Here is a 223,563-nt window from a genome sequence, read left to right as displayed (position 1 = left end):
TGCAGAACAGCTACTGGCAACGCGCGTACCTGGACGCCAAGCGCGTGCTGGTCGCGCCGTCGCCGTTGGCGCGGGTGCCCTGAGGCGGGGAGGTCCGGGGCCATCATGACCACCCGCACCCTCAATCTCGACGACAACCTCTATCGCTACCTGCTGGACGTTTCGCTGCGGGAAACCCCGCTGATGACCCGCCTGCGCGAGGAAACCGCGAAGCTGCCCAACGCACGCTGGCAGATCGCCCCCGAGCAGGGCCAGTTCATCGCCTTGCTGCTGACCCTGATCGGCGCGCGGCGGGCGCTGGAGGTCGGCACCTTCACCGGCTACAGCGCCCTGTGCATGGCTACCGCCCTTGGCGAGCAGGGGCGTCTTACCTGTTGCGACCTGCCCGGCGACTACCACCTGACTGCGCGCCGCTACTGGCGCGAAGCCGCTGTCGAGGAGCGCATCGAGCTACGCCTCGGGCCCGCCCTGGAAACCCTGCGTGCGTTGCTCGACGAAGGCCTGGCCGGGCAATTCGACCTGGCCTTCATCGACGCCGACAAGGCCAACTACCCCGAATACCTGGAGGCCGCGCTGGCGCTGGTGCGCCAGGGTGGGCTGGTGCTTTTCGACAACGTGCTGTGGAGCGGCCGGGTGCTCGAAGCGCAGCCGAAGAGTGCGGATACCCGCGGCATCCAGCAGCTCAACCTGGCGCTGAAGAACGACGCGCGGGTGGACTACTCGCTGCTGCCGATCGGCGACGGGCTGAGCGTCTGTCGCAAGCGCTGAGCGAGGCTCAGCGCACGCCCCACGGCGGGCTGCCCAGGGCCTGCTGGAGAAACTGGACGAACAGCTTCACCTTCGGCGAGAGGGTTGCCGCTCGCGAATACATGGCGTAGATCAGGTCGTCCAGCGGCCGCTCCTGCGGCAGGGCCTCGACCAGCCGGCCGGCGGCCAGGTCCTCGGCGGCGATGAACAGCGGCAGCATCGCCAGGCCCAGGCCACGCACCGCGGCGTCGCGCATGGTCTGGCCGTTGTTGGTGTTGAAGCGTCCGCGCGGGGTGATCATCCGCGCCGGCTCGCCGGCCACCCGCGGCTCGAAGCTCCATAGCTGCGACGGGGTGTTGTGGCTGTAGCCGATGCAGGGATGGCAGAGGATGTCTTCGATGCGTTGCAGCGGGCCGTGCCGTTCCAGGTATTCCGGGCTGCAACACACTACCCGGCGGCTGGTGCCCAGTTGGCGGGCGATCAGCGAGCTGTCCTGCAGGCGGGTGATGCGGATCGCCAGGTCGTAGCCTTCCTTCTCGAAGTCGACGATCCGGTCGTCCAGTTGCAGGACCACTTCCAGGCGCGGGTTGCGCGCCATGAATTCCATCACCAGCGGCCCCAGCCAGAGCGTGCCGAAGCTCATCGGCGCCATCACCCGCAATTCCCCGCACAGGTCGTTCTCGCGCAGGGCCACGCTTTCCGCGGCGTTGTTCAGGTCCTGCAGCGAGGCCTTGGCCGACTTGTAGAAGAAGCCGCCGGCCTCGGTCGGCTCGACGTTGCGCGTCGAGCGGTAGAGCAGGCGCACGCCGAGATGGCGCTCCAGGTCGCTGACGCGTTTGCTGATCACGGACTTGGACAGGCTCATGCGTTCGGCGGCGGCGCTGATGCTGCCCAGCTCGACCACGTTGAGGAAGGCCTGTATGTCTTCAAGGCGCAGGCTCATGGCGAATCTCGAAACAATCGGGAGGCAGACTGTCGCATGCGGGAGAACTCCTGGTAAGGGGGTGCGCGCGTCGAACGTGCGGGAAAGACAATGGCAGGGCAAGCGTAGCGCGCCCGGGGAATGGCATTGTTCTCGTATCGAGAACACCGTTTTCGCATTTTACCGGGCGGTAAATCGCTGTCGCTGTCACTACTCTTGATGGGCGGCGTGCGCTCCCGAGACCGCCCATGCTTGCCTCCCAGGAGGCGCTTCGTTTCACACCGCGCGGCGACGGACGCCGCCCGAGACCGGAGAAACACCATGTCCTTCACCTACAAGCGACTCGACAAGAACGATGCGGCGGTGCTGTTCGTCGACCACCAGGCAGGCCTGCTCTCCCTGGTCCGCGATTTCAGCCCGGACGAGTTCAAGAACAACGTCCTGGCATTGGCCGACATCGCCAGGTTCTTCAACCTGCCGACCATCCTCACCACCAGCTTCGAGGATGGCCCCAACGGCCCGCTGGTGCCGGAACTCAAGGAAATGTTTCCGCAGGCCCCGTACATCGCCCGCCCCGGCAACATCAACGCCTGGGACAACGAGGACTTCGTCAAGGCGGTCAAGGCCACCGGCAAGAAGCAACTGATCATCGCCGGCGTGGTGACCGATGTCTGCGTAGCCTTCCCGACCCTCTCGGCCCTGGAGGAGGGGTTTGACGTATTCGTCGTCACCGACGCCTCCGGCACCTTCAACCCGGTGGTGCGCGACGCCGCCTGGGCGCGCATGACCGCCGCCGGCGCGCAACTGATGAACTGGTTCAGCGTCGGCTGCGAACTGCACCGCGACTGGCGCAACGACATCGAAGGCTTCGGTGCCATCCTCGGCGGCCACCTGCCGGCGTACGCCAACCTGATCCAGAGCTTCGGCACGAAGAAGTAAGCCGGCTTCGCCGCTGTCCCGGACACAAGGCACTCCGACCATCGGGTGCCTTGTGTCGTTTTCCGTCCAGGTGTTTTCATCGGAACGCCGCTTCGCCGGAACCCGAGGTTCCGGCACGCCCCCCCATGCACAGGAGAAACCCCATGGCTACCCAGGTCGTCAACGCTTCCCTCGGCACCACCCCTTATCGCGTGACCCTCGGCGACGACAGCCACCAGTGGCTGAGCGACGTGCCGGCCGCCCTCGGCGGCGGCGACAGTGGTCCCTCGCCGCACGAGATCCTGCTCTCGGCGCTGGGCGCCTGCACGGCGATCACTGTGGCGATGTACGCGCAGCGCAAGGAGTGGCCGCTGGAGGGTATCGACGTGCAACTGAACATCGTCGAGGAACGCACCAAGCCGGAGCCCTTCACCCATATCCGCCGCGACATCCGCCTGGCCGGCGATCTCGACGCCGAGCAGCGCCAGCGTCTGCTGGAGATCGCCAATGCCTGCCCGATCCATCGTGTACTCTCCGGAGAGGTCAGCGTCAGCAGCCAGCTACGCGACTGAACCCCGCACACACATCGAGGAGCACGGCATGAGCGACGACATCAAGGTATTGGGCATTTCCGGCAGCCTGCGCAGCGGCTCCTACAACAGCGCGGCGCTGCAGGAGGCGATTGGCCTGGTCCCGCCGGGCATGAGCATCGAGCTGGCGGACATCTCCGGCATCCCGCTGTACAACGAGGACGTCTACGCCCTCGGCTTCCCGCCCGCGGTGGAACGCTTCCGCGAGCAGATCCGCGCGGCGGACGCGCTGCTGTTCGCCACCCCGGAATACAACTATTCGATGGCCGGGGTGCTGAAGAATGCCATCGACTGGGCCTCGCGGCCGCCGGAGCAGCCGTTCTCCGGCAAGCCGGCGGCGATCCTCGGTGCCAGTGCCGGGCGTTTCGGCACCGCGCGGGCGCAGTATCACTTGCGCCAGACGCTGGTGTTCCTCGACGTTCATCCGCTGAACAAGCCGGAAGTGATGATCTCCAGCGCGCAGAACGCCTTCGACGCCCAGGGCCGGCTGCTCGACGACAAGGCGCGCGAGCTGATCCAGCAGCAGTTGCAGGCCCTGCAGCTATGGGTGCGCCGCCTGCGCGGTTGAATGCCTCGTCACCGGAGAGCCTGAACATGAGCAATACCGAAGAGCGTTGCGACCTGTCCTCCTCGCGGGACTGTCCGGAGCGCCGCGAACACCTGCTGCAACGGGTCACCGCGCGTGCCGCGGAAATCGGCGGCGGGATCACCGTCAGTCGGCTGATGCCGTCGCGCCAGCGTCGGATGATCGGTGCCTGGTGCTTCCTCGACCATGCCGGTCCCGCCGAATTCGAACCTGGCGGCGGACTGGCCGTGGGCCCGCACCCGCACATCGGCCTGCAGACCTTTACCTGGATGATCCAGGGCGAGGCGTTGCACCGCGACAGCCTGGGCAACGTCCAGGTGATCCGCCCCGGCCAGGTCAACCTGATGACCGCCGGTCATGGCATCGCCCACACCGAGGAGTCGCTGCCCGACGAGCGCCACGCCCACGCCGCGCAGTTGTGGATCGCGCTGCCCTACGAGCAGCGCGACATCGCCCCGGCCTTCGACCATCATCCCGACCTGCCGCGCTGGCAGGAGCAGGGGGTCACCTTCACCCTGCTGGCCGGTGCGCTGGCCGGGCGACAGGCGCCGTGCCGGCTCTACTCGCCGCTGCTCGGTGCCGACCTGGCCTGCCACGACGCCTCGACCCTGCAACTGACGCTCGACCCGCACTTCGAGTACGGCCTGCTGCCGCTGGAAGGCGGGTTGGAAGTGGGCGGCGAGCATTTCGCGGTGAACGAACTGGCCTACCTGGGCGACGGCCGCGACGGCCTGCAACTGCAACTCGACCCTGGCGCGCGGGTGCTGTTGCTGGGTGGCGCACCGTTCGGTGCGGAGATCTTCATGTGGTGGAACTTCGTCGGCCACAGCAAGGGTGAGATCGCCCGGGCGCAGAAGGCCTGGGAGGAGGGGGATGCCCGCTTCGGCCGGCTCGACGCCCTGGAAGGGCCGCGCTTGAGCGCTCCGCCGATTCCCTGGAAGATCGACGCCGAGTGAGGTCGATGTGCCGCCGGGTGCCCCGGCGGCGTCCTCGAATGCCTGTCGGCGATCGTTGTGGACCTGCGGCCTGGCGATTCGCCGGCAGCGGGAAAACTTTCTGCACCCATCGCCGGTCAGAACTCGCCTATCGCATGCACCGAACAGGAAGTGAGCCACATGCAATTCGAACACCTGGTCCAGGTCAACGACCGGACACTTGTCGACCTGCCGGTCCTCGACCGGCTGCAACTCTGGGAAGGCCTGGTCTGCCGTGCGCGCGAGCCACAGTATTTCGTCGTCGGCCTGGAGCGTTTCGAGATCCTCGTCGATGACGGCGACCGCCTGCACCGGCGCCTGTACCTGCCGGGTCTGGTGGTCGAGGACGAAGTCGTGCTGAAGGCGCCGGACAGTGCCCACTACAGTATCAAGCCGAGCGCCGAGGTGGCCGGCGGCAGCCTCGACATGACCATCGAGGAGCCGGAACCCGGCTCGCTGTTCGTGCGTTTCGCCTACTGCACCCGCTACCTGCAGCCGCTGGGCGACGAACTACCCTACGACGCCTTCGTCAAGCAGGCCTATATCGCCATGGATGTGGAGACCATCGCCACCATCCGCGACCGGTTCGGCGCCAGCGCCGCCAGCGGGAGTTGAGCGTGGAACACGGAAGCAGTTTTCTCCAGTCCGGCGTGGTCTTCCTGATCGCGGCGGTGTTCATGGTGCCGCTGGCCAAGCGCCTGCAACTGGGCGCGGTGCTCGGCTACCTGCTGGCCGGCGTGCTGATCGGTCCCAGCGTGCTGGGCCTGGTGGACAACCCGGAAAGCGTCGCGCAGATCTCCGAGATGGGCGTGGTATTGCTGCTGTTCATCATTGGCCTGGAGCTGTCGCCGCGGCGCCTGTGGGTGATGCGCAAGTCGGTGTTCGGCGTCGGCCTGCTGCAGGTGCTGCTGACCGGCCTGGTGATCGGCACTGTGGCCCTGGTCGGCTTCGACCAGCCGGTGAACAGCGCGGTGGTGCTCGGCCTGGGCCTGGCGCTGTCGTCCACCGCCTTCGGCCTGCAGATCCTCGCCGAGCGCAAGGAACTGACCCAGCCCCATGGCCGCCTGGCCTTCGCCATCCTGCTGTTCCAGGACATCGCGGCGATCCCGCTGATCGCCATGATCCCGCTGCTCAGCGGTGCGCACAGCGACGCCGGCGGCAGCGAACTGACCCAGACCCTCAAGGTGGTCGGCAGCATCGCCGCGGTGGTGGTCGGTGGCCGCTATCTACTGCGCCCGGTGTTCCGCATCGTCGCCCAGACCAAGCTGCAGGACATGTCCACCGCCACCGCGCTGCTGGTGGTGATGGGCACCGCGCTGCTGATGGAGCTGGCCGGCGTGTCCATGGCCCTCGGTGCCTTCCTCGCCGGCCTGCTGCTGGCCGACTCGGAGTACCGCCACGAACTGGAGGCGCAGATCGAGCCGTTCAAGGGCCTGTTGCTCGGCCTGTTCTTCATCAGCGTGGGGATGAGCGCGGACATCAGCCTGCTGCTCAAGTCGCCGTGGATGGTGCTCGGTCTGACCGTGCTGCTGATCGCCCTGAAGGCGCCGGTGCTGTACTTCGTCGGACGCATTTCCGGCGGCCTCGACAAGGCCTCGGCGCTGCGCCTGGGCGTGGTCCTGGCGGCCGGCGGCGAGTTCGCCTTCGTCGTGTTCAAGATGGCCCGAGACCAGGGCCTGTTCCAGAACGACCTGCACAACCTGCTGGTGCTTTCCATCACCCTGTCGATGGCCCTGACCCCGTTGCTGGTACTCGGCCTCGCGCGCCTGCTGGCGAAGGAGCCGGAGGCGACGAAGCCGCCGCCGGAAATGGAACGCATAGACAACGACGACACCCCGCGCGTGGTGATCGCCGGGGTCGGCCGCATGGGCCAGATCGTCGCTCGCGTGCTGCGCGCCCAGCGCGTGCCGTTCATCGCCCTGGACACCTCGGTGGAGACCATCGAGCTGACCCGTACCCTCGGCGCGATCCCGATCTTCTACGGCGACCCGATGCGCCCGGAGATCCTTCGCGCGGCCCAGGTAGAGAAGGCCGAGTTCTTCGTCATCGCCACCGATGACCCGGAGACCAACATCGAGACGGCCAAGCGCGTGCGCAAGCTGTATCCGCACCTGAAGATCATCGCTCGCGCGCGTAACCGCCAGCACGTCCACCTGTTGCTCGACGCCGGGGTCGAGCCGGTGCGCGAGACCTTCTTCTCCAGCCTGGAGATGAGCCGCATGGTGCTCTGCGGCCTGGGTCTGAGCGAGGAACAGGCGGACGCGCGGATCCGTCGTTTCCGCCGGCACGACGAAGAGGTCCTGGCCTCCCAGCACCTGTTCTACAACGACCGCGACGCGCTGATCAAAAGCGCTCGCGAGGCGCGGGTCGAGCTGGAGACGCTGTTCCAGACCGACCAGTTGGAAGACCGTGGCGCGGTAGCGGCGGAGACCCCGGAGAAACCTTCCCGCGCCTCCTAGCGCCCGACCCATGCCGGTACGCCGGCATGGGTGATTCCCACGCCTGGGTCCATACTTTGCGGATATCGCAGTACGAAGGTTGGGATACCCGCGCGGCATCCCCTCTGTAGGGTGGAGGGCATCAGCCCAGCAGACGGCTGGACGCTTCCGCCGATCGAGGAACCTTATGCCTGTCGAACACCTGGACGTACTCATCGTCGGCGCCGGATTGTCCGGCGTCGGCGCCGCCTACCACCTGATGAAGCATTGCCCCGGCAAGAGCTTCGCCCTGCTCGAAGGGCGCGCGGCGATGGGCGGTACCTGGGACCTGTTCCGCTACCCCGGCATCCGTTCCGACTCGGACATGTTCACCCTCGGCTACAACTTCAAGCCATGGAGCGATCCCAAGGCCATCGCCGACGGTCCGTCGATCCGCCGCTACATCGAGGAGACCGCACGGGAGAACGGCATCGACCGGAAGATCCGCTACCGCCACCGGGTGCTCAGGGCCGACTGGGATTCCGCCAATGCGCGCTGGAACCTCGACGTGCAGCGCGGCGACGAGCCCGAGCCGCTGCGCATGACCGCGCAGTTCCTGCTGATGTGCACCGGCTACTACCGCTACGAGGCCGGCTATACCCCGGAATTCGTCGGTCGCGAGGACTTCGCCGGGCAGGTCGTCCATCCGCAGCTGTGGCCCGAGGACCTCGACTACAGCGGCAAGAAGGTGGTGGTGATCGGTAGCGGCGCGACCGCCGTGACCCTGGTGCCGTCGCTGACCGACAAGGCCGCCCACGTCACCATGTTGCAGCGCTCGCCATCCTACGTGATCACCCTGCCGCAGAAGGACGCGATCTCCAATTTCCTCCGCCGCTTCCTTCCGGAAACCTGGATCTACCGCCAGGCGCGGGCGCGCAACGTGACCATGCAGATGGTCTTCTTCATGCTCGCCAGGACCTTCCCCGGCCTGGTCCGCAAGGCCCTGCTCAAGCTGGCCAGCCTGCAACTGGGCAAACGCTTCGACATGCGTCACTTCAGCCCGCGCTACAAGCCGTGGGACGAGCGGGTCTGCGCGGTGCCGGACGGCGACCTGTTCAAGGTGCTGCGCAAGGGCAAGGCGTCGGTGGTCACCGAGCACATCGACCGCTTCGTCGAGCGGGGCATTCGCCTGAAGACCGGCGAGGTGCTGGAGGCGGACATCATCGTCACCGCCACCGGCCTCGACCTGGTGATGTTCGGCGGCGCCGAGCTGGCGGTCGACGGCAAGCCGTTCCAGGTCAACCAGAGCATGGGCTATCGCGGCATCATGCTGCGCGACCTGCCAAACCTGGCGGCGGTGGTCGGCTATACCAACGCCAGTTGGACGCTCAAGGCGGACCTCTCCAGCGAATACTTCTGCCGCCTGATCAATCACATGGATGCCACCGGCATGCGCCAGGTGACCGCCCGCGACAGCACCGGCGACGTGCGCGAGGAGCCCTTCCTCAACCTCGACTCCGGCTACATCCAGCGCGCCGCCGAGCGCATGCCCAAGCAGGGCGACCGGATGCCCTGGAAGCTTTACCAGAACTACGTCCTCGACCTGGCGCTGCTGCGCTACGGCAAGGTCGAGGACGGCTACCTGGTGTTCTCCTCGCCGGCGCCGCAGCGGCAAGCCGGCGGCGCGGCGGTGCAGGCCCTGGGCTGAACCCGGTGGGCGTCGCTCAGGCGTTCGCCACGACCTGCCCGTAGGCCTTGCGCCAGGCGTCCAGGCCGCCGGCCAGCGCCCAGGTGCGGGTGAAGCCGGAGGCGTTGAGGCGCTGGGCGAGCATCGCGGCGGAAAGTTCGTGGGGACAGGCGCAATAGATGACGATGCTGGCGTCCCTGAGGTCGCCGGGGAGGTCCTTCAGCGACACGTTCAGCTCCACCGGGATGGCTCCCGGAATGCCGCTCGGCTCGTCTTCGTGATGGGCGCGGACATCGAGGATCACCGGCAATTGCCCCTGTTCGCGAAGGTTTTCCAGTTCCTCCACGCTGATTCGCGGAATCCGCCGGCTGCGCGACAGCAGGCGCTGGCGCTGCCAGAGCTTCCAGGCGATGAAGGCGGCGAAGGCGCCGGCGATCAGCAGCGCGCCGATGGCCGCGTAGTCGCTGAGCAGGGCCAGCAGGTGGTCTACCGCATCGCTGAAGATCACCCCCAGCAGCAGCGCGGAACCGGCCCAGAGTGCCGAGCCGGCGGCGTCGTAGGCGAGGAAGCGGCGCAGGTGGGTGCGGGTCATGCCGGCCAGGGTGGTGGACAACGCACTGGCGCCGGGCAGGAACTTCGACATCAGCAGCGCCCTCGGACCGACCCGCAGGTACATGTTCTGGCTCTGACGGATGCAACTGTCCTGGGACAGCGAGACCTTGCAGATGCTGCGCAGGAGGAAGCCGCCGTAGCGGCGTCCGGCCAGGTACCAGGCGACGTCCGCCAGCAGGCAGGCGAGCACCACCACCAGCAGGACCACGCCCAGCGGCGCGCCGACGCCCTGCATGGCCAGCGCGCCGGCGACGATCAGCGCCGGGTAGGCGGGAATCGGCAGCCCGGCCTGCTCGCAGAGCACGTTGAGGAACAGCAGGAGTAGCCCGTGGTTCTCCAGCAGGGGTTGCAGTTCACGCATGGCGGAGCCTCTCGAATTCTTCTGCGGGTAGTGTGAGCGCGAAGCGTGAAGCTGGGAAGAACCCAGTCGGCAGGGCCGGAGGCGTTGCGGCGGATAACGCCGCTGCGTCGAGAGAGGCTGGGGCGCAACGAAAGCAGCCCCTCGCCCGTGGGGGCGAGGGGCTGTCGGGTCAGGCCACTTCCACCAGCAGCACTTCGCTGTCTTCCAGGGCGGTGACCTTCAGGGTCGGTTCGTCGCGTACCGCCAGGCCATCGCGGGCCTCGGCGCGCACGCCGTTGACCTCGATGCTGCCGGTGGCCGGCACCAGGTAGGCGCGGCGACCGTTTTCCAGGGCGTACTCGGCGCTCTGGCCGGCCTTCAGGGTCACCGCGGCGACCTCGGCGTCGGCGCGGATGTGCAGCGCTTCGCTGTCCTGCTCGTCGCCGCTGGCGAGAGTGACGAAACGACCGTCGCGCTCGGCCTTCGGGAACGGTTTGGAGCCCCAGCGCGGCTGGTCGCCGCGGCGGTCCGGGATGATCCAGATCTGGAAGATCCGGGTGGTCTCGGCTTCCAGGTTGTACTCCGAATGGACGATGCCGGTACCGGCGCTCATCACCTGCACGTCGCCGGCCTCGGTGCGGCCCTTGTTGCCCAGGCTGTCCTGGTGGGTGATCGCGCCTTCGCGGACATAGGTAATGATCTCCATGTCGCGGTGCGGGTGCGGCGGGAAGCCGCTGCCGGCGGCGATCTCGTCATCGTTCCAGACCCGCAGGCGGCCCCAGTCCTCGCGCTCCGGGTCATAGTAGTCGGCGAAGGAAAAATGATGACGCGCGTTCAGCCAGCCGTGGTTGGCATGGCCCAGACGGTCGAAGGGACGACGTTCGATCATGATCGGATCTCCATTGGGCCCGTCGCCGCTCGTTTGCGCGAGGGGGGCGGGCGGTTGATGGGGTCATCATCCGTCAGATCATTGCGATAAAAAAGCGCGTATTTTTGGCTTTATCTATCTAATTATTAGATTCGATAAGGGCGCGAAGGAAGCGCGGGTCCGCCAGTGCGGCGAGGTGCCCGCCCGGGTATTCCCGCACTCGCGCGTCCAGGCGGTGGGCGAAGGTACGTTGCAGCGGCGGCGGGCTGAGCCGGTCGGCGGCCGCCACAACGTAGGTGACCGGGCAGGCTGGACGAACCTGCCGCGGCGGGTCGATCAGCAATTGCGCGGGTTCGCTGGCGCTGGTCGGCACCTCGGCGCCGAGCAGTTCGAGGAAGCCGGCGCGGTCTTCCAGGCGGACCCGCCCTCCGAGCGGGTCGAGGCGGCATAGCCCGAGGAGATTGTCCTGGCCGCTGTCCTGGTAGCTTTCCAGCGCGCCGCCGCCCTCGCTGACCAGCGCGCTGAACAGGTACAGGTGCGCGGCGCGCTCGCCCAGGCGGGCCGCCAGGCATTGCGCCAGGTAGCCGCCGAAGCTGTGGCCGCAGAGTATCACCCGCTCCTCGCCGGCCAGCGTGGCGGCGGCCTGGTCCAGCCAATGCGCCAGGTCGCATCCGGGCGCGTCGCGCAGATGGTCGCAGCTTCGCCAGCCGGCGCCTTCCACGGACCAGGCGGAGCGGCGCAGGAAAAATCCCGAGACCAGCAGCGCGCCGCTCATCCGCCGGCCCGCTCGGCCTGGCGCAGGCCGACCGCGCCGACCTGCAGCAGCATGATCACCCCGCACAGCGCGGCCAGGCCGAGGTACAGCGCCTGGCTGCCGGCATGGTCGAGCATGATCCCGCCGTACAGCGGTGCCAGCGCGGTGCCGAGGCTGTAGAGATTGGCCGCGCCGAAATAGCTGCCGCGCAAGTCGTCGGGGGTCAGTTGGTCGACCTCCACGCTGAAGGTCGGGAACACGATCAGTTCGCCGAGGCTGAGCACCACCGTGGCCAGCGCCAGGCCGGCGAACAGGGTCACCGGGGTCCAGGCGAAGCCTAGCTGGGCCAGGAGCATGAGCAGCATGCCGAGCATCAGGCGGCCGCCGGTGCCGGTGTTTTCCAGCAGGCGGAGGAGGGGAAACTGGGCGACCACTATGGTCAGCGCGTTGATGGTCACCAGCAGGGCGATGCTGTTGACCACGTCGGGCAGACCGCTGCGGGTGAGGTACTGCACGAGGGTCGAATCGAAGGTGGCGTAGATCAGCGCGGCCAGCATGTTGCACAGCAACAGCAGGGTGAAGGCGCGATGCCGGGCCATGCTCAGGCAGGCTTCGAGGAACCCCGTCGAGGATCGCGGGGCAAGGCTGCGCCGCTTAAGTTCGAGGTGGTGCAGCAGGCGCCAGAGCAGCAGGCCGTAGCAGAAGTAGACCAGCGCGGTGACCAGGAAGGTGCCGGCCTGGGCGGCGACGCCGAGGGTCAGGCCGATCAGCGGGCCGAGGGCGGCGCCGAGGTTGATCAGGAAGTACCGGCAGTAGAGCGCCAGTTCCCGCGAGCGGCGATCCTCGACGCGGTCGCCGATCAGCGCCTTGCAACTGGATTCGAGCAGGGCGCAGCCGATGCTCACCCCGGAGATCGCCAGTCCGTAGGACAGCGGCTGGCCGCTGAAGCCCAGCAACACGAAGGAAAGTCCGCTGAGACTGGTGCCGAAGAAGATCAGGCGCTTGCGCCCGAAACGGTCCGACAGCCAGCCGGTGTAGATGCCGCTGAGCGCGCCGCAGACGGTCGCCAGCGCCAGCAGCAGGCCGATGGCGCTGGCGGACAGCCGGAACTCGCGCCACAGCAGCAATGCCAGGAACGGCCAGACCATGAAGTAGGCGCCGCGGGTCAGCAGCGTACCGACGAGCATCACGTGGATTTCCGTCGGCAGGGCGCGGAAGCGTTGCATGCTGAAGGTGTTGTCGCTCACGGGCGGGGCTCCTGGGCGAGGGGACGGATGCCGCCGCGCAGGCTGCCGGCGGCTACCTGGTGGAACAGCGGCAGGAAGCTTTCCGGCAGTTCGCGGGTGAACTCGCTGCTCAGCCAGCAGCGCAGCAGGCAGCGGCGCTGCCGCTCGTCGTCGCTGAACTCGGTGCGCGCGTGCAGGGTGGTGTGGTTGTTCACCAGCACCAGCATGCCCTTGCTGAAGTCCAGTTCGGCATAGCCGTCGGCGCGTTCGATCGCCTCGTCCAGGCCGTCGAGCATGCTTCGCACCTGCGGGGCGAGGCTTAGCCCGTGGCGCGTCACCGATTCGTTGAACTTGCGGATATAGCGCAAGACGAAGGTCCGCGGGGTTTCCGTGAGCAGCGGCACCAGCGCGTAGTCGGCGTCGCCTTCGTCGCGCAGGTCGTGGGGGATCGGCTGGCCGAGCAGGGGCAGCCAGGCCGGATTGGCGGCTTCCAGGGTGGCGAGGACGTCGGCCGAGGAACGGATGCGGAAGGCGCCGCCCCGGCGTGCCGGCGACCAGCAGGCGAGCACCGTGAGGTCGGCGCGATCGGAGTGGAAGGCCAGTTCCTGGCTGGTCAGGTGGCCGCGCTGCGGCGCGTCGCGGGCGTCGCGCAGGCCGAGGTCGCGCACTTCCTTGAGGTACTCGCCGTTGCGGTTGATCGCCACGGTGCGTCCCAGCCATTGGCAGAATGCGCGGAACACCCGCTGGAATTCGTCCTCGGCGAGTCCGCGCAGCAGCGCGGAATCGTGCAGCAGCACGCCGCTTCCATGCTCCAGTTCGTGATGCAGGCGCTGGCGCAGGAGAGCCTCCGCGCTATCCGCGGGACGCCGCTCCAGCAGGCGCGCGAACAGCGTTTCCAGGCCGGCGGCGAAAGCGGCCGAAGCGCAGAACACCGCGTTGCCCCGCCAGGGCGCGGGGCGACGATGGATGGTTGTCATAGCGAGGCTCCGTATTCCTGCTGCCAGAGCGACAGGGTGGTGAGGGTGAACAACTGGTCGCCGGGCAGCGCCGCGACGCTCGGTGCATCCAGGCCTTCCAGGCCGAGGTCGTGGAGCGCCGGCAGGCGTTCGGCGAGGTGCCGGCGCATTTCCCCGAGGGCCTGCGGCCAACGTTCGAACGGCAGGCGGAAATGCCGTTTCGGCTGCGCCTGCCAGCGTTTCTCGCGCTGCTCCAGGAGCGCCACCAGCGGTGCCTTGGCGGTGTCGCCGACGATCCGCTGGAGGCGCCCGGCGCGCTGCGCCAGGGCGCCATGCAGGTAGGGGGTGCGCGCTTCGATGGTGCGCGACATCAGCAGATGGTCGGCGCGGCGCAGCAGCGGCTCCAGCGAGTAGTGCAGGTCGAACTGGCCGATCGCCGCCTCGAGGCCCTGGCCGAGGGCCTCGTGGGCGAGTTCCTCGATCCGCTCGGCGACCCGTCGGCCCGCCGGTTCCGCCAGCAGCGCGGCCTTGCGCCGGTACTCGCCGAACCAGGCGGCGGCGAAGCGCCGCGGTTCCGGTGCGTCGCGCCGGCGCCAGAGTTCGAGATGGCGCGGGTAGCCCCAGAACAGTTCGTCGGCGCCTTCGCCGAGAAGCACGCAGTGATAGCCCTGCTCGCCGATACCGTCGGCCAGGCGCTGGTACATCAGCAGGCTGGACATCCGTGTCGCCCCGCCGAAGTTGCCGACCGCGCGACGCAGCAGCGGCATGAAGGCTTCCTGGCGCAGCTCGAAGCGTTGCAGCCGAGGGTGTGGCAGCAGGCTTTCCTCGTCGCCTTCCAGGCACAGGTGAAAGCGTTGCAACTGCGGGTCCAGGTAGCTGCCGAGCAGGTTGGAATCGACCCCGCCGCTGACCAGCAGGGCGCAGGGGCGGAAGGTCTGGCGGCAGCGTTCGAGGGTTTCGCCGAGCTGCTCGTCGAGGCTGTCCACCTCGCTGGCCGGGGCGGTGGCCAGCCGCTGGCGCTGGCAGAGGCGCGGACGCTCCTGGGAGAGATCGAAGCGCAACACCTCGCCGGGCAGCAGCAGACGGACCTGCTGGAACAGGGTCTGGCCTTCCAGCGGCACGCCGGCGGCGACCACCTGGGCGATCGCCTCGGCGTCGGCGCGGGCGCCGCCGAGCAGGTGCAGCACCGCCCGCGGCTCGGAGGCGAAGGCCAGCAGGCCGCGCTCGGGCTGGTAGCTGTAGTACAGCGGCTTGATGCCGAACTCGTCGCGCAGCAGGGTCAATTGCCGGGTCTGCGGGTCCCAGCTGGCGAGGGCGTACATGCCGTCCGGCAGTACCCCGCGCTGCAAGCCGTCGAGCAGCAGGCGGATCTCGCCATGGATTTCGCAGCCGGCCTGGTAGACCTCGCCGTTGTAGGCGACCCGCCGCTGGCCCTCCTGCGGCGGCAGCGGTACCGCCGCGGCGCCGGACATCGGCAGGCGGGTCATGCCGATGGCGCCGTTCGGCAGGGCCGCGATGCCCTCGCCGAACGGGCCGCGATGGGCCAGCAGGCGTAGCGCTCCGGCGAAGCGCGAGACACTGAAACCGGTGCCGACGTAACCGAGGATGCCGCACATCACGAGGCTTCCCGTTGCAGCAGGGCGGCGAGCGCACGGCGGTCGTGCTTGCCGGCGCCGTTCAGCGGCAGGGCCTGGTGCGACAGCACCACGCGCTGTGGCGCGCGGAGGGTGCCGAGCTGCTGCTGGAGCCAGGGCAGGAAGGCGAACTCGACCTGCGGCGCGGTGTGGATCACGGCGACATAGTCTTCGCCATAGAGCGGGCAGTCGACCTTCAGGCAGCAGACGTCGATCACCTCGTCCAGGCCGTTGAGCGCCCTTTCGCATTCATTCAGGTGGAACAGGTTGCCGCCCTTGTTGATGGTGCCGTCGCAACGGCCGAGGACGTGCACGCAGCGGTCCTCGTCGAAGTAGGCGAGGTCCTGGGTGTTCAGCCAGCCGTCCTCGAGCACCTGGGCGGTCAGGTCGGGGCGGTTGACGTAGCCGGAGAACAGGCTCGGCGTGCGCACCCACAGGCGCCCGCGTTCGCCGCTGCCCTCCAGCGGGCGGCCGTCGGGGTCGGTCAGCTTGAGTTCCAGGCCGACGGCAGGTCCCACCGAGTTGTCGAACGCATCGCCGCGACGCTTGCCGAAGAGGAAGGCGAAGCCGCACTCGCTGAGGCCGTAGATGTTCGCCAGCGCCGCGTAGTCGCGCTGGAAGGCCGCCTGCAGGTCGGCGTCCAGGCGCGCCGAGCCGGCGACGCAGAGCAGGCGCTGCAACGGCAAGCGGCGCGGCGGCGGGGAGCCTTCCTTGACCATGTGGTTGACCACCGGCGGCACCAGGTAGAGGAAACTGATGCCGAAGCGTTCCACGCATTCCCAGAAGCCTTCGCTGTCGGCCCAGCAGTGCAGCGGCAGGAGCACCGCGCTGCCGCCGTACAGCAGCGGGAAGAGGAAATTGATGCCGAGGATGCCCAGGCCACTGATCCGGTAGAAGCAACCGGAGCGCGTGTGCTCGCCGATGCCCAGGCAGTCGCGGCCGATGCGGTAGGCATGGAGCATGGCCTGCTGGCTGAGTTCGATGCCTTTCGGCTGGCCGGTGGTGCCCGAGGTGAACAGGATCATGTGGCTGTGCGCGGCGCGGTCGAGCCGGCGCGTCGCGCTGCGCTCGAAGTCCAGCGCCAGGCGCAGCCCGGCCAGCGCGCCCTCGAGCGGATGTTCGCTGGCCAGCGCGTCCAGGCGCATCTCGTCGACGATGGCCTGCTTCGCGGCCTCCCCCCACTCGGGATCGATCAGCACCAGATGCTTGCCCGCGCGCATGACCGCATAGATCAGGCAGAGGTTGCGGTAGCTGTTGTCGAGCAGCACGCCGACACTGCGGCAGGCATGCGCGGCGATCTGCTCGGCGAGGGCATCGACCTGGCGGTCGGCGTCGCCCCAGGTGTATTCCAGCGGTCGCTCCGGCTCGCGGGCGTCGATCAGGAACGGCCGCCGCGGGTCGGCGCTGCCGAGATGGCGGAGGGTGCTGTCGAGCGATACGGGTACGGGGAGGCTGCTCATGCCGGCTCCTCAGCGATTCAGCGCGGTGAAGGCGTGGATGTCGAAGTTCACCGCCACCTGCGGCGCGCTCTCGATCTCGCGCACCGCGGCGATGAAGCGGTCGGCGTAGTCTTCGCCGCCTTCCTGCTCGATGTAGCGGGTCACGTAGCTGGTGGAGAGGAAGAACAGCGCGACCTCCTCCGGGCTGAGGAAGATGATGTTGGCGAACACTTCGCGGCGGCAGTCGCGCAGGTGCGGGCAACTGCCCATGATCTCCAGGGTGTCGTCATAGCGGGTCAGGCGCGGATCACGGTGTTTGGCCCACTTGTTCACCAGTTCGTGCTCGATGAAGTCGCGCAGCGGCCCGTAGGCGATCGGGAAGTCGTACTTGTAGGCGCAGAACAGCCCGCCGGGGGTCAGCCAGTCGGCCATGCGCGTCAGCACCTGCTTGCGGTCCATCCAGTAGAAGGAGGTGGCGCTGGTGACCAGGTCGAAGCGGCGTTGCGGCGCGAAGGTTTCCGCCGGCGACACGCTGAAGCGGATCTCCGGGTAGTTCTCGCGGGCCTTGGCGATCAGCGCCTCGCCCAGGTCGCTGCCTTCCACGTAGCGGAACCAGGGTTGCAGGCGGACGGTCGAGACGCCGTTGCCGCAGCCGATGTCCAGCGCCGCTTCGCGTGCCGGGGCGCGTTCGGCGAGGTTGCGGTAGAGCGAATCCGGATAGGCGATCTTGCCGCGGACCACGTTGTAGGCGTCTGCGTGCTTGTCGAACTGCTTCATTGGGTAATCTCCAGTAGGCTCTCGTGGTAATCGCCCTTGTGGACGAAATTGATGTAGGTGCCGCTGCCGCCGAGGTAGCGGTAGCTGTGCTCGACGCCGGCGGGGATGAACACGCTGGCCGGGCTCTGCAAACGGCGCAGTTGGCCGCCGAGCAGGACTTCCACCTCCAGGCCGCGGTAGTCCTCGTCGCTGCCGAGGAACAGGAACACCGAGTCGCAGTTGTGCACGTGGCTGTCGACGTGGCCCGGCCCGCCGTCGCCGACGTCGTGGAACTGGCGGGCGATGAAGTAGAACGGCGAGCCGTCGAGCAGGCGCCGGTCGAGCATGACGAAGCGCTTGCCGGGGCCGTGGCGGTGGTACTTCAGTTCGCTGGCGGATTTCTCGAAAGGCGTGAGGAACAGGGATTGGCGGTGCATCGGCGTGTAGCGTTGCAGCGAGACGCGGCCGTTGATCAGTTCCGGATCGAAGGCGCTGTAGGCGTCCTGGTTTTCCTGCATGGCCAACTGGTGCAGGCGGGCGACATGGACGAAGGCGTTCTCGCCGACCACCGGGTGCATCGGTGAACGCTTGATCCGGCTGTGCGCCTCGACCAGCTCGGAGACCGCGAGGACGTTCTTCAGGTTGAAGCGGTCGGCGGCGAACTTGGTATGCAGCAGGGTCAGCAACTGGAAGGTGTCGGTGATCCCGGCGCGTTCGCCGATCCCGTTGCAGCTCGCCGAGTGCCACTGGACCCCGGCCTGGATCGCCGCCAGGGTGTTGCCCAGGGCCAGGCCGCGGTCGTTGTGCACGTGGTACTCGAAGACCACGTCGGGGAACTCGTGGCGCAGCAGCGAGAGCACGTCGAAGGTCTCGTCCGGCAGCAGGATGCCGACGCTGTCGGCGAAGCAGATGCGATCGGCGCCGGCGTCGCGCGCGGTGGCGATCATGCTGACCAGGTCGCTGACCGAGGTGCGCGCGGCGTCTTCCACCGTGGCCCGGACCCGCAGGCCGCGTTCGCGGGCGTAGCGGATCGCGTCGTGGAACAGTTCGAGCACCTCCTCGCGGTTCATGCCCTTGAACTTGGTTTCCAGCGAGATCGCGTTGATCGAGGCGAACAGCCCGACCCACTGGGCACCGGTTTCCAGCACCGCGTCGATATCCTCCCGGCGCGCCCGGGCGTGGGCCAGCACCGGCGTGGAAACCGCCGCCACCACGGCGCGTACCCGCTCGCGTTCGTCCGCGGAAATCCGCGGGTGGCCGCACTCGATCATATCCACCCCCAGCGCCGCGATTTCCCTCGCCAGCTGGACCGACTGCGCGCTGTCGAAGCTGCACTGGCGGGCCTGGCACCCCTCGCGCAGGGTGCAGTCGATGACCCGGATCATCGTCTCGCTCCCGCGTCCGAGGCCGACAGCGTCGCCAGCCGCGGCTCCCTGATGAAGTCGTGGATCTTCGGCGCATGACCGAACTGGCGGGAGAAACGGGCGAGGAAGGTGACCATCTTCAGCGAGTAGTCGCACAGCTGCGGAAGATAGTGGTCGAGGTTGTCCTCGGTGATTGCCTCGTCCGGGAACACGCTTTTCAGGTTGGAAGCGATCCAGGTTTTCATGCTGTCCTCTCGATTCAGTTGGTGGAATTCGTCGTCCTCGACGAAGACGATCGGCATGCCGATGCGCAGCTGGCCGCTGCGGTTGTTGTGGCTGCCATGTGCGGTGCGGGCGGGCCAGACCAGGACATCGCCGGCGTCCAGCTCGGCATCCACCAGTTGCTCGCGGGAAATGCCGTTGGCCTGGAGGTCGATGCACTTGAACATCGGGTAGGCGAGGTCGAACTCGTGGGGGAAGATGGTGCGGTCGTCGGGGTAATAGAACATCCCACCGTTGTCGTTCCGCGACGGGGTCAGGGCGACCCAGAAGGTCTGCGCGCTTTCGTAGCGCTTCTCCCATAGCGCGATGTCCTGGTGCAGCGGGATGTAGGACTCGTCGGCGTGGCGCTTGATGAACGCCGCGTGGCGCAGCAGGCGCGGCTTGCGCAGATGGTCGCGGACCAGCGCGTCGAGCCCGGAGCGGGCGAACCAGTCGTCCCAGAAGAGCGGGTCGTGGCGGTGCAGGTTGCGCACCTTCTTCGCCTCGCGGCGCTCGTCGTCGGCGATGTCGAATTCCGGTTCCAGCGCCGGGTCCGGCCGCTGCGCCGCGGCGAGGATCCAGTCCAGCGCCTGTTGGCGCAATTGCGGGGATACCACCTGCCGATAGTGTTTCATTGGACGGACTCCTTGCTGACGGTGTGGACGATGAAATCGATCACCGCCGGGTCCTGCAGGGCCAGGTGGTGCGGACGCTCGCAGGGGAAGGTGTCGAGCCGCTCGATCAGGTCGCACCAGCGTTCGGCGGCCGGGTCGCGGCCGGCGTCGTCCCGGCAACGCACCCAGCTGGCGCGGGCGAGGCGATGGCGGGGCTGCCAGCGGCCGAACAGCTCGACATTGCGCAGCAGGACCTCTTCGCGCAGTTCGCCAAGCTCGCTCATCAGGGCGATCCATTCGCGCATCTCGGCGCTCAGCCAGCGCTGGTATTGCTCGCTCGGCGGCATTCGCCGCAGGGCCGGCCAGGGCAGGTGGCTGTCGATCATCAGCAGGCGGCTGGCCGGCAACTGGCGGGTCATCTCGTAGCCGACCAGGCCGCCGAAGGAATAGCCGATCAGCCAGTCCGGTTCTTCCGCCAGGCCGTCGAGTACCTGGCTGGCGAGGGCTTCGATGCTGGCGTAGGCATCCAGCCGGTGGTAGTCGACCAGCCGGCAGTCCGTTGCGCCGAGGCGTGCCAGCAGCCCGCGGAAGCAGCTCGGGTGGCCGATGAAGTCAGGCAGCAGGATCAGCATGGGCGTAGCGCCTCGGCCATGGCCGCCGCCAGCGCCAGGGTCCGTTCGCGGCCGAAGCGGCTGGCCAGGCTGGCGTCCCAGCCGCCGTCGTCGCGCCGGACCAGGGTCAGGGTCAGCGGCAGGCGGCTCTTCAGTGTCGGCCGGTGGATGAACCCGGCGCTGCGGAATGGCTGGTCGATGACATTGATCATCACCTGGGCGTCGGCATAGCGCAGCCCGGCCCGTTCGGCGATGGCCTCCGCCGGCAGCAGGCTGTGCTCGAAGGCCTCGAGCCTGTGTCGTTCGAAGGTGTCCTCGGCGGTCGCGGCGTCCAGCAACAGCGGCACCAGGTTCAGCCAGCAACCGGAAACCGCCGTGCCTCGGCGACTGCGCAGGCTGACCGGGGTCAGCGCCAGGACCTTGCCGGTGGCGCCCTGGCTGGCCAGGGCGAGAGCCAGGGCGCAGGCGAGCCGGGTCAGCAGGGCGGCTTCGCCGCCTCCTGGCGTGGCGGCCAAGCGGAAATCCTCGCAATGTCTGGCGCGCTCCGCCCAGGGCAGGCTCGCCAGTTCGCGGAACGCCTCGCCGCGCTCGCTCCAGTAGTCTTCCAGCCTGGTCCTGCGCTCGCGCAGCTGGCGCTCCAGGCGCCATTGCTGCTGGAGGAAGCCGAACTCGGGGGCCGCCGCTTCGGTCGTGGGGTCGGCGTTGAGCACGGCCAGGCGGGCCAGCAGCACGCTGGCGAAGTCGGCGTCGGCGACCAGGTGATGCAGCCAGACGCCCCAGCGCGCACGTCCTCCGCAGCGCCCGTGGAACAGTCGCAGCAGGCCGCGCTCGAACAGGGAATGCGGGCGTTGCAGCAGCGCTGCGATGAGCGCGTTTTCGTCGGCGAAGGGGCCGACTTCCAGCGCCGGGCTGTCCTCGGGCCGCCCGTGGACGACCAGTTCGAAACCTTCCGCGCCGCTGTCCACCTGGCTGTCGAGCAACGGGAACTCTTCGCGCAGGCGCCGTCCCAGGCGCGTCAGGTCGGATGCCGGCACCTCGGCCGGAGCCAGGTAGCAGAGGCCGAAGCGGGTCAGGTCGGCGCCGAGCAGCTCGCTGAAGACCATCCCGCAGGACCAGGGCGACAGGTCGACGCGCAAGGACTGTGCGGCCTCATCCGGCATCGGTTGGTGCCGCAGGCGGTCGCGCTCGGAGGGGGACAGGCGGTGCCAATCGCCGACCACCACCAGGTGCTCGCGGAACCAGTGGTAGCGCACCTCCGCGGAGAGACCGACGTTCATGCCGCGCTCCTCGACAGCACCAGCGGCTGCTCCGGCGTCGCCGCCCGTTCCAGCAGACGCTCCGGCGCCAGGCCGTGGCTGCGCAGGAGACGGCTGAACTGGTCGAGGTGCGAGTTTGCCTGCAAGTCGGCGAGTCCCAGGTTTGCTCCCGCACCCGCCGATTGACAGAGGGCGACCAGTTGCAGGGCGAGCAACGAGTTGCCGCCGCAGAGGAAGAAATCCTGGTCGGCGGCGCCGACCTCGCAACCCAGCAATTCGCTCCACAGCTGCGCGCAGCCGCGTTGGTCGGGATCGAGCGCGCTGGCGCAGCGCTCCAGCGGTTCTTCCAGGCGGCGCAGCAGGGCGGCGCGGTCCAGCTTGCCGTGCGCCGTCAAGGGCAAGGCCTCGACCCGGACGCAGGCATGCGGGCGCTGCCAGGTGGGCAGTTGGCGGAGCAGGGCCTGCGGGCTGGTGTCGGCTTTTCCCGTCCAGGCGCAGAGCAGTTGCTTGACGCCGTTGCGCTCGCGGACCAGCAGGGCGCAGTCGAGGATGCCCGGCTGGCGGCGGAAGCGCTGTTCCAGGGCGGGGAGGTCGAGGCGATAGCCGTTCAGCTTGACCTGGCCATCGCCGCGGCCGATGAAGCGCAGCCGGCCCTGCTCGTCGTAGCGAGCGCGGTCGCCGGTACGGTAGGCACGCAGGAGGCGGCCGCGATAGGGCAACTCGACGAAGCTGGCGCGGGTGCGCGCCGCATCGTTCCGATAACCCTGCGCCAGGCCGGCGCCGAAGGCGACGATCTCCCCGGCCCGGTCGGGCTCGGTGATCTCCTGTCCGTGCTCGTCGAGCAGGAGCACCGCGGTGCCGGCGATGGCCTTGCCGATGGGGATGTCGTCTTCCTCGAGGTCGTCGTCGGTGACGACATGGCAGCAGGTGAAGGTGGTGTTCTCCGTCGGTCCGTAGCCATTCACCAGGTGCAGTCGCGGATGCCGCAGCAGCGCCCGGCGCACGTGCGGCACCGAGAGGATGTCGCCGCCGGTGAGCAACTGGCGAAGGCCGCCGAGACAGTCCGGGTCGAGGTCCACCAGGGTGTTGAACAGCGAGGCGGTGAGCCAGGCGCTGTCGGCTCCGCGCTCTCCGATCAACTGGCGCAGCACGCCCGGGTCGAGGGGGCCGAGGTCGTTCAGCACGCAGCAGCCGCCGTTGAGCAGCGCACCCCAGATCTCCAGGGTCGCCGCATCGAAGGACAGCGGCGAGTTCACCAGGAAGCGCATCTGCGGAGCGAACGCGAGGAACGACTGGCCCAGGCACAGGCGGGTAATGCCGGCGTGGGTGCAGGCGATGGCTTTCGGGCGGCCGGTGGTGCCCGAGGAGAAGTTGATGTAGGCGATCTGGTCCGCCGCGAAGCATGGCCGGGCGACCGAGGCTGGAGCGGCAGGCAGGTGCCTGACCGGGACGCAGGGAAGACCGTTGGCGGGCGTCGGCGTGGTCGAGCAGTCGAGGATCAGGCGGCAGTCGACCTGCCGGCACAACTCTGCATTCCAGGCCGCCGGTTGTTTCAGGTCTATATATAAGTAGTGATGGCCGGATAACAGTATGGCGAGCAGGCAGGTAATGCTTTCCCGAGAATATTCGCCGTACACTCCAAGACAAACTCCCGGCTGCGGATAATGCTCGAGAAGATAGTCTGAAAGTTGTTCGGCGCTATCCAGGAGTTGCCGATAGTCGACACTTCCGAAACGGTCCCTGATGGCTTCGCGATGGGGATGAAGCGCTGCCATTTCGCTGAAGCGGGCCACCACCGTCGGGTGCGCGTACAGGTCGAGCAGGGAGTTCTGGGACATTCTGGCAATCGCCTTTTTTCGAAAAAATGAGTCCATCTGCCGGCTTCTTCGGCTAAATGAAGGATTTTTGGTTTTTCGCGAAGACGGCGACCGAGTCTTCCCGGGCTCTGCCAGTCGTCCGCCGCCCACCGGCTCGCTCACGCGAGCGGCAAGCGTCGAGGCGCCTTGCCCGGAAAAACCGTTATGGAAATACGGAGTGCCGTCGACTCAAGGGCAGTCAACTGCTGCCATGCAGTCTTATCGTCAGGAAAGAGAGAAAAGCGATGAGAATGGATTCACGGTCACGCATTGCACTTCCACCTTGCGTTGGTTTTCCGAAGTGTTTCGCTGTGTGTGTTTTTATATGTTTCGTGGGTATTTAAAATAAGATACAAATTTCCCCTCACAACTATGAGAATTGGTAGTTGGCGAAAGGGCGCCATGAGGGGCGTCGAAGCGTGCCGGCTGATGGCTTTTTGCCGAGGCAGGCGGCCGCGGCTACGCCTGCCGGGGGTAGCACGGACAAGTGGTGTCGGGGGGCCTGGCCGCTGCGGCGAGGCGCGGAGGTCCGGCTGGCGCGGCGATCATCACAGAGGATTCTGCGGCGTCATTCATCGTTTGAATGGTTGCTGCCGCAAGCGCGCCCGGCGCCGTCGATGCTGGTCTGCGGTGTCGGGCGCTCGCTGGCGTTGCGTTGGCCAGCCGTCCCGGCCGGGTGCGTCGGCACCGGCCGGAGGTTTTCAGGAGGCGGGCAGCGGCGCGCCCTTGGGCCATAGCAGCCAGAGCCGGCCCGGCTGCTTCATGTGTCCGGCGAGTTCGCCGGCGGCGTCGCCGGTGCCCCAGAACAGATCGGCGCGGACCTCGCCGACGATGGCCCCGCCGGTATCCTGGGCCGCCACCGGACGGACCACCGCGCTGCCGTCGTCAGGGCGGGTGGTGGACAGCCACATCAGGCTGCCCAGCGGAATCACCTTGCGGTCGATGGCCACGCTGTAGCCGTCGGTCAGCGGTACGTTCAGCGAGCCGCGCGGACCTTCGTCGCTGTCCGGGCGCAGGCTGAAGAACACGAAGCTGGGATTGCTCGCCAGCAGTTCGGAGACCCGCTGCGGATTGGCCTCGGCCCAGTCGCGGATGCGCTTCATGCTGACCTCTTCCTTCGGCACCAGGCCCTGCTCGACCAGCCAGCGGCCGACCGGCTTGTACGGGTGGCCATTCTGGTCGCCGTAGCCGATCCGCAGTTGCCGGCCGTCTTCCAGCTGGATGCGCCCGGAACCCTGGATCTGCAGGAACTGCAGGTCCATCGGGTCGCCCAGCCAGGCGAGCACCGGCGCGCTGGAGCCGTTGTCGCGGATCGTCGCGGCGTCGTCGTAGGGTTTCAGCACCCGGCCTTCCAGGCGTCCGCGCAGGCGCTTGCCCTTGAGTTCCGGGTAGACGCTTTCCAGCGCGACCACCACCAGGTCGTCCGGTACGCCGTAGACCGGCACCGGGGTTTTTTCGCCCTGGCTCAGGCTGCCGTGGTAGACCGGTTCGTAGTAGCCGGTGATCAGGCCCTGGTCGCCGTTGCTGGAGGAACGCAGGCTATAGACCTGCATCCGCTCCTGGAGGAACGCGCGCACCGCCGTCGGATCGGCGGCGACCGTCGTGGCGCTCGCACAGGGCTCGCCCCATACCGGGTCCTTGGCCAGCCGCGCGCAGGCCGAGCGCCAGGCATTGAAGCCGGCGAGCAGGTCGGCGTCGCTGGTGGCCGGCAGGGCGTCCCAGGGCACGCTGTTGTAGGTGGTGACTTCGGCGGGTTTGGGCGGGGGCTCTTTCTTGCCGTCGTCGCATGCGGTCAGCAGGGCGGCGAAAGGGAGCGCGCAGAGCAGCAGGCGGCGCCAGGGATGGAACGGAAACTTCACGCCAAGGACTTCCTGGTGGTGGATCGAAGCCCGCTAGCTTGGGCAAAGCGCGACGGTGCGTCAAACCGCGGCGACGACCGAAGCGTATCGCCGCGTTACACCGAGGCGGCGATGAGTTCGCGCAGCCAGCGATGGGCCGGATCGCGGTGCGAGCGCTCGTGCCAGAGCATGGCCAGGTCGTAGCCGGGCACCTCCAGGGGCGCCTCGACCACCCGCAACCTGTCGCGCTCGCGTACCAGTCGCGACGGCAGCAGCGCCACCAGGTCGGTGCTTTCCAGCACCGCGCGGAGGAACAGGAAGTGCGGCACCGACAACGCCACCCGGCGTTCCGCGCCGAGTTCGGCGAGCGCCTGGTCGGTGGGACCTAGGAAGCCGCCGCCGTCGGGCGAGACGATCGCCTGCTCGAGGCGGCAGAACTGCTTCAGCGTCGGTCGCCGACGCAGCCCCGGATGCCCGGCGCGCCCGGCCAGCACATAGCGCTCGCTGAACAGCCGGCGACAGCGCAGTCCCGGCGGCGCTTCTTCGAGGGTGTGGAAGGCCAGGTCGATCTCGCCGCGTTCCGCCTGCCTGACGATTCGCGTCGGCGCCAGCTCCAGCACCGCCAGGCGGCTGCCCGGCGCCTGGCGGCGAAGACTGGCGAGGATCGGCAGGAGGATCGCCGACTCGGCGTAGTCGGTGGCGGCGACGCGCCAGGTATGCCGTGACTGCGTCGGATCGAACGGCGCGGCCGGCGCCACCGCCTGCTCCAGGGCTTCCAGGGCCAGGCGTAACGGCTCGCGCAGCTCCTCCGCCCGCGCCGTCGGGCGCATCCCGCGCGGGCCGGGAAGCAGCAAGGGATCGTCGAAGATCGCCCGCAGCTTGGCCAGGTGCACGCTCACCGAGGGTTGGGAAAAATTCAGGCGTTCCGCCGCGCGCGTCACATTGTGTTCGGTGAGCAGCACGTCGAGGGTCACCAGCAGGTTCAGGTCCAGTCGCCGGAGATTAATCATCCATATACCTGGAATTTCGGATATTCATTTCAACTATATCCGGCGATGGCCGATCCTGCGCCCACCTTTTGCCGGAGACCCGCCATGAACGTACTCATCGTCTATGCCCATCCCGAGCCGCGCTCCCTCAACGGTGCGCTCAAGGACTTCGCGGTCGCCCGCCTCGAGGCGGCCGGCCATGCGGTGCAGGTTTCGGACCTCTACGCGATGGGCTGGAAGGCCGTGCTCGATGCCGGCGACAGCCTCGAGCGCGAGGCCAGCGAACGCTTCGATCCTTCCGCAACTTCCCTGCGCGCCTTCGAGAACGGTTGGCAGAGCGTCGACATCGCCGGTGAGCAGGACAAGCTGCGCTGGGCCGATACGCTGATCCTGCAATTCCCGCTCTGGTGGTTCAGCATGCCGGCGATCCTCAAGGGTTGGATCGATCGCGTCTATGCCTGCGGCTTCGCCTACGGGGTCGGCGAACATTCCGACAGCCACTGGGGCGACCGCTACGGCGAGGGCCGGATGCAGGGCAAGCGGGCGATGCTGGTAGTCACCGCCGGCGGCTGGGAGTCGCACTACGCCGCGCGCGGTATCAACGGACCGATGGACGACCTGCTGTTCCCCATCCATCACGGCATCCTGCATTACCCCGGCTTCGAGGTATTGCCGCCGTTCGTCGTCTATCGCAGCGGCCGGATCGACGCGGAGCGTTTCGCCGCGCTGAGCGAGCAGTTGGGCCGGCGCCTCGATGACCTGCAGCGCACTGCGCCGATCCCGTTCCGCCGGCAGAACGGCGGCGACTACCTGATCCCGGCGCTGACCCTGCGCGACGAACTTGCCCCGCAGCGGGCCGGTTTCGCCATGCACCTGGCCGAATGACCTGGGGTCAGGCCTCCAGCGGCTGCGCCTGGGCGGCCCCCTGCGCGCCGCGTGCGGCGAAGAGCTGGCTGCCGATGTGCAGGGCCTGGTCCAGATGCCGGATCGGATCGGCGGTCTCCGACTCCAGCAACAGTTCGGAACGGACCACCCGTGCGCCGCAGTAATCGAAGATGCCATGGTCGATCTGGGTGCGCATCGCCCCGGCGTAGCCGTGCCGCTCGAAGGTGCCGACATCGGCGCCGCCGACACCGACCAGCACCACGCGCAGGCGCTGCAGCTTTTTCCGCAGGTCGCCGCCGATGCTGTAGTCGAAGGCCCAGCCATTGGAGAACACGCGATCGATCCAGCCCTTGAGCAGGGCCGGCATCGACCACCAGTAGATCGGGTAGACCAGCACCAGGGTATCGGCGCGATCGATGCGCGCCTGCTCGGCGAGGACGTCGGCGGGAGGCGACGCCTGGCCGCGATGCACGGCGTGGTCGGCCAGGCCGAAGCGCGGCTCGAAGCCTTCCGCCGCCAGGTCGGCGGTTTCCGCGGAATGACCGGCGCGGACCACGCCTTCGGCGATGCGCGCGGCGAGGGCGTGGGTGAGAGAGCGGGGATGATGATGAGCGACGACGATCAGGGCATGCATGGGCGAATTCCTCCGGGAATTGCGGGAAGGGGGGCAAGTCGATAGTCTGGGTAAAACCTACCTTCTGTAGGTTACCTTTAGTAAGTTACTTTTAGTAGGTTATCTATGTCAATGCACTCCCCAGACGACCCGTCGCCACGCCGCCGCCTGTCCCGCGACGAGCGCCAGCGCCAGTTGCTCGAGGTGGCCTGGCGGCTGGTCCGCGAAGAAGGTACCGAGGCGCTGACCCTCGGACGCCTGGCCGAGCAGGCCGGGGTGACCAAGCCGGTGGTCTATGACCACTTCGGCACCCGCGCCGGCCTGCTGGCGGCGCTCTACCAGGATTACGACCTGCGCCAGACGGCGCTGATGGAGGCTGCCCTGGAAGCGAGCGAGGCGACCCTGGAGGGGCGCGCCGACGTCATCGCCCGCGCCTATGTCGACTGCGTGATGCAACAAGGCCGGGAGATTCCCGGGGTGGTCGCGGCCCTCGCCAGCTCGCCGGAGCTGGAGCGGATCAAGCGCGACTACGAGGTTCTCTTCATGGACAAGTGCCGCGCCGTGCTGGAGCCCTTCGCCGGCGGCGGACGGCTGACCGTCGCCGCTCTGCGCGCAATGATCGGCGCCGCCGAAGCGCTGTCGCACGCGGCCGCCACCGAAGAGATCGCCCCGGAAGAGGCGCGGCGGGAACTGTACGAGGCGATCGTGGCGATGGTCGCGCGGAGTCGTCGGTGAAGGAACCGCGTGCCCTGGAGGAATATCGCCGGGCGATAGTGGCGGCCTGTCCGGAGCTGGCGGACGCCACTTTCGCCATCCTGGCCTCGGGCTGGCATTCCACGGCGGTGGAGGTCGGAGGGCGCTGGGTGTTCAAGTTTCCGCGCGGCGCGGAGGCCGAGGCGGCGCTGCTGCGCGAGGCCGCCGTGCTACGCCTGGTGCGTCCGGCGGTGAGCCTGCCGGTGCCGGCGCCGCAGGTGTTTGCGGGACCGCCGCTGTTTTCCCGCCACGAGAAACTGCCTGGCGGTTACCTCCTGGGCGAGGACTACCGGCGCCTGGACGAACCCGCACGGCAGGCGGTCGGCGATGCGTTGGGGCGCTTCTACGCCGAGCTGCATCGACTGCCACCGGCGCGCATGCGGGCGGTTGGAGCCTTGCCGGTGCGTCCCTGGGAGTCGCCCGCGGCGATGCGCAGGCGCGCCTTGCCGCTGCTGCCTGCGGCCTGGCGCGAACGCGCGGAACGCTTGGTGCGGGAATATGCCAAGCTGCCTGCCGATCCGCTGGGTTCGATCTTCGGCTTCTTCGACGGCCATGGCTGGAACATGGCATTCGATAGCGAGGCCGGGCGGCTGAACGGTGTGTACGACTTCGCCGACGCGGGCATCGGTCCGCTGCACCAGGAATTCATCTATTCCGCGTTCATCGATGCCGACCTCACCGAGCGCATCGTCGCCGCCTACGAGCGCTTCAGCGGTCGGCGCCTGGAGCGTCGGCGGATCGCCTTGCTGACGGCGGCGCATCGGTTGTCGGAGCTGGCCGAGCTGGCCGACGAGCCGCGCCATCTGCCGGAGATGCTCGCCGGCGCCCTCGACGGCCTGGCCCTGGTGGAGGCGCAGGGCCTGGCCTGATGAGGGGACGCGCGGTCGTGCTGGGCAGGACGGATATGACCGCGTGCGGACATCCGCCGCGAAGTACCGCTACCGCTCAGAGATAGGCTTGCGCGCGGCGCCGCGAGCGCGGCATGCGGTTCTTCCCGGACAATTCGTTGAGACGCGCCTGCCAGGCCTTGCGGGCGGCATCGCGGTCCTGGCGCTGCGCGGCGGCGAGCCTGGCCTCGGCTTTCGGCCGCGGCGCGGCCTTGTCGATCACTGGCGCAGCGGCGGTGGGGGTGACAGGGGCACTGGCCGGAGCGGCGTTTTCCTGGGCCTGGGCGAAGGCGTTGGTGCGCCGGCAGGTCTTGCAACTGACCTGGCCGACGTCGCTCGAGCCGTTCACGTTGCTGTCGCCGCGCCCGCAGGCTGCCTGGCCGGATTCGCTCAAGAAGTGCGTAACCATCTGATCCTCCTGGAGAAAAAAGGGCGGCATTATTCCCAGAAGTGTCTTCGAGTGCCAGCCTCGGGGGAGAACAGCTGACGAACTGCAAGACCTTTCCGTCGACCTTCGTTCAGTCGGCTGGCCGCCGCATGCTGTCGCGCACGTAGCGGGCCGGGGGGCTGCCGAGCGCCTTGCGGAACATGCCGATGAACGAGCTGACCGACTCGTAGCCGAGGATCTCGGCGGTGCGTTGCACCGAAACGCCGGCGGACAGTTGCTGCAGGGCGATGATGATCTGCAATTGCTGGCGCCACTGGCCGAAGGTCATGCCGGTCTCCCGGCGCACCATCCGCGCCAGGGACCGCTCGCTCATCGCCACTCGCCTGGCCCATTCGGCCATGCTGGCGCGGTCGCCGGGGGCGCGGGTCAGTTCGTCGGCGATGCGGCGCAGGCCGCGGTTGTCCGGCAGCGGCAGGTAGAGCTGTTCGGTCGGCGCCTGTTCCAGGAGTTCCAGCAGCACCCCGGCGAGACGTGCGAGCGGGCCGTCGTGCGGATAGTCCTGCGGTTGCGCGCTCAGGTGCAGGATCAGTTCGAGGACCAGCGGCGACAGGGCCAGGGTGCAGCAGTCGCTCGGCAGGCGTGCCGCCCCCGGCTCGACGAAGAGGAAGCAGACCTTGCCGTTGGCGGTGACCCGGTTGCTATGGGCGATGCCGCCGGGAATCCACACACCGAACCCGGCCGGCACCATCCACAGGCCATCGGGCACCGTGCAGGTGATGCCGCCGCGGCAGGCCACCACCAGCTGGCCCTTGCGATGCCGGTGCACCGGCACTTCGGTGTCGTTGTGCCGGGCCTCCAGCTGCAGGGCCAGGGCCGGCTGGCCGAGCGCGTCGGGATCGAAGCGTTGGGCGAGGTAGGTCTGCGGTTCACGGCTCACGGCAGGTCCTGTGGTTGTCCGAATTCGATTATTTTCTGGCTGAGTAGTCGATATTTGCAAATCGCTACGACCCGTAGCCTGTGCTCGTCAACCCGACAGGAGCGGCCGACCGCTCCGCGCCCTCGATACCCTGGTGCCCTGCATGCTGAGCGAAGTCTCCGTTTCCGGCCTCTACGTGCCGCCATTGTTCCTCTACCTGTGCCTGGCGATGCCGCTCTACCTGCTGCTGGAGCGCCTCGCCTGGCGCTGGCTGGAATGCGCCTGGCATCCCGGCCTGCTGCGTTTCTTCCTGTCGTTCATCGTGCTGTCCGTGCTGGTGCTGAAGTTCTGAGCCGAGGTCCCCATGTCCATCGTTCGTCTTTCCAAGGTGGCTGCGACCTTCGCCTGCGGCCTGCTCGCCCTGTGCCTGGCGTTGCAGTTGTGGCAAGCCTACGTGCTGGCGCCCTGGACCCGCGACGGGCGGGTCAGCGCGCAGGTGATCCGCATCGCGCCGGAAGTCTCCGGCAGCGTCGAGGCGGTGTTCGTCGCAGATAACCAGCGGGTGGCCCGCGGCGATCCGCTGTACCGCATCGATCCGCGCAGCTATCGCCTGGCCGTGCGCCAGCGCGAGGCGGAGCTGGAGCAGGCGCGGGAAACCCTGCGCCAACGTGACGAGCAATGGCGCCGACGCATGCAGTTGGCCGGCGCGGTTTCGCGCGAGGAGGTCGCCAACGCCGGACGCGCCCTGCGTATCGCCCGCGCCCGCGCCGAGGCCGCCGGGGCGGCGCTCGACCAGGCGCGGCTGGACCTGCGGCGCAGCGAGTTGCGCTCGCCGGTGGACGGCTATGTGACGCAGTTGCGCGTGCAGCCCGGCGATTACGCGGCGGCGGGCCGGACCAACATCTTCATCGTCGATCGGCGAAGCTTCTGGGTCACCGGCTATTTCGAGGAAACCAAGCTGCGCAATGTACAGGTCGGCGCGCCGGCGACGATCAAGCTGATGGGGTTCGATCCGCTGCTCGACGGCCATGTCGCGAGCATCGGTCGCGGTGTCGCCGACCTCAACGAAAGCCGTGCCGACAGCGGCCTGCCGCAGGTCAGCCCGAACTTCAGCTGGATACGCCTGGCGCAGCGCGTGCCGGTGCGCATCGAACTCGACCGGGTACCGGCGGGCGTGGTGCTTGCCGCTGGCATGACCGGCAGTGTCGAGGTGCTGCAGGCGGGGACCGCGCGGCACTGGCGGCTGACCCGCTGGTTGCAGGAGTACCTTTGATGGCGGCGTCGGCGTCCGGCGGGCGCGATTGGTACGCGGCGTTGCCGTTGCCCTGGCGGACCGACAGCCTGGACTACGTGCTGCGCAGCATCGGCGCTGCCGCTCTGGCGCTCGGCCTGGGGCTCTACCTGCAACTGGATTCGCCGTTTTCCGCGGCGTCCACTGTGCTGTTGCTGATCAATCCGGTGCAGGGAGCGGTGGTCGGCAAGGGCTGGTGGCGCGCCGTGGGTACCCTGGTCGGCACGCTCGCTGCCTTCGTCCTGACCGCGCTGTTCGCCCAGAAGATGCTGCTGTTCGTCGTCGCCCTGGGTTTCTGGCTGGGTCTCTGCGTCGGCGTCATGAGCCTGGTCCGGCACTTCTACGCCACCGCCGCGGTGGTCGCCGGCTACACCGTGTGCCTGGCGCTGGGATCGGCCATGGTCGAGCCCGAGGCGGCCTTCGAGCACATCGTCACCCGCGCCTCGGCGGTAATCGTCGGGGTCTGCTGCCTGAGCCTGGTGACCGTGCTCTTCAGCCGCAGGACCGTGTCCGGGCGGGTGCGCCAGCGTCTCGTCTCGCTCTGCGCGGCGACGCTGGCGCTGGTCGCTGCGCGGCATGCTGGTGCGGCTGACGGGGAACTGGAGCGCCGTCGCCGGACGCTGGCCGGCGAGGTCTACGCGGTAGACGATCTGCTGGGTGTCGGTCGCGCCGAGTCGCGGGCGCTGAGCGCTGCGCTCCCGGCGATCCGCGGTGGCCTGGCGGCGCTGTTTTCCACGCTGATGGAGTTCCGCTTCGCCGGCGAGACGCATTGGGCCCGGCGCTTGGCGGAGCGTGGACTGGCGCTGCCGATGGCCGACGACCTGCGCCTGCTGGGCGGCCAACTGGATCGCGGCGAGCTCGACTTCGCCGGCGCCGCGCGACGGCTCGCGAGCTTGCGCGGTCGCCTGGCGGCGATTCGGCGCGGACTTCCGACAGACCAAGCGGATGCCTGTCGCGAAGGGCTGTTCATGGAGCGTCTCGACGAGCAACTGGATGACCTGCAGGCCGCCCTGCGGGGGTTCGCCCGGCTCGACGGCCGGGCCCACGCCGACGTCCGCCCAGCAGCCTTCCATCGACATTACCGCGAGGCCTTGCGCAACGGCGCGCGAGCCTGGCTGGCGATGCTGGTCGGCGGCGCCCTGTGGTTCCTCAGCGGGTGGGACCAGGGGCCGACCCTGCTGGCGGTGCTCGGCCCCTACTGCACGCTGCTGGCAGCCTCGCCCTTTCCCGCCGAGGGCACGCGCAATTTCATTCGCGGCACGCTCTACGCGATACCTGCCGCATTGCTCTGCAAATTCCTTCTGCTACCGCTGATCAACGGCTTTCCATTGCTGCTGCTGTGCCTCGCCTTCTTCTGGTCGTTCGGTATCCAGGCCACCACAGTGCCCAGGCGGGCGTTGCAGGGAATCGCCTACCTGATCGCCTTCAACACCCTGGTCGCCACCGGCAATCTCGCCCGCTTCGATTTCGGCGACTTCGCCAACCAGTCCTGCGCCTGGGTGCTGGCGCTCTGCATCAGCCTGCTGGTCTACCGCCTGCTGCCGAAGGACCTGGAACGGCATTCGGCGTCGCTGCTCGACCATCTGCGCCGCGAGACCCTCGCCTTGCTGCGTCGTCGCGCCGGTTTCGACGCGCATGCCTGGCAGGCCCGCCAGCAGCATCGCATCGCCCAGCTGGGCGCGCTGCATGGCATGGAACATCCGCGCAGCGCGCTGGCCCTGCGCCTCGGCTTCGTATCCCTGCAACTCGGCCGCGAGTCGCGGCGCCTGTGGCGCGCCCTGGCCGGGCTCGACCCGGCCGCCGCGGAGGCGCGGTGGATCGAGCGCGCACTGCGAGCCATCGCCGTCCGCCATCGCGATCCGCCGCTCGCCGCGCGGCACGCACGCCGTGCCGGCGCCCGCCTGGCGGCCGCCGGCGAGTGGCGCCTGGCCGCGATCCTCACCGACCTCGCCTGGTTGCTCCGGGCCTATTCGCAAAGCGTCTCGTCCGACGGGGCGCAGCATGGAGAAAAGACCTCATGAAAACCTCGTTCTTGCTGGCCTTGCTGCTGTCCTGCTGGTCCCAGGTCCAGGCGGCGGACGACGACGGGAAAGAGTTGCCGCCGATCGAGCGCTACGACTACGGCATGCCGCTGGACATCGAGCGGGTGCTTTCCGTCACGCCGGTGCCGGCCACCTGTGGCGTGGTGCCGCTGGTGATGCTCTACCGCGACAGCGCCGGACGCCTACATCGCTTGCAGTACCGAGGCCTTGGCGCGGGCTGTTCGCGGCACTGAGAAGCGGGCGAAGGCGCTGTCTCAGCGCGCCGCGCCTTCGATGATCGCCAGGACGTCGCCGATGGCGTGCTCCAGGTAGTCGCCCGCCTTGTACGCCGCAAGCGCCTGCGGACCGCCGTCGAGCACCGCCTGCGGCCGTTCGACGAAGCGTCCGAGCAGGTTGAACTCCTCGTCCAGCACCAGTACCAGCGGAATCGGGATTCGCTCCAGCGCCAGGCGCTGGCGCAGGTCGTCCTCGGCGCGGCCCTTGGAAATGATCGCCAGCTCGATGTTCGGTTGCAGGCGCTGCGCGAAGTCCAGCGCGGCCAGGTTGATCTGGCAGTCCGGGCACCACATTTCCCCGGCGACCAGCAGGCGATAGCGCCGTTCGATGCGTTGCAGGCGTTCCGTCAGCGCGCTCGGCAGCCCGTTGCTTTCCAGCTTCTGCCGGAACCGCGCGACCGCGCCCTGTTCCGTGGCCAGGCCATGGCCGACGAAGGCGGCGAAGTCTTCTCCGATATCGAACAGTTCCGCGTAAGAGGCCATGCTGGTTTCGCTCCTGTGCTTGGGGAGGGATGGCGCGGCGGATACGCCAGGCAGTCGCGCCACGCCGGGGCGGCCAGGGTAGCGCGCTCGCCGCGTCGCGGCGAGCGCCGGCGTGCTTCGCCGGGACTGGTCGTTAGCATGGCGCGGCTGGTAAAAAGACAGCGCCCCCACTGCCCGCCAAGGCCCGCCCGATGCTGATCGACCTGCCTTCCACCCGTCCGGTCTTCGCCTATGCCCAGGATTATCTCCACGGCGAGCGCGTCGAGCTGCACCGGCATTCGCGCGCGCAATTGATCCATGCGCTCAGCGGGGTGGTCACGGTCGGCACCGCCGAGGGCACCTGGGTGGTGCCGCCGGGACGCGGTGTCTGGTTGCCGGCCGGTATCGAGCATGCCCTGCGTTTCGCCGGCCAGGTGCGCATGCGCACCTTGTTCATCGCCCCGCAGGCGCGCCACGACCTACCGCGGGACTGCCGGGTGGTGGACGTGCCGCCGTTGCTGCGGCAATTGATCGTCGCGGCGATGCGGATCGCCCCGGACTACCCGCCGGGTGGCCGCGACGAGCGGGTGATGGAGCTGATCCTCGATGAACTGCGGGTGCTGCCGATCCTCGCCCTGCACGTGCCACAGCCGGTCGATCCGCGACTGGCGGCGCTGTGCCGCAGCCTGCGCGCCGAGCCGGCCGCCGACTGGAGCCTGGGCGATGCCGCGCGTCGCCTGGGCGTCAGCCCGCGGACCCTGACCCGCGCCTTCCAGCGCGAAACCGGTCTCAGCTTCGTCCAGTGGCTGCGGCGCATGCGCCTGCTCGCCAGCCTCGATGCGCTGGCGGCAGGGCACTCGATCCTCGAGGTCGCACTGGACCTCGGCTACGACAGCCAGAGCGCCTTCAGCGCCATGTTTCGCCGGACCCTGGGCGTTTCGCCGAGCCTCTATTTCGGCCGCGGCGCCGCCTACGGGGTGGCCGAGGGCGACTGAGTTCAGTCCTTCTGGCGCAGCATCAGCGAGGCCAGGGCGCAGGCCAGGAGCGCCACGCAGGAAAGGTAGAAGGCGTCGGAGTAGGCCATCAGGTAGGCCTGCTGGCGCACCCCGTGGTCGAGCAGGGCCAGCGCCTGCTGCTGCTCCGGCAGTTGTATCCGCACCTGGCCACCGCCCAGGCGCTGCTGCAGGGCGCCGTCGAAGATCGTCAGGGTCTCGCCGATCCGCTCGGAGTGGAAGCGCTCGCGCAGCGAGACCAGTTGCGTCAGCAGCGCGGTGCCGATCGCGCCGCCGAGGTTGCGCAGCATCGAGATCAGCGCCGAGGCCGAGCCGGCCTGGGCCTTGTCCAGGCCCTTCACCGCCAGTACCGAGAGCGCGACCATGATTAGCGGCTGGCCGATGCCGCGTACGACGATGGAGGGGATGATCACGTTGCGTCCCGCGTCGGCGTTCAGGTGCGCGCCCATCCAGCAGCCCAGGGCCATGATCGCGAAGCCGCCGGCCACCAGCAGCTTGGGGTTCAGCCAGCGCATCAGGCGCGGCAGCAGCGGCGCCAGGAGCAGTTGCACGAGGCCGTAGAGGATCAGGCTGTCGCCGATCTGCCGGGCGTTGAAACCCTGCAACTGGGACAGGTAGTTGGGCACCAGGAACACCAGGCCGAAGGTCGCCGCGCCGAACACCGCCATCGCCAGGCTGGACACGCCGAAGTTGTAGCTGCCCAGCAGGCGCAGGTTGATGAACGGCCGCGCGCCCCACAGTTGGCGCTGTACGAAGAGCAGCAGGGCGAGCACGGCGAGGACGGCGAAGGTGCGGATGAAGCCGGACTCGAACCAGTCGCGGCGGCCACCTTCCTCCAGCACTATCTGCAGCGCGCCGAGGCCGGCGACCATCGCGCCGATGCCGAGCCAGTCGGCCTGGCGCAGGCGTTCGCGGTCGCCGTCGCGGGGGCGGATCGACCAGGCCACCGCGGCCAGCAGGGCGATCCCCGGCAACAGTTGCAGGAGAAAGATCCAGCGCCAGGAATAGGCATCCGCCAGCCAGCCGCCGATCGACGGGCCGGCGGCCTGGGCCACGCTGTTGGAAAGGCTGAACAGCGCCATGCCGAGGGGTATCCGGCTGGACGGCAGCTCGGTGAGGATCAGTTGCATCGACAGCGGGATCAGCACCGCCCCCGAAGCCCCCTGGATCACCCGGATCAGGATCAGCGTCGACAGGTTCGGCGCCAGCGCGCAGCTCAGCGAACTGAGCAGGAACACCAGCGAGCCGAGGAGCATCACCCGGCGCAAGGAGAACACTTCCACCAGCCAGGCGGTAAGCGGGATCATGCTGATTTCCGCGACCAGATAGGCGGTGGAGATCCACGAGCCCTCCTCGAAGGTGGCTCCCAGCGCGCCTTCTATCTCCGGCAGCGCCGCGCTGGTGACGTGCACGTTCATGCCGGCCATGAAGCAGCCGAACAGGCCGCCGGTGACGGCGACCCAGGCACGCAGCGATACCTTGTCGTCAGCGCTCATCGGCGGAGGCTCCGTCCGGTTCGCGAGTGTCCACGGTGGCGATCACCGACATCCCCGGAAGCAGCCGGCCCCGCTCGGCGGCGTCGGCGTCCAGGCGGATACGCACCGGGAAGCGCTGGACGATCTTGGTGAAGTTGCCGGTGGCGTTGTCCGGCGGCAGCAGCGCGAATACCGCGCCGGAGGCCGGCGCCACGCTGTCGACGCGGCCGCGCCAGCGGCGGCCGAACGTGTCCACCTCCAGCTCTACCGGTTGCCCGGGACGGATGCGTTCGAGCTGGGTCTCCTTGTAGTTGGCCACCACGTAGGCCTGCTCCAGCGGCACCACCGCCAGCAGCGGCAGCCCCGGCGTGACGTACTGGCGCAGGCGCACCTTGCGCTGGCCGACGCGGCCGGCGAATGGGGCGCGGATTTCGGTATCGTCCAGGGCGTGGCGCGCCAGTTCGCGCGCCGCCGCGGCTTCCTGCAGCTCCGCCTGGCGCTGGGCGAGCGCCGCCTCCGCCTCGCGTCGCCGGCTCTTCAGTACGTCCTTGGCGGCGCGCTGGCGGCCTTCCTCGGCGCTTGCCCGCCGCGCCGCCGCCCGCGCTCGCTGGTGCGCCGCGTCGGCATTCTCCAGGCGCTGGCGACTGGTGGCATGCTCGTCGGCCAATTGCCGGTAGCGTCGCCAGTCGGTCTCGGCGCGGCGCCATTCGGCTCGCGCCGCTTCGCCATCGGCGCGGGCGCGGCTGATCGTCTGCGCCTGCTCCAGCAGTTGCCGATCGAGGGTCTCCAGCTTCGCGCGCTGGGCTTCCAGCGCCGCCTGCGCCGCCGCTTCGCGGGCCTCGGCGGCGCGCAGGCGCTGGCGGAAGTCGCGCGGGTCCAGGCGCAGCAGCAGGTCGCCGGCCTGGACGTCGGCGTCGTCGGCCACCAGCACCTCGGCGACGTAGCCGGAGACCTGCGCGCTGACCGCCACCCAGTCGGCGCGTACATAGGCATCGTCGGTGCCCTCCAGGAAGCGTCCGCTGCTCCACCACCAGGCCAGCAGGGCGGCGAGCGCGATGGCGCCGGCGAGGCCGCCCAGCAGCCAGGTTCGGCGCCGGCGCGTGGCTGCTGGCATGGTTTCGCCAGTGGTGTGTTCGATGGGTTCCCTGATTGCCTGGTTCATTGTCCGTTTTCCTGATGGGAGGGGCTGGGAGCGGCTTGCCAGCCGCCGCCGAGAGCCCGGAACAGTTCGACCTGGCGCTCGGCGACGCGCATCTCGGCGTCGACCAGGCGCGCCCGGTCGGCGACCAGGCTGCGTTGGCTGTCGAGCAGCTCGAGGGCATCGAGGGCGCCGGCGCGATAGTTGCTGCGCGCCAACCGGTAGGCGTGGCGCTGCTCGTCGAGGGCACGCTGGAGGTCGGCACGCCGCTGGCGCTCGCCGGCATACAGCGCCAGGGCACGCTCGACCTCGCGCAGGGCGCCGAGCACCGCTCCGTCGAAGCGCGCCAGGGCGGCGTCGCGCTCTGCCGCTGCGCTGTCCAGGCGGCCTCGCGCGCTTTCCCGGTTGGGGAAGCGCCAGCTCAGCAGCGGGCCGGCCGCGTAGGCCAGCGCGCCGCTGCCGCCGAGGCCGGCGAGGGTCACTGCGGAGGTCTCGGCGCCGACGGCGAAGCTGATGCGCGGGTACAGCTCGGCTTCGGCCAGCGCGCGCCGGGCGTCGGCGGCGGCGAGCCGGCGCTCGGCCGCGCGGACGTCCGGGCGGCGCGCCAGCAGGCTCCAGCCGTCGCCGGTGGGCAGGGCACGGCGCAGTTGCGGTATGCCGGCGCAGGTCGCGGCAGGAGCGTCCAACTGGCGCGGCGAGCGCCCGCTGAGCAGCGCCAGTTCGTAGAGTGCCGCGCGCCGCCGCGCCTCGAGCATCGGCAGCGCGGCGCGGGTCCGCTCGCGCAAGGCCAGCAGCCGGCGTCGCTGCAGCTCGCTGGAAAGGCCGGCGGCGAGCTGGCGTTCGCTCAGCGCCAGGCTCGCGTCGAGCAGGCCGACCGATCGGCGTTGCACCTCTGCCCGTCGCGCCAGGGCGCAGGCGCGGACGTAGGCGAGGGTGGTCTGGCTGGCCACGCTGACCCTGAGCAGGTCGCGCGCCGCTTGCGCCGCTTCGGCATCCGCCTTCGCCGCGGCGATGCGGGCGCGGACTTCGCCCCACAGGTCCAACTGGTAGGACAGGTCGAGGCGGACGGTGTGTTTCCACTGGCTGCGTACGTCCTCGTCGGTGGCTTCGGCGAGGGTCTGGTCGTCGCCGTCGCGCCCATACTGGTAGCCATAGCCGACCTCGGTCCGTGGCCAGCGTTCGCCCTGTGCGCCGCGCAGATGGCCGAGGAGCGCGCGGGCATGGGCATCGGCCGCCGCCAGGTCGCGGTTGTGGCGCAGCGCGGCGGCCACCAGGCGGTTCAGCCCAGGGTCCTGATAGAGCGTCCACCACTGGGCGGGCAGCGCGTCGCCGCGGGTTCCCGCCACCCTCGACAGGCCAGGGTCGAGGCTTTCCGCGCGTGGCGCGGGTTGGTTGCGGTTCGCGCAGCCCAGCGCGGTGGAGATCCCCAGCGCCAGCGCCACGCAACGCAGATGACTGGCAAGCGGCATTGCCCTGCTCCCGTGTCTGAAAGAGCGGGGAACGGTAAGGCAGGCGCGGGCGGCCTGCGCCGGCAAAAGCGCCAGTCATCGTCGCGAAATGGACAGTCGGCGGATTTTTCAGCGTTGTCGCATCAGGTACGGGCCGCAGCCCAGGGCCAGCAGCCCGGCCGGGATGGCCAGCAGGGAGATGCGGGCGATCTGCCGGGAGTAGCGGTTCACCCCGCCTTCGACGAGGCGCAGGCGCTGGAACAACTGGTGGGCTAGCCTGCGCCTTGGCGTGGCCGGGGGCCCGCCTTCAACCTGAACGAAGCGTTTCGCCAGGTGGTCGGAACAACAGGTCCCCGTTCCGGAAGCCGAGTCCATGCCGCTGCGCCGTGCCGTTTTCGCCATCCTTTTCGCGTCCCTGGGCAGTCCTTTGGTAGCCGCCGAAACACCCCTGCGCCTGGAGCGCCTGGAGCGCTGCGGCGATCTCCTGGCCAGCGAGCGGCAGGAGTGGTGCCTGCGCGTGCGCGGCCTGGGCTCCGGCCTGCCGCGCCTGTTGCTGGACGGCCGCGAACTGCCGGCCACCGCCCTGCGGCGCGAGGGCGACGGCCTGCGGCTCCGCCTGGACCGCCGTGGCCACGCCAGCGGTCCGCTTTGGCTGGAGCAGGGCGGGCGCAGCAGCAATCCGGTATGGCTGACCCTGAACGGCAGCCATGTGCTCGCCGCCGGTCCCGACGAGGTGGCGAAGAACATGGATGGCCTGACCACCTACGTCGACCTGGTCAGCCTGTTGATCGAGGAGAACCACGACGGTCGCCGGGAGGCCGAACGCCTGGCCGATAAATATGGCGCGCGGGTGGTCGGCGCGATCCCGCCGTTGAACCTCTACCAGTTGCGCCTGCCGGCGCGCGACCTCGTCCAGCGCGACGCGCTGGTCCTCCGCATCGGCAGCGAGACCAGCGTGGACGCCGTGGTGGTGGAGGAGTCCGCGCCGGAGAAGGGCGAGGAAACCGAGGCGGCGCGCCGGCCCGTGGACAAGCCGGACAGCGACTCCGACGAGTGGGCGGCCAATCGTTTCATGGACGCGGTGAACTATTACCAGCGTCGGGTCCGCGCCCGCCAGGCGCCGCTGGAGACCCGCCCGGTGCGCATCGGGGTGATCGAGCGCGACGTCGACTTCGACGCTCCCGACTTCGCCGACTACCTCGGCCCCTGCAAGGCGCCCGCACCGCGTACCTGCCTCTACGCGCGCGATGCCGAACGTCCCGACAACCACGGTTCGACGGTCGCCGGCATCCTCGCCGCGCGCTGGGACCAGGGCGGCAACAGTGGTTTCCTGCGTGGGTTGGACCGCGCCAGCCAGGGTTTCGAAGTGATCGTCGAGCGCAATTCGGATGCTGGCATCACGGCCAACGTCGCCGCCTCGGTGAACCTGGTGGAGGATGGCGTGCGGGTGCTCAACTGGAGCTGGGGCATCCACCGCGTCGGCGCTCGCGACGTCGATGGCGACGAGGTGGATTCGCTGGTGCGCTCGGGGATCGCCATGAGCGGCTACGAGGAGTTGCTCGAGGAGTTCTTCCTCTGGCTGCGCAAGGAGCATCCGGACGTGCTGGTGGTCAACTCCGCCGGCAACGGCTCGTCCTACTCCGGTACCGACGAATACCGCCTGCCGTCCTCCTTCGTTACCGAGCAGTTGCTGGTGGTGGGCGGCCACCAGCGCAGCGAGCGCCAAGGCCTGGCGGTGGACGACCCGGCCTACGCGGTCAAGCGCAGCACCTCGAACGTCGACATGCGGGTGGATGTCACCGCCGCCGCCTGTACCCATGCCTCGACCCTGGAGCGGGACGCGCGGGGCGAGGTGCACTGCGGCACCTCCTATGCCACGCCGATGGTCGCCGGCACGGTCGCCGCCATGCTTTCCCTCAACCCGCGGCTGCGACCCGAGGAGATCCGCATGCTGCTCCGGCGCAGCGCCATGACCATCGGCGGCGACTACGATTTCGAGCCGGCCGATGCCGAGGACCTCACCGCACCGATCCTGCCCTCGGAGCGCGGCTACCGCCTGGACCACCGCGACGTCGGCCGCTCGGCGCGGCTGGACATGCAGAAAGCCCTGGACCTGGCGGTGAAGAGCCGCGAGCGCGTGCGCTGAGGCGTTCCGCCGTCCCGGGGCCTCACGGCGAGGCTTCCAGCAGCCGGGCGAGGCGTTCGGCGAGTTCGTTGTGGCGGAACGGCTTGGTCAACACCTCGAAGCCGTTGAGTTGCTCGGGCCTGAGGTTGGCGTAGCCGGTGATGACCAGCACCGGCAATTGCGGGAAGCGCTGGCGCAGTTCCTCGGCAAGCTGCACGCCGGTCTTGTCGGCCATGAGATGGTCGGTGACCAGCAGGTCGGGCGCCAGGCCGCGCTCGACCTCGCCCAGGGCTTCCTCCGCCGACGCCGCCTCGCTGACCTGGTAGCCGAGATCGCCGAGCAGCAGCGCGGTGGTGTAGCGCACCATCCTGTCGTCGTCGACCAGCAGCACGTGGGTCGGCCGCGACGCCTCCGGTGCGTCCGGGCAGCTTTCTGCGGTGGATTGCGTCTGCTCCGCGGTGATCGGCAGCCAGATGCTCACCCGGGTCCCCTTGCCGATCTCCGAGTGGATTCCCAGGCCGCCGCCGGACTGGGCGACCAGGCCCTGGACCATCGACAGGCCGAGGCCGGTGCCCTTGCCCACGCCCTTGGTGGAAAAGAACGGTTCCATGCAGCGGGCCAGCACCTCGGCGGGCATGCCTCCGCCGTTGTCGGCGACTTCCAGGCACACGTAGCGGCCGGCGCCGAGACCGTCCACCGCGCCGTCGATCACCAGGTCGGTCCGCGCGCCTATTTCCAGGCGGCCGCCTTCGCCCATGGCGTCGCGGGCGTTCACCGCGAGGTTGAGGATGGCCAGTTCGAACTGGTGCGGATCCACCACCACCGCAGGCAGGCGTTCCGGGATCTCGATGCGGACCTCGATGGTCGGGCCGAGCGAGCGCTCGATCAGGTCGTGCATGCCTTCGACCAGCTCGCGCAGGGCCACCGCCTGCGGCTTGAGGGTTTGCCGGCGGGCGAAGGTGAGCAGGCGACCGACGAGGTTCCGCGCCCGTTCGGCGGACTGTAGCGCGCCGTCGATGAGGTCGGTGGAGCGGGCGTCGTCGAGCCGCCGGCGGATCAGTTCCAGCGAGGCCATGATCGGCGTCAGCAGGTTGTTGAAGTCATGGGCGATGCCGCCGGTCAACTGGCCGACCATCTCCATCTTGCGTGCCTCGTGAAGCTGCGCCAGGGCGCTTTCGCGCTGGGCGAGCATGGTCGCGACACGTTCTTCCAGGCTTTCGTTGAGTTCGCGCAGCTCGTTCTCGGCGCGTACCCGCGCGCTGATGTCCATGCACACGCAGAGCAGGCCGCTGGCGGCATGCTGCTCGTCCACCAGCGGCGTGACCTGGTTCTGCACCCACACCGTATCGCCGTCGGGGCGAACGTAGCGGCCGCTCATCTCGAACGCCGCGCCGGTCGCTCCGCCTGGCGCCGCAGGGAGGGCGAAGTCGGCGGGGTCGAGGATGTCCTGCATGCGCAGGCCGAGCAGGGTCTCGCGCGAACGGCCGGCGATCTCGCAGTAGCGATCGTTGACCCGGGTGAAGCGCCAGTTCCGGTCGCATACCGCGATGCCCGCGCTGGCCTGGTCGAACATCGCCGCCAGTTGCGCGGAACTGGTGCGCAGCGCCAGCTCCGCGCGGGCATGGGTGAGCGAGGTCCAGGCCAGCTTGGCGGCTTCCTCCGCCAGGCGGCGCGAATCTTCGCCGAGCGCCTGCGGATGGGCGAAGTGGATCGCCAGCAGCGCCTCCAGCCGGCCGTGGCGCAGCACCGGGACGTGCAGCGTGGCGCCCAGCCCCAGGCGCGCGCGGCTCGCCGCCTCGTCGAGACTCATGCCGCGCTCCCCGGCGAGGTCTTCCCGCGCCACGCTGCGTCCGGCATGCAGTTCGCCGGACAGGGTGGCGCCGAACGACAGGTAGCGATGCCGACCGACCGCCGAGCGGCCGTCGTGGAGATAGTCGCGATGGACCTGGAAGGTCATGCCGTCGCCATTGTCCTCGCCGAAGAATATCCGCGACGCGCCCAGCTCCTCGCCGAGCCGGCGCAGGGCGGTGGCTTCGATCTCCAGGGGATCGGCCAGGGACGGCAGGGTCTGGCCCAGTTCCAGGAGGAACGCCTGGCGGCGTTCGAAACGCACCCGCTCGGTGGTCTCGGTGACGATGCACAGCACGCCGCCGACGGAACCGTCGGTTTCCCGCACCGCCGAATAGGACACGTCGAAATAGACCGTCTCGCCGCGTCCATGGCGTTCGATGTAGAAGGGCCGATCCTTTGCCGCGAAGGTTTCACCGGTCTCGTACACCCCGCGCAGCAGCGGTTCGAGGTCATCCCACAGCTCCCGCCAGTTCTCTATCGCCGGCCGGCCGAGGGCGCGCGGATGCTTGTCGCCGATGCTCGGCGCGTAGGCATCGTTGTACAGGGCGACGAATTCCGCGCCCCAGAACAGCACGATCTGCGCCTTGGCCGGCAGCAGCGTGGCCATCGTCGTCTTCAGGCTCGCCGACCAGGCGTCCGGCGGGCCGAGGGGCGAACTGGCCGCGTCGAGGCTGAGCAACAGTTTCCCGACCGCTCCTCCGTTGGCCAGGAAGGCCGGTGGATGGTCGAGGGTGTTCGGGTCCGGTTCGATGGTGAAAGGCTGTGCCATGTCTGCGGAGTCTTGCTCGGTTCCGGTTGAGGTGGTGGGTCGTATGGAACATAGGAGGGCGGTGGGTGCGCTTGCGTTCAATCCGGCTGGGCGGGATGGCGCACGGGGGCGCTCGACCGTTACCGCGAGGCGGAGCCTGGCGACGATTTCGTACGCGGTGCCCGAGACCGCGATGGAGACCTGACGTCGGGGCGAACGACGCCACCGGCGTCATTCGCCATGGCCGGGTCAACCGGAACGTCGAGCGGCTACCAGGCGCTGCTGCAGGCGCGTCAGGAAGGCCACTTCGAAGGCGGTCTTCTGCATCGGTGTGGGCAGGCTGTCGCGGCCGAAGGCGAAGGCGGTCCAGAGCTGGCCTTCGATCTGGTCGGCAAGCCAGTTCTCGGCCTGGCGGACGCCCTTGTCGATGGCGGGCTGGGCGGGAACCGGCCAGAGCAGGGAGAGACCGGGTTGCCGGTCGGCGGGGGGAATCTCGACCATCAGGTCCTTGTAGCGTTCGATGATTGCGTCGACGTGGGTCTTTTCCTTTTCATCCTTCGTCATGCTGGGTACTCCGTTTCTGAGAGTCACATGACCTGCCGCCTTCGCTGTCAATCGATGGAGGCAGGATCGCGCAGGGTTGACAGACCGGGAAACGGAACCGGCAGACCACGAGGGTCTCCCCACGCGATCCGCCATGAAGGCCCGCAGTTGGAAAACTGCGGTCGAGCCGATGCCTGCAAAAGCATTCGCTGCTTTCGCATGCACCGCTCGGCGCATCGCGCCGTCTCTTCGGGCTGTCAAACCCGGTCACGGATTTGGCCGTGACGGGCGCAGGATAGGGGCAGGCAAGGCGGGGAGCAAGGGCGGGAACGGGTGACGGCAGAGGCTATCGGCAGGCAAGGCGTTGGCTGAAGCGATTCATTGAAATAACCCGGCCTTGGAGCGCGCCGTTAATCATCGTTTACCAGGAGAAAACAATCCGCCTGGACTGTTCGATTCAATATTTTGTGATGCGCTTCACGTAATAAGAGTATTCCTTATGAGCCACGCAAAAGTGTCATTCGCTTCTTCGAAGAGGGCGCTGCCGAAGTTGCACGCTAGTTGGGCACGCCGCGAGGGCGGCTCGGCACTTTGGTGCATAAGGATATAACCCTTTCTTCATTTCTGATTTTCGTCAGAGTTCGTACCGGGGCGACCGTCCGTCATTCGATATTAATTAAAAGCGTCAATAATCCGTTTAGGAATCAGGGGCTTGGAAATCCACCTGGCAGAACTGACAGGCCGGTATGCCCAACCAAAGTATTGAACTGATTTAAGTGGTGGTACAAATTTGCCTTACCCATGTTAGTCCTACTTAACAGGCGAAGCGGTGGAGAGCGCTCTGTTGCGGGCTGCTCGGGATTAAATGGGTTTCGCCCTCGGGGGGCTCCTGTCTTCCAATAAAAACAAGTTGTCGCCAGGCCTGATGAACTTTCAGGTACCCGCGTTCCGTTTTCTCGCGGAACTCACTGACTGCGCTTAACCGCGTGACCGGTTCGGTCGGTAAACAGCGACCTGCGCCGGAAACGCGATAACCGAGACAACTCAATCGAGGAACAGAAGATGGGATTATTCAATGCAGCCGCGAACCTGTTCGGCCAGGTCTACGAGCGCGCGACGCAGGTGGCCGCCACCGCCGTCACGGCGGTGGCGGACGTGGCCAGGACATTGGTGGGCTCCACCGTCGACGCCGTGGAGCAGCAGGTGCACGAAGCGCTGACATCGGTGCATGACGCCGTTGCCAGCGTGGAGCAGACGCTGGAGGGTACGGTCGGCGCGGTGGCCGGCACGCTCGGCGAGATCGCCGGCGACGCCCTCGACACCGTAGGCTCCGCGGTCGGCACGCTGGGCGGGCTGGCCGGCAACTCGCTGGCGATCGCCGACGACTTGTTGCACGGGCGCGTCGAGCCGGAGGATTACCTGAAGCTGGTCGGTGACCTGGGGCAGGGCGTCGGTGCCACCGTCGGCCATGCCTGGGAATTCGGCAGCGACAGCCTGAAGGCCGCCAACGATCTCTACCACGCCGCCTACCAGGGTGGCTCGCTAAGCCTCGGCAATAGCGACGGCCTGCTCGGGGTCAATGTGATCGGCTCGCTGCTCGGCGGCAATCACGACCAGGGCGTGATTCCCGATAGCCGCGGCATCCTCGGCCCGCTGCCGATCAACGTCTCCTTCACCGAGCAAGGCCTGACCTTCGGCGGCGAGACGCCGCTGACTCCGCTGGTCACCGCAGCCCTGGCGCTGAATCCGATCACCGCGCCGCTGGTGCCGGTGCTGGCGCCGCTCAACCTCGGCGGCCTGGGAGTGGTCGGCTCGGTCGACAAGGAAGGCTTCAGCGCCAAGTTCTACGGTATCGCCGGACCCAGCTACAACCTCGGCGTGGCCAATCTCGGCGGCACCCTGGAGCTGGGTAGCTACAACGAGGTCAAGCTGCTGAGCTGGAACGAGGTGACCCTCAAGGACCTGCCCATCGTCGGCGGCATCCTCGGCTACGTGCCGGTGGTCAAGGACATCGGTGTCTCGCTGCCGACGCTGGACCTGCACTTCGACAGCAAGCTGTATGCGCAAACGATTGCCGGTGTCGATGTCACCGGGGTCGGGCCGAAGGGCCAGATCGAGCTGGTGCATGACCTCGACAATGACCTGTCGATCGTCGCCGGTATCGCCGGGGATACCGCGCACAGCGCACTGGACGGGGCCGGCAAGGTGCTCGCGGCGCTGCTCGGCCACGGCGGCGAAGCGGCGCCGCCGACAATCCAGCTGATCGGCGCCGACCCGGCGCCGGAGCATCAGGCCCTGGCCGCCTGACGGCGAGGGAACGCCCGGCACAGGGAGGTGCCATCCGGGCTCATTCGGGATTCCAGCGGCAGTCGTGGCAGAAGTGAGCGCGCTCGATGGCAAGGCTCGGTTCCAGCGTTACCAACGAAATCAAACAGGCCCTGGCGGCCAGCCGCGGCGCATTGCGCAGCGTGGCGGCGTTCTCCGGGGTGATCAACCTGCTGATGCTGGTGCCCTCGCTGTACATGCTGCAGGTGTACGACCGCGTGCTGTCCTCGGCCAACGAAGTCACCCTGTTGATGCTGACCCTGATGGCGCTTGGCGTGTTCGTCTTCATGGGCGCGCTGGAGGCGCTGCGCAGCTTCGTCCTGGTGCGGGTCAGCGAACGCTTCGACGGCCAGTTGCACGGGCGGATCTACGCCGCCGCCTTCGAACGCAACCTGCGCGCCGGCGGCCAGGAGGCCAGCCAGGCGCTGCACGACCTGACCACCCTGCGCCAGTTCATCACCGGCCAGGCGCTGTTCGCCTTCTTCGACGCACCCTGGTTCCCGGTCTACCTGCTGGTGATCTTCCTCTTCGACCCCTGGCTCGGCCTGCTCTCGCTGGTCGGCGCGCTGGCCCTGATGGCCCTCGCCTGGTTCAACGAACGCGCCACCCGTGCGCCGCTGGCCAAGGCCGGCGAGTTGTCGATCAAGTCCGGCCAACTGGCCAGCAACAACCTGCGCAACGCCGAGGTGATCGAGGCGATGGGCATGCTCGGCAGCATGCGCGGGCGCTGGGAACGGCTGCACCAGGCGTTCCTCGACCAGCAGAGCCTGGCCAGCGAGCGCGCGGCGCGGATCAACGCGCTGAGCAAATACCTGCGCATCGCCCTGCAATCCCTGGTGCTCGGCCTCGGCGCCTGGCTGGCGGTGGAGGGACGCATCACCCCGGGGATGATGATCGCCGGCTCGATCCTGATGGGCCGTGCGCTGGGGCCCATCGACCAACTGATCGGCGTGTGGAAGCAGTGGGGCGCGGCGCGCGATGCCTATCGCCGGCTGAGCGGCCTGCTCGACGAATTCCCCGCCCGCGAGCGGCGCATGGAATTGCCCGAGCCGCGTGGCCACCTGCTGCTGGAATCGCTGGACGCGGCGCCGCCCGGCAGCGAGGCGCGCACCCTGCGTGGCCTGACCCTGGCGATCCCGGCCGGCTCGGTGGTCGGCGTGATCGGTCCGTCCGGCTCCGGCAAGTCGAGCCTGGCGCGGGTAGTGCTGGGCATCTGGCCGACCCTGCACGGCAGCGTGCGCCTGGACGGCGCCGAGATCCGCCAGTACGAGCGCGAGACCCTCGGCCCGCGCATCGGCTACCTGCCGCAGGACATCGAACTGTTCGCCGGCACGGTGGCGGAAAACATCGCCCGCTTCGGCGAGGTGCAGGCCGACAAGGTGGTGGAGGCGGCGCGCCTGGCCGGGGTCCATGAACTGGTCCTGCGCCTGCCGCAGGGCTACGACACCGTGCTCGGCGTCGGCGGCGCCGGGCTTTCCGGCGGCCAGCGCCAGCGCATCGCCCTGGCCCGGGCGCTGTACGGCGCGCCGACCCTGGTGGTGCTCGACGAACCCAACTCGAACCTCGACGACAGCGGCGAGCAGGCGCTGCTGGCGGCGATCCAGGCGCTCAAGGCGCGTAGCTGCACGGTGCTGCTGATCACTCACCGGGCCGGCGTGCTGGGTTGCGCCGACCGCCTGCTGGCGCTGAACGCCGGCCAGTTGCACCTGTACGGCGAGCGCGACCAGGTGCTCGCCGCCTTGAACAACCAGCGCGCCGCGTCGGCGTCGCAGCAGCGCGCGGACTACCGGGTGGCCGGCTACGGCGCGCCGCAGGTGGTGGCCGCGCCGCGCCAGGGAGGTGTGGAATGACCCGCACGGTGAAACGCGACGAGAACGCCTATGCGCGACTGGGCTGGCTGCTGGTCCTGTTCGGCTTCGGCGGCGCGCTGCTCTGGGCCGCCTTCGCGCCGCTCGACCAGGGCGTGGCGGTGCCGGCCACGGTGATCATCTCCGGCCAGCGCAAGTCGGTGCAGCATCCGCTGGGCGGGGTGGTCAAGCACATCCTGGTGCGCGACGGCCAGCATGTGGTGGCGGGCGAGCCGCTGATCCGCATGGAGCCGACCCAGGCCCGGGCCAACGTCGATTCGCTGCTCAACCGGTACGCCAACGCGCGGCTCAACCAGGCGCGCCTGCAGGCCGAATACGACGGCCGGCGGACCCTGGAGATGCCCGCGGGGCTGGCCGAGCAGGCCCCGCTGCCGACCCTCGGCGAGCGCCTGGAGTTGCAGCGGCAGTTGCTGCACAGCCGCCAGACCGCGCTGGCCAACGAACTCTCCGCATTGCGGGCGAACATCGAGGGGCTGCGCTCCCAGCTCGAAGGGTTGCGCCAGACCGAGGGCAACCAGCGCCTGCAACAACGCCTGTTGAACAGCCAGTTGAGCGGTGCGCGCGACCTCGCCGAGGAAGGCTACATGCCGCGCAACCAGTTGCTCGAACAGGAGCGCCAACTGGCCGAGGTGAACGCCCGGCTATCGGAGAGCAGCGGTCGCTTCGGGCAGATCCGCCAGAGCATCGCCGAGGCGCAGATGCGCATCGCCCAACGCGAGGAGGAGTACCGCAAGGAAGTCAACGGGCAACTGGCGGAAACCCAGGTCAATGCGCGGACGCTCTGGGAGGAGCTGTCCTCGGCGCGCTACGAACTGCGCCACGCCGAGATCCGCGCGCCGGTCAGCGGCTACGTGGCCGGCTTGAAGGTGTTCACCGATGGCGGGGTGATCGGCCCCGGCGAATTGCTGATGTACATCGTGCCCAACAGCGACAGCCTGGAAGTGGAGGGCCAGCTCGCGGTGAACCTGGTCGACCGGATCCACAGCGGGCTGCCGGTGGAGATGCTGTTCACCGCCTTCAACCAGAGCAAGACTCCGCGGGTCACCGGCGAGGTGACCATGGTCAGCGCCGACCGCCTGCTCGACGAGCAGAACAAGCAGCCCTACTACGCGCTGCGCGCCCAGGTCGACGCGGCCGCGATGGGTAAGCTGAAGGGCCTGCAGATCCGCCCGGGGATGGCGGTGCAGGTGTTCGTCCGCACCGGCGAGCGCTCGCTGCTCAATTACCTGTTCAAGCCCCTGTTCGACCGCGCCCACGTGGCGCTGGCGGAGAACTGACCGATGACCATGCGCCGCCTGATGACCTGGCTGTTCGGCGCCTTCCTGTTGCTGCTGCGCGAGGACGCCTTCGCCCTCGGCCTGCTGGACGGCTATCACCTGGCCCTGGAGAACGACCCGCAGTTCCAGGCCGCGATCCAGGAGCACGAGGCCGGCAGGCAATACCGTGCGCTCGGCCGCGCGGCGCTGCTGCCGCGCCTGGTGTACAGCTACAACCGTGGGCGCAGCTGGTCCGATGTGACCCAGACCACCACCCGCGGCGATTTCAAGGAAGACCGCGACTACGACAGCTACGTCTCCACCCTCAGCCTGCAACAGCCGTTGTTCGACTACGAGGCCTTCAGCCGCTACCGCAAGGGCGTGGCCCAGGCGCTGCTGTCCGACGAGCGCTTCCGCAGCCAGAGCCAGGAACTGCTGGTCCGGGTCCTGGAAGCCTATACCGGCGCGCTGCTGGCCCAGGACCAGATCGAACTGGCGCGGGCGCAGAAACGCTCCTACCGCGAGCAGTTCCAGCTCAACCAGCGCCAGTTCGAGCGCGGCAACGGCACCCGCACCGACACCCTGGAGACCCAGGCCCGCTTCAACCTGGCCCAGGCCCAGGAAATCGAGGCGCGGGACAGCCAGGATGCCGCCCTGCGCGAGCTGGAGCGGCTGGTCGGGGCGCCGCTGGAGATCGCCGACCTGGCGCCGCTCGGCGAACGCTTCCAGGTGCGCCCGCTGAGCCCCGCCAGCTACACCGCCTGGCGCGACCTGGCGCTGGCCGAGAATCCCGAGCTGGCCTCGCTGCGCCACGCGGTGGACGTGGCCCGCTACGAGGTCGAGCAGAACCGCGCCGACTTCCTGCCGCGCCTGGGCCTGTACGCCAGCACCGGCAAGTCCAAGTCCGGTTCGGAGAACACCTACAACCAGCGCTACGAGACCGACAGCGTCGGCATCCAGTTGAGCGTTCCGCTGTTCTCCGGCGGCGAGACCCTGGCGGCGACGCGCCAGGCCACGCATCGCATGGAGAAGAGCCATTACGACCTGGACGACAAGGTCCGCGAGACCCTCAACCAGGTGCGCAAGATGTACAACCAGAGCAGCAGCAGCGCGGCGAAGATCCGCGCCTACGAGATGACCGTGGATTCGGCGCGGACGCTGGTGATGGCCACGCGCAAGAGCATCGCCGCCGGGGTGCGGGTCAACCTCGACCTGCTGAACGCCGAGCAGGCGCTGTACAGCGCGATGAACGAGCTGTCCAAGGCCAAGTACGACTACCTCACGGCCTGGGCACGCCTGCGTTTCTACGCCGGGGTGCTGGACGAAGCCGACCTGGAACTGGTGGCGGCGAACTTCGTTTCCGGCGAGACGCCGGCGCGCCGCCGCGACTGCGCGACGACGGATTGCCCGGCGCCGCTGCACACCCTGTCGAAGACCGATACGGAGGAAAACCGGGGCGCGCTCAATTGAGACCGCGAAGGACGTGCAGGCAATTGTTCGCCTGGCGTGAAGTCGATGTCCCGGGCGGGTCGACAGAGGTCGAACAATACGCATGGAATTGTTTTTTCAATAAGGCGCTATTTATATGAAACGGTTTTTATAATATTCCAGTGTCTTCGGTAGTTTATCTTTCCTGCATGATTTCATATATGCGGAATTCGTTCGTGCATATGCTTTAAGTGCAGCTTAATTTTTTCGTGAAACCTGTGGACATTGGAAAATGAGCTGTGTCAGTTTGGACTTCGGCCTGATCTGGCCGATAACTGCAATTATCCATCCGATAATTGTATCCGAGTTATTTCCTTTACAACTTAAAGGGATATGACAATGTCCAGCAATTCTCTTGCATTGAAAGGTCGTAGCGATGCGTATACCCAGGTAGACAACTTCCTGCATGCCTATGCGCGGGGCGGGGACGAATTGGTCAATGGCCATCCGTCCTATACCGTCGACCAGGCGGCGGAGCAGATCCTCCGCGAACAGGCGTCTTGGCAGAAAGCGCCGGGCGACTCGGTGCTGACCCTGTCCTATTCGTTCCTGACCAAGCCGAACGACTTCTTCAATACGCCGTGGAAGTATGTCAGCGATATCTACTCGCTGGGCAAGTTCAGCGCCTTCTCCGCGCAGCAGCAGGCCCAGGCCAAGTTGTCGCTGCAATCCTGGGCGGACGTCACCAAGATCCACTTCGTCGACGCCGGCCAGGGCGATCAGGGCGACCTGACCTTCGGCAACTTCAGCAGTAGTGTCGGCGGTGCGGCGTTCGCCTTCCTGCCGGATGTACCGGATGCGCTCAAGGGGCAATCCTGGTACCTGATCAACAGCAGCTACAGCGCCAACGTCAATCCGGCCAACGGCAACTACGGACGCCAGACGCTGACCCACGAGATCGGCCATACCCTGGGCCTGAGCCACCCCGGCGACTACAACGCCGGCGAGGGCGATCCCACCTACGCCGACGCTACCTACGCCGAGGACACCCGCGCCTATTCGGTGATGAGCTACTGGGAAGAGCAGAACACCGGCCAGGACTTCAAGGGCGCCTATTCCTCGGCACCGCTGCTGGACGACATCGCGGCGATCCAGAAGCTCTACGGGGCCAACCTGACCACCCGCACCGGCGACACGGTGTACGGCTTCAACTCCAACACCGAGCGCGACTTCTACAGCGCCACCTCGTCCAGTTCCAAGCTGGTGTTCTCGGTGTGGGACGCCGGCGGCAACGACACCCTGGACTTCTCCGGCTTCAGCCAGAACCAGAAGATCAACCTCAACGAGAAGGCGCTGTCCGATGTCGGCGGGTTGAAGGGCAATGTGTCGATCGCTGCCGGGGTCACCGTGGAAAACGCCATCGGCGGCTCGGGTAGCGACCTGTTGATCGGCAACGACGTGGCCAACGTGCTCAAGGGCGGCGCCGGCAACGACATCCTCTACGGCGGCCTCGGCGCGGACCAGCTGTGGGGTGGCGCGGGAGCCGACACCTTCGTCTACGGCGATATCGCCGAGTCCTCCGCGGCGGCGCCGGATACCCTGCGCGACTTCGTCAGCGGCCAGGACAAGATCGACCTGTCCGGGCTGGACGCCTTCGTCAACGGCGGGCTGGTGCTGCAATACGTCGACGCCTTCGCCGGCAAGGCCGGCCAGGCGATCCTGTCCTACGACGCGGCGAGCAAGGCCGGCAGCCTGGCGATCGACTTCAGCGGGGACGCCCATGCCGATTTCGCGATCAATCTGATCGGCCAGGCGACCCAGGCCGACATCGTCGTCTGACGCGCTGACACGGGCGCGGTTCGGTGCGGCGGTACGAACCGCGGCCCTTTGGCCGGCCGGGCACTGTTCGAATTGATAGGTGTCTTCCACAGGAGCGAAGTTGTGAACTGTGGCGCGCCCGTGGGCCTGCGACCCGGCGGACGAACGGAGGTCCGCGGCGCCTGGCGCGCGCTGGCGTTCGAAGCGAGGATGGCGGGCGGCGTTCGCCGTGTTATCCGATGTTCCAGGCTTGAAGGAGATCTCTCGATGTCGGCAAGCGCGAAGCTCTCCAGGATGGTTTGCTTGCTCTGCGGTTTTTTCAGCACAGGTATCAGTATGGCCAGCAGTCTGATTCTTCTCAGCGCTTCCGATCTCGCCGGGCAATGGACCCTGCAGCAGGACGAGGCGCCCGCGATCTGCCACCTGGAGCTGCGCGACAGCGAAGTGGCGGAAGCCAGTGGCTACGACCTGGGCGGCGATACCGCCTGCCTCACGCGCTGGCTGCCCAGCGAGCCGCGCGCCTGGAGGCCTACCCCGGCCGGGATCGCGCTGCTCGAACGCGGCGGCCTGACCCTGATGCTCCTCGGTCGCCAGGGCGAGGGCGACTACCGGGTGCAGAAGGGCGACGGCGGGCAGTTGGTGCTGCGCCGCGCGACGCCCTAGCTCGCCTGCGGGTCAGACCACGAAGCGACCGATCATGCCCTTGAGGTCGTTGGCCAGGCGCGACAGCTCGTGGCTGGCGCCGCGGGTCTGCTCGGCGCCCTGGGTGGTCTGCACGGCAACGTCGCGGATGTTCACCAGGTTGCGATCGACCTCGCGGGCGACGTGGGCCTGCTCCTCGGCAGCGCTGGCGATCACCAGGGTGCGCTCGTTGATCCGCGTGGCGTGCTCGGCGATCTCGCCCAGGGCGTGGTCGGCGGCCTCGGCCTCGTCGAGCATCTGCCGGGCGCGCTGGTCGTTCTCGCGCATCGCGGACACCGCGGTGTCGGTGCCCTCGCGGACGCTGGCGATCATGCCTTCGATCTCATGGGTCGATTGCTGGGTGCGGTGGGCGAGGGCGCGCACTTCGTCGGCGACCACCGCGAATCCGCGGCCCTGCTCGCCGGCGCGGGCGGCCTCGATGGCGGCATTGAGGGCGAGGAGGTTGGTCTGCTCGGCGATGGCGCGGATCACGTCGAGCACCTTGCCGATGTCCTGCGCCTGGCTGGCCAGGCCCTCCACCAGGCGCGCAGTCTGGCCGATCTCGGTGTTCATCTGGCGGATCGAGCGGACGGTCTGTCCGACCCGTGCGCGGCCGTTGCCGGCGGCCCGTTCCGAGAGACTGGAGGCCTCGGCGGTGGAGCTGGCGTTGCGCGCGACCTCCTCGACCGCCGCGCTCATTTCGTTGACCGCGGTGGCGGCCATCTCGATCTCATCGTTCTGCCGGGCCAGCGACCGGTTGCCTTCCTCGGTCACCGCGTTCAGTTGCTCGGCAGCGGCGGCCAGCAGCGCGGCGGAATCGCCGATCTGCTCGATGGTGTCGTGCAGGCTGGCCTGCATGCTGCGCATGGCCTTCATCAGTTGCGCCGGCTCGTCGTCGCCGTCGCTGGCGATCTCGCCGGTCAGGTCGCGGGCCGCGATGCGGTCGGCGCAGGACACCGCCTGGCGGATCGGCACGACGATGCTGCGGGTCAGCAGCCAGGCGATCGTCACGCTGGCCGCCAGGGCCACCAGCAGCACCGCGAGGATCGCGGTGGAGGCCCGGGAGTAGACATCGGCGGCTTCGGCGGTGGAGGCGCGGGCGGCCTCGCGGTCGAGGGCGATGAGTTGCTTCAGGGTCCGCTGCACCTGCTCGTAGCGCTGCAACTGGGCCCCGCCCATCAGCACGCTGGCTTCGTCGGTACGGTTGTCACGGGACAGCGCGAGCAGGGCGGCGTGTCCTTCGAGGTACTCCTGCTGGCGCTGGACGAACTGGTCGAGCAACGCGCGCTCCTCGTCCAGGACCAGCAAGGGGCGGTATTCCCTTTCCACCCTGGCGAGGGTAGCGATGACCTCGTCCATCCGTTGTTCCTGCTGGCGCATGCGCGTGGCGTCGTGCAGCAGCACGTGGTTCATCTCGCCGAGGCGCAGTTCGCTCATCAGGCCGCTGAGCTGGGCCGAGGCTTCGACGCTGGGCAGCCAGACCTCGCCGATATCCTTGGCGGCGCGGTTCAGCGAACCCATGCGGTTGTGCGCGAAGAGGCCGAGCGCCACCAGCAGCGAGGCGAGGATGGCGAAGCCGATGACGGCGCGTGGGGTGATGGCGATACGACGAAGAAGCATGGGGTGGTCTCCGACCGGGCTGTGGGAAGGTGCTTGGTCCTGTAGCGGGGCGCGGAAGGGTTTCTTGAGGGGCTGCGGGGCTATTTGGAATTGCCTTACATGATTGCTAGGAATTTTCTGTAAGTTTTCGCCGGTTGTGCCGTTTTCGGCATGCTCCGGGTCGATTGAGGTCAAGAGAAGGCTGTCGCGGCAGGCCACCCTAGGGATTGGTCGAACAAGGAGAAGCCCGTGATCCGAATGACGCTGGACGAGGTCCGCGAGCTGGCCGTGCGCATCCTGCGCCGGCACGCTTTCAGCGAAGCCCATGTACAGGCGGTGGCCGATACCCTGGTGGCGGGGGAGCGTGACGAATGCGCGTCCCACGGTATCTGGCGGTTGCTCGGCTGCATCGCCACCCTGAAGGCCGGCAAGGTATCCGCCGACGCCGAGCCGGAACTGCACGACATCGCTCCCGGCCTGCTGCGGGTCGACGCCCATGGCGGGTTCTCCCAGTGCGCATTCCGGCTGGGGCTGCCGCATCTGCTGGAGAAGGCCCGCAGCCAGGGTATCGCGGCGATGGCGGTAAACCGCTGTGTGCATTTCTCCGCGCTATGGGTTGAGGTCGAGGCACTCACCGAGGCGGGCCTGGTGGCCCTGGCGACCACGCCGAGTCATGCCTGGGTGGCGCCGGCGGGCGGACGCAAGCCGATCTTCGGCACCAACCCGATCGCCTTTGGCTGGCCGCGTCCGGACGGCCCGCCGTTCGTCTTCGACTTCGCCACCAGCGCCGTGGCGCGTGGCGAGATCCAGTTGCACGAACGCGCCGGCAAGCCAATCCCGCTGGGCTGGGGGGTGGACGAGCAGGGCGAGCCGACCACCGATGCCAGCGCCGCGTTGCGAGGCGCCATGCTCACTTTCGGCGGGCACAAGGGCTCGGCCCTGGCGGCGATGGTCGAACTGCTCGCCGGTCCGCTGATCGGCGACCTGACCAGTGCCGAGTCGCTGGCCTACGACGAGGGCAGCCGTTCTTCTCCCTACGGTGGCGAACTGCTGATCGCCATCGATCCGCGGCGCATGCTCGGCGCCTCGGCGGAGGAGCACCTGGCGCGCGCCGAGACGCTGTTCGAAGGCATCGTCGAACAGGGCGCGCGCTTGCCCTCGCAGCGACGCTTCGAAGCGCGCGAACGCAGCGCCAGGGACGGTGTGACGATTCCCGAGGCGTTGCACCGGGAGCTGCTGGCGTTGCTGGAGTGAGCGCAAGGCGAGGGGCCGACCGGACAGCGTGGCGCAACGAGGACGACTGCGTAGGGCGGATAGCGCCAACGGCGCTATCCGCCATCCAGGCTCCCAGGCGTGCTCAATCCAGCGCCTCGCGCGTGCTCCGGCCATCGACCAGGCGCAGCAGGCCCAGCGGGTTGGCGTTCTTCAGGGCGTCCGGGAGCAGGCTGTCGGGGTAGTCCTGGTAGCACAGCGGGCGCAGGAAACGCTCGATGGCCAGGGTTCCCACCGAGGTGCCGCGAGCGTCGGAGGTGGCCGGGTAGGGGCCGCCGTGGACCATGGCGTCGCACACCTCGACGCCGGTCGGATAGCCGTTGAATAGCAGGCGCCCGGCCTTGCGTTCGAGCAGCGGGACCAGCCCGGCGAACGCCGCGAGGTCGTCCGCTTCGCCGATCACGGTAGCCGACAACTGGCCGTGCAGGTTGTCCAGCGCGCGGGCAAGCTGTTCCTCGTCGGCCGCCTCGACGACCACGGTGGCCGGGCCGAACACCTCTTCCTGGAGCAGTTCGTCGCCTTCCAGCAACAGGCCCACGTCGGCCTTGAACAACTGCGGATGGGCCTGCCGTCCTTCCTGTGGCGCGCCGGCCAGGCGCCGGATGCCGGGATGGCGCTCCAGGCGTTGCAGTCCTTCGACATAGCTGCGCAAGGTACCGGCGTTGAGCATGCTCTGTGCCGGCCTGGCGGCCAGTGCCTCGCCCAGGGCCGCGACGAAGGCGTCGAAGCCGGGGGAGCGCAGGCCAAGCACCAGGCCCGGCTTGGTGCAGAACTGGCCGCAGCCGAGCGTCACCGAGGCGGCCAGCTCCTCCGCCACCTGCCGGCCGCGCCGGCGCAGGGCTTCGGGGAGCACCACCAGCGGATTGATGCTGCTCATCTCGGCGAACACCGGGATCGGCTGCGGCCGCGCCGCTGCCAGGTCGCACAGTGCGCGCCCGCCCTTGAGCGAACCGGTGAAGCCGACCGCGCGGATGGCCGGATGGCGCACCAGCGCCTCGCCGACGCCGCTGCCGTAGACCATGTTGAATACCCCGTCCGGCATGCCGCTGTCGGCCGCCGCCTGGAGGATCGCGTCGGCCACGCATTCGGCTGTGGCCATGTGTCCGCCGTGGGCCTTGACCACCACCGGACAGCCGGCGGCCAGGGCGGCGGCGCTGTCGCCGCCGGCGGTGGAAAAGGCCAGCGGGAAGTTGCTGGCACCGAACACCGCCACCGGGCCGAGACCGATTCGCCACTGGCGCAGGTCGGGGCGCGGCGGGGTACGCCCGGGTTGTCCGCGATCGATGCGCGCGCCGTGGAAGTCGCCACGCCGCAGGACTTCGGCGAACAGCCGCAACTGGTTGGCGGTACGTGTCCGTTCGCCCTGGATGCGTACGGCGGGCAGCGCGGTCTCGCGACGGACCAGGGCGACGAAGTCGTCGCCCAGGGCGTCGAGGCGCGAGGCGATCGCCTCGAGGAATCCGGCGCGGCGCGCGGCGGACAGTTGCCGGTAGTGTGGATAGGCGCGTTCGGCGGCGCGGGCGGCGGCGTCGACCTCCGCCGCGGTGGCCTGGACGAAGGCGTAGGGCAGCGCTTCGCCGCTGTCGGCGTCGAGGCTGCGCAGGATGAGGTTGCCGGCGGCGCAGCGAGCGCCGCCGACGTAATTGTGACCGAGGATGCTGGGCATGGGGCCTCCCTGGGGACGGTGGACGGAATGCTCTGCCGCTGGCTCTCGCCGGCCGCTCCCTGGGGAGCGAGGCGGCGAGGGCGCGGCGCCGGCTACAAGCCGACGTCCGGCAGCGCCGGCCGGCTGGCCAGGGCCTTGGCCATGATCCGCTCGACGTGCTCGCGATCGGCGCCGCGCAGGGCCAGGCGCGGCGGACGGGTGAGGGCGCTGCCGCGACCGGCGAGTTCCTCGCAGAGCTTGATGCACTGCACCAGGTCGGGACGGGCGTCGAGATGGAGGATCGGCATCAGCCACTCGTAGATCGGCATCGCCTCGGCGAAGCGCCCGGCCCTGGCCAGGCGGAAGATGGTCTCGCCTTCCTTCGGGAACACGTTGGACATTCCCGAGATCCAGCCCTGGGCACCCACCGCCACGCTTTCCAGGACCACGTCGTCGAGGCCGGCGAAGAGGATGAAGCGCTCGCCCACCTGGTTGCGTACGTCGATGAAGCGGCGGGTGTCGCCGGAGCTGTCCTTGAAGCAGACGATGTTCTCGCAGTCGGCCAGGGAAACCAGGATGTCCGGGGTGACGTCGTTCCGGTAGATCGGCGGGTTGTTGTAGACCATCACCGGCAGGTCGGTGCCGCTGGCCACGCTGCGGAAATGCTCGGCGGTCTCGTGCGGCTTGGAGGAATAGACCAGCGCCGGCATCACCATGATGCCGTCGACGCCGACCCGCTCCACCGCCTTGGCCACCTTCGCCGCGCCGGCGCTGGTGAACTCGGCGATCCCGCAGATCACCGGCACGCGGCCGCCGGAGGCATCCTTGGCGACCTCGGTGACGGCCATCTTCTCCTCGATGGTCAGCGAGGTGTTCTCGCCGACGCTGCCGCATACCACCAGCCCGGACACGCCGTCGCGCACCAGGTTGGAGATGACCGTGTGGGTTTCCTCCAGGTTCACCGAGAAATCGGCGTTGAATTGGGTGGTGACCGCGGGGAATACGCCGCTCCAGTTGACGTGCTTGCTCATGGTTTCTCCTTTTTTCGTATTTCGTATACGAATTCAATCGGACCACTGCGGTCCGAGTCACAGGGCGACGGCAGCGTTCGCCGTCGTGGGCGATCCGGTACGCGCCGGATCGGTTTCCGCCCGGCCGCTGCCTGCGGTCGGGCGGGGTGGTCAGCAGTGGCCGCCGGGCCAGGTGTCGGACAGCCGATAGCCTTGCGGCCAGGGATCGTCCGGGTCGAGCAGGTACTGGTGGATGCCGGTGATCCAGGCCCGCCCGGACAGGCATGGGAGGATCGCCGAACGGCCGCCGAGTTCGGTCAGCGACTCGATGTGGCAGTGGAATTCCGAACCGATGATGGAGCGCCCGACGAAGCGTTCGCCGACCCGCAGCTGGCCTTTCGCCTGGAGCACCGCCATCCGCGCCGAGCAGCCGGTGCCGCAGGGCGAGCGGTCGATCTTGCCGGGGCGGATGACCACCGCGTTGTTCGCGCCGAGGACACCGTCGCGGCGCTCCGGCGGCGCGGCCAGCTGGCAGAAGGACAGATGGTCCCAGTCCGGGTTGGTCGGGTGGCGGAAGCCCAGTTGTTCGTTGGCCGCGTGGGTGATCTTCAAGCCGGTGGCGACCAGCTCGGCGGCCTCGTCGGCGCGCAGGGCGAAGCCCAGGCGCCGGGCGTCGGCGATGACGAAGCTGTCGCCGCCGTAGGCGGTGTCGACCTGTAGCGAGCCGAGGCCCTCGACTTCGATCCAGGCGTCGAGGCGGTCGGCGAACGACGGCACGTTGCGGATTTCCACCCGCTCGGCCTTGCCGTCGCGGCATTCCGCGCGGGCCTCGATCAGCCCGCCCGGCGCTTCCAGCAGCAGCCGGGTCAGCGGTTCGCGCATCGGCAGGATGCCGCTGTCGAGCAGTACGGTGGCCACGCACAGCGAATTGGAACCGGACATCGGCGGGGTGTCGGCCGGCTCCATTATGATCCAGCCCATCTGCGCGCGCGGGTCCTTGGCCGGCACCAGCAGATTGGCGTGGCGGAACACTCCGCCGCGCGGTTCGTTGAGGACGAAGTTGCGCAGGTCCTGGTCTCTGGCGATCCAGCGCGACTGTTCCCAGAGGGTGGCGCCGGGCGGCGCGGCGACGCCGCCGACGATCACGTCGCCGACCTCGCCTTCGGCATGGCAACTGACGATGTGGACGATCCGCTGCGAACGCATGGCTATCTCCTGTGCGGGGGCGGGCTCAGAGCACCGAGCGGAGGAATTCCACCGTCTCCGGCCGCTGCGGGTTGCCGATCACCTGGTCGGGGGTGCCGATCTCGTGGACCAGGCCATTGCGGAAGAACGCCACCCGGTCGGACACGTCGCGGGCGAAGCGGATCTCGTGGGTGACCAGGACCATGGTCATGCCTTCCTCGGCGAGCAGGCGCATGGTGTCCAGCACCTCGCCGACCAACTGCGGGTCGAGCGCCGAGGTGGCTTCGTCGAACAGCATGTAGTCCGGCGACATCGCCAGCGCCCGGGCGATCGCCATGCGCTGTTGCTGGCCGCCGGAAAGGCGCTGGGGGAAGACCTTGAGCTTGTCGCCGAGACCGACGTGGGTGAGTTGCTTCAGCGCCATCGCCTCGGCTTCGGCGCGGCTCTTGCCGAGCACCTTGCGCGGCGCGAGCATGACGTTTTCCAGCACGGTCAGGTGGGGGAAGGCGTTCCACTGCTGGAAGACGATGCCGATCTTCCGCCGCAGGCGGTTGAGGTCGGTACCGCGGGCATGCACGTCGATGCCGTCGACGCGGATGCTGCCGCGCTGGATCGGCTCCAGGCCGTTGATGCACATCAGCAGGGTCGACTTGCCGGAACCGGAGCCGCCGATGATCGACAGCACCTCGCCCTTGTCCACCCTCAGGTCGACACCCTTGACCACCTCGAACTGGCCGTAGGCCTTGTGCACGTCGCTGATCTCGATCATTGCTGCCATCTCCGTTCCAGCCGGGCGCCGAGTCGCGCGACCACCCAGCTCATGAGGTAATAGACGAGCCCCGCGATGCAGAGCACGAAGAGCGGTTCCTGGATGCGCGTGACGATGGTCTGCGAGGCGCGCAGCAGTTCGACGATGCCGATCCAGAGCACCAGCGAGGTGTCCTTCATCACCGACAGGGTCAGGTTGACCCAACCGGGGAAGGCCACCCGGGCGGCCATCGGCAGGACGATGTGGAACAGGTCCTGGCGATAGCTCAGGCCCAGGGAACGCGCCGCCCGGCGCACGCTCGGCGGTACCGAGAGGACGCCGCCGCGGACCACCTCGGTGCAGTAGGCGGCGGCGTACACGCCGAGCACCAGGCAGGCCACGGCGAAGGCGCTCCAGTCGAGGCCGAGGATGCTCTTGAAGGAATTGAGCAGGACGAACTGGATCAGCAGCGGCACGCTGCGGAATACGTCGAGCAGCGCCGCCAGCGGCAGGCTGGCGCGTGGCAGCAGGGCGCGGAGCAGGCCGAAGACGACACCCAGCAGGGTGCCGATCAGCATCGCCATGGCGGTGATGGCGAGGGTGGTCCAGGCGCCTTGCAGGAGGAACAGCAGGTCGTTGGCGGTGAGGCTGGTGGTGAACACGGCATTCCCCTCAGTAACGGAACAGGCGCCAGCCCAGCAGGCGGGCGGCCAGCACCAGCAGCTTGGCCATGGCGAAGTAGAGGACGGCGGCCAGGGCGAAGTATTCGAAGGTGCGGAAGGTCTTGACGTTGAGTGCCTGGGTGACGCCGGTGAGGTCGTCGGTCAGGCCCACCACCACGCCGAGGGAGGTCATCAGCATGGCCCAGACCAACTGGTTGGTCAGCGGGTAGAACACCACCCGCAGCAGCTGCGGGATCACCACCAGGCGATAGGCCTGCGGCGCGCTCATGCCCAGCGAGCGGGCCGCCCGCAACTGGGTCTCGGGCACCGCCTGGAGGCCGCCGCGGAAGGTCTCGGCGAGGTAGCCGGCGTTGTTGAAGGTGACCCCGGCGAGCAGGGCGAACCAGGAACTGACGTGCAGGCCGAAGGAGCCCAGGCCGAAGTAGAGGATGTAGATCTGGAACAGCGCCGGGGTATTCCGCGCGATGGAGATCCAGGCTCCGGCGGCGGCGCGCAGCGGGCGGTTGCCGCCGAGCCGGGCGAAGGCCAGGAGCAGGGCGATGAGGATGCCGAAGAGCATCGACAGCGCGGTGACCTGGAGCGTCACCAGGCTGCCGGCGAGCATCTCCGGCAGGGCGTTGAACGCCGAGCGCCAGTGGAAGGTGTAGTCGAACATCAGCAGTCCTCGCTCAACCAGGCGGGCAGCCCGGCGGGGGCCCGCCCGCCGACGGCGGCCTCGACGCAGCCGGCGAGGCCGGCGAAGCGCACCTGGCGGCCGACCAGTCCGGGGGCGTAGTGGGCATACTTGGCGGAGTTGGTCATCAGGGTGCGCGCGCCCGGCGGCACCAGCGGTTCGTCGAGCATGCACCAGCAGGTGTCGGTGACCAGCCGCGCGCCGAACGCCTGCAGCGTCGCCAGGTGCCCGGCCGCTTCGGCCTGGGCGACGACCTGCCGGCTGCTGGTGATCACCAGCGCTACCTCCGGGTGTCTGCGGCGGCCGTGGCAGAGCGCGGCGAGCTGGGCGAATTCGCTGGCGGAGAAGTGCGGGTTGCCCAGCGCCACCAGGTCGATCCGCGTCTCGCCGGCGCTGTCCAGCTCGCGCCAGGCGTCGCGCAGGCGCTCGCGTCCGACCCGCAGGGTCCGCCGCGGCGCGCGGCCGCCGAAGGCGCTGGCCAGGTCAGGGGCTTCCGGGGTGACGCCGATGACGTGGAACATCGGCACCGAGGAACTGGTGCCCAGCGCCGCGCCGAAGGCCTTGAGCGCGTCGCGGTCCGGCTGCCGCTGCCGCAGGCCGTCGATCGCCGGGATCTGTCCGTCGCAGAGCAGGCCGCAGAGGTAGCCGAGGGTAGGGTAGAAGGCATCGTCGACGCTGCCGAGGTCTTCCACTTCGATCAGTACCCGCGCCTGGCGCTGCTCGTCGAGGTGGCAGCCGGCCAGCGGCGCGCGACCGGTGAGGGCGCAGCAGATATCCATGAAGTCGGCGTACTTGTTGGTGCGTGCGCCGAGCACGCTGTTGGCGAAGAGCACCGCGTTGGACTCGGCCCAGACGATCTGTTCGCCGGCCCGCGCGCTGTCGTCGAGCAGGTAGGGCGCGCAGGTGAAGCTGGGCTGCGCGCCCATGTCGAGATAGGCCTGGGCCAGGGCCGCGGCTGGCTCGCCGAGGGCGGCGGGTACGCCCTGTTCGCGCCAACGGCGCTGGTCCACGGAGATGGCGTTGAGGGTGGTCGGTACCCGCACCCGGGCACCGAGGTCGCGCAGGGTCTCGGCGAAGCGCAGGCCGGCCGGGCCGGTGTAGATGCAAGCGTCGATGTGCGCGCGCTGGATCTCGACCAGCCGTTGCGCGCCCTGCAACGCCGCCATGCGCAGGACGATGCGCATCGCCAGGCGCGCGGCTTCGCCGTGTTCGCCGGCGAGCAGGGCCTGGTCGAAGGCGTCCAGTCGCGGGCCGGCATCGGTCGCCAGCGCTTCGGCGGGTCGGGCCTCCAGCGGCGGCGGGGCATCGCGGTGGAGTTCCAGGCGTCCGTCGGCCAGGCGCGCCCAGGGATAGGCGGCGAGTTCGTCGAAGCGCTCGCCGAGACAGGCGATGGGTAGCGAGCGGCCGAACAGTTCCTCGGCGACGATCGCGCCGAGGGCGAGGATTTCGTCCGGTTCGCGCAGGAGGATCGCCGCCGGCGCACGTCCGCCGAGGATCAGTTCCAGCAGTACGCTGCTGCCGGTACAGGAGCCGCGCCCACCGGGAATCGCCAGCAGCCTGCCGTGTAGATGGCGGCCGCTGAGCGGGTGGTGACGGTCGATCACTTCCGCGCTGCGCGGGTCGACGCCGCCCCAGAAGCTCAGGCCGGTCGGTGCGTACAGCAGTTCGCCGGACGCGCTGCCGGCGACCAGGGTACGGGGAACGATGAGGTGTGCGTGCTTCATCGGCGCATCCAGGACGGGGGGAAACGGCGCGGCCCGGCGGCGGACCGCGCCCTCGGCTTCAGCGGTAGACCGCGCTGGTGGTCAGCTCCGGCGCCGTGCCGCCGACCCATTTCTGCGCCAGCTCGGCGTAGCGGCCGGTGCGCACCTGCTGGTTGATGAACAGGTTCAGGTAGTTGAGCAGGCCGTATTCGTTGCGCTTGGCGCCGAGGGCCACGTAGTCGATGTCATAGGGCGCGTCGCCGGCGATCTTCAGGCCCTTGTACTTGCCCGACTTGATCCACGAGGCGGCGACGGTGGAAGAGACGACCGTGGCGTCGATATGCCCCTGGCTGATCGCCAGGGCGGTGTCGGCCTCGGACTGGTAGGCGCGGAAGCTGCCCTTGGCGTCGCCCCAGGCCCTGCTGTCCTTCTCCAGGGCCAGCGCCTCGAAGGTGCCAGCGGTGCCGCCGACCGGGCGGCCCTTGAGGTCCTCGTAGCTGGCGATGCCGGTGTCCTCGCGGGTCAGTACCACCTTGACGAAGGCGAAGTAGGGGATGCTCATGCCGATGGTCTTGGCCCGCTCCAGGGTGTCCGAGGTGGATGCGACGATCACGTCGGCGCGACCCGACACCAGCGCCGGGATGCGGTCGGGAAAGGGCGTCTCGACGATCTCCGCCTTGACGTCCAGGGCCTTCGCCAGGTCGTTGCAGTAATCGACGTCGAAGCCCACCGGGTTGTTCTGTGCATCGCGCGAGCCCATCGGCGGAAAGTCCAGGGTGACGGCGCAGCGCAGCTTGCCGGACTCGATGATGTCGTCGAGCTTGTCGGCCTGGGCGAGACCGGCGAGGGAACAGCCCAGGGCAGCGGTGAGGGCTAGGGCAAGGGTCTTCTTGGTATTCATGGGGGCCTCTGGCGATGCGGTTGAGTGGGAGGGCGGCAAATCCCGTATTTGTGATTTCGTATACGATATTTTAAGTGAGCAATGGCTGTGCCAGAACCTCGTCCGACGGCGATAAAAAACCTTTCGCTGGAGCGCGACCGCTTTGGCTGGCGCGTCGCTGTGCCAGGCCGCGCCGGACTGCGCCCCGCTCGGGCGCGGCCGGCGGTGTTACAAAAGGGAGCAGGATTGCTACCGCCGCCCCGTGGCGGGGCGAGGCGTTACGCTTTTCGGGGCTGGCGATGGGTCTCGCGGTACTGGCTCGGCGAGAGTCCGGTGAGCGCCTTGAACTGGCGGCTGAAGGCGCTGTGGTCGGTGTAGCCGCAGCGCAGGGCGATCTCGGTGATCGGCGCGTCGCCGGCGAGCAGTTGCGAGGCGGCGCCGAGCCGCGCCTTGTGGATCATCTGCCGTGGGGTGAGCTGGAAGATGCGCTTGCAGTGACGTTCCAGTTGCGCCACCGAGAGCCCGGCGATGGCAGTGAGATCGGCGAGGCTGAGCGGCTGGTCGTAGTGCTCGCGGATATGCGCATCCACCGCCGCCAGCCGGCCGTAGGCCGGGTGCGCCGACTGCGCCGCCGGCAGGTCGTGGGAGATGCCGGCCATGCCGATGATCGCCCCGTCGGCATCGCGCAGCGCCTGCTTGTGGGTCAGGCACCAGCCCGGCTGGCGACCGGGATAGAGGTGCAGCTCCAACTGGTTCTCCAGCGTCGCGCCGCCGCGCAGCACGCGCCGATCCTGCTCGGCATAGAGCGGACCGAGGCTGGAAGGGAAGACCTCGTCGGCGCTGCGGCCGAGCAGTTCGGCCTTGTCCTTCACGCCGCAGCGGCGTGCCAGGGTGCGGTTGACCAGGACGTAGCGGGCGCGCTCGTCCTTGACGAAGAACACCACGCCGGGCATGGCGTCGAGCAGCGCCTCGACCTGGCGCAGGCTGGCCAGCAGGCTGGCGAGGTCGGCGGGGGGCGGGGCGGCGAGCAGGTCGTGCATCGGGGCGAAGGCCTGGCTGGGGGACCGCGCCAGCATACGGGGCGCCGGCGGCCGGGAACAGGGCCCGGCCGCGCGCCTCAGTTGCCCGGCGAGTCGCAGCGCAATGGCACCGTGCGCACGCGGCGCAGGTAGAAGAGGCAGGTGGCGCCGAGCAGCAGCGTCATCAGGACGAACTCGACGGCCAGGGTCGTCTGCGTCGCTTCCAGGTAGTCGCCATGGCGCTCCAGCCTGTGCGCGAACACCGCGCCGAGCAGCGCCGAGCCGAGGCCGAGGGAGGCCTGCTGGACGGTGGCGAGCATGGCGCTGCCGGCGCCGGCCTGGGCGGCCGGCACCTCCGAGAGGCCGATGCGGAAGAAGCTGCTGACGATGAACGCCTGGCCGAAGCCGATCACCAGGGTCGCCGGCGCCAGGTTGAGGATGCCCGGCTGCGGCCAGACCCGTTGCAGGGTCAGCATCAGGCCGAGCAGGCCGCACATCTGGATGACGCAGCCGAGCAGCAGCAGGCGTACCGGGCCGATCCGCGCCGCCACCCGGGCGGTGAGCAGCGCCGAGACGAAGTAGGAGGCGCCGAGGGCGATGAAGGCATTGCCGGCCTGTACCGGCGAGAGACCGGCGCCGGCCTGCAGGGCCAGGGCGAGGGCGAACATGAAGCCGCTCCAGCAGGCGAAGAACAGGATCGCCAGCAACAGGCCGAAGCGGATGCTCGGCAGGCGCAGCAGCGACGGCGGCAGCAACGGCCAGGCCTGGCGGCGTTCCTGGCGCAGCTCGGTGCGCCACAGCCAGGCCAGCAGCGGCACCGCCGCCGCCAACAGCAGGGCGCAGGGCCAGGACCAGTGCAGCGATGGGCCGAGAGCCAGCGGCAGCAGCAGGCAGAGGATCAGCGCGGCGAGCAGCAGGGTGCCCGGCGCGTCGACGCGGGCGGCATGCTCGGCGCGGGTCTCCGGTACCCAGCGGCGGCTGCAAAGGAGAATGCCGAGGCAGATCGGCAGGTTGATCAGGAACACGCTGCGCCAGCCGAGGCCGCCGATGTCGGCGGAGACCAGGAAGCCGCCGAGCACCTGGCCGACGACGAAGGCCAGGCCGCCGATGGCGCCGTAGGCGGCCAGCGCGCGGGAATGCGCGTGGCCGCTGAGGCTGACATGCAGGGTGGCGAGAATCTGCGGCACGACCAGCGCCGCGCCGACGCCCTGTAGGGCGCGCGCCACCAACAGCAGCCAGACCGAACCGGCCAGCCCGCAAAGCAACGAGGCGACGGCGAACAGGGCGACGCCGAGATCGAACAGGCGGCGACGGCCGTAGTTGTCGCCAAGCCGGCCGCCCATCGCCAGGCACACGGCGAAGGCCACGCCGTAGACGGCGACGATCAGTTCCAGTTCGGTTTCGCTGGCGCCGAGGGAATGGGCGAGGGCGTCGAGGGCGACGTTGACGATGGAGAAATCGATCATCGGCAACAGTTGCCCCGCCAGCAGGATGCAGAGCCCGGCGAGGCCGAGCCGCGACGACGAGACGGTGCTGGGCATGGGCGGAGTCCTTGTGCGGAGGGGAGTGGGCTGGCAGCATGCACTTCTGGCTAACCCGGTACCAGTTCTTGCTTATCCTGGTATTGGCGCTACCCGTCTGCCCTTCGGAGGACTTCGCCATGCCACTCGACGCCCCTGCCAGCCACTCTGCGGAAAGCCCCGCGCAGCCGTCCCGCGCCGAACAGCTGGGGGCCTTCCTGCGCCGCCGGCGGGAAAGCATCGAGCCGCAGCGGGTCGGCATTTCCCGCCTCGGCCGCCGACGCACGCCGGGCCTGCGTCGCGAGGAGGTGGCGCAGCTCGCCGGGGTCGGCGTGACCTGGTACACCTGGCTGGAGCAGGGCCGCGCGGTACGCGCTTCGGAGCAGGTGATCGGAGCCATCGCCCGGGCCCTGCTGTGCAACGAGACGGAAACCCACCACCTGTTCAACCTCGCCGGGCTGGCCGCGCCGACCTCGGCGCGGCGGGCGGTCTGCGAGAAGCCCTCGGCCGCCACCCAGGCCATCCTCGATGCCCTCGACCCGTTGCCGGCCATGGTGCAGAACGCCCGTTTCGACATCCGCGGCTACAACCGCGCCTATTGCCGGCTGGTGGGCATCGACCTGGCGGAGATCCCCGAGGAAGACCGCAACTGCATCTACCTGGCGCTGACCCACGAGCGCTGGCGCTACTGCATGGCCAACCGCGAGGAGGCGTTGCCGCGGATGGTCGGCTTCTTCCGCGCGGCAATGGTCGAGCGCATGGGCGATCCGCTGTGGGAGCGGCAGTTGCAGCGCTGCCTGGAGGTTTCGGCGGAGTTCCGCGAGATCTGGCGGCGCAATGAGGTGATGGGTATCGAAAACCAGCTCAAGCGCTTCCGTCATGCGCGCTGCGGCGAATTCGAACTGCAGCAGACCAACTGGTGGTCGGCGCCGAAGAACGGCGATCGCCTGCTGGTCTTCGTCCCCCTCGACGACCACGCTCGCGACTGCCTGGAGCAACTGTGAGTCGGCGCCCTGTCCCGTAGCCAGCGCCTGCTCGACCTGCTGCAGATTTTGCGCCGGCATCGTTACCCGGTGGCCGGGCATGTGCTTGCCGGCGAACTGGGGATCAGCCTGCGCACGCTCTACCGCGATATCGCCACCCTGCGACAGCAGGGCGCGCACATCGAGGGCGGCGCCGGCGCCAGGCGTTGCTGCGCGAGTGGCGTGAACGGGAAAGCATCGCCGCGCAGTGAGCGACTGCTGCCGGAGACTGACAGACGGCCACCGCCTGCGGGTCTAGCGCCCGGCGCTGTAGCGGCTCAGAGCCGGAACTCCTCGGCGATCAGTTCGCCGAGGCGCTCCAGCGCCGGCGGCCGCTCTCCCGGGGCGAAGGCCAGGCGAATGCGGTGGGCGGGCAGTTCGGCGAAGCCCTCCGCCGGCCCCAGCACGCGCATCGTCGGGCCGACCCGCGCACGGTCGATCACGCCGATCGCCAGGCCGCCTTCGATGGCCGCTTCCAGCGCCGCCGCGCCGGGACTGCTGACCACCGTGCGCCAGCGCCGGCCCGTCGCGCCGAGGGCTTCCAGCAGCGCCTGCCGATAGGGACAACCCTGGCCGTGCAGGGCCAGCGGCAGCGGGCGTTGCGGATCGATCCGCAGGCCGTGGCCGGCGACCCACACCGGCTGGGTGCCGCCGATCTCGCGGGAGTGCCCGTCGTACGGGGTTTCGTCTTGCGCTTGCACCAGCAGGGCGAGGTCCAGCTGGCCGCGCCGCAGGCGTCCGGCCAGCCTGCCGCTGGCGTCGGTGAGCACCTCCAGCTCCAGCGCCGGCAGTTCCGCGCCGAGGCGTGGCAGGAGGCGGCCGAGCAGCTTGCCGGCGTATTCCTCGGAAATGCCGAAGCGCACCCGCAGCGGCTCTTCCCGTCTGCGCAACCCGGCGAGCACGCGGTCGTGGGTCTCCAGCAGCTCGGCGGTCTGGCGCTGGAACCGCTGCCCCAGCGGGGTCAGCCGCACCGACTGGTTGTCGCGCTCGAACAGCCGGCCGCCGGCCAGTTCCTCCAGGCGCCGGACGTGGGTGCTCACCGCCGAGGGGCTGCGGTTGAGGTGGCTGGCCGCGGCGAGAAAGCGGCCGAAGCGCAGGATGGCATGGAAGGTACGCAGCAGCTCGATATCCAGGTTGGTGCTCATGGTTCCGATTTCCTGCATGACTGGTGCAGATAGTTTCGTTTGATAGTAGCGGCGGAGGCCGCCTAGCCTCGACTCGAACCTGACCGACGGAGGCGAGCGATGCGCGCGACCACCTGCACCCCGCGAGCGATGCCCGGGGCGACCCGCCTGCTGGCCGTGCAACTGGGCATGGTACTGGCCTGGAGTTCCGGCTTCGTCGGCTACCGCTATGCCATGGAACAGGCGCCGGTGTTCCTCACCAGCTTCTGGCGCTTCGCCGTTTGCCTGGCGCTGCTGCTGCCCTTCGCCTGGGCCGGGCTGCGCCGGTTGTCGGCGCGCCAGTGGCGGCGCCAGGCGCTGATCGGGGCGTTGGCCTACGCGGGCTACATCGCGCCGATCGCCAAGGCCATCGAACTCGGCGTCTCGCCGGGCGTGGCGGCGCTGATGGCCGACCTGTTGCCGCTGCTGGTGGCCTTGCTGGCGCTGGTCCTGCCGGGGCAGCGAACGCGGCCGGGGCAGTGGCCGGGGATCGCCCTGGGCGTCGCCGGGGTGCTCTGGGCCGGGCATGCGGCGTTGGCGCTGGGGCGGGCGCCGGGCTGGGCCTACGGCCTGCCGCTGCTGGGCATGCTGGCGCTGGCCCTGGCCACCCTGTTGCAGAAGCGCTGGGACGATGCGCCGGGATCGCTGGCCGTGGTGCTGTTCGTGCAGATCGGCGCCGCGCTGCCGGCGTTCGCCGGCCTGGCGCTGGCGGAGGGTAGCCTGCGGCCGCCGCTGTCCGGCGGATTCCTGTTCGGGCTCGCCTGGCTGGTGCTGCTGCCCACCTTCGGCGGCTACGGCCTGTACTGGCTGGGCCTGCGCCATCTTTCCGCACAGGGCGGCAGCGCGGCGCTGTACCTGAGTCCGGCGCTGACCCTGCTATGGGCGCACTGGATGTTCGCCGAGCCGCTGACACCCATGCTGCTGGGTGGCCTGCTGCTGTCGCTGGCCGGCCTCGGCTGGCTGTATCGCGCCGAGCGTCGCTAGCCGGCGTCGCCCTGCCAGCAGGCCAGGGTCTCCAGGCGCGCCGGGCTGAACGGCGGACGCGGCGCCGGAGGCGTCCAGCCGAACAGGAATTGCGCGGCGCCGCCGCATATCCGCCCCTGGCAGGCGCCCATGCCGCAACGGCTGTGCAGCTTGGCCTCGGTCCAGCCGGCATGCCCGGCCAGCGCGGCCAAGGGGACGTCTTCGCAACGGCAGACCAGGGTATCCGCCTCCGCCAGTTCGCGCAGTTCGGCACGCAGGGCGAAGTGTCGCGCCAGGGTGTCGGCGAAGCCCTGCCAGCGTCGCCGTCGTGGCCACAGGCGGCGGGCCGCGTCGCGCTCGTCGACGGCGGCATGGCCGGCGATGGCGCCTTCCACCAGGGCCAGTTCGCTGCCGCCGAAGCCGGTGCATTCGCCGGCGGCGTAGTGGTCGGGCAGGCTGCCGGCCTGCCATTCGTCGACGGCGAGCGCCTGGCCGTCGAGGCGATAGCCGAGGGCCTGGCCGAGTTGCACGTTGGGCACCAGGCCGAAGCCGCAGGCCAGGCGTTCGCAGGCGATCTCGCGGACCCGACCGCCTTCGCGCAGGCGCACGGCTTCCAGGCGCTCCTCGCCGAGGGCGGCGAGCACGTAGCTGTCGGCGCGGTAGCTACGGGCGAACAGGCCGGCGGCCTGCCACAGTTTGCCGGGCCAGCGCGGGAGGCGTACGGCGAAGGCGGCCAGGGTTCTCGCCGGCGCCTGTTCGGCGACGCGCAGCAGGCGCGCCCCGCACTGGCTGGCGCTGGCGGCGCTGGCCAGCAGCAGCGGGCCGGAGCCAGCCACCACCAGGCGCTGGCCGGCCAGTGGCAGGCCGCCCTTGGCCAACGCCTGCAGGCCGCCGGCGCCGGTGACGCCGGGGAGGGTCCAGCCGGGAAAAGGCAGCAGCAGTTCGCGGGCGCCGGTGCAGAGGACCAGGCGTCGGTAGCCGACCTGCCAGCCACGTTGCGGGTCTTCCAGCAACAGGCGCCTGCCGGGACCGCAGGCGACCACCCGGGTCGCCGGGAAGTGCTCGACATTGGCCTGCCCGGCCAGGCGTTGACGCATCTGATGGGCACGCGGCGGCAGGTTGGCACGCGGGCCGTCGCGCCAGATCTGTCCGCCGGCGGCCGGGTTGTCGTCGACCAGGGCGATGCGCGCGCCGCTCGGCGCGGCGGCCAGCGCTGCGGCCAGGCCGGCGGGGCCGGCACCGACGATCAGCAGGTCGTAGTCGGCGCTCATGCCTGGGTCTCCACGCGCATGCCGGATTGGCAGACGGTCTGGCAGGCCAGGCGTCGCCGACCGTCGATCAATACCCGGCATTCCTGGCACGCGCCCATGCCGCAGAACGGCGCGCGCCGCCCGCCGCCGACCGCGCTGCGGGAGCAGCCGTCGCCGCCGAGGGCGAGGGCGGCCGCCACGCTGGTACCGACGGCGACCCGCAGCGGACGCCGGTCGATGAACAGTTCGATCATGGCCGGGCACTCCCGGAGCTGGAGAGGAAGCGTTGCGGCAGATAAGGCGTGGGATCCAGCGGCGGCGTTTCGCCGAACAACTGGGCGGCGAGCAGGCGCGCGCTGCCCGGCGCGGTGGTCACGCCCAGGCCCTCGTGGCCGACCGCCAGCCACAGGCCCGGCTGCGCCGGGTGCTCGCCAAGCAGCGGCAGGCCGTCCGGAGTGGCAGCGCGGAAGCCGGTCCAGGCACGGATCGCATTGAGGCCGGCGAGCCCCGGCAGGTAGTCCAGGGCACGCCGCAGCATGCGCGCCAGCACCGGGCCTTCCACCTGCGGGTCGAGCGTGTCGAACTGCCGCGAGGAGCCGAGGAAGACCTGCCCGGTGGGGCGCGGCTGGGCGTTGAAGGCTACCGAGGTACCGCTGCTGGCGTGGGCGCTGCTGACATAGCCGAGTTCCACCAGTTGATGGCGGAGGGTGCCGGGATAGCGGTCGGTGATCAGCAGGTGGCCTTTCTTCGGGCGGATCGGCAGCTCCGCGCACAGCTCGCCGGCATGGATGCCGTTGGCCAGCACCAGTGCCTCGGCGCTCAGCCAGCGGCCGTCGGCCAGGCGCAGGCGGCTGCCGTCCACTTCGCTGACTTCGGCGTGCAATCGACGCAGGCGCGGGCCGGCTCGTTCGAGCAGCCAGCGCGCCGCGTTGGGCGCGTAGAGGATGCCGTCGCCCGGCACCTTCAGGGCGCCGGCGAGGCCTGGCCGCAAGACCGGTTCCAGGTCACGCAGGCGCGCGGCGTCGAGCATCTCGCAGGCGACGCCGGCGGCCAGCAGGGCCTGGCGCTTGCGCTCGGCTTCGGCGAGTTCGGCGGCATCGGCGGCCAGCCAGAGGGTGCCACAGCCGCGATAGGCGCAATCCTCCGGCAACTCCGCCGCCCAGGCGCGCCAGGCCTGGATCGAGTAGTCGCTGAGGGCCAGTTCGGCCGGGTTGTCGTCCATCGCCACCAGATGGCCCATGCCCACCGCGGTGGCACCGCCGCGGCGGCTGTCCAGCACCAGTACGTCGAGGCCGCGACGCGCCAGTTCATGGGCGCAGGCGCTGCCGACGATGCCGGCGCCGACCACGATGACCTCGGCGTTCACCGGCGGATGCCCCAGGCGAACGGATCGTCGTCCGCCAGCAGCAGGGTGGCTTCCGCGCTGACGTGGGCGCGGCCGCGGATGGTCGGCACGATGCGCCCGCCGGGCTGGCCGTCGAGCCATTCGTAACGCCCCTCGAACTGGCTGCCGATCACGCTCGCCTGGCGCCAGGGCTGGCCGGGCAGCAGCTTGCCGTCGGCGGCCAGGCAGGCCAGCTTGGCGCTGGTGCCGGTGCCGCAGGGCGAGCGGTCGTAGGCCTTGCCGGGACAGAGCACGAAGTTGCGGCTGTCGGCGTGGGGATCGTCGGCGAACAGTTCGATGTGATCGATGGCGCCGCCGTCCTCGCCGCGGATGCCCTGGTCTTCCAGCGCCTGCTGGACGGCGACGGTGTAGGCGGTGAGGGCGTCGAGGTTGTCGCCGGCGATGCGCTGGCCGTGTCCGGCGACCAGGAAGAACCAGTTGCCGCCCCAGGCGATGTCGCCGCTGACCCGGCCGATGCCGGGCACTTCGACGCTGACCTGGCGACGGTAGCGGTAGGCCGGCACGTTGCGCACGCTGACCGAACCGTCCTCGTGGAGGGTCGCCTCGACCTCGCCGACCGGCGTCTCGATGCGGTGCACGCCGGGACCGATCCGCCCGAGGTGTGCCAGCGAGGCGACCAGGCCGATGGTGCCGTGGCCGCACATGCCGAGGTAGCCACTGTTGTTGAAGAAGATCACTCCGGCACAGGCTTCGGGATCGACCGGTGCGCAGAGCAGGGCGCCGACCAGTACGTCGCTGCCGCGCGGTTCGAGGATGCAGGCGGCGCGCCAGGCGTCGTGGCGCTCGCCGAGCAGGCGCCGGCGCTCGGCCATGTCGCCCTGGCCGAGATCGGGAAAGCCGCCGATGACCAGGCGGGTGGGCTCGCCGCCGGTATGCGAATCGATGATGCGGATGCGTTGCATGGTGGCCCTCGCCTGTGCCGGGGTATGCGCCACAGGGTGGCGTTTCGGCGGGGCGGGGCGCTTGAGGGTTTTCGCTCAGGCGAGTGACGAAAGCGGCATAGCCGGGATGGCCCGGCTCAGGTGCTGGCCGGGCGGTTCGGCAGGTGTTCGTAGAGGGTCCGGCAGACCCCGACGATATGTGCCTCGATCAGTGCCGCGGCCCGTTCGGCATCGCCGGCGCGACAGGCGGCGACGATCTCGCGGTGTTCCTGGTCGGCGCGCTGCTTGCCTTCGGACAGGCTCATCTGCATGCGCAGGTAACGTTCCAGCTTGTCGTGGATGGAGCGGATCAGGTTGACCAGGAACGGCCGCTGTGCCGGTTCGTAGAGGCAGGCGTGCAGTTGCCAGTTGAGTTCGGCCCAGCGTCCGACGTTGTCTTCGCCGACGAAGTCGGCGCAGATCGCCTCGGCGCGGGCGAAGGTGGTCTCGTCCATGTTCGGCACCGCCAGGCGGATCGCCTGCGCCTCGAGCAGCACCCGCACTTCGAACATCTGCGCCAGTTCCGGTTCGGAAATACGCGTCACCACCGCGCCCTTGTTGCGCTGGAACAGCACCAGGCCTTCCGCTTCCAGGCGCTTGAGGGCCTCGCGGACGGGAATCTTGCTGACATTGAAGAGTTGCGCGATGTCGTCCTGGCGGATCGGTTCGTCCTCGGCGAAATGCCCGGCGATGATCGCTTCGCGCAGGTGCTTGGCGATGATCTCGGAGGCCGAAGGGGCGATGCCCAGGTTAGGGGCGTTGAGCATGGAGAGAGGCAAGCGGGGCAACCTGCGTGGCGTTGGGAACGTGCGGGATATTGTATACGAACGTTCGGTGGCTGCCGCTGCCGGTTGGCGCCTTCTGCGCAGGCGTGTTGGTTGGCTCCAGTGGGCCTCCGTGCTGCTGCGGGACGCTCTTGGCGTGATGCCTCCCACGCAGGAGAGGTGCGGGCGGCGGCGCATGTTTCGCAGGGCGAAACGCTCTTCCGGAAAGTTCGCGGAGAGGCTGGACAATAGAAAATTAGCTTGCTAATAATTCGCTCGCTCATGTATTTCGGGGCGTCCGCGATGGCCAAGCCTTCCTTCTTTTCCTCCGACCTGGTGCAGGTGCTGCTGTGCCCGCGCCTGCACGAACTGCAGTTCGCGGTGAAGGCCCTGCTGGCCGGCGGGTTGGCCCTGTACCTGGCCTTCAGCCTGGAGCTGGAGCAGCCGCAATGGGCATTGATGACGGTGTTCGTGGTCAGCCAGCCCTATAGCGGCATGGTCCTGGCCAAGGGCATGTTCCGCCTGATCGGCACCTGCGCCGGTGCGCTGGTGTCCATCGGCATGGTCGCGCTCTATGGTCAGGCGTCGCTGCCCTTCCTCCTGCTGATGGCGCTCTGGCTGGCGTTCTGCACCGCCGGCGCGTCGCTGCTGCACAACCATGCGTCCTACGGTTTCGTCCTGGCCGGCTACACCGCGGCGATCGTCGCCCTGCCGGCCAGCGCCGATCCGGCGACGGTGTTCGACCAGGCGGTGGCCCGCTGCTCGGAGATCGGCCTGGGCATCCTCTGCGCGGCGCTGGTGAATGTACTGCTCTGGCCGCGGCGCCTGGAACGCCAGTTGGCGAACCAGGGCAAGGCGGCCTGGGAGGCCGGCTTGCAGGCGGCCGCGGCGGAGCTGCGCGGTGCCGACGAACGCGGCGAGCTGCTCGCGGCGCTGGGGCGGATCGCCGCGGCGGACGCCCAGCGCGACCACGCCTGGTTCGAGGGCGCACTCGGCCGCGCCCGTTCCCAGGCCTTGCGCGTGCTTGGCCTCGACCTGCTCGGCCTGCTGCGCGCGGCGCGCAAGGTGGCTCGCGAGCGGAGGCTGCTCGATCCGGCCAGCGCGCACGCCTTGCAGCCCTGGCTGGAAGAACTCGAGGCACTGTTGCGCGAGGGCCGCCAGGCCGAGTTCGAGGCCTGCCGGCAGCGCTTGCGCCTGGCGCTGGACGCGGCGCATGGACAGTTGCACCTGTGCCTGGTCTGCCTCGAACGCCTGCTCGGCGAGGCGAGGGCGGCCGGGCGCAGCGTCGAGGCGCTGGTCTATGGCGCGCCCACCCGCCAGGCGCCGGGCGCCATCGCCTGGCACCGGGATATCGAGCGCGGCGTGCTGTTCGGCCTGCGCAGCGCCCTGGCGTTCCTCTGCGTGGCCGCGTTCTGGCTGGCCAGCGCCTGGCCGAGCGGGTTGGGCGCGGTGTCGATCACCGGGGTGGTGCTGAGTCTCTTCGCCAGCCGCGACAACCCGGCCCAGGCCGGCCTGAACTTCCTTCGCGGGATCCTCCTGTCGATCCCGCTGGCCGGCTTCGTCGCACTGTTCTACCTGCCCGGCGTGGACGGCTTCCCGCTGCTCTGCCTGGGCCTGGGCGTACCGCTGTTCTTCGCCGCGCTGTGCGTGAACCGGGCGAGCCTGGCCGGGATCGCCTCGCCGTTCTGCATCTTCTTCGTGAAGAACGTCGCGCCGAGCAACAGCATGAGCTACGACCTCGCGCACTTCCTCAACAACGCCCTGTCGACGGTGCTCGGGGTGGCCTTCGCCGTGCTGGTGTTCAACCTGGTCAGCCTGCGGCCGGGCGAACGCCATTACCGGCGCATGCTGCAGGCCACCCTCGGCGACCTGGCGCGGCTCACCCTGCGCTCGCCGGCGCAGGCCGAGGCCTGGTTCGGCGGGCGCACCGCGGATCGCCTGATCCGCCTGGCGCAGCGCTACGACCGTTTGCCGGAGGGGCGCCGCCAGCCCTGGTCGGACGGCCTGATGGGACTCGACTTCGGCGACGAGCTGCTCTACCTGCGGCAGTGCCTGGAGGAGGTCCCGGCGTCCCTGGCGCAGGCCCGCGACCGCTACCTGCGGCGCCTGCGCCTGGCGCTGCTGGGCGATGGCCCGCGGGCTGAGCGTGAACACGCCCTCGACCCGCCGACCGCGCGCCTGCTCAAGGCCCTGGCCGCCAGCCCGCTGGCCGGCAGCGAACGCGGCGAGCTGGCCGGCGCCGCGCTGGTGCAGTTGCAGGCCACCTGGCGGCAGTGGTGCCGCAGCCATGCTCCGGCCGGGACGGCGCTGCGCGCGGACCCGCTCCCCGGAGCCGGGCGCTAGTTCTGCGGTGGCCGCCCACATTGACCGCGCAAGCCCCGAACCACTAAGCTGCGCGCCTTGCGACAGGTGCCCCGCAAGGGGTGAAACAGGGAAGCTGGTGCGTTCCGTCGGAACCAGGCCAGCGCTGCCCCCGCAACGGTAGGCGAATCAGACAGCCGCTCGATGACCACTGTGCTCCGGCATGGGAAGGCGCGGCTGGAAGCGTCCAGCGCTTCGCTCGCGAGCCCGGAGACCGGCCTGACGCACCCACGGCATCGCGGAGGGCGCTGTCGGACGTCTCCTGCCGTCGCTTCGTCCTCCGTCTGCCTCAACCCAGGTCGCGCGGGTGAGAGCGACGGAGCAGCGCAGAGCATGAACAGAGTTTTCCTGACCCCGGCAGCCGTGGCGCTGTGCGGCGCGTCTTCCCTGAGCCTGGCCGAACCGGTCAGCCTTGCCGACCAGGTGGTGACCGCCACCCGTACCGCCCAGACCGCTTCCCAGAGCCTGGCGGCGGTGAGCGTCATCGACCGCGAGGATATCGAGCGCAGCCAGGCGCGCAGCGTGCCGGAGCTGTTGCGCCAGGTACCCGGCGTGTCGCTGGCGAACAACGGCGGTTTCGGCAAGAACACCACGCTGTTCCTGCGCGGCACCGAGTCCGACCATGTGCTGGTGCTGATCGACGGCATCAAGGTCGGCTCGGCCAGCGCTGGCCTCACCGCGTTCCAGGACTTGCCGGTGGAGCTGATCGAGCGCATCGAGGTGGTCCGCGGGCCGCGTTCCAGCCTGTACGGCTCGGAGGCCATCGGCGGGGTGATCCAGATCTTCACCCGGCGCGGCGACGGCCAGGGCGCCAAGCCGTTCTTCTCCGCCGGTTACGGCACCCATCAGACCCTGGAGGGCAGCGCCGGGGTCAGCGGCGGCGCCGGCAACGGCTGGTACAGCCTCGGGGTGAGCAGCTTCGATACGGCGGGGATCAATACCAAGCGCGCCGGTACTGCGGGCTATGAGCCAGACCGAGACGGCTACCGCAACCTGTCCGGCAACCTGCGCGGCGGCTATCGCTTCGACAATGGCCTGGAACTCGACGGTACCCTGCTGAGGGCCAAGTCGCACAACGACTATGACCAGGTCTTCGGCAACTCCGGTTTCAATGCCAACGCCGACGGCGAGCAGAACCTGGTCGGCGGCCGTGCCCGCTTCACTCCGTTCGATCCCTGGCTGGTGACCCTCCAGGCCGGGCGCAGCGAGGACAAGGCCGATGCCTATCAGGATGGCCGTTTCTACTCGCGCTTCGATACCCGTCGCGACAGCCTGTCCTGGCAGAACGACCTGACTCTGGCCGAAGGCCATGTGCTGACCCTCGGCTACGACTGGCAGAAGGACGAGATCAGCAGCAGCGAAGCCTTCAGCGTCGACTCGCGGCTGAACAAAGGCTGGTTCGCCCAGTACCTCGGCCAGTACGGTCGCCAGGATTGGCAACTGAGCCTGCGCCGCGACGACAACCAGCAGTTCGGCGTGCACGACACCGGCAGCGCCGCCTGGGGCTACGCGCTGAGCGACGCGCTGCGCTTCACCGTCAGCTACGGCACGGCGTTCAAGGCGCCGACCTTCAACGAACTCTACTACCCCGACTACGGCAATCCCGACCTGGACGCCGAGACTTCGCGCAGCCTGGAAGTCGGGCTGAGCGGTACGCATGGCTGGGGGCACTGGGCGGTAAATGCCTTCCGTACCAACGTCGACGACCTGATCGGCAACGATCCGCGTCCGGCGCCGGGGCGCCCCTGGGGGCAGCCGAACAACATCGACGAAGCGCGCATCCGTGGCGTCGAACTGGTCCTCGGCAGCCAGTGGCTGGGCTGGGACTGGAACGCCAACGCGACCTTCCTCGACCCGCAAAACCGTTCCGGCGGCGTCAACGACGGCAACGAACTGCCGCGCCGGGCGCAGCGGATGTTCAACCTGGAACTGGACCGGCGCTTCGAGCGTCTTTCGCTGGGCGCCAGCGTGCACGCCGAAGGCCGACGCTATGATGACCCGGCCAACGAGGTGCGCCTGGGCGGCTACGCCACCCTCGACCTGCGCAGCGAGTACCGGCTGAACGACGAATGGCGCCTGCAGGGCCGGATCGCCAACCTGTTCGGTGCCGACTACGAAACCGCGTATGGCTACAACCAGCCTGGCCAGGCGGTCTACCTCAGCGTGCGCTACCAGGCCCTGTGAGGCCGGGTATTTCGAATGAACGAGGCGACGGCGCGGCCGCGTCGCCGCAAGGAGTGATCGACGATGAACGAATCCCCCGAGAAGGACCAGCGCCACCGCGAGCGGATGGAGCGCAAGAAGGCCGTGGTCGACGAGAAGATCGCCCAGGCCCGCGACGAACGCGGCGTGCTCCTGGTGCATAGCGGCAACGGCAAGGGCAAGAGCAGCTCGGCCTTCGGCATGGTCGCGCGGGCCCTGGGCCATGGCATGAAGGTCGGTGTCGTGCAGTTCATCAAGGGCACCGCCAGCACCGGCGAGGAAGCCTTCTTCCGGCGCTTCCCCGAGGAAGTCAGCTACCACGTGATGGGCGAGGGCTTCACCTGGGAGACCCAGGACCGCCAGCGCGACATCGCCAAGGCCGAGGCAGCCTGGAAGGTCGCCGCGCAATTGCTGGCCGACCCGGACGTGGGCCTGGTGGTGCTGGACGAATTGAACATCGCCCTCAAGCACGGCTACCTGGAACTGGACAGGGTCCTCGCCGACATCCAGGCGCGCCCGGCCATGCAGCATGTGGTGGTGACCGGCCGCGGCGCGCAGCCGGGGATGGTCGAGGCCGCCGACACGGTGACCGAGATGAGTCTGGTCAAGCACGCGTTCAAGGCCGGGATCAAGGCGCAGAAAGGAGTGGAATTCTGATGCCGGCGCCATGCGCGGAGACGCTTCGCCCATGACCCAGGCACGCTGTCCGGCCCTGCTGATCGCCGCCCCGGCCTCCGGCCAGGGCAAGACCACCGTCACCGCCGCCCTGGCCCGCCTGCATGCGCGCCAGGGGCGGCGGGTGCGGGTGTTCAAGTGCGGGCCGGACTTCCTCGACCCGATGATCCTCGCCCGCGCCTCCGGCGCGCCGGTCTACCAGCTCGACCTGTGGATGGTCGGCGAGGCCGAAGCGCGACGCCTGCTGGCGCGGGCCGCCGGCGAGGCCGACCTGATCCTCATCGAAGGGGTGATGGGCCTGTTCGATGGCAACCCCTCCGCGGCAGACCTGGCGCGGCGTTTCGGCGTGCCGGTGCTGGGGGTGATCAACGGCGCGGCGATGGCCCAGACCTTCGGCGCGCTAGCCTACGGCCTGGCGCATTTCCAGCCGGACCTGCCGTTTTCCGGAGTGCTCGGCAACCGCGTCGGCAGCCAGCGCCACAGCGACATCCTGCGCGATTGCCTGCCGCCCGGCATGCGCTGGTTCGGCGGCCTGCCGCGCTCGGCCGAGTTCGAACTGCCGAGCCGCCACCTGGGCCTGGTCCAGGCCGAGGAACTGGCCGATCTCGATGTGCGCCTGGACGCCGCCGCCGATGCCTTGCGGGCCAGCGCCGAGACCGACCTGCCGGAGCCGGTGACCTTCGAGGTGCCCGCTCCGGCGCCGCTGCAACGCAGCCTGGAAGGCGTGCGCATCGGCGTGGCTCGCGATGCCTCGTTCGCCTTCCTCTACCAGGCCAATCTCGACCTGCTGCGCGAACTCGGCGCCGAACTGGCGTTCTTCTCGCCGCTGCAGGACCAGGCGTTGCCCGCCGTGGACAGCCTGTACCTGCCGGGCGGCTACCCCGAACTGCACCTGGGGCGCCTGCAGGGCAATCGCGCCATGGCCGAGGCGATCCGAGCCCACCATGCCGCCGGCAAGCCGCTGCTGGCCGAGTGCGGCGGCATGCTCTACCTGCTCGACTGCCTGGAAGACGCCGACGGCGAGCGCGGCGAACTGCTCGGCCTGCTGCCGGGCCGGGCGCGCCTGCAGAAGCGCCTGACCGCCCTGGCCTTGCAGGAGGTCGAGCTGCCGGAAGGGCGGCTGCGCGGGCATACCTTCCATCACTCGACCCTCGACTGCGCCGTCGAGCCTCTGGCCCGTGGCGTCTGCCCGAACGGCCGGAACACGGCGGAGGCGGTGTTCCGTCTTGGCCGGCTGACGGCTTCCTATATCCATTTCTACCTGCCTTCCAACCCGCAGGCCGCCGCTGCGTTGCTGGCGCCCGCGCGAGACGCCGACTGACATGTCCGATTCTTCCCACGCCTTCAGCGCCACGGAGCGCGCCGCCGTCTACCGGGCCATCGCCGAGCGCCGCGATATGCGCCACTTCAGCGGCGGCAGCGTGGCGCCGGAGCTGCTCGCGCGGCTGCTGGAGGCCGCACACCAGGCGCCCAGCGTTGGCCTGATGCAACCCTGGCGCTTCATCCGTATCACCGAGCCGGCGTTGCGGCGGGCCATCCACGGGCTGGTCGAGGAGGAACGCGGACGCACCGCCGAAGCCCTCGGCGAGCGCTCCGACGAGTTCATGCGGCTCAAGGTCGAGGGCGTGCTGGATTGCGCCGAACTGCTGGTCGCCGCCCTGATGGACGACCGCGAACGCCATGTGTTCGGTCGCCGGACCCTGCCGCAGATGGACCTGGCGTCGCTCGCCTGCGCGATCCAGAACCTCTGGCTGGCCAGTCGCGCCGAGGGCCTGGGGATGGGCTGGGTATCGCTGTTCGATCCGGCCGCGCTGGGCGAGTTGCTCGGCCTGCCGCCCGGCAGCGAGGCGGTGGCGGTGCTCTGCCTGGGCCCGGTGGCGGAGTTCTACCCGGCGCCGATGCTGGCGCTGGAGGGTTGGAGCGAACCGCGTCCGCTGGCCGAGCTGGTCTACCAGAACCGTTGGGGCGAGCGAGCATGAGCGCACTGCTGGGTATCCTCGGCGTGGTGCTGGATGCGCGCTTCGGCGAGCCGCAGGGCTGGCACCCGCTGGTCGCCTTCGGCCGCCTGGCCGACCGCCTGGAGCGCCGTTTCAACCGCTCGCGCCTGGCCGGCGAGGGCGATCCCGGGGTCGGCTGGCGCAGCCATGGGGTGACCGCCTGGGTCCTCGCGGTACTGCCGCTGACCCTGCTGGCCTGGGCGCTCGCTGAACTTCCCTACCTCGGCTGGCTGGTCCAGGCCCTGGCGCTGTACGCCGCGCTCGGCCTGCGCAGCCTCGGCGAGCACGCCGAACCGGTGGCGCTGGCCTTGCGCGCCGGCGACCTGGACGAGGCGCGGCGACGTGTCGGCTACCTGGTCAGCCGCGATACCCGCGAACTGGACCAGGCCGGGGTCGCCCGCGCGGCCACCGAGTCGGTACTGGAGAACGGCAGCGACGCGGTCTACGCCGCCCTGTTCTGGTTCGCCGTGGCCGGCGCGCCGGGGGTGGTGCTGTATCGCCTGAGCAATACCCTGGACGCGATGTGGGGCTACCGCAACGCGCGCTTCGAGCGCTTCGGCTGGGCCGCGGCGAAGATCGACGACATCCTCAACTACCTGCCGGCGCGGCTGGTGGCGCTGACCTACGCGCTGCTCGGCGACACCCGCCAGGCCCTGCGCTGCTGGCGCGAGCAGGCGCCGCAATGGGACAGCCCCAACGCCGGCCCGGTGATGGCCGCCGGCGCCGGTGCGCTGGGGGTTTCCCTGGGCGGCGCGGCGATCTACCACGGCGAGCTGCACCAGCGGCCGCTCCTCGGCAGCGGCCCGCAGCCGCAGGGCCGCGACATCTATCGGGCCCTGGCGCTGGTGCGCCAGGGCGTGCTGCTCTGGCTGCTGGTGCTGGCCGGACTCTGGGCCATGGGGTGGCTGCATGCTTGAACACGGAGGGCGGTTGCGCGAGGCGGCGCGCCGCTACGACATTCCGCTGGCGGACTGGCTGGACCTGTCCACCGGCATCGCGCCCTGGCCGTTTCCGCTGCCGGCGATCCCCGAGCAGGCCTGGACCCGCCTGCCGGAGAGCGACGACGGCCTGGAAGCCGCCGCCTGCCTCTACTACGGCGCCGAACGGGTATTGCCGCTGGCCGGCAGCCAGGCGGCGATCCAGGCCCTGCCAAGGTTGCGGCGGGGCGGGCGGGTCGGCGTCCTGTCGCCGTGCTATGCCGAGCACGCCCACGCCTGGCGCCAGGCCGGGCACCTGGTGCGGGAGATCGGCGAGGCCGAGGTCGAGCCCTATCTCGACAGCCTCGACGTGCTGCTGGTGGTCAACCCGAACAACCCCACCGGGCGGGTCTTCGAGCCCGCCGAGCTGCTGGCCTGGCATGCCCGCCTGCAACGTCGCGGCGGCTGGCTGCTGGTCGACGAGGCGTTCATGGACTGCACCCCGCAGTCGAGCCTGGCGGCCTGTAGCAACCGACCCGGATTGATCGTGCTGCGCTCGTTCGGCAAGTTCTTCGGCCTGGCCGGTGCGCGGCTCGGCTTCGCCCTCGGCGAACGGCCGCTGTTGCAGGCGCTGGCCGAGCAGCTCGGTCCGTGGACGGTCAATGGCCCGGTGCGCCATGTGGCCCAGAGCGCCTTGCGCGACCGCCAGCAACAGCGCCAGCAGCGCGAGCGCCTGCTGGCCGCCAGCCAGCGCCTGGAGGAACTGCTGCGCCGCCACGGCTGGCCGCCGGCGGGCGGCAGCGCGCTGTTCCAGCGCCTGGTCGATCCACGCTGCGCGGCGTTGCACGACTACCTGGCGCGGCGCGGCATCCTCACCCGCCAATTCGAGCAGCCGGCCAGCCTGCGCCTCGGCCTGCCCGCCGACGAGGCCGCCTGGGCCCGGCTCGATGCCGCGCTGCTCGGCTTCAAGGAGCCTGCTCATGAGTGATCGCGGGCGGACCCTGATGGTCCAGGGCACCACCTCGGACGCCGGCAAGAGCACCCTGGTGACCGCGCTGTGCCGCTGGCTGGCCCGGCGCGGCGTCGCGGTGGTGCCGTTCAAGCCGCAGAACATGGCGCTGAACAGCGCGGTCACCGCCGACGGCGGCGAGATCGGCCGCGCCCAGGCGGTCCAGGCCCAGGCCTGCCGGCTGGCGCCGCACACCGACATGAACCCGGTGCTGCTCAAGCCGAACACCGACATCGGCGCCCAGGTGATCATCCATGGCCGCGCGGTGACCAGCATGGACGCCGCCGCCTACCACGACTACAAGCGCGTGGCGATGGAAGCGGTGCTGGCTTCCCATGGGCGGCTCGCCGCCGCCTACCGGGTGGTGATGGTGGAGGGCGCCGGCTCGCCGGCGGAGATCAACCTGCGCGCCAACGACATCGCCAACATGGGCTTCGCCGAAGCGGTGGATTGCCCGGTGATCCTGGTCGCCGATATCGACCGCGGCGGGGTCTTCGCCCACCTGGTCGGCACCCTGGAACTGCTCTCCGACTCGGAGCGGGAGCGGGTCAAGGGCTTCGTCATCAATCGCTTCCGCGGCGACATCGCCCTGCTGCAACCCGGCCTCGACTGGCTGGAGGCGCGCACCGGCAAGCCGGTGCTCGGCGTGCTGCCCTATGTCAGCGACCTGCACCTGGAGGCGGAGGACGCCATCGACACGCGCCAGGCGGCCAAGGTCGGGCCGCGCCTGAAGGTGGTGGTGCCGGTGCTGCCGAGGATCAGCAACCACACCGATTTCGATCCGCTGCGCCTGCACCCCCAGGTCGAGTTGAGCTTCGTCGGCCCCGGCCAGGCGCTGCCGTCGGCGGACCTGATCGTCCTGCCCGGCTCGAAGAGCGTGCGCGCCGACCTCGCGGCGCTGCGCGAGCGTGGCTGGGACGAGGCGATCCTCCGTCACCTGCGCTACGGCGGTCGCCTGCTGGGGATCTGCGGCGGCCTGCAGATGCTCGGCGAGCGCCTGCACGATCCGCTCGGCCTGGAAGGCGCGGCCGGCAGCAGCGCTGGCCTCGGCCTGCTGGCGTTGGAAACGACCCTTGAGGCGGACAAGCAATTGCGCAACGTACAGGGCCGCCTGAGCCTGGAGGATGCGCCGCTGTCGGGCTACGAGATCCATGCCGGGATCACCCGTGGCGAGGCCCTGGCGCGGCCGGCGGTGGTGCTCGACGATGGCCGCGCGGATGGTGCCCGCAGCGTCGACGGGAACGTCATGGGCACCTACCTGCACGGCCTGTTCGAATCCACCGCGGCCTGTTCGGCGCTGCTGCGCTGGGCCGGCCTGCGCGAGGTCCAGGCGGTGGACTACCAGGCCTTGCGCGAACGCGACATCGAGCGGCTCGCCGACCTGGTCGAGCGCCACCTGGATACCGGGCGATTGCTCGCCCTCTGCGGAGAACCCCATGCGTGACCTGATCCTTGGCGGCGCCCGTTCCGGCAAGAGCCGCCTGGCCGAGCGCCTGGCCGCCGAGAGCGGGCTGGCGGTGAGCTACATCGCCACCGCCCAGGCCGGCGACGGCGAAATGGGCCGGCGCATCGCCGAGCACCGCGCGCGCCGCCCGGCCCACTGGCGAACCCTGGAGGAGCCTCTGGCGCTGGCGGCGACGCTGCGCAGCGAGGCCGAGGCCGGACGCTGCCTGCTGGTCGACTGCCTGACCCTGTGGCTGACCAACCTGCTGCTCTGCGACGATCCCCAGCGTCTCGACGGCGAGCGCGAGGCGCTGCTGGAATGTCTCGGCGAGCTGCCGGGACGGATCATCTTGGTCAGCAACGAAACCGGGCTCGGCGTGGTGCCGCTGGGCGAACTCAGCCGGCGCTACGTCGACGAGGCCGGCTGGCTGCACCAGGCCATCGCCGAACGCTGCGAACGGGTGACCTTCACCGTCGCCGGCCTGCCCATGCCGTTGAAAGGAGAACCGCTATGAGTCTGCAATGGTGGCGCGACACCTGCCGCGAGGCGGACCCGCAGATGCGCCGGCGCGCGGCCGAACGCCAGGACCGGTTGACCAAGCCACGCGGCTCGCTGGGCCGCCTGGAGCAAGTGGCGATCGACCTGGCGGCGTTGCAGGGGCGCGAACGACCGAGCCTGGAGAGGATCTGGGTGACGGTCTTCGCCGGCGACCACGGGGTAGTCGCCGAGGGCATCTCGGCCTATCCGCAGGCGGTCACCGGCGAGATGCTGCGCAACTTCGTCCGCGGCGGCGCGGCGATCAGCGTGCTGGCGCGCGAACTCGGCGCCGGCCTGGAGGTGGTCGACCTGGGCACCGCGTTCCCCCTGGAAGCCTTGCCCGGCGTGCGTCACCTGCGCCTGGCGGCGGGCACCGCGAACTTCGTCGAGGCCCCGGCGATGGGCGCCGAACCGTGCCTGCTGGCGCTCGAGGCCGGGCGCGAAAGCGTGCGCCGCGCCGAGCAGGCCGGCAGCCAGCTGTTCATCGGCGGCGAGATGGGCATCGGCAATACCACCGCGGCGGCGGCCATGGCCTGCGCGCTGCTGGATGCGCCGGCGAGCGCGCTGGTCGGGCCGGGAACCGGGCTGGACGCCAGCGGCGTGGCGCACAAGGCCGCGGTGATCGAGCGTGCCCTGGCCCTGCACGGCGCCCATCGCGCCGACCCCTTCGAAACCCTCCGCCGTCTCGGTGGCCTGGAGATCGCCGCGCTGGCCGGCGCCTACCTGGCCTGCGCGCAGAAAGGCATGGTCGCCCTGGTCGACGGCTACATCTGCAGCGTCGCGGCGCTCTGCGCGGTGCGCCTGAACCCGGCCTGCCGCGACTGGCTGCTGTTCGCCCACAGCGGTGCCGAGCCGGGCCATCGCCATGTGCTCGAAGCCCTGGCGGCGCAACCGCTGCTCGACCTCGGCCTGCGCCTGGGCGAGGGCAGCGGCGCGGCGCTGGCGGTGCCGCTGCTGCGCCAGGCCTGCGCGCTGCACGCGGGGATGGCGACCTTCGCCGAAGCGGCGGTCTCGGACCGCCCGGCATGAGCCTGCGCCTGGACCTCCTGCGGCATGGCGAAACCGAGTCCGGCGGCGGTTTCCGCGGCAGCCTCGACGACGCCTTGACCGCGCGTGGCTGGGCGCAGATGCGCACGGCGGTGGAAGGCGGACGCTGGGACCTGCTGGTCAGCTCGCCATTGCAACGTTGCCGCGCCTTCGCCGAGGAACTGGCGCAGCGCCAGGGGATCGAGCTGGAACTGGAAAACGATCTGCGCGAACTGCATTTCGGCGCTTGGGAGGGGCGCTCGGCGGCCGCCCTGATGGACGGCCACAGCGAGGCGCTCGGCCGCTTCTGGGCCGATCCCTACGCCTTTACCCCGCCGGGCGGCGAGCCGCTGTCCGAGTTCGAGGCGCGGGTGCTGGCCGCCCAGCGACGCCTGCGCCAGCGTCATGCCGGCCGTCGTGTGCTGCTGGTGACCCATGGCGGCGTCATCCGTCTGTTGCTCGCTCGCGCCCGTGGCCTGCCGCGCGAGCACTTGCTGCAGGTGGACGTCGGTCATGGCGCACTGTTCGGCCTGCGCGCCGGAGAGGGCGACGATCGCTGGCACGAATGCCGGGAAGGGGAATAGTCATGCGCGAAGCCTTGCGCTCACTGCTGGTCGCCTTGCAGTTCCTCACCCGCCTGCCGGTGCGCCTGTCGGCGATGCCGACGCCGGAACAGTTCGGCCGCGCGGTGCTCTGCTATCCACTGGTCGGGGTGCTGATCGGCGTCGTGCTGTACGCCGCGGCGCGGTCGCTCGACGGTACGCCGCCGCTGTTGCAGGCAGCCTTGCTGCTGAGCCTGTGGGTGGCGCTGAGCGGCGCGCTGCACCTGGACGGCCTGGCCGACATGGCGGACGCCTGGGTCGGCGGGCTGGGCGACCGCGAGCGGACCCTGGCGATCATGAAGGACCCGCGCAGCGGCCCGGTGGCGGTGGTGGTCCTGGTACTGGTCCTGTTGTTGAAGTTCTCCGCCCTGGCGGCGCTGCTCGGCCAGGGCGAGGCCGGGTTGTTGCCGCTGGCCCCGTGGCTGGCGCGCAGCAGCCTGCCGCTGCTGTTCCTGACCACGCCATACGCGCGCCCCGGCGGCCTCGGCCAGGCCATCGCCGAGCACCTGCCGGCGCGCAGTCTGCCGTGGGTGCTGGGGGTGAGTTTCGGCCTGGCCCTGGCGTTCGGCCTGGCCGGCCTGCTGGCGTTGCTGGTGACGCTGATGCTCTTCGCCTGGCTGCGCAGCCGTTTCCTCGCGCGCCTCGGCGGCACCACCGGGGACACCGCCGGCGCGCTGGTCGAACTTACCGAGTGTGCGGTGCTGGTGGCGCTGGCTCTGTAGCCGGACGCGGCTGGCGCAGGACCGCCATGGCGCTGAGGAAGAGCAGCGCGGCGGCGGCCAGTAGCACGGCGACGAAGGCCTGGTCGAAAGCCTGCCGGGCAAGCTCGACGAGCCGCGACGCGACCTCCGGCGTCAGGCCCTCGGCGACCAACAGGGCGTCGTCGAGGCTGTCGCGGACCCGCGCCGGCAGCTCGGCCGAGGGCAGCCTCAGCGACATCCCGTAGACGAAACTCATCAGGCTGCCGAGCAGGGTCACGCCGATCACCCCGCCCAATTCGTAGGACACGTCTTCGATGGCGGCCGCCATTCCGGAACTCTGTTCGTCCACGTTGAGCATCACCGCGGTGGAGGCGGCGGTCATCGCGCCGCCGAAGCCGACGCCGAGCAGCACCAGGCTGGCCAGTTGCGCTCCGGTGGCGGACTGGTAGGACAGGGCCAGGCCGAGCAATCCGGCGCTGCCGAGCAGCAGGGAGGCGCACATCACCCGGTTCTCGCCCCAGCGCGGCACCAGCCAGCCGGCCAGCGGCCCGACCACCAGCGAGGCCAGCGGGATCGGCAGGACGAACAGGCCGGCCTTCAGCGGCGTCAGGCCCTGCACCAGTTGCAGGTGCTGGCTGAACACCAGTTCCATGCCGACCAGCGCCATGGTCGCCACCAGGGCCACCGCGACGCCGCGGGCGAAGCGCCGGTTGCGGAACAGCGCGAAGTCGATCATCGGTTCGCGGGCGCGGCGCTGGCGGCGGACGAACAGGTACAGGCAGAGCATGCCGCCGAGCGCGGCGAGGACGGCCAGCCCGAAGTCCGGGGCGCGTGTGCTGAGTTCCTTGATCGCATACACCACCCCGACCAGGCCGAACATCACCTGCAGCGAGCCGAGGGCGTCCCATGGGCGCCGCGATTGGCCGCCGCAGGCCGGGATGGCCGGCAGCGCCAGCAACAAAGCGACGACCACCACCGGGACGTTGATGAGGAACACCGAGCCCCACCAGAAGAACTCCAGCAGCACGCCGCCGACCACCGGCCCCAGCGCCGCGCCGGCAGAGGCGACGGAGGCCCAGATGCCGATGGCCAGGGCGCGTTCGCGTTCGTCCTGGAAGACATGGCGGACGATCGACAGGGTCGCCGGCATCATCAGTGCCGCGCCCACCGCCAACCCGGCGCGGGCGACGATCAGCGCCGCGGCGCTGGGGGCGAAGGCGGCGCACAGCGAGGCCAGGCCGAACAGCGGCAGGCCGGCGAGGAACAGCCGCTTGTGGCCAAGGCGGTCGCTGAGCAAGCCGGCGCCGGGCAGCAGGCCGGCGACCACCAGCGGATAGGCGTTGACGATCCAGAGTTTCTCCGCGGCCGTCGCGCCGAGGTCGTGGGTCAGGCGCGGCAGGGCCGTGTAGAGCACGGTCATGTCGATGATGATGAGGAACAGGGCGCTGGAGACGATGGCCAGGACCAGCCAGCGGTTCTGCCGGAACATAGGATAACCTCTGTGGCGAACGGTTCATCGCTCGCCGTGGATAACGGGAATTGCGCGCCACGGGCGGGCGCGTGAAAATATAAATACATACGTATGGATTTAAATTCAAGAGGTAGCCATGGGACGCCGACGAACGATCGACCGTGACCAGTTGCTCGATGCCGCCGAGGCGGTGATCGGCCGCGAAGGCGCGGCCGGCCTGACCATCGATGCGGTGGCGAAGGAAATGGGCATTACCAAGGGCGGCGTGCAGTACTGCTTCGGTACCAAGGATGCGCTGATCGACGCGATCTTCGAGCGCTGGGGCAAGGCCTACGACAGCCTGTTCGAAGCGGTGGCAGGGAAGCAGCCGACGCCACTGACGCGGGTTCGCGCACATGCCGAGGCGACCCAGCGTTCGGACGAGCTGTCCAGCAGCAAAGCGGCGGCGCTGATGGCGGCGCTGATCCAGACGCCCGAGCACCTGGAGGGCAGCAACCAGTGGTATCGCAGCCGGTTGGAAGGCCTGGACCTGTCCGCACCTGAGGGACGCCGTGCGCGCCTGGCGTTCCTGGCGGTGGAGGGCGCTTTCATGTTGCGCTACTTCCGCCTGATGGACATTGGCCAGGAGGAATGGGACTCGATGCTCGACGACGTTCGTGCGTTGTTGCTGACCCCGGCTGGCGCCAGCGGAGACTGAGGCTCCGCTGGCGCGCGCTGCGGGTGGTCGCCTCAGTCGAAGGCGAAGTGCTCGCTCTTCAGGTCCATGATCGAACCCGTCGGCTTCGCCATTGCCGCCGCGTGGCCCTTGGCGCGCGGAAGCAGGCGGGCGAAGTAGAACTCGCTGGTGGCGATCTTGGCCTTGTAGAAGTCCGCCGACTCGCTGCCGCCCTGGCGCAGTCGCCGGCGCGCAGCGGCTTCCTGGAGGGCCCAGGAATAGGCCAGCGTGGCGTAGCCGGAGAACATCAGGTAGTCGTGGCTGGCGGTGCTCACCAGATCGCGTTGCTTGCGCGCGGTGAGGGCAATGCGCAGGGTCAGCAGGTTCCATTGGGCGCAGAGCTTGAGCAGCACCAGGGCGCGGCCGCGCATGCGCGGCTCGTTCTTCAGCAGGTCGACGGCGAACCGGGCCACGCCCCTGGTGAAGTCGCGCACGGCCTTGCCCTGGGTCATCAGCAGGACCTTGCGGCCGAGCAGGTCGAGGGCCTGGATGCCGGTGGTGCCTTCGTAGAGGGTGGCGATCCGCGCGTCGCGGACGATCTGCTCCATGCCGTGTTCGCGGATATAGCCGTGGCCGCCGAACACCTGCATGCCGAGGTTGGCGCTTTCCAGGCCGAGTTCGGTCAGGCAGCCCTTGAGGATCGGCGTGAGGAAGCCGAGCTTGTCGTCCCAGCGTTCGTATTCGGCGTCGTCGTTGCTGAGGATGCCCTGGATCATCCGGTCGGCGTACTGGGTGGCCAGGTAGACCAGCGCCCGGCCGCCTTCGGCGATGGCTTTCTGGGTCAGCAGCATGCGCCGCACGTCACCGTGGTGCATCAGGCTGTCGGCGACCTGGTCGGGTTCCTTGGTCCCGGAGAGCGCGCGCATGGAGCGGCGTTCGCGGGCGTAGGCGAGGGCGCCCTGGTAGGCCAGCTCGGCGGTGGCCACCCCCTGGATGGCGGTGCCGATGCGGGCGCTGTTCATGAAGGTGAACATGCATTCCAGGCCCTTGTTCGGCGGTCCGATGAGGAAGCCGGTGGCGCCGTCGAAGTTCATCACGCAGGTGGCCGAGGCCTTGATCCCCATCTTCTTCTCCAGCGCGCCGCAACTCACGCCGTTGCGCGGGCCGAGCGCGCCGCCTTCGCCGGGAAGGAACTTGGGCACGATGAACAGGGAAATGCCGCGGGTGCCCTTCGGTGCGTCCGGCAGGCGGGCGAGGACGATGTGGACGATGTTCTCGGTCAGGTCGTGTTCGCCGGAAGAGATGAATATCTTCGTCCCGCTGATGGCGTAGCTACCGTCGGGGTTGGCCTCGGCGCGGGTCTTCACCTGGCCGAGATCGGTGCCGCACTGCGGCTCGGTGAGGCACATGGTGCCGCCCCAGCGGCCCTCGGTGAGCGGAACCAGGTAGGTCTGCTTCTGTTCCTCGGTGCCGTGCTGCATCAGGGTGTTCATCGCGCCGAGGGAGAGGCCGGGATACATGGAGAACGGCCAGTTGGCGGTGCCCATCATCTCCTGCTTGAGCGCGCCGAGGCTCATCGGCAGGCCCTGGCCACCGTACTCCACCGGGTGCGAGAGGCCCTGCCAGCCGCCGGCGACATAGGCCTCGTAGGCTTCCTTGTAGCCCTTCGGCGTCCGTACTTCGCCGTTCTCCAGGTGGCAGCCTTCCTCGTCGCCGCTGTGGTAGAGCGGGGCGATCACTTCCTCGCAGAGCTTCGCGCATTCGCCGAGGATCGCATCGACCATGTCCGGCGTGGCTTCGGCTCCGTTGACCAGGTTGCGGTAATGCTCGGGGAAATCGAAGACTTCGTTGAGCAGGAAGCGCGTGTCGCGCAGCGGGGCTTTGTAAACGGGCATGGCTACCTCGGCGATGGATGGAGGGCGCCGGGTGCTCCCGGTCGCCGCTGACAGCGCGAGTTATAGGCCAGCGCCCGGCGTCCGGCCTTGGCAGGGGCAACAGACGGCGTTGGCAGTTCGGACAATCCGCTTGACCGTCGAGAAGTACGGGTATATACACGCATCCATGCTACCGACCCAATGCCTCTGTACCAAACTGCGTCGCGCCGCCCGCAGCGTTTCCCGCTTCTACGACGAGGCGCTGGCCGATACCGGCCTCAAGGTGGCGCAGTTTTCCCTGCTGCGGCACCTGCGGCGCCTGGACCGGCCGAGCATTTCCGAACTCGCCGAAGCCATGGGACTCGACCGCAGCACCCTCGGTCGCAACCTGCGGGTGCTGGAAGGCGACGGCCTGCTGCGCCTGACCGGTGGCGAGGACCAGCGCAACCGCCTGGTCGAGCTGACGCCTGCCGGGCTGGATGCCCTGGAGCGCGGAACGCCGGCCTGGGAAGATGCGCAGCGGCGTCTCGCCGGGCGCCTTGGCGAGGAGCGCAGCGGCGCCTTGGCGGCGTTGCTGGCGGAACTGGAGCGACTGGACTGACAACCGACGAAGCCTCTCGCCGAGGCGCTTCGTTCACGATAAAGCGGGTATATACCCGTAGATGGAGCGACCCATGCCGCGTGCCGCCTTCTGGATCCTGCTGTCCGGAGCCCTGATCCTCGCCCTGTCCCTCGGCGTGCGACATGGCTTCGGCCTGTTCCTCGCGCCGATGAGCGCCGACTTCGGCTGGGGCCGCGAAGTCTTCGCCTTCGCCATCGCCTTGCAGAACCTGGTCTGGGGCCTGGCCCAGCCGTTCACCGGGGCGCTCGCCGACCGCTACGGCGCGGCGCGGGCGGTGCTGGTGGGGGGCCTGCTGTACGCCCTCGGTCTGGTCCTGATGGGACTCTCGCAGTCGGCCACCGGGCTGTCGCTGAGCGCCGGCCTGCTGATCGGCCTGGGCCTTTCCGGCACCTCGTTCTCGGTGATCCTCGGCGCCGTCGGCCGCGCAGTGCCGGCGGAGCAGCGCAGCATGGCGATGGGTATCTCCAGCGCGGCCGGCTCCTTCGGCCAGTTCGCCATGCTGCCCGGTACCCTCGGCCTGATCGGCTGGCTGGGCTGGTCCTCGGCCCTGCTCGCCCTGGGCCTGCTGGTGGCGCTGATCGTGCCGCTGGCCGGGCTGATGAAGGATCGCCCGTTGCCGCTGCAGGGCCACGAACAGAGCCTCGGCGAAGCGCTGCGCGAGGCCTGCGCGCATTCCGGGTTCTGGCTGCTGGCGCTGGGCTTCTTCGTCTGCGGCTTCCAGGTGGTGTTCATCGGCGTACACCTGCCGGCCTACCTGGTCGACCAGCACCTGCCGGCGCAGGTCGGCACCACGGTGCTGGCGCTGGTCGGGCTGTTCAACGTGTTCGGCACCTACATCGCCGGCTGGCTCGGCGGGCGCTGGTCGAAGCCGCGCCTGCTGACCGCGCTGTACCTGGTGCGCGGGGTAGTGATCGTGCTGTTCCTCTGGCTGCCGCTGAGCGTCTACAGCGCCTACGCCTTCGGCGTGGCCATGGGGCTGCTGTGGCTGTCCACGGTGCCCCTGACCAACGGCACCGTGGCGACCCTGTTCGGCGTGCGCAACCTGTCGATGCTCGGCGGCATCGTGTTCCTCTTCCACCAGTTGGGCGCCTTCCTCGGCGGCTGGCTGGGCGGGGTGGTCTACGACCGCACCGGCAGCTACGACCTGGTCTGGCAGTTGTCGATCCTGCTAAGCCTGCTCGCGGCGCTGCTCAACTGGCCGGTGCGCGAGCGTCCGGTGGCGCGCCTGCAGGTGGCCGGAGGCGCGGCGTGAAACTGGCCTGGCTGCTCGCCGCCGGGGCGCTGCTGGGACTCGCCTGGTGGGGCTGGCAGCGTGGCGGACTGGCGCTGCTGGAACTGGGCATGGGCGCATGCTGATAGGTGGCGATAGGCGCGGGGAAGGGTAAGCTGGGACATTCGTCGCCAAGGAGCCATTCCATGAAACCTCGCGTGCTGTTGTCCGTCCTGGCGCTCGCCGGGCTGCCGCTGAGCGGCTGGGCCGCCGATTGCCCGGAACTGTTGCAGGGCCAGTTGACCAAGCTGCGTTCCAAGGAAAGCATCGATCTTTGCCAGCGTTACGCCGGCAAGCCGCTGGTGGTGGTCAACACTGCCAGCCACTGTGGCTTCACCCCGCAGTTCAAGGGGCTCGAGGCGCTCTACCAGCGTTACAAGGGGCAGGGCCTGGAAGTGCTCGGGGTACCTTCCGACGACTTCAAGCAGGAAGCCGCGGATACCGCCGAGACCGCGAAGATCTGCTATGGCAACTACGGCGTGACCTTCGCCATGACCCAGCCGCAGCACGTGCGCGGCGACGAGGCGATCCCGCTGTTCCGCCAGTTGGCCGAGCAGAGCGGCCAGGCGCCGCGCTGGAATTTCTACAAGTACGTGGTGGATCGCCAGGGCAGGGTGGTCGCGCAGTTCTCCAGCAAGACCACCCCGGACGATCCGCAGCTCCAGGCCGCCATCGAGAAGGCCATCGCCAGCCAGCCCTGAGGGGCGGCCAGGCATGAAAAAGCCGGGCATTGCCCGGCTTCTTCGTTGGCGCGTGCGATCAGAAACGATAGGTGACCTGGGCGGTCAGGCCATGCGCGCTGTTGTCGTACTTGGCGCTGTAGGCCGGCTGCAGGGCGCTGCCTTCCTGGTTGACGCCGGCGGTGGTTTCCCACAGGTAGGCGTAGGCCACGTCGACGGTCAGGTCCTGGTTCGGCGACCAGCCGGCACCGACGGTGAAGACCTTGCGGTCGCCCACCGGGATGCGTACGTTGCGGTCCTCGTTGGAGGTCGGCGACGGCTCGTAGGCAAAGCCGGTGCGCAGCACCCACTCCGGGGTGGCCTGGTAGGAGGTACCTACCGAGAAGGACCAGGTGTCGCGCCAGTTCAGGTCTTCGCCGATGGTGTTGAAGCCCAGGGCCTGGCCGAGCGCCGGTACGCCGCTGTTGCGCACCTCGATCTTCTCCAGGCGGCTCCAGCGGGTCCAGACGGCGCCCAGGTAGCCCGTCCACTTGTCGTCGAACTTGTGGGTGATGGAGGTATCCACCGATTCCGGCAGGGTGATGTCCAGCTTGGCATCGTACTTGCCGTTCAGGCCCAGGGCACCCGGAGCGTTCTTCACTTCGGTGTTGCCGCCCAGGTGGTACTTGACCTTGGAGTGGTAGGTCAGGCCCCAGGTGGTGTCGTCGGTCAGGTCGACCATCACGCCGACGTTGTAGCCGATGGCGGTGTCGTCGCCCTTGATGTTGATCTTGGTATCGCCGTTGCTGCCGAGCAGGCCATTGGTGGCCAGGGTGTTCTTCAACTGGCCGTCGATGCGGTTGAAGGTCGGACCGAAGCCGACGGAAACCTTGTCGTTGATCTTCCAGGCGATGGTCGGCTGCACGGTGATCACCTGCACCTTGCTATAGGAGCCGTGGGAGCTGCCCATGAAGCCGTTTTCGTAATCGTTGATGATGCCGTAGGGCACGTAGATGCCCAGGCCGAAAGTGAAATCTTCGTTGATCGGCGTGGAGAAGTAGCCGAACGGTACGGCGGCCAGCGGTACCGAGTCGCCCTTGTTGCTGCCCTGGGCGGTGCTGTGGGCCTGGCTGATGTCGTCCTTGGCCTTGACGATGGCCAGACCGCCGCTGACTTCGGTGCGTTTCAGCTTGGACAGGCCGGCCGGGTTGCCGTAGATGGTGCTGGCATCGAGCGCGGACGAGGCGCGGCCGGCGTAGGCGGTGCCGGCGCCGCTGGCGCTCTGTTCGTTGATGGCGATGCCGTTGGCGAGGGTGTAGGTGGAGACAGCGCTAATGGTCAGTGCGAGAGAGGTTTTAAACCATATTGTTTTCATTGTTGGAGCAACTCCTGTGTATAACGGCGCGCAAACTACCAAGATTCCCAGACCGGCGCCAGTGTTCCGAAGTTCCGCAGGGTGCGGAACAGAGCGGTTGGCTCCGGTGCCAGTGAAGCGAAGGTAGCGCAACCGTTCGTGTCTGTATGTAAAAAATTTTCTGACCGGTTGGTCTGTTTCGGACGCGGGATTTTTCCATTCGCCGTCAGGCGACCTGGCTGAGACTGCCGATGCAGCGTTGCCAGGCGTCGATGAACTCGTGCAGGCGACCGTGCGGCTGGAATACCTGGCGCCACACGCGAGCCTGGGCGAGGTGGTCGTGCTGGTCGGGCAGCGGCAGTCGCGCGGCTTCCACCAGCGACCAGGCGATGGCCGTGCTGTAGCGCAGGTTCACCGTCAGTTCCAGGTGCGGCGCGGCAAGGAAGGCATGCTGGCTGGCCAGGCCGCGGACCCGGCTGGCGCGCTCCGGGTCCAGCGCCAGGTACTGGTCCCAGAGCTGCTGGTGGCGTTCGCTGGCGATCCGGTACAGGCCGTGGCCACGGCGGTCGTCGAGGGCGCTCCCCAGCGCCGACTGGCAGGCCGCCGCGCCCAGCAGCAGCGCTTCGGCGGCGGGGCTGTGGCAGGACAGGTAGTCCAGGGTCGGGCGTATCACGTGCTGGCAAAGATCGTTGGCGGAAATACCCATGACGGCCTCGCGCAAGGTGGATCGGCGGGGCCGGGCAGTTTGGCAGCTTCTATTCCGATGGCCCCGCCGATAGCGGACTTAGCCGCTTGATTTGAAGTGTAGTGAAACAAATCGGCTGTAAAGGACTGTTTTTAAATTGTTTCCAGCTTTAGAGAACGACTGATATGCCTGCTGGAAATTAAACCGGCGCGTCCTTGCTTCGCTTGTGCTGGGCGGCATTCTCAGCCCCTGCGCAGGCTGTAGAGGAAGTCGCGGATGATGGCTTTCACTTCATTGGCCGCTTGCCGCTTGTTGCGTGCATCGCGAAGACTCATCGCGGCCTGGGTAAGGAAGCCGTAGAGCTGGCCGACCAGGGTTTCCCGGCGGTAGTCCTTGAGTTCGCCACTGGCCGCCAGTTCGTCCACCAGGCGCCCGACGTAGCGCAGCGTGTGGCGCGAGTCGATGCGTTTCCATCGCTCCCAGCCGACGACCGTGATCACCTCCTGCAGCGACAGTTGCCGCTTGCCGCGCGCCATCACGCTGTCGATGAAGGCCTCGGCCAGTGCGGCGGCCTCCGCCCACTTGTCGACATGCGCCGGCACCCTGTCCAGGTCCTCGGCGATCGTCCGTACCTGGCGTTCGTAGCATTCGGCGAGCAGTTCCTGCTTGCTGCCGAAGTGGTGGTAGAACGCGCCCTTGGTCACGCGCGCCTCGCGGGCGATGGCGTCGATGGAGACGCCGCCGTAGCCATGTTCGATGAAGGCGGAGAGGGCGCTTTCCAGCAGTGCCTCGCGGGTCGCCTCGGCATTTTCCTGCTGCCTGCTCTTGACATTCATACTGCTGCCTTCTTACATACCGTCGGTATGTTCATGCTAGCACGCCTGGCGATCCGTCGAGCATTGCGTCCGTCCCGGCTGCTCGAACCCGCACGGCAAAGGAGGGAGCGAATGAGTACCGCAGTGGAGATCGCCTGCCGTGACGGTGTGCGCCTGGCCGGCGACCACTTCCCGGCCGTCGGCGATGCGCAGGGGAGCATCGTGGTGGCCTGCGCGCTCGGCGTCAGGCGCGCCTTCTACCAGCGCTTCGCCGTCCTGGCCGCGGCTTCCGGCTATGAGGTGCTGTTGTTCAGCTACCGCGGCAGCGAAGGCGACGACCCTGCCGTGGCTAGCTATCGCCTGGCCGACTGGGGACGCGAGGACATCGATGCGGCGCTGGCCTGGTGCCGAGCGCGCGCGCCGGAGCTACCGCGCTATTTCGTCGGCCATAGCATCGGCGCGCAGTTGCTCGGTCTGGCTGGTCAGGCCAGCGGATTGAGCGGCGCCGCGTTCGTCGCCGGTTCGTTTCCGTACTGGAGGCGCTGGCGAGGCAGGCAACGCTGGCAGATGTTCGGCCTGTTCTGCGTGGCGGTGCCGCTACTGACCGGACTGCTCCGACGCTTTCCCAGCCGTTTCTTCGGCCTCGGCAGCCTGGATATGCCGAGTCATTTCATGCGCGACTGGGCGCGCTGGGTGCGGCAGCCGGACTACCTCCTGGCACCGCGCTTCGGATTGCAGCGGCAGGGTTACGAGGCGCTGGACATCCCCGTCGCCAGCTTCCTGTTCGAGGACGACGACTACGTGCCGTGGGCTGCGGCGGAAAAGCTTCACCAGGTCTATGCCGCGGCGCACCTGGAGTTGCGTCGCAAGGGACGGGCCGAGGGGGCGGTCGGGCATTTCGGGCTGTTCCGCAACGAGGCGTTGCAGAAGGAGTTGCTCGACTACTTCAGGAAGCTGCCCGACGCGGCGTAAGCCGCGTCCGAGCGTATGGCGTCAGTCGCCGGTGGCGACCGGGCGGCGCGGGTCGGTGATCCACTCGCTCCACGAGCCGGCGTAGAGGCGCGGAAGCGGGAAGCCGGCGAGGCTCAGGGCGAACAGGTTGTGGCAGGCGGTGACGCCGGAGCCGCAGTAGGCGACCAGCTCGTCCACCGGGCGACCGCGCAACAGGGCGGAGAACCGCTGGTGCAATTGTTCCGGCGGAAGGAAGCGGCCGTCGCTGCCAAGGTTGTCGGTGAAGGCGGCGCACTGGGCACCGGGAATGTGTCCGGCGACCGGATCTATGGGCTCGACTTCGCCACGGAAGCGCGGCTGCGCGCGAGCATCGAGCAGCGCCAGTCCGGGTTGGCCCAGTTGGGCCTGGAGGGTGGCGGCGTCGATCAACAGCGAGGCATCGGGCTGGCCCTGGAAATCGCCGGGTCGAAGGCTGCTTTCGCCATTGGTCAGTGCCAGCCCCGCAGCCTTCCAGGCCGCCAGGCCGCCATCGAGGAGGTAGACCCCATCGCGCTTGCCCAGCCAATGCAACAGCCACCAGGCGCGGGCGGCGAATGCGCCGGGGCCGTCGTCGTAGAGCACCACCTGGCTATCCTGGCGCAGGCCCCAGGCTTGTAGCTTGAGCGCTAGCTCGGCGGGATCCGGCAGCGGATGGCGACCGGTCACGCCCTTGCGCACGGGAGCGGAAAGATCCCGTTCGAGGTCGGCGAAATGCGCGCCGGGAATGTGGTTCTCCTGATAGACGCGGGCACCGTAGGACGGGTCTTCGAGGGCGAAACGGCAGTCGAGGACCAGCAGGTCGGGTTCGCTGAGGCGGGCGGCCAGTTGTTGCGCGGTCAGCAGTTGGGCGGACGACATCGCGGACTCCTTGGGTCGGGAAGCAAAGCCGGTGGCGAATGGGTGGATCATGCCCCTTGGACCGCGTCGCGTCATCCCGGCGTCGCGCGGCGAGGTGGAGAAATGGCGAAAGGAAAGGGCTGGCTCCAGGCGAGGAAGATTCCTACTCGGTCATCAGCCTCGCCCGGCAGCGGGGGATTTGTCCAGACATGCAGAATCGGCTCGTTCCGAGATACCCGCTCCTGTGTTCTATCCCTCGGGACGCTTGTCCGATTGGCTTGGCCCGACGCTTGCGCCGGGCTTTTTTTCGCCTCGGCCTTTTCAGGGGATCGCCAGGCGGCCGATCCGGTCGTTTTCCAGGCTGCCGAAGTAGAGCTGGTCGCCCACCGGCTTCGCCGAGGTGATCATGCGCAGGTGGTGGCCGCTGGTGTCGTGCAGGCTGCGGACGATCCTGCCCTGTTCGTCGATGGCGATGACCAGCCCGTAGGCGGTCGGCTTGGGCAGGAACATGCGCGGCAGCTTGGCCAGCTGCGCCTTCAGCCAGGGATGCCGGTGGAGGAAGTCGGCGTCGGCCTTGCGCGGGGTCGGCAGGGCCACCCAGAAGGTACCCTTGCGGTCGCCCTGGAGGTTGTCCGGCAAGCCCGGCAGGTTGTCGATGAACACCTCGTGCTGGCCAGCCTTCTCGCCTTTCAGCCAGTAGCGGGTGATGCGATAGCGGTAGGTCTCGTTGACCAGTACGAAGTCCTCGTTTGCCGAGAGTGCCACGCCATTGGCGAAGTACAGGTCCTTGAGCAGCACCTCGGTCTTGCCGGTGGACGGGTCGTAGCGCAGCAGGCGGCCGTGCGGTCGGGCCTCGAGCAGGTCGAGGATGTAGTCGGGCTGGTGGAACTTGCTGGAAGCGTCGCTGAAGTAGATGCGGCCGTCGCTGGCGATGTCGAGGTCGTCGGTGAAGGCGAAGGGGACACCGTCGGCCTCGGTGGCGAGGGTTTCCACCTTGCCCTGCGGATCGATGCGCAGCAGGCCTTTCCAGGCGTCGGCGAGGATCAGGTTGCCGGCGGCATCGAAGTCCATGCCCAGCGGGCGGCCGCCGGTGTCGACGAAGGTCTCGACCTTGCCGCTGGCGTCCAGGCGTACCACGCGGCCGTCGGCGAGACCGGCATAGACGCGGCCCTGGCTGTCCACGGCGGTGTCCTCGGGGCCGTGCAACTGGCCCTGGCCAAGCAGCTCGGCCTTCATCAGGGTGTCGTTGGGTTCGAGGACCCCGGTCATCTGCGGAGCGGCCGGAGCATCCCAGGCGAGCGGGTCGATCGGGCTGGTCTTCAGGGCCAGGTAAAGAGCCGCGCCAGCCAGCAGGAGGACGATTATTCCGCTGAGCTTCTTCATGCAGTTCCCTTGTTCGGATTGTCGGACAAAGGGCGGAGTATGGACATTCGCTACGCTCATCGGCAAGCGCGGTGCCGAGCGGAATGCTCGCATGGCGCCAGGCTCTATATAATGCGCCGCACTTGACCAAGGAGATGTTCGTGACCGCGCCCGAAATCCAGTGGATCCGCGATGATGCCAGCCTGGCGCAGCAATGCCGGGAATGGCGCACACAGCCGTACCTCGCGCTCGATACCGAGTTCATGCGCGTCGATACCTTCTATCCCGCGGCCGGTCTGGTGCAGGTGGGCGATGGCCGGCAGGAGTGGCTGATCGATCCGCTGCTGATCCAGGACTGGAGCCCCTTCGCCGAGCTGCTCGAAGACGAGCGGGTGGTGAAGGTGCTGCATGCCTGCAGCGAAGACCTCGAGGTGTTCCTGCGCCTCACCGGCAGCCTGCCGGTGCCGCTGTTCGATACGCAGTTGGCCGCCGCCTATCTCGGCATGGCCCATTCGATGGGCTACTCGAAGCTGGTGAAGGAGGTGCTGGACATCGACCTGCCCAAGGACGAGACCCGTTCCGACTGGTTGCAACGGCCGCTCACCGAGATGCAGATGCGCTACGCCGCCGACGACGTCCAGCACCTCGCCCAGGTCTACCTGGCCCTGGATGCGCGGCTGAGCGAGGAGAAACGCGCCTGGCTGCTGGAGGACGGCGCCGAACTGGTCGCCAACCTCTGCCGCGAGAGTGATCCGCGCGAGGCCTACCGCGAGGTCAAGCTGGGTTGGCGGCTGCGTCCGCAGCAACTGGCGGTGCTCCGCGAACTCTGCGCCTGGCGCGAGGAGCAGGCACGCCTGCGCAACCGGCCGCGCAACCACGTGCTGCGCGAACGTACCCTGTGGCCGCTGGCGCGCCTGCTGCCGAAGAACAAGACCGACCTGGCGGCGATCGAAGACATGCATCCGCGCACCGTGCGCCAGGACGGCGACTTCCTCATCGAACTGATCGCCCAGGCTGCGCGCCTGCCGCAGAGCGAATGGCCCGAGGCGCTGCCCGAGCCGCTGCCGCCGGAGGTCACCCCGCTGCTCAAGAGCCTGCGCGCCATCGGCCAGCGCGAAGCGGAGACCCTGGGCATGGCGCCTGAGCTGATGCTGCGCAAGAAGATCCTCGAGGCACTGCTCAAGAGCGGCTATCCCGACGGTCCCTACGAACTGCCCGATTCCCTCCGCGGCTGGCGCCGCGAACGCATGGGCCAGGCCCTGCTGGACGCCCTGGAGAGCGCATGAAACGAATCTGTTCCGTCTACAAGAGCCCGCGCAAGAACGAGATGTACCTCTACGTCGACAAGCGCGAGGCGTTGAGCCGCGTACCCGAGGCCCTGCTGGTGCCGTTCGGCGCGCCGCAACATGTCTTCGACCTGCTGCTCACCCCCGAGCGCCAACTGGCCCGCGAGGATGTCGCCAAGGTCCTGGAGAACATCGAGAAGCAGGGCTTCCACTTGCAGATGCCGCCGGGCGAAGAAGAGTACATCGAGCATCTCCCGGAAGAGTTGCTGCGCATGAACGACCCGCTCTGACGCGAGCCGTACCCCGCTGGCGCCGGCTTCCCGGCGCCACTTTCACGACGTGAAACCCGCTCTGTGCAAGGCTGCGCCTTCGGTGCATGATGTCCGCAAGATGTCGCACGATAGCGGAACCCCTGGCAGCGACCGTGGTCTACCAGCGCCAAACCTGCTGCTCTCGAGGGCTTCCCTCCAGGAGCCGTGATGCATGAAAGAACAATATTCTCCGGCCTGATCGCCAGCCCTTGTCCGGCTTGGCAGTGTGACCCATGCGCTTGCTGATTCTCGAACGTGACCACGCTCTCTATGCCGCGCTGCTGATGGCGGCCGACCCCAGCCTGAAGGTGGTGGCGGGGGACGATCCCCTGCAACTCATCGACGCCGCCAGCGAGTGCTCGATCTGGCTCGGCCAGCCCGACCTGGTGGCGCAGATGCTGCGCCAGGGCGTGCATCCGGTCTGGGTGCAGTCGACCTGGGCGGGCATCACGCCGCTGCTGGCCGCCGACCTGCCGAAGGACTACAGCCTGACACGCGCGGTAGGCATCTTCGGCCAGGTGATGAGCGAATACCTGCTGACCTACATGCTCGCCCACGAGCGCCAGTTCCTCGGTCGCCTGGCCAGCCAGGTCGGTTCGCAATGGGATAGCCGCACGCCTGGCGGGTTGCGTGGCCGGCAGGTGGTGATCGTGGGCACCGGGGAGATCGGCCAGGCGGTGGCGCATACCCTGTCCGGCTTCGGCATGGACCTGACCGGGGTGGCGAAGAATCCGCGTTCGCTGGTGCCGTTCAACCGCATGGGGTCGCTCGACGACCTCGGTCGCCTGGTGGAGACGGCCGACTACCTGATCAACCTGCTGCCCGACACCCCCGATACCCACGACATCTACGACCGTGCGCTGTTCGCCCGGCTCAAGCCCACGGCGCTGTTCATCAATGCCGGGCGTGGCGTCGCGGTGGTGGACGCCGACCTGGTGGCGGCACTGGAGAACAACCAACTGGCCGGCGCGGTGATCGACGTCTGCCGCGAAGAGCCGCTGCCGGCCAACCACCTGTTCTGGCATACCCCGCGCCTCTTGCTGACCGGGCACACCGCCGCGCCGACCCTGCCGGGGGCGATGGTCGAACTGTTCCGCGACAACCTCGCGCGCTTCTGGGCGGGTACCGCCATGCGCGGCGAGGTGGACTTCGCTCGCGGCTACTGAGCCGCGTTCCCTCAGGCGGCGAGCGGGAGCAGCGGGTTCACCTCGACGGTGATGTGCACCAGTTCCTCATGCTCGGCCAGGCGGCGCTTGAAATAGTCGGCGCTGCCTTCCTCGGTGGTCAGCAGACTCAGCAGGCAGGCGTACTTGCCCTGGCCGACCTGCCACAGGTGCAGGTCGAGCAGTTCCGCCGGCAGCGGGCTGCTGGCGATCGCCGCGCGGATTTCCGCAGCCACCGGCGCGTCCATCTGCGCATCCAGCAATACCCGGCTGCTCTGCCGGATCAGGCCGCATGCCCAGACACTGACCAGTACCGCGCCGACGATACCCATCAGCGGGTCCAGCCAGGCCGCGTTCCACAGCAGGCCGCCGGCCAGCGCGACGATCGCCAGCAGCGAGGTGGCGGCATCCGCCAGCACGTGCAGGTAGGCGGCGCGCAGATTCAGATCGTGCCGGTGGGCATGATGGTCGTGGTGGTGGTGGTGGTGGTGGTGGTGGTGGTGCGAGTGGCCGTGCCCGTGGTGGGCATGGCCGTCGCGCAGCAGCCAGGCGCAGGCGAGATTGACCAGCAGGCCGAGCGCGGCGACCAGCATCGCCTGCTGGTAGTGGATCGGGCTGGGGTCGAGCAGGCGTTCGACCGATTGGTAGAGCATCAGCCCGGCCACCAGCAGAAGCAGCAGGGCGCTGGTGTAGCTGCCGAGCACCTCGATCTTCCACGTACCGAAGCTGAAGCGCGGGTCGTTGGCATAGCGCCGCGCGGCGCCGTAGGCGAGTACCGCAAGACCCAGGGCCAGGGCATGGGAGCTCATGTGCCAGCCGTCGGCGAGCAGGGCCATGGAGTTGAACAGCCAGCCGCCGGCGATTTCCGCGACCATCATGCAGGCGGTGAGCAATACCGCCCAGCGCGTGTTGCGCTCGGCCAGCGGGTTGCCCTGGTCGAACCGATGGGAATGGCGCAGGGGCTGGGTAGTCGGGGTGCCGGGCATTTGCTACTGTCCTGTCGAGACGTCGAAAATATACTATACCCCAGTATATTACCTTGAGGAGAGAGCGGTGGCCCATACCATCCATGGGAAGAAGAAGCTCCTGGCGCGGGTGCGCCGCATCGCCGGGCAGACCCGGGCGCTGGAGCAGGCGCTGGAAGAGGGCAGCGAATGCGCGGCGGTGCTGCAACAGATCGCGGCGATCCGCGGTGCGGTGAACGGCCTGATGAACGAAGTGCTGGAGGGGCACATCCGCGAACACCTCGGCGCCGAGCAGGCGAGCGCGGAGCAGCGTCGCGAAGACCTGGAACTGGTGGTGACCGCGCTGCGTTCCTACCTGAAGTAGCCATGTGCCGGCCGGTGCTTGGCCTGGAGGGGGCGGGGGACTAGACTATCGCGCCTTTTCACCAGCCCCCGATGCCATGGCCGCCAAAGTCGAACCCTTCTGGAAACGCAAGACCCTCGCCCAACTCGACCAGGACGAGTGGGAGTCGCTGTGCGACGGTTGCGGCCTGTGCTGCCTGCAGAAGCTCGAGGACGAGGACGACGGCAGCGTCTACTACACGCGTATCGCCTGCAAGCTGCTCGACCTGCAAAGCTGCCGCTGCACCAACTACGCCGAGCGCATCCGTTTCGTCCCCGACTGTATCCAGCTCACCCCGGCGCAGGCCGATGAGTTCCAGTGGTTGCCGCCGACCTGCGGCTATCGCCTGGTTGCCGAAGGCAAGGACCTGCCGCTCTGGCACCACCTGGTCTGCGGCGACCCGGAGCGGGTCCACAAGGAACGCATTTCCCAGTCCGGGCGCATGCTCAGCGAGACCCAGGTGGCCGAGGACGACTGGGAGGACTACCTGATCTTCCGCGCCGGCTGAGCTCGCGTCCGTCGCACTTCCTTACCTTGTGAAATGATATGTATTATCATTCGCATATTTGCAAGGGACTTCCGTATCCGACGGAAGCGGGGAGGCGAGGTGTTGCAGCGGGTCAACGGCGCGGGGGGCGCCGCCGGAGGATGCACGGATGGATGAGCGCTTCCGTGGTTCCGTCTCGCATGCCTATCAGGCGTTCCATGGCGAGTTGCTGCGCTTCCTGCGCAAGCACCTGGGCAGTTCGGCGGACGCCGCCGACCTCGCCCAGGATACTTTCGCCCAGTGGCTGAAATGGCCGGGCCGGCAATCGGTCGAGCAGCCGCGCGCATTTCTTTTCCAGATCGCCCGCAACCTGTTGCGCGACCATTGGCGCCGGCAGCAGAGCCGCGGCCAGGATCTCGACCGGCCGGCGGCGAACGACGAACCCGCCGCGCTGGAAGGCGAGGCGGCCGGGCCGGGCGAGCGTTTCGAACAGCAGCAGCGTCTCAGCCACCTGGCGGCCGCGCTGGCCGAGCTGCCGCCGCGGCGGCGCGAAGCGTTCGTCCTGCACAAGTTCGACGGCCTGTCCCAGGTCGAAGTGGCCGAGCGCATGGGAATCTCCCTGAGCATGGTGGAAAAGCACATCGCCAGCGCCTTGCTGCACTGCAAGCGGCGGCTTGGCCAGGGAGGCGAAGGATGAAGCCGCTGGAACGACTGGAACCGCTGTTCGCAGACGAAACCGAAGAGGACATCGATCACCGCGCCGCCTACTGGTTCAGCCGGCGTCGTTCCGGGCATTTCAGCGCTGCCTGCCGGGCCGAGCTGGAGGATTGGCTACGCGCCGATCCGCGCCATCGCGAAGCGCTCGAGGGCATGGAGCGGCTCTGGCGCGAATTCGACGGCCTGCCGCGCCCGGCGCTGGACGATATTCCCGAGCCGGTGCCGGCCTGGCGCCTGCCCCGGGCGCTGGCGGCGGCGTTCTTCGTGTTCTGCGCGCTGCTCGTCGCCACCCTGTTCTGGCGCGACCAGTCGCTCGGACCGAACCTCGCCTACGGCACGGCACCTGGCGAGCAGCGCGAGGTGGTCCTGGCGGACGGATCGAAGCTGTTCCTCGACGTCGATACCCAGGTGCAGGTGCGTTACGCCGAGCGCACCCGCGACGTGCTGTTGAAGAAAGGCGAGGTGTTCTTCGTGGTCAGCCACGATCCGGCCCGGCCTTTCCGGGTCGGCAGCGGCGACAGCCGGGTCACCGTACTCGGTACCCAGTTCAGCGTCCGGCGCAACGCGCAGGCCCTCGCCGTGGCGGTGAAACAGGGGCGCGTGGCGTTGCAGCCGTCCCTGGAGAAGGATGCCGAACATGTGCTGCTGGCTGGCGACAGCGCGCGCCTGGACCTCGCCGAGCAGCGCCTGGAACTCGGCCATGTGGCGCCGGAGCAGGTCGCCAGTTGGCGCGATGGGCAACTGGTGTTCCGCGACAAGCCGCTGGGCGAACTGGTGGAGGAACTGTCGCGCTATCGCGCCGCGCCGATCCGCCTGGGAGATCCCCGGCTTGCCGGCAAGCGGGTCTCCGGTACGGTGCGGATCGCCCGCCCCGACGATTTTCTCCTCGCCCTGCCGGCGTTATTGCCGGTGCGGGTGCAGCCGCAGGCTGGTGGCGAGGTGCTGATCCTGGCGCGCTGAGGCGCGTCGTCAGCATTAATGAAAATATTTTTCATTCGCATATGTGGGTTTTTCTCCCTGCTGCGTCTTCTCTGCTGTCCGTCGCCGCTGCCGGCGACATCCAGCAGTCACTTGGGGAGAGTTCCAGCATGACCTTGCCTTTCACCCGCGCCGCCTGGCGCCCGCTGTGTTCCGCCGCCGTGCTCGGCGCCGCGTTGTGGGCCGCCGGCGCCAGCGCTGCCGAACGACGCTTCGACCTGCCGGCGCAGCCGCTGGCCGCCTCGCTGTCGCGCCTGGCGCAGCAGGCGCAGGTCCAGGTGCTGTTCGACGAGTCGCTCCTGCGGGGCCTGCGCGCTCCGGCGCTGAGCGGCAGCTACGGGGTGCGCGAGGCGCTGGAGCGGTTGCTGGTCGGTTCCGAGCTGGAGCTGGTGGAGGCGGGCGGCGGCTACGTGGTGCGCCGGCGCCAGGTCGACGCCTACAGCGACAACGCTCTGCAACTGGACGCGCAGACCATCGTCGGCAACGGTCGCGAAGTGGACGCCAGCAACGTCGGCCGTTCGACCCTGACCCGGCGGGATATCGAACGCCAGCAGGCGGACAACATCCCCAGCCTGCTGCAGACCCTGCCCGGAGTGACCATGGGCGGCTCGCCCAAGCCGGGCGGACAGACCACCAACATCTGGGGCCTGGGCGACGCCGAGGACGTGCCCTATACCCTGGACGGCGCGCAGAAGAGCGGCTTCGAGCGCTACCAGCAGGGCACCGTGTTCATCGAACCGGAAATGATCAAGCGCATCGAGGTGGAGAAGGGACCGCACTCGGTGTTCACCGGCAATGGCGGCTTCGGCGGCACCGTGCACATGGAGACCAAGGACGCGCCGGACCTGCTGCGCGAAGGCCGCGACGTCGGCGCCATGCTCAAGTACGGCTATCACTCCAACGACCAGCAGAAGATCTACTCCGGCGCCGTGTTCGGTCGCAGCGAAGACCGCCGCGTCGATGCCCTGCTCTATCTCAACGGTCGCGACGGCCGCGACATGAAGCTGGCCGACAACCTGCCGCTGTCGCCCACCGACTACCCGATCAACCCCAAGCGCCTGCCCAACAGCGCCCAGGACGAGAAGACCGGCCTGTTCAAGCTCAACCTGCACCCCACCGAGGAGCACGACGTGGGTTTCACCTACCTGCGCTCGAAAAGCTCGCGCTGGACGCCGTTCTCCGCCAGCAGCTACCCGACCCCGCCGAGCCAGTGGACCATCGACCGCTACGGCTACGAGCTGGGCCTGACCCGCCTGCTGGCCCACCGCGATACCACCGACACCACCTGGACCGGCAAGTACAACTACCATCCGCTGGACAACCCCTGGATCGACCTGCAACTGAGCTATTCCGACGCCCGCACCGAGCAACTCGACCGTCGCGAGGACACCGCCTTCTACCAGCTCGCCACCGGTGGCAAGCGGATGCGTACCGAGTACCAGGACAAGGTCCTGGAGCTGCGCAACACCAGCCGTTTCGATACCGGAGCGCTACAGCACGAGCTGACCCTGGGCGCGGCGCTGCACAAGCACAAGCGCGACATCCTCATGCACATGCCGGGCAAGACCTACGAGACCCCGCGCTACAACTACGGCTGGCTGCAACCGGCATTCATGCCGGCCGGCAAGCAGGACACGCAGAGCTTCTACATCCAGGACGCGATCACCTACGGCAGCCTGACCGTCACCCCATCGATGCGCTTCGACAGCGTGCGCAACGACGGCCAGGCCAACCTGGCGCCGATCTACGACAATCCCAAGCTCGGCCATGACTATCGCGCCCAGACCTACTCCGGCTGGTCGCCGCGGCTGTCGGTGTTCTGGACCGCGACGCCGAACCTGGCGTTCTTCGCCGACTACACCGAGACCTGGCGAGCGCCGGTGATCGACGAGCAGTACGAAGTGCAGAACAGTTCGACCATCGGTGGCAGCAGCCGCGACCTGGACGCCGAGCGCATCCATGCGATCCGTGGCGGCAGCGTGATCAACCTGCCGGACCTGCTGGTCGCCGGCGACAGCCTGCAGATCCGCACCACGTTGTTCCAGAACCGCATCAAGGACGAGATATTCCGCACCCGCAGCGTCGGCTGCCGCCAGCAGTCGATCGACAACGGCAGTATCGGTGGTAGCTGCGGCGACATGCTGCCGCTGAGCAACTACCGCAACTTGCCGGGCCTGACCATCAAGGGCTTCGAGATCGAGAGCTTCTACGACAGCCAGCGGCTGTTCGGCAGCCTGTCCTACTCGTGGATGACCGGCAAGCACGATGGGGCCTACAGCAATCCCTGGGGACCGAACGTGTGGGCGCGCGACATCCCGCCGCCGAAGTGGGTGGCCATGCTCGGCCTGAAGGTTCCGGAATGGGATGCCAAGCTCGGCTGGCAGGGCGAGTTCGTGCGCAAGACCGACCGCCTGCCCAGCGATCGCTACAGCGGCGGGATGGGTACCGGTTCCGGCGATATCTACTGGGATCACGCGGCCAACGACAGCTACGACACTCATCGGCTGTTCGCCGAGTGGGTCCCGGCCAAGCTGGGCCTGAAGGACACCCGCATCGACTTCACCGTGGACAACCTGTTCAACCGCTCCTATCGCCAGCCGCTGGGCGGCGACCTGGTCTACAGCCAGGGACGCAACGCCAAGATCAGCGTCACCCAGTTCTTCTGAGGGGCGTCAGCGCACCGAACCGATGCGCCGGGTGTCCTCGGCATACCAGACGGCGAACACCCGGCCGACCAGGTCGGCGCGCGGTACGTAGCCCCAGTAGCGGCTGTCGTTGGAGTTGTCGCGGTTGTCGCCGAGCATGAAGTATTGGCCGGCGGGGACGGTCCGCTCGGCCATGCGCAGGGAGTCCGGCTGGCGCAGCGCCTGTTGCGCCAGGTAGGGCTCCGTCACCGGGCGCTCATTGACGTAGAGCCGGCCGCCATCGATCCGCACGCGATCGCCGGGTATCCCGGCGATGCGCTTCACATAGGCGATGCTGCGCTGCGGCGGGAAGCGGAACACCACCAGGTCGCCGACCTGCGGGTCGGCGAAGGCGTAGCGCGCGGCGTTGGCGAGGATGAAGTCGCCCTGTTGCAAGGTCGGTTCCATCGAGCGCGAAGGGATCTTGTACAGCGCCACGCCGAGGAGCCGTGCGCGCGGGTCGAGACTGGCGGTGCCGAACGGATTCGCCAGGTAGACGGCCAGCATGATCGCGGCGAGCAGGCCCATGGCGGGCCAGAAGCGTCGTTTCACGAAGGTTCCCTTTTTCGTGGCGGAAGGCCGGCGTCGCCGGCCCCCGCGGTGGTCATACCAGGCCGAGGACCTTGAGCAGGAAGGCGTATTCCAGCGCCACGTCCTTCAGCCCCTGGTAGCGGCCGCTCATGCCGCCGTGGCCGGCGCCGAGGTCGGTCTTGAGCAGCAGCAGGTTGGCGTCGGTCCTGGTCGCCCGCAGTTTCGCCACCCACTTGGCGGCTTCCCAGTACTGCACGCGGCTGTCGTTGTAGCCGGCGACCACCAGCAGGTGCGGGTAGTCCTGGGCCCTGACGTTCTCGTAGGGCGCGTAGGCGGCGATCCGCGCATGCACCTCGGGCTCCTGCGGGTTGCCCCACTCATCGTATTCGGTGACGGTCAGCGGCAGGTCCGGATTGAGCATGCTGTTCAGCACGTCGACGAAAGGCACCTCGGCGATGGCCGCGCCGAACAGTTGCGGGCGCTGGTTGAGCACCGCGCCGATCAACAGCCCGCCGGCGCTGCCGCCGCTGATGGCGAGACCCTCGGGACGGCAGTAGCCCTCGGCGAGCAGGTGCTCGGCGCAGGCGATGAAGTCGTCGAAGCTGTTCTGCTTGTGTTCCAGCTTGCCGGCCCGGTACCAGGCTTCGCCCAGTTCGCCGCCGCCACGGACATGGGCGATGGCGAAGACGAAGCCGCGTTCGAGCAGGCTCAGGCGGGCGTGGGAGAACCAGGGATCGAGGCTATGCCCGTAGGCGCCGTAGCCATAGAGATAGAGCGGCGCGGGGCGCCCGGCGGCGATGCCGTCGAGGACTTCCTTGCGCGCCACCAGGCTGACCGGCACCTGCGTGCCGTCGCCGCTGCTGGCCCAGATGCGCCGGCTGGCGTAGGCGTCGGCGTCGAAGGGGCCTTCCACCGGGGTCTGCTTGAGGACGGTCTGCGTGCCATCGGCGAGGTTCAGCTGGCGTACCTGCGCCGGACGGTTCAGGGCCTCGTAGCGCAGTCGCACGCAGGGGCTGTCGAATTCCAGGCTGTCCTGCACGTAGAGGCTGTAGGCGGCGTCCGGCAACTGCACGCGGTAGGCCGGCAGGCCCTGCGGTTGCACCTCGATAACCGGCAGGCCGCCATCGCGCAGGCCGAGGATCACCGCCTCGGCGTTCAGGCTGACATCTTCCAGGGTCCGCTGCGGGTCGTGGGCCACGCGCAGTTGCCAGTGCTCGCGAGTCGACCGCGGCTCCTCGGCCTGGTAGAGGGCGAAGTTGATCCCCGCCTGGTTGCTGCGGATCAGCCACAGGCCCCGGCCGTCGAGGCGACCGTGGTCGGGGTAGTACTCGTGGCCTTCCTCGCGCGGCGCCAGGCAACGGAACGTTCCCTGCGGCTGGTCGGCGTCGAGCACCCAGGCCTCGCTGGTGGTCTTGCTGTTGAGCAGGAGGATCAGCTGGCGTTCCGAGCTGGAGCGGTAGCAGTGCAGGAAGAAGCGCCCGTCGCCTTCCTCGAACACCAGCTCGGCGCCGGCCTCGCCCAGGCGGTGGCGATAGAGCTTGTGCGGGCGGTGGGTGTCATCCAGTTCACCGAAGAACAGCGTGCGGTTGTCGTTGGCCCAGGTCAGGCTGCCGTCGCAGTCCTCGAAGGGCAGGGCCTGCACCGCGCCGCTGGCGAGATCCTTGACGAACAGGCGGTAGATCTCGTCGCCGCTGGTGTCCAGGCTGTAGGCCAGCAGGCTCTGGTCGGGGCTGATGCTGAAGGCGCCGAGGGAGAGGAAGCCGCCGTCGGCCAACTGGTTGGGATCGAGCAACAGTTGCTCGGCGCCTTCGTCGACCGCCAGGCTGCCGTCCTCCGGACGTGGGCAGCGGTAGTGGCGCGGGTATTCGTCGCCGGCGGTGGTGCGCTGGTAGTACAGCCACGGACCCCACGGACTGGGCAACGACAGGTCGGTCTCGCGGATGCGTCCCCTGATCTCCTCGAACAGGGTCTCGCGCAACCCGGCCTGGTCGGCCAGTTCGCTATCCAGGTAGGCGTTCTCGGCCTTCAGGTAGTCGAGCACCTCCGGGGCGTCGCGCTCCTCCAGCCAGGCGTAGGGGTCGCTTCCGGCGTCGCGGCGGGCGATGGGGGGCTGCGGATGGGGCATCGGGAATCCTCGTCGATCCGGCCATGCGCGAGGCCGGGAAATCTGAATAAAACTGGCGGCGCGGCGCCCGCCATCGGTGGGTAGGCGCGTCGGCATGCAAAAGCGGCTATCATAAGCCCCCCATCACCGCTATCGCCACGCACGCCGCATGAATGAACAAGACTATCTGATCGCCTGGGGCGCCTACGCCATCGCCGGACTTGGTCTGATGCTGGTGTTCTGGCTGATGACCGGCTGGATGTGGCGCTGGCTGCGCGAACCCCTGCGGCTGATCGTCTTCATCCTGCTGTTCACGCCGACTCCGGTGGACCCGCAGAACGACCTCTACGCCCCGGCCATCGCCATCACCGCGCTGGATGTCGTGTTCAAGGTCGGCAACAACGCCTGGCGCGCGGTCTCTGACCTGGCCCTGGTGGCGCTGCTCGGTTTCGGCCTGTACCTGCTGATCGCCGCCATCCGCTGGCCGCTGGAGCGGGCCTGGAAGAATCGTCGGCATCCGTCGCAGGACGCCGAGGACGAGCCGACCCTGCGGCAGATGTTGCAGCCCGAGTTGATGCCGGACGTCGACACCCGCACCGACGAGCACGGCGACCGGCGCATGCGCATCGAGCCGCGCCTGTAGCCTTTCGCGACGAAATCCATTCTTGCGCTACGCCCGGCAGGCGTTCAGCATGAGGCGAGGCCTATGTCGGGATTTCCCATGGATTGCGTGTTCTGCGCCATAGCGGGTGGCCGCGAGCCGGCGCACAGACTCTTCGAGGACGAGCATTTCATCGTCCTGCTGGACATCTTTCCGCTGCGACCGGCGCACGTGCTGATCGTAGCCCGCGAGCACGCCCCGCACCTGAGCGATCTTTCCGCCGCCGCCCGCGACGCCCTCCTGGCGCTCGCCGAGCGTATCGGTCGCGCATTGCGCCGGGCCGGTTTCGGCGTGGAAGGCATCAACCTGTTGCTCAACGATGGCGTGGCGGCCAACCAGCACGTGGCGCACCTGCATCTGCACCTGATTCCCCGGCGTCGCGGCGACCTGCCGCGACTGCTCTGGCGCGCCCTGACCCGTTTCCTGCCGGTCGGTCGCGCGAGCCTGCAGGCGCGTCTGCAGCGGGAACGAGAACTACTACGTACAGCCTTGCTCAGGGAGGTTTGAGCCATGTGTGAACTATTGGGCATGAGCGCCAACGTCCCGACGGACATCGTCTTCAGCTTCACCGGACTGATGCAGCGCGGCGGCGGTACCGGCCCGCACCGCGACGGTTGGGGCATCGCCTTCTACGAAGGACGCGGCGTGCGGCTGTTCCAGGACCCGCTGGCGAGCGTCGATTCGGAGGTGGCGCGGCTGGTGCAGCGCTTCCCGATCAAGAGCGAGACGGTCATCGGGCACATCCGCCAGGCCAACGTCGGCAAGGTCGGGCTGAGCAACACCCACCCCTTCATCCGCGAACTCGGTGGGCGCTACTGGACCTTCGCGCACAATGGCCAACTGGCCGACTTCCAGCCCAAGCCCGGTTTCTACCGCCCGGTCGGCGAGACCGACAGCGAGGCGGCCTTCTGCGACCTGCTGAACCGCGTGCGCCGGGCTTTCCCCGAGCCGGTGCCGGTGGAGGTGCTGTTGCCGGTGCTGATCTCGGCCTGTGACGAATATCGCAAGAAAGGTGTGTTCAATGCCCTGATCAGCGACGGCGACTGGCTGTTCACCTTCTGCTCCAGCAAACTCGCCTACATTACCCGCCGTGCGCCATTCGGCCCGGCGCGGTTGAAGGATGCCGACCTGACCGTGGACTTCCATGCGGAAACCACGCCGGACGATGTGGTCACGGTGATCGCCACCGAGCCGCTCACCGACAACGAGAACTGGACCTTGCAGCAGAGCGGCGAGTGGGTCCTCTGGTGGGGCGGCGAGGTGTTGGCCAAGGGGCGGGTCTGAATCGCCGCCGTGAACGAGGAGAGCGCATGTTCCGCAGTTACCTGAGACTGCTGCTGTTCACCCTGGGCCTGCTGCTCGGGGTGCAGGTGCCCGGTTTCATCGACGACTACGCCAAGCGCGTCGACGCCCATCGCCTGGAGGCCGCGCAGAACATCCAGGGCTTCCAGCAGACCGCCGGGCAGTTCTTCAACGGTAGCCTGGAGGAACTGGTCAGGCATTACCGCAGCAACAGCGATCCGGTGTTCCAGCGCGACGGCGAGAACCTCGACCGCCTGATGCGTCGCGCGCGCATGCTCGACGCTGAGTGGCAGGCCATGCAGGGTCCCTGGTACGCCCGCGCCTGGCACATGCTGCGCGCACCGAACCATGAGTTGCTGATGGAAACCTATGCCAGCTACAGCTACCAGGTCCTGCTCAAGCCCGAGGTGATCGCCTGGGGCCTGGGCTGCGCCTTGCTGGTCGCCTGGATCGCCGAGCTGATCGTGTATTCGCTGGCCTCGCTGTTCGGCTTCGGCGAAGACCGCCGCACCCGCGAGCGTCACTGGAGCTGAGGCGCGACTCAGGCCGCCGCCAGTTCCAGGAATGCCCTGATCACCCGCAGGCCGCGGCGCTTCTCCAGGCAGCCGATCAGGTGGCGGTTGGTCAGCTCGGGACCGACCAGCGGCACCGCGCGAACCCGCGGATCGTTGCCGACCTCCAGGGAAGACACCACGCCGACGCCCAGTTCGGCGGCCACCGCTTCGGTCACCGCTTCCCGGCTGTCCAGCTCCAGCAGCACCCGTGGCTGCACGCCCTGCTCGGCACAGGCGCGGTCGAAGGTGCGGCGGGTGATCGAACCGGGTTCGCGCAGCACCATGATCTGCTGGTCGAGCTCTTCCAGCGGTACGCCTTCGTTGCGTTCGCACCAGGGATGCTGGCGAGGCAACAGGGCGCAGATGCGCGAATTCACCAACTCCTCCAGGAACAGCCCGGGACGCGCCTCGACCTCGGTCAGCACGGCGACGTCGACGTGTTCGCTGAGCAGCGCCGCGAGGGTCTCCTGGGCGTTGCCCAGACGCAGGTTGACGGTGATTCCCGGATAGCTCGCGCGCAGCCGGGCGAGCATCGGCATCACCAGGTGCGGGCCGTCGGCGGCGACTTCGAGGCGGCCGGAGACCAATTGTCGATTGGCGTCGAGCAGGGCCTCGGCTTCTTCCTCCAGGGCGAACAGGGTGCGCGTGATCGCCACTAGGCGCGAGCCCTCCTCGGTCAGTTCGATGCGCCGGGCGGTGCGCCGGAACAGGGTGACCTGGTAGTGCTCCTCGAGTGCCTTGACGTGTCCGGTCACCGCCGGCTGGCTGATGCACAGGCGCTCGGCGGCGCGGGTGAAACTGCCTTCGCGGGCGACGGCGTCGAAGGCGCGGAGCTGGAAGAGATTCATGGTATCGGCCTGGCTTATGGCTGGCATCGGAACAAACAATTTGAACGATAGTAGCGCGGCGCTCACCTTATGTCTCCAGGCTTCCCTGGAACGCCGGCGCGGAACGACCGCCCGGACCGCGAAGCCCGATCCGGTTTCTTTGGCCGATTCCCGCAGAGGAAATGAGCATGAGCACTGCCGAACGCGCACCCATCCTGCTGACCCCCGGTCCGCTGACCACCTCCTACCGTACCCGTCGGGCGATGATGGTCGACTGGGGCTCCTGGGACAGCGATTTCAACGAACTCACCGCCAGCGTCTGCCAGCGCCTGCTGAAGATCGTAGGCGGCGAAGGCAGCCACACCTGCGTACCGTTGCAGGGCAGCGGCACCTTCGCCGTGGAAGCGGCGATCGGCACCCTGGTGCCGCGCGACGGCAAGGTCCTGGTGTTGATCAACGGTGCCTACGGCAAGCGCCTGGCGAAGATCTGCGAGGTTCTGCAACGGCCCTTCAGCACCTTCGAGACCGAAGAGAACGTGCCGACCACCGCCGCTGACGTCGAGCGTCTGCTGGCCGCCGATCCGGCGATCAGCCATGTGGCGCTGATCCACTGCGAGACCAGCACCGGCATCCTCAATCCGCTCGAGGCCATCGCCAAGGTCGTCGAGCGTCACGGCAAGCGCCTGATCGTCGATGCCATGAGCTCCTTCGGGGCGATCGGGATCGATGCCCGGAAAGTTCCGTTCGATGCCTTGATCGCCGCCTCCGGCAAGTGCCTGGAGGGCGTCCCCGGGATGGGCTTCGTCTTCGCCCGCAGCGCCGCCCTGGAAGCCAGCGCCGGCAACTGCCACTCCCTGGCCATGGACCTGCAGGACCAGCACGCCTATATGCGCAAGACCGGGCAGTGGCGCTTCACCCCGCCGACCCATGTGGTCGCCGCCCTGCACGAAGCGCTCAGCCAGTACGAAGAGGAGGGCGGCCTGCCGGCGCGCCAGCGGCGCTACGCGAGCAATTGCGAAACGCTGCTCGGCGAGATGGCCCGGCTCGGTTTCCGCAGCTTCCTGCCGGCGGAAATCCAGGCGCCGATCATCGTTACCTTCCACGCGCCGCGCGATCCGCGCTACCGCTTCGCCGACTTCTACCAACGCGTGCGGGAGAAGGGCTTCATCCTCTATCCGGGCAAGTTGACCCAGGTGGAAACCTTCCGCGTCGGCTGCATCGGCCACGTCGACGCCGCGGAGATGCGGCAGGCGGTCGCCGCCATCGGCGAGGCGCTGCGCGAACTGGAAGTCCTCGAGATCTGAACTGAACGACAACGAGCAGAAAAGGGTTCACGACAATGAATTACAACCAGCCAGCCACCCTCCAGGCCGCCATCCTCGACTGGGCGGGAACCGTGGTCGATTTCGGCTCCTTCGCGCCGACCCAGATCTTCGTCGAGGCTTTCGCCGAATTCGGCGTCCAGGTCAGCCTGGAGGAAGCGCGCGGTCCGATGGGAATGGGCAAGTGGGACCACATCCGCACCCTCTGCGACATCCCGGCGATCGCCGAGCGCTACCGCGCCGTCTTCGGCCGCCTGCCCAGCGACGACGATGTCACCGCCATCTACGAGCGCTTCATGCCGCTGCAGATCGAAAAGATCGCCGAACATTCGGCGCTGATCCCCGGCGCCCTGCAGGCGATCGCCGAACTCCGCGGGATGGGCCTGAAGATCGGTTCCTGTTCCGGTTATCCGGCGGTGGTGATGGAGAAGGTGGTAGCCCTGGCCGAGACCAACGGTTACGTCGCCGACCACGTGGTGGCCACCGACGAAGTGCCCAACGGCCGGCCATGGCCGGCCCAGGCGCTGGCCAACGTGATCGCCCTGGGGATCGACGATGTGGCGGCCTGCGTGAAGGTCGACGACACCTGGCCGGGTATCCTCGAAGGGCGCCGCGCCGGGATGTGGACGGTGGCGCTGACCTGCTCGGGCAATGCCCTGGGCCTCACCTACGAGCAGTACAAGGCGCTGCCGGCGGCCGAACTGGAGCGCGAGCGGACGCGTATCGAACAGATGTTCGAAGGTTCGCGTCCGCACTACCTGATCGAGACCATCGCCGAGCTGCCGGCGGTGGTCCGCGACATCAATGCGCGCCTGGCGCGCGGCGAGATGCCGCAGGGTAACTGAGCCACGTCTGTGCCGAGGCCGCCGCGGGCAACCGCGGCGGCCTCGGTTTTCTAACCGGCGTCCGGGTGCCCCAGGCGAGTCTTGAGGAAGTCGATGAACGCGCGGACCTTCGACGGCAGGTGGCGGGTCGGCGGATAAACGGCATGCACGCCCTGGAGCGGAAACCCGTGGTCCGCCAGCAGGCGTTGCAGTGCGCCGCAGCGCAAGTCGGCCTGCACCAGCCAGTCCGGCAGCACGGCGATACCCAGGCCGTCGAGGGCAAAGGCGCGCAGGGCCGCGGCGTTGTCGGCCAGCAGCATGGGATGGCGCGGTCCGCGGTAGCTGCGCAGGGCGCCGTCGGGGGCGCGTACTTGCCAGGGCAGGGAGTCCGCCAGCCGGCTGTGACCGAGATTCTGCAGGCGCTCCAGACTCTCCAGGTCGGTCGGCGGCGGTTCGCCGAGCGCCGCCAGGCAGGCCGGGCTGACCACCGCCAGGACCTCGAAGCTGGCCAGTTGCACCGCATGGTGGGTGGAGTCCTCCAGGCGCCCCAGGCGGATGGCGACGTCGAAGCGTTCGCCAATCAGGTCGGCATGCAGCGATGAGGTCGACAATTGTACCTGCAACGCCGGGTGCAGCCGGGCGAATGCCTGCAGGGCCGGCACCAGTTGGCGCAGGCCGTATTCCTGGGTGGTGGTGACGCGCAGGCTGCCACGCAGTTCGCCATGCTCGGCGCGGGCGTCGTCGATGGCCAGGCGCGCCTCGTCGAGCACCTTCACGCAGCGCTGGTAGAAGCGTTCGCCAGCATCGGTCAGGGCCATCCGCCGGGTGCTGCGGCTGAGCAGAGAAACGCCCAGCTCGGCCTCCAGCCGCTTGAGGTTGAAGCTGACTACCGCACGCGTCTGGCCGAGGGTGTCGGCGGCGGCGCTGAGGGAACCGCAGTCGACCACGGCGCGAAAGGTTTCGAAGCGGTCGAGGCTGACCATGGAAGGCGTCCCTATTGTCAAATTCGATTTGACAGTCTATGCGCGATTAGCCTCTCCAGATAGCGCGAGCGCCTCGCTATGCTCCCCGGCAAACCTCCGGAGCGCCCATGAATCAACCGTCCCGCCTGGCCACTTTGTACCTGCTGGGGTTCGCCCTGGACCTGGTGAACATCTTCATCGCCAGCGTCGCCTACCCGGACATCGGGCGTTCCCTTGGCGCTTCGGTGGCGACCCTGGCGTGGATCGGCAACACCTACCTGCTCGGCTTGACCCTGGTGATTCCGTTGAGCGTCTGGCTCGCTTCGCGCCTGGGAGAACGGCGACTGATGCTGCTGGCACTGGCCGGTTTCGCCAGCGCTTCGCTGGGTTGCGGCCTGGCTGGATCGGCGGCGACGTTGATCGTCTGGCGCCTGTGCCAGGGGTTGGCCGGCGGGTTGCTGATCCCCCTCGGCCAGGCCATGGCCTATCGGAATGTCCCGGCGTCGGCACGGGCCGGCCTGACCGCACGGGTGATGCTGGTGGCGCTGATCGTTCCCGCCGTGGCGCCTGCCCTCGGCGGCTGGCTGGTGGACAGCCTGTCCTGGCGTGGGATCTTCTTCGCCAGCGTGGCGCCGGCGCTGCTGGTGCTGGCCCTGGCGATGCGCTGGCTGCCCAGGCACAAGCATGCGGCGCAGCGCCTGGACCTGCGCGGCCTGCTGCTCGGCTCGGCGGCGCTGGCCACGCTGCTGGTGGCGCTCGCCTGGCTGGGATCGCCCGGCGGCGGCGGGCGTGGCCTGCTCCTGGCGCTGCTGGCCTGCGTGCTGGGCTGCTGCTACTGGCGTGACGGGCGCGCTCGTACCGACGCGCTGCTCGACCTTGGCTTGCTGGAGGCGCCATTGCTGCGTACGGCGATGCTGGTCTATCTCTGCGTGCCGGGAGCCTTCATGGGCGCCAACCTGGTCGCCATGCTCTATCTGCAACGCCCCCTCGGCCTCAGCGCGAGCCGTGCCGGTGCGCTGATGCTGCCCTGGGCGCTGGCGGCCGGCCTGGCCATCGGCCTGACCCGGCGACGCTTCAATCGCTGGGGGCCGAAATCCTTGCTGCTGGCGGGCATGGCGATACAGGCCGGCGGCCTGCTGTGGCTGGCTCGAAGCGGGGAGGGGAGCGGCTTCTGGCAACTGGCGGGGGCCTACGCGACCATGGGATTCGGCGGCAGCCTGTGTAGCAGCGCGGCACAGGGCATGGCCTTGCTCGACGTCCCGGCGGCGCGCATGGGCCATGCCAGCGCCTTGTGGAACATCAATCGGCAACTGGCGTTCTGCCTGGGCATGGCCGTGCTCGGTGGGTTGCTCAACCTGTTGCAGGCGCGGGCCGACCCCGCGGCCTTCGTCCACTGCTTCCTGTTCGCCGCCGCTTTCACGCTATTGCCTCTGCCGTGGGTGAGGCGTATCGATTCCGCCGGGGTTCGCGCCCTGGTCCAGACCTGAAAGGAGCTACACCATGACTTGTGCCTACCGCCGGGAAATCCACCATGCCCACGTGGCGATCCGCGACTGGCTGGCCGGCGACTCACGGGCTGACGCGCTGGATGCGTTGATGGCGCGTTTCGCCGAGGACTTCTCGATGGTCACGCCGCATGGCGTGGTCCTGGACAAGACTGCTCTGGGCGAGCTGTTCCGCAGCAAGGGCGGCACCCGTCCTGGGCTGCGCATCGAGATCGACGGCGAGAGTCTGCTGGCTTCAGGCGTGGATGGCGCGACCCTGGCCTATCGGGAAATCCAGTCCGACGCGGCGGGTCGCAGCGAGCGCCTGTCCACCGTAGTCCTGCACCGTGACGACGAAGGGCGGCTGTACTGGCGCCACCTGCAGGAAACCTTCTGCGGCTGAGCCTGCTTCAGTCGCTGGCACCGAGCAGGCGCAGGAAGGCATCGGCGAGTTCGCCGGCCAGCGGCTGGGTATCCAGGCGGCCGCCGGCGATGGCGTCGTCGGCGGCGCCATGCAGCCCGGAGTAGAGCAGCAGGGCGTTCAGCCGTGGGTTGCGCAGCGGCCAGGCGCCGGCCGCCGCGCCGTTCTCCAGTAGCTCCGCCAATTGCTCCAGCACGCGGTCGCGCTCCTGGTTGCCGCGCTGGTGGTGATGGTGCTCGCTGTAGACCACATCGTGCAGCCGGTAGCCCTCCAGGTAGCCCGCCAGGCCGCTCTCGGTCCAGGCGCGCAGGCGGCCGGGATGGTCGTTCGCCGGACAGGCCTCGACGGCATTCGCGATGCGCTGCTGGAAAGCCTGGGTGAAGCGCTCGCGCAGGGCCAGGAGGATGTCGGTCTTGGCTTGGAAGTAGTGATAGAAGGTACCCTTGGCGACCCCCGCGGCAGCGACGATGTCGCTGATGGTGGTGGCGTCCACACCCTTGTCTAGGAACAGTTGCTGCGCCGCCGCCATCAGTTCCTCGAGACGAACCTCCGCAGGCTTGGTGCGCGGTTGGCGGGCAGGCTGTTCGGCGTGGCGATCGGGCATGGAGCGCGGGTCCGGTGGTTGGGTTGGCCGCAGTGTAAAAGAGCGTGGAGGGGAAGACGAGGCATGACAGGAAGATGAGAATGTTTCGCGATATTTATTGACTGACCGTCGGTCAATGGATTATTCATGGGCCAGCGCCCTCTCATCGGAGTACTCCATGAACCCTTCGCGTCGTGTCGCCCTGGTCGCCGCCATTTACCTGGGAACCTTCATCGCCTCGCTCGACATCAGCATCGTCAACCTCGCCCTGCCGACGCTGCAGTACGCCCTGGATACCGACCTGGCCGGCCTGCAGTGGGTGGTCGACGCCTATGCGCTGTGCCTGAGCGCCTTCATGCTGTCTTCCGGACCGCTGAGCGACCGCTACGGTCGCAAGCTCACCTGGCTGCTCGGGGTCGGCCTGTTCAGCTTCGGTTCGCTGCTCTGCGCGCTGGCCACCTCGCTGCCGCTGCTGCTGTTCGGACGCGCGGTCCAGGGCATCGCCGGGGCGCTGTTGATACCCGGCGCGCTGTCGATCCTTACCCAGGCTTTCCACGATCCCGGCCAGCGCGCCCAGGTGATCGGCGGCTGGACCTCCTTCAGCGCGCTGTCGCTGATCCTCGGCCCGCTGCTCGGCGGCCTGCTGGTGGAGCACGCCGGCTGGCAGAGCATCTTCCTGATCAACCTGCCGCTCGGCCTGCTGGCGCTCGCCCTGGGCCTGTGGGGCATCGAGGAAACCGCGCACCCCGAGCACGCCGCCTTCGATCCCCTGGGGCAGTTGCTCAGCGTGGTCTGGCTGGGAGCGTTGACCTACGCCCTGATCGCCGCGGGAGAGGGCGGCTGGTTGTCTCCCACGGCCTGGCCGGCGCTGCTCCTGGCCGGGGTCGGCCTGCTTGGCTTCCTCTTCGTCGAGCGGCGGACCGCCCGACCGCTGCTGCCCCTGGGGTTGTTCCGCCAGGCCGGGTTCGCCGTCTGCAACCTGGCCTCGTTCGTCCTCGGTTTTTCCGGCTACGCCAGCCTGTTCTTCCTCTCCCTGTTCTTCCAGCAGGTGCAGGGTGCCTCGGCGCAGCAGGCCGGCTTCTACCTGGCGCCGCAGTTCCTCGCCATGGGCGCACTGTCCATGCTGTTCGGCCGGTTGCAGCGGCACGTACCGCTGCGACGCCTGCTGGTGCTGGGCTACCTGGTGATCGGCCTGGCCATGCTGGCGCTGGCCGCTTGCGGTACGGGAACCGCGTATCCCTGGGTCGGCCTGTTGCTGGTGGCGCTCGGCCTGGGCATGGGCCTGGCCGTTCCCGGCACCGGTCTGGCGGTCATGGCGAGCGTGGCCCGCGAGCGTTCCGGGATGGCCTCGGCGACCATGAATACCCTGCGCCAGGCCGGCATGGCCGTCGGCATCGCGTTGCTGGGAGCGCTGCTGAGCGGGCGGGCGATCGTCGTCCTGGGCGATCGGCTGGAGGAGCTGGGGATTGCCGATGCGCAACGGCTCGCCACCCAGGCGATCACGGCCCATCGCTTGCCTGGTTCCCTGGCGGGGCTCGACGCCGAGCTGCCGGCCGCGCTGGCCGAGGGCTTCCGTCTGGCTATGCTGGTGGCCGGAGCCAGCGCCCTGCTGGCCGCCGCGCTGCTCTGGCGCCTGCGCGTTAGCGCCGGCCCGGCGGCGGATACAGTTGGCGCATCTGGACGAACGGCAGGGGTACAGTTGCAGGCCGATAGACGCTGACTCTCGGGTCACGATGCTGGCGCGGGGGCGATTTCCTTGCGTTATGCTGCTCGAAGCGAAGAATATTCGCGTATTCCAACTGTTGTGCTAGGGTATGGCCTGCGACAACCTGTCGCAGGCAGGTAAAAGCCCTACTTTATCTATGTTTGAGAAAGTCTATTGCAAGATGTGTCATAGGCTCCTCAGCTGAAATGAATTGTAATAACTGACGCTCAGTTTCGGTCCAACGAGCGTCGCGCGAGTCTCTGCTCCGCATCGCGATAAATGGGTTCCTGCCTTGCCTGTTGCACAACAAATAGCCGACCGATAACTGCGACCTGATCACCCGGCGGGAAGGGCAATCCTTCTCGCCCAGGCATGCACGTGCCTTGGCCGCCCTTGGCCTCTTCCGGCACAGCTTCGAAAACGCTGTTCATCAAGGAACGACTCAGCGCGTGGAACGAGTCCGCCACCGGAATCGGGAAAGGTATCCGCTTGCCTTCTCCCGTGGCCGGGCAATGGCCGTTCCGTACCCCGGCGGCGACTGCATGTCTGGAACTGGCTGAAGCCAGCGGTCTCCGCCACAAGCCTTGCAAGGAGACATCCATGAGCGACCACTCGCTCCTTCCATCGATTAAGGCCGGAAGATGACCAAAGCAAACCCGTTTGCCGCATTGAAATGGCTTTCCCTGGCGCCCGCGCTGCTGCTCGGCGGCTGCGACATGACCCTGTTCAACCCGAAAGGGCAGGTGGGCATGGACGAGCGCACCCTGATCATTACCGCGACCCTGCTGATGCTGATCGTGGTCATCCCGGTGATCGTGATGACCCTGGCATTCGCCTGGAAGTACCGCGCCTCGAATACCCAGGCCGAGTACAAGCCGGACTGGCACCACTCCAACCGCATCGAGGCGGTGGTCTGGCTGGTGCCCTGCGTGATCATCGCGATCCTCGGCTGGATCACCTGGGAAAGCACCCACAAGCTCGACCCGTACCGTCCGCTGGACTCCGAGGTCAAGCCGGTCACCATCCAGGCCGTTTCGCTGGACTGGAAGTGGTTGTTCATCTACCCGGAGCAGGGTATCGCCACGGTCAACGAGATCGCCTTCCCGAAAGACACCCCGGTGAATTTCCAGATCACCTCGGATTCGGTGATGAACTCGTTCTTCATCCCGCAGCTGGGCAGCCAGATCTACTCGATGGCCGGGATGATGACCAAGCTGCACCTGATCGCCAACGAAGAAGGCGTATTCGACGGTATCTCCGCGAACTACAGCGGCGGCGGTTTCTCCGGCATGCGCTTCAAGGCCATCGCCACCTCCGAGCAGGGCTTCCAGGACTGGGTCGCCAAGGTCAAGGCGGCACCGGCCAGCCTGTCGATCGGCACCTATCCGGAACTGGTCAAGCCGAGCGAGAACGTTCCGCCGACCTACTTCTCTTCGGTCAGCCCGGAACTGTTCGGCCACATCCTCACCAAGTACGAGCACCACGGCGACGCCAAGGGTGCCGCGCACGGCGAGCACGCCGGGGCTGAGCACGAAGCCGCCATGACCGGTCACGACATGCTGGACATGGACATGCAAGCCATGCAGGGCATGAAAGACATGAAGGACATGCACATGCAACCGAGTACCCAGGAGTAAGCGCAGATGTTCGGGAAACTGACACTCTCGGCCGTGCCTTACCACGAGCCCATCGTCATGGTCACACTGGCCGTCGTCGCCCTGCTGGGCCTCGGCGTGGTCGGTGCGATCACCTACTACCGCAAGTGGACCTACCTGTGGACCGAGTGGCTGACCTCGGTCGACCACAAGAAGATCGGCGTGATGTACATCGTCGTCGCCCTGGTCATGCTGGTCCGCGGCTTCGCCGACGCGATCATGATGCGCGGCCAGTTGGCCCTGGCCGAAGGCGCCAACCACGGCTACCTGCCGCCGGAGCACTACGACCAGATCTTCACCGCGCATGGCGTGATCATGATCATCTTCATGGCCATGCCGTTCATGACCGGCCTGATGAACCTGGCCGTGCCGCTGCAGATCGGCGCGCGCGACGTGGCGTTCCCCTTCCTCAACTCGCTGAGCTTCTGGCTGCTCGTGGTCAGCGCCATGCTGGTCAACGTGTCGCTGGGCCTGGGCGAATTCGCCCGTACCGGCTGGGTGGCCTATCCGCCGCTGTCGGAGCTGGCCTATAGCCCCGGGGTAGGGGTGGACTACTACATCTGGGCGCTACAGATATCCGGGATGGGCACGTTGCTCACGGGGATCAACTTCCTGGTCACCGTGTTCAAGATGCGTGCCCCGGGCATGAAGCTGATGCAGATGCCGATCTTCACCTGGACCTGCACCTTCGCCAACATCCTGATCGTCGCCTCGTTCCCGATCCTCACCGCTGCGCTGGGCCTGCTGTCGCTCGACCGCTACCTGGACATGCACTTCTTCACCAACGAGCTCGGCGGCAACGCCATGATGTACATCAACCTCTTCTGGGCCTGGGGCCATCCCGAGGTGTACATCCTGATCCTGCCGGCCTTCGGTATCTTCTCCGAGGTCACCGCGACCTTCGCCGGCAAGCGCATGTTCGGCTACAAGTCGATGGTCTGGGCCAGCGCCGCGATCACCTTCCTCGGCTTCACCGTGTGGCTGCACCACTTCTTCACCATGGGTTCGGGCGGTGACGTCAACGGCTTCTTCGGCGTGGCCACCATGCTGATCTCGATCCCCACCGGGGTGAAGCTGTTCAACTGGCTGTTCACCATCTACAAGGGCCGCCTGCGCTTCAGCACGCCGATCCTGTGGACCCTGGGCTTCATGGTGACCTTCACCATCGGCGGCATGACCGGCGTCCTGCTGGCCATCCCGGGCGCGGACTTCCTGCTGCACAACAGCCTGTTCCTGATCGCCCACTTCCACAACACCATCATCGGCGGCGCGGTATTCGGCTACCTGGCCGGCTTCGCCTTCTGGTTCCCGAAAGCGTTCGGCTTCACCCTCGACGAGAAGTGGGGCAAGCGTTCCTTCTGGTGCTGGCTGGTGGGCTTCTACATGGCCTTCATGCCGCTCTACATCCTCGGCTTCATGGGCATGACCCGTCGCCTGAACCACTACGACAACCCGCTGTGGAAGCCCTACCTGGTGGTCGCGTTCTTCGGCGCCGTGCTGATCTTCTGCGGCATCGCCTGCCAACTGATCCAGCTGTTCGTCTCGGTCCGCAACCGCAAGCAACTGGCCGACGTCAATGGCGACCCGTGGGAAGGCCGCACCCTGGAATGGGCCACTTCCTCGCCGCCGCCGTTCTACAACTTCGCCGAGCTGCCGAAGGTACAGGACGTGGATGCCTTCCACGACATGAAGAAGGCCGGTACCGCCTACCGCAAGCTGCCGGCCTACCAGCCGATCCACATGCCGAAGAACACCGCCGCGGGCTTCTCCATCGCCGTGTTCGCCTTCGTCTTCGGCTTCGCCGCCATCTGGCATATCTGGTGGCTCATGGCGGTCGGCTTCGTCGGCATGATCGGCTCCTTCATCGTGCGCAGCTACAACCAGGACGTCGACTACTACGTCCAGCCCGAAGAGATCGAGAAGATCGAAAGCGCCCGTTTCCAGCAACTCGCCAAGCAGGTCTGAACCATGTCGACGGCAGTATTGAACAAGCATCTGGCCGACGCCCACGAAGTGGGCCACGACCACGATCATGCACACGATAGCGGCGGCAACACCGTATTCGGTTTCTGGCTCTACCTGATGACCGACTGCGTGCTGTTCGCCAGCGTCTTCGCCACCTACGCGGTGCTGGTTCACCACACCGCCGGCGGCCCCAGCGGCAAGGACATCTTCGAGCTGCCCTACGTGCTGGTGGAAACCGCCATCCTGCTGGTTTCCAGCTGCACCTACGGCCTGGCCATGCTCTCTGCGCACAAGGGCGCCAAGGGCCAGGCGATCGCCTGGCTCGGGGTCACCTTCCTGCTCGGCGCCGCGTTCATCGGGATGGAGATCAACGAGTTCCACCACCTGATCGCCGAAGGTTTCGGCCCGAGCCGAAGCGCCTTCCTGTCGTCCTTCTTCACCCTGGTCGGCATGCACGGCCTGCACGTCAGCGCCGGTCTGCTGTGGATGCTGGTGCTGATGGCGCAGATCTGGACCCGCGGCCTCACCGCGCAGAACAACACCCGGATGATGTGCCTGAGCCTGTTCTGGCACTTCCTCGACATCGTCTGGATCTGCGTCTTCACCGTCGTCTACCTGATGGGGGCCCTGTAATGAGCAGCGCTGCACACGACAACCACGGCGCCGGCCACGGCAGCCTGGGTTCCTACGCGATCGGCTTCGTGCTCTCGGTGATCCTCACCGCGATCCCGTTCTACATGGTCATGGACGGCGGCTTCTCGCGCCACGCGACCATCCTCACCATGGTCGTCCTCGGCCTGGTGCAGGTGGTGGTGCACCTGATCTGCTTCCTGCACATGAACATGTCGTCGGAAGGGCGCTGGAACGTGATGGCGTTCATCTTCACGGTGATCGTCATCCTGCTGGTGGTCGGTCTCTCGCTGTGGATCATCTTCAGCGCCGACATGCTGATGATGCCGATGCCCTGAGGGCCATGACGTGAAGCTGAAACGCTATCTCCTGGTGGCCAAGCCGGGAATCATCTTCGGCAACCTGATCGCGGTGGCGGGGGGATACTTCCTCGCCGCCCGCGGCAGCGTCGAGCCGATGCTGTTGCTGGCCACGGTCATCGGCCTGTCGCTGGTGGTCGCCAGTGGGTGCGTACTGAACAACTGCATCGACCGCGACATCGACCGGCACATGGAGCGGACCCGCGGGCGAGTCACCGTGACCGGGCAGATCTCGCTGAAGGCTGCCCTGGCCCACGGCCTGGTCCTCGGGGTCGCCGGCTTCGGCCTGCTGTGGTGGCGGACCAACCCGCTGACCACCGCGCTGGCCGGCTTCGGCTACTTCGTCTACGTCGGCCTGTACAGCCTGTGGTTCAAGCGTCGTTCGCAGTACGGCACGCTGGTCGGCAGCCTCTCCGGGGCGATGCCGCCGGTGGTCGGCTACTGCGCGGTGAGCGGCCAGTTCGACGCCGGCGCCGCCTCGCTGCTGGCGATCTTCTGCCTGTGGCAGATGCCGCACTCCTATGCCATCGCCATCTTCCGCCTGAAGGACTACGAGGCGGCCGGCATCCCGGTGCTGCCGGTGGCGCGCGGCATCGCGGTGACCAAGATCCACATCGTGCTCTACATCCTCGCCTTCATGGCGGCGACCCTCGCCTTGTGCCTGGGCGGCTACGCCGGCTACGGCTACCTGCTGGTGGCGGTGGCGGTGAGCCTGTGGTGGCTGGCCATCGCCCTGACCGGCTACTGGACCGCCGACGACCGGGTCTGGGCGCGCAAGCTGTTCGCCTTCTCCATCGTCGCCATCACCGCGCTGAGCGTGATGATGTCCATCGACTTCCAGGTGGCGCCCGCCACCCATCTGGTCGCCTCGCTGTTCTGAGGCGACACGCTTTAGGGAAAGCCCCGCCGGTCGATTGGCGGGGCTTTTTTTTGTCTGCGCGATGGCAGGGATGCGGACGCCGCCTGGCAGAAGGGCCGCGCGGCGAGCCCTCTGTTCCGGGACTCTGCCGTTGGTTATCAGATTTTTCCGGGAGCTTTTTCGGAGCTGTCCGGCTTGTGAAAAAAACCCTCCATCAATCAAATGCCAATGATTCTCAATAACCAAGATGGAGTACTTCATGGATCGTCGCAACGAGCCGTCCCCCTTGCCCACCAAACGCCCGCTGGCGCCGCTGATGCTGTTGATGGCCGCCTGCTCCTCGCCGGCCCTGGCCGAGGACGCGGCGCGCAAGGACGATCCCCTGGAACTGGGAGCCGACACGGTCACCGGCGAGCAGGCCTCGTCCAGGGTCGAACGCTCGGCCTCGGCCAAGTACGCCGTGCCGCTGCTGGATACCCCGCAGACCGTCACGGTGGTGCCGCAAAAGGTGATCCAGGAGCAGAACGCCCTGAGCCTGCGCCAGGTGCTGTCCAACGTCTCCGGCATCACCTTCAACGCCGGCGAGGGCGGCGGCGGTTCCGGCGACAGCATCAACATCCGCGGCTTCAGCGCCAACGCCAACATGCAGGTGGACGGGCTGCGCGACAGCGCCCAGACCAGCCGCAGCGACCTGTTCAACCTGGAGGCGGTGGAAGTGATCAAGGGACCGAACTCGGTGTTCGGCGGTGCCGGCACCAGCGGCGGCAGCATCAACATGGTCAGCAAGCAGCCCAAGGCCGAAGCCTTCACCCACCTGGGCGCCGGGCTGGGCACGGACCGCTACCGGCGCCTGACCCTGGACACCAACCAGCCGCTGGAAGGGCTTGGCGAATCGACCGCCTTCCGCCTCAACCTCATGGCCCACCACAACGACGTCGCCGGGCGCGAACAGATCGACAAGCAGCGCTGGGGCATCGCGCCATCCCTGACCTTCGGCCTGGACACCCCGACCCGCCTGACCCTGAGCTACTTCCACCAGCGCGACGACAACCTTCCCGACTATGGCGTGCCGGCGCTGAACGGGCGCAAGCTGGACGGCGTCAGCCGCCACGATTATTTCGGCTGGCGCAACCTGGACGAGGAACGGATCGACAACGACGTCGCCACCCTCAAGCTCGAACACGATTTCAGCGACGACTTCCAGTTGCAGAACCTCATCCGCTATTCCCACCTGCATCGGGACACGGTGATCTCCGCCTCCCACGTCAACCAGAAGGGCCTGCCGCCGGGTCGCTACCTGCCGGCGGGACCGCAAGCCTACGGGCGCGATTCGAAGACGCGGATGTGGATCAACCAGACCAACCTCACCGGCCGCTTCGATACCTTCGGCCTGGCGCATACGCTGATCGGCGGCTTCGAGCTGTCCCGCGAGACCTACGACCGCACCACCTACTCCTACAACCTGGGCAAGTTCTACCCGGCCAACGGCTTCGACCTGCACAACCCGCCGGGCTACTGGAACGGCCCCACCGACAAGCGCGACAGCGCGCGCAACCGGACCGAACTGGAGGTCAAGGCGCTGTACGCCTTCGACACCATCGCCCTGGACGAGCGCTGGGACCTCAGCCTGGGCCTGCGCTACGACTGGATCGACGGCACCTCGCGGAGCACGCCCTCAGGCAAGCCGACGGTGCGCGCCGACAGTTCCGACGGCAAGCTGAGCACTCGGGCGGGGCTGGTATTCAAGCCGCTGGAGAACGGGCGGGTGTACTTCTCCTACGGCACCTCCTTCAACCCCTCGGCGGAACACCTGGTCACCACCGGCTCGGGCGTGACCGAGGCGACCGGAGGCCTGGCGCCGGAGAAGAACAGTACCTACGAGCTGGGCACCAAGTGGGAGTTCCTCGGACGGCGCCTGGAGCTGGACGCGGCGCTGTTCCAGGTGAAGAAGGAGGACGCTCGCGAACGCCTGGCCGACGGCAGCTACGTGCTTGCCGGCGAACAGCGCGTGCGTGGCCTGGAGCTGAGCGCCAGCGGCAAGTTGAACGAGCACTGGGACCTCTTCGCCACCTACACCTACCTCGACAGCGAAACCCTGAAATCCAGCAACCCGCAGCGTGAGGGACAGGCCCTGGGCAATACCCCGCCGCGCTCGTTGAGCCTCTGGAGCACCTACGAACTGCCCGAGGGCGTGACCCTGGGCTATGGCGCACGCTACGTCAGCCAGCGCAACGTCACCTCGGTGGACAACGGCAAGCTGGATGCCTACTGGGTGCACAACATGATGCTCGGCTACCAGGCGACGCGCGACCTGAAACTGCAACTCAACCTCGACAACCTGTTCGACAAGGCCTACGTCGAGCGGGTGCGCCAGGTGTACGGCAACCAGTCGCGCTCCTCGGCCATCGAGTATGGCGACGGTCGCACGGCGATTCTTTCGGCGATCTACGCGTTCTGACGGCAGGCAGGCCATGGAAGCCGGCGCCCACTGCCTGGGCGCCGGTTCTTCCCGGCGATTTCCTCTGAACTTTTTCACTGCGGCGCCTATCAACTCCTTTGCAAGTCATTTTTCAGGGAGCCTCTTCGATGGCACGCAAAAACGCAGTGAAAGACAACCTCGAGCAGATCCAGCACCAGAGCTACAGCGAGCTGCAGGAACTGCTCTCCGAAGCCAACAGCATGCTCGCCGACAGCGCCGCCTTCGCCGGCGACAAGGCCGACAGCGCCCGTGCGCGGATCGGCGCGCTGCTGGAGAAGGCCAACGATGCCCTCGGCAAGGGCGGTAGCGCCGTGGCCGAACGCAGCCGCCACGCGGTGGATGCGACGGAAAGCTATATCGGCGCCAATCCCTGGCAGACCGTGGCCATCACCACCGCGGTGGGCCTGCTCGCCGGCTTCCTGCTCGGGCGTCGCTCCTGAGCACGCGGTCGGTGCCGCACAACGGACTCGTTACCTTCGCTTGAAAAAAGGAATTGCCCATGCTTTCGATCAAGAAGAACCTCGGCCTCCTGGCCATGACCGTGGCCCTGGCGGCCTGCGCCTCCAATCCCAACGACCTGCCGGATTTCCCGGAGCATGAATACGCGGCGACCCAGCAGGTGGGAGAGGGCGTGATCAACGGCGACCTGTACCTGACCAGCGCGTCGGGTGCGATCCAGAAGGGGACCAACACCAAGGTCACCCTGGAGCCTGCGACCAGCTACATGAAGGCCTACTACGCGAAGTTCGGCAACCTCGATGCCGCCAAGCGCGACCCCGACGTGCAACCGCCGGTGCTCGACCCGCGACGCGCCACCTACGTGCGCGAGGCGACCACCGACCAGAACGGTCGCTTCGACTTCGACCACATCCCCAACGGCACCTACTACATTTCCAGCGAGCTGACCTGGAGCGCCCAGAGCGATGGCAAGACCATCACCGAGGGCGGCACCGTCACCAAGCTGGTCACCGTGAGCGGCTCGCAGCCGCAGAAGGTGCTGCTGACCCGCTGACCTCCGGCGGTGTTCGGCCAAAACGGCAAGCCCCTGCCATCGCGGCAGGGGCTTTTTCCTGCCGGCGCGGCCGGACCGCTTGACAGCCAACCGGGCGGCGCCGTAGTTTCGATACCCATGACCTTCGCGACCCTGCTTACCCGCCGCAGCATTATTACCGCCATTCCAGCTATGGCGGGTTAGCCAGCGTCCACTCCGAACCCGCCCTCGAGGCGGGTTCTTCGTTCTGTCTCCTGGGCCAAAACCACCGAACCGGGAGAACAGCATGCAGCACCAGACCCTCCAGAACCTCGTTGGCCGGGCCGACGCCCTGATCAATGCCGGGCAGTTCGATGCCCTGATGGATTTCTACTGCGACGACGCCACCCTGGTGGTCAAGCCGGGCCTCAACGCCTGCGGCAAGGCGCAGATCCGCCAGGCGTTCGACGCCATCGCCCGGCACTTCGAGCACAGCCTGCGAGTGCGCCAGCACGACCTGCGGGTGATCGAGGCGGGAGATACGGCGCTGGTCATGGCCGAGGCGCTGATCGAGTCGAAGGCCGGACGCCTGCAACGTCGGGCCACCTACGTGTTCCGCCAGGAGGCCGATGGCCAGTGGCGCTGCGCGGTGGACAACTCCTACGGCACCGACCTGCTGGCCTCGGTGGCGGCGAGCGCGGAGGCCAGCCGATGAGCGCCTCGACCCTCAGCGCAAGCAAACCCCTGCTGGCCGGCTACGTGGAAAGCATCCTGGCCGCGCCGGTGTACGACGTCGCCGTGGAAACCCCCTTGCAGGTCGCGCCGCAGTTGTCCCAGCGCCTGGGCAACCGGGTGCTGCTCAAGCGCGAGGACCTGCAGCCGGTGTTCTCCTTCAAGATCCGCGGCGCCTACACCCGTGTCGCGCGCCTGAGCGACGAGCAGAAGGCCCGCGGGGTGATCACCGCCTCCGCCGGCAACCATGCCCAGGGCCTGGCCCTGGCGGCGCAGCGCCTGGGCGTGCGGGCGGTGATCGTGATGCCGCGCACCACTCCCGAACTCAAGGTCAAGGGCGTGCTGGCGCGCGGCGGCGAGGCGTTGCTGCACGGCGACGCCTTCCCCGATGCGCTGGCCCATGCCCTGCAACTGGCCGAGCGCGAAGGCATGACCTTCGTCCCACCCTACGACGATCCGGACGTGATCGCCGGACAGGGCACGGTGGCGATGGAGATCCTCCGCCAGCATAGCGGCCGCCTCGACGCGATCTTCGTGCCGGTCGGCGGCGGCAGCCTGATCGCCGGGATCGCCGCCTACGTCAAGCACCTGCGTCCGGATATTCGCGTGATCGGCGTCGAGCCGGAGGATTCCAACTGCCTGCAGGCGGCGCTGGCCGCCGGCGAACGGGTGGTGCTGGGCCAGGTCGGGCTGTTCGCCGACGGGGTGGCGGTGGCGCAGATCGGCGCTTGCAACTTCGAGGTCTGCAAGGACCATGTCGACGAGGTGATCACCGTCGGCAGCGACGAAATCTGCGCGGCGATCAAGGACATCTACGACGACACCCGTTCGATCACCGAGCCGGCCGGCGCCCTGGCCGTAGCGGGGATCAAGAAGTACGTGGCCCGCGAACGCACCGAGGGGCAGACCCTGGTGGCCATCGACTCCGGTGCCAACATCAACTTCGACCGCCTGCGCCACGTTGCCGAGCGCGCCGAACTGGGCGAACAGCGCGAAGCGATCATCGCCGTCACCGTGGCCGAGCGGCCGGGCAGCTTCAAGGCCTTCTGCGCGGCGCTGGGCCGGCGCCAGATCACCGAGTTCAACTACCGCTACCACAGCGACCGCCAGGCCCACCTGTTCGTCGGCGTGCAGACCCATCCGCTCACCGACAGCCGCGCCGACCTGCTCGCCGGCCTGCGCGAGCAGGGCTTCCCGGTACTCGACCTGACCGACAACGAGATGGCCAAGCTGCACATCCGCCACATGGTCGGCGGCCACGGTACCGAGGTGCGCCGCGAGCGGCTGTTCCGCTTCGAGTTTCCCGAACGCCCCGGGGCCTTGCTGAACTTCCTCGACAAGCTCGGCTCGCGCTGGAACATCAGCCTGTTCCACTACCGCAACCACGGCGCCGCCGACGGTCGGGTGCTGGCCGGATTGCAGGTGCCGGACGAGGAGCGCGGCGAGCTGGAGGCGGCGTTGCAAGCCATCGGCTATCCGTACTGGGAGGAAACCCACAACCCGGCCTACCGGCTGTTCGCCGGTTGAGCTGCGCGGCGGTGCGCTAGCGGGACATGGCCCTGTCATGTCCCTCGGCTAGACTCCTGCCAGGGATATCCGCCCAGCGAGGGACATGGCCATGCGCAAGCGCAACCCCCGGCGGGCCACGCCGGAAGAACTGCGGGTCTGCTCGGTACTGAAGGAAAAGGGCACCCGCGAGGAACTCGCCCACCTCGCCGCCCGCGGTGAGTGGAGCAACGTGCCGGCGTACAACGCCAGCCGCGAGCAGATCGCCGACCACCTGGGCAAGAGCGTGTCGCCGGAATCCGACGCCTCGTTCTTCGACTCGCGGCGCTTCAGCGAGGCGATCGTCCTGCTCAAGAGCCGGCCGGTGCTGCTGGTGAAGAACGGTATCTTCGACGAAGCGCCGCTGGCCGGCCTGGAGCAGCGCCTGAAGAAGCATCGCGCCGCGCTGGCCACGCCGATCCGCTCGGTCGGTCGGCTGGAATTGATCGACCACGACAGCATGGACTGGTGCGGTACCGGCTGGCGCATCGAGGACGACCTGATCGTCACCAACCGGCATGTCGCCAGCCTGTTCGCCGAACGCCAGGGCAGCCTGTTCCGCTTCCGTCTCAACCAGGCCGGCAAGCAGGTGCGCACCCGCGTGGACTTCCGCGAGGAATACCGCCAGCCGGAAAGCGACGAGCATGTGATCGCGCGGGTCCTGTGGATTGCCCCGGACGTCTCCGAGGCGCCGGACATGGCGATCCTCCAGGTAGTGAAGGGCGACCTGCTGCCGCCGCCGCTGGTCCTCGCGCGCCAGGATGCCGAGCCGCGCCAGGCGGTGGCGGTGGTCGGCTATCCGGCGCGCGACAGCCGCAACGACGCCGGGGCGATGGAAGATATCTTCGGCAACATCTACGACGTCAAGCGCTTCGCTCCCGGCGAAGTCGTGGGATTGCCCCATGACGCCTGGTACCTGACCCACGACTGCTCGACCCTGGGCGGCAATTCCGGCTCGGCGGTGCTTTCGATCGACGGCGGCGAGGTGGTCGGCCTGCACTTCGGCGGCCAGTTCCGCAAGACCAACTATGCGGTGAAGGCCAGCGTGATCCGCAGCCTGCTGGCGCGTCGCGCCTGGGTGCCGGTGGCCGGGGCGGAGCTGAAGCGCGGCGTGCCGCGCTTCCAGGAAAAGCAGCGCAGTGTCGCCGACCTGGCCGAGCGCAAGGGTTTCGACGAGGCCTTCCTCGGGCCGAAGGCGGCCTTGCCCAAGCCGGGCAAGAGCCACCAGGTGCTGCCGGTGGGCAAGGGCATGCGCCTGGACTACCTGCATTTCTCGGTGGTGATGAGCGCCAGCCGGCGCTTGCCGATCCTCACCGCGGTGAATATCGACGGCGCGCTCAAGCGTTCGCTCAAGCGCAAGGATTCCTGGGGCTTCGACCCGCGCATCGAGGCGGCCGCGCAGGTCGGACACAAGGACTTCTACGGCCCGGCTTCGTTCGACAAGGGCCACATGGTGCGTCGCGAGGATCCCGGCTGGGGCGACAGCGATGCCGTCGCCCGGCAGGCTGAGGACGACACCTTCGTCTACACCAACGCGGTGCCCCAGGTGGCGCAGCTCAACCAGCGCAGCTGGCTGTCGCTGGAGGACTACGTGCTGCAGAACGCCAGGAGCGAGGGCTTCCGCATCTCGGTGTTCACCGGTCCGGTGTTCCGCGACGACGATCCGCTCTACCAGGGCGTGCAGGTGCCGCTGGAGTTCTGGAAGGTGGTGGCGATGATCGACGCCGACAGCGGCGAACTGGGAGTGTCCGCCTACCTGCTGGGGCAGGAAGGGATGATGCCCAGCGAAGGCTTCCGCTACGGTGCGTTCAAGACCTACCAGGTGCCGTTGGCGAAGGTCGAGGCCAGCGCCGACCTGCGTTTCTCCAGCGCCCTGCGCAAGGCCGACGTGCTCGCCGGCACGCCGCTGGAGGAGGCGCTGGAAAGCGGTCGCTTCATCGAGATCGACGGACCGGACGACCTCCTGCTGAGCCGGCCGGGGCCGGCCGGCAAGGGCCGCTGAGGTTCAGGCCGGCTGCCGCCACTCGCGTAGCAGTTCGATGAAGGCGCGCAGCTTGGCCGGTACGTGGCGGCGGTTCAGGTAATACAGCCACATCGGCGGCAGCGGCAGGCAACTGCCAGGCAGCACTTCCACCAGGCGCCCGGCGGCGAGGTCCGCGGCGACCCGCTCGCGGATGAATGCCTGGGCGATCCCTGCGCCGGCGCGGGCCGCCTCGATGATTGCCTCGGTGTCGGTGCTGACGAAGCGTGCCGGCAGGTCCACTTCCAGTTCCCGCCCGTCTTCCCGCAAGCGCCACTTGTGCAGGCGGCCGCTGCGCGGGAAACGGAAGCGCACGGCGGCATGCCCATCGAGGTCGGCGACGCTGGCCGGCGTACCGTGCTCTGCGAGGTAGGCCGGAGTGGCCACCAGCAGGCACGCCAGCGGCGCTGTCAGTTGCACCCCGACCATGCCCGGCTGCAGGGCGTCGGCCAGGCGGATGCCGGCATCCAGTCGTTCCCTGACGATATCCACCAACTGGTCCTCGTAGCGGATCTCCAGTTGTACCTTCGGGTAGCGTCGCACGAACTCGTTGAGCATCGGTGCGATCACCAGGTTCTTCGCCAGGTGCAGGGCGCTGATGCGCAGCTGCCCGGAGGGTTCCGCGAGGCTTTCGCCGAGCGCTTCGCGGGCGCGCACCAGGTCGCGGTAGGGCTGTTCGGTCTGTTCGTGGTAGCGCTGCCCGGCCTCGCTCAGGCTGACCCCGCGGGTGGTGCGGTGGAACAGCTTGAGACGCAGCTCGGCTTCCAGTTGGTTGATCGCCTGGCTCACCGCTGCCGGCGTCACCCCGAGCAGGGCGGCGGCGCGGGTGAAGCTGCCGGTGTCGGCGACCTGCCTGAAGACATGCAGGCCGGCGAGGGGATCGCGTCGATTCATTGTTAGAAAAACTTGAAAGTCTACGTAGGAGAAGGCCGGTTCTGTTAAAGCTTCGACCTTTCTAGACTGGCCCGCAAGCACTCGATGAGGACGCCGGCCATGTCTACCCACCTGTCTCTGCAACATGCCCAACGCTGCATCGCGGCGGCCATTGCCGAAGCGCAGCGGCAGCGCCTGGCGGTCTGCGTCGCGGTGGTCGACGCCCATGCCAACCTGCTGGCGTTCGTACGGATGGACGATAGCGTTCCCGGTGCCATCGACCTGGCCCAGCGCAAGGCGCGCAGCGCCGCGCTGTTCCGCCTGCCCAGCGGCGAGCTGGGCCGACTCGCCGGGCCGGGCCAGCCGTTGTGGAGCATCGAGCAGAGCAACGGCGGGCTGGCCTGCTTCGCCGGCGGCATGCCGCTGGGCGATGCCGGCGGTTCCTGCCTGGGTGGCGTCGGCGTCTCCGGCGCCAGCGCGGCCCAGGACCAATCCATCGCCGAGGCCGCCGTGGCCATGGCAACAATCCAGAGGTAATCGAGATGAAACAGAAGCGAATCCTGGTGACCGGGGCCGGCAGCGGCTTCGGTCGGGAAGTGGCGTTGCGCCTGGCCGCCCGCGGCCATCGGACGATCGCCGGCGTGCGCGGCGCCGGGCAGGCCGCCGACCTGCGCGAAGAGGCCGGGCGACGTGGCGTCCCGCTGCGGGTGGAAACCCTCGACATCACCGTCGCCGCCGATCGCGAACGCGCCTGGGAATGGGATATCGACGTGCTGCTGAACAACGCCGGCAGCGCCGAGGCCGGGGCCAGCGCGGAGATCCCGCTGGAACTGGTGCGCGCGCTGTTCGAGACCAACGTGTTCGCCAACCTGGAACTGACCCAGGGTTTCGTCCGGCGCATGGTCGAGCAGAAGCGTGGCGGCAAGGTGCTCTTCGTGTCGTCCATCGCCGGCCTGATCACCGGACCCTATACCGGCCCCTACTGCGCCTCCAAGCATGCCCTGGAGGCCTTCGCCGAGGCCCTGCATGCCGAACTGAAGCCGTTCGGCATCCAGGTTGGCACCGTCAATCCCGGCCCGTACCAGACCGGCTTCAACGATCGCATGATGGAAACCTGGAAACGCTGGTACGACCCGCAGCGCCACTTCACCGACCACAGCGGCGTGCGCTTTCCCTTCGAGCAGTACGATCCGGAGGAAATGATCGCGCGGATGGTCGAGCTGGCCGAGGCCGACGAAGGACCGTTCCGCACCCTGTTGCCGGAAGCTTTCGTCGAGGTGGTCAAGGACGAGCAGGCGCAGGCCTGGCAGCGCCGCCTGTAGCGGTCTGCCGCTGCGCCGGGGAGGGCGGCGGCCGGATCGGCGGCCGCCGCTTCGCTCAGCCCCTGCGCAGCAGGACCCGGGTCACCCGGCGTTCTTCCACTTCCACCACCCGCAGTTCCCAGTCCTGCCACTGCAGGCGGTCGCCGATCACCGGCAGGCGGTCGAGCAGGCTCATCACCAGCCCGGCGAGGGTCTGGTAGTCCTCCGTGGCGCGCGCGTCGAACCCCACGCGTCGACGCACCTGGCTGAGGTTCATGGCACCGCTGACCAGATAGCCGTCGTTCTCCTCGACCACGTCCGGACCGTCGATCTCACTGGCGTCGGGCAGCTCGCCGGCGATGGATTCGAGAATGTCGGTCAGGGTCAGCAGGCCGATGAACTCGCCGAACTCGTTGACCACGAAGGCCACGTGGGTCGAGGCCTCGCGCATCTGCTCCAGGGCGTTGAGGATCGAGCAGTCCTGCAACAGGTTGAGCGGCTGGCGGGCCAGGCTTTCCAGGTCCGGCTGGGCGCCGGCGAGCAGCTCCTTGAGCAGTTCCTTCTTGTGCACGTAGCCCAGCGGCTCCTCGACGCGCCCGTCGCGCACCAGCGGCAGGCGCGAGTAGGACGATTCGAGCAGCGCCGCGCGGATCGCCTCACGGCCGCTGTCGAGGTCGATGCAGTCGACCTCGGCGCGTACCGTCATCAGGCTGCGGATGGGCTTCTCGGCCAATTGCAGCACGCCGCTGATCATCACCCGCTCGCGGCGGTCGAAGACCACCTGGTCGTCGCCCTCCTCGAACAGGTCGGCGACTTCCTCGCCGACCTCGTCGGCCTCCAGGCGCTGGCCGCCGAGCAGGCGCAGCACCGCATGGGCGGTACGCGCGCGCAGCGGGCGGTGGCCCTGCAGGCTCTTCTTGCGGCGCTTGCGGGCGACCTGGTTGAACACCTCGATGAGGATCGAGAAGCCGATGGCCGCGTACAGGTAGCCTTTCGGGATATGGAAGCCCAGGCCCTCGGCGGTCAGGCTGAAGCCGATCATCATCAGGAAGCCCAGGCACAGCATGATCACCGTCGGGTGACGATTGACGAAGCGGGTCAGCGGCTTGCTGGCGACGATCATCAGGCCGATGGAGACGATCACCGCGATCATCATCACTTCCAGGTGCTCGACCATGCCCACCGCGGTGATCACCGCGTCGAGCGAGAACACCGCGTCGAGCACCACGATCTGCGCGACGATCGGCCAGAACAGCGCGTAGGTCTTGTTGCCGGCGTGCTGGGCGACATGGCCTTCGAGGCGTTCGTGCAACTCCATGGTGGCCTTGAACAGCAGGAACACGCCACCGAACAGCATGATCAGGTCGCGGCCGGAGAAGCTCTTGCCGAATACCTCGAACAGCGGCTCGGTGAGGGTCACCATCCACGAGATGCTCGCCAGCAGGCCCAGGCGCATCAGCAGCGCCAGCGACAGGCCGAGGACCCGGGCGCGGTCGCGCAGGTGCGGCGGCAGCTTGTCGGCGAGGATCGCGATGAACACCAGGTTGTCGATGCCGAGGACGATCTCCAGCACGATCAGGGTCGCCAGGCCGAGCCAGGCAGTCGGGTCAGCTATCCATTCCATGTGCGCTTACCTCCCGGTCCGGCTGGCCGTCGCGCTGGCGCGACGCTGCACGGCGCGGCTGCGGCAGCCGGCGGTGACGGAGGGGGACGAGGCGAGGGATTCGGCGTCGAGGGGCGGACGCAGGTGGCGAAGGCGAAGCGGGGAGGGTTGTCCGGAAGGACGACTGGGGGGCTCCGAAAGGGTGGTCATGATGGCCATTGAGAGTCAAAGGGAAGTCGATCCTACTGTGTCGCGGGCCCTCGCCACAGCGGGAAACTATTACAAAACCTTAGGCGAAACCCGTGCCGGCGCTAGACTGGGCGGAACCCCGCCACTGCGAGCAGACATGAGCACCGAGGATTTCGACGCGATCACCGCCACCACCCTGGCCGACTACCAGCGCAACGCCGAAGGCTTCCGCGAGGGCACCCGCGGCCATGACGTGAGCCAGAACGTCGAGGCGCTGCTGCGCCATATCGACGGGTCGCCGCCGTACCGGATCCTCGATTTCGGCTGCGGTCCCGGGCGCGACCTGGCCACCTTCCGCCGCCTCGGCCACCAGCCGGTGGGACTCGAAGGCACGCCGCGCTTCGTCGAGATGGCCAGGGCCGACAGCGGTTGCGAGGTATGGCAACAGAATTTCCTGGCGCTGCGACTGCCGGCCGGGCACTTCGACGGCATCTTCGCCAACGCCAGCCTGTTCCATGTGCCCGGCAGCGCCTTGCCGCGGGTGCTCGGCGAACTCTTCGAAGCGCTGCGGCCGGGCGGCGTGCTGTTCAGCTCCAACCCGCGCGGCGACAACCGCGAGGGCTGGAATGGCCAACGCTACGGTGCCTACCACGATTACCCGGCCTGGAAACGCCTACTGGAGGAAGCCGGTTTCGTCGAGCTGGAGCACTACTACCGGCCGCCGGGCCTGCCGCGCGAGCAGCAGCCCTGGCTGGCGAGCGTCTGGCGGCGCCCCGTCTGAAGGCGCTACAGGGTCTGCCGGTGCGGCGTGCCGAGCACGCTGCGGTACTGGTCGAGGCGCTTCGGCGAGAGGTCGCTGCGTTCCAGGCTGTCGAGGGCGTAGGACTTGATTTCGGCGTCGCTGTAGGGGCGCTCGACGCTGCGCGGCGGGTTGGCGCAACCGGCCAGGACGACCAGGCTGGCGGCCAGGGAGACGATCAGGGACTTGCTCATGGCGGATTCCTCGAAATGTTCCTCGATGCTATCGGTGGTCCCCCCTGTCCAGGAAATCAGGCCTATTAATAATGAATATCTGGCGAATTGAGTCTAGGTCCCGCCAGCCGTGGGTTCTAGTCGACCAAAGGCGAGGTTGTGGCGGCATGTTTCGCCAACCGGCCGCGCGCTCGCGGTCCGGTCGGCTAGGGGGTTCAACCGGCCGCCTGCGGCAGGCTCGGGTAGTCGGTGTAGCCGGCGGCGCCGCCACCGAAGTAGGTCGAGCGGTCGCCGTCGGCCAGCGCCAGGTCGTGCTCCAGGCGGTAGGGCAGGTCGGGGTTGGCGATGAACGGCCGGCCGAAGCCGACCAGGTCGGCCCAGCCCCTGGCCAGGGCTTCCTCGGCGCGCGCCTTGGTGTACATGCCGGAGTAGATCAGGCTGCCACGGTAGACGATGCGCAACGCTTCCTTGAACGCCGCCGGCATGGCCGGGGCGTCTTCCCAGTCGGCCTCGGCGATGTGGATGTAGGCCACGCCGATCTCGTCCAGTAGCCGCGCCGCGGCCAGGTAGGTGGCTTGCGGGGTGTCGTCGACCGCGCCCTGCAGGGTGGTCAGCGGCGCCAGGCGCACGCCGATGCGCTCCCTGCCGACCACCGCGGTGACCGCCTCGGCGACTTCGCGGAGGAAGCGCAGGCGGTTCTCCAGCGAGCCGCCGTATTGGTCGTTGCGCGCATTGGCCTGGGAGTCGATGAACTGGTTGATCAGGTAGCCGTTGGCGCCGTGCAGTTCGACCCCGTCGAAGCCGGCGTCGAGGGCGTTGCGTGCGGCCTGGGCATAGTCGGCGACGATCTCCCGGATTTCCTCCACTGCCAGTGCGCGCGGCGCCGAGTGCTGGACCATCTCGCCGCCGCCGGCCTGCGCTCCGCGGCCCTGGGGATCGACGAAGACCTTCACGCCTTCGGCCACCAGCGCCGAGGAGGACACCGGGGCGGCGTTGCCCGGTTGCAGCGAGGTGTGCGAGACCCTGCCGACGTGCCAGAGCTGGGCGAAGATGCGCCCGCCGGCGGCGTGCACCGCGTCGGTGACCTGGCGCCAGCCGGCGACCTGCTCGGCGCTGTGGATGCCCGGCGTCCAGGCGTAGCCCTGGCCCTGCCGGCTGATCTGGGTGCCTTCGGAAACGATCAGGCCGGCGCCGGCGCGCTGGCTGTAGTACTCGGCCATCAGCGCGGTGGCGACTTCGCCACTGGCGGCGCGGGAACGGGTCATCGGCGGCATGACGATGCGATTGGGGAGGGTCAGGTGGCCAAGGGCATAGGGGCTGAACAGCATGATGGCGATCTCGCTCGTGAGGCCGGCCGCGGCGCGGCGTACTGGAAGAAGGTGGGCGCATTATTGGCGGAACGATTCGTGCGAAAAACAGCTGCCGGGGAAAATGACACTTGAGTTCAATTCATGAATGCCCGGATAGCGCGGGCGCACCGAGGGAGGAGGAATGGCCTATGACGCGCTGCGTCAGGCGGGTAGGGCGAATAACGCCCCCGGCGTTATCCGGCGAGCGGAATCGCAGGCGGGTGAGAAATGTCGGATGAAGCATCGCGCCCTGCGCCAGGCGGGCAGGGCGAAGAGGGCGCTCCGGCCTATTGCAGGCCGTACTTCTTCACCTTGTCGAACAGCGTGGTCTTGGCCATGCCCAGGTCCTGGCTGGCCTGGGTCAGGTTGCCGTGGTGGCGAGCCAGGGCGTCGCCGAGCAGGGCCTTCTCGAATGCCTCCACCGCTTCGGCGAAGCGCGGGCCGCCGGTCTGTACGGCCTGGCCGCCCTTGTTGAACACCGGCAGGCCGAGGGCGAAGCGTTCGGCGACGTTGCGCAGTTCGCGTACGTTGCCCGGCCAGTCGTGGGCCATCAGGCTGGCCACGGTGGCACGGTCGAGTTCCGGCGCGGGGCGGTCGAAGCGCAGCGAGGACTGCTGGAGGAAGTGTTCGAAGAGCAGCAGGATGTCCTCGCGGCGGTCGCGCAGCGCCGGCAGTTCCAGGCTCACCACGTTGAGCCGGTAGTAGAGGTCGCTGCGGAACTGGCCGCTCTTGCCCATGGCGGCGAGGTCTGCCTTGGTCGCCGCGATCACCCGGCAGTCCACCGGGATCGACTGGTTCGAGCCGAGGCGTTCCAGGGTGTGTTCCTGCAACACCCGCAGCAGCTTGATCTGCAGGTTGACCGGCATGCTCTCGATCTCGTCGAGGAACAGCGTGCCGCCGTTGGCATGCTCGATCTTGCCGATCCGCCGCTTGTTGGCACCGGTGAAGGCGTGCGCCTCGTGGCCGAATATCTCGCTGTCGAACAGGTTCTCCGGCAGGCCGCCGCAGTTCAGCGCGACGAAGGCATGCTGGTGGCGCCGGCTATAGTCGTGGAGGCAACGCGCCACCAGCTCCTTGCCGGTGCCGGTCTCGCCGAGGATCAGCACGTTGGCCGAGGTGTCGCCGACGTTGGCGATCAGCTCGCGCAACGCCTGGATCGCCGGCGAGCGGCCGATGATCCGTTGCGCCAGGTCCTGGCGGCCGGCCAACTGGCGACGCAGCGCGCTGACCTCGCGGGCCAGCCCGCGCTGCTCCAGGGCGCGGCGGGCGACCTCGACCAGGCGTTCCGGAGAGAAGGGCTTCTCCATGAAGTCGTAGGCACCGGCGTGCATCGCCTGTACCGCCATGGAGATGTCGCCGTGACCGGTGATCAGCACCACCGGCAGGCTCGGGTCGAGGGACTTGAGACGCTCCAGCAGGGTCAGGCCATCGATGCCGGGCAGGCGGATGTCGCTGACGACGATGCCGGCGAAGTCGCGGTCGACCCGTTGCAGCGCCTCCTCGGCGCTGCCGACGCCGATGCAGGGGATGTCCTCCAGCTCCAGCGCCTGCTGGCAGCCGAGCAAGACATGCGGATCGTCTTCGACGATCAGGACGGAAAGCGGCTCGTTCATCGGGCGGGACTCGCAGTCGGGGAATCGGGAACCAGGGACAGGCTCAGCTCGAAGGCGGTTCCGCCGCTTTCGGGGTGCTGCACGCTGAGGCTGCCGCCGGCGGCGGTGGCCAGGCTGGCCGAGAGGGTCAGGCCGAGGCCCAGGCCATGTTCGCCGGGCTTGGTGGTGAAGAAGGGTTCGAACAGGTGGACGCGCGCCGCCGGCGGGATACCGGGGCCGTTGTCGCGCACGCGCAGGACGTAGCGCTCCTCCTCGCGCCGGCCTTCCAGCCAGAGCTGGCGGTCGGCCTGCCCGCTCATGGCGTCGAGGGCGTTGGCCAGCAGGTTGACCAGGATCTGCTCCAGGCGGGTCTGGTCGATGCCCAGGCGCACATCGTCGAAATGCCGGTGCAGGGTCGGCGGGTCCTGCTCCAGGCGCCCGTGCAGGATCAGCAGCGCCGCGTCCACCGCCTTGGCCAGGCTGGCCTGGCCGGCGTCGTCGCTGCGCCGGGCGAAGGCACGCAGGCTGGCGGTGATGCGGCCCATGCGGTCGACCAGTTCATTGATGGTGGCGAGGTTGGTGCTGGCGGTCTCCAGTTTGCCGCGCTGGAGGAAGCGCACGGTGTTGCCGGACAGCGTACGCAGCGCCGCCAGTGGTTGGTTGAGTTCGTGGGCGATGCTGGTGGACATCTGCCCGATCACCGCCAGCTTGCCGGCCTGGACCAGTTCGTCCTGGGCCTTGCGCAGGGTGTCCTCGGCCTGCTGGCGCTCGTGGATCTCGGCGGTCAGGCGTGCGTTGCTGGCCTGCAGGTCGGCGGTGCGTTCGGCGATCTTCACTTCCAGCTCGCCGTTGGCCCGTTGCAGCGCCTCGCGCGCAGCGAGGCGGGTGGCGAGTACCTTGCGCCGCTCGTTCCAGGCGATCAGCAGGAATGCCAGGAGGGCGAAACCGATGGCGGCCAGCATGCCGTTGCGCACCGCGTCGCGGCGCAGGTCTTCCAGCGGGCTGAGCAGGGTCAGGTTCCACGGCGTGTCATTCAGCGCGCGGGTCTGCGCCAGGTAGGTGACCGCTTCGCCGCGCGGGTGCTGCTCATCGGCGGGGAAACTGAGCTTCTCCACTCCGGCGGCCAGCGGCTCGCGCAGCAGCGGCTGCCACTCGTTCAGCGCCCACCAGTAGTACTGCATGCTGCGCGCCAGGCGCTCCTTGTCGTCGGCGCTCAGGGAGCGCACCGCCTTCAGGCGCAGGGCAGGGTTGCTGGAGAGGATGATGATGCCGTTCTCGTCGCTGACGAAGGCTTCCAGGCGCGCCTTCTCCCAGCGCTCCTCGAGGGCGTCCATCTTCACCTTGACCACCGCCACGCCGATGATCCGGCCGCCGTGGACCAGGCCGTGGGCCAGGTAGTAGCCCGGCTCGCCGCGGGTGCTGCCGATGCCGTAGAAGCGGCCCGGCTTGCCCTTCATCGCGTCCTGCCAGTAGGCGCGGAACGACAGGTCCTCGCCGAGGTAGCTGTCCGGGTCGCTCCAGTTGCTGGTGGCCAGGACCCGGCCGTTGGTGTCCAGCAGGTACACCGCGCGGCTGCCGGCGCGGCGGTTGAGGCCTTCGAGGTAGGCGTTGACCTGGTTGCGCCGGTATGGCGTCGGGTCGGTGAGCAGGTGACTGACGCTGCGCTCCAGCTCCAGCAGGCTGGGCAGGTAGGTGTACTTGCTGATCTCGCTCTCGACCGTCCGTGCATGCAGCTCCAGCTGGCGTTCGCCATTCTCGGCGAGGGCACGGATGCCGGCGCTCTCGCTGATCCGGTAGCCGCCGTAGCCGAAGCCGAGCATCAGCAGGAGCAGGGGAATGGGGAGCAGCAACTGGCGGACGAGGCGGGGCTTCACGGTCAGTGACGGAGGTACGCTGCAGGGCGGGTCGGGGGATTCCATCACAGTCGTCGCGGCTAGGCCAGCCCGCCGCCACGATGGGCGGCGGAGCGGGCGGTTTTCCGGCACGGCCGGCAGGCGGCGCCGGAAGGGTTCACTCAGTATTCCCAGAAGATCCGTTGCAGCTCCTTGCTGTCCTGGGTCTTGGTCATCGCGACCGCGGCCAGGATGCGCGCCTTCTGCGGGTTCAGGTCGTGGGCGACGATCCAGTCGTTCTTGTCGTCCGGCTGCTCGGCGTTGCGCAGGACGAAGCCGCCGGCATTGACGTGCGAGGAGCGGATGATCTGCACGCCCTGCTTGCGCAGTTCCTGCAGGGTCGGCACCACGCGCGCGGGCACCGAGCCGTTGCCGGTGCCGGCATGGATGATCGCCTTGGCGCCCGCCTGGGCCAGGGCCTTGTAGGCGGTGTCGCTGACGTTGCCGTAGCTGTAGGCGATTTCCACCGGAGCCAGCGCGGAGATCTGCTTGATGTCGAACTCGGAGTTCACCGTGTGCCGCTTCACCGGTGCGCGGAACCAGTAGCTCTTGCCCTCGACCACCATGCCCAGCGGGCCCCACGGGCTCTTGAACGCTTCGGTCTTGATGTTGACCATCTTGCTCGCGTCGCGGCCGGAGAGGATCTCGTCGTTCATGGTGATCAGCACGCCCTTGCCGCGTGCCGACTTGTCGCCGGCCACCGCCACGGCGTTGTACAGGTTGAGCATGCCGTCGGCGGACATCGCGGTGCCCGGGCGCATCGAGCCGACCACCACGATAGGCTTCTCGGTGTGCTCGACCAGGGTCAGGAAGTAGGCGGTCTCTTCCAGGGTGTCGGTACCGTGGGTGATCACGATGCCGTCGACGTCGTCGCTATCGGCCAGCTTGGCGACGGTCTTGCCCAGTTCCAGCAGGTTCTCGTTGGTGAAGCTTTCCGAGGCGATCTGGAACACCTGTTCGCCGCGGACGTTGGCGATGTCCTTGAGCTGCGGCACGCTGGCCAGCAACTGGTCGACCGGCACCTTGGCGGCGGTGTAGGTGGCGCTGTTGGCGGCGCTGGCGCCGGCGCCGGCGATGGTGCCGCCGGTGGCCAGGATGACCACGTTGGACAGTTTCTGTTGCGGTGCGACTTCCTTGGCCTGGGCGGCCTGCGGCAGCAGGAGCATCAGGGCCATAACACCGGGGGCGAACGCGTGGAGCAATGGCTTCATGGCGATATCTCGTGTCGGTAGGTTGGTAGGGTTATCGTCGTTGCACGCAATCAGGCGCGGGCGGCGGGCCGCCCGCCGTCCTGTCAGGGTTTCACCACCAGGCCGACGCCGCGGCCACGGGGATCGGAGGCGGTCTCCAGGGCCTTGCCGTCGACGCGGATGGCCTGGATATCGCCCATGTTCCAGCCCTGGTCCTCCAGGGTGTAGCCCATCGCCTTCAGCTCCTCGGCGACCTTGCCGGCGAGCGGCGCGTAGGCGTCGTAGTAGATCGTGTCCTTGGGCAGCAACTGGTGGTGCACGCGCTGCGCGGCCACGGCCTTCTCCAGCGGCAGGTGGAAGTCGTAGATGTTGTTCAGCACCTGGAAGATCGAGGTGAAGATCCGCGAGCCGCCGGGAGTGCCGACCACCAGGCTGACCTTGCCGTCGCGGGTGACGATGCTCGGGCTCATCGAGGAGAGCATGCGCTTGCCCGGCTCGATGGCGTTGGCGTCGCTGCCGACCACGCCGAAGGCGTTGGCCACGCCCGGTTTGGCGCTAAAGTCGTCCATCTCGTCGTTGAGCAGGAAGCCAGCGCCCTTGACCACCACGCCGCTGCCGAAGTCCCAGTTGAGGGTGTAGGTGTTGCTCACCGCGTTGCCGTCGGCGTCGACGATGGAGAAGTGCGTGGTCTGGTGCGGCTCCAGGCCGGGACGGACCTTCTCGGTCGGCGAGATCGCCGTCGGATTGACCTCGGCGGCACGCTGCTTCAGGTATGCCGGATCGGTCAGGCGCGCCACCGGGACCTTGGAGAAGTCCGGGTCGCCGAGGTAGTCGGCGCGGTCGGCGAACACGCGTTTCTCGATCTCCGCCAGCAGGTGGATGTAGCGCGCGGAGTTCAGCTCGACGCCCTTGAAGTCGGCGGCACGGTTTTCCTTGATGCCCAGCAACTGGGCCAGGGCGATCCCGCCGGAGCTTGGCAGCGGCGCGGTATAGAGCGTGTTGCCCTGCCAGTCGACGCGCATCGGTTCGCGCCACCTGACCTTGTAGTCGGCGAGGTCCTGGTGGGTGATCAGTCCCTTGTCCTGCTGCATCTGTGCCACCAGCAGGTCGGCGGTATGGCCTTTGTAGAACTCGTCCGGGCCCTTGTCGGCGATACGCTCCAGGGTCTTCGCCAGGTCCGGCTGGAGGAACGCCTCGCCGGCCTTCATGTGGCCGAAGTAGTCGCCGAAGTTGGTCTTGCCGTTGAACAGGGCGACGGCGTCCTGGCGGTACTGGAACTGCTTGTCGGCGACCTTGAAGCCCTTTTGCGCGTAGCCGATGGCCGGGGTCAGCAGCTCGCTCCAGGGCAGCTTGCCGAACCGCTTGTGGGCTTCCCAGAGGCCCATCACGGTGCCCGGCACGCCAGCGGCCTTGGCGCCGACCAGGCTGAGGTTCTCGATCACCTCGCCCTTGTCGTCCAGGTACATGGTCTTGCTCGCGGCCTTCGGCGCCACCTCGCGGTAGTCGAGGAAGTACGGCTTGCCGTCCATGTACAGGGTCATGAAGCCGCCGCCGCCGATGTTGCCGGCCTCGGGGTAGGTGACCGCCAGGGTGAAGGCGGTGGCCACCGCGGCGTCCACCGCGTTGCCGCCGGCCTTGAGGATCTGCGCGGCGACCTTGGCGCCGTACTCGTCGGGCGCGGCGACGGCGCCGCCGTCGAGCGTGGCGGCGAAGGCCGAGGAGGATGCGGCGGCAATGGCGACGCCGAGGGACAGGGTTCTGAAGAGCACAGGTTGCATGGGCTTTCCCTATTTATTGTTATCGCAGGCGAGGGTGGAGCAGGCCCCCGCCGGGCGGGCCGGCGAGGGCGGGTACATCAGTGCGGGAGGATCTTGGCGAGGAACTGCTGGGCACGTTCGGAGCGGGCGCTGACGTCGCCGAAGAACTCCTCCTTCTCGCAGTCTTCCACGATCTGCCCGCGGTCCATGAAGATCACCCGGTTGGCGACCTTGCGCGCGAAGCCCATCTCGTGGGTCACGCACATCATGGTCATGCCTTCGTGGGCCAGCTGGACCATCACGTCGAGCACTTCGTTGACCATTTCCGGGTCGAGCGCCGAGGTCGGCTCGTCGAACAGCATCACCACCGGGTCCATCGCCAGCGCGCGGGCGATCGCCACGCGCTGCTGCTGGCCGCCGGAGAGCTGGCCGGGGTGCTTGTGCGCGTGCTCCTTGAGACCGACACGCTCGAGCAGGGCCAGGCCCTTCTTGGTGGCTTCTTCCTTGCTGCGGCCGAGTACCTTGATCTGCGCGATGGTCAGGTTCTCGGTGATGCTCAGGTGGGGAAACAGCTCGAAATGCTGGAACACCATGCCGACCCGCGAGCGCAGCTTGGGCAGGTTGGTCTTCGGATCGGCGATGGAGGTGCCGTCGACGACGATGTCGCCCTTCTGGAAGGGTTCCAGTGCGTTGACGCACTTGATCAGGGTCGACTTGCCCGAGCCCGACGGCCCGCAGACCACCACCACTTCGCCTTTCGCAACCTCGGTGGAGCAGTCGGTCAGGACCTGGAAGTCGCCATACCACTTGCTGACATTCTTGATGGAAATCATACGGTTAACCTTTTCTGCAGACGTTTGACGGCGAACGAGGCGGTGAAGCTTACGACGAAGTAGACCAGGCCGGCGAAAATCAGGAACTCGTTGGCCTGGCCGATGATGTCGCCGCGCGAACGGGCCGAATTGAGGAAGTCCATCAGGCCGACGGTATAGACCAGCGAGGTGTCCTGGAACAGGATGATGCTCTGTTGCAGCAGCAGCGGGGTCATCTTGCGGAACGCCTGCGGCAGGATCACCAGGCGCATGGTCTGCCCGTAGGTCATGCCCAGTGCCTGGGCGGCGCCCATCTGGCCTTTCGGGATGGCCTGGATGCCGGCGCGGACGATCTCGCAGTAGTAGGCCGCCTCGAACATCATGAAGGCCACCAGGCAGGAGGTGAACGCCCCCACCGGGGTGTCCTCGCCGGTGATCCAGCGCAGGATGAAGGGCACCGCGAAGTAGAACCAGGTGATCACCAGCAGCAGCGGGATCGAGCGGAAGTAGTTGACGTAGAAGCCGGCGATGTTCGACAGCAACTTGCTGTGCGACAGCCGCATCAGCGCCAGCACGGTACCCAGCGCGACGCCGCCGAGGACGCCGAGGACCATCAGCTTGAGGGTCATCAGCATGCCTTCCCAGAGGCTCGGCAGGGCGGGAACGATTCCACTGAAGTCCATCATTTACCTCCTACGGAGATCAGGCCCGGTACGGCGACCTTTCTCTCCACCAGGCGCATGATCAGCATCAGGCTCATGTTCAGCGTGAAGTAGATCAGCGTGGCCAGGGTGAAGGCCTCGAACAGATTGGCGGAGAACTCGGCAGTCTGCTTGGTCTGCGCCAGCAGCTCCATCAGGCCGATCAGCGACGCCACCGAGGAGTTCTTGAAGATGTTGAGGAACTCCGAGGTCAGCGGCGGGATGATGATCCGGAAGGCCTGCGGCAGCAGCACGTGGCGGTAGATCTGCGGCAGGCGGAAGCCCATCGCGCGGGCCGCCGAGGTCTGCCCGTAGGGCAGCGCCTGGATGCCGGTGCGCACCTGCTCGCAGACCCGCGCGGCGGTGAACAGGCCGAGGCAGACGACCACGCTGAGGTAGGCCGAGGTAGTCGGGTTGAGGTCCTGCTTGAACCAGGTCTGCAGGCCCTCGGGCAGCAGGTCGGGTACCAGGAAGTACCAGATGAACAGCTGCACCAGCAGCGGCACGTTGCGGAAGATTTCCACGTAGGCGGTGGCGATCCCCGATACCAGGCGGTTCGGCACGGTGCGCATGACGCCGAGCAGCGAGCCCAGCGCCAGGGCGATGATCCAGCCGACCAGGGCGATGGCGATGGTCCAGCCCAGACCGGCGATGTACCAGTCGAGGTAGGTTTCGCTGCCGATCCCGGTGGACTTGAAGAACACGCCCCAGTCCCAGTTGTAATTCATGTTGGGGTTTCCCCTCGGTTCAATCGGTTGCAGACACTGGCGGGGAAGGCAGGCGCCGGCGCGGCCGTGCGGGCCGGCGGCGCTGCTCTTCCGGGGGAGACGGCTGGGGAGGGGCAGGCCCCTCCCGCGTCCCCGAGGCCCCGCCGCGAGGCGGGGGCGACGCGCGAAGCGCTGGCGCTCCGGGAGGAACGCCAGGCGCTCGTTACATCTGCTCGGCGGCCTTGTCGGTCGGGCTGGCGATCAGCTTCTTCAGCTCTTCGCTCATGGGGAAGTTGAGGTTCAGGCCCTTCGGCGGGATCGGCTGGGTGAACCACTTGTCGTAGATCTTGTTGACCTCGCCGGAGGCGTAGGTATCGGTGATGGCCTTGTCGACCACTTTCTTGAACGCCGCGTCGCCCTTGCGCACCATGCAGCCGTAGATCTCGAAGGACTGCGGGGTGCCGCCGACGACCCAGTCGTCCGGCTTCTTGGCCTTGGCCATTTCGCCGTAGAGCAGCGCGTCGTCCATCATGAAGGCCACCGCGCGGCCGGATTCGAGCATCATGAAGGACTCGCCGTGGTCCTTGGCGGAGATGATGTTCATGCCCATCTTCTTGTCCGCGTTCATGGCCTTGAGCAGGCGCTCGGAGGTGGTGCCGGCGGTGGTCACCACGTTCTTGCCCTTGAGGTCGTCGAAGTCCTTGATGTTGGCGGTCTTCTTCGACAGCAGGCGGGTGCCGACCTCGAAGATGCCGACGGAGAAGTCGACCTGCTTCTGGCGCTCTTCGTTGTTGGTGGTGGAGCCGCACTCGATGTCCACGGTGCCGTTCTGCACCAGCGGGATGCGGGTCTGCGAGGTGACCAGGTTATAGCGGACCTTCAGCTCGGGGAGGTTGAGTTCCTTCTTCACCGCCTCGACCACTTTCAGTTGCAGGTCGTGGGAGTAGCCGATCGGCTTGCCCGGCTCGGTGCCGAGGTAGGAGAAGGGAATCGAAGCGTCACGGTGACCGAGGGTGATGGTGCCGGTTTCCTTGATCTTCTTCAGCGTGCCGGTGAGCTCGTCAGCGACGACCGGAGCGGACAACAGAGCGGCCACGATGGCGGTGCTCAGCAGACTGGGAGCGATACGCATGAATTTCTTCCTCGACTTGTTTTGATTTTTATTGAGCCGCGAGCGCCTGGCCTCTCCGGGACAGGGTGTTTCGCGGTTTTCCCCGGCGGGGGAAGCCACGAGAGTATCGTGCTTGCCGAACAGTGTAGTGGCAGGATGCATGCCAGCTTATGAAATCCGGTTTTTTTTAGCCTAACCGTTTGAAAGTAAAAGAAATTAAATTTGGATGAAAATGCCCCGAAATGGCCTTTCGTCCGCTCTTCCGAATATTTTCGGGGCATGGCGTTCGGTTTTCCGAACGTTTCGCCGAGGTCCGTTCTTGAGCCATTCCGGGGTTTTCTGACGGTTCGTTCAGAAATTGTTCAGGCTTCGTTCAGGCCCGATTCAGGCCGGGTTCAGCAGAATTCACGCTGCGAGGCGCAAGCCGTCACGTCTTGCCTTCCTTCCCTGGCGACGGCCGCCTGGAGTCCACATGCGCTATCTCATCCTCAGCCTGCTGGCCGTGCTCGCCGCACCTGCCTGGGCTGCCGACGACGGCGACTTCTGGTACCTGCAGACCAGCGTCTACACCCGGCATTTCAACCCGGATCCTGAACACAACAATCACCAGGACCTGCTCGGCCTCGAATACAACCGCGCCGATGGCGTGCTGGCCGGCGGTGCGACCTTCCGCAACTCGTTCAGCCAGCGCTCCAACTACGCCTACCTGGGCAAGCGTTTCGACAGTGACAGCTACCCGGTCTACCTGAAGCTCACCGGCGGCCTGTTGCAGGGCTATCGCGGCGAATACCGCGACAAGATCCCGCTGAACCGCTTCGGCGTCGCGCCGGCGATCATCCCCTCGGTGGGCGTTCGCTTCGGCCCGCTGGGCAGCGAGCTGGTGCTGCTCGGCAATTCGGCGGCGATGATCAACCTCGGCCTGCGTCTCTGAGGCCAGGAACGAGCACGGAACGCTGGCTGGTCTAGGCTGTCGTCTGTTCCCCGAGCCGCGTTCCTGAGCGGTTCGTCACTCGACAGGAGACTCCCATGCAGATCGATCTGAGCGACAAACTGGCAATCGTCAGCGGTTCCACCGCCGGCATCGGCTTCGCCATCGCCAGCGGCCTCGCCGCCGCCGGCGCCACCGTGGTGGTCAACGGACGTAGCCAGGCGGCGGTGGACCGTGCGATCGCGGCGATCCGGAACGGCCAGCCGGATGCCAGGGTGCGCGGCGTCGCCGGCGACCTGGGCACGGCGGAAGGCTGCGCGGCTTTCGTTGCGGCCGAGCCGAAGGCGGACATCCTGGTCAACAACCTGGGCATCTTCGAGCTGAAGGACTTCTTCGACATCGAGGACGCCGAGTGGAGCCGCTTCTTCGAGGTCAACGTGATGTCCGGGGTGCGCCTGGCCCGCGCCTACGTCCCGGGAATGGTCGAGCGCGGTTGGGGGCGAGTGGTGTTCCTGTCTTCGGAATCGGCGTTGAACATCCCGGCGGACATGATCCACTACGGCTTCAGCAAGACCGCCAACCTCTCGGTGTCGCGCGGCCTGGCCAAGCGCCTGGCCGGCACCGGGGTGACGGTGAATGCGGTGCTGCCCGGACCGACCCTCACCGAAGGCGTCGCCGAGATGCTCCGCGAGGATGCGCAGAAAGCCGGGCAGAGCATAGAAGAGGCCGGCACCGCCTTTGTCCGGCAGCACCGTTCCAGTTCGATCATCCAGCGCCTGGCGACGCCCGAGGAAGTCGCCAACCTGGTGGTCTACACCTGCTCGACCCAGGCCTCGGCGACCACCGGCGCGGCCCTGCGGGTCGACGGCGGGGTGCTCGACAGCCTGGCCTGACGAGCGCGCAACGCCAGCGTAAAAATGCTCCTCGGCACTCGCGGCGCGGTGCCCGGCGGCCCTGGCCGGTTGCCGCGCCGGCGTCTGGCGGCGGCGCTCGTAAAGCTTGCGTAACGAGGCGCGACAGGAGGCGCCGGCAGGTCTAGAACGGCAGGTACCGTCATTCAGAGGATACCGCCACTCATGTCAGCAGCCTCGTTAGCCACCCTCGACGGGTCGCTCCGCATGACCCTCGTCGAGCAACCCCGACCGCCGGCTCTCGCCGACCTCGGCAGCCGCCTGATGATCGTCGTCGAGCGACGCGAGGACTGGGCCTCCTACCTGCCCAGCGAGGAAGTACTCACCGCCCAGGAATACCTCGAGCAATCGGCGCGCGACCACGGCGGCCGCCGCGTGCAGGTGATCAACCTGTGCCGCGGCTACAAGTACCTCGGCCTCGGCTACTACTGTTCGCTGCTGGCCGAGGCCCGTGGCCACCGGGTGATCCCGTCGCTGCGCTGCATCAGCGAACTGGCTCGCAAGTCGGTGTACGGGCTGGCCCTGGGTGGCCTCGACAAGGCCCTGGACAAGGCGCTGTGCCGTACGCCCTATGGCGCCACCGACGGCTTCACCCTGACCCTGTATTTCGGCCATACCGAGTTCGAGCCGCTGGCCGACCTCGCCCGCCAGTTGTTCGAAGCCTTTCCCTGTCCGATCCTGCTGGTGGAGTTCCGTCGCCAGCAGGGCTGGCATATCGAGGGCGTGCGCCCTGGCGTGCTGAACCGCCTGCGCAGCGACCAGGAGGACGTTTTCGCCGACGCTCTCGACGGTTTCAGCCGGCGCGCCTGGCGCATGCCGCGTTCGCGGCGGGTGGCACGCTACGACATGGCGATCCTCCACGATCCCGACGAAGCGCTGCCGCCGTCCAACCCGCAGGCGCTGGCCAACTTCGTACGGGTCGGCGCCAGCCTCGGCATCGACGTCGAACTGATCGGACGCAAGGACTACGCGCGCCTGGCCGAGTTCGACGCCCTGCTGATCCGCGAGACCACCCGGGTCGACCACCATACCTATCGCTTCGCCGAGAAGGCCGAGCGCGAAGGCCTGGTGGTGATGGACGACCCGGCATCGATCCTGCGCTGCACCAACAAGGTTTACCTGGCCGACCTGCTTGGTTGCCGGCAACTGGGCATGCCGCTCACCGAGATCCTCTACAAGGAACGCCCGCAGGACTGGCAGCGGGTGGCCCGGCGCCTGGGCTTCCCGCTGGTGCTGAAGATTCCCGATGGCTGCTTCTCCCGTGGCGTGGTCAAGGTCAACGACGACAGCGAACTGCTGGCGGCGGCGAGCGAGCTGTTCGAGCGCTCGGTCCTGTTGCTGGCCCAGGAGTTCTTCTACACCGAGTACGACTGGCGCATCGGCGTGCTCGACCGCCAACCGCTGTACGCCTGCCAGTACTTCATGTCGCGCGGCCACTGGCAGATCTACAACCACAAGGCCGACGGCCAGGACGTCAACGGCGAGTGCCGCGCCGTGCCGCTGGAGCAGGTGCCGCCGGCGGTGCTGGAGCTGGCCCTGGAGGCCGCCGGGCGGATCGGCGACGGCCTCTACGGGGTGGACCTGAAGCAGGCCGGCGACAAGGTGCTGGTCATCGAGGTCAACGACAACCCGAATATCGATGCCGGCGTCGAGGACGGCCAGCTCGGCGACGAACTCTACCGGCGCATCCTCCAGGCCTTCGTCCAGCGCCTGGAACTCAAGCACCGTGGCCAGTTGAGCAAGGCGCTGCGCTGAACGGCGCGCCTCAGTCCGGCCGGCGCGTGGCCAGGCGCAGGCCGGAGCCGCGGGCGAGGGCGGCCGGCCTGACGCAACGGACCCGGTAGCGGCCGCGCTCATCGATCTCGATGCCCTGCAACTCGGGAGCGAAACCGGGAAAGTGCTCGCCGAAGGCCTGCAAGGCCAGCAGGTAGTCGATCAGCGCCGGCGATTCCTCGGCCACCCGTTCGCCGGGCAATAGCAGCGGCGTGGCCGCCGGATGGACGCCGACCAGGCTGGCGACCACACGGCCGCCGAGCCTGTCGATCGCCACCGCTTCGGTTTCGTCCCTGACCAGGTGCCCATAGACCGTGGCCGGCGCCAGCGCGGCGTGGCCGGCAGTCCTGGCGGCGGCGTCGGCGAGGGCGGTCAGGTGCAGCCGCAGGCTGGCTTCGTGGATCATCGCGCAGAGTTCGCGCAGGCCGATGTAGCGGTACAGCGGCGAGCTGTCGAGCAACTCCGGCAACACCTGCTTCAGCGGCGCATCGTCGTCGTGCCGGCGTTTGAATTCGCACAGCCTGTCCACCAGCGGCTGCGCGTGTTCCGCCCTGGCGCCCTGGGGAAACAGCAGCAGGAAGCGATAGTCGCCGGTGCGCAACGGGGCGATGCCGTGCCGGCGCAGGTAGCGGCAGACCACCGCGGCGGGTACTCCGAAGCTGGCCGGGCGACCGCGCGAATCGAGGCCGGGGGCGCTCAGGGCGACGCGCAGCGGGTCCAGCCGAGGACTGCTGTCGAGTGTCTCGGCGAGCCCGTGCCAGCGCTTCGCCGGCGTCTCCCGGCCGGCCTCGATGCCAGGCCCCGGGTTGCCCCGCAGTATCTCGAAGAACCACGTATCGCCATCCTCCCTGGCGAGCCGCGCGGCGGCTTCCCAGAGCGCCCGGCGAAAGGCCTCGGCGATGTCGCCGGCGTGCGCCGCCGGGGCTCCCGCGGACGTCTTGCGGTAGGCCGTGGAGAGGTCGTTCAGCGGTGTCGCCAGGCGCTCCGCGGTGCTCCCCGAGCCGATCCGCCACTGCTTGGCCGGCGCCAGGTCGAGGCGTGCGCGGCCGTTGTAGCGGGCGCTCACCGGCGTGCGCGGGACCGGCGGGGCATAGTCGCGCAGCCGCCTGGGGCCCGCCGGGGCGCGCCATTCGCGCAGGTCGCTGTCGATGCGCTCGGCGATGAAGCGTGCGGGGCCGGCGGCCAGGTTGAAGCATCCCTGGACCTCGTCCAGTAGCTGGCTGGACAACTGCTCGATGCGCAGTTGACGAAACAACAGGAACAGCGGGATGGACGGCGCGACCTGGCGGAGTTCATCGAGCGCCGCCAATTGTGCGGCTTCGTTCTCGCCTGTCGGCTCCGCGACGAGCAGGAGGATGCCGGCGGGGTGCGCGGCGTTGCCGAGAAAATCCAGGGCGACCTTGCGGCTTGGCGCCTGGAAGAGCCGATAGCCGCGTATTTCCAGTTGTCGACAAAGCTCGGAAAGACGATTCGCATCATTGGCCGCGTTTATGTTGGAAGTGACGAGTATTGAATGACGCGAAGGATTGTTTCGAGACATGCTGTTGTCCTTGTCCATTCGAACCGCTCGGTTTCGCCGGCAAAAGCGTCGCCCGGCACGCCGAAGGCTCTCGCGAGGCGCGACTAGTGATTGATGATGTACTTGGCGCTGGCGAAGGTCGGCGGGATATAGAAGTTCCACTTCTTTTGCCGGGCGAGTGCCTTGAAGGCGCCGATGCAACTGCAACCGACCTTCTGGAAGATGTTGCTCTTGTGAAACTTGACGGTACTCAGGGAGCGGCTGATCTGTTCGGCTATTTCTTTTTCCGAGAGACCGGAAAGCAGCAGGTAGATCACGTCCCATTCGCGCGAGGTGAACAACTCCGAGGGGGGCGTGAAGGTGAAGGTACCGATGCCGTCGGTGGCGATGAAGCCGCGCGGGGCGACCGAGGTCAGGGTCTTGGCATGGGCGATCACCCCGGTGCGGTTGCCGCGCCGGTCATACAGCGGCATGCGCTCGAAGTACAGGCAGCAGGGCGCCGGATGGTCGTCCGGCCTGAGCAGCGCCAGGGCCTCGATGCGCTTGCCGGTCTGGATGACCAGCTTGTCGTGCTCTTCGATGCTGGCACTGAAGGGGGACAGCAGGGAGTTCTTCTGGCCGAACCGCGGGGTGATCAGTTCGGTATAGCGACGATTGACATAGACGAAGTTGAGACAGTTGTCTTTCACACTCCAGGCCTCTTCGCTCTGCTCCCAGGAAATGATCAGTTCGATGGGAATGTGCACCGACATGTGGTGAGTCATGTCCAGCAGCTTTTCGATATCCAATAGCGTCATTGGCTACTCCACTCATTTACATGTGGGCGGGTCTTTGAATGGAAGAAAGATGGCGAGGCGAGTGCGTGCCGGGATGTTCGTTGGGACCTGCGGAAGTTTCTCTGGCAAGTGCTATCTTCTTTTCGGTGGCGTTCGACTCCTGCGTCTGCGAAGTGTTACCGGAGCAACTACGCCGGGGCGCAATTCGATTTCAGGTTATATCCGCGACCTCATGCCCAGGCTGTACTTTTGATCGAGTTTTTTTGCGCTGTTCTAATAGGGGGCGGGCGCGTTGTTCGAAAAGTCGATTGACAGCTGACGGAGGTGGCCAGGGTCCTATCGAACAATTCCAGGAATTCCCTTTTTCCAATGCGCGATGCCACCGGTCCGTACTTCGCTCGCCGGGGCCGTTGCGCGGCTATGGTGGAAGTCCCGAGGCCTATCGAGGCTTTGTCATGTCGCGTGTGCTTTTCCTGCTCCTGGCCATGGTGCTCGCCGGCCTGGGCCAACCGACCCTCGCCGCGCCCCTGCCGGACGAGCTGCCGGCAGCGTTGCCCGCCGCGCCGCCGGTCGCGCCGTTGCCCATGGGCAGCGCGCCACAGCCGCAACCGGAGGCCGCCGAGCCGGACCTGCCGGGTAGCGACGCGGCCAGCGCCGACGGGGAGGCGACGACCAAGGACGGCTTGAAGATCGGCAACGGCAGTCTCCGCCTGCGCCAGGACGATCCCGGGCCGACCCGGGAAAGCCCGCTGCGCGATCCCCGCCTGAATCCCTACGCACCGCGTCAGCCCTGACCGACGGCCCGCGCCCGGTGGTCGGGCGGGTCTAGGCTTGTGCTGCGGTCGGCGGCGTTCCACGGCGAGCGCCGACCGTTCGTCCGCGCCGCGGGCTTTTTTCCCCGCCACTGTCGAAAGGCGCCCTCGCCGGGCGACTACCGAACGAACGGATCGTCGATCCGCACCAGGAGCCCACCGCCATGAAATACCTCTGCCTGATCTATTTCGACGAAGCGAAGCTGGCCGCCGTGCCGGCCGAGGAGCTTGCCGCCATCGTCGACGAGTGCATGACCTACTCCGACCAGTTGGGCAAGGCCGGCCACTACATCGCCTCGCACGCCCTGCAGTCGGTGCAGACCGCCACCACCCTGCGCCACCAGGGCGGGCGGCTGGCGATGACCGACGGGCCGTTCGCCGAGACCAAGGAGCAACTCGGCGGCTTCTACCTGATCGAGGCGCGTGACCTCAACCAGGCCCTGCAGATCGCCGCGAAGATTCCGCCGGGACGGCTCGGCTGCGTCGAGGTGCGACCGGTCAAGGAATGGGAGTGAGGGCGCCCGGCGCCGGAGGTGAAGCATGTGCCCCCTGTGCATCGCATCCCTGTCCCTGGTGTGCGCCGGCGGCGCTTCGCTGGCCGGCTTCGCCCTGGCGACCGGGCGCCGGCGCCGCTGGCGGAACGACCCCGGGCAGGCTGGAAAACCGAGAATTTCCGTGGAGAATCGGCAATGAATCCTTCTTTGCAGGACCACCCGGTGAGCAACCGGGAACAATGGCTGGACGCCCGTCGCCGCCTGCTGGCGCGGGAAAAGCAACTCACCCGCCTGCGCGACCAGGTCGCCGCCGAACGACGCGAACTGCCCTGGGTCAGGGTGGACAAGGACTACCGCTTCCAGGGCGAGCGCGGTGAGCGTTCGCTGGCCGAGTTGTTCGGCGGCAATAGCCAGCTAATCGTCTACCACTTCATGTTCGCGCCGGGCTGGAGCGAAGGCTGCGTCGGCTGTTCGTTCCTCGCCGACCACATCGACGGCGCCAACCGGCACCTGGCGCACCACGACGTCAGCCTGGTGGCGGTATCGCGCGCGCCCCTGGAAGAGTTCCAGGCGTTCCGCCGGCGCATGGGCTGGCGTTTCGACTGGTACTCCTCGTACGGCAGCGATTTCAACCGTGACTTCGGGGTGTCCTTCGACAAGGCGCAACTGGCCGCCGGCAGCGTCGACTACAACTACCAGCCGACCCCCGACGCCGGCGAGGAAATGCCGGGTGCCAGCGTGTTCCTGCGCAATCCGGCGGGCGAGGTGTTCCACACCTATTCGGCCTATGCGCGCGGCCTCGACATCCTGCTCACCACCTACAACTTCCTCGACCTGACGCCCAGGGGGCGCAACGAGGACGCGATCATGGACTGGCTGCGTCACCACGACCGCTACGACGAGGCGCCGAAAAGCGCCTGCTGCCATGCGCAGGCCAGCCATTGAGGGAGCACGGCGAGCCGTTGCGCAGCCGCATCGAGGCGCTGTACCGCGAGGAGTCGCGGCGCGTGCTGGCGACCCTTATCCGCCTGCTCGGCGATTTCGAGCTGGCCGAGGAGGCCTTGCACGACGCCTTCATCGCCGCCGTCGAGCAGTGGCCGCGCGACGGTATCCCGCGCAACCCGCGCGCCTGGCTGGTTTCCGCTGGGCGCTTCAAGGCCATCGACAACCTGCGCCGGCGAGCGCGTTTCGACGCCTCGCAGCGACTGCTCGCCGAGCAACTGGAAGAGCAGGCCGAGGCGCCGGCGGAGGAGGGCGATGCGGTGGAAGACGACCGGCTACGCCTGATCTTCACCTGCTGCCACCCGGCGCTGACCCCCGAGGCACAGGTGGCGCTGACCCTGCGCGAGGTCTGCGACCTGCGCACCGAGGAGATCGCCCGCGCCTTCCTCGCCGCGCCCAGCGCCATCGCCCAACGCATCGTGCGGGCCAAGAACAAGATCCGCGAGGCCCGGATTCCCTACCAGGTACCGACCCTGGAGGAACTCCCCGAGCGGCTGGGCAACGTCCTGCAAGTGATCTACCTGGTGTTCAACGAGGGCTACTCGGCCTCCACCGGCGCCAGCCTGACCCGCGCCGATCTCAGCGGCGAGGCGATCCGCGTCGGCCGCCTGCTGGTCGAGCTGCTGCCCGACCCCGAGGCCCTCGGCCTGCTCGCCCTGATGTTGCTGCACGACTCGCGGCGCCAGGCGCGGATCTCGGCCAGCGGCGAACTGGTGCGGCTCGACGAGCAGGACCGCGCTCTGTGGGATCGTGGACTGATCGTCGAGGGGCTCGGCCTGGTCGAGCGGGCCCTGGCCAGCCGCCGCGTCGGGCCCTACACCCTGCAGGCGGCGATCGTTGCGGTGCATGCCCAGGCGCCGCGCGCCGAGGACACCGACTGGGCACGGATCGTCGCCCTCTACGACGCGCTGCTGTACCTGGCGCCGTCGCCGGTGGTCGAACTCAACCGCGCCGTGGCCTTGGCCATGCGCGATGGCGTCGAGGTCGGGCTGGCCGTGGTCGATGCGTTGCTGGCGCGAGGTGAACTGGCCGATTACCACCTGGCGCACTCGGCGCGTGCCGACTTCTGCCGCCGTCTCGGTCGCCGCCGCGAGGCCCGCGAGGCCTACCGCGCGGCGCTGGCCCTGGCGCGCCAGGAGCCGGAGCGGCGCTTCATCGAGCAGCGCCTGCGCGAACTCGATTGAAGCCGGCTCAGGCGCCGTTGGCGCAGGCCGTACGCGCTTCGCCGCCAACGCCACGGGTGAACCACCAGAACGCCAGGGCCGCCAGGCTGATCGCCGCGCCGAGCAGGCTCACCGCGTCCCAGCCGGCCCAGGCGTACATGGCGGTGCCGGCGCTGGCGCCGAGGCCGCTGCCGGCGGCGTAGAACAGCATGTAGCAACCCACCAGGCGGCTGTGGGCGCGCGGGTCGATGGCGAAGACCAGGCTCTGGTTGAGCACATGGATCGCCTGGCCGGCGAGATCGAGCAGCAGCACGCCGAGAATCAGCGCCGCCAGCGAATGCGCGCCGAGGGCGAGCGGCAGCCAGGACAGCAGCAACAGCAGCAGGGCGCCGCCGCTGAGCGCCTGGGCGTGGCCGCGATCGGCCAGGCTGCCGGCCCGCGCCGCGCCCAGCGCGCCGAGCGCGCCGACCAGGCCGAAGGCGCCGATGGCGCTGTGCGACAGCGAATGCGGCGGCGCGCCGAGCAGCAATACCAGGCTGCTCCAGAACACCCCGAAGGCGGCGAACATCAGCAGCCCGAGCAGGCCGCGCACCTGCAGCACGCGCTGGCTCGCCAGCAGGCCGAACATCGAGCCGAGCAGTTGCCGGTAGGTCAGCCCCAGTTCGTTGCTCGGCGCCGCCGGCAGTACCCGCCAGAGCAGCAGGCCGAGCCCGCCCATGCTCGCTGCCGAGACCAGGTAGACGCTGCGCCAGCCGCCGAGGTCGGCGAGCAGCCCGGCCAGGCTGCGCGCCAGCAGCAGGCCGATCACCACGCCGCCCTGCGCCGCGCCGACCACCCGCCCGCGCTCGCCAGGCGCCGCCAGCGCCGCGGCGTAGGCCAGCAGTCCCTGGGTCATGGCGGTGCCGAGCAGGCCCAGTCCGAGCAGCCCCAGCGCCAGGCCGAGGGTATCGCCGGCGAAGCCCACCAGCAGCAGCGACAGCACCAGCAGCAGGAGCTGGACGAACATCAGCCGGCGCCGCTCCAGCAGGTCGCCCAGCGGCACCACCAGCAGCAGCGCCAGGGCGCAACCGGCCTGGGTCGCGCCGAACAGCAGGCCGACCCCGGCCTGGCCGATGGCGAACTCGGCACCGAGAACGTCCAGCAGCGGCTGGGCGTAATAGACGTTGGCCACGCTGAGACCGCAGGCGACGGCGAACAGCAGCACCAGCGCGGAGGGGAGGGAGGATGGCGAGGATGGCATGCGAAGCGCTCCGTAAGGTTTCAATATGAAACTAAAGCGGAGGCTAGGAATTTTGGTTTTAAAATGCAACCTAAATTATCGCAGCAGTGCGTCTATCGATCGCGACTCGCGCACAGTGGAACGCGGGCCCGCCGCCGATTCACCTGGCGGCGGGCCCGCGTAGCGGACGCTACCGGTCCTGCTCGCAGTTGACCATCCAGGCCACGCCGAAGCGGTCGGTGAACATGCCGAAGCTCGCCGCCCAGAAGGTCGGGCCCAGCGGCATCTGGACCGAGCCGCCCTCGGCGAGGGCGTTGAACAGGCGCTCGGCCTCGGCCTTGCTGTCGACGTTAAGGCTGATGGAACAGCCCTTGATGCCTTCGTAGGGATAGGCCGGGTGATTGTCCGAGGCCATCAGGGCGAAGCTGCCGACCACCAGCCGTGCGTGCATGATCTTGTCCTTCCAGTCGGCCGGGATGTCGCCGCACTCGGGGCTGTCGCCGAACGGCAGCATGGCCTCCAGCGTGCCGCCCAGGTGCTGGTGGTAGCAGCTGAAGGCCTCCCGGCAATTACCGTTGAAGATCAGGTAGGGGACGATTTGCATGGCGCTTTCCTCGTTCTTGGCGGAGTGCGGGGCGGTTCAGTTGCGTTTTTCCAGCTCGGCGCGCAGACGCTCCTCGCGCTCGCGCAGTTCCGGGGTGAACTCCTCGCCGAAGTCCTCGGCCTCGAAGACCTGGCGGATCTCGATCTCGGATTCGCCGTCGAATGGGTTCGGGCATCGCTTGACCCACTCGATGGCCTCTTCCAGGGAGGCCACCTGGAACATCCAGAAACCGGCGATCAGCTCGCGGGTCTCGGCGAAGGGGCCGTCGATCACCGTCCGCGCGTTGCCGGAGAAACGCACCCGGGCGCCCTTGGCGCTGGGCTGTAGCCCTTCGCCGGCGAGCATCACCCCGGCCTTGACCAGTTCCTCGTTGTAGCGGCCCATCGCCGCGAGCAGTTCCTCGCTGGGCATCTCGCCGGCTTCGGAAGCCTGGGTGGCCTTGACGATCACCATGAATCTCATCTGCGTTCTCCTTGTTGTTCTGCGCAATGACGGCCCGTTCTGGCCCGCCTCCCGAACTGGTCGAACGGCGGGCCGGCGGATCGACAGGCGACGGCGGTTTTTTCGCTGGCCGGGGCAGTATAGGAGGCCCGCGCCGAGCGGCCGGGATGGCCGACGAGCGTCGCTGCGGAGTGTGCCGACCGCTGGGCGGGCCGCGCCAGCCGTGGCCTGCAGGGCTTCTACACTGTTCCAGCAGAACCATTTCCGCGAGCCTCGGCATGCCCCGTATCGTCTTCGCCCCGGCCATCCAGCGGCATGTCGCCATGCCCGCGCTGGACGTCGGCGCCGCCACCGTCGCCGCCGCCTTGCAGGCGGCCTTCGCCCGCGAGCCGCGCTTGCGCGGCTACCTGCTCGACGACCAGGGCAGTCTGCGCCGGCATGTGGCGCTGTTCGTCGATGGCGTGCAGGTCCGCGATCGCCGGGGATTGGGCGATCCGCTCCAAGACGATAGCGAGATCTACGTGGTGCAGGCGCTGAGCGGCGGTTGACCAACAGAGGAGGACATCCGGTGAGCGAGCGACTCTATGTCGGCACCCGCAAGGGCCTGTTCGAGCTGCGGCGCAACGCGGCGGGCCAGTGGCTGCCGATGGCCAGCCACTTCCTCGGCGAGCCGCTGAGCATGCTCCTCGCCGACCCGCGCGACGGCGCGCTCTACGCGGCGCTGAACCTCGGCCATTTCGGCGTCAAGCTGTGGCGTCGCGACGCCGGCGCGACGGACTGGATGGAATGCGCGGTGCCGGTCTATCCGCCGCAGCCGCCAGCGGCCGAACCGCTGGAAGGCCAGGCGGCGGAGCCACCCTGGTCGCTACAGCAGTTGTGGATCCTCGAGCCAGGTGGCGCCGACCGGCCCGGCACGCTGTGGGCCGGGACCATCCCCGGCGGCCTGTTCCGCTCCGACGACCGTGGCGCCAGCTGGCGCCTCAACCGCGAACTCTGGGAACGACCCGAGCGCGCCCAATGGTTCGGCGGCGGCTACGACCATCCCGGCATCCATTCCATCTGCGTCGACCCACGCGACAGTCGCCACCTCACCGTCGCGGTGTCTTGCGGCGGCGTCTGGCAGAGCCACGACGACGGCCGCAGCTGGACCTGCACCACCAGAGGCATGCGCGCCGACTACATGCCGCCGGAGCAGAGCGAGGAGGCGGCGATCCAGGACCCGCACCGCCTGGTGCAGTGCCAGGCGCGCCCGGAGTTCCTCTGGGTGCAGCACCACAACGGCATCTTCCGTTCCCGCGACGGCGGCCTGCATTGGCAGGGCGTGGTCGCCGAGCCGTCCAGCTTCGGCTTCGCCGTCGCCGTGCATCCGCGGCAGCCGGACACGGCCTGGTTCGTCCCGGCGACCAAGGACGAATGCCGCATTCCCAGGGACGCCCGTTTCGTGGTCACCCGCACCCGCGACGGTGGCCACAGCTTCGAGACCCTCGAGCGCGGCCTGCCCGATGGCCCGGCCTACGACCTGGTCTACCGCCACGGCCTGGACATCGACCCCAGCGGCGAGCGCCTGGCCATGGGCTCGACCACCGGCGGCCTGTGGCTCAGCGAGAACGGCGGGGAGGACTGGCAGCAGCTCTCCGCCAACCTGCCGCCGATCTACTGCGTGCGCTTCGCCTGAGCGCGCGGCGCTGGACAGCCTCGGCGCGCTTGCATAAGTTCGTGGGTTTTCGCCAAGGAGCCCACCCCATGAGCCTCGAATCCGTCCGGCGGTTCTTCGCCGAGAAAGCCCCGGACCTGCGCATCATCGAGCTGGAAACCAGCACCGCCACCGTCGCCCTGGCCGCCGAGGCCCATGGCGTGGAGCCGGGGCGGATCGCCAAGACCCTGTCGCTGCGGGTCGGCGAGCGCACCGTACTGGTAGTGGCGCGCGGCGACGCGCGGCTGGACAACCGCAAGATCAAGGCCGCCTTCGGCGGCAAGGCGAAGATGCTCGGCGCCGAGGACGTGGTCGAGCTGACCGGGCACCCGGTCGGCGGAGTCTGCCCGTTCGGCCTGGCGACGCCGCTGGCGGTGTACTGCGACGTCTCGCTGCAAGCCTTCGACGAAGTGCTGCCGGCCGCCGGGGCGGTGCACAGCGCGGTCCGCATCGCCCCGCAACGGATGGCCGAGCTGGTGGATGCGCAGTGGGTCGATGTGTGCCAGGAAGTCCTCCAGGAAGCCTGACGGCAACTGCCGGGCTCAGGCCAGATTGAGCTGCCAGGACACCCCGAAGCGGTCGGCCAGCCAGGCGAAACGCTGGCTGAAGCCGTAGTCGCCGAGCGGCATCAGGGCCTTGCCGCCGTCGCTCAGGGCCTCGGCCAGGCGCTCGATCTGCGCGTTGCTCTCGCAGTCGACGAAGAAGGAGAACGCCGGGGTGAAATCGAAGGCGTGCCGCACATGGCTGTCGATGCAATGCACGCTCTGGTCGCCGAGGCGGAACAGCGCCTTCAGCACCGAGCCCTCCGGGCCCGGCCCCTCGGCGCCGTAGCGCTGGATCTGGAGGATCTCGGCGTCGTCGAACAGCGACAGGTAGAAGTTCATGGCCGCCTCGGCCTGGACCCCCTGGAACATCAGGAAGGGTCGTACGCGTGCGCTCATCGCGGTCTCCTCTGGAAGGCTGGCTCGAGGCTAGAGCCTAGCTCACCACGTTGCGGGTGAAACGCACCACCTCGTCGCCGTCGTTGACGTAGGCGTACGGCTGGTCGCTGGCGAAGGCATGGAAGTCGCCGGCCTCGATGCGCCGTTCGCCGTCGGCCAGTTCCAGGCGCAGGCGACCTTCGATGACCAGAACCATCTCCCGCCAGCCGGCGGCGTCGGGTTCCGATACGTAGCGCTCGCCCGGTCCCAGCGACCAGGCCCAGAGTTCCACCTCGCGCCGCGCCGGTGCGCTGGCGAGGAGGGTGGCGCGGCTCTCGGGGTGGTGGCCGACCCAGGCCACCGCATTGATCCGCGAGCGGTCGGTGGCCGGTGCCTGGACCAGGTCGGGGAACAGCACGCCGAGGGCGGCGGCGATACGGTCGAGGGTCGACAGGCTGACATTGACGTCGCCGCTCTCGATGCCCACCAGCATCCGCCGGCTGACACTGGCCGCGCGGGCCAGCGCTTCCTGGCTGAGGCCGGCTTGCAGGCGCAGGCGGCGGACGTTGCCGGAGACATGTTCGAGGACGCTGGGGCGTTCGGTAGGGTTGGGCAATATATTGCTCACTGTCGCGGTTTTGCGCATTATAGTGCACATCCCGTTTCCCGCAGTCCATCGGGCTGCTTCCCACTGCCGGACCTCTTCCATGACCTCCACCTCCCGCGGCCTCGCCGGAACGCTGTTGCCGGTCGGCCTGCTATTGATCGCCATGGCCTCGATCCAGAGCGGCGCCTCCCTGGCGAAAAGCATGTTCCCCCTGGTCGGCGCCCAGGGGACCACGGCCCTAAGGCTGTTCTTCGCCGCGCTGATCCTGCTGCTGCTCCTGCGTCCCTGGCGCAAGCGCCTGAGCCTGCAATCGCTGCGCTCGGTGGTGGTCTACGGCATCGCCCTGGGCGGCATGAACCTGCTGTTCTATCTCTCGGTGCGCACCGTGCCGCTGGGCATCGCGGTGGCCCTGGAGTTCACCGGGCCGCTGCTGGTGGCGATCCTCTCCTCGCGGCGCCTGCTGGACTTCCTCTGGATCGGCCTGGCGGTGTTCGGCATCTGGCTGTTGCTGCCGCTGGGCAACAGCGCCGAGCCGCTCGACCTGGTCGGCGCCGCCTATGCCCTCGGTGCCGGCGTGTGCTGGGCGCTGTACATCCTCTTCGGCCAGCGCGCCGGCGCCGACCATGGCGCCCAGGGCGCCGCGCTGGGGGTGCTGGTGGCGGCGATCCTGGTTGTGCCGATCGGCGTCGCCCACGCCGGCGCCGACCTCCTCGACCCGGCGCTGATCCCGTTGGCGCTGGGCGTCGCGGTGCTCTCCACGGCCTTGCCCTACACCCTGGAAATGGTCGCGCTGACCCGCCTGCCGGCGCGCACCTTCGGCACCCTGATGAGCATCGAGCCGGCCTTCGGCGCGCTCTCCGGGCTGCTGTTCCTCGGCGAGCGGCTGAGCCCGACCCAATGGCTGGCCATCGGCGCGATCATCCTCGCCTCGGTCGGCACTACCCTCAGCGTCAAGTCGCGTGGCGCCGCCCCGGCGCTACCGGCCAAGGACTGAGGCGGCCTCCGCGTCCTCCCGCTGCAGGCGCTCGTGCTGGCGGATGAAGCGCCGCGCGCTGCGCGCCAGGCGGATGCAGAGCATGATCGCCGCGCCGGTCAGGCCCACCACCAGGCCTTGCCACAGGCCGCGCGGTCCGGTGGGTTCCTGGAACCAGTCGGTGAGGCCGAGGCTGTAGCCCACCGGCAGGCCGATGCCCCAGTAGGCGAACAGGGTCATGATCATCGTCACCCGGGTGTCCTGGTAGCCGCGCAGGGCCCCGGCGGCGGTGACCTGCAGGGCGTCGGAGAACTGGAACAGCGCGGAGAACACGATCAGCGAGGCGGCGATGGCGATCACCGCCGGGTCCGGCGAATACATCGCGGCGATCTGCTCGCGCAGCAACAACATCAGGCTCGCCGAGACGCAGGCGTAGCCCAGCGCCGCGGCCATCCCCACGCCGGCGGCGAAGCGCGCGTCGCGCGGCAGGCCGGCGCCGAGGTTGTGGCCGACCCGCACGGTCACCGCCATCCCCAGCGAATAGGGAATCATGAACACCAGCGCGCTGAAGTTCAGGGCGATCTGGTGGCCGGCCACCACGTTCTCGTCGAGCCCGCCGATCAGCAGGGCGATCACCGAGAAGATGCTCGACTCGGCGAACACCGCGATGCCGATCGGCAGGCCGACCGCCACCAGCGGGCCGATGGTCGCGCGATCCGGCCACTCCCAGCGCGAGAACAACTGGCTGGCGCGGTAGATCGAGGCCTTGTTCACCCAGAACAGCATGCCGAGGAACATGAACCACATCACCGAGCCGGTGGCCCAGCCGCAGCCGGGGCCACCCATCTTCGGCATGCCGAAGTGGCCGTAGATCAGCGCGTAGTTGATCGGGATGTTCAGCAGCAGCCCGCCGATCCCCAGCACCATGCTCGGCCGGGTCCGTCCCAGGCCGTTGGTGTAGCAGCGCAGTACGTGGTACAGCGCCGCCGCCGGGAAGCCCAGGGCGATGCCCTTGAGGTACAGCAGGCTCGGCCCGATCAGTTCCGGGCGCACTTTCATCAAGCCGAGGATCGGCTCCGACAACCACCACAGCACCGCCCCCGACAGCGGTCCGATCAGCAGCGCCAGCCACAGCGCCTGGCGCACCAGCGGCCCGGTGCCGGGCTGGTCGCCGGCGCCATGGCGCTGGGCGACCTTGGCCGTGGTGGCGAGCAGGGTGCCGGTCATCAGCAGGAACATCGGGATCCAGATCGAGTTGCCCAGCGCCACCGCTGCCAGGTCGTGCGGACTGGCGCGCCCGGCCATCACCGCATCGACGAAGCCCATGGCGGTGGTCGCCAGTTGCGCGATCATGATCGGCGCGGCGAGGGTCAGCAGTTCCTTGAGTTCGGCGCGGATGCGCAAGCCACGGGAAAGGGGCAGGGCGGGGCTGTTCACGGCAGTCCTTGTCTGGGCAGGGGAACCGCGTAGTTTACGGGTTGACGGGGTGGTCAGGAAGGGTCAGCAGGGTCGTGCCGGTTGCCCAGCCCCCCACCGCGCTACGCGCAGACAAACGACCCCGCGCTGCCCGCTTGAGGCCCGACCCCGTAGGGCGAATAACCGCCTGGCGGTTATCCGCCGGATACCCGTGACAGCGGCGGATGACATGCCCTGGAAACGCCGGACATCTCCCCCAGACTTTTCCGCAGCCTCTCTCAGACGCCCAGGAATTGGATAAAAAACCAGTAGGAGGAAGATGGAGGGGTCGCCAAGTCCATCTGTTTTCTTGGGGGCAGAAAAGACGCGGGCCGCAGGTGCAGGAACACCTACGACCCGCTAACCAGAGACCAGCTAATCAAGGAGCTGACCCATGGCTAAGGCCGATGATACGTCGAATCCCGCAATAACCGCACAGTCCCCTTCCACCTTCATCCCCCTGCGACGCACCTCGCAATGCAACCAGCACCCCGGTTGCGCCACCCTCTACCTGGACAGCAGCGCAGCCAGCGAAGACCTGTTCGACACCGCCCGCCGCCGGCTGGAGTCGGCGATCGGAACGCTGAGCGTCCTCGACCTGCTCGACGAAACCGAAGAGCCCGGTGAAAGCATCTGCCGCATCACCGGTTCCCTGCTGTCGTTGCTCAGCGACGCCCTGTCGCTGTTCGAGGCGGAATACGCACGCAGACACCGATAACCGACGGAGGCGGTGCCCCCCGGCAAGGCCGGGGGGTTGAGTAGCGGGGCGAAAAGGGGATCCCTCTCCGCCCTGGCTCGGCAGTTGCGCGGTCGGGCGAAAGCCACCTGCCCGCTACGCACGCCAACCCAGGCAATCCCTGACGATGACCGGTCTTTCATCTGCGACTGTTTCTCATTTACACTCGACCCCCATTCTTCGGAGCCAGGCTCCTTTCCTGGGTGCATCGTGCCGTTCGATCCCGCCAAGCCGACGCTGTTGTCCACACTGGTTCGTCACTACGAGGAACTGGTCGACCATGTTCGCCGGCGCTTCGGCGACCGGGGCATGGCGCGCGAAGTGGTGCACGACGTGTGCGTGCAGTTGCTCGAACGCGACGAGAAGGAGGACGTGCACACGCCCCTGGCCCTGCTGCGGAAAATCTCCCACGACACCGCCGTGAGCCGCTATCGTAGCGACCGTCGTCGAACCGCCTGGGTAGAAGCCGTCGCCGAGCTTCCGGAAGTCGCCTGCATGGCGGCGACGCCCATGGGTCGCCATGAGGCCGAGCGCGAGTTCCAGGCACTGGTCGACGCCATCGCCACGCTTCCTCCTCGCTGCCAGGCCGTTTTCGTCATGCACAAGATCCACGAAATTCCCCAGGCGCAAGTCGCCGACCGGCTCGGCATCTCCGTCAAGACCGTGGAAAAGCACCTGCGCCTCGGACTGGCGGCCTGCCGGGAACGGCTCGGCCGCGGCGAGGCACGGCCATGACCCAGCCCTCGAAACGGAATGGGCAGGTTCCGCTGGACGACGCCCTGGAGCGCCATCGCGACGCGCTGAAGGACCTGTTCCCGCTGCCGCCCTCCCGGCCGAAATCGCGCAAGGCAAGCAAGGCGGCCGGCGTCGCGCTATTGCTGGCGCTGGCCATCGGCGCCCTGGCCTGGCTGGACCCGGCCTACAAGCGCGAGCGCTTCGCCACCGCCATCGGTGAGCGGCGCGACGTGACCCTGGCCGACGGCAGCCAGCTCCTGCTCGACAGTGGCAGCCAGATCGAGGTCAGTTGGCACCCGCTCAGCCGCCGGGTCGCGTTGCGCGCGGGGCAGGTGCTTTTCGAGGTATCCCCGGCGCGCTATCGGCGCTTCGTGGTGTCCGTGGGTTCGACCGACATCCGCGTGCTCGGCACCCGGTTCAACGTGCGCCGCCTGGACGACGATGTCCGCGTGACCCTGGAGCGTGGCCGGGTGGAGGTCGGCACCTCGGCTACGGCGCAAGCGCCAGTCGTGCTCCTGCCGGGCCAGCAGGTCGATGCCATTGGCGGGCAACTGATGCCGCTGGCCAAGGTCGATGCCGCCACGGCGATGGCCTGGAAAGACGACCGCCTGGTCTTCGAGCGCACGCCCCTGGGCGAAGCCGTCGCGCTGCTGCGCCATTATCGCAAGGCGCCCATTCTCCTGGACGACCCCAGCCTGGCCTCCCTCCGGCTGACCGGCGTCTTCGCCGCGCACAACGCCGACCGGCTGCTCGACCTGCTGCCGAGCATCCTTCCCGTGGCCGTGTCGCGGCAGGAGGACGGCAGCGTCGAGATCCAACGCAAATCGACGCGAAAATAATTCTCGGACGCAGGTAGGGTTTCCCGCGCGCCGTGGCGGCTATCCAGGAAAAGCCAACCTGCATAGGAAATCGAGACGTGCATTTTTCCCTCCGCAGTCGCCACCTGCGTCCTTCATTGCTCGCCAGCAGCCTGCTCCTGGCGGTGTCGGCCCAGGGCCAGGAAAAGCTCGACGTGGATCTGCCCGCCGCGCCGCTCGGCCAGGCGATCAACGCCCTCGCGCAACAATCCTCGGTACAGATCCTTTTCGCCGGCGATCTCGGCGCCGGCCGCCAGGCGCCCGCGCTGAAGGGGCGTTTCACCCCCGAAGAAGCATTGCGCCAGTTGCTCAGGGATAGCGGCCTGAAGGCGCAGGCCAGGGACGAACATACCTTCATCGTCGTTCCGGCCAGCGAAGCCGCCGTGCCCGCTACGCAAGCCCGCAGCGAACCGCTGGACATGGAGCAGATGGAAATCACCGCCTCGCGCACCAGCAGCGACCTGGTCTCCGCCACGCGCCAGTCCACCGTCATCGAGCATGCCCAACTGGAGGAGCTGCGCCAGGGCTCCGACAGCCTGGCCACCGTGCTGGCCAAGGCGGTGCCGGGGATGTCCGATTCCAGCCGCACCATCACCGAATACGGCCAGACCCTGCGCGGGCGCAGCATGCTGGTGATGGTCGACGGCGTGCCGCTGAACACCAACCGCGACTCCTCGCGCAACCTGGCCAACATCGACCCGGCGCTGATCGAGCGGATCGAGGTGATCCGTGGCAGCAGCGCCATCTACGGCAGCGGCGCCACCGGCGGGATCATCTCCATCACCACCCGTCCGGCCGGCGGCGAGAACCGCGCGGAAACCCGCCTCAGCGCCACCTCGCCGCTGACCCGGCTGGGCAGCGATGGCCTCGGCGGCCAGTTCCAGCAATACTTCGCCGGCTCCCTGGGGGCGCTCGACTATTCGTTCGACTTCGGCACCCGTCACGTCGGCGCTTCCTACGACGCCCATGGCGACCGCATCGCCCCGGAACCCAGCCAGGGCGACCTGTTCGACTCGAACGTCTACAACATCGGCGGCAAGCTCGGCCTGCGCATCGACGAGAACCAGCGCGTGCAGCTCGCCCTCAGCCACTACGACGCCCGCCAGGACACCGACTACGCCACCGACCCGAGGGTCGCCAGGCTGCCGCCGGGCTCGGTCCCGGCCAACGCGATCAAAGGCCTGGAGCTGGACGAGCAGAACCGCATCCGCAACACCCTGGCGAACCTCGAGTACGAGAACCTCGACATCCTCGGCAGCCGGCTCTCCGCGCAGCTCTACTACCGCGACTATTTCACCCGCTTCACTCCGTTCGACGCCCGCGCCGTCTCCACCCGCGGCGGCAATGTCGACCAGATCATGCAGAACAGCGAAGTGTTCGGCAGCCGCCTGACCCTGCGCACGCCGCTGGGCGAAAGCGGCAATACCGAACTGGTCTGGGGCGGCGACTACAACCAGGAACGCAGCGACATGCCGCTCGACGTGTTCGACCCGGCGGCCTACGACGCCAGCGGCGGGCTGGTCTTCGACAAGATCGGCAAGCTCACCTACATGCCGCCGCTACGCACCCGCAGCGCCGGCGCGTTCGCCCAGTTGCAGCATCGCTTCGACGAACACTGGTCGATCGACGGCGGCCTGCGCTACGAATACTCCACCGCCGAATTCGACGACTTCGTCCCGCTCTCCGAGTCCAAGGCCGCCTCGCCGGTGACCGTCAAGGGCGGCGACCTCGACTACGACGCGGTGCTGTCGAACCTCGGCATCGTCTATTCGCCGGTGGCTGGCCAGGAAATCTATGCCTCCTTCAGCCAGGGCTTCCAGCTGCCCGATGTCGGCATCCAGCTGCGCAACGCCCGCCGTGGCTTCGATATCGGCTCCTCGAACCTCGAACCGGTGAAGACCAACAACTACGAACTCGGCTGGCGTGGCGCCATCGGCGGCAACACCCTGGGCAGCCTGGCGCTGTTCTACACCACCTCCAAGCTGGGCGACGTGCAGAGCTTCAACAACGGCCTGATCCTCACCCGCACCAAGGAGCGCATCTACGGCGTCGAGGCCAGCGCCGACTGGCTCAGCGACGACGAAGTCTGGGGCGCGGGCGGCAGCGCCACCTGGATGCGCGGACGCGAGAAGCCGGACGGCAAGGACTGGCAGGACATGACCGGCTACCGCGTGCCGCCGCTGAAGCTGACCGCCTACCTGCAATACAAGCCGGATGCCGACTGGAACAACCGCCTGCAGGCCACCTTCTTCGACTCCAAGGACTACCGTCTCGACGGCGTGGAAAGCTTCGGCCGGCGCCAGGTCAGCACCTACACCACGGTCGACCTGGTCAGCCAGTACCGCATCACCCCCGACGACCAGTTGAGCCTGGGCATCCAGAACCTGTTCAACCGCGACTACTACCCGCTCTACAGCCAGTTGCTGCGCAACAACAACAACACCAGCCACCTGCCGGCGCCGGGCACGGTGCTGACGGCGAGCTATACGCACAACTGGTGAGGGGAGGGAGGAGCCACCGGGCCTGGGCCCGGTGGGTGTCTGGGCCGCGGCGTCGAGGGTTGCACGCCTTCGGAGAGAGGACGGTTGGGGGCGGGTTCTTGCGGGGGCGGCAGCTACCGGCCAATTGCGCTCAGTGTGCTGGGCACTCCGGGCCTGGATTGCGCGAAATCCCATACATCCTCCGGCCTGGAGAGGTTAGGGTTCGGAGTCGGGTGTGCCATCTTTGGCTGGGTAGGGATGCTCGGCGTGATACGCCGCATAGACTTTCTGAACCTCGGGATCATCGAGGTTTTCGTAGGTAATGTTCTCACCATCCATACCATCGAGTCCGTTGATTTGCCCGATGATCTCAGGCCACTGATCACGGCTGTGGATAGGCACAACGAATGGGACAAGGTAGCGGTCCAGGTGACCCTTGCCAGGATTGTGAATCTCATCGTCCAGGGCCTGGAGATAGTCGTCCTTGCGTGTGCTGGCCCAGTCGATGGCAAAGCCGGCTCGATAACTGAGCTCCATGTAGAACAGCAGAATCGAGCGTCCGTTGCCGTCTAGAAAGGGATGCGCAAAGCAAAGAAGTCCCATGACCTCACCGGGCTTCTGCATGAATCCCTGCTTCTTGCTCGCCAGGCTCAGGGCATAGTCCACCGCGCGTTCGATCATCGCGGGACTTTCGAAGAAGGTACGTCTGGGAGCGCCCTTGGGACCTTTCCAGACAGAAAGATGAGGGACCAGCTCGAGACGGTCACGCCCGGCCCAGGGGTAGAATTTCTCGAACAACAACCTGTGTACCTGCAAAAGGGCCTGGTAGTTCAGGTTCTTTGTGCGTTCGAGATAGGAAAGGGCTTCATCGAGCCCCATTTCGAAGGAGAAGTGTTCGTTTTCCTTCACTTCCGCCGGATCTTTCAGACCCAAGCTGTTGCGCAGGTAGCCAGTCGTTTCGAAGTCACCAAAGGGATCGAAACTCATCCACCAGGTATCTCTTTCGCCTTGCGCTTCTCGATGACGTAGCGGCGCTGGAGATCGAACGCCTGGGACTTGCTTAGTGCGCCTTTGCGCTTGAGGTTGATCAGCATCTGCTCAACGCTATCGAGAGATACCGAGTCGCCGGCCAGGCACGTGATGGTGAGCGCCATCCGGCTCAGACCATCGCGCTCCGCGCTAACGCCATTGGCCTGGGCAAGTCTCTGAATTTCGGTTGCGACTAAGCCTTTGCTCTTTTTCATCGGTAAACCCCTTTCCATTCCGCAACTTTAGCATCAAAGCCATACATACGCGGGACCGCTCGACAGCACGAACTCGGCTGCCCCAGCACGTCAGTGTCGCGGCACGCATCCTCCAGCCCTGCATCGAGTGTCCGCTCACGACCGGTTTTGCCTGCGACGAATGGGCTCAGAACACGACCTGCCCTGACATGCCCGGCTGCACCTCGCCGCCGATCCAGATATCGCCGCCGATCTGCTCGACGCTTATCCGCCCCCGGCGACCCAAGGCCGTGCCCTGGCTCGCCGTGTAGCGCCCGGGCATGACTCCCGTGCCGATCAGCCATTGCGCCAGGCTCGCGTTGAGGCTGCCGGTAACGGGGTCTTCATTGAGTTCCTCGCCCATGAAGGCGCGCACTTCCACATCCGCCTCCGCCTGGGGACCTTGCCAAGGCGCGACCACGCCCACGTTGAGCCCGTCGAGCTTCGCGTAGTCCGGGCGGATGGCCAGGACCTCGTCACGCGTGGCCAGCCGAACGGCGACCCAGCCGGGTCCGTTGTCCACCCATTGGCTGCCGAGTACCTGCCCCGGGGACAGGCCAAGCCCGCTCTCGATCCGTCGCAACACCTCGTCTTCGACCGCTCCGCCACGAAGCAGGGGAGGCGCCGCGAACGACAGCAAGGCGCCCTTGCGGCGGATGCGGATCAGGCCCGCCAGACACTCCTGGACGATCTCGTCAGCAGCATTGCCGCCCCCCTGGTTCAGCCAGACCTGGCAGCTCCCCAGCGTCGGATGCCCGGCAAAGGGCAACTCCCGCAGCGGGGTGAAGATCCTCACGCGATAGTCGGCTTCGGCAACGGTCGGCCGCAGCAGGAAGGTCGTCTCGCTCAACTGGGTCCAGGCAGCGAACTCCAGCATCTGCTGGCTGCTCAGGCGGTCGGCACCAATCACCACGGCAACGGCGTTGCCTTTGAAGGGCTGTTCGGAGAAGACATCGACTTGCTCGAAGGGTAACGAAACCGGCATGGGGCCTCCTGGGATTATGGCGGGGGAGGATAAGGTAGGGGGCGGATGTCTGAAACCGGGGTGCGGATTTTCGGGGGGGGCTTGGGGGCTCTCGTCAGGGGCCGCAATCGGCCAGAAGCAGACGCTTGGCCTCCCTACTTTTGCTCTCCTATGTGGAAGCTTGGCGAGATTCGCTTTTGGGTGAAAATGGTTAGTTGAAGCACATCCGCTTCTGCCCCCACCCCTGACTGCGTACTAATCGCTTCAGGAGTGCACTAAACTTTAAATAGAGCTTTAATGTTGGAGCTTAAGATTTTATACAATACACTCTTAATTGTGGATAACTTGAAAAGCCACTATTGCATGAATGATATCCCGAATTGGCTTTGCAAATCGGGCTGAACAGATATTCGCGCGAAGGAATGAAGATGGCGACACCAAAGGAAGTCAGAATTGATTTTTCTCCAAGTACAAAACTCGAAATTTTTAAGCGGGTAAATGGTCGCTGCTCCTTCCCCCGCTGCACCAATGTTACAGTTGGTCCATTTTTAGGATTTGATGGTGCAATAAATATGGGTGTAGCTTGCCATATTTACAGCGCTGCTGAGGATGGGCCACGTGGCCGGGGCGGGCAGACGGACGCATTCATTGGTAGCGAAAAAAATGGTATCTGGTGCTGTTCTGCTCATGCATCTTTAATTGATAAGAAAAAAGGGAATGAATTCCCCTCCACTGTATTGTTCGCATGGAAAGAATTGGCAGAGGCCCGAATCAGGAAGCTACTTGATGACGTGCCTTCTCCGCTCGGCTGGGTGGATGCTATAGAATTTTCAGAGTACGAAAATCTAATTAATCCGCCTCGTATTACCCTGTCGAGAAACACGCTGATTTTTGGCAGAAACTGTAGTGGCAAGACTTCTCTAATGGAAGCAGCTGCATCAGTTAGTAATTCAATATATGCCGAGAATTTTTGTGGAACTTATAAGGATGGCGCTTACCTTAAATACAAAGTGCAAATTAAATACTCAACTGTTGACACGCTCAACAAAACCCTGGAGTTGGAGATGAGCAATGGCAGCCTTGTACGCAGGGAAGGCAAAACACCTTATCTGCTTCCCCCCGGGGATTTGGAAGTCATCTTATGCTCAGAGCGAGAGACACGGCGTAGAGCGCATGAGGATGATGTCGACTTCCTGATGCGCTATCTGAATATAGATAAAGCTGCTTTATTTTACTTGGCCGAAATGGGGGGCGGAGAGTTACTGCCTGGAGATATAAAATTCGAGCAGGCCGTCGACAGAAAGTATGACGAATTCGATGAGGAGATATTGACGGATATATGTAAGCCAGATGGCGAACCCTATATGAATCTTTTGTTTCGGAGTCGCGGCGGCCAGTATTGGGTATCTCTAGCGCGCTTGGCGACGAGCGAGTACGGCCTGCTTCTGGTGAGTTTTGCTGTAACCAAAGCGCGTGAAACATGCAAGCAAAAGCTTACGCTTTTCTTGGTGGATGGTTTAATCTATAACTTTGATAGTTATAACTTTGAAAAGCTTCTTGGTGTGTTGTCGAAAAGTGATTTTCAGTCAGCCCTAGTATTGCCGCCTTATCAGGAATCTAACATTCTAGATAAAGATGAAGGAGTTGTTGCATTAAAGGAGTTAGACTATCTTGTGCAGTGGCAGTTGAGAGTACTTGAGCGGTCAGAGTGGGGAGAGTGCTAGCGAGACGCTAAATTCTCGAGATGGCCTGCGCCCTCTTCCACTTATATCCAAGGGCAGCTATTGGCCGAAATCGGCCATCGAACGCCCACTCCACAAGCAATTTCCCGCCCCACGAATCCAGATCGCGCCTACAGACTGTCGCGACGCAGCTACCAGGAAAACCCACACGCGCTGGGGCATGCGACATGAGTGGCTTCCCCTCCGCCAGCGCGCTCAGGAACGACTGGCAGAGGGGTCGCCCACCCTACACCCAGCGCCGGAACAACAGGCTGGCATTCACCCCGCCGAAGCCGAAGCCATTGGACAGCGCGTGTTCCATCGGCCAGCGCCGGGCTTCGCCGCGAACCAGGTCGAGGCCCTCGGCGTCGGTGTCGGGCGTTTCCAGGTTGAGCGTGGCGGGGGCGAGCTGGTCGCGCAGTGCCAGGACCGTGAAGATAGCCTCGATGCCGCCGGCGGCGCCCAGGAGGTGGCCGGTGGCGGATTTGGTCGCGCTGATGGCGAGCCCGCTGCCGGCGCCGAACACGGCCTTGATGGCGGCCAGTTCGCCCTTGTCGCCTACTTGGGTGGAGGTGGCGTGGGCATTCAGGTGTTGCACCGCGGCCGCTTCCACGCCGGCCTGGCGCAGCGCCTGCTGCATGGCCCGGCGGGCGCCGCTGCCATCTTCCGGCCCGGCGGTCATGTGGTAGGCGTCGGCGCTGGTGCCGTAGCCCACCAGCTCGGCGATGGGCCTGGCGCCGCGCGCCAGGGCGTGCTCCAGTTCCTCGATGACCAGTAGGCCGGCGCCTTCGCCCATGACGAAGCCGTCGCGGGCCTGGTCGAAGGGGCGCGAGGCGCGCTCGGGGCTGTCGTTGAAATCGCTGGACAGGGCGCGCGCGGCGGCGAAGCCGGCCAGGCTGACCCGGTGGATGGTCGCTTCCGCGCCGCCGCAGAGCGCCACGTCGACCTCTCCCGCGCGGATCATCCGCGCCGCGTCGCCGATGGCCTGCACGCCCGCCGCGCAGGCGGTCACCGGGGCGCCCAGCGGTCCCTTGAAGCCATGGCGGATCGACACATGGGCGGCCGCCATGTTGCAGAGAAAGGACGGGATGGTGAAGGGCGACAGGCGGCGCGGTCCCTTGCCGTCGGTGGTCCGCACCGCTTCGGCGATGGCATGGAAGCCGCCCACCCCGGAGGCGATGACGGTCGCCGTGCGCTCCTGCGCCTCGGCGCTCTGCGGCGCCCAGCCGGCCTGGGCCAGGGCCTCTTGCGCGGCGGCCAGGGCGAAGAGGATGAAGCGGTCCATCTTGCGTTGTTCCTTGGCGGCCAGCAGCAGGTCGGGATCGAAGCCGGCCTGCGGGTCCTGGACACGGTCGGGGACCTGGCCGCCGATGCTGATGGGCAGGTCGCCGATCAGCTCCGCCGGGAGCGTGGCGATGCCCGATTGCCCGGCCAGCAGGCGTTGCCATATGGGTTCGACTCCGCAGCCCAGCGGGCTGACCGCGCCCATGCCGGTGACGACGATACGTTTGCTCATGAGGGTCCGAGTCCTTCTGTTCCGTTGGAATAGCAGTCAGTGGACGTAACTATCATCATGAAAGTAACATGCGGACCAGCACTTTGTGAGCCTCGCCAAGGAAGAACCATGCAACGCAAGACCTTCGCCGATGCCGAATGCCCCATCGCCCGCAGCCTGGAACGGGTCGGCGAATGGTGGAGCATCCTGATCATGCGCGATGCGCTACAGGGCCTGCGCCGCTTCGACGAATTTTCCCGCAGCCTGGATATCGCGCCGAACATGCTCACCCGGCGCCTGAACGCGCTGGTGGAGGCGGGCCTGCTCGAACGCCAGCCCTACAGCCAGCGCCCGCTGCGCTATCAGTACGTGCCCACGGCCAAGGGCGAGGATTTTCGCGTCGTGCTCATGGCTTTCGTCGCCTGGGGCAATCGCCACTACGCAGAGGAAGGGCAGAGCGTGCAGCTCGTCGAGCGAACAAGCGGGCGGCCGGTGCGCTCGTTCCTGGCGGCTCTCGCCGATGGCCGAACGGTACCGCTGGAGCAATGCACCGTGCAGGCCGGGCCTGCCGCCAGCGAGGAAATGCGCCAGCGCCTGGCGGCCATGCCGGAGCGGAGCGAGCTGCCGGCTCGATGAACGGGCTCCCTGGCGTACGCCGCCTGGTCGAGGAGGCGGACGAGGCGTTCGCGGTTCTGTTCCTTGTAGCTGGCCATCGTTCGCGGTCGTGGTTGGGAAAAACGCGATCGTCGAGGCTTGCGCATGGCACTCGCAGGTCCGCCTCGCGAGCCGTTCGGCAACACCGCGAGCCCTCGGCCTGCTAGAGTGTGCAGCCTCGTTCGCGGAGGTCTGCATGCGTATTCTCGCCGATGAAAACATTCCCGTGGTCGACGCCTTCTTCGCCGACCAGGGCTCCATTCGCCGCTTGCCCGGGCGCGCCATCGACCGCGCGGCGCTGGCCGAGGTCGACGTGCTGCTGGTGCGCTCGGTCACCGAGGTCAGCCGCGCCGCGCTGGCCGGCTCGCCGGTGCGCTTCGTCGGCACCTGCACCATCGGCACCGACCACCTCGACCTCGACTACTTCGCCGAGGCCGGCATCGCCTGGTCCAGCGCGCCCGGCTGCAACGCCCGCGGGGTGGTGGACTACGTGCTCGGCTGCCTGCTGGCGATGGCCGAGGTGCGCGGCGCCGACCTGGCCGAACGCACCTATGGGGTGGTCGGTGCCGGGCAGGTCGGCGGGCGGCTGGTGGAGGTGCTGCGCGGGCTGGGCTGGAAAGTGCTGGTCTGCGATCCGCCGCGCCGGGCGCGCGAGCCGGACGGCGAATTCGTCTCGCTGGAACGGCTGCTGGCCGAGGCCGACGTGATCAGCCTGCACACTCCGCTGAACCACGACGGCGAACACCCGACCCGCCACCTGCTGGATGAACCCCGCCTGGCCGCCCTGCGTCCCGGCACCTGGCTGGTCAACGCCAGCCGTGGCGCGGTGGTCGACAACCAGGCCCTGCGCCGCCTGCTCGAAGGCGGCGCCGACCTGGAAGTGGCGCTGGACGTCTGGGAAGGCGAACCGCAGGCCGACCCCGAACTGGCCGCGCACTGCCTGATCGCCACTCCGCACATCGCCGGCTACAGCCTGGAAGGCAAGCTGCGCGGCACCGCGCAGATCTACCAGGCCTACTGCGCCTGGCGCGGCATCGCCGAACGCGTGAGCCTGCAAGACGTGCTGCCGGAAACCTGGCTCGCCGGCCTGCAGCTCAACCCCGGCTGCGACCCCGCCTGGGCGCTGGCCACGCTGTGCCGCGCGGTGTACGACCCGCGCAGCGACGACGCCGCCTTCCGCCGCAGCCTGACCGGCGACAGCGCCACCCGCCGCGCTGCCTTCGACGCCCTGCGCAAACACTACCCGCCGCGCCGCGAGATCACCGGCCTGCGCGTCGCCACCGGTGGACGGGCGGAGTTGCAGCGGGTGGTGCGGGCGCTGGGGGCGCAGTTGGTCTAGGAGCGTGCGGCTGGGTCGATTCCTGTCTCCGCACCTACCCGAGCAACTGCTCAGGCGTCTCCTGCCGCCGATAGGGAAACACGTCGATCACCTTGCCCTCGCGGATCTGCTCCTGCAGGCCCTGCCAGTATTTGGCGTCGTAGAGGTTGCCGTGCAGCTTGGCGAATAGCCGGCGCTGGTTGAGGTCGACGAACAGGAAGCGCGGGAATTCTTCCGGGAACACGTCGTTGGGCCCCACCGAATACCAGGGCTCGGACGACATCTCGTCCTCGGGGAAGCGCGGCTCGGGGATGTAGCGGAAGTTCACCTCGGTGAGGTAGCAGATCTCGTCGTAGTCGTAGAACACCACCCGGCCGTGGCGGGTCACGCCGAAGTTCTTCAGCAGCATGTCGCCGGGGAAGATGTTCGCCGCCGCCAGTTGCTTGATCGCCAGCCCGTAGTCGTTCAGCGCCTCGCGGGTCTGCGCCTCGCTGGCGTTCTCCAGGTAGATGTTCAGCGGGGTCATGCGCCGCTCTGTCCAGCAGTGGCGGATCAGCACCACGTCGCCTTCCATCACCACCGTCGACGGCGCCACTTCCAGCAGTTCTGCCAGGCACTCCGGCTCGAACTTGCTCACCGGGAAGCGGAAGTCGGCGAACTGCTGGGTGTCGGCCAGGCGTCCGACCCGGTCGTGGTTCTTCACCAACTGGTACTTCTGGATCACCGTGGCGTGGTCGACGCTCTTCGACGGGTTGAAGCGGTCTTTGATGATCTTGAACACCGTGTTGAAGCCGGGCAGGGTGAACACGCTCATCACCATGCCGCGCACCCCGGGGGCCATGACGAAGCGGTCGTCGGTGGTCGCCAGGTGGTTGATCAGGGCGCGGTAGAACTCGCTCTTGCCCTGCTTGTAGAAGCCGATCGAGGTGTACAGCTCGGCCAGGTGCTTGCCCGGCAGCAGGCGCTTGAGGAAGGCCACCAGCTCGGCCGGCACCGGCACGTCGACCATGAAGTAGGAGCGGGTGAAGGAGAAGATGATCGAGACTTCCGCCTCATCGGTGATCACCGTGTCGAACTGGATGCCGTGGCCCTCGCGGTGCAGCAGCGGGAACACCAGCGGCCACTGCTCGTCCGGGGTGAACAGGCGGCCCACCAGGTAGGCGCCCTTGTTGCGATAGAACACCGAGCCGATCAGCTCGATGGCCAGGTCCGGGTCCTTGCACACCCAGTCCGGCAGGTTGCTGTGCAGCAGTGCGTCGATCCGTTCGAGGTCGCGCTCACGGTCGTCGTAGGGCACGTCGAAGCGGTAGTCGTCGAAGATCTTCTCCAGCGCCTGGCGCAGGTCGCCGCCTGGCCGGTAGGTGCGGGTGTAGGGCGCGCGGGCGTGGGCGCGCAGCGAGGGCCGGGTGGTGTGCACGAACATCGTGCCGTCGCTGATGTTGTCGTGGCTGAACAGCCCGCAGAAGATCGAGTTGAACCAGGTCTCGGCCAGCTCGTCGTCCAGCCGCAGGTTGATCTGCGCGATGTAGGCGCTCTTGATGATCGGCCAGCGCTCCACGTCCAGCAGCTCGCTGTCGGCCAGCCCCGCGCGCAGCCCGGCCACCGTCTCGGCGACCTTTTCCTCGTAGAGGTTGATCCGCTGCGCCGAGGCGCGCTGCGCTTCCTGCCACTGCGCCTGCTCGAAGCGGGCACGGGCGCCGTCGGTGATCTCGCGGAACTGCTCTCGGTAATCGTCGAAACCGCGCAGGATGAGGGCGGCGATTTCGCTGGCTGGGGCGCTCTGGACCATGCTGGCGTCCTTTCGTTGTTCGAAGGTCGAGCTTAGCCAGAGCCGCGCGGCAGGGAAAGCGCGATCTCCGACCGGCTGGTCGAGCCCGGCGCAGACGCTTATGCTGGGTGGCCAGACAGCCCAGGGATGACCGCAATGACCGCCGAATCGCCGACGATCCGCCTCGAACGCTACAGCGAACGCCACGTGGAAGGCCTCACCGCCCTGTACAACGACCCCGCCGTGGCCCGCCAGGTCCTGCAGATGCCCTACCAGTCGGTGGAGCAGCGCCGCAAGCGCCTGCACGACAGCGCGGACGACGACCGCCTGCTGATCCTCGTCGCCCTGCACCAGGGGGACGTCATCGGCAGCGCCAGCCTCGAACAGCACCCGCGCATCCGCCGCAGCCACAGCGGCAGCATCGGCATGGGTGTCGCCGTCGCCTGGCAGGGCAAGGGAGTCGGCAGCCGCCTGCTCGGCGAACTGCTGGACATCGCCGACAACTGGATGAACCTGCGCCGCGTCGAACTCACCGTCTACACCGACAACGCCCCGGCGCTGGCGCTGTATCGCAAGTTCGGCTTCGAGACCGAAGGGGAGATGCGCGACTACGCGGTGCGGGACGGGCGCTTCGTGGATGTGTACAGCATGGCGCGCTTGCGGAGGGTCGAGGGGCGGGTGGGGGAGTGAGGGTGTCCGGGAGGCTGCCTCCGGCCAGCAGCGGCCAGTTTGCCCGGCAAATGAATCCGTCCCCAACCTTTTACTCGGAAGTTCGTCGATAGCAGGATGTGCGCGTGATCCGCTCAGTGGTTCAACTTGAACATATTGGCGTGAACGCAATAGGGGACTGCATAGCGGGTCGTCAGGTGGTTCTCCAGTTCCGTAGCTGCCGAGGCGAGGTTCGTCAATTCGTGAACGCCGGAGTTGGGATCGAAGAAATAGAGATCGCTACCGTCATAGGCAAGCGCCACCGAGTGGGGCGTAGGGCTTTGCATGGCGATCAGGGCCGCGCCGCGCCGGCTGCGAATCAACAGCTGGATGGTGTGCGTCAGCAACTGGACGAAGCCTCCCTCGAAGAAGGAGGACAAGGTTCCAATCGATTTGCATCCCAGGGTCTGTGCCTCCTGTGAGTAGAGGTTATGAAACGCCTGGATCGCCTTGCCCTGATTGCGAATACCGGGAAGGTTGCCCCCGCTGGGGTTGCTGATCGGCACGCCGTCGATACCGGTTTCATAGGTGCCGGAACTCATGAGACCACCACAGATCTGGTCCTGCAGATCCATGATTCGCTCAACCTTCCCACCGATATTCCGCTGTTGCATCAGGTCGGCAAGTCCTGGCACCGGACCCAGGTCGAGCGCGCGCATGCAGAAATAAAAGGAAATGCCTTCGCAGGAGCCATCATGCCGTGCGTTGAAGTCACCTTGCTTGCAACCCAAAATGAGAGTGATAGCCATACCATGCTCCTTGCTTGTTCGCGGCTTTCATGACCAGCTTCGATTGGCCGAGCCGGATATTCGAAGTGCGTCCTGTTCGAGGAACGTCCACTGAAGGCGTGCAACCGCAATCAGGCAGGCGCCTGACGCTTCAAAAAGAGAAAAAGTATTGGGCGCAGGGCCAAGTGGATGGCCTGTCGCCCCCCAAAGAATAGCTGCCCCCAAGCGGCTGCTTTGGCTGAAAGACAACCTGGGATCGACGCTGGCCAGAATCGGCTTCGGGCCGTCGCGAAACCGGGCCCGACAAGGAATGAAGGTGGAGTCGGAACATGAGTGATTACATCGAGACCCTGCGCTCGAAATACGATGCCCACTTCGGCAGCGAACCGAGCACGGTCTTTCCAGGCCACGAATACTGGGACGATAGCGCTGGCGTGCCGGCGATCGACGTATTCGTCTACCGCAAAGAGGACACGGGCAGGCCGCACGATGTGCTGATCACCGCCGGGATGAGCCGCCAGCCCATGAACTTCCTGCCCACCTATGAAGGAGAGCGCTGGGCGAGCGAACTGATCTGGTATTTCGACGAGGCGGACCGGCACGACCTCCAGACCACCCAATGGCTGGCCGGGCTTCCGTTCTACGACAGGTTCGTCCTGGGCTTCGGGCATACGGTGCACTTCGGCATGCCGATCTTCGAGGGTGGGCACCTGCGCCATTTCCTGCTGCTGAATACCCTGGTGAAGATCGATGCGCGGCTGTTCGACGATTTCCACGCGGCAGCCCATCCCGTCGACCTGTTGTGGGTCGTGCCGCTTTCCGAACGGGAATACCGGCTCAAGCGCGAACAGGGAATCGATGGATTGATGCCGGTCTTTGCGGAAAACGCGCATCCGGTGACAGTGGACAAGCAGCGCGGCTGTTATCTGGGAGGCGAGGGCGCGTGACGAAGGATCCTGCGACGGACAGCGGCCTGAACGTGCGCCTGGTCGCCGCGTTCGCCGGCTGGAAAGGCATTCCCTGGCTATGCTGGGCCCACAGCGACCTGTCCCCGCGGCTGGTCCTGCATGCGGACCGTGTCGAGTTCCGCGTCATCCGCACGCGCTCGAAGCCGTATTCCAGCATTTCCCGGGTGGACTACCGGAAATGGCACTACACCGAGAACATCGTGCTGGAGTTCACCGACTCGCTGACGACCTTCATCGGCAATACGATGAATCCCGCCACGGCACGGCAGGCGATTCGGTACTTGCAGGAAAAGGGCTGTCCGTTGTCGGAGCGGGCCAGCAACCTGGCCATGGCGTAGGGTGAATAACCGCAGTGCGGTTATCCGCCGGTTCGGCGCGGTATCGGCGGATAATGCCGTGGAATTATCCGTCTACGACTTTCCAAACCTCATCCATCCGTCGACCGCGTGACCTCTTCCCACGCCGCGATTTCCTCCTCCAGCGCCTTCAGCTTCTGCCGCACCAGCCCCAGTGCATCGCTGCCCAGCAGCAGGTGCGCCGGCGGGTTTTCCGCCTCGATGGCCTGGAGCATGGCGCGCGCGGCCTTGCGCGGGTCGCCCGGTTGCTTGCCGCTCTTTTCCTGGCGAGCCTGGCGGACCGGGTCGAAGAGCGCGTCGTAGTCGGCGATGGTGCGCGGGCTGCGGACCATCGAACGGCCCGCCCAGTCGGTGCGGAAGGAGCCGGGGGCCACGGCGGTGACGGCGATGCCGAGGCTGGCTACCTCCTTGCCCAAGGCTTCGGAAAGCCCTTCCAGGGCGAACTTGCTGCCGCAGTAGTAGGCGATGCCGGGCATGGTGATGTAGCCGCCCATGGAAGTGATGTTGAGGATATGACCGCGGCGGCGCCGACGCATGTAGGGCAGCACGGCCTGGATCATCGCGACCGCGCCGAACAGGTTGACCTCGAACTGCCGGCGCATCTCGGCCAGCGGCGACTCCTCGAGGATGCCTTCATGACCATAGCCGGCACTGTTCACCAGCACGTCCAGCGGACCGATGTCGCGCTCGATGGCTGCGACCGTCGGCTCGATGGCGGCAAGGTCGGTGACGTCCAGCAGCCGGCCGAAGGCTTGGCCCGGCGCCACGGCTTCCAGTGCGCTCCTGGCCTCCTCGCTGCGCACCGTGCCCACCACGCGGTGACCGGAATTCAGGGCCTCGCGGGCCAGGGCCTGGCCGAAGCCGCTGCTGGCGCCGGTGATCAACAGGGTCTTGCGAAACGACATGGTGTGACTCCGTTACGGGGGAATGAGTGCACAATACGCAGAAATTTCCCTATCTCAGAGACCGGAATTTCTCGTTTCATTGCCTGATTCTATGAGCGCATCACTGCCTGATTCAGAAGCCATCCGCTCCGTCGACCGACAGCGCATGGTCGCGTTGCTCGAAAACCTGGCGCCCCGGGAGGGCTACAACCTCACCGGGCTCGACAGCGTCCGTCTGCTGCGTTCGGATCGTCCGCTGGCGCGGACTCCGGTGCTCTACGATCCGGGGATCGTCATCGTTTGCCAGGGGCGAAAGCGCGGCTATTTCGGCGAGCAGATCTACCTGTACGACGAGCAGCACTACCTGGCCGTGGCGGTGCCGGTGCCGTTCACCATGGAGACCGATGCCACGCCAGAGCGACCGCTGCTGGCGATCTACCTGCACCTGGATTTCCCGCTGGCGGCCGGGCTGGCGGTGGAGATCGACCGTCAGCGCGCGCTTGCGCAGGTCGAAGCGCCGCGCAGTCTGATGTCCAGCTCTATGGACGCGCCGCTGCGGGCATCGGTGTTGCGCTTCCTGGAGGCGCTGGGCGATCCGCTGGAGACAGCGATCCTCGCGCCTGCACTACTGCGCGAGCTGTACTTCCGCGTGCTCACCGGCCCTCAGGGCGGCGCCATGCGCGCGGCACTGGCCATGCGCGGGCGCTTCGGCAACATTGCCCGGGCGCTGCGCCGCATCCACGCGCAATACGCCGAGCCGCTCGAGCTGGCGCAACTGGCGGGCGAGGCGGGGATGAGCGTGCCGTCGTTCCACAGCCACTTCAAGGCGATCACCCAGACCTCGCCGATGCAGTACCTGAAGTGCACACGCCTGCATCAGGCGCGTCTGCTGATGGTGCGCCAGGGCATGAGCGCCCAGGCCGCCTGCCATGCGGTCGGCTACGCCAGCGCTTCGCAGTTCAACCGCGAGTTCAAGCGTCTGTTCGGCCGCTCGCCGCTGGCAGAAGCCCGGCGCCTGCGCGCGGGGTTCTCGCTGCCGCCGGCGCAGGGGGAGGCGGAGTACGTGTCGTCGCATTAGGGCGAGCGTGGAGTCGGTTCGCCTTCCTGCTCTTGGCCGAGTTCGCTAGGTGAATGTCGGTTGCATTGCCGCTGTTGGCGTCTCGGTGCAGTGACAGTCCTGGCCGAGTGACGCGAATCCTGCGCGGGGTGTGCAAGCCGTTACCCGTACCGACTGCACTGTTTGCCTATCCATCCGGTGCCGCCTGCCGTAATGGTCGGGTCCTTGCGTGCTTGGCGATGGAGTCTCGAAATGATTGGGTTTTACGACTTGTAAGTTGGGAGTTTTCTTACTTCTAACTCAGGATTTTCAATTTTCTATAAATGCCACACTTCCCGCATCTTCAACTCATCGCTTTCCATCCTGCCATTTGCAAACCCAATGACGCCTCATGCCTTTGCTCGCTGGAATCTTCTGCTTCTGGTCGCTTCCATCTTTGCCGGACTTGTCTTTGCTCCGAGTGCCGATCTTTCCGCCTTGCCCACTCCTGAAGCCCGGAAGTGGGTTCTGGCGGAAGTTCCGTCCGTTGCGGTTGATACGACGGTTGTCGGCAAGTTGGCTGGAATGTCGTGGTGGGGGAGAACCGTGGACGAGGAGCGCGAAGCTGAATCGAAGCGGGTTTCGGTGGGCGTGGATGGAGTGGCGCTAATCAAGGTCGATTGGCTGCTACGCGGCATTGTCCGCGATGAAGGCGGCATCTTCGCCCTTGTTGCCAAAAGCGCCGAGGGGCCTCTGCGGCGTTTTGCGGCGGGCGCCACTCTGCCTGGCGGCGAGCGTCTGGAGAGCATCACTGAACAAGGAATCCGCTTCTCGTTCTCGCAGGATGGGAACACCCAGGGTTTTGAAAGGAAACTGTATGCACCCTTGCCATAGGCCGAGCTTTGCCTTCTTGCGCCACCCGTTGTCCATTGTCGTCTGTCTGGCCCTATTGGCAGGTTGCAGTACTTCCCCATTGCAGTTTCCCGAACCATTGCTCGCGAAGTCGGAAAAAGCCAAGGCAACCGAGGGCGTAGCCCTGGTGAGCGACGACGGAAAGAAAGCTCCGGCATCGTTGGCTGTTCCGAAGACGGAGTTCAGTGGCACGCCCACATCGCCTCGGTCGATCGTAGGCGGTGTAGTCGATCGAATGGACAAGGCGATCCTCGACGACAAGAAGGCTGACATCAGTCTGAACGTGGAGGACGTGCAGCTTGCCGCATTCATCAACGAGGTATTCGGCAACATCCTCGGTTTGCCGTTTGAGATCGAAAGCGCTCTGAAGGAAAAGACTGATCGCGTGACCGTTCGTTTGGAACAGCCGCAGACTGCACAGATGGTCTACGAAGTCGCGCGCCAGGTGCTCGTCAACTACGGCGTGGAGATACTCCACCAAGGCGATATCTATCGCTTCCAGATCAAGCAGGTAGGGCTCAGCCCGGACGAGCCGCCCATTCTCATCAGTGGCGAAGCACGGCCTAGTGTGCCGATTGCCTATCGGCCGGTATTTCAATTCGTGGCGTTGCACAGCGTCGACCCCAAGGATGTGATTCCCTGGTTGAACAGTGCCTACGAAAAATCCGGCCTGAGCGTGATGGCCGATGGTGCGCGGAGTGGCTTGATGCTCAAGGGCATGTCTTCCATCGTCAACCAGGCCACCGAAGCCGTCCGCCTTCTCGATCAACCTTTCATGCGTGGACGTCACAGCCTGCGTATCGACCCGGCCTTCGTCAGTGCTGCCGACATGGCCAGTCAACTCAAGAGCGTGATTGCGGCGCAAGGCTACAGCGTCGGTATCGGCGAAGCGGTCGGCAGCATAATGCTGGTACCGCTGGAAAGTTCCAATGGCCTCATCGTCTTCGCCAACGATGGCCAACTTCTCGACTTGGTGCGCGAGTGGGCGCAGCAGGTCGACAGGGCTCCGATGGCGGTTGCCGCAGGTATCGGCGAGGAGAAGGAAGGACTGTTCTTCTACGAAGCTCGCAATACCCGTGTCACCGAACTGGCCAAGTCGTTGCGGGCATTGGTATCGGGGTTCGCCGGGGAGGGTGCCTACGGGATCACCTCCGGACTGCAAAGCAGCGCTTCCAAGCGATCTGGCGGTGGCAGGCGCGCCGGAGACGATGGTGCGGCACCGGCGGTGGCTCCCTTGCTGCAAGCCGCAGGTGCCGCCGCGTTGGTGGGGGGCGACGGTGCTAACGGTTTGCTCGGTGGCTTGGCGGCCGGTATCAGCGGCAGCGGCACCATAGTGGAGGACGAGAATCGAAACGCCATCTTGTTCCGAGGAGCGGCGCGTACCTGGCAGCAGATGCAGGGCTTGCTCCGGGAAATGGACAAGCCGGCCCGCCAGGTATTGATCGAGGTGACGGTGGCCAGCGTAAGTCTCAGCGACACCCAGGAGTTGGGCGTGGAGTGGGAGATGCTCAACGGCAGCTTCAATAGCGCGACCTCGACCGGAAGCAAGGGCAGCGCCGGGAAAGGAGGTTTCAACTACGTCATCAACACCGCCGGAGGCAATACCGCAGCCATCCAGGCAATGGCGGACAATCAACGAGTCCGGGTACTCGCCACTCCCCGTATCTTGGTCAAGAGCGGCGAGCAGGCCAACATCAATGTCGGTCGGGATATTCCTATCCCAACGGCCCAGGTCAATGACGACAGCACCACTGCTGGAAGCACCAACCTGCGCAATGAAATTGCCTACCGCTCTACCGGCACAATTCTGAATGTCGCCCCCGTAGTCTACTCGGATAGTCGGGTCGATCTTACGGTCAGCCAGGAGTTGAGCGACAGTGGCGGTTCTTCCGGCGGCGGTGGCAAGGCCAGTGGTGGAGGAATCAGCGCTCCGGAGATTTCCAGGACGTCGCTGGAAACATCGCTTACGTTGAAAAGCGGTGGGTCGGTGCTGATGGGGGGGCTGATTCGGGACAACATAACGGACTCCAACGCTGGCGTGCCTCTCCTGAAGGACATTCCCGGGATCGGTTTCCTCTTCGGACGCCAGAAAGCCGTGAAGACCCGTGAAGAAGTCATCATGTTGATCCAGCCTTACGTGCTGGAAAGTGATGCCGATGCCAGGGAAGTGACGGAAAAGCTGCACGCCATGCTGAGCAAGACACTGGCCTGCTCCGATAGACCGGGCGCCTGCCGTATGGAATGAGGTCGGTCGCCTGCAACACTCATCTAGACGACTCTCGTCGTGCTTCCCGATAGGCCTGGAACTTTCCGGGCCGTATCCATCCATAAAAATCTATTGCGAATCTTCTTTCTAAATGCTCAGAAGTAGCCTTTTACTTCTGGGTGTGACCCGGTTTTTAGAAACGTTTGTTCGTGATCGCTTGGATATTCTTAAGAATTTTCTCTATTTTACAGTTTTTATTTTTACCTTCTTCCGTAGGAAAATTCATTTATTAAATGGGAAGAGGTGAAAACGCACTTTTTGCTATTGCTGAGGTGCTTTGGCAATTATATAAAGCCATCCGTTGGTGCCTGTGTGGCCACTTCATGTAGTGGCTGGGCGTCAATTCGATCGGTGTCACCGGAATGATTGGAAGTATTCATGGTGTCAGGCCTGTCGATGTGTTGGTTGATTACCGATACATGATCATTAGCGTGTCGTCCAAAGATGGACACTTGACTGGAATGCTCAATATAAACGCTTCAAGGAGTTATTTTCTCATGCTCAAAAGAACACTACTCAGCGCCGCTGTAGCTTCGGCACTGTTTGCTGGAGTCGCGAACGCTGCCGGAGTGGTTGCTATTGCCACAAGCCCCACTCTGGAGGCGAACTCGCCTGGTGCAACCGAGCAGTACGGACCAGGACAGGCCAACTATGTCGTCGGCAAGAGTGTGGAAAATGGTGCCAACCTCGACAGCAAGGCGGCCAACATCACCCTGGCTCAGGAGATTTTCGGCAACAAGTCCGAAGAAACTACCTTTGACCTACCCAGCGTTACCTACACCATCGATCCAGTGAAGGCTGGAAATGCCGCTGCGGGCCACACCATCAAGCTGACCCTTGGTCGTACCGTCGTGCGCTTCGCCAAGGCCGTGACCGCCAACCAGATCAAGATCGGCGCCCTGGCGGCGGGTAGCGGCTTCGTCATCACCAGCGGCACTGGCGCCACTGACAACACGCTTGAGCTGCGCCTCGACCAGGCGGGTGCCGACATGATCAAGCAGACCGCGACCGGCGGCAACGTGGTGTTCTTCAACTTCCGCGAGCCGAGCAGCCAGGACAGCCAGCCTGCCAAGGTCACCAACATGCGCGCTCCGCTTCAGGGCGATGCCACCTTCGTGGCTGGAAGCTGGAATCCGAAAGTGAGCCTGCAGAACGACCCGCTGAACGAATTGCGTTTCCAGGTCACGGTTTCCGCCCAGTTCGATACCACCACTGGCGCCGATGCCGGCAACCCTGCGAATAACGATTCTGCACCGCCCCTGACCATTTTCACTTCGCTGCCCGCGGTTTACTGGGACGTTCTCAACACCAACCAGTATGGGCAGAATCGCGTCCTGCATCCGTTGAACCTGAACAATCAGGATCGCTCCTTCGATACCACGGTGTCCGTCGGTGGCGATAACACCGATTATTATGGTGCCAACTATGCGCGTCTGGGCGCCGTACGGCTCGGCATCAATACGGATGTGCTCAACGAAGCGGGTCGAACCGTGTTTGGTTTCGCCGGTGGCGACAAGGTGACCAGCACCCTGTCGGGTAACTTCAACGGGATCAGCGACATCGGCCTGACCACCGGGAACTGCTCCGCCTTTGCCGCCAATCCGGGGTCTGCCGCCAAGCTCTGGAATTCTGCCGCCATCGAAGGTGTAGTGGATGCGCAGGGCAACGGTACTTTGCCGGTATCGTTCGACAACTCGAATATCAACCAGACCTACAACGTCTGCGTGAAGGCTTCCGGCACCGTGCCGATGCAGGCGCTGCAACGTTTCGACGTGGGTGATCTGAAGGTCGACTTCGAGAACGTACGCTATGTCGACCGTACCATTGCAGGCAACCGTCTCGACGAGTTCTGGAAGAACAGTTGCGTCGCCAGTCTGTTCAATCTGCCTGGCTCCAATGTTTCCGACCAGTTCTTCATTCGTCTGACCAACACCAGCGACGATGGTCGGGACGGCAAGGTGCGCGGGGTACTGTTCGACCAGAACGGTAAGCGTTATCCGGCGACTGGCAGCACCTACCTGACCGACTCGAGCGGGAAGACCGCCCTGAAAGCGCACGAAACCGGTGTGTACACCGTAACCGAAGTAGCCAAGGCCTTCGGTATCGACGGCACCAACTGGAACGGTGCCAACGGTCGCGCACGTCTGGTCCTGGAAGGCGAGTTCCCAACTTGCGAGGCGCTCGGCCTGATCCGCTCTGCCAATGGCACCATCACCAACATGACCTCCACCACCCAAGGCAACTTCAACGAAGATGGCTCGTCCACCTTGGAGAACCACAAGGCTGGTAACAACCGCAACTAAGTCGCTTTAGCTGCAGGCCAAAGGAGGCGATCTCCTCGATCGCCTCCTTTTCCACTGGGTAAGTAGAAAGAGAGTGCGTTACAGACGGGCTCGATGGGAGTTCTTACCCCTGAAAACCCAGCTCTGTACGTATCAAGGTGAGGCGAGATGCGCGTATTGGTCACAGGAGGTGCAGGATTCATTGGCTCTCATGTGTTGGTCGAACTCTTAGGCCAAGGCGCCAAGGTTGTGGTTCTGGATAATCTTGTCAACGGTTCTTCGGAATCTCTAAAGCGAGTGGAAAGAATAACCGGGCATCCGGTTGGCTTCGTACTGGGAGATATTAGAGACAGTCTTCTTGTTGAGCGCCTGCTGATCGATGAGAAGGTTGATGCGGTCATTCATCTGGCGGGGTTGAAAGCTGTTGGAGAAAGCGTTGATGACCCGCTGGAGTATTACGAGAGCAACGTTCAGGGAACTATTTCGCTGCTACGCGCCATGCAGAGGGTCGGGGTATTCAAGATTGTCTTCAGTTCTTCCGCAACGATCTATCAGATGCCTGGCACCTTGCCTATATCCGAGAGTTCGAAAGTGGGAGGCGTGGCCAGTCCCTATGGCCGGACAAAACTGACTGCCGAGCACATGCTCGATGACCTGGCTCGCTCCGATGCGCGTTGGTCCATCGCGGTGCTCAGATACTTCAACCCCATCGGTGCTCATGAAAGCGGCCTCATCGGTGAGGACCCATGCGGTACCCCAAACAATCTGCTGCCCTATATCGCCCAGGTTGCAGTCGGACGTTTGAGTCGGTTGACGGTACATGGCGGCGACTATCCGACTATCGACGGGACGGGAGTCCGGGACTACATCCATGTTTGCGACCTGGCAGCAGGACATACCAGGGCGCTCGAGTACCTGCGGCAGGGGCACGGCTACCACGTTTGGAATCTTGGGACGGGCACCGGCTATTCGGTCTTGCAGATCATCGAAGCTTTCGAGCGAGTCTCTGGCAGGCGCATTCCCTTTACGGTGTCCGGTCGCCGCCCAGGTGATGTGGCCGAGTGCTGGGCGGATGTTTCCAAGGCGGAGCGAGAGTTGGGCTGGAAGGCGGGGCTGGGCCTCGAATGCATGATTGCGGATGCCTGGCGCTGGCAGGTTTCCAATCCGAGTGGGTATTCATGAATCACGCCGCTGTTGTCGATGGGTTGCCTTTTAGCAACCTTGCGCTGATCTCCAATCAGGCTTTTTCAATCTACAATTTTCGTGGCGATTTCATTCGTGAGGTCGTACGTCGAGGAGCGAAGGTCTACGCTTTCGCTCCAGACTATGACGAGGTGACAAGCCGTCAAGTTTCGGAGCTTGGAGCAATTCCGGTTTCCTACAGCTTGAAACGTGCGGGCATGAATCCCTTTCAGGAGTTGCACGCGCTCCTGAGCCTGATCTGCAAGCTGCGGGCGCTGAAGATCGATGCCGTGTTCAGTTACTTTATAAAGCCCGTTATCTACGGTGGTATCGCGGCTTTTTTGACGGGCGTCAGATTACGCTATTCGATGATCGAAGGCGCTGGTTTCATCTATTCGGAAGAAGGCTATACCCATTTTCTACGGAAGCTGCTTAGGCATGTCGTGACCTGTTCGATCAGGTTGGTCCTTCGGTTCTCGTCTCGTGTATTTCTTCTCAATCAGGATGACTATGACCTGTTTGTGAGCCCTCGGCTGGCCAAGACGGGACGTGCCTTGATATTGCCGGGTATAGGCGTCGATCTTGATTATTTTGCCGCGAGTTCTCCCGTGTTGCGGCCTATTACTTTCGTGTTTGTCGCTCGTCTTCTCAAGGAGAAAGGTATCTATGATTTTGTGGAAGCCGCGAGAATCGTTAGAAAACGTAGTCCGCTCGCGCGTTTTCTGGTCTTGGGAGGCGTCGACAGTAATCCAGGAAAGGTTTCACGGGAGGAAATGAACCAGTGGGTAGCCGAAGGCTTGTTGGAGTGGCCTGGCCATGTGCATGACATCAAGGCATGGGTGGCCAATACGAGTGTATTCGTGCTGCCCTCCTATTATAGAGAAGGTGTGCCGAGAAGTAGTCAGGAGGCCATGTCCCTGGGGAAGCCTGTGATAACGACTGACTGGACGGGATGTCGTGAAACGGTACTGGATGGTTTCAATGGATTTCTGGTACCGATCAAGAGTCCGCAGAGTTTAGCCGCGGCAATGTTGAAGTTCATCGAGTCGCCTTCGCTCATCGCACGTATGGGAGAAGCCAGTAGATCGCTGGCGGAACAGCGCTATGACGTTTTCAGGATAAACAATACGATGCTTTCTGCGTTGTAGGGATCTGGCTGTGAGTTGTATGAAGGGTAATGCGCCGGTACTTGCGGCCGTAGATATAAGCAAGGGTTTTAGAGTCTACAGGGCTCCTCATCAAAGGATGTTGCAGGCCATCTGGGGTGAGAGAAAGAAATTTTATTCGGAATTCTGGGCTCTGCGGAATGTGAGTTTCCAGGTTTTTCCTGGGGAGGTTGTTGGAGTAATCGGCTGCAACGGCTCCGGGAAGTCCACCTTGCTGCAGATACTTGCGGGTACCTTGCGCCCTACGAGTGGACAGGTGGTTCGCCCAGAAAGGGTAGCGGCATTGTTGGAGCTGGGGGCCGGTTTCAACATGGAGTACACCGGCAGGGAAAACATAATCTTCAATGCCATGCTTCTTGGATTGGGCGAGCAGGAGATTTCTGAACGCCTCGACGAGATAATCCAGTTTTCCGATATCGGTGAGTTCATCGATCGTCCGGTTAGAACATATTCGAGCGGTATGTTCGTGCGTTTGGCTTTCTCCATTGCGGCATATGTCGATGCCGATGTGCTGATCGTGGACGAGGCCCTGGCGGTAGGTGACGCCGCGTTTCAGTTCAAATGCCTGAACCGGCTTGAAGAACTGCTGCTGAAAGGCATCACCATCCTGCTGGTCTCCCACGATATACAGTTGATCAAGAGTTATTGTAGTCGAGCGATCTATCTATCCAAAGGTAGAGTGATATTCGATGGCGACTGTGAAACAGCCACGGAACTCTATCTGCGGGACAGTATAGAGACACAGCGGGCGGAAGTCCGCTCAGGAAGCCTGATCGCTTCTGGCGAACACGGGAACTCGGTAATTGCATATGGAAATGGGCAGGGCAGGTTTCTATCCATCCGTATGGGTGTACTTGACGAAGCCCGGGATTACTTCGATTCGGGCGAACGTGTCTGGGTCGAGGTACTTGTGCAATTTGACCTACCCGTCCCGGAGCACCCAAAAATCACCCTGACTATCCGTGACCAGCGCGGTTACAACCTCTATGGCATAAACAATTTATTGCTGGGCAAGGCTCTGAATGTCGAGCCTGACGGGCGCTTGAGAACACGTATCAGCTTCGACTGCGACTTGCAGGCCGGCGAATACGCCTTGACGTTTCGTCTGGAGAACTCTTTGTCGGAGTCCGTTTGCGAACTCATGGATAAAAAGGTCAATGCGGCGATATTCAGGGTCTTCAATTCGCCCAAGTGCTTCGATGCAGTGGTGAATCTGCATGGAGCATTCGAGCCGGTTCCGTTCTGCTGCGAGACCCGGGCTACCCAATGAAGTCATCGTCTTTGACCATGGTATTCGTCGTCCACGCCGGCGAGCTGGAAATCAAGTCTGCCGTGTTGGCGGCTTCTCTACGCAAACGCTTTGGCTTTTCCATGGATATCATTGCCGCATGTCCATCGGGAAAGGCTGACTGGGGTGTGCCAAGCGATGCATCCCGGCGCTTATATGAGCGTTTGGGCATTCCTCTTTTGCCTATGGATAGTCCTTTCGGGCCAGAGTATCCAATAGGCAACAAGTTCGCGGCGTTGGCGCTGGGGCCGGCTGTTGGGCATACGTTGTTTCTCGACAGTGACATGATCTGTGTCGATGCATTCGAAGCTGACATGCTTTGTCGTTTCGATGCGGCACTCAAACCTGCCGATATGGCATTGGTGGCAAAACAGAACGATTACTGGGAACGCATATACGCCCATGCGGGATCGGCATTGCCTGGAGATCGGGTAGTGACCACTTGTTCCGGGGAAGCGATGCCTGCGTACTATAACGCTGGCTTTATCCTGGTACGTGATGCCAGGCGTTTCGCCGAAGTCTGGTACAGGCTCGCCGAACGCGTCCATGCGGATCCGCTGATCACCAACAAGATGCCCTGGCTGGACCAGCTGACGCTACCCGTCGCTCTGCACGCGTTGAACTACAAGACGAGAGCGCTCAGCGAACGGTTCAATTATCCGCTTCATATCAAGCCGCTATCCGCTGCGTCCCTACCACCCTTCTTCTGCCACTACCATTCTCTCGACACACTTGTCAGCGAGCGTTCGCTATGGGCCGAACTGGACGAACTGGCCAAGCGTTTCCCTGAGCTGCGCGAAGTGCTTGCGCTGGATGCCAACTGGAAGAAGGCGATCCTGGCTCCTGCACCTCGGCTGGCTTTTTCGGAAGGTGATTCCACCGGCACTGTCGAGGCCGGACAGGACCTGGTGATCACCGGGATTCCCCGGAGCGGAACCAGCCATCTATGCCGTCTGCTCTCCCAGCAGCCCGACACCGTGGTGCTCAATGAACCTCCTCAGGTATTCGAAGCGCTGAAACTCTCGCCTCTTCCTTGGGGACTGCCACGCTACTACGCAGAGTTACGTCGCGACATCCTGGCGGGCAGGCCCGTGCCGAACAAGCATGTGAATGGCCGCCTGGTCGACGACACTGCCAGGGGCAACGATCAGTCCAGCGACTATTTCGCTGAGGTGCGGGGGGCTTCGTTTCACCTGGGAACGAAGAACACGCTTGCCTATATCGCCCGGCTGCCCCTGATTCGCAAGGTCATGCCGACGGCGTTGCTGATCGCAACCATCCGTCATCCCTACGACAGCCTGAACTCCTGGGCGAACACCTTCGAGCACCTGCGCCAGGCTGCCGTCGAACGCCAGCCGTTCGGATGTCCCGATGACCTGGCTCTCACGGGATGGCAGCGCAAGGCACTACTGGCCATTGCCGATACCGACCACCTAGCTGTCCGGCGTGCTCTGTGGTGGCGTTACCTGGCACTGCAACTGGAGGACGCCGGGGATTACGTCCAGTTGTTGCGCTACGAGGATTTCGTCGAGGCGCCGCAAACGACCTTGGCCGCTCTGCGAAACAACCGCCCCTTGCCTTTCGACGAGCCTGCGGTGTGGAGCAAGGGGCTGGCGCCGGACGAGCAGGAGCTGGTTGCCAACATAGTCTGCGACGTTGCCGAGCGATTCCACTACGTCTTGTAGAACCGGGAGAACCCTTATGCTGGATATCAGTTTAATCATGAATTTCCATGCGGAAGACGTGCTGGCGCATTGGAGCCTGCTGGGTTTTCAACGCATGCGTGAATTTGCGTCGCACCATGGGGTTTCCGTGCAGTTGGTGGCGGTGCTCGACCGCGCCTCGCAAACGACTCGGCGAATCGTCAGGCAGCATCCGATCCTGCGCGAGGGCGACAAGGTCCTTCAGGTCGAGCATGGTGATCTCGGGCTTTCCCGGAACGCCGGGATCGATAGCGCGGATGCGTCCACGGTGGGGGTGTTGGATGGCGACGACTACTGCTCGGCGAACTGGTTGGTCGAAGCCCTGCAGGTGGTATCCGAGAAGGGCAATGGCGTCGTGGTCCATCCCGAGTACACGGTGAGCCATGGAGCCTGCCATTTGCTGGGGCGTTCGGTAGATCAACTGAGCGAAGACTATCCCGTGGAAAGTTGCTTCAAGCATCACCCATGGGTTTCCGTTGCCGTAGCCGAGAAAGCCGTATTCCAGGAGCTTCCATACCTGGAGACCCGAGTCGGGAAATCCGGCTTCGGTTATGAAGATTGGCATTGGAATCTCGAGGTGATTGCGTCCGGTCGGAAGCACACCCTGGCTAGCGGCACCTGCCTGTTCTATCGCCGCAAGGAAGCATCGATGCTGGCCGCCATGGGCGCGCTGAACGCAGTGGTTCGCCCCGGACGATTCTTCGATGGACGGTGTTTCGATCACTAGCCGGCTTCTCTGGGGCCGGGGAGGCACATGCCTGCCGCGGCAGCCCCGCATCGATGAGCCGAGCATCCAGCACTTCTACCAAGTGGAACTTTCCTGATGAGCCTGAACGGCAGACTGAAAGCTCGTGCGGCCAGCTTCGCTCGCACAGCCTATCCACCTATTCTTGGATCGTTGCGGCGGGTGCTCTCCGAGCGCCAACTACAACGCTTCATACTGGTCTGCGACCGTTTGAAGGGCTGGTTGCTCAAGGAGGCAGTCGTCGTACCGTCACCCTCTCCGATGGCGCTGCCGCCATGGATAGTCGACGAAATGAAGGCGTTGGCCCGGATCGAGCCTGCCCTGTATCCCTCGGCGGCGAAGCTGCGCGTTTTCACTTCCTGGAAGGCCCCGATAGATAACGGACCGGCGCAACTGTACCGGGGATGTCTGGCGGACTTCATCGAATATGCGCCGGATATGGTCTTCCTCGTCCCGCATTTGCAGCGTGGTGGCGCTGACCTGGGAATCCTGCATCATGTGCGGTTATGCGCCGAGATGGGCGTGAAGGTGACGGTAGTGGTCACGCGGGATGTGGTGTCTCCCTGGCTCAACCGGCTTCCGGCGGAGGTTCGGGTGGTGGAGTTCGGACGCCTGGGCAATCTGCTTGGCGAGGAGGACCGGCGCCTGGTACTGCTGCGCCTTTTGCTGCAATGTCCTGCCAGGAGTATCCACATCATCAACTCGCAACTGGCCTGGGAACTGCTCGAGCGGCATGGCAAGACGTTGACGTTCGAGGGTAAGCGGATTTACGCCAGCGTCTTTTGCGACGACCTGGACGGCAATGCGGTTCGCTGCGGCTATGCCAGCGAGTTCCTCCCACGGTCCTGGATGCACCTGGCGGGCCTGCTTTCGGATAACCGGACCTTCCTCCAACAGATTCACGAGCGGGACGGCATTCCGCCGGAGCTCATGCATGGGCTCTACTTTCCCGCCAGCGACCATGCAGAGGCGATTCCGACCGCAGGCTCGACGATTCTTTGGGCCAGCCGTATCTCGCCGCAGAAAAGGCCGGACCTGCTCTACGAGATTGCCCTGGCGCTTCCCGAATACCTGTTCGAAGTCCACGGCGAGGTCGATCCTGCTTGCAGCGGAGAAACTCAGAGGAAGCTGCGACGCCTGCTGAATGTCAGGCTTCATGGGCGTTACGACTCCTTCCAGGCCCTGGCTCGGCAGGGGCGATATGCGATGTTGCTGTATACCTCTCGCTATGACGGCTTGCCGAACATCCTGCTCGAAGCCACTGCTGCAGGGCTGCCCATAGTCGCCCCCGACGTCGGGGGTATCGCTGAGTTCCTGAATACCGAAACGGGCTATCTGGTCGGCGCTGACGCCGATGCCGGCGAGTTCGCAAGGGCAATCAGGAGTGCGCTGGGCAATCCCGGGGAGACGGCGAGACGGGTGAAACGCGCCCGCGAGTTGCTGACGCGACGTCATGGCTGGGCCGCATTCAGGGATGCGGCCAGGAACATACCCGGCTACCTGCCTGGGGGCGTGCGGCCTGAGCAAGAGGTCTCCATGGAAACCGAACCGGTGTCCAGGTGAAGGGCGTGAGGTCGGCCCATTTTCTGCAGCGCTTGATATTTTCCCTACCGCCTGCTTTTCGTTCGTGGCTGGGAGAGAAGGGAAGGCACCTGGTCCATCTTGTCCTCGATATCGGTTCGGCCTCGGCGCTCCGACAGGATTCCGGGCACGCCACTCCGTGGGATCCGCAGAAGCCCCTGCTGAGCGTGGTCATTCCCTGCTTCAACCATGGGAGGTATTTGAGGCGCGCGCTTGATAGCCTGGCTCGGCAGAGCTTCCAGGACTTCGAGATCATTCTGGTCGACGATGGTTCTGATGACCCTTCGACCCTGAGCCTCCTCAAGGCTCTCCAGGAGCCTGGCATGACGATCCTGCGCCAGCCCAATCGTGGGCCATCCGCCGCGCGGAATGCCGGTGTGGCGCGGGCGAGGGGGCGTTATATCTGCTGCCTGGATGCGGATGACTGGCTGGCGTCCACCTATTTGGAAAAGTGCCTGGTCTTGCTGGAGGGAAACTCTGGCGTCCGCCTGGCGTACAGCTGGGTCCAGGTGGTGGGAGAGGAGCATCGGCTGCATCGTTCCGCCGGCTTTCATCCCGGACTGTTGCGTTACTTCAATCCGTTCTGTGTCTCCGCGATCTTTCATCGCGATGACTGGCTGGCGGTAGGCGGTTTCGACGAAGCCAGGCAGGCACAGTTCGAGGATTGGGATTTCTGGATCGCCCTGGTCGGATGTGGGGTGCGAGGCAGGCTGATCAGGGAACCCCTGTTGTTCTATCACCGCCAGGTCGGCTCCAGACTGGAGACCGGCAAACGTCATGCCTTGAGTTCTTACAAGCGCATGCGGACTCGCCATCCTCGCTTCTATCGAGGGAGTCCATTTCTTCGAGCGCAGCGGCAAGGCTATTACGACTGCTGGGCATATCCTCCTCTGCTCAACCTCTCCCGCGCCGACCAATACAACGCCGTCATATCCGATGCGGTAGCCGTGGTGGCCGACGCGCCGCTCACCGAGGACTGGAACGCATGGCGTCGACAATTCGATGAGCTGCCAGCGTCCTCGACGGTTTTCGTCATTGCCGGTGGGTGCCGAAAACTCCCGGGCTGGCTGCTGGAGAGGGCGAGCGCCATCTACTGGCTGGACGACCTGCTGCACGAGCGGCAATGGTCGGCTTTCATCGATAACTTCAGGCGGACCCGCGGAATCTCCAAGGTGTTTTCCGTGGGCAGGACGGCGTGGTGAAGGTTCTTTCGCGAGGTCCCGTCGCCGATGCCGTGCCGTTGCTGTCCATCCTCACGGCCTGCGATTGCAGCGTGGAGGAGCTCGAACGAATCGCCGCATTTCTCGAGACGCAGACGCTGAAACGCTGGCGCTGGATTCATTGCCCAGGAGTGGACAGTGACTGTCTTCCGGTAGAGGGGATGGCGGTACTGTACTTGCCGCGAGCACCGGCAGCCCTGAGGGCGACTGCTCTGGAAGAGGCGATCTGGTTCCTGCTGTCCCGACCGACCCTGCCGTGGGTCGAACTCCGCGAAGATGCGCGACGCGGCGACCTCTTCGTCAGTCGCAGGTCGTTGCCCGAGGGCCGTATTGGCGCAAGGCTGAACGGGCGCAGGCAGCCTTGCTCGTCGGCCATGCTGGCGCCGGGGAGCTTGCCTAAGGCCCCGGGAAAGCGCCTGTTGCTGCTGGCGCCCTGGCTTGAGCCAGGCGGAGCGGATCGTTGCAATCTGGATCTGCTTCGAGCCTTGGCCCGGGAGGGCTGGATGCTGACGGTGGTCGCCAGCCTGGCGGCCGAGCATCGGTGGCGGGATCGTTTTACCGCGCTCACTGCGGATGTCTGGGTGCTTCCGGACTTTCTGTCTGCCGAGAAAGCTTGCGGCTTCCTTGCTTATCTGGTGGACAGTCGACAACCCGACCTGATGCTGCTTTCCAACTCTGCATTCGCCTATGACGTGCTGGGGTACGTCCGGACCCGCTACCCGGGCCTGCCCGTGGTCGACCTCAATCATATGGAGGAGGGCTGGGACGATGGCGGCCATCCGGGTAGAGCCGCTCGATGCACTGCCTTGCTGGACAGGCACTGGGTCGTATCCGGGCACCTGCGCCACTGGCTGCTCGACCGTGGCGTCGAGGCGAGCAAGGTCGAGGTGTTGCACTGGTTCGCCGATGTGGACTCGTGGAAACCCGACAGCCTGACGCGCGCGAAGGTCCGGGCGCGCCTGGGAATAGCTCCGCAGTGCGTAGTGATCGCCTATGCGGGGCGGCTCTGCGCGCAGAAGCGACCGGAGCTGTTTGCCGCCAGCCTTGGCGAGTTGGCGCGCCGTGGTAGTGATTTCGTCGCGTTGGTACTGGGCGATGGCGAGCTGGCAGGGGAGCTGCGGAACGACCTCCGGCGCCATGGCTTGGCCGGGCGGGTGCGGATGCTGGGCTGGCAGGACGAGGCTGCGTTGCGCGAGTTGTTCCAGGCCTCCGATATATTTTTCCTGCCATCGGCCGGCGAAGGTATCGCACTGGTTCTCTACGAGGCGATGGCGTGCGGAATGGCCATAGTCGCAGCCGATGTCGGCGGTCACGCAGAACTGGTCTCTGCCCACTGCGGCTTCCTTGTTCCGCGGCGCGATGCCGAACGAGAGGCCAGGGATTACGCCGCTAGGCTCGAGAGCCTCATGCGCGAACCGGAAATGCTGAGGCGGATGGGGCAGAACTCCGCACGCCGCATCCGCGAAGCATTCACCTTGTCTCTTTTCGAGCGGCGTTTGCGGGAGTTGCTGGAACGCGTGCCGGTTTCGACTCCATGCGGCGTTTGCACGGATAGTCCGGTGCCTGCCCTGGGGGCGGCCAGGCTGTCCATGCAATGGGCGTCCTACCGACTGGCAAACGGATTGCGCTGCCGGCTGGATATCCAGAAGCACGGCCGTTTTTCAAGATTCCTGGAGCGATGCGCGAAGGGGGTGTTCTTCTTGCGCACATTCGGGGCGAAGGCGCTTTGGCAAAAGATCAGGAAGCACTGAATGAATAGGGAGGTTTCATCCATGAAGCCCAGGGTGGTGGTGATTCTCGGCATGCATCGCTCCGGTACGAGCGTACTTTCCGCCGGACTCGAGGCGCTCGGGGTCGAGTTTGGCGAGAATCTGATCCCACCCAGGCCGGACAACCCCAAGGGATACTGGGAAGATGCCCGCCTGGTGGCTTTCAATGACAGAGTCCTGTCCCTGTGCGGGTTTTCGTCGGGCGACGTCGGGTTGTCCAGTCGCCGGGTGTTGGGCGTCGAGCGATTCGAAGAGATCGTCCAGCAGGCCATGGCGCTTTTGACTGAGCTACTGGCAGGCAAGGCGCTGCTGGGTATCAAGGATCCGCGTATGCCGCGTCTGATGCCGATCTGGCAAGCCGCGTTCGATGCATTGGGGCTATGGGTCGACTATGTCATTGCGGCTCGCCATCCTCTTAGCGTCGCGGAGTCTCTTGCTGCCCGTGACCACTTGAGTCGGGAAAAGAGCCTGATGCTCTGGTACGAACATTCCTGTCGCTCGATGCAGTGGGCGCTCCACAAGGGGGCCGTGGTGGTCGACTACGATCGATTGCTGGCTCTGCCGCGACAGGAACTGGGCCGTATTGGCCATCGACTTTCCTTGCCGGTGGACGAGTCGGCTTGCGCCCGCTTCGTCGGTGATGTCCTGGATGTCGAATTGCGTCACTCATCCCATGATGCGAGCGCGTTGGCTGCCGCAGCGGGAAGCTTTCAGGCGCTGCTCGAGGTGCACGAGGCACTGCAGCAGCTTGCCGTGGACCGGTTCGACATCGAAGGGTGGAAGGGCCTGGAGCGGGAATTCAGCAGAGCGATGCCGTTGCTGGAGTACGTGGGGGAACTGGACAGGCAACTCTGGCAATCGGCTTCGTCCCACAACGAGAGCATGACGCGGTTCAGCGAGCAGGTGGCTGACCTGGCCATGAGCTGTACCGCACAGAGGCAACTGAATGATGGACTGAGAGATCGCTTGCTTGAGGCCGGTGCTCGGATCGAACAGAACGAACGAGCCATGCGGGAACTTTCTCGGCGATTGTCGGCGTGTCGCGAAGAGCTTGCTTCCGCTCAGCGCAATCTCGCCGAAACGGACAACTTGCTACGGCGCACGCAGGTAGATCGCGATGATACTCACGCCCGTTTGTTGGCTATATTGGACAGTCGCTTCTGGCGTTTCACGAAACCCTTGCGAAACCTGTCCCGTCTGTTCGGCAGCGAGACAGGGTGCCCCTGAGCGCAAGCTGGAAGTGGGGCTGCGGACGGTTCGTGCCTCCAGGCCCAGTCATCTTGTCAGGCTGGCTGGTTCGTCTCCAGGTAGGAAATGATTCGCTTCACCGCCAGGTCGGGGTCTTCTGAAAGTGTATCGATCGTTATGTTCGGCTGTGCGGGCGTTTCGTAGATCGAGTCGATCCCGGTGAAGTTTTCGATCTTGCCCGAGCGTGCTTTCCTGTACAGGCCTTTGGGATCTCTTCTCTCGCATTCCGAGAGCGGCGTATCGACAAAGACCTCAATGAAATGCTCGATGCCGATAAGTTCCCGAGAGAGGTTCCTGTCTCGCGAAAATGGCGAGATGGTTGCCACGATCACGATAAGGCCGGCTTTCAGCAGGATTTTTGCCACTTCCGCGATTCTTCGAATGTTCTCGGTGCGATCTTCGTCGCTGTAGCCAAGGTTTCGGCACAGGCCAAGGCGCAGATCGTCGCCGTCCAGGAGAAACGTATGTTTCTTCTGTTCGAAAAGCGCTAGTTCCAGGGCATTCGCAATAGTGGATTTTCCAGCACCACTCAACCCGGTCAGCCAGACGACCGCTGGGCGTTGGTGCTTGAGCGCACTGCGTGTCTCGTTATCGATCGATCGTTTTCCATGTTCACGAGGGTTCATCGCTGTTTCTGCCTGGAGGATTGGTTAACTGCATGGGAAGGGGGGCCTCCCGAAGTTGGACTTGGATTCCGTTGGGGGCCGGTACTTCTTCTAATGCGCGGTCAGGGCGTGTTTGTGCAGTTAGTTAAGTTAACGTTGCGCCAAATAAGTGCGTATAAGAAATTTCTTTATTTTCAGTAGGATGTTCTTTCCCTTAGGTATTTAAGCAAGTGGCTGGTTTCACTTGTCTTCCAGCCATGGCCGTGCAGTGTTCGGTCGCGAGGGTGCTGTTGGAGACCGAGAAAGCAGGGGAACGCATCCAGCGTTTTCCGGGGCGCAGAGTTGGTCGATGGAATGGCGCAGCTTCGACCGGAACTCACCGCAGGTGACTTCCCGATCGGACGAGCCGAGAAAATAGTACCTCTGTGCTATTCGAGCTTCTTCGCCGCGACGCTATAGTCCCGCCCTTGATCCCCGCGTTTCGCGGAAACCGGTTGTGCAGGACGCACGCGACTTGGAAGGAACCATGACTCGGCAATCCGTACTCGCCACCGGCCCGGAGGCCAGCGATTGGTGGTGCTTCGGCAGCGGCGACGAGCCGGCGCGCGAGTCGTTCTCTGCCGGTGGGCGTTCGCTTGCGGCGTCGAGGAAACCCGTCGGCGCACAGAGCGGAATGGCCGTGGCCGAGCAGGCGAACCGCGCGCAAGCGTCCGGGCAGGACGCCGCGCCGGGCCTGCGAACCTTCGACCTGCTGCCTGGCAACCCGCCGAAGAACCCCTAGACACGGAGTCAACCCATGCGCCGGATATTCATCGCGCCGTTACTGGCGTCGCTTTCCCTGGGCGGCTGTATCCAGATGGACACGCTGCCCGAGGTCTACGCCCGCAGCCAGTGGAAGGGCCGTTCCGCCGAGGAAGCGATAGCCTTCTTCGGTACGCCGCAGAACATGGAGCGCACCGCTGACGGCTCGCAGGTGGTGATGCAGTGGTACACCGACACCAGCTATTCCCGCTATGAAGTGGTGGGCTCCAGCTCGGAGATGCAGGGCAACGTGATGGTGAACACCAACTACTGGGATACCGTCAACCACCCCAATCGCTGCATCATTTCCGTCACCGTCGACAAGAGCAAGCGGATCACCCAGTTCGAGGCCGACGACGGCGAGTTGCTGCTGTCCCACGGCTGCGCCGGCATCAAGTACGGCCCGCCGTAGGCCTGAGCTCCTCGACCTGCCTTGTCTCAGGAAGCGTGGCTGGCGGCCACCGGGCGCTCGCGCAGGGCGCGCAGGGTGGCGTGCAATTCCGTGGGGCGCACGGGCTTGGAGAGCAGGGCGATGTCGGTGTCTTCGACGCTGGCCTGGATACGCTCGATGTCGTGGCCGCTGATCACCAGCGCCGGTATCGCCTCTCCGCGTTGCCGCCGTACCCGCTCGATGCACTCGACGCCGGAGGCGTGGGGGCCGAGGTCGTAGTCGACGACGAGGATGTCGCAATCGGTTCGCCAGCCGTCCGCCTCGGTTTCCGCCTGGACCGTGCAGCCCCAGCGTTCGAGCAACGCCGAGGTGGCGCGCAGGACGTTGCGATCATCTTCCACCAGGCACACCCGCAAGCCGGTGAGCAGGCCGGCCTGCAGGGGATCGTCGCGGCGGGGCAGGGCTTGCGCGGCGACCGCCGGCAGGCCGTGCAGGGTCACCGCGGTGCCGCGTCCGACCCGCGAGCGCAGCGTCACCTCGATCCCGGTCAACTGCCCCAGGCGGCGGACGATGGACAGCCCCAGGCCGATTCCCTCGACGTCGCGGTCGCGCGTCTCGCGTACCCGGTAGAACTCCTCGAACACCCGCGGCAGGTGTTCCTCCGCGATCCCCCGGCCCTGGTCGTAGATGGCTACGGCCAGGCCGTCGCCTCGCCGCCGCACGCCGATCAGCAGCGGGCGCTCGGCGGCGTACTTGAGGCTGTTGGAGAGCAGGTTCTGCAGCATGGTCGACAGCAGCCCCGGATCGGTTCGCGTCCACAGGCGGCAAGGGCGCAGGCGCAGTTCCACCCCGGCCCAGCGCGCCGCTTCGGCGTTGCGCCGGACCAGGTCGCGCAGCAACTCGCCCAGGTGGACGTTCTCCTGCTTGGGTTGGAGCCGGCCGTTGTCGAGGGTGTAGAGATCGAGGATGGAGCGGAACAGTTGCGAGACGTTGAGCAGCGAGCGGTCGATGTTGTCCACCAGGCGCCGTTCCTCGTCGCCCAGGCGGGCGTCGCGCAGGCAGGCGGTGAACAGGCCGATGGAGTGGATCGGCTGGCGCAGGTCGTGGCTGGCCTGGGCCAGCAGGCGCGATTTCTCCTGGTTCGCCTGCAACGCTTCCTCGGTGGCCTTGCGCGTGCGCTCCAGCAGGAGGTGCGCGTAGAAGGGAATGACGGTACTGGTGGTCATCAGCATCAGCACCATGAACGGCTGAGCCTGCCAGGCCGGGGTCAGTCGATAGATGACCAGTAGCGCGAGCAGCGCCAGGGCGGTGGCGATGGCCAGGTAGCGCGAGCCGTAGCGCATGCCGTTGCCCAGGTTGATCCAGACCATCACCGCGTACAGCGGCAGCGCTGCCTCGCCGCCCACGATCAGGCCGAACGAGGTGCCGGCGTAGTCGTGCAGCATGCAGAAGATCCGCCGCGCCGGGTAGTGCCCCGGCCAGCGCACGATGGCCTGGCGTAGCAGTATGGAGGCGATCAGGAACAGGCCGTAGTAGGCAACGATCGGCAGGTAGGTCTCGACCTTCAGGCCGGGCAGCAGGCCGATCAGCACCACGTAGAGAATCGCGCAGGTGGCCACGATCAGTCGCAGGTTGGCCTGGTCCAGCTCGGTATTCTTCTCGAACTTCATGTGCACCTCCGTGTGCATGGTAGCGCCGCGCGCCTTTTCCTCTGTTTCGCCCCCTTCGTCACGAAGACGAACGAAGGGTGGGCACGGCGGTAGCGGGCTAAGGTAGCATGCGCGGCGGAAACTGCGACTCCTGGAGACTACAAGAATGACTGGCCGCATCATCGTCGCCGATGATCATCCGCTGTTTCGCGAGGGCATGCTGAGTATCCTCCAGCGCCTGCTGCCCGAGGCCAGGATCGAGGAGGCCGGCGACCTCGCCGGGGTCCTGCGCCTGGCTGGCGAAGGCGAGCAGCCCGATTCGCTGATCCTCGACCTGCGTTTCCCCGGCCTGACCCGCATCGAGATGCTCGCCGACCTGCGCCGCCGGTTCCCGCGCACCACCCTGATCGTCGTCTCGATGGTCGACGACCCGCAGCTCATCGGCGAAGTGATGAACGCAGGGGCCGACGGCTTCCTCGGCAAGAGCATCGCGCCCGAGGAACTCGGCCAGGCGATTCTGGCCATCCGCGCCGGGGAAGTGCTGGTGCGCTACGAACCCTCCGGCCTCCTGCCGCTGCAGCCCAGCCCGGGCCTGGAGGGGCTCACCGAGCGCCAACTGGATGTCCTGCGCCTGCTGGCCCAGGGCAAGAGCAACAAGGAGATCGGCCGCGCCCTGGACATCTCCCACTACACGGTGCGCATCCATGTGTCGTCGCTGCTGCGGGCGCTGGACGTGCCGTCGCGGACCGCGGCGGCGGTGAAGTACCGGGCGCTGCTGGGGCAGGGGGATGCGGAGTAGCACCATGGGCACGCCGCGGGTGCGCCGAGGCGCCGGGGCTGTTTTAATGGCGCACTCTCCATGGCCAAGGAAACGGACACATGCGTAGCCCGCTTGCCACGATTGCCTGCGCCTGCCTGCTGCTCGGCGGCTGCTCCAAGTCCGCCGAGGACAGCGCCAACCCATTGCTGGGCAAGGATGCCGAGTGCCTAGAACTGTTCGCCCGCAGCAATGCGCTGTACTGCGACATCCGCGAGGACGAACGCGAATCCCAGGCGAACGGTACGCCGCGCCGGCACACCGACTACGAGGTAGCCGATGCCGCCTACCTGCTCAAGGCCACCGGGGAGCGCTGCGCGATCGATACGACCTATGTCACGGAGTGTTCGGCGAAGGCCGGGCAGTGGCTGCAGAAGGCCCGCGCCAAGGCGGCGAAGCCCTAGTCGCAGCGCCCGCGCTCAGCGCAGGCGCGTCGCCAGCTCCGCCAGTTCGCCGCGCAGCCAGAGGCTGCCGGCTTCGTCGTCGGCCTGGCGCGACCAGTAGAGATTCAGAGTCACCGCTGGCAGGGCCAGCGGCATCGGCAGCAGGCGGTTGCCCAGGCCGCGGTTGATCAGTTCGGCGTAGCCTCGGGTCAGGGTCAGCAGGTAGCCGCCCTGGGCCACCAGCAACGCCGCCGACAGGTAGTGCTGGCAGCGCTGGCGCACCTGGCGGGTCAGGCCGAGGTGGCCGAGGGCCAGGTCTTCGATGCAGATGCCGCGTCGCCGCGAGGTCACCGCGACATGGTCCGCCGCCAGGTACTCCTCCGCACTCAGGTCGCCGGCGAAGCCCGGCCCGGCCATCACGCACAGGCTGTCGTCGAGCAGGTGCTGGCGGCGCAGGGCGGCGTCGGTGGGCCGGGCGATCTCGATGGCGAGGTCGATGCGTCCGGCGCCCAGTTCCGCCTTCAGGTCCGCCCAGTGCAGGCTGTTGCAGCGTATCTCGATGCGTGGCGCGGCCTGGCGCAGGTGGGCGAGGATCGCCGGGAGCACCAGCGGCTCCAGTTGCTCCGGCATGTTCAGTTGGAAGGTCCGCGCGTCGCGCCGAGGGTCGAACGTCTGGCAGCGATTCATGCTGCGGTGCAGGCCGGCGAGGGCGTCATGGATGCCCGGCGCCAGTCGCTCGGCCAGCGGCGTCGGCGCAACCCCGCGCCCCTGGCGGACGAACAGCGGGTCGCCGAGCTGGTCGCGCAGGCGCGCCAGGGCGTGGCTGACGGCCGACTGGCTGAGATGCAGGAGGCCCGCCGCGCGGGTCAGGTTGCGTTCTCGATAGACCACTTCGAAGACCCGGAACAGGTTCAGATCGAAACGGCTGAGGGGCGACCATTCATGTGGCTGATTCATGTTTGCGCGCGCCTGTCTGGGGAAGGCGCCAGCCTAGCAGGCATGCTCGCCGATAGAACCATGCATAGGCTTCATGGATGTCGATGAATAAGCCTCAGTTCTGCCGCTTCCTTCGGCTGCCTAAGATGCCTGCGACGATGACCAACGCGCCGCCGGGCCAGCTCCTTTCGCCGGCCGCCTGACCCGCTCCCCGGAGAACCTGCCGTGACCGCTCCCTTCAACGCCTTGCTGATCGCCAACCGCGGCGAGATCGCCATTCGCATCGCCCGCGCCTGCGCCGACCTGGGTATCCGCTCGGTGGCGGTGTTCGCGGAAGACGATGCCGCGTCCCTGCACGTGCGCAAGGCCGATGTCGCGCTGCCGCTGGCCGGCCGTGGCGTGGCGGCCTATCTCGACATGGATCGGCTGGTCGCGCTGGCCCTGGAGCAGGGCTGCGAGGCGATCCATCCGGGCTACGGTTTCCTCGCCGAGAACGGCGAATTCGCCCGGCGCTGCCAGCGCGCGGGCATCCACTTCGTCGGGCCGCAAGCGGAAGTGCTCGACCTGTTCGGCGACAAGGCTGCCGCGCGTGCCCTGGCCGAGCGCCTGGAGGTGCCGCTGGTGGCCGGGATCAACCGCGCGGTCAGCGTCGAAGAGGCCGAGGCGTTCCTGGAAGGGCTGGGCGATGGCGCCGCGGTGATGCTCAAGGCTCTTGCCGGCGGCGGCGGACGTGGCATGCGCGCGGTGGAGGAGGTTGCGCAACTGGCCGATGCCTACCGCCGCTGCCGTGCCGAGGCGCAGGCGGCGTTCGGCCGGGACGAGTTATACGTCGAGCAACGGGTGGCGCGGGCGCGGCACATCGAGGTGCAGGTGCTCGGCGACGGCAGCGGTGCGGTCAGCCACCTCTGGGAGCGCGATTGCAGCCTGCAACGGCGCCAGCAGAAGCTGCTGGAGATCGCGCCCAGCCCGGACCTGCCGGAGGCCACCCGCGAGGCGCTGATCGATTGCGCCCTGCGCATGGCCGGCGCGGTGCGCTATCGGGGGATCGGTACCTTCGAGTTCCTGGTCGACGAGGAGCGCCCCGGGCACTTCTATTTCATGGAAGCCAATCCGCGTATCCAGGTGGAGCACACCGTCACCGAGGAAGTCACCGGGGTCGACCTGCTGCACGCCCAGTTGCGTCTCGCCGCCGGCATGGAGCTTGCCGCCCTCGGCCTGGAGCGACCGCCGGCGATCGGCGGCTGCGCGGTGCAACTGCGGATCAACCTGGAGACCCTGGCGGTCGACGGCAGCGCCCGTCCGGCGGTGGGCACTATCGGCGCCTACGAACCGCCCAGCGGTCCCGGCCTGCGGGTGGACGGCTACGGCTATGCCGGCTATCGGGTCAGCCCCAGCTACGATTCGCTGCTGGCCAAGCTGGTCGTGCGCGGCGCGGATTATCCCGCCGCGTTGCGCCGGGCCTACCGGGCGCTCTGCGAATTCCGCCTGGAGGGCGTGGCGAGCAACCTGGACCTGCTGCGCAACCTTCTGCTGCATCCGGCGGTACAGGCCAACCGGGTCGACACCCGCTTCGTCGAAAGCCACCTGGAGACACTGCTGGCGCCTATCCCGGCGAGCCATCCGCGGCTCCGCGCCGAGTGCCCGCTCGCCGAGGACGCCGCGCCTGCGCGGGTCGAGGCGCCACTCGGCAGCCTGCCGCTGTCGGCGCCGAGCAGCGGGGTGCTGGTGGCCCTGGAAGTGGCCGAGGGCGAACGGGTGCGTGCCGGCCAGCGGGTCGCGATCCTGGAAGCGATGAAGATGGAGTTCGAGGTCAAGGCACCCGGCGGGGGGATCGTCCGGCGGCTCGCGGCGAGCCTCGGGGAGCCTCTGGAGGAGGGCGCGACGCTGCTGTTCCTTGAACCGACGGAGGATGACGACGAGCAGGCACCGACCGAACAGGCGCTGGACCTGGCGCATATCCGCGCCGATCTCGCCGAGGTACTCGAGCGCCAGGCAGCGCTGGGCGACGAGCGTCGTCCGCAGGCGCTTGCCAGGCGGCGCAAGACCGGACAGCGTACCGCGCGGGAGAACGTGCTCGACCTGCTGGACGAGGGCAGCTTCAGCGAATATGGCGGTTTCGCCCTGGCCGCCCAGCGTCGCCGGCGTTCCGCCGAGGAGTTGCTGGAGCTGAGCCCCGCCGATGGCCTGGTCGCCGGCACCGGTACGGTGGGGGCCGCCAGCTTCGGCGTGCAGGCCGCGCGTTGCCTGGTACTGGCCTACGACTACACGGTGTTCGCCGGCACCCAGGGGGTGATGAACCACAAGAAGACCGACCGCCTGCTCGGCCTGGCCGAACAGTGGCGCTTGCCGCTGGTGCTGTTCGCCGAGGGCGGCGGCGGGCGCCCGGGCGATACCGATTTCGTCGGCGTCGCCGGCCTCGATTGCCATACCTTCGTCGGCATGGCCCGGCTCTCTGGGCTGGTGCCGCTGGTGGGAGTGGTCTCCGGTCGCTGCTTCGCCGGCAATGCCGCGTTGCTGGGCTGCTGCGATGTGATCATCGCCACCCGCGACGCCACCATCGGCATGGCCGGCCCGGCGATGATCGAGGGCGGCGGCCTGGGCCGTTTCGCCGCCGAGGAGGTCGGTCCGACGGGCGTGCAGGGGCCTAACGGAGTGATCGACGTACTGGTGGCGAACGAGGCCGAAGCAGTTGCGGTGGCCAGGCGCTACCTCGGCTATTTCCAGGGCCCGCTGGCCGACTGGAGTTGCGCCGACCAGCGCGAGTTGCGCCACCTGGTGCCGGAGAACCGCCTGCGTGCCTACGACATCCGCCAGGCGATCGAGGTCCTGGCCGACCGGGGCAGCGTGCTGGAACTGCGGCGCCAGTTCGCTCCCGGCCTGGTCACCGCGCTGCTGCGCATCGAGGGCCGGGCGTTCGGCCTGATCGCCAACAACCCTGGCCATCTCGGCGGCGCCATCGATGCCGCGGCCGGCGACAAGGCCGCGCGCTTCATGCAGTTGTGCGACGCCTTCGACATCCCGATCGTCTCGCTCTGCGACACCCCTGGCTTCATGGTTGGCCCGGAGGCGGAAAAACAGGCCACGGTGCGCCACGTCTCGCGGATGTTCGTCAGCGCCGCCAGCCTGACGGTGCCGTTCTTCACCGTGGTCCTGCGCAAGGGCTACGGACTGGGAGCCCAGGCCATGGCGGCGGGCAGCTTCCATTCGCCGCTGTTCACCGTCGCCTGGCCCAGCGGCGAGTTCGGCGCCATGGGCCTGGAAGGCGCGGTGCGGCTGGGCTTCGCCAAGGAGCTGGCGGCCGAGGAAGATCCCCAGCGGCGCGAGGCGCTGTTCCGCGGCATGGTGGACAAGGCCTACCGCAACGGCAAGGCGCTGAACATGGCCAGCTACCTGGAGATCGACGCGGTGATCGACCCGGCGGAGACCCGCGCCTGGCTCCTGCGCGGCCTGGCCGTCGCCGGAGAACCGGCGCCGAGGGCGGGGCGCAAGCGGCCGTTCGTGGATACCTGGTAGATGGTCGACCCGCAGTGCCCTGGCGCCTCAGGACGACGGCGGCGTCGCCTGAACCTGCGCGGCGACCGCCGCCTTGTCGATCACCGACCAGACGCCGGCGATGCGCTCGTCTTCGAATTCGTAGAAGACGTTCTCGGCGAAGCGTACCCGCTGGCCGTTGACCGGGATGCCGAACAGCCGGCCGCCGGGTGTGCAGTCGAAGTGCAGGCGGCAGGCGACGCCCGGCGGATCGACGAGCAGGCGTTCGATCTCGAAGCGCAGGTCGGGGATTGCCAGGAAGTCGCCTTCGAGCATCCGCAGGTAGCCGTCGAGTCCGATCTGCACGTCGTTGTAGCGCACCCGGTCATGGACGAAGTCGCCCAGGCGCGCCCAGTCCTGGCGGTTCAGGCAGTCGATGTAGGCGCGGTAGCGCTCGGCGAGTCGGTCACGGGTCATGCGGGTCTCCTTCGAGCTGTCCGGGCGGCATGAGCCAGACCCTAGCAAACCCGCGAGACGCCGTCAGTCGCTAGGCTTCAGCCCAGGCGCATGGACAGCTCGACATCCTCGGCGAAGGGCGTCGACAGGTAGCCGTTGGCCGGCGAGCGGACATGGGCCAGGTACTCGGGACTATGCTCGGCGTTGTCGGCGATCACCAGCGCGCCGGGGCGCAGGCGGCTTTCCAGCAGGGCGAGGACCTCCGGATAGAGCGCCTTGGCGCCGTCCAGCAGGACCAGGTCGATGCTGTCCGGCAGGTCCTTGGCGAGGGTTTGCAGGGCATCACCCTCGCGCAGTTCCACCAGGTCGAGCAGCCCCCCGGCGGCCAGGTTGCGCCGTGCCCGCTCGGCCTTGGAGGGTTCGAACTCGCTGCCGATCAGGCGGCCACCGCCGTTGTCCCGCAGCGCTGCGGCGAGGTGCAGGGTGGACAGGCCGAAGGACGTGCCGAACTCGACGATGCTGCGCGCCGAGCTGCTGCGCGCCAGCATGTAGAGCAGGCAGCCGGTTTCGCGGGAGACGGGCAGCGCCAGGTCCTTCAGGCGGCCGTAGAACTCGCGGTATTCGGTCTTGCTGCCCATGAGGCGCTTCAGTTCGGCCTCCGAGAGGTCGGCGAGGGCGGGACTGTCGCCCGGTGCGCTGGCTTCGGCTTCGGCGAACAGGCGTTGCAGGAGATCGGCGAGCGGGGCGTTGGTGAGGGTATTCATGGATGGCTCCGGGAATGTTTGAGCGCGTAAGTGCGTGGACCTAGAATGCGACGGATTCATCGCATTCCGCCATTCGCATTCCGGAGCCTTCCATGAGCGACAAGCGAAACCCGCGTATTTCCTCGCGCAAGCAGCCGCAGCAGGCCCGTTCCAGCGAACTGGTGGCGAGCATCCTGGAGGCGGCTGTTCAGGTTCTGGCCAGCGAAGGCGCGCAACGTTTCACCACCGCGCGGGTGGCGGAGCGCGCCGGGGTGAGCATCGGTTCGCTGTACCAGTATTTCCCGAACAAGGCGGCGATCCTCTTCCGCCTGCAAAGCGACGAGTGGCGGCGCACCACGCGTCTGCTCGGCGAGATCCTCGAGGACACCGCCCGGCCGCCGCTGGAGCGCTTGCGCCGGCTGGTGCTGGCATTCGTGCGCTCGGAGTGCGAAGAGGCGGCGATACGCGTGGCGCTGAGCGACGCGGCGCCGCTGTATCGCGACGCCGACGAGGCGCGGGAGGTGAAGGCGGAGGGCGCGCGGGTGTTCCAGGCGTTTCTCCGGGAGGCCTTGCCGGAGGTCGCCGAGGCCGAGCGCGGCCTGGCCGGCGAATTGCTCACCACCACCCTCGGCGCGGTCGGCAAGCAGTTCTCCGAACAGCCACGCAGCGAGGCGGAGATCGAGCGTTACGCCGAGGCCCTGGCCGATATGCTCTGCGCCTATCTCGCCGCCCTTGGCGAGCGCTGAGGTGCCGTGTGGCCGGAGCAAAACCGTCGCTTGGTCCAGCGGCCCCAGGTACGCGGCTGGCGCGTGCGTAGGCTTGGCGGAGCAGGCGTGTATCGGCGGAAGCGACCGGCGCCTGCCGGTCGCGGGAGGGATCAGGCTTCGGCGATGCCGGTAACGACGATGCCGAAGCGGCGCAGCAGCAGTTCCGCCGGCTCGTCGCTTTCCAGCTTGCCGGTGCTGTAGTGGCCCGGCTTGAGGTTGGCCTCGGCCCATTCCAGCAGGTGCTCGGCGACCTCTTCGGGGCTCGGCTTGTGGGGGAACGGCAGGACTTGACGCTCGGTGGCTTCGTCCTTGCTGTAGGTGATTGCCCAATCGCTCATGGGTAGGCTCCTTGTTTTCGCTGAGTTGGCAGGCCGGCAGGGCCCGAAGGGTAGACCGGTGCGGTCGCGCAAGGGTTGCCCTGGCGCGATGGGCGGTCCCCGTCCGACTGTCGGCCGAGGGCGGAAAACACTTATGATTCAGCCACATGCTTTGTCTGGACCGGTCCCCGATGCTGTCTGCCGTACGGCGCTACAAGTCGATGCTTTCCAGCGCCCTGGCGCGTTGTTTCCCGCGTACCACCGCCTACCTGCAGGCCGAGCGCGAGGCCCGCGAAGCCTTGTTGCAGCCGGCCAAGGCCCGCTCCCGGAAGAACGCCGCGAAGGCTCCGGCCAAGGCCACCGGCAAGCCTGCGAAGGGCGCCGGCAAGCCCGCTGCCGCCTCGCGGGGCGCGCCGCAGGGAATCTATCCGGCTGCCGCACTGAAGGTCGACGAATCCCAGGAGCGCGCCATGCGCGAGCAGGTGGCGCAGGCCGCGACGCTCGGCGTGGTCAGCCCGCCGTCCGAGGAACAGTGGGCGATGATCCTCTGCCGCCAGCCGCTGGCGCGGATCTTTGCCGGTGCCGGCTCGGGCAAGTCGACCACCCTGGTCCTGCGGGTGGTGTTCATGCTCTGCCACCTGGGCGTCGAGCCGCAGCGGCTGACGGTGATTTCCTTCACCAACGCCTCCTGCGCGCAGTTGCGCGAACAATTGCTGCGCGTGCTCGCCCATTGGCAATACCCGTTCGACGCGGCACAGGCGCGGCAGTGCGTGCGCACTTTCCATTCGGCGCTCGGCAGCCTGGCCCGCGAGGTGCTCGGCAATCCGCGCTGGTTCGAACAACTGGACGACCGCGACCCCGCCGCCGAGCCGGACAACCCCCTTGCCGCCGGACGCCTGCGTCCGGCCCAGCAGCGCCTGCTGAAGCAGGCCTACCAGCAGTGCTACGCGGCAAGCCCGGCGTTCCGCGCCAAGACCCACAAACTGCTGGAACTGCCGCCGCCGGCGGAGCCGGAAGAGGGCGCGCGGCGGCAGCCGAAGGCGCCGCTGGAGCCGTTCAAGCTGGCCGGCGAGTTCCAGGCGCTGCCGCTGTACGAAGCCTTCCATGCCCAGGCCGGGTTCGCCGAGAGCCTGGGCCTGCGCGTCGAACGCCTGGACAGCGGCAAGCTGGAATGCGGGTTGCGCGAGAAGATCTTCGTCGAAGCCATGGCACTGTTCTGGGCGAGGTTCCAGGCGCTGTTGCGCGAGGAGGGCCTGATGACCTTCGACGCCGCGTTCCAGCAGCTCGGCGAGCGGATGGCCGGCGGGGCCCTGGCGGAAACGGCGCTGGCGCCGTTCACCCATCTGCTGATCGACGAGTTCCAGGATGTCTCGCCGCAGATCGTCCTCTGGCTACAGGCGTTGCACCGTCGCCTGGCAACCCAGGGCACCGCGCCGAGCCTGATGGCCATCGGCGACGACTGGCAATCGATCTACGGCTGGCGCGGCAGTTCGCCGGAGCTGTTCATCGACTTCGACCGGCATTTCCCTTCGCGTGGGCGGGGACGCAAGAGCGCGCTGCTGGTGCTGGAAACCAACTACCGCTCCGTCGAACCGATCATTCGCGACGGCGAGAAGGTGCTGGCCGGGGTGCGTTTCAAGCAGGACAAGACCTGCCGCGCGTTCCGCCCGATCCAGCCGGGCGACCATGGCGTGAAGCTGGTGCAGCGTTTCGACCTGCGTGCGCAACTGCCGAAGCTACTGGCGGAAATCCGCGCCCAGTGCGAGCACGCCGCCGCTCGCGAGAGCAGCGAGCGCACCGCGGTGCTGTTGCTGAGCCGGCGCAACGAGCCGTTGCAGGCGATCCAGGCGGAGTTGGATCGCGCGCTGCCGGTGAAGGGCATGACCATCCATCGCGCCAAGGGCCTCCAGGCCGAAGTGGCGATCGTCGTCGACGACTGCCTGCCGGGCGAGAAGCATCCGTTGCGCAACGCGCTGTACGCGGCTTCGGGTTTCTTCCGCAACAGCTACGACCAGGCCATGGAGGACGAAAGCCTGCGCCTGGCCTACGTGGCGATCACCCGTGGCGTCAGCCGGGTGCTCTGGTACACGCGCAAGGCCCAGGGCGCCACGGCCCTGTTGGCCCGACGCTGAGGACGACCGTCTCGGCGGGCTACGCCTGGCGCTGCATCCAGGCGCTGAATGCGCGCAGGCGCTCGATGAACACCGCCGGGTCGGTGACCTGGCCGTCCAGCACGGCCTTGAAATATTCCAGGGCTGGCGCCTGTCCGGGGTGCCGCGCGCGAAACAGCGCCAGGTAATGCTCCAGGGTCTCCGGCCAGACGCTTTCCGTCTCCCCGCGAAGGATGTCGCTGGAGCGGATCAGCTTCTTCGCCGCTTCTCGTTGCAGGCGGCGCTCCTCCTCCGAGGACGCGCTTTCCAGGCGTCGCGCATAGTCTTCCAGCACCTGCGCATAGTCGCCGTTGAGGGCCAGGGCGATGGCTTTCGCCGGACGCAAGGGCGGCAGGTCGCTGGCCAGGTCTTCGCCCCACAGGCAGCGGCAGCGGTGCTTGAGCCAATAGCCCCAGCTATCGCGGTTGGCCGGATCGCGGGCCTGGTCCAGGTGGCCGATATCGAAATCGATCTTGCTGACTTCCGGGTGGCGCGCCTGCAATGCCAGGCGCGCGGTTTCCAGTTGCGCGGCCAGTTCGGGGCTGGGCGGGTCGCGCAGGACCAGGGTCAGGTCGAGGTCGGAGCGCCCCGTGATGGCCTCGCCGCGGGCGACGCTGCCGTACAGGTAGACGCTGTGCACGGCCCGCTCGAACGGAGGCCGGGCCAGGGTTCGGCGCAGGTCGTCGAGCAGGGGGCGAAAGGCCGCCTGCGGTTCGACGCGTGGCGGCAGGGGGATGAAGCCATCGGGCATGTCCATGCCGACAGCCTAGCGACACGCCGCCCGCGCGTCGATCAGCCTGCGTTGCGGAACAGCAGCGCCTTGAGGCCCGCCGCGGGGTCGACATCGGGGAACTCCGGCGGATTCTCCAGGCGTTCGACGAAGTGCAGCGACGGCGCCTCGCGGGCGGTTTCCTCGAGGAGGAAGTCGGGGCCGATGGCCGGGTCATTGATACAGGCCAGCAGGGTGCCGCCGGGCACCAGCAGTTCCGGCAGGCGGCGGAGGATCCTGCGGTAGTCCTGGGTCAGGACGAAGCTGCCTTTCTGGAAGCTCGGCGGATCGACGATCACCAGGTCGTACGGGCCGAGCTTGCGCAGCTTGCCCCAGGACTTGAACAGTTCGTGGCCGAGGAAGCTCACCCGGCCGAGGTCGTGGCCGTTCAGGCGGTGATTGTCGCGGCCGCGGTTGAGCGGGCCGCGGGCCATGTCCAGGTTGACCACCTGGCTGGCGCCGCCGGCAATGGCCGCCACCGAGAAGCCGCAGGTGTAGGCGAACAGGTTGAGCACGCGGCGGCCGGCGGCCTGCTCCTGCACCCAGCGGCGGCCCAGGCGCATGTCGAGGAATAGCCCGGTGTTCTGGTTGCGTCCCAGGTCGAGGCGGAAGCGCAGTCCGTTTTCCACGATGTCCCAGGTTTCCAGCGGCTCGCCCGACAGCCATTCGCAGGCGCTGTCTGGGCGGTAGCGGTGCTGCAGGACCAGGTGCCGGCCCTGGCTCGCAGCCCAGGCCGGCGCCGTGGTCAGTTGCTCCAGGGTCCGACGCAAGGCCTCCAGTTCCTCCGGCTGCGGCTCCTTGAACAGAGTCACCAGCAGGACGCCCTGCAGCCAGTCCGCGGTCAATTGTTCCAGGCCCGGCCAGCAGCGGCCGCGACCATGGAACAGACGGCGGGTCTCCGCCGGCGCCGGGGACAGCGCGGCGAGCAGGTGCTGGAGGAGGGTATCGAGGGCTTCGCGATTCATGGCGGTTCGGCGTTGAAAAAGGGGCGGATTCTACCCGTTGCGTGACGGACAGTCCGCCCCTTCGCTTCAATCGGGCGTCGCGGGCGCAGGCGCGGCGCTGGCCGGGCCGCCATCCTGGATCATCAGCAGGCTCTGCGGCGAGGACAGCGCGATGCCTTCGCTGCGCAAGCGGTCGAGGATGGTGAAGAGCAGGTCGCTGCGCGCGCCGGCCACCGAACGCGGGCTGTTGACGAAGCCGCTGGCGTTGAGCACCAGGCCGTTGCTGGCGAGATCCTTGAACGTCACCGAGGGCGCCGGCGCGTCGAGGATCGCCGGGTGTTCGGCGAAGGCCTGCAAGAGCAGTTCGCGGACCTTCATCGCGTCGGTGTCCAGCGGCAGGGTCAGGTTCACCCCGACCACCCCGAGGGCATTGCCCATGGTCACGTTGCGCACGGTCTGGGAGATGAACTGCGAGTTCGGCACGATCACCGTGGAGCGGTCGCCCATCTGGATCTCGGTGGCGCGCACGTTGATCCGCCGGATATCGCCCTCGACCCCGCCCAGGCTGACCCAGTCGCCGACTTTCACCGGCCGCTCGGTCAGCAGGATCAGGCCGGAAATGAAGTTCTGCACGATGGCCTGCAGGCCGAAGCCGATGCCTACCGAGAGGGCGCTGACCACCCAGGTCAGGCTGGTCAGGTTGATGCGCAGGGTGGACATCACCAGCATCGCCAGGAGCACGAAGCCGAGGTAGCCGACCAGGGTCACCAGCGAGGCGCGCATGCCGGCGTCCATGTTGGTTTCCGGCAGCAACCGCTCGCTCAGCCAGCGCTTGACGATGCGCAGGGCGAACAGGCCGCCGACGAACAGCATCAGGGCGACCAGGATGTCCTGCGGGACGATGTTCAGGTTGCCCAGGGTCTTGCTGCTTTCGCCCAGTTGGGCGAAGCCCTGCAGCAGTTCGCTGGGGCTCGAGCCGACCGGAAGGAAGGCCAGCAGCAGCGCGGTGAGCAGCAGCAGGGTGCGGCCGACCCCGGCCAGCACCGTGCTGGCCTGGGCCTGGTGGCGCGGCGACAGGCCGAGCGCATTGGCCAGCGCCAGGCCGCTGGGATGCTTGGGCGAGAGCAGGGTTTCGCAGATGTCGCCGAAGAAAGCGATCAGCAGGTAGGTGGTGGCCGCGATCACGCTGATCCACAGCAGCTTGCCGGTGAGGAAGTAGGCCAGCGACAGGTAGCCGGTGAACAGGGCGAGGAGGATCGCTGCGATCCATACCGAGGCGACGAAGGGGATCAGCCCGGCGATCCCGCCTGGCCGCTCCAGGTCGTGCTTGCGCCGCACATGGTGGTAGCGCAGCAGGGCGGCGGCGAAGATCAGCGCGGTGACCAGCGCGGTCAGGCCGTTGAGGGCGACGGTCAGGGCCAGGCTGGTGCCGGTGACGCTGTTGATCCGTTCCTCGGTGGCCACCAGCATCAGCGCCACCGCGAGGATCGCCGGGAACGGGCCGAGGGCGCTGGCGATCCTGTCCGGGATCGCCGGCAGCCGCCAGGATGGTCGCGGCAGCATCAGCAGGGCGCGGCCGAGGCCGGCGATGAA

Annotated in this window: 208 protein-coding genes, 1 pseudogene and 1 riboswitch (2 of these 210 only partly in view); of the genes and pseudogenes, 117 read left to right on the top strand and 92 right to left on the bottom strand. The window is 67.2% G+C overall.

The window, feature by feature from the left end; translation table 11 throughout:
- Positions 1-83, top strand: the final stretch of a protein-coding gene (locus LJF27_RS08325; protein WP_003082473.1) for a C40 family peptidase. 451 nt of this gene lie to the left of the window's left edge; 83 of the gene's 534 nt are visible here — the last part of the coding sequence; its start codon lies off the left edge, out of view; the stop codon is at positions 81-83.
- Positions 84-105: 22 nt separating this feature from the next.
- Positions 106-768, top strand: coding sequence for an O-methyltransferase (locus LJF27_RS08320; RefSeq protein WP_003086626.1), 663 nt, complete (start codon positions 106-108; stop codon positions 766-768).
- 7 nt (positions 769-775) lie between these two features.
- On the opposite strand, the gene LJF27_RS08315 is transcribed toward LJF27_RS08320, so the two are convergent.
- Positions 776-1,690, bottom strand: coding sequence for a LysR family transcriptional regulator (locus tag LJF27_RS08315; protein WP_003082475.1), 915 nt, complete (start codon positions 1,688-1,690; stop codon positions 776-778).
- Positions 1,691-1,990: 300 nt separating this feature from the next.
- On the opposite strand from LJF27_RS08315, the gene ycaC reads away from it, so the two are divergent.
- From ycaC to LJF27_RS08280, 7 genes are all read left to right on the top strand, one after another.
- Entirely contained in the window at positions 1,991-2,608 is a 618-nt protein-coding gene (ycaC, locus tag LJF27_RS08310) for an isochorismate family cysteine hydrolase YcaC (RefSeq protein WP_003082476.1), read from the top strand.
- 143 nt (positions 2,609-2,751) lie between these two features.
- Positions 2,752-3,159, top strand: a complete 408-nt coding sequence (locus tag LJF27_RS08305) for an OsmC family protein (protein WP_003112456.1) — start codon at positions 2,752-2,754, stop codon at positions 3,157-3,159.
- 28 nt (positions 3,160-3,187) lie between these two features.
- Complete coding sequence (locus LJF27_RS08300) at positions 3,188-3,745, top strand: NAD(P)H-dependent FMN reductase (protein ID WP_003082483.1); 558 nt, start codon at positions 3,188-3,190, stop codon at positions 3,743-3,745.
- Between the two features lie 26 nt (positions 3,746-3,771).
- Positions 3,772-4,719, top strand: a complete 948-nt coding sequence (locus LJF27_RS08295) for a pirin family protein (RefSeq protein ID WP_003145400.1) — start codon at positions 3,772-3,774, stop codon at positions 4,717-4,719.
- Positions 4,720-4,878: 159 nt separating this feature from the next.
- Positions 4,879-5,352 (top strand): SRPBCC family protein, encoded by a 474-nt coding sequence (locus LJF27_RS08290; RefSeq protein WP_003082488.1) that lies wholly within the window; start codon positions 4,879-4,881, stop codon positions 5,350-5,352.
- A 2-nt stretch (positions 5,353-5,354) separates the two neighbouring features.
- Complete coding sequence (kefB, locus tag LJF27_RS08285; RefSeq protein WP_003112454.1) at positions 5,355-7,196, top strand: glutathione-regulated potassium-efflux system protein KefB; 1,842 nt, start codon at positions 5,355-5,357, stop codon at positions 7,194-7,196.
- 166 nt (positions 7,197-7,362) lie between these two features.
- Complete coding sequence (locus LJF27_RS08280) at positions 7,363-8,862, top strand: flavin-containing monooxygenase (protein ID WP_023116687.1); 1,500 nt, start codon at positions 7,363-7,365, stop codon at positions 8,860-8,862.
- Positions 8,863-8,878: 16 nt separating this feature from the next.
- On the opposite strand, the gene LJF27_RS08275 is transcribed toward LJF27_RS08280, so the two are convergent.
- From LJF27_RS08275 to LJF27_RS08205, 15 genes are all read right to left on the bottom strand, one after another.
- Positions 8,879-9,814, bottom strand: a complete 936-nt coding sequence (locus LJF27_RS08275) for a DedA family protein/thiosulfate sulfurtransferase GlpE (RefSeq protein WP_003112452.1) — start codon at positions 9,812-9,814, stop codon at positions 8,879-8,881.
- A 169-nt stretch (positions 9,815-9,983) separates the two neighbouring features.
- Entirely contained in the window at positions 9,984-10,682 is a 699-nt protein-coding gene (locus LJF27_RS08270) for a pirin family protein (protein WP_003086661.1), read from the bottom strand.
- Positions 10,683-10,800: 118 nt separating this feature from the next.
- Complete coding sequence (locus tag LJF27_RS08265) at positions 10,801-11,436, bottom strand: alpha/beta fold hydrolase (RefSeq protein WP_023089985.1); 636 nt, start codon at positions 11,434-11,436, stop codon at positions 10,801-10,803.
- The gene (locus tag LJF27_RS08260) at positions 11,433-12,662 is read right to left on the bottom strand and encodes an MDR family MFS transporter (RefSeq protein WP_016253707.1); all 1,230 of its coding nucleotides are present in this window, start codon (positions 12,660-12,662) and stop codon (positions 11,433-11,435) included. The genes LJF27_RS08265 and LJF27_RS08260 overlap by 4 nt, the downstream gene beginning before the upstream one ends.
- A complete protein-coding gene (locus tag LJF27_RS08255) occupies positions 12,659-13,618 on the bottom strand; it encodes a clavaminate synthase family protein (RefSeq protein ID WP_003082503.1) in 960 nt (319 codons plus the stop codon). The genes LJF27_RS08260 and LJF27_RS08255 overlap by 4 nt, the downstream gene beginning before the upstream one ends.
- Positions 13,615-15,213 carry an asparagine synthetase B family protein gene (locus tag LJF27_RS08250; protein ID WP_023116686.1) on the bottom strand — a complete coding sequence of 533 codons (1,599 nt, stop codon included), beginning with the start codon at positions 15,211-15,213 and terminating at the stop codon, positions 13,615-13,617. The genes LJF27_RS08255 and LJF27_RS08250 overlap by 4 nt, the downstream gene beginning before the upstream one ends.
- Positions 15,213-16,691, bottom strand: coding sequence for an ANL family adenylate-forming protein (locus LJF27_RS08245; RefSeq protein ID WP_003159809.1), 1,479 nt, complete (start codon positions 16,689-16,691; stop codon positions 15,213-15,215). Before LJF27_RS08245 ends, LJF27_RS08250 begins: the two co-directional genes overlap by 1 nt.
- Before the next feature lie 9 nt (positions 16,692-16,700).
- Positions 16,701-17,447, bottom strand: a complete 747-nt coding sequence (locus tag LJF27_RS08240; protein ID WP_003112447.1) for a class I SAM-dependent methyltransferase — start codon at positions 17,445-17,447, stop codon at positions 16,701-16,703.
- Positions 17,444-18,811 (bottom strand): 2-isopropylmalate synthase, encoded by a 1,368-nt coding sequence (locus tag LJF27_RS08235; RefSeq protein ID WP_003086676.1) that lies wholly within the window; start codon positions 18,809-18,811, stop codon positions 17,444-17,446. The genes LJF27_RS08240 and LJF27_RS08235 overlap by 4 nt, the downstream gene beginning before the upstream one ends.
- Positions 18,808-19,686: a phytanoyl-CoA dioxygenase family protein gene (locus tag LJF27_RS08230; RefSeq protein WP_003082507.1), complete on the bottom strand. Its 879-nt coding sequence runs from the start codon at positions 19,684-19,686 to the stop codon at positions 18,808-18,810. The genes LJF27_RS08235 and LJF27_RS08230 overlap by 4 nt, the downstream gene beginning before the upstream one ends.
- Complete coding sequence (locus LJF27_RS08225; protein WP_016253705.1) at positions 19,683-20,297, bottom strand: alpha/beta fold hydrolase; 615 nt, start codon at positions 20,295-20,297, stop codon at positions 19,683-19,685. Before LJF27_RS08225 ends, LJF27_RS08230 begins: the two co-directional genes overlap by 4 nt.
- On the bottom strand, positions 20,291-21,553 hold the full coding sequence (locus tag LJF27_RS08220) for a hypothetical protein (RefSeq protein WP_023116685.1): 1,263 nt from the start codon (positions 21,551-21,553) through the stop codon (positions 20,291-20,293). Before LJF27_RS08220 ends, LJF27_RS08225 begins: the two co-directional genes overlap by 7 nt.
- A complete protein-coding gene (locus LJF27_RS08215; protein WP_023116684.1) occupies positions 21,550-23,370 on the bottom strand; it encodes a non-ribosomal peptide synthetase in 1,821 nt (606 codons plus the stop codon). Before LJF27_RS08215 ends, LJF27_RS08220 begins: the two co-directional genes overlap by 4 nt.
- A gap of 719 nt (positions 23,371-24,089) precedes the next feature.
- Positions 24,090-25,247: a murein transglycosylase A gene (locus LJF27_RS08210; protein ID WP_014603159.1), complete on the bottom strand. Its 1,158-nt coding sequence runs from the start codon at positions 25,245-25,247 to the stop codon at positions 24,090-24,092.
- A 95-nt stretch (positions 25,248-25,342) separates the two neighbouring features.
- Positions 25,343-26,236, bottom strand: a complete 894-nt coding sequence (locus tag LJF27_RS08205; RefSeq protein WP_003116363.1) for a LysR family transcriptional regulator — start codon at positions 26,234-26,236, stop codon at positions 25,343-25,345.
- 84 nt (positions 26,237-26,320) lie between these two features.
- On the opposite strand from LJF27_RS08205, the gene LJF27_RS08200 reads away from it, so the two are divergent.
- On the top strand, positions 26,321-27,100 hold the full coding sequence (locus tag LJF27_RS08200; protein ID WP_003162621.1) for an NAD(P)H-dependent oxidoreductase: 780 nt from the start codon (positions 26,321-26,323) through the stop codon (positions 27,098-27,100).
- A 7-nt stretch (positions 27,101-27,107) separates the two neighbouring features.
- Here the strand turns inward: LJF27_RS08200 and LJF27_RS08195 are convergent, their stop codons facing one another.
- Positions 27,108-27,734 carry an NAD(P)H-dependent oxidoreductase gene (locus tag LJF27_RS08195; protein ID WP_023103336.1) on the bottom strand — a complete coding sequence of 209 codons (627 nt, stop codon included), beginning with the start codon at positions 27,732-27,734 and terminating at the stop codon, positions 27,108-27,110.
- A gap of 105 nt (positions 27,735-27,839) precedes the next feature.
- Between LJF27_RS08195 and LJF27_RS08190 the strand changes: the two genes are divergently transcribed.
- Complete coding sequence (locus tag LJF27_RS08190; RefSeq protein ID WP_003133652.1) at positions 27,840-28,448, top strand: TetR/AcrR family transcriptional regulator; 609 nt, start codon at positions 27,840-27,842, stop codon at positions 28,446-28,448.
- Between the two features lie 38 nt (positions 28,449-28,486).
- Positions 28,487-29,335 carry an aminoglycoside phosphotransferase family protein gene (locus LJF27_RS08185; RefSeq protein WP_073657579.1) on the top strand — a complete coding sequence of 283 codons (849 nt, stop codon included), beginning with the start codon at positions 28,487-28,489 and terminating at the stop codon, positions 29,333-29,335.
- Between the two features lie 76 nt (positions 29,336-29,411).
- Here LJF27_RS08185 and LJF27_RS08180 read toward each other — a convergent pair whose 3' ends face one another.
- Positions 29,412-29,762, bottom strand: coding sequence for a hypothetical protein (locus LJF27_RS08180; RefSeq protein ID WP_003082515.1), 351 nt, complete (start codon positions 29,760-29,762; stop codon positions 29,412-29,414).
- Between the two features lie 109 nt (positions 29,763-29,871).
- On the bottom strand, positions 29,872-30,678 hold the full coding sequence (locus tag LJF27_RS08175) for an AraC family transcriptional regulator (RefSeq protein ID WP_003082516.1): 807 nt from the start codon (positions 30,676-30,678) through the stop codon (positions 29,872-29,874).
- Positions 30,679-30,811: 133 nt separating this feature from the next.
- On the opposite strand from LJF27_RS08175, the gene LJF27_RS08170 reads away from it, so the two are divergent.
- The 4 genes from LJF27_RS08170 to LJF27_RS08155 are packed head-to-tail and all read left to right on the top strand — an operon-like array spanning position 30,812 to position 34,223.
- On the top strand, positions 30,812-31,009 hold the full coding sequence (locus tag LJF27_RS08170; RefSeq protein WP_003082517.1) for a DUF1656 domain-containing protein: 198 nt from the start codon (positions 30,812-30,814) through the stop codon (positions 31,007-31,009).
- 12 nt (positions 31,010-31,021) lie between these two features.
- Complete coding sequence (locus LJF27_RS08165; RefSeq protein WP_003112442.1) at positions 31,022-31,930, top strand: HlyD family secretion protein; 909 nt, start codon at positions 31,022-31,024, stop codon at positions 31,928-31,930.
- Positions 31,930-33,969 carry an FUSC family protein gene (locus LJF27_RS08160; RefSeq protein ID WP_023103334.1) on the top strand — a complete coding sequence of 680 codons (2,040 nt, stop codon included), beginning with the start codon at positions 31,930-31,932 and terminating at the stop codon, positions 33,967-33,969. Before LJF27_RS08165 ends, LJF27_RS08160 begins: the two co-directional genes overlap by 1 nt.
- Positions 33,966-34,223 carry a DUF2790 domain-containing protein gene (locus LJF27_RS08155; protein ID WP_003107483.1) on the top strand — a complete coding sequence of 86 codons (258 nt, stop codon included), beginning with the start codon at positions 33,966-33,968 and terminating at the stop codon, positions 34,221-34,223. The genes LJF27_RS08160 and LJF27_RS08155 overlap by 4 nt, the downstream gene beginning before the upstream one ends.
- Before the next feature lie 21 nt (positions 34,224-34,244).
- Here the strand turns inward: LJF27_RS08155 and LJF27_RS08150 are convergent, their stop codons facing one another.
- Entirely contained in the window at positions 34,245-34,748 is a 504-nt protein-coding gene (locus LJF27_RS08150) for a thioredoxin family protein (protein ID WP_003086710.1), read from the bottom strand.
- A gap of 191 nt (positions 34,749-34,939) precedes the next feature.
- Here LJF27_RS08150 and LJF27_RS08145 point away from each other — a divergent pair, with 191 nt between their 5' ends.
- The gene (locus LJF27_RS08145) at positions 34,940-35,722 is read left to right on the top strand and encodes an AraC family transcriptional regulator (protein WP_003082522.1); all 783 of its coding nucleotides are present in this window, start codon (positions 34,940-34,942) and stop codon (positions 35,720-35,722) included.
- Positions 35,723-35,724: 2 nt separating this feature from the next.
- Here the strand turns inward: LJF27_RS08145 and LJF27_RS08140 are convergent, their stop codons facing one another.
- The 4 genes from LJF27_RS08140 to LJF27_RS30375 form a co-directional block, all read right to left on the bottom strand.
- A complete protein-coding gene (locus tag LJF27_RS08140; protein ID WP_003082523.1) occupies positions 35,725-37,236 on the bottom strand; it encodes an MDR family MFS transporter in 1,512 nt (503 codons plus the stop codon).
- Positions 37,226-38,377: an HlyD family secretion protein gene (locus tag LJF27_RS08135; protein ID WP_003112440.1), complete on the bottom strand. Its 1,152-nt coding sequence runs from the start codon at positions 38,375-38,377 to the stop codon at positions 37,226-37,228. Before LJF27_RS08135 ends, LJF27_RS08140 begins: the two co-directional genes overlap by 11 nt.
- Entirely contained in the window at positions 38,374-39,822 is a 1,449-nt protein-coding gene (locus tag LJF27_RS08130) for an efflux transporter outer membrane subunit (protein WP_023103333.1), read from the bottom strand. The genes LJF27_RS08135 and LJF27_RS08130 overlap by 4 nt, the downstream gene beginning before the upstream one ends.
- A gap of 108 nt (positions 39,823-39,930) precedes the next feature.
- The gene (locus LJF27_RS30375; protein ID WP_003162289.1) at positions 39,931-40,065 is read right to left on the bottom strand and encodes a hypothetical protein; all 135 of its coding nucleotides are present in this window, start codon (positions 40,063-40,065) and stop codon (positions 39,931-39,933) included.
- A gap of 109 nt (positions 40,066-40,174) precedes the next feature.
- On the opposite strand from LJF27_RS30375, the gene LJF27_RS08125 reads away from it, so the two are divergent.
- A complete protein-coding gene (locus LJF27_RS08125) occupies positions 40,175-41,947 on the top strand; it encodes a S8/S53 family peptidase (protein ID WP_003082530.1) in 1,773 nt (590 codons plus the stop codon).
- Positions 41,948-41,969: 22 nt separating this feature from the next.
- Here LJF27_RS08125 and LJF27_RS08120 read toward each other — a convergent pair whose 3' ends face one another.
- Together LJF27_RS08120 and LJF27_RS08115 are read right to left on the bottom strand one after the other, a co-directional pair.
- Entirely contained in the window at positions 41,970-44,546 is a 2,577-nt protein-coding gene (locus tag LJF27_RS08120) for a PAS domain-containing protein (protein WP_023116683.1), read from the bottom strand.
- 228 nt (positions 44,547-44,774) lie between these two features.
- On the bottom strand, positions 44,775-45,089 hold the full coding sequence (locus LJF27_RS08115) for a LasR-specific antiactivator QslA (RefSeq protein WP_003086723.1): 315 nt from the start codon (positions 45,087-45,089) through the stop codon (positions 44,775-44,777).
- A 1,041-nt stretch (positions 45,090-46,130) separates the two neighbouring features.
- Here LJF27_RS08115 and aprX point away from each other — a divergent pair.
- The 6 genes from aprX to aprI all read left to right on the top strand — a co-directional run bounded on the left by aprX (position 46,131) and on the right by aprI (position 54,426).
- Positions 46,131-47,375 (top strand): type I secretion system-dependent protein AprX, encoded by a 1,245-nt coding sequence (gene aprX / locus LJF27_RS08110; protein WP_023116682.1) that lies wholly within the window; start codon positions 46,131-46,133, stop codon positions 47,373-47,375.
- 86 nt (positions 47,376-47,461) lie between these two features.
- Positions 47,462-49,243: an alkaline protease secretion ATP-binding protein AprD gene (aprD, locus tag LJF27_RS08105; protein ID WP_003105063.1), complete on the top strand. Its 1,782-nt coding sequence runs from the start codon at positions 47,462-47,464 to the stop codon at positions 49,241-49,243.
- Complete coding sequence (gene aprE / locus LJF27_RS08100) at positions 49,240-50,538, top strand: alkaline protease secretion protein AprE (RefSeq protein ID WP_023088449.1); 1,299 nt, start codon at positions 49,240-49,242, stop codon at positions 50,536-50,538. Before aprD ends, aprE begins: the two co-directional genes overlap by 4 nt.
- 3 nt (positions 50,539-50,541) lie before the next feature.
- Complete coding sequence (gene aprF / locus LJF27_RS08095; protein WP_012614361.1) at positions 50,542-51,987, top strand: alkaline protease secretion protein AprF; 1,446 nt, start codon at positions 50,542-50,544, stop codon at positions 51,985-51,987.
- 357 nt (positions 51,988-52,344) lie between these two features.
- Positions 52,345-53,784, top strand: coding sequence for a serralysin family metalloprotease AprA (aprA, locus tag LJF27_RS08090; protein ID WP_023116681.1), 1,440 nt, complete (start codon positions 52,345-52,347; stop codon positions 53,782-53,784).
- Positions 53,785-54,030: 246 nt separating this feature from the next.
- A complete protein-coding gene (gene aprI, locus LJF27_RS08085) occupies positions 54,031-54,426 on the top strand; it encodes an alkaline proteinase inhibitor AprI (protein WP_003082543.1) in 396 nt (131 codons plus the stop codon).
- A gap of 12 nt (positions 54,427-54,438) precedes the next feature.
- Here aprI and LJF27_RS08080 read toward each other — a convergent pair whose 3' ends face one another.
- Positions 54,439-56,064, bottom strand: a complete 1,626-nt coding sequence (locus LJF27_RS08080) for a methyl-accepting chemotaxis protein (RefSeq protein ID WP_015503274.1) — start codon at positions 56,062-56,064, stop codon at positions 54,439-54,441.
- A gap of 228 nt (positions 56,065-56,292) precedes the next feature.
- Between LJF27_RS08080 and lhpD the strand changes: the two genes are divergently transcribed.
- The gene (gene lhpD / locus LJF27_RS08075) at positions 56,293-57,297 is read left to right on the top strand and encodes a bifunctional delta(1)-pyrroline-2-carboxylate/delta(1)-piperideine-2-carboxylate reductase (protein ID WP_003082545.1); all 1,005 of its coding nucleotides are present in this window, start codon (positions 56,293-56,295) and stop codon (positions 57,295-57,297) included.
- A gap of 103 nt (positions 57,298-57,400) precedes the next feature.
- On the opposite strand, the gene LJF27_RS08070 is transcribed toward lhpD, so the two are convergent.
- From LJF27_RS08070 to LJF27_RS08025, 10 genes are all read right to left on the bottom strand, one after another.
- Positions 57,401-58,981 (bottom strand): aldehyde dehydrogenase (NADP(+)), encoded by a 1,581-nt coding sequence (locus LJF27_RS08070; protein ID WP_023116680.1) that lies wholly within the window; start codon positions 58,979-58,981, stop codon positions 57,401-57,403.
- Between the two features lie 92 nt (positions 58,982-59,073).
- Positions 59,074-59,991, bottom strand: coding sequence for a dihydrodipicolinate synthase family protein (locus LJF27_RS08065; RefSeq protein ID WP_003116382.1), 918 nt, complete (start codon positions 59,989-59,991; stop codon positions 59,074-59,076).
- 150 nt (positions 59,992-60,141) lie between these two features.
- Positions 60,142-61,176 (bottom strand): trans-3-hydroxy-L-proline dehydratase, encoded by a 1,035-nt coding sequence (locus tag LJF27_RS08060; protein WP_023089975.1) that lies wholly within the window; start codon positions 61,174-61,176, stop codon positions 60,142-60,144.
- 25 nt (positions 61,177-61,201) lie between these two features.
- Positions 61,202-61,924, bottom strand: a complete 723-nt coding sequence (locus tag LJF27_RS08055) for an amino acid ABC transporter ATP-binding protein (RefSeq protein ID WP_003082555.1) — start codon at positions 61,922-61,924, stop codon at positions 61,202-61,204.
- Positions 61,921-62,565 (bottom strand): amino acid ABC transporter permease, encoded by a 645-nt coding sequence (locus LJF27_RS08050; protein WP_003082557.1) that lies wholly within the window; start codon positions 62,563-62,565, stop codon positions 61,921-61,923. Before LJF27_RS08050 ends, LJF27_RS08055 begins: the two co-directional genes overlap by 4 nt.
- A 10-nt stretch (positions 62,566-62,575) precedes the next feature.
- A complete protein-coding gene (locus LJF27_RS08045) occupies positions 62,576-63,241 on the bottom strand; it encodes an amino acid ABC transporter permease (protein ID WP_003082559.1) in 666 nt (221 codons plus the stop codon).
- Positions 63,241-64,983 carry an aconitase family protein gene (locus LJF27_RS08040; protein WP_023116679.1) on the bottom strand — a complete coding sequence of 581 codons (1,743 nt, stop codon included), beginning with the start codon at positions 64,981-64,983 and terminating at the stop codon, positions 63,241-63,243. Before LJF27_RS08040 ends, LJF27_RS08045 begins: the two co-directional genes overlap by 1 nt.
- A gap of 58 nt (positions 64,984-65,041) precedes the next feature.
- Positions 65,042-65,863, bottom strand: coding sequence for a transporter substrate-binding domain-containing protein (locus tag LJF27_RS08035; RefSeq protein WP_009876107.1), 822 nt, complete (start codon positions 65,861-65,863; stop codon positions 65,042-65,044).
- 257 nt (positions 65,864-66,120) lie between these two features.
- Complete coding sequence (locus tag LJF27_RS08030) at positions 66,121-66,918, bottom strand: AraC family transcriptional regulator (protein WP_003110834.1); 798 nt, start codon at positions 66,916-66,918, stop codon at positions 66,121-66,123.
- 41 nt (positions 66,919-66,959) lie between these two features.
- Positions 66,960-68,402 (bottom strand): MFS transporter, encoded by a 1,443-nt coding sequence (locus LJF27_RS08025; RefSeq protein ID WP_003145342.1) that lies wholly within the window; start codon positions 68,400-68,402, stop codon positions 66,960-66,962.
- Between the two features lie 38 nt (positions 68,403-68,440).
- Here LJF27_RS08025 and LJF27_RS08020 point away from each other — a divergent pair, with 38 nt between their 5' ends.
- Both LJF27_RS08020 and LJF27_RS08015 read left to right on the top strand, forming a co-directional pair.
- The gene (locus tag LJF27_RS08020; RefSeq protein WP_025921059.1) at positions 68,441-69,385 is read left to right on the top strand and encodes a helix-turn-helix transcriptional regulator; all 945 of its coding nucleotides are present in this window, start codon (positions 68,441-68,443) and stop codon (positions 69,383-69,385) included.
- 9 nt (positions 69,386-69,394) lie between these two features.
- Positions 69,395-69,544: pseudogene (locus tag LJF27_RS08015) on the top strand (HTH domain-containing protein); the annotation flags it as partial.
- Between the two features lie 137 nt (positions 69,545-69,681).
- On the opposite strand, the gene LJF27_RS08010 reads toward LJF27_RS08015, so the two are convergent.
- Positions 69,682-70,548 carry a LysR family transcriptional regulator gene (locus LJF27_RS08010; RefSeq protein WP_023116678.1) on the bottom strand — a complete coding sequence of 289 codons (867 nt, stop codon included), beginning with the start codon at positions 70,546-70,548 and terminating at the stop codon, positions 69,682-69,684.
- A 99-nt stretch (positions 70,549-70,647) separates the two neighbouring features.
- Between LJF27_RS08010 and LJF27_RS08005 the strand changes: the two genes are divergently transcribed.
- Positions 70,648-71,550 (top strand): DMT family transporter, encoded by a 903-nt coding sequence (locus LJF27_RS08005; RefSeq protein ID WP_003114958.1) that lies wholly within the window; start codon positions 70,648-70,650, stop codon positions 71,548-71,550.
- Here the strand turns inward: LJF27_RS08005 and LJF27_RS08000 are convergent.
- The 5 genes from LJF27_RS08000 to LJF27_RS07980 form a co-directional block, all read right to left on the bottom strand.
- The gene (locus LJF27_RS08000; protein WP_023116677.1) at positions 71,547-72,800 is read right to left on the bottom strand and encodes an NAD(P)/FAD-dependent oxidoreductase; all 1,254 of its coding nucleotides are present in this window, start codon (positions 72,798-72,800) and stop codon (positions 71,547-71,549) included. The two genes, LJF27_RS08005 and LJF27_RS08000, sit on opposite strands and share 4 nt — an antisense overlap.
- Complete coding sequence (locus LJF27_RS07995; protein ID WP_003114956.1) at positions 72,797-73,033, bottom strand: (2Fe-2S)-binding protein; 237 nt, start codon at positions 73,031-73,033, stop codon at positions 72,797-72,799. The genes LJF27_RS08000 and LJF27_RS07995 overlap by 4 nt, the downstream gene beginning before the upstream one ends.
- On the bottom strand, positions 73,030-74,145 hold the full coding sequence (lhpB, locus tag LJF27_RS07990; protein WP_016851857.1) for a D-hydroxyproline dehydrogenase subunit beta LhpB: 1,116 nt from the start codon (positions 74,143-74,145) through the stop codon (positions 73,030-73,032). Before lhpB ends, LJF27_RS07995 begins: the two co-directional genes overlap by 4 nt.
- A complete protein-coding gene (locus LJF27_RS07985; protein WP_003082577.1) occupies positions 74,142-75,086 on the bottom strand; it encodes a 4-hydroxyproline epimerase in 945 nt (314 codons plus the stop codon). The genes lhpB and LJF27_RS07985 overlap by 4 nt, the downstream gene beginning before the upstream one ends.
- 116 nt (positions 75,087-75,202) lie before the next feature.
- On the bottom strand, positions 75,203-75,871 hold the full coding sequence (locus LJF27_RS07980; protein WP_003086767.1) for a GntR family transcriptional regulator: 669 nt from the start codon (positions 75,869-75,871) through the stop codon (positions 75,203-75,205).
- A 300-nt stretch (positions 75,872-76,171) separates the two neighbouring features.
- Here LJF27_RS07980 and LJF27_RS07975 point away from each other — a divergent pair, with 300 nt between their 5' ends.
- The 12 genes from LJF27_RS07975 (at position 76,172) to LJF27_RS07920 (ending at position 89,360) form a co-directional block, all read left to right on the top strand.
- On the top strand, positions 76,172-78,211 hold the full coding sequence (locus LJF27_RS07975; RefSeq protein ID WP_003123102.1) for an FUSC family protein: 2,040 nt from the start codon (positions 76,172-76,174) through the stop codon (positions 78,209-78,211).
- 47 nt (positions 78,212-78,258) lie between these two features.
- Positions 78,259-78,467: riboswitch (cobalamin riboswitch) on the top strand.
- A gap of 95 nt (positions 78,468-78,562) precedes the next feature.
- Positions 78,563-80,413 (top strand): TonB-dependent vitamin B12 receptor, encoded by a 1,851-nt coding sequence (gene btuB / locus LJF27_RS07970; RefSeq protein WP_023116676.1) that lies wholly within the window; start codon positions 78,563-78,565, stop codon positions 80,411-80,413.
- 63 nt (positions 80,414-80,476) lie between these two features.
- The gene (gene cobO / locus LJF27_RS07965) at positions 80,477-81,088 is read left to right on the top strand and encodes a cob(I)yrinic acid a,c-diamide adenosyltransferase (RefSeq protein WP_023116675.1); all 612 of its coding nucleotides are present in this window, start codon (positions 80,477-80,479) and stop codon (positions 81,086-81,088) included.
- Positions 81,089-81,119: 31 nt separating this feature from the next.
- Complete coding sequence (locus tag LJF27_RS07960; RefSeq protein WP_003086772.1) at positions 81,120-82,427, top strand: cobyrinate a,c-diamide synthase; 1,308 nt, start codon at positions 81,120-81,122, stop codon at positions 82,425-82,427.
- 1 nt (position 82,428) lies between these two features.
- Positions 82,429-83,085 carry a 5,6-dimethylbenzimidazole synthase gene (gene bluB / locus LJF27_RS07955; RefSeq protein ID WP_003082592.1) on the top strand — a complete coding sequence of 219 codons (657 nt, stop codon included), beginning with the start codon at positions 82,429-82,431 and terminating at the stop codon, positions 83,083-83,085.
- The gene (cbiB, locus tag LJF27_RS07950) at positions 83,082-84,020 is read left to right on the top strand and encodes an adenosylcobinamide-phosphate synthase CbiB (RefSeq protein ID WP_019371995.1); all 939 of its coding nucleotides are present in this window, start codon (positions 83,082-83,084) and stop codon (positions 84,018-84,020) included. The genes bluB and cbiB overlap by 4 nt, the downstream gene beginning before the upstream one ends.
- Positions 84,013-85,008 carry a threonine-phosphate decarboxylase CobD gene (cobD, locus tag LJF27_RS07945; protein ID WP_003133501.1) on the top strand — a complete coding sequence of 332 codons (996 nt, stop codon included), beginning with the start codon at positions 84,013-84,015 and terminating at the stop codon, positions 85,006-85,008. Before cbiB ends, cobD begins: the two co-directional genes overlap by 8 nt.
- Positions 85,001-86,473: a cobyric acid synthase gene (locus tag LJF27_RS07940; protein WP_023116674.1), complete on the top strand. Its 1,473-nt coding sequence runs from the start codon at positions 85,001-85,003 to the stop codon at positions 86,471-86,473. The genes cobD and LJF27_RS07940 overlap by 8 nt, the downstream gene beginning before the upstream one ends.
- Complete coding sequence (gene cobU, locus LJF27_RS07935) at positions 86,466-86,987, top strand: bifunctional adenosylcobinamide kinase/adenosylcobinamide-phosphate guanylyltransferase (protein WP_003082599.1); 522 nt, start codon at positions 86,466-86,468, stop codon at positions 86,985-86,987. Before LJF27_RS07940 ends, cobU begins: the two co-directional genes overlap by 8 nt.
- Positions 86,984-88,039: a nicotinate-nucleotide--dimethylbenzimidazole phosphoribosyltransferase gene (gene cobT, locus LJF27_RS07930; RefSeq protein WP_023116673.1), complete on the top strand. Its 1,056-nt coding sequence runs from the start codon at positions 86,984-86,986 to the stop codon at positions 88,037-88,039. Before cobU ends, cobT begins: the two co-directional genes overlap by 4 nt.
- A complete protein-coding gene (gene cobC, locus LJF27_RS07925; protein WP_003112355.1) occupies positions 88,036-88,620 on the top strand; it encodes an alpha-ribazole phosphatase family protein in 585 nt (194 codons plus the stop codon). The genes cobT and cobC overlap by 4 nt, the downstream gene beginning before the upstream one ends.
- Before the next feature lie 2 nt (positions 88,621-88,622).
- Complete coding sequence (locus tag LJF27_RS07920) at positions 88,623-89,360, top strand: adenosylcobinamide-GDP ribazoletransferase (RefSeq protein ID WP_003086787.1); 738 nt, start codon at positions 88,623-88,625, stop codon at positions 89,358-89,360.
- On the opposite strand, the gene LJF27_RS07915 is transcribed toward LJF27_RS07920, so the two are convergent.
- Positions 89,323-90,828, bottom strand: a complete 1,506-nt coding sequence (locus tag LJF27_RS07915) for an MFS transporter (RefSeq protein ID WP_023116672.1) — start codon at positions 90,826-90,828, stop codon at positions 89,323-89,325. The two genes, LJF27_RS07920 and LJF27_RS07915, sit on opposite strands and share 38 nt — an antisense overlap.
- Positions 90,829-90,946: 118 nt before the next feature.
- On the opposite strand from LJF27_RS07915, the gene LJF27_RS07910 reads away from it, so the two are divergent.
- Positions 90,947-91,507 (top strand): TetR/AcrR family transcriptional regulator, encoded by a 561-nt coding sequence (locus LJF27_RS07910; protein ID WP_003124996.1) that lies wholly within the window; start codon positions 90,947-90,949, stop codon positions 91,505-91,507.
- 32 nt (positions 91,508-91,539) lie between these two features.
- Here the strand turns inward: LJF27_RS07910 and LJF27_RS07905 are convergent, their stop codons facing one another.
- Positions 91,540-93,360: an acyl-CoA dehydrogenase C-terminal domain-containing protein gene (locus tag LJF27_RS07905; protein ID WP_003109278.1), complete on the bottom strand. Its 1,821-nt coding sequence runs from the start codon at positions 93,358-93,360 to the stop codon at positions 91,540-91,542.
- A gap of 130 nt (positions 93,361-93,490) precedes the next feature.
- Between LJF27_RS07905 and LJF27_RS07900 the strand changes: the two genes are divergently transcribed.
- The 3 genes from LJF27_RS07900 (at position 93,491) to LJF27_RS07890 (ending at position 95,932) form a co-directional block, all read left to right on the top strand.
- On the top strand, positions 93,491-93,940 hold the full coding sequence (locus LJF27_RS07900) for a MarR family winged helix-turn-helix transcriptional regulator (protein WP_003123092.1): 450 nt from the start codon (positions 93,491-93,493) through the stop codon (positions 93,938-93,940).
- 73 nt (positions 93,941-94,013) lie between these two features.
- A complete protein-coding gene (locus tag LJF27_RS07895; protein ID WP_014603139.1) occupies positions 94,014-95,213 on the top strand; it encodes an MFS transporter in 1,200 nt (399 codons plus the stop codon).
- Between the two features lie 164 nt (positions 95,214-95,377).
- Positions 95,378-95,932: a glutathione peroxidase gene (locus LJF27_RS07890; protein ID WP_003082631.1), complete on the top strand. Its 555-nt coding sequence runs from the start codon at positions 95,378-95,380 to the stop codon at positions 95,930-95,932.
- 58 nt (positions 95,933-95,990) lie between these two features.
- On the opposite strand, the gene LJF27_RS07885 is transcribed toward LJF27_RS07890, so the two are convergent.
- The 3 genes from LJF27_RS07885 to LJF27_RS07875 all read right to left on the bottom strand — a co-directional run bounded on the left by LJF27_RS07885 (position 95,991) and on the right by LJF27_RS07875 (position 98,765).
- The gene (locus tag LJF27_RS07885) at positions 95,991-97,265 is read right to left on the bottom strand and encodes an outer membrane protein transport protein (protein ID WP_003082638.1); all 1,275 of its coding nucleotides are present in this window, start codon (positions 97,263-97,265) and stop codon (positions 95,991-95,993) included.
- A gap of 205 nt (positions 97,266-97,470) precedes the next feature.
- Entirely contained in the window at positions 97,471-97,950 is a 480-nt protein-coding gene (locus tag LJF27_RS07880; protein ID WP_003082640.1) for a hypothetical protein, read from the bottom strand.
- Between the two features lie 221 nt (positions 97,951-98,171).
- The gene (locus tag LJF27_RS07875) at positions 98,172-98,765 is read right to left on the bottom strand and encodes a TetR family transcriptional regulator (RefSeq protein WP_003082643.1); all 594 of its coding nucleotides are present in this window, start codon (positions 98,763-98,765) and stop codon (positions 98,172-98,174) included.
- Between the two features lie 111 nt (positions 98,766-98,876).
- On the opposite strand from LJF27_RS07875, the gene LJF27_RS07870 reads away from it, so the two are divergent.
- Positions 98,877-99,716 (top strand): alpha/beta fold hydrolase, encoded by an 840-nt coding sequence (locus LJF27_RS07870; protein WP_003116035.1) that lies wholly within the window; start codon positions 98,877-98,879, stop codon positions 99,714-99,716.
- 21 nt (positions 99,717-99,737) lie between these two features.
- Here the strand turns inward: LJF27_RS07870 and LJF27_RS07865 are convergent, their stop codons facing one another.
- Positions 99,738-100,592 (bottom strand): sulfurtransferase, encoded by an 855-nt coding sequence (locus LJF27_RS07865; protein WP_003109274.1) that lies wholly within the window; start codon positions 100,590-100,592, stop codon positions 99,738-99,740.
- Between the two features lie 300 nt (positions 100,593-100,892).
- Positions 100,893-101,954 carry an SMP-30/gluconolactonase/LRE family protein gene (locus LJF27_RS07860; protein WP_003082649.1) on the bottom strand — a complete coding sequence of 354 codons (1,062 nt, stop codon included), beginning with the start codon at positions 101,952-101,954 and terminating at the stop codon, positions 100,893-100,895.
- 140 nt (positions 101,955-102,094) lie between these two features.
- On the opposite strand from LJF27_RS07860, the gene rnd reads away from it, so the two are divergent.
- The 3 genes from rnd (at position 102,095) to LJF27_RS07845 (ending at position 104,696) form a co-directional block, all read left to right on the top strand.
- Positions 102,095-103,219, top strand: a complete 1,125-nt coding sequence (gene rnd / locus LJF27_RS07855; protein ID WP_003086813.1) for a ribonuclease D — start codon at positions 102,095-102,097, stop codon at positions 103,217-103,219.
- A complete protein-coding gene (locus LJF27_RS07850) occupies positions 103,216-103,509 on the top strand; it encodes a YcgL domain-containing protein (protein ID WP_003082651.1) in 294 nt (97 codons plus the stop codon). The genes rnd and LJF27_RS07850 overlap by 4 nt, the downstream gene beginning before the upstream one ends.
- A 254-nt stretch (positions 103,510-103,763) precedes the next feature.
- Positions 103,764-104,696 (top strand): D-2-hydroxyacid dehydrogenase, encoded by a 933-nt coding sequence (locus LJF27_RS07845; protein ID WP_003082652.1) that lies wholly within the window; start codon positions 103,764-103,766, stop codon positions 104,694-104,696.
- A gap of 11 nt (positions 104,697-104,707) precedes the next feature.
- Here the strand turns inward: LJF27_RS07845 and aitP are convergent, their stop codons facing one another.
- Positions 104,708-105,679 carry a CDF family iron/cobalt efflux transporter AitP gene (aitP, locus tag LJF27_RS07840; RefSeq protein ID WP_003082653.1) on the bottom strand — a complete coding sequence of 324 codons (972 nt, stop codon included), beginning with the start codon at positions 105,677-105,679 and terminating at the stop codon, positions 104,708-104,710.
- Between the two features lie 67 nt (positions 105,680-105,746).
- On the opposite strand from aitP, the gene LJF27_RS07835 reads away from it, so the two are divergent.
- The 5 genes from LJF27_RS07835 to hxuC all read left to right on the top strand — a co-directional run bounded on the left by LJF27_RS07835 (position 105,747) and on the right by hxuC (position 110,888).
- The gene (locus LJF27_RS07835) at positions 105,747-106,022 is read left to right on the top strand and encodes a metal/formaldehyde-sensitive transcriptional repressor (protein WP_003082658.1); all 276 of its coding nucleotides are present in this window, start codon (positions 105,747-105,749) and stop codon (positions 106,020-106,022) included.
- A 76-nt stretch (positions 106,023-106,098) separates the two neighbouring features.
- On the top strand, positions 106,099-106,548 hold the full coding sequence (locus LJF27_RS07830) for a YcgN family cysteine cluster protein (RefSeq protein WP_003082662.1): 450 nt from the start codon (positions 106,099-106,101) through the stop codon (positions 106,546-106,548).
- A 148-nt stretch (positions 106,549-106,696) separates the two neighbouring features.
- Entirely contained in the window at positions 106,697-107,224 is a 528-nt protein-coding gene (locus LJF27_RS07825) for an RNA polymerase sigma factor (RefSeq protein WP_003082669.1), read from the top strand.
- A complete protein-coding gene (locus LJF27_RS07820) occupies positions 107,221-108,204 on the top strand; it encodes a FecR family protein (RefSeq protein ID WP_003082671.1) in 984 nt (327 codons plus the stop codon). The genes LJF27_RS07825 and LJF27_RS07820 overlap by 4 nt, the downstream gene beginning before the upstream one ends.
- A 128-nt stretch (positions 108,205-108,332) precedes the next feature.
- Positions 108,333-110,888 carry a heme receptor HxuC gene (gene hxuC / locus LJF27_RS07815; RefSeq protein WP_023103321.1) on the top strand — a complete coding sequence of 852 codons (2,556 nt, stop codon included), beginning with the start codon at positions 108,333-108,335 and terminating at the stop codon, positions 110,886-110,888.
- Positions 110,889-110,894: 6 nt separating this feature from the next.
- On the opposite strand, the gene lepB is transcribed toward hxuC, so the two are convergent.
- Complete coding sequence (gene lepB, locus LJF27_RS07810; RefSeq protein ID WP_003082673.1) at positions 110,895-111,434, bottom strand: signal peptidase I; 540 nt, start codon at positions 111,432-111,434, stop codon at positions 110,895-110,897.
- A 76-nt stretch (positions 111,435-111,510) separates the two neighbouring features.
- Entirely contained in the window at positions 111,511-113,562 is a 2,052-nt protein-coding gene (locus LJF27_RS07805) for a S9 family peptidase (protein WP_003082674.1), read from the bottom strand.
- Between the two features lie 148 nt (positions 113,563-113,710).
- On the opposite strand from LJF27_RS07805, the gene LJF27_RS07800 reads away from it, so the two are divergent.
- The 4 genes from LJF27_RS07800 to LJF27_RS07785 all read left to right on the top strand — a co-directional run bounded on the left by LJF27_RS07800 (position 113,711) and on the right by LJF27_RS07785 (position 116,037).
- Positions 113,711-114,184, top strand: a complete 474-nt coding sequence (locus tag LJF27_RS07800) for a hypothetical protein (protein WP_003082675.1) — start codon at positions 113,711-113,713, stop codon at positions 114,182-114,184.
- A gap of 63 nt (positions 114,185-114,247) precedes the next feature.
- A complete protein-coding gene (locus LJF27_RS07795) occupies positions 114,248-114,709 on the top strand; it encodes an HIT family protein (RefSeq protein WP_003082677.1) in 462 nt (153 codons plus the stop codon).
- 3 nt (positions 114,710-114,712) lie between these two features.
- Positions 114,713-115,486: a class II glutamine amidotransferase gene (locus tag LJF27_RS07790; protein ID WP_003082680.1), complete on the top strand. Its 774-nt coding sequence runs from the start codon at positions 114,713-114,715 to the stop codon at positions 115,484-115,486.
- Between the two features lie 26 nt (positions 115,487-115,512).
- The gene (locus tag LJF27_RS07785) at positions 115,513-116,037 is read left to right on the top strand and encodes a DUF2937 family protein (RefSeq protein WP_003082681.1); all 525 of its coding nucleotides are present in this window, start codon (positions 115,513-115,515) and stop codon (positions 116,035-116,037) included.
- An 8-nt stretch (positions 116,038-116,045) separates the two neighbouring features.
- On the opposite strand, the gene LJF27_RS07780 is transcribed toward LJF27_RS07785, so the two are convergent.
- Positions 116,046-116,906 (bottom strand): LysR substrate-binding domain-containing protein, encoded by an 861-nt coding sequence (locus LJF27_RS07780; protein ID WP_003082684.1) that lies wholly within the window; start codon positions 116,904-116,906, stop codon positions 116,046-116,048.
- A gap of 167 nt (positions 116,907-117,073) precedes the next feature.
- Here LJF27_RS07780 and phnW point away from each other — a divergent pair, with 167 nt between their 5' ends.
- Positions 117,074-118,189 (top strand): 2-aminoethylphosphonate--pyruvate transaminase, encoded by a 1,116-nt coding sequence (gene phnW, locus LJF27_RS07775; protein ID WP_003086851.1) that lies wholly within the window; start codon positions 117,074-117,076, stop codon positions 118,187-118,189.
- A 35-nt stretch (positions 118,190-118,224) separates the two neighbouring features.
- Entirely contained in the window at positions 118,225-119,052 is an 828-nt protein-coding gene (gene phnX / locus LJF27_RS07770; RefSeq protein WP_003100114.1) for a phosphonoacetaldehyde hydrolase, read from the top strand.
- Between the two features lie 50 nt (positions 119,053-119,102).
- Here phnX and LJF27_RS07765 read toward each other — a convergent pair whose 3' ends face one another.
- Positions 119,103-120,014: a LysR family transcriptional regulator gene (locus LJF27_RS07765; protein WP_023089941.1), complete on the bottom strand. Its 912-nt coding sequence runs from the start codon at positions 120,012-120,014 to the stop codon at positions 119,103-119,105.
- 107 nt (positions 120,015-120,121) lie between these two features.
- Between LJF27_RS07765 and LJF27_RS07760 the strand changes: the two genes are divergently transcribed.
- Together LJF27_RS07760 and LJF27_RS07755 are read left to right on the top strand one after the other, a co-directional pair.
- Positions 120,122-121,480 (top strand): MDR family MFS transporter, encoded by a 1,359-nt coding sequence (locus tag LJF27_RS07760; RefSeq protein ID WP_023085059.1) that lies wholly within the window; start codon positions 120,122-120,124, stop codon positions 121,478-121,480.
- Positions 121,481-121,493: 13 nt separating this feature from the next.
- Positions 121,494-121,880, top strand: coding sequence for a DUF4440 domain-containing protein (locus LJF27_RS07755; protein ID WP_003082694.1), 387 nt, complete (start codon positions 121,494-121,496; stop codon positions 121,878-121,880).
- A gap of 7 nt (positions 121,881-121,887) precedes the next feature.
- On the opposite strand, the gene LJF27_RS07750 is transcribed toward LJF27_RS07755, so the two are convergent.
- Positions 121,888-122,502, bottom strand: a complete 615-nt coding sequence (locus LJF27_RS07750) for a TetR/AcrR family transcriptional regulator (RefSeq protein ID WP_003082696.1) — start codon at positions 122,500-122,502, stop codon at positions 121,888-121,890.
- A 157-nt stretch (positions 122,503-122,659) separates the two neighbouring features.
- On the opposite strand from LJF27_RS07750, the gene LJF27_RS07745 reads away from it, so the two are divergent.
- The 12 genes from LJF27_RS07745 (at position 122,660) to LJF27_RS07690 (ending at position 137,382) form a co-directional block, all read left to right on the top strand.
- A complete protein-coding gene (locus LJF27_RS07745; RefSeq protein WP_003082699.1) occupies positions 122,660-124,201 on the top strand; it encodes an MFS transporter in 1,542 nt (513 codons plus the stop codon).
- Between the two features lie 626 nt (positions 124,202-124,827).
- Positions 124,828-125,823, top strand: coding sequence for a ubiquinol oxidase subunit II (cyoA, locus tag LJF27_RS07740; RefSeq protein WP_023085060.1), 996 nt, complete (start codon positions 124,828-124,830; stop codon positions 125,821-125,823).
- A 6-nt stretch (positions 125,824-125,829) separates the two neighbouring features.
- A complete protein-coding gene (gene cyoB / locus LJF27_RS07735; protein ID WP_003082705.1) occupies positions 125,830-127,806 on the top strand; it encodes a cytochrome o ubiquinol oxidase subunit I in 1,977 nt (658 codons plus the stop codon).
- Positions 127,807-127,809: 3 nt separating this feature from the next.
- The gene (gene cyoC / locus LJF27_RS07730; RefSeq protein WP_003086858.1) at positions 127,810-128,439 is read left to right on the top strand and encodes a cytochrome o ubiquinol oxidase subunit III; all 630 of its coding nucleotides are present in this window, start codon (positions 127,810-127,812) and stop codon (positions 128,437-128,439) included.
- Positions 128,439-128,774: a cytochrome o ubiquinol oxidase subunit IV gene (gene cyoD, locus LJF27_RS07725; RefSeq protein ID WP_003109258.1), complete on the top strand. Its 336-nt coding sequence runs from the start codon at positions 128,439-128,441 to the stop codon at positions 128,772-128,774. The genes cyoC and cyoD overlap by 1 nt, the downstream gene beginning before the upstream one ends.
- Positions 128,775-128,784: 10 nt before the next feature.
- The gene (gene cyoE / locus LJF27_RS07720) at positions 128,785-129,675 is read left to right on the top strand and encodes a heme o synthase (protein WP_003082726.1); all 891 of its coding nucleotides are present in this window, start codon (positions 128,785-128,787) and stop codon (positions 129,673-129,675) included.
- 238 nt (positions 129,676-129,913) lie between these two features.
- On the top strand, positions 129,914-132,112 hold the full coding sequence (locus tag LJF27_RS07715) for a TonB-dependent receptor (RefSeq protein WP_003082728.1): 2,199 nt from the start codon (positions 129,914-129,916) through the stop codon (positions 132,110-132,112).
- Between the two features lie 128 nt (positions 132,113-132,240).
- Complete coding sequence (locus tag LJF27_RS07710; protein WP_003082731.1) at positions 132,241-132,573, top strand: DUF883 family protein; 333 nt, start codon at positions 132,241-132,243, stop codon at positions 132,571-132,573.
- A gap of 59 nt (positions 132,574-132,632) precedes the next feature.
- Positions 132,633-133,145 (top strand): prealbumin-like fold domain-containing protein, encoded by a 513-nt coding sequence (locus LJF27_RS07705; protein WP_003082734.1) that lies wholly within the window; start codon positions 132,633-132,635, stop codon positions 133,143-133,145.
- A 265-nt stretch (positions 133,146-133,410) separates the two neighbouring features.
- Positions 133,411-133,818 carry a YybH family protein gene (locus LJF27_RS07700; protein ID WP_003133421.1) on the top strand — a complete coding sequence of 136 codons (408 nt, stop codon included), beginning with the start codon at positions 133,411-133,413 and terminating at the stop codon, positions 133,816-133,818.
- Positions 133,815-135,362 carry a threonine ammonia-lyase, biosynthetic gene (gene ilvA, locus LJF27_RS07695; RefSeq protein WP_003082739.1) on the top strand — a complete coding sequence of 516 codons (1,548 nt, stop codon included), beginning with the start codon at positions 133,815-133,817 and terminating at the stop codon, positions 135,360-135,362. Before LJF27_RS07700 ends, ilvA begins: the two co-directional genes overlap by 4 nt.
- A gap of 91 nt (positions 135,363-135,453) precedes the next feature.
- On the top strand, positions 135,454-137,382 hold the full coding sequence (locus LJF27_RS07690) for a DNA/RNA non-specific endonuclease (RefSeq protein WP_003159877.1): 1,929 nt from the start codon (positions 135,454-135,456) through the stop codon (positions 137,380-137,382).
- A gap of 3 nt (positions 137,383-137,385) precedes the next feature.
- Here LJF27_RS07690 and LJF27_RS07685 read toward each other — a convergent pair whose 3' ends face one another.
- Entirely contained in the window at positions 137,386-138,294 is a 909-nt protein-coding gene (locus tag LJF27_RS07685) for a LysR family transcriptional regulator (RefSeq protein ID WP_003109254.1), read from the bottom strand.
- Positions 138,295-138,378: 84 nt separating this feature from the next.
- Here LJF27_RS07685 and LJF27_RS07680 point away from each other — a divergent pair, with 84 nt between their 5' ends.
- On the top strand, positions 138,379-138,810 hold the full coding sequence (locus LJF27_RS07680) for a GlcG/HbpS family heme-binding protein (RefSeq protein ID WP_003082743.1): 432 nt from the start codon (positions 138,379-138,381) through the stop codon (positions 138,808-138,810).
- A 5-nt stretch (positions 138,811-138,815) separates the two neighbouring features.
- Positions 138,816-139,595: an SDR family oxidoreductase gene (locus LJF27_RS07675; RefSeq protein ID WP_023101408.1), complete on the top strand. Its 780-nt coding sequence runs from the start codon at positions 138,816-138,818 to the stop codon at positions 139,593-139,595.
- Between the two features lie 55 nt (positions 139,596-139,650).
- On the opposite strand, the gene LJF27_RS07670 is transcribed toward LJF27_RS07675, so the two are convergent.
- Positions 139,651-141,198: a TerC family protein gene (locus tag LJF27_RS07670; RefSeq protein ID WP_003082751.1), complete on the bottom strand. Its 1,548-nt coding sequence runs from the start codon at positions 141,196-141,198 to the stop codon at positions 139,651-139,653.
- Between the two features lie 325 nt (positions 141,199-141,523).
- On the opposite strand from LJF27_RS07670, the gene LJF27_RS07665 reads away from it, so the two are divergent.
- Positions 141,524-142,147 carry a class I SAM-dependent DNA methyltransferase gene (locus tag LJF27_RS07665; RefSeq protein WP_003449511.1) on the top strand — a complete coding sequence of 208 codons (624 nt, stop codon included), beginning with the start codon at positions 141,524-141,526 and terminating at the stop codon, positions 142,145-142,147.
- 5 nt (positions 142,148-142,152) lie between these two features.
- Here LJF27_RS07665 and LJF27_RS07660 read toward each other — a convergent pair whose 3' ends face one another.
- The 10 genes from LJF27_RS07660 to LJF27_RS07615 all read right to left on the bottom strand — a co-directional run bounded on the left by LJF27_RS07660 (position 142,153) and on the right by LJF27_RS07615 (position 153,470).
- Complete coding sequence (locus tag LJF27_RS07660; protein ID WP_003086874.1) at positions 142,153-142,359, bottom strand: hypothetical protein; 207 nt, start codon at positions 142,357-142,359, stop codon at positions 142,153-142,155.
- A 194-nt stretch (positions 142,360-142,553) separates the two neighbouring features.
- Positions 142,554-143,666 (bottom strand): alkene reductase, encoded by a 1,113-nt coding sequence (locus LJF27_RS07655; protein ID WP_003109249.1) that lies wholly within the window; start codon positions 143,664-143,666, stop codon positions 142,554-142,556.
- A 308-nt stretch (positions 143,667-143,974) separates the two neighbouring features.
- Positions 143,975-145,300 (bottom strand): sigma-54-dependent transcriptional regulator, encoded by a 1,326-nt coding sequence (locus tag LJF27_RS07650; protein ID WP_003104097.1) that lies wholly within the window; start codon positions 145,298-145,300, stop codon positions 143,975-143,977.
- Entirely contained in the window at positions 145,297-147,198 is a 1,902-nt protein-coding gene (locus LJF27_RS07645; RefSeq protein ID WP_003140368.1) for a sensor histidine kinase, read from the bottom strand. Before LJF27_RS07645 ends, LJF27_RS07650 begins: the two co-directional genes overlap by 4 nt.
- 95 nt (positions 147,199-147,293) lie before the next feature.
- Positions 147,294-148,382, bottom strand: coding sequence for an asparaginase (locus LJF27_RS07640; RefSeq protein ID WP_003104093.1), 1,089 nt, complete (start codon positions 148,380-148,382; stop codon positions 147,294-147,296).
- Between the two features lie 83 nt (positions 148,383-148,465).
- Positions 148,466-150,139: a gamma-glutamyltransferase gene (ggt, locus tag LJF27_RS07635; RefSeq protein WP_003086881.1), complete on the bottom strand. Its 1,674-nt coding sequence runs from the start codon at positions 150,137-150,139 to the stop codon at positions 148,466-148,468.
- Positions 150,140-150,216: 77 nt separating this feature from the next.
- Entirely contained in the window at positions 150,217-150,951 is a 735-nt protein-coding gene (locus LJF27_RS07630) for an amino acid ABC transporter ATP-binding protein (protein ID WP_003082761.1), read from the bottom strand.
- The gene (locus LJF27_RS07625) at positions 150,948-151,616 is read right to left on the bottom strand and encodes an amino acid ABC transporter permease (RefSeq protein WP_003082765.1); all 669 of its coding nucleotides are present in this window, start codon (positions 151,614-151,616) and stop codon (positions 150,948-150,950) included. Before LJF27_RS07625 ends, LJF27_RS07630 begins: the two co-directional genes overlap by 4 nt.
- Entirely contained in the window at positions 151,613-152,359 is a 747-nt protein-coding gene (locus LJF27_RS07620) for an amino acid ABC transporter permease (RefSeq protein WP_003082767.1), read from the bottom strand. The genes LJF27_RS07625 and LJF27_RS07620 overlap by 4 nt, the downstream gene beginning before the upstream one ends.
- Positions 152,360-152,561: 202 nt before the next feature.
- Positions 152,562-153,470 carry a glutamate/aspartate ABC transporter substrate-binding protein gene (locus LJF27_RS07615; protein ID WP_003082770.1) on the bottom strand — a complete coding sequence of 303 codons (909 nt, stop codon included), beginning with the start codon at positions 153,468-153,470 and terminating at the stop codon, positions 152,562-152,564.
- 451 nt (positions 153,471-153,921) lie between these two features.
- Here LJF27_RS07615 and pagP point away from each other — a divergent pair, with 451 nt between their 5' ends.
- The 3 genes from pagP (at position 153,922) to LJF27_RS07600 (ending at position 157,043) form a co-directional block, all read left to right on the top strand.
- Entirely contained in the window at positions 153,922-154,380 is a 459-nt protein-coding gene (gene pagP / locus LJF27_RS07610) for a palmitoyltransferase PagP (protein WP_003082771.1), read from the top strand.
- A 95-nt stretch (positions 154,381-154,475) separates the two neighbouring features.
- Complete coding sequence (locus tag LJF27_RS07605) at positions 154,476-155,270, top strand: SDR family NAD(P)-dependent oxidoreductase (protein ID WP_003082773.1); 795 nt, start codon at positions 154,476-154,478, stop codon at positions 155,268-155,270.
- A 183-nt stretch (positions 155,271-155,453) separates the two neighbouring features.
- A complete protein-coding gene (locus tag LJF27_RS07600) occupies positions 155,454-157,043 on the top strand; it encodes a RimK family protein (protein WP_023087633.1) in 1,590 nt (529 codons plus the stop codon).
- 10 nt (positions 157,044-157,053) lie between these two features.
- Here the strand turns inward: LJF27_RS07600 and LJF27_RS07595 are convergent, their stop codons facing one another.
- Together LJF27_RS07595 and LJF27_RS07590 are read right to left on the bottom strand one after the other, a co-directional pair.
- The gene (locus LJF27_RS07595; RefSeq protein ID WP_017002034.1) at positions 157,054-158,619 is read right to left on the bottom strand and encodes an aminotransferase class I/II-fold pyridoxal phosphate-dependent enzyme; all 1,566 of its coding nucleotides are present in this window, start codon (positions 158,617-158,619) and stop codon (positions 157,054-157,056) included.
- 65 nt (positions 158,620-158,684) lie between these two features.
- On the bottom strand, positions 158,685-159,377 hold the full coding sequence (locus LJF27_RS07590; protein ID WP_003082787.1) for a helix-turn-helix transcriptional regulator: 693 nt from the start codon (positions 159,375-159,377) through the stop codon (positions 158,685-158,687).
- Between the two features lie 434 nt (positions 159,378-159,811).
- On the opposite strand from LJF27_RS07590, the gene LJF27_RS07585 reads away from it, so the two are divergent.
- The 4 genes from LJF27_RS07585 (at position 159,812) to LJF27_RS07570 (ending at position 162,848) form a co-directional block, all read left to right on the top strand.
- Positions 159,812-160,150: a hypothetical protein gene (locus LJF27_RS07585; RefSeq protein ID WP_003112384.1), complete on the top strand. Its 339-nt coding sequence runs from the start codon at positions 159,812-159,814 to the stop codon at positions 160,148-160,150.
- A gap of 182 nt (positions 160,151-160,332) precedes the next feature.
- Positions 160,333-160,683 (top strand): YciI family protein, encoded by a 351-nt coding sequence (locus tag LJF27_RS07580; protein ID WP_003082795.1) that lies wholly within the window; start codon positions 160,333-160,335, stop codon positions 160,681-160,683.
- A 174-nt stretch (positions 160,684-160,857) separates the two neighbouring features.
- Positions 160,858-161,607, top strand: coding sequence for a DUF899 domain-containing protein (locus LJF27_RS07575; protein WP_003159886.1), 750 nt, complete (start codon positions 160,858-160,860; stop codon positions 161,605-161,607).
- Positions 161,608-161,624: 17 nt separating this feature from the next.
- Positions 161,625-162,848: an RNA polymerase sigma factor gene (locus tag LJF27_RS07570; RefSeq protein ID WP_003082803.1), complete on the top strand. Its 1,224-nt coding sequence runs from the start codon at positions 161,625-161,627 to the stop codon at positions 162,846-162,848.
- A 7-nt stretch (positions 162,849-162,855) separates the two neighbouring features.
- On the opposite strand, the gene LJF27_RS07565 is transcribed toward LJF27_RS07570, so the two are convergent.
- The 3 genes from LJF27_RS07565 to LJF27_RS07555 all read right to left on the bottom strand — a co-directional run bounded on the left by LJF27_RS07565 (position 162,856) and on the right by LJF27_RS07555 (position 165,112).
- A complete protein-coding gene (locus tag LJF27_RS07565) occupies positions 162,856-164,067 on the bottom strand; it encodes an MFS transporter (RefSeq protein WP_016253673.1) in 1,212 nt (403 codons plus the stop codon).
- 169 nt (positions 164,068-164,236) lie between these two features.
- The gene (locus LJF27_RS07560; protein ID WP_003082839.1) at positions 164,237-164,650 is read right to left on the bottom strand and encodes a VOC family protein; all 414 of its coding nucleotides are present in this window, start codon (positions 164,648-164,650) and stop codon (positions 164,237-164,239) included.
- A 36-nt stretch (positions 164,651-164,686) separates the two neighbouring features.
- Positions 164,687-165,112 (bottom strand): YciI family protein, encoded by a 426-nt coding sequence (locus LJF27_RS07555; protein WP_003086910.1) that lies wholly within the window; start codon positions 165,110-165,112, stop codon positions 164,687-164,689.
- 257 nt (positions 165,113-165,369) lie between these two features.
- Between LJF27_RS07555 and LJF27_RS07550 the strand changes: the two genes are divergently transcribed.
- The 3 genes from LJF27_RS07550 (at position 165,370) to LJF27_RS07540 (ending at position 167,311) form a co-directional block, all read left to right on the top strand.
- Positions 165,370-165,639, top strand: coding sequence for a MoaD/ThiS family protein (locus LJF27_RS07550; protein ID WP_003086912.1), 270 nt, complete (start codon positions 165,370-165,372; stop codon positions 165,637-165,639).
- A 20-nt stretch (positions 165,640-165,659) separates the two neighbouring features.
- Positions 165,660-166,766 (top strand): WD40/YVTN/BNR-like repeat-containing protein, encoded by a 1,107-nt coding sequence (locus LJF27_RS07545; RefSeq protein WP_003120473.1) that lies wholly within the window; start codon positions 165,660-165,662, stop codon positions 166,764-166,766.
- A 68-nt stretch (positions 166,767-166,834) separates the two neighbouring features.
- The gene (locus tag LJF27_RS07540; protein WP_003086914.1) at positions 166,835-167,311 is read left to right on the top strand and encodes a YbaK/EbsC family protein; all 477 of its coding nucleotides are present in this window, start codon (positions 166,835-166,837) and stop codon (positions 167,309-167,311) included.
- 15 nt (positions 167,312-167,326) lie between these two features.
- Here the strand turns inward: LJF27_RS07540 and LJF27_RS07535 are convergent, their stop codons facing one another.
- Positions 167,327-167,725 carry a VOC family protein gene (locus LJF27_RS07535; RefSeq protein ID WP_003106807.1) on the bottom strand — a complete coding sequence of 133 codons (399 nt, stop codon included), beginning with the start codon at positions 167,723-167,725 and terminating at the stop codon, positions 167,327-167,329.
- 37 nt (positions 167,726-167,762) lie between these two features.
- The gene (locus tag LJF27_RS07530) at positions 167,763-168,413 is read right to left on the bottom strand and encodes a helix-turn-helix domain-containing protein (protein ID WP_003082844.1); all 651 of its coding nucleotides are present in this window, start codon (positions 168,411-168,413) and stop codon (positions 167,763-167,765) included.
- Here LJF27_RS07530 and rhtA point away from each other — a divergent pair.
- Complete coding sequence (gene rhtA / locus LJF27_RS07525; protein ID WP_003086919.1) at positions 168,412-169,305, top strand: threonine/homoserine exporter RhtA; 894 nt, start codon at positions 168,412-168,414, stop codon at positions 169,303-169,305. The genes LJF27_RS07530 and rhtA overlap by 2 nt on opposite strands.
- Here the strand turns inward: rhtA and pmpM are convergent.
- Positions 169,288-170,721 carry a proton-coupled multidrug efflux MATE transporter PmpM gene (pmpM, locus tag LJF27_RS07520; protein ID WP_003112388.1) on the bottom strand — a complete coding sequence of 478 codons (1,434 nt, stop codon included), beginning with the start codon at positions 170,719-170,721 and terminating at the stop codon, positions 169,288-169,290. The genes rhtA and pmpM overlap by 18 nt on opposite strands.
- A gap of 412 nt (positions 170,722-171,133) precedes the next feature.
- On the opposite strand from pmpM, the gene LJF27_RS07515 reads away from it, so the two are divergent.
- From LJF27_RS07515 to LJF27_RS07500, 4 genes are all read left to right on the top strand, one after another.
- A complete protein-coding gene (locus LJF27_RS07515) occupies positions 171,134-171,457 on the top strand; it encodes a hypothetical protein (RefSeq protein ID WP_003082848.1) in 324 nt (107 codons plus the stop codon).
- 228 nt (positions 171,458-171,685) lie between these two features.
- Positions 171,686-172,210, top strand: coding sequence for an RNA polymerase sigma factor (locus LJF27_RS07510; RefSeq protein ID WP_003109590.1), 525 nt, complete (start codon positions 171,686-171,688; stop codon positions 172,208-172,210).
- The gene (locus LJF27_RS07505) at positions 172,207-173,049 is read left to right on the top strand and encodes a FecR family protein (protein ID WP_003118651.1); all 843 of its coding nucleotides are present in this window, start codon (positions 172,207-172,209) and stop codon (positions 173,047-173,049) included. Before LJF27_RS07510 ends, LJF27_RS07505 begins: the two co-directional genes overlap by 4 nt.
- A gap of 77 nt (positions 173,050-173,126) precedes the next feature.
- Positions 173,127-175,568, top strand: a complete 2,442-nt coding sequence (locus LJF27_RS07500; RefSeq protein ID WP_003082867.1) for a TonB-dependent siderophore receptor — start codon at positions 173,127-173,129, stop codon at positions 175,566-175,568.
- Between the two features lie 195 nt (positions 175,569-175,763).
- Here LJF27_RS07500 and LJF27_RS07495 read toward each other — a convergent pair whose 3' ends face one another.
- The 3 genes from LJF27_RS07495 to LJF27_RS07485 all read right to left on the bottom strand — a co-directional run bounded on the left by LJF27_RS07495 (position 175,764) and on the right by LJF27_RS07485 (position 177,794).
- Positions 175,764-176,534, bottom strand: a complete 771-nt coding sequence (locus LJF27_RS07495; RefSeq protein ID WP_003102000.1) for a Fic/DOC family protein — start codon at positions 176,532-176,534, stop codon at positions 175,764-175,766.
- Positions 176,531-176,791, bottom strand: coding sequence for a hypothetical protein (locus LJF27_RS07490; RefSeq protein ID WP_003102002.1), 261 nt, complete (start codon positions 176,789-176,791; stop codon positions 176,531-176,533). The genes LJF27_RS07495 and LJF27_RS07490 overlap by 4 nt, the downstream gene beginning before the upstream one ends.
- Positions 176,792-176,957: 166 nt before the next feature.
- Positions 176,958-177,794 carry a PhzF family phenazine biosynthesis protein gene (locus LJF27_RS07485; RefSeq protein WP_003109588.1) on the bottom strand — a complete coding sequence of 279 codons (837 nt, stop codon included), beginning with the start codon at positions 177,792-177,794 and terminating at the stop codon, positions 176,958-176,960.
- A gap of 407 nt (positions 177,795-178,201) precedes the next feature.
- Here LJF27_RS07485 and LJF27_RS07480 point away from each other — a divergent pair, with 407 nt between their 5' ends.
- Positions 178,202-179,497: a hypothetical protein gene (locus LJF27_RS07480; RefSeq protein ID WP_010792044.1), complete on the top strand. Its 1,296-nt coding sequence runs from the start codon at positions 178,202-178,204 to the stop codon at positions 179,495-179,497.
- A 244-nt stretch (positions 179,498-179,741) separates the two neighbouring features.
- Here LJF27_RS07480 and fabF read toward each other — a convergent pair whose 3' ends face one another.
- The gene (fabF, locus tag LJF27_RS07475; protein ID WP_003082877.1) at positions 179,742-181,010 is read right to left on the bottom strand and encodes a beta-ketoacyl-ACP synthase II; all 1,269 of its coding nucleotides are present in this window, start codon (positions 181,008-181,010) and stop codon (positions 179,742-179,744) included.
- A gap of 108 nt (positions 181,011-181,118) precedes the next feature.
- Between fabF and LJF27_RS07470 the strand changes: the two genes are divergently transcribed.
- Together LJF27_RS07470 and pdxB are read left to right on the top strand one after the other, a co-directional pair.
- Complete coding sequence (locus LJF27_RS07470) at positions 181,119-181,625, top strand: winged helix-turn-helix transcriptional regulator (protein ID WP_003082878.1); 507 nt, start codon at positions 181,119-181,121, stop codon at positions 181,623-181,625.
- 214 nt (positions 181,626-181,839) lie between these two features.
- Entirely contained in the window at positions 181,840-182,982 is a 1,143-nt protein-coding gene (pdxB, locus tag LJF27_RS07465) for a 4-phosphoerythronate dehydrogenase PdxB (protein WP_017002030.1), read from the top strand.
- A 34-nt stretch (positions 182,983-183,016) separates the two neighbouring features.
- Here the strand turns inward: pdxB and aceK are convergent, their stop codons facing one another.
- Positions 183,017-184,750 (bottom strand): bifunctional isocitrate dehydrogenase kinase/phosphatase, encoded by a 1,734-nt coding sequence (aceK, locus tag LJF27_RS07460; protein ID WP_017002029.1) that lies wholly within the window; start codon positions 184,748-184,750, stop codon positions 183,017-183,019.
- A 135-nt stretch (positions 184,751-184,885) separates the two neighbouring features.
- Here aceK and LJF27_RS07455 point away from each other — a divergent pair, with 135 nt between their 5' ends.
- On the top strand, positions 184,886-185,419 hold the full coding sequence (locus LJF27_RS07455) for a GNAT family N-acetyltransferase (RefSeq protein WP_003082887.1): 534 nt from the start codon (positions 184,886-184,888) through the stop codon (positions 185,417-185,419).
- A 113-nt stretch (positions 185,420-185,532) separates the two neighbouring features.
- Here LJF27_RS07455 and LJF27_RS07450 read toward each other — a convergent pair whose 3' ends face one another.
- Entirely contained in the window at positions 185,533-186,186 is a 654-nt protein-coding gene (locus tag LJF27_RS07450) for a hypothetical protein (protein ID WP_016561706.1), read from the bottom strand.
- A gap of 308 nt (positions 186,187-186,494) precedes the next feature.
- Between LJF27_RS07450 and LJF27_RS07445 the strand changes: the two genes are divergently transcribed.
- Together LJF27_RS07445 and LJF27_RS07440 are read left to right on the top strand one after the other, a co-directional pair.
- On the top strand, positions 186,495-187,112 hold the full coding sequence (locus tag LJF27_RS07445; RefSeq protein ID WP_003082889.1) for a suppressor of fused domain protein: 618 nt from the start codon (positions 186,495-186,497) through the stop codon (positions 187,110-187,112).
- Entirely contained in the window at positions 187,109-187,471 is a 363-nt protein-coding gene (locus LJF27_RS07440; RefSeq protein ID WP_003082890.1) for a hypothetical protein, read from the top strand. The genes LJF27_RS07445 and LJF27_RS07440 overlap by 4 nt, the downstream gene beginning before the upstream one ends.
- A gap of 89 nt (positions 187,472-187,560) precedes the next feature.
- On the opposite strand, the gene LJF27_RS07435 is transcribed toward LJF27_RS07440, so the two are convergent.
- On the bottom strand, positions 187,561-188,394 hold the full coding sequence (locus LJF27_RS07435) for an oxidoreductase (RefSeq protein ID WP_016561707.1): 834 nt from the start codon (positions 188,392-188,394) through the stop codon (positions 187,561-187,563).
- Between the two features lie 91 nt (positions 188,395-188,485).
- Between LJF27_RS07435 and LJF27_RS07430 the strand changes: the two genes are divergently transcribed.
- The 13 genes from LJF27_RS07430 to LJF27_RS07370 all read left to right on the top strand — a co-directional run bounded on the left by LJF27_RS07430 (position 188,486) and on the right by LJF27_RS07370 (position 206,750).
- Entirely contained in the window at positions 188,486-189,451 is a 966-nt protein-coding gene (locus LJF27_RS07430; RefSeq protein WP_031643100.1) for an AraC family transcriptional regulator, read from the top strand.
- 360 nt (positions 189,452-189,811) lie between these two features.
- Positions 189,812-190,303 (top strand): hypothetical protein, encoded by a 492-nt coding sequence (locus LJF27_RS07425; RefSeq protein WP_025921061.1) that lies wholly within the window; start codon positions 189,812-189,814, stop codon positions 190,301-190,303.
- Complete coding sequence (locus LJF27_RS07420) at positions 190,287-192,566, top strand: type II secretion system protein GspD (RefSeq protein WP_017002027.1); 2,280 nt, start codon at positions 190,287-190,289, stop codon at positions 192,564-192,566. Before LJF27_RS07425 ends, LJF27_RS07420 begins: the two co-directional genes overlap by 17 nt.
- A gap of 518 nt (positions 192,567-193,084) precedes the next feature.
- Complete coding sequence (locus LJF27_RS07415; RefSeq protein WP_023103311.1) at positions 193,085-194,890, top strand: hypothetical protein; 1,806 nt, start codon at positions 193,085-193,087, stop codon at positions 194,888-194,890.
- A 147-nt stretch (positions 194,891-195,037) separates the two neighbouring features.
- Positions 195,038-196,051: a UDP-glucose 4-epimerase GalE gene (galE, locus tag LJF27_RS07410; RefSeq protein ID WP_016263724.1), complete on the top strand. Its 1,014-nt coding sequence runs from the start codon at positions 195,038-195,040 to the stop codon at positions 196,049-196,051.
- Positions 196,052-196,074: 23 nt separating this feature from the next.
- Complete coding sequence (locus LJF27_RS07405) at positions 196,075-197,199, top strand: glycosyltransferase family 4 protein (protein WP_010895560.1); 1,125 nt, start codon at positions 196,075-196,077, stop codon at positions 197,197-197,199.
- A gap of 19 nt (positions 197,200-197,218) precedes the next feature.
- The gene (locus tag LJF27_RS07400) at positions 197,219-198,487 is read left to right on the top strand and encodes an ABC transporter ATP-binding protein (protein WP_070869187.1); all 1,269 of its coding nucleotides are present in this window, start codon (positions 197,219-197,221) and stop codon (positions 198,485-198,487) included.
- A 146-nt stretch (positions 198,488-198,633) separates the two neighbouring features.
- Complete coding sequence (locus LJF27_RS07395; protein WP_031630081.1) at positions 198,634-200,190, top strand: sulfotransferase; 1,557 nt, start codon at positions 198,634-198,636, stop codon at positions 200,188-200,190.
- A gap of 16 nt (positions 200,191-200,206) precedes the next feature.
- The gene (locus LJF27_RS07390; protein ID WP_003112407.1) at positions 200,207-200,935 is read left to right on the top strand and encodes a glycosyltransferase family A protein; all 729 of its coding nucleotides are present in this window, start codon (positions 200,207-200,209) and stop codon (positions 200,933-200,935) included.
- Between the two features lie 96 nt (positions 200,936-201,031).
- Positions 201,032-202,516 (top strand): glycosyltransferase family 4 protein, encoded by a 1,485-nt coding sequence (locus tag LJF27_RS07385; protein ID WP_016263722.1) that lies wholly within the window; start codon positions 201,032-201,034, stop codon positions 202,514-202,516.
- A 5-nt stretch (positions 202,517-202,521) separates the two neighbouring features.
- A complete protein-coding gene (locus tag LJF27_RS07380; RefSeq protein ID WP_170943110.1) occupies positions 202,522-203,736 on the top strand; it encodes a glycosyltransferase family 2 protein in 1,215 nt (404 codons plus the stop codon).
- Complete coding sequence (locus tag LJF27_RS07375; protein WP_025921064.1) at positions 203,733-205,505, top strand: glycosyltransferase family 4 protein; 1,773 nt, start codon at positions 203,733-203,735, stop codon at positions 205,503-205,505. Before LJF27_RS07380 ends, LJF27_RS07375 begins: the two co-directional genes overlap by 4 nt.
- The gene (locus tag LJF27_RS07370; RefSeq protein ID WP_016851843.1) at positions 205,506-206,750 is read left to right on the top strand and encodes a sulfotransferase family protein; all 1,245 of its coding nucleotides are present in this window, start codon (positions 205,506-205,508) and stop codon (positions 206,748-206,750) included.
- 56 nt (positions 206,751-206,806) lie between these two features.
- Here LJF27_RS07370 and cysC read toward each other — a convergent pair whose 3' ends face one another.
- The gene (gene cysC, locus LJF27_RS07365) at positions 206,807-207,397 is read right to left on the bottom strand and encodes an adenylyl-sulfate kinase (protein WP_017002019.1); all 591 of its coding nucleotides are present in this window, start codon (positions 207,395-207,397) and stop codon (positions 206,807-206,809) included.
- A 505-nt stretch (positions 207,398-207,902) separates the two neighbouring features.
- On the opposite strand from cysC, the gene LJF27_RS07360 reads away from it, so the two are divergent.
- Both LJF27_RS07360 and LJF27_RS07355 read left to right on the top strand, forming a co-directional pair.
- Positions 207,903-208,157 carry a hypothetical protein gene (locus LJF27_RS07360; RefSeq protein ID WP_010792040.1) on the top strand — a complete coding sequence of 85 codons (255 nt, stop codon included), beginning with the start codon at positions 207,903-207,905 and terminating at the stop codon, positions 208,155-208,157.
- Between the two features lie 15 nt (positions 208,158-208,172).
- The gene (locus LJF27_RS07355; RefSeq protein ID WP_003082897.1) at positions 208,173-208,589 is read left to right on the top strand and encodes a hypothetical protein; all 417 of its coding nucleotides are present in this window, start codon (positions 208,173-208,175) and stop codon (positions 208,587-208,589) included.
- 26 nt (positions 208,590-208,615) lie between these two features.
- On the opposite strand, the gene LJF27_RS07350 is transcribed toward LJF27_RS07355, so the two are convergent.
- The gene (locus LJF27_RS07350; protein WP_025921065.1) at positions 208,616-210,238 is read right to left on the bottom strand and encodes a two-component system sensor histidine kinase; all 1,623 of its coding nucleotides are present in this window, start codon (positions 210,236-210,238) and stop codon (positions 208,616-208,618) included.
- Positions 210,239-210,383: 145 nt separating this feature from the next.
- On the opposite strand from LJF27_RS07350, the gene LJF27_RS07345 reads away from it, so the two are divergent.
- Together LJF27_RS07345 and LJF27_RS07340 are read left to right on the top strand one after the other, a co-directional pair.
- A complete protein-coding gene (locus LJF27_RS07345; protein WP_003159906.1) occupies positions 210,384-211,016 on the top strand; it encodes a response regulator in 633 nt (210 codons plus the stop codon).
- Positions 211,017-211,096: 80 nt separating this feature from the next.
- Positions 211,097-211,438 (top strand): hypothetical protein, encoded by a 342-nt coding sequence (locus LJF27_RS07340; RefSeq protein ID WP_003082903.1) that lies wholly within the window; start codon positions 211,097-211,099, stop codon positions 211,436-211,438.
- Between the two features lie 15 nt (positions 211,439-211,453).
- Here LJF27_RS07340 and LJF27_RS07335 read toward each other — a convergent pair whose 3' ends face one another.
- Positions 211,454-212,374 carry a LysR family transcriptional regulator gene (locus LJF27_RS07335; RefSeq protein WP_003082907.1) on the bottom strand — a complete coding sequence of 307 codons (921 nt, stop codon included), beginning with the start codon at positions 212,372-212,374 and terminating at the stop codon, positions 211,454-211,456.
- A 204-nt stretch (positions 212,375-212,578) separates the two neighbouring features.
- On the opposite strand from LJF27_RS07335, the gene LJF27_RS07330 reads away from it, so the two are divergent.
- The gene (locus LJF27_RS07330) at positions 212,579-215,866 is read left to right on the top strand and encodes an acetyl-CoA carboxylase family protein (protein WP_023116665.1); all 3,288 of its coding nucleotides are present in this window, start codon (positions 212,579-212,581) and stop codon (positions 215,864-215,866) included.
- 27 nt (positions 215,867-215,893) lie between these two features.
- Here LJF27_RS07330 and LJF27_RS07325 read toward each other — a convergent pair whose 3' ends face one another.
- The gene (locus LJF27_RS07325; RefSeq protein WP_003145185.1) at positions 215,894-216,301 is read right to left on the bottom strand and encodes an ester cyclase; all 408 of its coding nucleotides are present in this window, start codon (positions 216,299-216,301) and stop codon (positions 215,894-215,896) included.
- A 77-nt stretch (positions 216,302-216,378) separates the two neighbouring features.
- Positions 216,379-217,044 (bottom strand): O-methyltransferase, encoded by a 666-nt coding sequence (locus LJF27_RS07320; protein ID WP_003082920.1) that lies wholly within the window; start codon positions 217,042-217,044, stop codon positions 216,379-216,381.
- A 92-nt stretch (positions 217,045-217,136) separates the two neighbouring features.
- Here LJF27_RS07320 and LJF27_RS07315 point away from each other — a divergent pair, with 92 nt between their 5' ends.
- Entirely contained in the window at positions 217,137-217,769 is a 633-nt protein-coding gene (locus LJF27_RS07315; protein WP_003109573.1) for a TetR family transcriptional regulator, read from the top strand.
- A gap of 131 nt (positions 217,770-217,900) precedes the next feature.
- On the opposite strand, the gene LJF27_RS07310 is transcribed toward LJF27_RS07315, so the two are convergent.
- Complete coding sequence (locus LJF27_RS07310) at positions 217,901-218,128, bottom strand: hypothetical protein (protein ID WP_003082927.1); 228 nt, start codon at positions 218,126-218,128, stop codon at positions 217,901-217,903.
- Positions 218,129-218,298: 170 nt separating this feature from the next.
- Between LJF27_RS07310 and LJF27_RS07305 the strand changes: the two genes are divergently transcribed.
- Positions 218,299-220,239: a UvrD-helicase domain-containing protein gene (locus tag LJF27_RS07305; RefSeq protein ID WP_023094799.1), complete on the top strand. Its 1,941-nt coding sequence runs from the start codon at positions 218,299-218,301 to the stop codon at positions 220,237-220,239.
- 19 nt (positions 220,240-220,258) lie between these two features.
- On the opposite strand, the gene LJF27_RS07300 is transcribed toward LJF27_RS07305, so the two are convergent.
- From LJF27_RS07300 to LJF27_RS07290, 3 genes are all read right to left on the bottom strand, one after another.
- Positions 220,259-221,014: a nucleotidyltransferase domain-containing protein gene (locus tag LJF27_RS07300; protein WP_003118666.1), complete on the bottom strand. Its 756-nt coding sequence runs from the start codon at positions 221,012-221,014 to the stop codon at positions 220,259-220,261.
- A 35-nt stretch (positions 221,015-221,049) separates the two neighbouring features.
- Positions 221,050-221,991 (bottom strand): class I SAM-dependent methyltransferase, encoded by a 942-nt coding sequence (locus tag LJF27_RS07295; RefSeq protein ID WP_003109570.1) that lies wholly within the window; start codon positions 221,989-221,991, stop codon positions 221,050-221,052.
- Between the two features lie 66 nt (positions 221,992-222,057).
- Positions 222,058-223,563 carry the 3' portion of a DUF3772 domain-containing protein gene (locus LJF27_RS07290; RefSeq protein ID WP_023116664.1) on the bottom strand. It continues 918 nt past the right edge of the window, so the window shows 1,506 of its 2,424 coding nt (coding positions 919-2,424); the start codon falls outside the window, past its right edge — the gene reads right to left on this strand; its stop codon occupies positions 222,058-222,060.

It is taken from the genome of Pseudomonas sp. 203-8 (assembly GCF_020708595.1).
In the GTDB taxonomy this organism is placed as follows: Bacteria; Pseudomonadota; Gammaproteobacteria; order Pseudomonadales; family Pseudomonadaceae; genus Pseudomonas; species Pseudomonas aeruginosa.
This window is presented reverse-complemented; position numbering and strand designations above follow the sequence as displayed.

What these genes read in the sequence shown, in the direction of transcription:
- LJF27_RS08320 (WP_003086626.1), top strand. Translation starts at nt 106, where the DNA reads ATGACCACCCGCACCCTCAATCTCGACGACAACCTCTATCGCTACCTG.
- LJF27_RS08315 (WP_003082475.1), bottom strand. Translation starts at nt 1,690, where the DNA reads ATGAGCCTGCGCCTTGAAGACATACAGGCCTTCCTCAACGTGGTCGAG.
- ycaC (WP_003082476.1), top strand. Translation starts at nt 1,991, where the DNA reads ATGTCCTTCACCTACAAGCGACTCGACAAGAACGATGCGGCGGTGCTG.
- LJF27_RS08305 (WP_003112456.1), top strand. Translation starts at nt 2,752, where the DNA reads ATGGCTACCCAGGTCGTCAACGCTTCCCTCGGCACCACCCCTTATCGC.
- LJF27_RS08300 (WP_003082483.1), top strand. Translation starts at nt 3,188, where the DNA reads ATGAGCGACGACATCAAGGTATTGGGCATTTCCGGCAGCCTGCGCAGC.
- LJF27_RS08295 (WP_003145400.1), top strand. Translation starts at nt 3,772, where the DNA reads ATGAGCAATACCGAAGAGCGTTGCGACCTGTCCTCCTCGCGGGACTGT.
- LJF27_RS08290 (WP_003082488.1), top strand. Translation starts at nt 4,879, where the DNA reads ATGCAATTCGAACACCTGGTCCAGGTCAACGACCGGACACTTGTCGAC.
- LJF27_RS08280 (WP_023116687.1), top strand. Translation starts at nt 7,363, where the DNA reads ATGCCTGTCGAACACCTGGACGTACTCATCGTCGGCGCCGGATTGTCC.
- LJF27_RS08275 (WP_003112452.1), bottom strand. Translation starts at nt 9,814, where the DNA reads ATGCGTGAACTGCAACCCCTGCTGGAGAACCACGGGCTACTCCTGCTG.
- LJF27_RS08270 (WP_003086661.1), bottom strand. Translation starts at nt 10,682, where the DNA reads ATGATCGAACGTCGTCCCTTCGACCGTCTGGGCCATGCCAACCACGGC.
- LJF27_RS08265 (WP_023089985.1), bottom strand. Translation starts at nt 11,436, where the DNA reads ATGAGCGGCGCGCTGCTGGTCTCGGGATTTTTCCTGCGCCGCTCCGCC.
- LJF27_RS08255 (WP_003082503.1), bottom strand. Translation starts at nt 13,618, where the DNA reads ATGACAACCATCCATCGTCGCCCCGCGCCCTGGCGGGGCAACGCGGTG.
- LJF27_RS08250 (WP_023116686.1), bottom strand. Translation starts at nt 15,213, where the DNA reads ATGTGCGGCATCCTCGGTTACGTCGGCACCGGTTTCAGTGTCTCGCGC.
- LJF27_RS08245 (WP_003159809.1), bottom strand. Translation starts at nt 16,691, where the DNA reads ATGAGCAGCCTCCCCGTACCCGTATCGCTCGACAGCACCCTCCGCCAT.
- LJF27_RS08240 (WP_003112447.1), bottom strand. Translation starts at nt 17,447, where the DNA reads ATGAAGCAGTTCGACAAGCACGCAGACGCCTACAACGTGGTCCGCGGC.
- LJF27_RS08235 (WP_003086676.1), bottom strand. Translation starts at nt 18,811, where the DNA reads ATGATCCGGGTCATCGACTGCACCCTGCGCGAGGGGTGCCAGGCCCGC.
- LJF27_RS08230 (WP_003082507.1), bottom strand. Translation starts at nt 19,686, where the DNA reads ATGAAACACTATCGGCAGGTGGTATCCCCGCAATTGCGCCAACAGGCG.
- LJF27_RS08225 (WP_016253705.1), bottom strand. Translation starts at nt 20,297, where the DNA reads ATGCTGATCCTGCTGCCTGACTTCATCGGCCACCCGAGCTGCTTCCGC.
- LJF27_RS08220 (WP_023116685.1), bottom strand. Translation starts at nt 21,553, where the DNA reads ATGAACGTCGGTCTCTCCGCGGAGGTGCGCTACCACTGGTTCCGCGAG.
- LJF27_RS08215 (WP_023116684.1), bottom strand. Translation starts at nt 23,370, where the DNA reads ATGTCCCAGAACTCCCTGCTCGACCTGTACGCGCACCCGACGGTGGTG.
- LJF27_RS08205 (WP_003116363.1), bottom strand. Translation starts at nt 26,236, where the DNA reads ATGATTAATCTCCGGCGACTGGACCTGAACCTGCTGGTGACCCTCGAC.
- LJF27_RS08200 (WP_003162621.1), top strand. Translation starts at nt 26,321, where the DNA reads ATGAACGTACTCATCGTCTATGCCCATCCCGAGCCGCGCTCCCTCAAC.
- LJF27_RS08195 (WP_023103336.1), bottom strand. Translation starts at nt 27,734, where the DNA reads ATGCATGCCCTGATCGTCGTCGCTCATCATCATCCCCGCTCTCTCACC.
- LJF27_RS08190 (WP_003133652.1), top strand. Translation starts at nt 27,840, where the DNA reads ATGTCAATGCACTCCCCAGACGACCCGTCGCCACGCCGCCGCCTGTCC.
- LJF27_RS08180 (WP_003082515.1), bottom strand. Translation starts at nt 29,762, where the DNA reads ATGGTTACGCACTTCTTGAGCGAATCCGGCCAGGCAGCCTGCGGGCGC.
- LJF27_RS08165 (WP_003112442.1), top strand. Translation starts at nt 31,022, where the DNA reads ATGTCCATCGTTCGTCTTTCCAAGGTGGCTGCGACCTTCGCCTGCGGC.
- LJF27_RS08160 (WP_023103334.1), top strand. Translation starts at nt 31,930, where the DNA reads ATGGCGGCGTCGGCGTCCGGCGGGCGCGATTGGTACGCGGCGTTGCCG.
- LJF27_RS08155 (WP_003107483.1), top strand. Translation starts at nt 33,966, where the DNA reads ATGAAAACCTCGTTCTTGCTGGCCTTGCTGCTGTCCTGCTGGTCCCAG.
- LJF27_RS08150 (WP_003086710.1), bottom strand. Translation starts at nt 34,748, where the DNA reads ATGGCCTCTTACGCGGAACTGTTCGATATCGGAGAAGACTTCGCCGCC.
- LJF27_RS08145 (WP_003082522.1), top strand. Translation starts at nt 34,940, where the DNA reads ATGCTGATCGACCTGCCTTCCACCCGTCCGGTCTTCGCCTATGCCCAG.
- LJF27_RS08140 (WP_003082523.1), bottom strand. Translation starts at nt 37,236, where the DNA reads ATGAGCGCTGACGACAAGGTATCGCTGCGTGCCTGGGTCGCCGTCACC.
- LJF27_RS08135 (WP_003112440.1), bottom strand. Translation starts at nt 38,377, where the DNA reads ATGAACCAGGCAATCAGGGAACCCATCGAACACACCACTGGCGAAACC.
- LJF27_RS08130 (WP_023103333.1), bottom strand. Translation starts at nt 39,822, where the DNA reads ATGCCGCTTGCCAGTCATCTGCGTTGCGTGGCGCTGGCGCTGGGGATC.
- LJF27_RS08125 (WP_003082530.1), top strand. Translation starts at nt 40,175, where the DNA reads ATGCCGCTGCGCCGTGCCGTTTTCGCCATCCTTTTCGCGTCCCTGGGC.
- LJF27_RS08120 (WP_023116683.1), bottom strand. Translation starts at nt 44,546, where the DNA reads ATGGCACAGCCTTTCACCATCGAACCGGACCCGAACACCCTCGACCAT.
- LJF27_RS08115 (WP_003086723.1), bottom strand. Translation starts at nt 45,089, where the DNA reads ATGACGAAGGATGAAAAGGAAAAGACCCACGTCGACGCAATCATCGAA.
- aprX (WP_023116682.1), top strand. Translation starts at nt 46,131, where the DNA reads ATGGGATTATTCAATGCAGCCGCGAACCTGTTCGGCCAGGTCTACGAG.
- aprD (WP_003105063.1), top strand. Translation starts at nt 47,462, where the DNA reads ATGGCAAGGCTCGGTTCCAGCGTTACCAACGAAATCAAACAGGCCCTG.
- aprE (WP_023088449.1), top strand. Translation starts at nt 49,240, where the DNA reads ATGACCCGCACGGTGAAACGCGACGAGAACGCCTATGCGCGACTGGGC.
- aprF (WP_012614361.1), top strand. Translation starts at nt 50,542, where the DNA reads ATGACCATGCGCCGCCTGATGACCTGGCTGTTCGGCGCCTTCCTGTTG.
- aprA (WP_023116681.1), top strand. Translation starts at nt 52,345, where the DNA reads ATGTCCAGCAATTCTCTTGCATTGAAAGGTCGTAGCGATGCGTATACC.
- aprI (WP_003082543.1), top strand. Translation starts at nt 54,031, where the DNA reads ATGTCGGCAAGCGCGAAGCTCTCCAGGATGGTTTGCTTGCTCTGCGGT.
- LJF27_RS08080 (WP_015503274.1), bottom strand. Translation starts at nt 56,064, where the DNA reads ATGCTTCTTCGTCGTATCGCCATCACCCCACGCGCCGTCATCGGCTTC.
- LJF27_RS08070 (WP_023116680.1), bottom strand. Translation starts at nt 58,981, where the DNA reads ATGCCCAGCATCCTCGGTCACAATTACGTCGGCGGCGCTCGCTGCGCC.
- LJF27_RS08065 (WP_003116382.1), bottom strand. Translation starts at nt 59,991, where the DNA reads ATGAGCAAGCACGTCAACTGGAGCGGCGTATTCCCCGCGGTCACCACC.
- LJF27_RS08060 (WP_023089975.1), bottom strand. Translation starts at nt 61,176, where the DNA reads ATGCGTTCGCAGCGGATCGTCCACATCGTCAGTTGCCATGCCGAAGGC.
- LJF27_RS08055 (WP_003082555.1), bottom strand. Translation starts at nt 61,924, where the DNA reads ATGATCGAGATCAGCGACGTGCACAAGGCCTACGGCCAGTTCGAGGTG.
- LJF27_RS08045 (WP_003082559.1), bottom strand. Translation starts at nt 63,241, where the DNA reads ATGTTCGACTACACCTTCCACTGGCGCTCGGCGTTCAACGCCCTGCCG.
- LJF27_RS08040 (WP_023116679.1), bottom strand. Translation starts at nt 64,983, where the DNA reads ATGAAGCACGCACACCTCATCGTTCCCCGTACCCTGGTCGCCGGCAGC.
- LJF27_RS08035 (WP_009876107.1), bottom strand. Translation starts at nt 65,863, where the DNA reads ATGAATACCAAGAAGACCCTTGCCCTAGCCCTCACCGCTGCCCTGGGC.
- LJF27_RS08030 (WP_003110834.1), bottom strand. Translation starts at nt 66,918, where the DNA reads ATGCTGGCGCGGTCCCCCAGCCAGGCCTTCGCCCCGATGCACGACCTG.
- LJF27_RS08025 (WP_003145342.1), bottom strand. Translation starts at nt 68,402, where the DNA reads ATGCCCAGCACCGTCTCGTCGTCGCGGCTCGGCCTCGCCGGGCTCTGC.
- LJF27_RS08020 (WP_025921059.1), top strand. Translation starts at nt 68,441, where the DNA reads ATGCACTTCTGGCTAACCCGGTACCAGTTCTTGCTTATCCTGGTATTG.
- LJF27_RS08010 (WP_023116678.1), bottom strand. Translation starts at nt 70,548, where the DNA reads ATGAGCACCAACCTGGATATCGAGCTGCTGCGTACCTTCCATGCCATC.
- LJF27_RS08005 (WP_003114958.1), top strand. Translation starts at nt 70,648, where the DNA reads ATGCGCGCGACCACCTGCACCCCGCGAGCGATGCCCGGGGCGACCCGC.
- LJF27_RS08000 (WP_023116677.1), bottom strand. Translation starts at nt 72,800, where the DNA reads ATGAGCGCCGACTACGACCTGCTGATCGTCGGTGCCGGCCCCGCCGGC.
- LJF27_RS07995 (WP_003114956.1), bottom strand. Translation starts at nt 73,033, where the DNA reads ATGATCGAACTGTTCATCGACCGGCGTCCGCTGCGGGTCGCCGTCGGT.
- LJF27_RS07985 (WP_003082577.1), bottom strand. Translation starts at nt 75,086, where the DNA reads ATGCAACGCATCCGCATCATCGATTCGCATACCGGCGGCGAGCCCACC.
- LJF27_RS07980 (WP_003086767.1), bottom strand. Translation starts at nt 75,871, where the DNA reads ATGCTCAACGCCCCTAACCTGGGCATCGCCCCTTCGGCCTCCGAGATC.
- LJF27_RS07975 (WP_003123102.1), top strand. Translation starts at nt 76,172, where the DNA reads ATGGCCAAGCCTTCCTTCTTTTCCTCCGACCTGGTGCAGGTGCTGCTG.
- btuB (WP_023116676.1), top strand. Translation starts at nt 78,563, where the DNA reads ATGAACAGAGTTTTCCTGACCCCGGCAGCCGTGGCGCTGTGCGGCGCG.
- cobO (WP_023116675.1), top strand. Translation starts at nt 80,477, where the DNA reads ATGAACGAATCCCCCGAGAAGGACCAGCGCCACCGCGAGCGGATGGAG.
- LJF27_RS07960 (WP_003086772.1), top strand. Translation starts at nt 81,120, where the DNA reads ATGACCCAGGCACGCTGTCCGGCCCTGCTGATCGCCGCCCCGGCCTCC.
- bluB (WP_003082592.1), top strand. Translation starts at nt 82,429, where the DNA reads ATGTCCGATTCTTCCCACGCCTTCAGCGCCACGGAGCGCGCCGCCGTC.
- cbiB (WP_019371995.1), top strand. Translation starts at nt 83,082, where the DNA reads ATGAGCGCACTGCTGGGTATCCTCGGCGTGGTGCTGGATGCGCGCTTC.
- cobD (WP_003133501.1), top strand. Translation starts at nt 84,013, where the DNA reads ATGCTTGAACACGGAGGGCGGTTGCGCGAGGCGGCGCGCCGCTACGAC.
- LJF27_RS07940 (WP_023116674.1), top strand. Translation starts at nt 85,001, where the DNA reads ATGAGTGATCGCGGGCGGACCCTGATGGTCCAGGGCACCACCTCGGAC.
- cobU (WP_003082599.1), top strand. Translation starts at nt 86,466, where the DNA reads ATGCGTGACCTGATCCTTGGCGGCGCCCGTTCCGGCAAGAGCCGCCTG.
- cobT (WP_023116673.1), top strand. Translation starts at nt 86,984, where the DNA reads ATGAGTCTGCAATGGTGGCGCGACACCTGCCGCGAGGCGGACCCGCAG.
- cobC (WP_003112355.1), top strand. Translation starts at nt 88,036, where the DNA reads ATGAGCCTGCGCCTGGACCTCCTGCGGCATGGCGAAACCGAGTCCGGC.
- LJF27_RS07920 (WP_003086787.1), top strand. Translation starts at nt 88,623, where the DNA reads ATGCGCGAAGCCTTGCGCTCACTGCTGGTCGCCTTGCAGTTCCTCACC.
- LJF27_RS07915 (WP_023116672.1), bottom strand. Translation starts at nt 90,828, where the DNA reads ATGTTCCGGCAGAACCGCTGGCTGGTCCTGGCCATCGTCTCCAGCGCC.
- LJF27_RS07910 (WP_003124996.1), top strand. Translation starts at nt 90,947, where the DNA reads ATGGGACGCCGACGAACGATCGACCGTGACCAGTTGCTCGATGCCGCC.
- LJF27_RS07905 (WP_003109278.1), bottom strand. Translation starts at nt 93,360, where the DNA reads ATGCCCGTTTACAAAGCCCCGCTGCGCGACACGCGCTTCCTGCTCAAC.
- LJF27_RS07895 (WP_014603139.1), top strand. Translation starts at nt 94,014, where the DNA reads ATGCCGCGTGCCGCCTTCTGGATCCTGCTGTCCGGAGCCCTGATCCTC.
- LJF27_RS07890 (WP_003082631.1), top strand. Translation starts at nt 95,378, where the DNA reads ATGAAACCTCGCGTGCTGTTGTCCGTCCTGGCGCTCGCCGGGCTGCCG.
- LJF27_RS07885 (WP_003082638.1), bottom strand. Translation starts at nt 97,265, where the DNA reads ATGAAAACAATATGGTTTAAAACCTCTCTCGCACTGACCATTAGCGCT.
- LJF27_RS07880 (WP_003082640.1), bottom strand. Translation starts at nt 97,950, where the DNA reads ATGGGTATTTCCGCCAACGATCTTTGCCAGCACGTGATACGCCCGACC.
- LJF27_RS07875 (WP_003082643.1), bottom strand. Translation starts at nt 98,765, where the DNA reads ATGAATGTCAAGAGCAGGCAGCAGGAAAATGCCGAGGCGACCCGCGAG.
- LJF27_RS07870 (WP_003116035.1), top strand. Translation starts at nt 98,877, where the DNA reads ATGAGTACCGCAGTGGAGATCGCCTGCCGTGACGGTGTGCGCCTGGCC.
- LJF27_RS07865 (WP_003109274.1), bottom strand. Translation starts at nt 100,592, where the DNA reads ATGTCGTCCGCCCAACTGCTGACCGCGCAACAACTGGCCGCCCGCCTC.
- LJF27_RS07860 (WP_003082649.1), bottom strand. Translation starts at nt 101,954, where the DNA reads ATGAAGAAGCTCAGCGGAATAATCGTCCTCCTGCTGGCTGGCGCGGCT.
- LJF27_RS07850 (WP_003082651.1), top strand. Translation starts at nt 103,216, where the DNA reads ATGAAACGAATCTGTTCCGTCTACAAGAGCCCGCGCAAGAACGAGATG.
- LJF27_RS07845 (WP_003082652.1), top strand. Translation starts at nt 103,764, where the DNA reads ATGCGCTTGCTGATTCTCGAACGTGACCACGCTCTCTATGCCGCGCTG.
- aitP (WP_003082653.1), bottom strand. Translation starts at nt 105,679, where the DNA reads ATGCCCGGCACCCCGACTACCCAGCCCCTGCGCCATTCCCATCGGTTC.
- LJF27_RS07830 (WP_003082662.1), top strand. Translation starts at nt 106,099, where the DNA reads ATGGCCGCCAAAGTCGAACCCTTCTGGAAACGCAAGACCCTCGCCCAA.
- LJF27_RS07825 (WP_003082669.1), top strand. Translation starts at nt 106,697, where the DNA reads ATGGATGAGCGCTTCCGTGGTTCCGTCTCGCATGCCTATCAGGCGTTC.
- LJF27_RS07820 (WP_003082671.1), top strand. Translation starts at nt 107,221, where the DNA reads ATGAAGCCGCTGGAACGACTGGAACCGCTGTTCGCAGACGAAACCGAA.
- hxuC (WP_023103321.1), top strand. Translation starts at nt 108,333, where the DNA reads ATGACCTTGCCTTTCACCCGCGCCGCCTGGCGCCCGCTGTGTTCCGCC.
- lepB (WP_003082673.1), bottom strand. Translation starts at nt 111,434, where the DNA reads ATGGGCCTGCTCGCCGCGATCATGCTGGCCGTCTACCTGGCGAATCCG.
- LJF27_RS07805 (WP_003082674.1), bottom strand. Translation starts at nt 113,562, where the DNA reads ATGCCCCATCCGCAGCCCCCCATCGCCCGCCGCGACGCCGGAAGCGAC.
- LJF27_RS07800 (WP_003082675.1), top strand. Translation starts at nt 113,711, where the DNA reads ATGAATGAACAAGACTATCTGATCGCCTGGGGCGCCTACGCCATCGCC.
- LJF27_RS07795 (WP_003082677.1), top strand. Translation starts at nt 114,248, where the DNA reads ATGTCGGGATTTCCCATGGATTGCGTGTTCTGCGCCATAGCGGGTGGC.
- LJF27_RS07790 (WP_003082680.1), top strand. Translation starts at nt 114,713, where the DNA reads ATGTGTGAACTATTGGGCATGAGCGCCAACGTCCCGACGGACATCGTC.
- LJF27_RS07785 (WP_003082681.1), top strand. Translation starts at nt 115,513, where the DNA reads ATGTTCCGCAGTTACCTGAGACTGCTGCTGTTCACCCTGGGCCTGCTG.
- LJF27_RS07780 (WP_003082684.1), bottom strand. Translation starts at nt 116,906, where the DNA reads ATGAATCTCTTCCAGCTCCGCGCCTTCGACGCCGTCGCCCGCGAAGGC.
- phnW (WP_003086851.1), top strand. Translation starts at nt 117,074, where the DNA reads ATGAGCACTGCCGAACGCGCACCCATCCTGCTGACCCCCGGTCCGCTG.
- phnX (WP_003100114.1), top strand. Translation starts at nt 118,225, where the DNA reads ATGAATTACAACCAGCCAGCCACCCTCCAGGCCGCCATCCTCGACTGG.
- LJF27_RS07765 (WP_023089941.1), bottom strand. Translation starts at nt 120,014, where the DNA reads ATGGTCAGCCTCGACCGCTTCGAAACCTTTCGCGCCGTGGTCGACTGC.
- LJF27_RS07760 (WP_023085059.1), top strand. Translation starts at nt 120,122, where the DNA reads ATGAATCAACCGTCCCGCCTGGCCACTTTGTACCTGCTGGGGTTCGCC.
- LJF27_RS07755 (WP_003082694.1), top strand. Translation starts at nt 121,494, where the DNA reads ATGACTTGTGCCTACCGCCGGGAAATCCACCATGCCCACGTGGCGATC.
- LJF27_RS07750 (WP_003082696.1), bottom strand. Translation starts at nt 122,502, where the DNA reads ATGCCCGATCGCCACGCCGAACAGCCTGCCCGCCAACCGCGCACCAAG.
- LJF27_RS07745 (WP_003082699.1), top strand. Translation starts at nt 122,660, where the DNA reads ATGAACCCTTCGCGTCGTGTCGCCCTGGTCGCCGCCATTTACCTGGGA.
- cyoA (WP_023085060.1), top strand. Translation starts at nt 124,828, where the DNA reads ATGACCAAAGCAAACCCGTTTGCCGCATTGAAATGGCTTTCCCTGGCG.
- cyoB (WP_003082705.1), top strand. Translation starts at nt 125,830, where the DNA reads ATGTTCGGGAAACTGACACTCTCGGCCGTGCCTTACCACGAGCCCATC.
- cyoC (WP_003086858.1), top strand. Translation starts at nt 127,810, where the DNA reads ATGTCGACGGCAGTATTGAACAAGCATCTGGCCGACGCCCACGAAGTG.
- cyoD (WP_003109258.1), top strand. Translation starts at nt 128,439, where the DNA reads ATGAGCAGCGCTGCACACGACAACCACGGCGCCGGCCACGGCAGCCTG.
- LJF27_RS07715 (WP_003082728.1), top strand. Translation starts at nt 129,914, where the DNA reads ATGGATCGTCGCAACGAGCCGTCCCCCTTGCCCACCAAACGCCCGCTG.
- LJF27_RS07710 (WP_003082731.1), top strand. Translation starts at nt 132,241, where the DNA reads ATGGCACGCAAAAACGCAGTGAAAGACAACCTCGAGCAGATCCAGCAC.
- LJF27_RS07705 (WP_003082734.1), top strand. Translation starts at nt 132,633, where the DNA reads ATGCTTTCGATCAAGAAGAACCTCGGCCTCCTGGCCATGACCGTGGCC.
- LJF27_RS07700 (WP_003133421.1), top strand. Translation starts at nt 133,411, where the DNA reads ATGCAGCACCAGACCCTCCAGAACCTCGTTGGCCGGGCCGACGCCCTG.
- ilvA (WP_003082739.1), top strand. Translation starts at nt 133,815, where the DNA reads ATGAGCGCCTCGACCCTCAGCGCAAGCAAACCCCTGCTGGCCGGCTAC.
- LJF27_RS07690 (WP_003159877.1), top strand. Translation starts at nt 135,454, where the DNA reads ATGCGCAAGCGCAACCCCCGGCGGGCCACGCCGGAAGAACTGCGGGTC.
- LJF27_RS07685 (WP_003109254.1), bottom strand. Translation starts at nt 138,294, where the DNA reads ATGAATCGACGCGATCCCCTCGCCGGCCTGCATGTCTTCAGGCAGGTC.
- LJF27_RS07680 (WP_003082743.1), top strand. Translation starts at nt 138,379, where the DNA reads ATGAGGACGCCGGCCATGTCTACCCACCTGTCTCTGCAACATGCCCAA.
- LJF27_RS07675 (WP_023101408.1), top strand. Translation starts at nt 138,816, where the DNA reads ATGAAACAGAAGCGAATCCTGGTGACCGGGGCCGGCAGCGGCTTCGGT.
- LJF27_RS07670 (WP_003082751.1), bottom strand. Translation starts at nt 141,198, where the DNA reads ATGGAATGGATAGCTGACCCGACTGCCTGGCTCGGCCTGGCGACCCTG.
- LJF27_RS07665 (WP_003449511.1), top strand. Translation starts at nt 141,524, where the DNA reads ATGAGCACCGAGGATTTCGACGCGATCACCGCCACCACCCTGGCCGAC.
- LJF27_RS07660 (WP_003086874.1), bottom strand. Translation starts at nt 142,359, where the DNA reads ATGAGCAAGTCCCTGATCGTCTCCCTGGCCGCCAGCCTGGTCGTCCTG.
- LJF27_RS07655 (WP_003109249.1), bottom strand. Translation starts at nt 143,666, where the DNA reads ATGCTGTTCAGCCCCTATGCCCTTGGCCACCTGACCCTCCCCAATCGC.
- LJF27_RS07650 (WP_003104097.1), bottom strand. Translation starts at nt 145,300, where the DNA reads ATGAACGAGCCGCTTTCCGTCCTGATCGTCGAAGACGATCCGCATGTC.
- LJF27_RS07645 (WP_003140368.1), bottom strand. Translation starts at nt 147,198, where the DNA reads ATGGAATCCCCCGACCCGCCCTGCAGCGTACCTCCGTCACTGACCGTG.
- LJF27_RS07640 (WP_003104093.1), bottom strand. Translation starts at nt 148,382, where the DNA reads ATGAAGCCATTGCTCCACGCGTTCGCCCCCGGTGTTATGGCCCTGATG.
- ggt (WP_003086881.1), bottom strand. Translation starts at nt 150,139, where the DNA reads ATGCAACCTGTGCTCTTCAGAACCCTGTCCCTCGGCGTCGCCATTGCC.
- LJF27_RS07630 (WP_003082761.1), bottom strand. Translation starts at nt 150,951, where the DNA reads ATGATTTCCATCAAGAATGTCAGCAAGTGGTATGGCGACTTCCAGGTC.
- LJF27_RS07625 (WP_003082765.1), bottom strand. Translation starts at nt 151,616, where the DNA reads ATGATGGACTTCAGTGGAATCGTTCCCGCCCTGCCGAGCCTCTGGGAA.
- LJF27_RS07620 (WP_003082767.1), bottom strand. Translation starts at nt 152,359, where the DNA reads ATGAATTACAACTGGGACTGGGGCGTGTTCTTCAAGTCCACCGGGATC.
- LJF27_RS07615 (WP_003082770.1), bottom strand. Translation starts at nt 153,470, where the DNA reads ATGCGTATCGCTCCCAGTCTGCTGAGCACCGCCATCGTGGCCGCTCTG.
- pagP (WP_003082771.1), top strand. Translation starts at nt 153,922, where the DNA reads ATGCGCTATCTCATCCTCAGCCTGCTGGCCGTGCTCGCCGCACCTGCC.
- LJF27_RS07605 (WP_003082773.1), top strand. Translation starts at nt 154,476, where the DNA reads ATGCAGATCGATCTGAGCGACAAACTGGCAATCGTCAGCGGTTCCACC.
- LJF27_RS07600 (WP_023087633.1), top strand. Translation starts at nt 155,454, where the DNA reads ATGTCAGCAGCCTCGTTAGCCACCCTCGACGGGTCGCTCCGCATGACC.
- LJF27_RS07595 (WP_017002034.1), bottom strand. Translation starts at nt 158,619, where the DNA reads ATGGACAAGGACAACAGCATGTCTCGAAACAATCCTTCGCGTCATTCA.
- LJF27_RS07590 (WP_003082787.1), bottom strand. Translation starts at nt 159,377, where the DNA reads ATGACGCTATTGGATATCGAAAAGCTGCTGGACATGACTCACCACATG.
- LJF27_RS07585 (WP_003112384.1), top strand. Translation starts at nt 159,812, where the DNA reads ATGTCGCGTGTGCTTTTCCTGCTCCTGGCCATGGTGCTCGCCGGCCTG.
- LJF27_RS07580 (WP_003082795.1), top strand. Translation starts at nt 160,333, where the DNA reads ATGAAATACCTCTGCCTGATCTATTTCGACGAAGCGAAGCTGGCCGCC.
- LJF27_RS07575 (WP_003159886.1), top strand. Translation starts at nt 160,858, where the DNA reads ATGAATCCTTCTTTGCAGGACCACCCGGTGAGCAACCGGGAACAATGG.
- LJF27_RS07565 (WP_016253673.1), bottom strand. Translation starts at nt 164,067, where the DNA reads ATGCCATCCTCGCCATCCTCCCTCCCCTCCGCGCTGGTGCTGCTGTTC.
- LJF27_RS07560 (WP_003082839.1), bottom strand. Translation starts at nt 164,650, where the DNA reads ATGCAAATCGTCCCCTACCTGATCTTCAACGGTAATTGCCGGGAGGCC.
- LJF27_RS07555 (WP_003086910.1), bottom strand. Translation starts at nt 165,112, where the DNA reads ATGAGATTCATGGTGATCGTCAAGGCCACCCAGGCTTCCGAAGCCGGC.
- LJF27_RS07550 (WP_003086912.1), top strand. Translation starts at nt 165,370, where the DNA reads ATGCCCCGTATCGTCTTCGCCCCGGCCATCCAGCGGCATGTCGCCATG.
- LJF27_RS07540 (WP_003086914.1), top strand. Translation starts at nt 166,835, where the DNA reads ATGAGCCTCGAATCCGTCCGGCGGTTCTTCGCCGAGAAAGCCCCGGAC.
- LJF27_RS07535 (WP_003106807.1), bottom strand. Translation starts at nt 167,725, where the DNA reads ATGAGCGCACGCGTACGACCCTTCCTGATGTTCCAGGGGGTCCAGGCC.
- rhtA (WP_003086919.1), top strand. Translation starts at nt 168,412, where the DNA reads ATGACCTCCACCTCCCGCGGCCTCGCCGGAACGCTGTTGCCGGTCGGC.
- LJF27_RS07530 (WP_003082844.1), bottom strand. Translation starts at nt 168,413, where the DNA reads ATGGAAGAGGTCCGGCAGTGGGAAGCAGCCCGATGGACTGCGGGAAAC.
- LJF27_RS07515 (WP_003082848.1), top strand. Translation starts at nt 171,134, where the DNA reads ATGGCTAAGGCCGATGATACGTCGAATCCCGCAATAACCGCACAGTCC.
- LJF27_RS07505 (WP_003118651.1), top strand. Translation starts at nt 172,207, where the DNA reads ATGACCCAGCCCTCGAAACGGAATGGGCAGGTTCCGCTGGACGACGCC.
- LJF27_RS07495 (WP_003102000.1), bottom strand. Translation starts at nt 176,534, where the DNA reads ATGAGTTTCGATCCCTTTGGTGACTTCGAAACGACTGGCTACCTGCGC.
- LJF27_RS07490 (WP_003102002.1), bottom strand. Translation starts at nt 176,791, where the DNA reads ATGAAAAAGAGCAAAGGCTTAGTCGCAACCGAAATTCAGAGACTTGCC.
- LJF27_RS07485 (WP_003109588.1), bottom strand. Translation starts at nt 177,794, where the DNA reads ATGCCGGTTTCGTTACCCTTCGAGCAAGTCGATGTCTTCTCCGAACAG.
- LJF27_RS07480 (WP_010792044.1), top strand. Translation starts at nt 178,202, where the DNA reads ATGGCGACACCAAAGGAAGTCAGAATTGATTTTTCTCCAAGTACAAAA.
- fabF (WP_003082877.1), bottom strand. Translation starts at nt 181,010, where the DNA reads ATGAGCAAACGTATCGTCGTCACCGGCATGGGCGCGGTCAGCCCGCTG.
- LJF27_RS07470 (WP_003082878.1), top strand. Translation starts at nt 181,119, where the DNA reads ATGCAACGCAAGACCTTCGCCGATGCCGAATGCCCCATCGCCCGCAGC.
- pdxB (WP_017002030.1), top strand. Translation starts at nt 181,840, where the DNA reads ATGCGTATTCTCGCCGATGAAAACATTCCCGTGGTCGACGCCTTCTTC.
- aceK (WP_017002029.1), bottom strand. Translation starts at nt 184,750, where the DNA reads ATGGTCCAGAGCGCCCCAGCCAGCGAAATCGCCGCCCTCATCCTGCGC.
- LJF27_RS07455 (WP_003082887.1), top strand. Translation starts at nt 184,886, where the DNA reads ATGACCGCCGAATCGCCGACGATCCGCCTCGAACGCTACAGCGAACGC.
- LJF27_RS07450 (WP_016561706.1), bottom strand. Translation starts at nt 186,186, where the DNA reads ATGGCTATCACTCTCATTTTGGGTTGCAAGCAAGGTGACTTCAACGCA.
- LJF27_RS07445 (WP_003082889.1), top strand. Translation starts at nt 186,495, where the DNA reads ATGAGTGATTACATCGAGACCCTGCGCTCGAAATACGATGCCCACTTC.
- LJF27_RS07435 (WP_016561707.1), bottom strand. Translation starts at nt 188,394, where the DNA reads ATGTCGTTTCGCAAGACCCTGTTGATCACCGGCGCCAGCAGCGGCTTC.
- LJF27_RS07430 (WP_031643100.1), top strand. Translation starts at nt 188,486, where the DNA reads ATGAGCGCATCACTGCCTGATTCAGAAGCCATCCGCTCCGTCGACCGA.
- LJF27_RS07425 (WP_025921061.1), top strand. Translation starts at nt 189,812, where the DNA reads ATGACGCCTCATGCCTTTGCTCGCTGGAATCTTCTGCTTCTGGTCGCT.
- LJF27_RS07420 (WP_017002027.1), top strand. Translation starts at nt 190,287, where the DNA reads ATGCACCCTTGCCATAGGCCGAGCTTTGCCTTCTTGCGCCACCCGTTG.
- LJF27_RS07415 (WP_023103311.1), top strand. Translation starts at nt 193,085, where the DNA reads ATGCTCAAAAGAACACTACTCAGCGCCGCTGTAGCTTCGGCACTGTTT.
- galE (WP_016263724.1), top strand. Translation starts at nt 195,038, where the DNA reads ATGCGCGTATTGGTCACAGGAGGTGCAGGATTCATTGGCTCTCATGTG.
- LJF27_RS07400 (WP_070869187.1), top strand. Translation starts at nt 197,219, where the DNA reads ATGAAGGGTAATGCGCCGGTACTTGCGGCCGTAGATATAAGCAAGGGT.
- LJF27_RS07390 (WP_003112407.1), top strand. Translation starts at nt 200,207, where the DNA reads ATGCTGGATATCAGTTTAATCATGAATTTCCATGCGGAAGACGTGCTG.
- LJF27_RS07385 (WP_016263722.1), top strand. Translation starts at nt 201,032, where the DNA reads ATGAGCCTGAACGGCAGACTGAAAGCTCGTGCGGCCAGCTTCGCTCGC.
- LJF27_RS07370 (WP_016851843.1), top strand. Translation starts at nt 205,506, where the DNA reads ATGAATAGGGAGGTTTCATCCATGAAGCCCAGGGTGGTGGTGATTCTC.
- cysC (WP_017002019.1), bottom strand. Translation starts at nt 207,397, where the DNA reads ATGAACCCTCGTGAACATGGAAAACGATCGATCGATAACGAGACACGC.
- LJF27_RS07360 (WP_010792040.1), top strand. Translation starts at nt 207,903, where the DNA reads ATGACTCGGCAATCCGTACTCGCCACCGGCCCGGAGGCCAGCGATTGG.
- LJF27_RS07355 (WP_003082897.1), top strand. Translation starts at nt 208,173, where the DNA reads ATGCGCCGGATATTCATCGCGCCGTTACTGGCGTCGCTTTCCCTGGGC.
- LJF27_RS07350 (WP_025921065.1), bottom strand. Translation starts at nt 210,238, where the DNA reads ATGAAGTTCGAGAAGAATACCGAGCTGGACCAGGCCAACCTGCGACTG.
- LJF27_RS07345 (WP_003159906.1), top strand. Translation starts at nt 210,384, where the DNA reads ATGACTGGCCGCATCATCGTCGCCGATGATCATCCGCTGTTTCGCGAG.
- LJF27_RS07340 (WP_003082903.1), top strand. Translation starts at nt 211,097, where the DNA reads ATGCGTAGCCCGCTTGCCACGATTGCCTGCGCCTGCCTGCTGCTCGGC.
- LJF27_RS07335 (WP_003082907.1), bottom strand. Translation starts at nt 212,374, where the DNA reads ATGAATCAGCCACATGAATGGTCGCCCCTCAGCCGTTTCGATCTGAAC.
- LJF27_RS07325 (WP_003145185.1), bottom strand. Translation starts at nt 216,301, where the DNA reads ATGACCCGTGACCGACTCGCCGAGCGCTACCGCGCCTACATCGACTGC.
- LJF27_RS07320 (WP_003082920.1), bottom strand. Translation starts at nt 217,044, where the DNA reads ATGAATACCCTCACCAACGCCCCGCTCGCCGATCTCCTGCAACGCCTG.
- LJF27_RS07315 (WP_003109573.1), top strand. Translation starts at nt 217,137, where the DNA reads ATGAGCGACAAGCGAAACCCGCGTATTTCCTCGCGCAAGCAGCCGCAG.
- LJF27_RS07310 (WP_003082927.1), bottom strand. Translation starts at nt 218,128, where the DNA reads ATGAGCGATTGGGCAATCACCTACAGCAAGGACGAAGCCACCGAGCGT.
- LJF27_RS07305 (WP_023094799.1), top strand. Translation starts at nt 218,299, where the DNA reads ATGCTGTCTGCCGTACGGCGCTACAAGTCGATGCTTTCCAGCGCCCTG.
- LJF27_RS07300 (WP_003118666.1), bottom strand. Translation starts at nt 221,014, where the DNA reads ATGGACATGCCCGATGGCTTCATCCCCCTGCCGCCACGCGTCGAACCG.
- LJF27_RS07295 (WP_003109570.1), bottom strand. Translation starts at nt 221,991, where the DNA reads ATGAATCGCGAAGCCCTCGATACCCTCCTCCAGCACCTGCTCGCCGCG.